Annotated in this window: 206 protein-coding genes, 4 tRNA genes and 1 other RNA gene (2 of these 211 only partly in view); 122 read left to right on the top strand and 89 right to left on the bottom strand. The window is 69.2% G+C overall.

All coding sequences use genetic code 11. The annotated features are described in order from the left end of the window. The 3 genes from LPC10_RS23965 to LPC10_RS23955 all read right to left on the bottom strand — a co-directional run. Window positions 1–454 carry the 5' portion of a DUF421 domain-containing protein gene (locus tag LPC10_RS23965; protein WP_231344740.1) on the bottom strand. It extends 74 nt beyond the left edge of the window, so 454 of the gene's 528 nt are visible here — the first part of the coding sequence; the start codon lies at window positions 452–454; its stop codon lies off the left edge, out of view. 117 nt (window positions 455–571) lie between these two features. After that, complete coding sequence (locus tag LPC10_RS23960) at window positions 572–1,342, bottom strand: potassium channel family protein (RefSeq protein WP_231347136.1); 771 nt, start codon at window positions 1,340–1,342, stop codon at window positions 572–574. Window positions 1,343–1,451: 109 nt separating this feature from the next. Continuing rightward, complete coding sequence (locus tag LPC10_RS23955; RefSeq protein ID WP_231344739.1) at window positions 1,452–2,318, bottom strand: cell envelope integrity EipB family protein; 867 nt, start codon at window positions 2,316–2,318, stop codon at window positions 1,452–1,454. A gap of 514 nt (window positions 2,319–2,832) precedes the next feature. On the opposite strand from LPC10_RS23955, the gene LPC10_RS23950 reads away from it, so the two are divergent. Then, window positions 2,833–3,375: a GcrA family cell cycle regulator gene (locus tag LPC10_RS23950; RefSeq protein ID WP_231344738.1), complete on the top strand. Its 543-nt coding sequence runs from the start codon at window positions 2,833–2,835 to the stop codon at window positions 3,373–3,375. 248 nt (window positions 3,376–3,623) lie between these two features. Here LPC10_RS23950 and phoB read toward each other — a convergent pair whose 3' ends face one another. The 6 genes from phoB to pstS form a co-directional block, all read right to left on the bottom strand. Next, window positions 3,624–4,328 carry a phosphate regulon transcriptional regulator PhoB gene (phoB, locus tag LPC10_RS23945; RefSeq protein WP_231344737.1) on the bottom strand — a complete coding sequence of 235 codons (705 nt, stop codon included), beginning with the start codon at window positions 4,326–4,328 and terminating at the stop codon, window positions 3,624–3,626. A 92-nt stretch (window positions 4,329–4,420) separates the two neighbouring features. Continuing rightward, entirely contained in the window at window positions 4,421–5,134 is a 714-nt protein-coding gene (phoU, locus tag LPC10_RS23940; RefSeq protein ID WP_231344736.1) for a phosphate signaling complex protein PhoU, read from the bottom strand. A gap of 213 nt (window positions 5,135–5,347) precedes the next feature. After that, complete coding sequence (gene pstB, locus LPC10_RS23935) at window positions 5,348–6,163, bottom strand: phosphate ABC transporter ATP-binding protein PstB (protein ID WP_231344735.1); 816 nt, start codon at window positions 6,161–6,163, stop codon at window positions 5,348–5,350. Window positions 6,164–6,200: 37 nt separating this feature from the next. After that, complete coding sequence (gene pstA / locus LPC10_RS23930) at window positions 6,201–7,094, bottom strand: phosphate ABC transporter permease PstA (protein WP_231344734.1); 894 nt, start codon at window positions 7,092–7,094, stop codon at window positions 6,201–6,203. A 57-nt stretch (window positions 7,095–7,151) separates the two neighbouring features. Further along, complete coding sequence (gene pstC, locus LPC10_RS23925) at window positions 7,152–8,126, bottom strand: phosphate ABC transporter permease subunit PstC (RefSeq protein WP_231344733.1); 975 nt, start codon at window positions 8,124–8,126, stop codon at window positions 7,152–7,154. 112 nt (window positions 8,127–8,238) lie between these two features. Continuing rightward, a complete protein-coding gene (gene pstS, locus LPC10_RS23920; protein WP_231344732.1) occupies window positions 8,239–9,282 on the bottom strand; it encodes a phosphate ABC transporter substrate-binding protein PstS in 1,044 nt (347 codons plus the stop codon). A 304-nt stretch (window positions 9,283–9,586) separates the two neighbouring features. On the opposite strand from pstS, the gene LPC10_RS23915 reads away from it, so the two are divergent. Further along, window positions 9,587–9,862, top strand: a complete 276-nt coding sequence (locus tag LPC10_RS23915) for a hypothetical protein (RefSeq protein ID WP_231344731.1) — start codon at window positions 9,587–9,589, stop codon at window positions 9,860–9,862. A gap of 45 nt (window positions 9,863–9,907) precedes the next feature. Here the strand turns inward: LPC10_RS23915 and LPC10_RS23910 are convergent, their stop codons facing one another. The 5 genes from LPC10_RS23910 to LPC10_RS23890 all read right to left on the bottom strand — a co-directional run bounded on the left by LPC10_RS23910 (window position 9,908) and on the right by LPC10_RS23890 (window position 12,056). Next, window positions 9,908–10,114, bottom strand: coding sequence for a hypothetical protein (locus LPC10_RS23910; protein WP_231344730.1), 207 nt, complete (start codon window positions 10,112–10,114; stop codon window positions 9,908–9,910). Window positions 10,115–10,673: 559 nt separating this feature from the next. Further along, window positions 10,674–10,847 carry a hypothetical protein gene (locus LPC10_RS23905; protein WP_231344729.1) on the bottom strand — a complete coding sequence of 58 codons (174 nt, stop codon included), beginning with the start codon at window positions 10,845–10,847 and terminating at the stop codon, window positions 10,674–10,676. A gap of 100 nt (window positions 10,848–10,947) precedes the next feature. After that, a complete protein-coding gene (locus LPC10_RS23900) occupies window positions 10,948–11,199 on the bottom strand; it encodes a PilZ domain-containing protein (protein WP_231344728.1) in 252 nt (83 codons plus the stop codon). 130 nt (window positions 11,200–11,329) lie between these two features. Continuing rightward, window positions 11,330–11,692: a hypothetical protein gene (locus LPC10_RS23895; RefSeq protein ID WP_231344727.1), complete on the bottom strand. Its 363-nt coding sequence runs from the start codon at window positions 11,690–11,692 to the stop codon at window positions 11,330–11,332. Between the two features lie 73 nt (window positions 11,693–11,765). Then, window positions 11,766–12,056: a hypothetical protein gene (locus LPC10_RS23890; RefSeq protein ID WP_231344726.1), complete on the bottom strand. Its 291-nt coding sequence runs from the start codon at window positions 12,054–12,056 to the stop codon at window positions 11,766–11,768. A 205-nt stretch (window positions 12,057–12,261) separates the two neighbouring features. Here LPC10_RS23890 and LPC10_RS23885 point away from each other — a divergent pair, with 205 nt between their 5' ends. The 5 genes from LPC10_RS23885 to LPC10_RS23865 all read left to right on the top strand — a co-directional run bounded on the left by LPC10_RS23885 (window position 12,262) and on the right by LPC10_RS23865 (window position 15,142). Beyond that, window positions 12,262–13,140 carry an NAD(P)H-hydrate dehydratase gene (locus LPC10_RS23885; protein WP_231344725.1) on the top strand — a complete coding sequence of 293 codons (879 nt, stop codon included), beginning with the start codon at window positions 12,262–12,264 and terminating at the stop codon, window positions 13,138–13,140. Window positions 13,141–13,769: 629 nt separating this feature from the next. Continuing rightward, entirely contained in the window at window positions 13,770–14,024 is a 255-nt protein-coding gene (locus tag LPC10_RS23880) for a hypothetical protein (RefSeq protein ID WP_231344724.1), read from the top strand. A gap of 46 nt (window positions 14,025–14,070) precedes the next feature. Further along, window positions 14,071–14,346: an adenylosuccinate synthase gene (locus LPC10_RS23875; RefSeq protein WP_231344723.1), complete on the top strand. Its 276-nt coding sequence runs from the start codon at window positions 14,071–14,073 to the stop codon at window positions 14,344–14,346. A 27-nt stretch (window positions 14,347–14,373) separates the two neighbouring features. Further along, window positions 14,374–14,616: a hypothetical protein gene (locus LPC10_RS23870; protein ID WP_231344722.1), complete on the top strand. Its 243-nt coding sequence runs from the start codon at window positions 14,374–14,376 to the stop codon at window positions 14,614–14,616. Window positions 14,617–14,767: 151 nt separating this feature from the next. Further along, complete coding sequence (locus LPC10_RS23865) at window positions 14,768–15,142, top strand: DUF4440 domain-containing protein (RefSeq protein ID WP_231344721.1); 375 nt, start codon at window positions 14,768–14,770, stop codon at window positions 15,140–15,142. Between the two features lie 210 nt (window positions 15,143–15,352). Here the strand turns inward: LPC10_RS23865 and LPC10_RS23860 are convergent. Then, window positions 15,353–15,428: transfer RNA gene (locus LPC10_RS23860), tRNA-Asn, on the bottom strand. A gap of 245 nt (window positions 15,429–15,673) precedes the next feature. Between LPC10_RS23860 and LPC10_RS23855 the strand changes: the two genes are divergently transcribed. The 12 genes from LPC10_RS23855 to LPC10_RS23800 all read left to right on the top strand — a co-directional run bounded on the left by LPC10_RS23855 (window position 15,674) and on the right by LPC10_RS23800 (window position 30,384). Continuing rightward, window positions 15,674–15,747 (top strand) — tRNA-Cys (locus LPC10_RS23855). Window positions 15,748–15,932: 185 nt separating this feature from the next. Beyond that, entirely contained in the window at window positions 15,933–16,583 is a 651-nt protein-coding gene (locus LPC10_RS23850; RefSeq protein WP_231344720.1) for a protein-L-isoaspartate O-methyltransferase, read from the top strand. A gap of 425 nt (window positions 16,584–17,008) precedes the next feature. After that, window positions 17,009–18,406 carry a TolC family outer membrane protein gene (locus tag LPC10_RS23845; protein WP_231344719.1) on the top strand — a complete coding sequence of 466 codons (1,398 nt, stop codon included), beginning with the start codon at window positions 17,009–17,011 and terminating at the stop codon, window positions 18,404–18,406. Between the two features lie 124 nt (window positions 18,407–18,530). Further along, window positions 18,531–19,154, top strand: a complete 624-nt coding sequence (locus LPC10_RS25600) for a DUF2497 domain-containing protein (RefSeq protein ID WP_305080617.1) — start codon at window positions 18,531–18,533, stop codon at window positions 19,152–19,154. Between the two features lie 132 nt (window positions 19,155–19,286). Continuing rightward, window positions 19,287–22,007, top strand: a complete 2,721-nt coding sequence (locus tag LPC10_RS23835) for a valine--tRNA ligase (RefSeq protein WP_231344718.1) — start codon at window positions 19,287–19,289, stop codon at window positions 22,005–22,007. After that, window positions 22,004–22,741: a DUF2459 domain-containing protein gene (locus LPC10_RS23830; protein WP_231344717.1), complete on the top strand. Its 738-nt coding sequence runs from the start codon at window positions 22,004–22,006 to the stop codon at window positions 22,739–22,741. The genes LPC10_RS23835 and LPC10_RS23830 overlap by 4 nt, the downstream gene beginning before the upstream one ends. A gap of 116 nt (window positions 22,742–22,857) precedes the next feature. Continuing rightward, the gene (locus LPC10_RS23825) at window positions 22,858–24,351 is read left to right on the top strand and encodes a Do family serine endopeptidase (RefSeq protein ID WP_231344716.1); all 1,494 of its coding nucleotides are present in this window, start codon (window positions 22,858–22,860) and stop codon (window positions 24,349–24,351) included. Between the two features lie 465 nt (window positions 24,352–24,816). Next, window positions 24,817–26,748 carry a methyl-accepting chemotaxis protein gene (locus LPC10_RS23820; RefSeq protein WP_231344715.1) on the top strand — a complete coding sequence of 644 codons (1,932 nt, stop codon included), beginning with the start codon at window positions 24,817–24,819 and terminating at the stop codon, window positions 26,746–26,748. A gap of 181 nt (window positions 26,749–26,929) precedes the next feature. Beyond that, on the top strand, window positions 26,930–27,811 hold the full coding sequence (locus LPC10_RS23815) for an aldo/keto reductase (RefSeq protein ID WP_231344714.1): 882 nt from the start codon (window positions 26,930–26,932) through the stop codon (window positions 27,809–27,811). Window positions 27,812–27,916: 105 nt separating this feature from the next. Continuing rightward, window positions 27,917–28,366, top strand: a complete 450-nt coding sequence (locus tag LPC10_RS23810) for a hypothetical protein (protein ID WP_231344713.1) — start codon at window positions 27,917–27,919, stop codon at window positions 28,364–28,366. 100 nt (window positions 28,367–28,466) lie between these two features. Further along, window positions 28,467–29,546: a tartrate dehydrogenase gene (locus LPC10_RS23805; protein ID WP_231344711.1), complete on the top strand. Its 1,080-nt coding sequence runs from the start codon at window positions 28,467–28,469 to the stop codon at window positions 29,544–29,546. 13 nt (window positions 29,547–29,559) lie between these two features. Beyond that, window positions 29,560–30,384, top strand: a complete 825-nt coding sequence (locus LPC10_RS23800; protein WP_231344710.1) for a 3-keto-5-aminohexanoate cleavage protein — start codon at window positions 29,560–29,562, stop codon at window positions 30,382–30,384. Window positions 30,385–30,394: 10 nt separating this feature from the next. On the opposite strand, the gene LPC10_RS23795 is transcribed toward LPC10_RS23800, so the two are convergent. Next, window positions 30,395–31,750: an MFS family transporter gene (locus LPC10_RS23795; protein WP_231344709.1), complete on the bottom strand. Its 1,356-nt coding sequence runs from the start codon at window positions 31,748–31,750 to the stop codon at window positions 30,395–30,397. Window positions 31,751–32,201: 451 nt separating this feature from the next. Here LPC10_RS23795 and LPC10_RS23790 point away from each other — a divergent pair, with 451 nt between their 5' ends. Further along, window positions 32,202–33,032, top strand: a complete 831-nt coding sequence (locus tag LPC10_RS23790; protein ID WP_231344707.1) for a DUF1236 domain-containing protein — start codon at window positions 32,202–32,204, stop codon at window positions 33,030–33,032. A gap of 164 nt (window positions 33,033–33,196) precedes the next feature. Continuing rightward, entirely contained in the window at window positions 33,197–33,922 is a 726-nt protein-coding gene (lexA, locus tag LPC10_RS23785; protein ID WP_108942535.1) for a transcriptional repressor LexA, read from the top strand. Here the strand turns inward: lexA and LPC10_RS23780 are convergent. Further along, complete coding sequence (locus LPC10_RS23780; RefSeq protein WP_231344706.1) at window positions 33,916–36,174, bottom strand: ComEC/Rec2 family competence protein; 2,259 nt, start codon at window positions 36,172–36,174, stop codon at window positions 33,916–33,918. The genes lexA and LPC10_RS23780 overlap by 7 nt on opposite strands. 157 nt (window positions 36,175–36,331) lie before the next feature. Here LPC10_RS23780 and gltX point away from each other — a divergent pair, with 157 nt between their 5' ends. Next, window positions 36,332–37,756: a glutamate--tRNA ligase gene (gltX, locus tag LPC10_RS23775; protein ID WP_231344705.1), complete on the top strand. Its 1,425-nt coding sequence runs from the start codon at window positions 36,332–36,334 to the stop codon at window positions 37,754–37,756. Window positions 37,757–38,233: 477 nt separating this feature from the next. Beyond that, window positions 38,234–39,523 carry a citrate synthase gene (gltA, locus tag LPC10_RS23770; RefSeq protein WP_108942529.1) on the top strand — a complete coding sequence of 430 codons (1,290 nt, stop codon included), beginning with the start codon at window positions 38,234–38,236 and terminating at the stop codon, window positions 39,521–39,523. A 45-nt stretch (window positions 39,524–39,568) separates the two neighbouring features. Here gltA and LPC10_RS23765 read toward each other — a convergent pair whose 3' ends face one another. The 12 genes from LPC10_RS23765 to LPC10_RS23710 form a co-directional block, all read right to left on the bottom strand. Further along, window positions 39,569–40,051 (bottom strand): YaiI/YqxD family protein, encoded by a 483-nt coding sequence (locus LPC10_RS23765; RefSeq protein WP_231344704.1) that lies wholly within the window; start codon window positions 40,049–40,051, stop codon window positions 39,569–39,571. Continuing rightward, window positions 40,048–41,208 carry a lipid-A-disaccharide synthase gene (gene lpxB, locus LPC10_RS23760; RefSeq protein ID WP_231344703.1) on the bottom strand — a complete coding sequence of 387 codons (1,161 nt, stop codon included), beginning with the start codon at window positions 41,206–41,208 and terminating at the stop codon, window positions 40,048–40,050. Before lpxB ends, LPC10_RS23765 begins: the two co-directional genes overlap by 4 nt. Continuing rightward, window positions 41,205–42,053: an LpxI family protein gene (locus LPC10_RS23755; RefSeq protein ID WP_231344702.1), complete on the bottom strand. Its 849-nt coding sequence runs from the start codon at window positions 42,051–42,053 to the stop codon at window positions 41,205–41,207. Before LPC10_RS23755 ends, lpxB begins: the two co-directional genes overlap by 4 nt. A gap of 11 nt (window positions 42,054–42,064) precedes the next feature. Then, on the bottom strand, window positions 42,065–42,874 hold the full coding sequence (gene lpxA / locus LPC10_RS23750) for an acyl-ACP--UDP-N-acetylglucosamine O-acyltransferase (RefSeq protein WP_231344701.1): 810 nt from the start codon (window positions 42,872–42,874) through the stop codon (window positions 42,065–42,067). Between the two features lie 2 nt (window positions 42,875–42,876). Beyond that, window positions 42,877–43,338, bottom strand: coding sequence for a 3-hydroxyacyl-ACP dehydratase FabZ (gene fabZ / locus LPC10_RS23745; RefSeq protein WP_231344700.1), 462 nt, complete (start codon window positions 43,336–43,338; stop codon window positions 42,877–42,879). A 171-nt stretch (window positions 43,339–43,509) separates the two neighbouring features. Next, window positions 43,510–44,736 carry a gephyrin-like molybdotransferase Glp gene (glp, locus tag LPC10_RS23740; RefSeq protein WP_231344699.1) on the bottom strand — a complete coding sequence of 409 codons (1,227 nt, stop codon included), beginning with the start codon at window positions 44,734–44,736 and terminating at the stop codon, window positions 43,510–43,512. Further along, window positions 44,733–45,170: a cyclic pyranopterin monophosphate synthase MoaC gene (moaC, locus tag LPC10_RS23735; RefSeq protein ID WP_231347134.1), complete on the bottom strand. Its 438-nt coding sequence runs from the start codon at window positions 45,168–45,170 to the stop codon at window positions 44,733–44,735. Before moaC ends, glp begins: the two co-directional genes overlap by 4 nt. 44 nt (window positions 45,171–45,214) lie before the next feature. Then, complete coding sequence (gene trpC / locus LPC10_RS23730) at window positions 45,215–46,072, bottom strand: indole-3-glycerol phosphate synthase TrpC (RefSeq protein ID WP_231344698.1); 858 nt, start codon at window positions 46,070–46,072, stop codon at window positions 45,215–45,217. Window positions 46,073–46,105: 33 nt separating this feature from the next. Beyond that, window positions 46,106–47,119 (bottom strand): anthranilate phosphoribosyltransferase, encoded by a 1,014-nt coding sequence (trpD, locus tag LPC10_RS23725; protein WP_231344697.1) that lies wholly within the window; start codon window positions 47,117–47,119, stop codon window positions 46,106–46,108. An 88-nt stretch (window positions 47,120–47,207) separates the two neighbouring features. Beyond that, on the bottom strand, window positions 47,208–47,810 hold the full coding sequence (locus tag LPC10_RS23720) for an aminodeoxychorismate/anthranilate synthase component II (protein ID WP_231344696.1): 603 nt from the start codon (window positions 47,808–47,810) through the stop codon (window positions 47,208–47,210). Window positions 47,811–48,022: 212 nt separating this feature from the next. Next, window positions 48,023–49,543: an anthranilate synthase component I gene (gene trpE, locus LPC10_RS23715; RefSeq protein WP_231344694.1), complete on the bottom strand. Its 1,521-nt coding sequence runs from the start codon at window positions 49,541–49,543 to the stop codon at window positions 48,023–48,025. Between the two features lie 8 nt (window positions 49,544–49,551). Beyond that, the gene (locus tag LPC10_RS23710; protein WP_231344693.1) at window positions 49,552–51,456 is read right to left on the bottom strand and encodes a SurA N-terminal domain-containing protein; all 1,905 of its coding nucleotides are present in this window, start codon (window positions 51,454–51,456) and stop codon (window positions 49,552–49,554) included. 238 nt (window positions 51,457–51,694) lie between these two features. Between LPC10_RS23710 and tpiA the strand changes: the two genes are divergently transcribed. Together tpiA and LPC10_RS23700 are read left to right on the top strand one after the other, a co-directional pair. Continuing rightward, window positions 51,695–52,459 carry a triose-phosphate isomerase gene (gene tpiA, locus LPC10_RS23705; protein ID WP_231344692.1) on the top strand — a complete coding sequence of 255 codons (765 nt, stop codon included), beginning with the start codon at window positions 51,695–51,697 and terminating at the stop codon, window positions 52,457–52,459. Then, complete coding sequence (locus tag LPC10_RS23700; RefSeq protein WP_231344689.1) at window positions 52,456–52,968, top strand: Tsi3 family protein; 513 nt, start codon at window positions 52,456–52,458, stop codon at window positions 52,966–52,968. The genes tpiA and LPC10_RS23700 overlap by 4 nt, the downstream gene beginning before the upstream one ends. Window positions 52,969–52,980: 12 nt before the next feature. On the opposite strand, the gene LPC10_RS23695 is transcribed toward LPC10_RS23700, so the two are convergent. Then, window positions 52,981–53,454, bottom strand: coding sequence for a cysteine hydrolase family protein (locus LPC10_RS23695; protein ID WP_231344687.1), 474 nt, complete (start codon window positions 53,452–53,454; stop codon window positions 52,981–52,983). A 20-nt stretch (window positions 53,455–53,474) separates the two neighbouring features. Beyond that, entirely contained in the window at window positions 53,475–53,756 is a 282-nt protein-coding gene (locus tag LPC10_RS23690; protein ID WP_231344686.1) for a hypothetical protein, read from the bottom strand. A gap of 238 nt (window positions 53,757–53,994) precedes the next feature. Here LPC10_RS23690 and secG point away from each other — a divergent pair, with 238 nt between their 5' ends. The 5 genes from secG to LPC10_RS23665 all read left to right on the top strand — a co-directional run bounded on the left by secG (window position 53,995) and on the right by LPC10_RS23665 (window position 58,492). Continuing rightward, entirely contained in the window at window positions 53,995–54,459 is a 465-nt protein-coding gene (gene secG, locus LPC10_RS23685; RefSeq protein ID WP_231344684.1) for a preprotein translocase subunit SecG, read from the top strand. A gap of 186 nt (window positions 54,460–54,645) precedes the next feature. Next, window positions 54,646–56,274: a CTP synthase gene (locus tag LPC10_RS23680; RefSeq protein ID WP_231344683.1), complete on the top strand. Its 1,629-nt coding sequence runs from the start codon at window positions 54,646–54,648 to the stop codon at window positions 56,272–56,274. Window positions 56,275–56,293: 19 nt separating this feature from the next. Continuing rightward, window positions 56,294–56,692 (top strand): DUF350 domain-containing protein, encoded by a 399-nt coding sequence (locus LPC10_RS23675; RefSeq protein WP_108942497.1) that lies wholly within the window; start codon window positions 56,294–56,296, stop codon window positions 56,690–56,692. Window positions 56,693–56,696: 4 nt separating this feature from the next. Next, complete coding sequence (locus LPC10_RS23670; RefSeq protein ID WP_370644609.1) at window positions 56,697–57,329, top strand: DUF1190 domain-containing protein; 633 nt, start codon at window positions 56,697–56,699, stop codon at window positions 57,327–57,329. After that, a complete protein-coding gene (locus tag LPC10_RS23665) occupies window positions 57,329–58,492 on the top strand; it encodes a glutathionylspermidine synthase family protein (protein ID WP_231344681.1) in 1,164 nt (387 codons plus the stop codon). The genes LPC10_RS23670 and LPC10_RS23665 overlap by 1 nt, the downstream gene beginning before the upstream one ends. A gap of 63 nt (window positions 58,493–58,555) precedes the next feature. Here the strand turns inward: LPC10_RS23665 and LPC10_RS23660 are convergent, their stop codons facing one another. After that, complete coding sequence (locus tag LPC10_RS23660; protein WP_231344680.1) at window positions 58,556–58,849, bottom strand: hypothetical protein; 294 nt, start codon at window positions 58,847–58,849, stop codon at window positions 58,556–58,558. A gap of 157 nt (window positions 58,850–59,006) precedes the next feature. Here LPC10_RS23660 and LPC10_RS23655 point away from each other — a divergent pair, with 157 nt between their 5' ends. The 5 genes from LPC10_RS23655 to LPC10_RS23635 all read left to right on the top strand — a co-directional run bounded on the left by LPC10_RS23655 (window position 59,007) and on the right by LPC10_RS23635 (window position 63,366). Beyond that, window positions 59,007–59,459 (top strand): DNA polymerase III subunit chi, encoded by a 453-nt coding sequence (locus LPC10_RS23655; protein WP_231344679.1) that lies wholly within the window; start codon window positions 59,007–59,009, stop codon window positions 59,457–59,459. A gap of 72 nt (window positions 59,460–59,531) precedes the next feature. After that, the gene (locus tag LPC10_RS23650) at window positions 59,532–61,175 is read left to right on the top strand and encodes a S10 family peptidase (RefSeq protein WP_231344678.1); all 1,644 of its coding nucleotides are present in this window, start codon (window positions 59,532–59,534) and stop codon (window positions 61,173–61,175) included. Beyond that, window positions 61,172–61,543 carry a hypothetical protein gene (locus LPC10_RS23645; RefSeq protein WP_231344677.1) on the top strand — a complete coding sequence of 124 codons (372 nt, stop codon included), beginning with the start codon at window positions 61,172–61,174 and terminating at the stop codon, window positions 61,541–61,543. The genes LPC10_RS23650 and LPC10_RS23645 overlap by 4 nt, the downstream gene beginning before the upstream one ends. A 67-nt stretch (window positions 61,544–61,610) precedes the next feature. Beyond that, entirely contained in the window at window positions 61,611–62,738 is a 1,128-nt protein-coding gene (locus LPC10_RS23640) for a carboxylate-amine ligase (RefSeq protein WP_231344676.1), read from the top strand. Between the two features lie 82 nt (window positions 62,739–62,820). Next, window positions 62,821–63,366, top strand: a complete 546-nt coding sequence (locus tag LPC10_RS23635) for a DUF4142 domain-containing protein (RefSeq protein WP_108942480.1) — start codon at window positions 62,821–62,823, stop codon at window positions 63,364–63,366. Window positions 63,367–63,652: 286 nt separating this feature from the next. On the opposite strand, the gene LPC10_RS23630 is transcribed toward LPC10_RS23635, so the two are convergent. Beyond that, window positions 63,653–64,708, bottom strand: coding sequence for a low specificity L-threonine aldolase (locus LPC10_RS23630; protein ID WP_231344675.1), 1,056 nt, complete (start codon window positions 64,706–64,708; stop codon window positions 63,653–63,655). A gap of 251 nt (window positions 64,709–64,959) precedes the next feature. On the opposite strand from LPC10_RS23630, the gene LPC10_RS23625 reads away from it, so the two are divergent. Next, window positions 64,960–65,637: a GntR family transcriptional regulator gene (locus LPC10_RS23625; protein WP_231344674.1), complete on the top strand. Its 678-nt coding sequence runs from the start codon at window positions 64,960–64,962 to the stop codon at window positions 65,635–65,637. Between the two features lie 168 nt (window positions 65,638–65,805). On the opposite strand, the gene LPC10_RS23620 is transcribed toward LPC10_RS23625, so the two are convergent. Beyond that, the gene (locus LPC10_RS23620) at window positions 65,806–66,621 is read right to left on the bottom strand and encodes an enoyl-CoA hydratase (RefSeq protein WP_231344673.1); all 816 of its coding nucleotides are present in this window, start codon (window positions 66,619–66,621) and stop codon (window positions 65,806–65,808) included. A 23-nt stretch (window positions 66,622–66,644) separates the two neighbouring features. After that, a complete protein-coding gene (locus LPC10_RS23615) occupies window positions 66,645–67,865 on the bottom strand; it encodes a CaiB/BaiF CoA-transferase family protein (protein ID WP_231344672.1) in 1,221 nt (406 codons plus the stop codon). Between the two features lie 348 nt (window positions 67,866–68,213). On the opposite strand from LPC10_RS23615, the gene LPC10_RS23610 reads away from it, so the two are divergent. Next, window positions 68,214–68,681 carry a hypothetical protein gene (locus LPC10_RS23610; RefSeq protein ID WP_231344671.1) on the top strand — a complete coding sequence of 156 codons (468 nt, stop codon included), beginning with the start codon at window positions 68,214–68,216 and terminating at the stop codon, window positions 68,679–68,681. Window positions 68,682–68,748: 67 nt separating this feature from the next. Beyond that, window positions 68,749–69,171: an FKBP-type peptidyl-prolyl cis-trans isomerase gene (locus LPC10_RS23605; RefSeq protein WP_231344670.1), complete on the top strand. Its 423-nt coding sequence runs from the start codon at window positions 68,749–68,751 to the stop codon at window positions 69,169–69,171. Between the two features lie 54 nt (window positions 69,172–69,225). Here the strand turns inward: LPC10_RS23605 and LPC10_RS23600 are convergent, their stop codons facing one another. The 3 genes from LPC10_RS23600 to LPC10_RS23590 all read right to left on the bottom strand — a co-directional run bounded on the left by LPC10_RS23600 (window position 69,226) and on the right by LPC10_RS23590 (window position 71,235). Next, window positions 69,226–70,239 carry an adenosine kinase gene (locus LPC10_RS23600; RefSeq protein WP_231344669.1) on the bottom strand — a complete coding sequence of 338 codons (1,014 nt, stop codon included), beginning with the start codon at window positions 70,237–70,239 and terminating at the stop codon, window positions 69,226–69,228. A 75-nt stretch (window positions 70,240–70,314) separates the two neighbouring features. Further along, window positions 70,315–70,869 carry a Uma2 family endonuclease gene (locus LPC10_RS23595; protein ID WP_231344668.1) on the bottom strand — a complete coding sequence of 185 codons (555 nt, stop codon included), beginning with the start codon at window positions 70,867–70,869 and terminating at the stop codon, window positions 70,315–70,317. Between the two features lie 45 nt (window positions 70,870–70,914). Then, window positions 70,915–71,235, bottom strand: coding sequence for a hypothetical protein (locus tag LPC10_RS23590; RefSeq protein ID WP_231344667.1), 321 nt, complete (start codon window positions 71,233–71,235; stop codon window positions 70,915–70,917). A 128-nt stretch (window positions 71,236–71,363) separates the two neighbouring features. Here LPC10_RS23590 and ligA point away from each other — a divergent pair, with 128 nt between their 5' ends. The 11 genes from ligA (at window position 71,364) to murD (ending at window position 84,402) form a co-directional block, all read left to right on the top strand. Continuing rightward, the gene (gene ligA, locus LPC10_RS23585; protein WP_231344665.1) at window positions 71,364–73,811 is read left to right on the top strand and encodes an NAD-dependent DNA ligase LigA; all 2,448 of its coding nucleotides are present in this window, start codon (window positions 71,364–71,366) and stop codon (window positions 73,809–73,811) included. Between the two features lie 84 nt (window positions 73,812–73,895). Then, a complete protein-coding gene (locus tag LPC10_RS23580) occupies window positions 73,896–74,171 on the top strand; it encodes a type II toxin-antitoxin system ParD family antitoxin (RefSeq protein WP_231344664.1) in 276 nt (91 codons plus the stop codon). Next, on the top strand, window positions 74,161–74,466 hold the full coding sequence (locus LPC10_RS23575; RefSeq protein ID WP_231344662.1) for a type II toxin-antitoxin system RelE/ParE family toxin: 306 nt from the start codon (window positions 74,161–74,163) through the stop codon (window positions 74,464–74,466). The genes LPC10_RS23580 and LPC10_RS23575 overlap by 11 nt, the downstream gene beginning before the upstream one ends. A gap of 97 nt (window positions 74,467–74,563) precedes the next feature. Then, window positions 74,564–74,967, top strand: an RNA gene (gene rnpB / locus LPC10_RS23570) — RNase P RNA component class A. A 451-nt stretch (window positions 74,968–75,418) separates the two neighbouring features. Then, the gene (gene rsmH, locus LPC10_RS23565; protein ID WP_231344661.1) at window positions 75,419–76,501 is read left to right on the top strand and encodes a 16S rRNA (cytosine(1402)-N(4))-methyltransferase RsmH; all 1,083 of its coding nucleotides are present in this window, start codon (window positions 75,419–75,421) and stop codon (window positions 76,499–76,501) included. Further along, the gene (locus LPC10_RS23560; RefSeq protein WP_231344660.1) at window positions 76,498–76,929 is read left to right on the top strand and encodes a hypothetical protein; all 432 of its coding nucleotides are present in this window, start codon (window positions 76,498–76,500) and stop codon (window positions 76,927–76,929) included. The genes rsmH and LPC10_RS23560 overlap by 4 nt, the downstream gene beginning before the upstream one ends. A 7-nt stretch (window positions 76,930–76,936) precedes the next feature. Next, the gene (locus tag LPC10_RS23555; RefSeq protein ID WP_231344658.1) at window positions 76,937–78,832 is read left to right on the top strand and encodes a penicillin-binding protein 2; all 1,896 of its coding nucleotides are present in this window, start codon (window positions 76,937–76,939) and stop codon (window positions 78,830–78,832) included. A gap of 57 nt (window positions 78,833–78,889) precedes the next feature. Continuing rightward, a complete protein-coding gene (locus LPC10_RS23550) occupies window positions 78,890–80,353 on the top strand; it encodes a UDP-N-acetylmuramoyl-L-alanyl-D-glutamate--2,6-diaminopimelate ligase (RefSeq protein ID WP_231344657.1) in 1,464 nt (487 codons plus the stop codon). Continuing rightward, the gene (locus LPC10_RS23545) at window positions 80,350–81,813 is read left to right on the top strand and encodes a UDP-N-acetylmuramoylalanyl-D-glutamyl-2,6-diaminopimelate--D-alanyl-D-alanine ligase (protein ID WP_231344656.1); all 1,464 of its coding nucleotides are present in this window, start codon (window positions 80,350–80,352) and stop codon (window positions 81,811–81,813) included. Before LPC10_RS23550 ends, LPC10_RS23545 begins: the two co-directional genes overlap by 4 nt. A gap of 107 nt (window positions 81,814–81,920) precedes the next feature. After that, window positions 81,921–83,003, top strand: coding sequence for a phospho-N-acetylmuramoyl-pentapeptide-transferase (mraY, locus tag LPC10_RS23540; RefSeq protein WP_108942446.1), 1,083 nt, complete (start codon window positions 81,921–81,923; stop codon window positions 83,001–83,003). Window positions 83,004–83,025: 22 nt separating this feature from the next. Then, on the top strand, window positions 83,026–84,402 hold the full coding sequence (murD, locus tag LPC10_RS23535) for a UDP-N-acetylmuramoyl-L-alanine--D-glutamate ligase (protein WP_231344655.1): 1,377 nt from the start codon (window positions 83,026–83,028) through the stop codon (window positions 84,400–84,402). Between the two features lie 227 nt (window positions 84,403–84,629). Here murD and LPC10_RS23530 read toward each other — a convergent pair whose 3' ends face one another. Then, complete coding sequence (locus tag LPC10_RS23530) at window positions 84,630–86,540, bottom strand: cation:proton antiporter (RefSeq protein ID WP_231344654.1); 1,911 nt, start codon at window positions 86,538–86,540, stop codon at window positions 84,630–84,632. 301 nt (window positions 86,541–86,841) lie between these two features. Here LPC10_RS23530 and LPC10_RS23525 point away from each other — a divergent pair, with 301 nt between their 5' ends. The 3 genes from LPC10_RS23525 (at window position 86,842) to LPC10_RS23515 (ending at window position 89,687) form a co-directional block, all read left to right on the top strand. Beyond that, on the top strand, window positions 86,842–88,065 hold the full coding sequence (locus LPC10_RS23525; protein ID WP_231344653.1) for an ATPase: 1,224 nt from the start codon (window positions 86,842–86,844) through the stop codon (window positions 88,063–88,065). 25 nt (window positions 88,066–88,090) lie between these two features. Continuing rightward, complete coding sequence (locus tag LPC10_RS23520; RefSeq protein ID WP_231344652.1) at window positions 88,091–88,744, top strand: hypothetical protein; 654 nt, start codon at window positions 88,091–88,093, stop codon at window positions 88,742–88,744. 91 nt (window positions 88,745–88,835) lie between these two features. Then, on the top strand, window positions 88,836–89,687 hold the full coding sequence (locus LPC10_RS23515; RefSeq protein WP_108942434.1) for a MoxR family ATPase: 852 nt from the start codon (window positions 88,836–88,838) through the stop codon (window positions 89,685–89,687). A gap of 20 nt (window positions 89,688–89,707) precedes the next feature. Here the strand turns inward: LPC10_RS23515 and LPC10_RS23510 are convergent, their stop codons facing one another. Continuing rightward, window positions 89,708–90,688 (bottom strand): catalase family peroxidase, encoded by a 981-nt coding sequence (locus LPC10_RS23510; RefSeq protein WP_231344651.1) that lies wholly within the window; start codon window positions 90,686–90,688, stop codon window positions 89,708–89,710. Window positions 90,689–90,886: 198 nt separating this feature from the next. Between LPC10_RS23510 and LPC10_RS23505 the strand changes: the two genes are divergently transcribed. The 6 genes from LPC10_RS23505 (at window position 90,887) to LPC10_RS23480 (ending at window position 100,501) form a co-directional block, all read left to right on the top strand. Then, the gene (locus LPC10_RS23505) at window positions 90,887–91,867 is read left to right on the top strand and encodes an aldo/keto reductase (RefSeq protein WP_231344650.1); all 981 of its coding nucleotides are present in this window, start codon (window positions 90,887–90,889) and stop codon (window positions 91,865–91,867) included. Further along, on the top strand, window positions 91,864–92,394 hold the full coding sequence (locus tag LPC10_RS23500) for a histidine phosphatase family protein (RefSeq protein ID WP_231344649.1): 531 nt from the start codon (window positions 91,864–91,866) through the stop codon (window positions 92,392–92,394). Before LPC10_RS23505 ends, LPC10_RS23500 begins: the two co-directional genes overlap by 4 nt. Window positions 92,395–92,486: 92 nt before the next feature. After that, on the top strand, window positions 92,487–93,740 hold the full coding sequence (locus LPC10_RS23495) for a hypothetical protein (protein WP_231344648.1): 1,254 nt from the start codon (window positions 92,487–92,489) through the stop codon (window positions 93,738–93,740). Between the two features lie 445 nt (window positions 93,741–94,185). Then, window positions 94,186–97,641: a non-ribosomal peptide synthetase gene (locus LPC10_RS23490; RefSeq protein WP_231344647.1), complete on the top strand. Its 3,456-nt coding sequence runs from the start codon at window positions 94,186–94,188 to the stop codon at window positions 97,639–97,641. Between the two features lie 11 nt (window positions 97,642–97,652). Further along, a complete protein-coding gene (locus LPC10_RS23485) occupies window positions 97,653–100,172 on the top strand; it encodes a condensation domain-containing protein (RefSeq protein WP_231344646.1) in 2,520 nt (839 codons plus the stop codon). Window positions 100,173–100,252: 80 nt separating this feature from the next. Then, window positions 100,253–100,501, top strand: coding sequence for a hypothetical protein (locus LPC10_RS23480; RefSeq protein WP_231344645.1), 249 nt, complete (start codon window positions 100,253–100,255; stop codon window positions 100,499–100,501). Between the two features lie 217 nt (window positions 100,502–100,718). On the opposite strand, the gene LPC10_RS23475 is transcribed toward LPC10_RS23480, so the two are convergent. The 5 genes from LPC10_RS23475 to LPC10_RS23455 form a co-directional block, all read right to left on the bottom strand. After that, entirely contained in the window at window positions 100,719–101,891 is a 1,173-nt protein-coding gene (locus LPC10_RS23475; RefSeq protein WP_231344644.1) for a glycosyltransferase, read from the bottom strand. Between the two features lie 11 nt (window positions 101,892–101,902). Beyond that, complete coding sequence (locus LPC10_RS23470) at window positions 101,903–102,754, bottom strand: WecB/TagA/CpsF family glycosyltransferase (RefSeq protein WP_231344643.1); 852 nt, start codon at window positions 102,752–102,754, stop codon at window positions 101,903–101,905. Between the two features lie 231 nt (window positions 102,755–102,985). Continuing rightward, on the bottom strand, window positions 102,986–103,924 hold the full coding sequence (locus LPC10_RS23465) for a GDP-L-fucose synthase (RefSeq protein WP_231344642.1): 939 nt from the start codon (window positions 103,922–103,924) through the stop codon (window positions 102,986–102,988). Window positions 103,925–103,935: 11 nt separating this feature from the next. After that, complete coding sequence (locus tag LPC10_RS23460) at window positions 103,936–104,907, bottom strand: NAD(P)-dependent oxidoreductase (protein ID WP_231344641.1); 972 nt, start codon at window positions 104,905–104,907, stop codon at window positions 103,936–103,938. Then, window positions 104,904–106,241, bottom strand: coding sequence for a nucleotide sugar dehydrogenase (locus tag LPC10_RS23455; RefSeq protein WP_231344640.1), 1,338 nt, complete (start codon window positions 106,239–106,241; stop codon window positions 104,904–104,906). The genes LPC10_RS23460 and LPC10_RS23455 overlap by 4 nt, the downstream gene beginning before the upstream one ends. Window positions 106,242–106,701: 460 nt before the next feature. Here LPC10_RS23455 and LPC10_RS23450 point away from each other — a divergent pair, with 460 nt between their 5' ends. From LPC10_RS23450 to mnhG, 7 genes are all read left to right on the top strand, one after another. Next, entirely contained in the window at window positions 106,702–106,911 is a 210-nt protein-coding gene (locus LPC10_RS23450; RefSeq protein WP_231344639.1) for a hypothetical protein, read from the top strand. A 328-nt stretch (window positions 106,912–107,239) separates the two neighbouring features. After that, entirely contained in the window at window positions 107,240–110,167 is a 2,928-nt protein-coding gene (locus tag LPC10_RS23445; RefSeq protein WP_231344638.1) for a monovalent cation/H+ antiporter subunit A, read from the top strand. After that, window positions 110,167–110,535, top strand: a complete 369-nt coding sequence (locus tag LPC10_RS23440; RefSeq protein ID WP_231344637.1) for a Na+/H+ antiporter subunit C — start codon at window positions 110,167–110,169, stop codon at window positions 110,533–110,535. Before LPC10_RS23445 ends, LPC10_RS23440 begins: the two co-directional genes overlap by 1 nt. After that, complete coding sequence (locus LPC10_RS23435) at window positions 110,532–112,184, top strand: monovalent cation/H+ antiporter subunit D (protein WP_231344636.1); 1,653 nt, start codon at window positions 110,532–110,534, stop codon at window positions 112,182–112,184. The genes LPC10_RS23440 and LPC10_RS23435 overlap by 4 nt, the downstream gene beginning before the upstream one ends. Beyond that, window positions 112,181–112,669, top strand: a complete 489-nt coding sequence (locus tag LPC10_RS23430; RefSeq protein WP_231344635.1) for a Na+/H+ antiporter subunit E — start codon at window positions 112,181–112,183, stop codon at window positions 112,667–112,669. The genes LPC10_RS23435 and LPC10_RS23430 overlap by 4 nt, the downstream gene beginning before the upstream one ends. Then, window positions 112,666–112,950, top strand: a complete 285-nt coding sequence (locus tag LPC10_RS23425) for a K+/H+ antiporter subunit F (protein ID WP_108942379.1) — start codon at window positions 112,666–112,668, stop codon at window positions 112,948–112,950. The genes LPC10_RS23430 and LPC10_RS23425 overlap by 4 nt, the downstream gene beginning before the upstream one ends. Then, window positions 112,947–113,288 carry a monovalent cation/H(+) antiporter subunit G gene (gene mnhG, locus LPC10_RS23420; RefSeq protein ID WP_231344634.1) on the top strand — a complete coding sequence of 114 codons (342 nt, stop codon included), beginning with the start codon at window positions 112,947–112,949 and terminating at the stop codon, window positions 113,286–113,288. Before LPC10_RS23425 ends, mnhG begins: the two co-directional genes overlap by 4 nt. Before the next feature lie 133 nt (window positions 113,289–113,421). Here mnhG and LPC10_RS23415 read toward each other — a convergent pair whose 3' ends face one another. After that, entirely contained in the window at window positions 113,422–114,450 is a 1,029-nt protein-coding gene (locus LPC10_RS23415; RefSeq protein ID WP_231344633.1) for a PAS domain-containing protein, read from the bottom strand. Between the two features lie 229 nt (window positions 114,451–114,679). Between LPC10_RS23415 and LPC10_RS23410 the strand changes: the two genes are divergently transcribed. Both LPC10_RS23410 and LPC10_RS23405 read left to right on the top strand, forming a co-directional pair. Continuing rightward, window positions 114,680–116,377: a methyl-accepting chemotaxis protein gene (locus LPC10_RS23410; RefSeq protein ID WP_231344632.1), complete on the top strand. Its 1,698-nt coding sequence runs from the start codon at window positions 114,680–114,682 to the stop codon at window positions 116,375–116,377. A 4-nt stretch (window positions 116,378–116,381) separates the two neighbouring features. Continuing rightward, on the top strand, window positions 116,382–116,708 hold the full coding sequence (locus LPC10_RS23405) for a hypothetical protein (protein ID WP_231344631.1): 327 nt from the start codon (window positions 116,382–116,384) through the stop codon (window positions 116,706–116,708). A 411-nt stretch (window positions 116,709–117,119) separates the two neighbouring features. On the opposite strand, the gene LPC10_RS23400 is transcribed toward LPC10_RS23405, so the two are convergent. Both LPC10_RS23400 and LPC10_RS23395 read right to left on the bottom strand, forming a co-directional pair. After that, window positions 117,120–117,983 (bottom strand): glycosyltransferase family 2 protein, encoded by an 864-nt coding sequence (locus tag LPC10_RS23400; protein WP_231344630.1) that lies wholly within the window; start codon window positions 117,981–117,983, stop codon window positions 117,120–117,122. Continuing rightward, a complete protein-coding gene (locus LPC10_RS23395; RefSeq protein WP_231344629.1) occupies window positions 117,980–120,331 on the bottom strand; it encodes a right-handed parallel beta-helix repeat-containing protein in 2,352 nt (783 codons plus the stop codon). The genes LPC10_RS23400 and LPC10_RS23395 overlap by 4 nt, the downstream gene beginning before the upstream one ends. Window positions 120,332–120,616: 285 nt before the next feature. Here LPC10_RS23395 and LPC10_RS23390 point away from each other — a divergent pair, with 285 nt between their 5' ends. The 4 genes from LPC10_RS23390 (at window position 120,617) to LPC10_RS23375 (ending at window position 128,452) form a co-directional block, all read left to right on the top strand. After that, complete coding sequence (locus LPC10_RS23390; RefSeq protein ID WP_231344628.1) at window positions 120,617–121,936, top strand: lipopolysaccharide biosynthesis protein; 1,320 nt, start codon at window positions 120,617–120,619, stop codon at window positions 121,934–121,936. Window positions 121,937–122,720: 784 nt separating this feature from the next. Beyond that, complete coding sequence (locus tag LPC10_RS23385) at window positions 122,721–124,091, top strand: O-antigen ligase (RefSeq protein ID WP_231344627.1); 1,371 nt, start codon at window positions 122,721–122,723, stop codon at window positions 124,089–124,091. Window positions 124,092–124,298: 207 nt separating this feature from the next. Further along, window positions 124,299–126,401, top strand: coding sequence for an exopolysaccharide transport family protein (locus tag LPC10_RS23380; RefSeq protein WP_231344626.1), 2,103 nt, complete (start codon window positions 124,299–124,301; stop codon window positions 126,399–126,401). After that, the gene (locus tag LPC10_RS23375; protein WP_231344625.1) at window positions 126,398–128,452 is read left to right on the top strand and encodes a right-handed parallel beta-helix repeat-containing protein; all 2,055 of its coding nucleotides are present in this window, start codon (window positions 126,398–126,400) and stop codon (window positions 128,450–128,452) included. The genes LPC10_RS23380 and LPC10_RS23375 overlap by 4 nt, the downstream gene beginning before the upstream one ends. Before the next feature lie 118 nt (window positions 128,453–128,570). On the opposite strand, the gene LPC10_RS23370 is transcribed toward LPC10_RS23375, so the two are convergent. The 3 genes from LPC10_RS23370 to LPC10_RS23360 all read right to left on the bottom strand — a co-directional run bounded on the left by LPC10_RS23370 (window position 128,571) and on the right by LPC10_RS23360 (window position 131,598). Beyond that, the gene (locus LPC10_RS23370) at window positions 128,571–129,089 is read right to left on the bottom strand and encodes a hypothetical protein (protein ID WP_370644745.1); all 519 of its coding nucleotides are present in this window, start codon (window positions 129,087–129,089) and stop codon (window positions 128,571–128,573) included. Window positions 129,090–129,500: 411 nt separating this feature from the next. Then, complete coding sequence (locus LPC10_RS23365) at window positions 129,501–130,667, bottom strand: glycosyltransferase family 4 protein (RefSeq protein WP_231344623.1); 1,167 nt, start codon at window positions 130,665–130,667, stop codon at window positions 129,501–129,503. Between the two features lie 76 nt (window positions 130,668–130,743). Continuing rightward, on the bottom strand, window positions 130,744–131,598 hold the full coding sequence (locus tag LPC10_RS23360; protein WP_231344622.1) for a polysaccharide deacetylase family protein: 855 nt from the start codon (window positions 131,596–131,598) through the stop codon (window positions 130,744–130,746). A gap of 203 nt (window positions 131,599–131,801) precedes the next feature. On the opposite strand from LPC10_RS23360, the gene LPC10_RS23355 reads away from it, so the two are divergent. The 9 genes from LPC10_RS23355 to LPC10_RS23315 all read left to right on the top strand — a co-directional run bounded on the left by LPC10_RS23355 (window position 131,802) and on the right by LPC10_RS23315 (window position 137,851). After that, a complete protein-coding gene (locus LPC10_RS23355; RefSeq protein ID WP_231344621.1) occupies window positions 131,802–132,800 on the top strand; it encodes a lipid II:glycine glycyltransferase FemX in 999 nt (332 codons plus the stop codon). A gap of 25 nt (window positions 132,801–132,825) precedes the next feature. Then, the gene (locus LPC10_RS23350; RefSeq protein ID WP_231344620.1) at window positions 132,826–134,166 is read left to right on the top strand and encodes a lipopolysaccharide biosynthesis protein; all 1,341 of its coding nucleotides are present in this window, start codon (window positions 132,826–132,828) and stop codon (window positions 134,164–134,166) included. A gap of 112 nt (window positions 134,167–134,278) precedes the next feature. Continuing rightward, the gene (locus LPC10_RS23345) at window positions 134,279–134,791 is read left to right on the top strand and encodes a GAF domain-containing protein (RefSeq protein WP_231344619.1); all 513 of its coding nucleotides are present in this window, start codon (window positions 134,279–134,281) and stop codon (window positions 134,789–134,791) included. A gap of 109 nt (window positions 134,792–134,900) precedes the next feature. Then, a complete protein-coding gene (locus tag LPC10_RS23340; protein WP_231344618.1) occupies window positions 134,901–135,119 on the top strand; it encodes a hypothetical protein in 219 nt (72 codons plus the stop codon). A gap of 244 nt (window positions 135,120–135,363) precedes the next feature. After that, window positions 135,364–135,597 (top strand): hypothetical protein, encoded by a 234-nt coding sequence (locus tag LPC10_RS23335; RefSeq protein ID WP_003605770.1) that lies wholly within the window; start codon window positions 135,364–135,366, stop codon window positions 135,595–135,597. Between the two features lie 5 nt (window positions 135,598–135,602). Further along, complete coding sequence (locus LPC10_RS23330) at window positions 135,603–135,845, top strand: BrnA antitoxin family protein (protein ID WP_108942353.1); 243 nt, start codon at window positions 135,603–135,605, stop codon at window positions 135,843–135,845. Window positions 135,846–136,028: 183 nt separating this feature from the next. Further along, a complete protein-coding gene (gene modB, locus LPC10_RS23325) occupies window positions 136,029–136,742 on the top strand; it encodes a molybdate ABC transporter permease subunit (RefSeq protein WP_231344617.1) in 714 nt (237 codons plus the stop codon). Between the two features lie 417 nt (window positions 136,743–137,159). Continuing rightward, complete coding sequence (locus LPC10_RS23320; protein WP_231344616.1) at window positions 137,160–137,453, top strand: hypothetical protein; 294 nt, start codon at window positions 137,160–137,162, stop codon at window positions 137,451–137,453. Window positions 137,454–137,566: 113 nt separating this feature from the next. Further along, window positions 137,567–137,851 (top strand): hypothetical protein, encoded by a 285-nt coding sequence (locus LPC10_RS23315; protein WP_231344615.1) that lies wholly within the window; start codon window positions 137,567–137,569, stop codon window positions 137,849–137,851. Between the two features lie 62 nt (window positions 137,852–137,913). On the opposite strand, the gene LPC10_RS23310 is transcribed toward LPC10_RS23315, so the two are convergent. Continuing rightward, on the bottom strand, window positions 137,914–138,570 hold the full coding sequence (locus tag LPC10_RS23310; protein ID WP_231344614.1) for a glutathione S-transferase: 657 nt from the start codon (window positions 138,568–138,570) through the stop codon (window positions 137,914–137,916). Window positions 138,571–138,694: 124 nt separating this feature from the next. Here LPC10_RS23310 and modC point away from each other — a divergent pair, with 124 nt between their 5' ends. Further along, window positions 138,695–139,789, top strand: coding sequence for a molybdenum ABC transporter ATP-binding protein (gene modC, locus LPC10_RS23305; protein ID WP_231344613.1), 1,095 nt, complete (start codon window positions 138,695–138,697; stop codon window positions 139,787–139,789). Window positions 139,790–139,883: 94 nt separating this feature from the next. Here modC and LPC10_RS23300 read toward each other — a convergent pair whose 3' ends face one another. After that, window positions 139,884–140,909 (bottom strand): patatin-like phospholipase family protein, encoded by a 1,026-nt coding sequence (locus LPC10_RS23300; protein ID WP_231344612.1) that lies wholly within the window; start codon window positions 140,907–140,909, stop codon window positions 139,884–139,886. Window positions 140,910–141,400: 491 nt separating this feature from the next. Between LPC10_RS23300 and LPC10_RS23295 the strand changes: the two genes are divergently transcribed. Next, window positions 141,401–142,588, top strand: coding sequence for an FAD-dependent monooxygenase (locus LPC10_RS23295; protein WP_231344611.1), 1,188 nt, complete (start codon window positions 141,401–141,403; stop codon window positions 142,586–142,588). A gap of 611 nt (window positions 142,589–143,199) precedes the next feature. Here LPC10_RS23295 and LPC10_RS23290 read toward each other — a convergent pair. From LPC10_RS23290 to LPC10_RS23280, 3 genes are read right to left on the bottom strand one after another with little or no spacing between them, the layout of a single operon-like run. Continuing rightward, window positions 143,200–146,409: an error-prone DNA polymerase gene (locus LPC10_RS23290; RefSeq protein ID WP_231344610.1), complete on the bottom strand. Its 3,210-nt coding sequence runs from the start codon at window positions 146,407–146,409 to the stop codon at window positions 143,200–143,202. Continuing rightward, window positions 146,406–147,908 (bottom strand): DNA polymerase Y family protein, encoded by a 1,503-nt coding sequence (locus LPC10_RS23285; protein WP_231344609.1) that lies wholly within the window; start codon window positions 147,906–147,908, stop codon window positions 146,406–146,408. Before LPC10_RS23285 ends, LPC10_RS23290 begins: the two co-directional genes overlap by 4 nt. Continuing rightward, window positions 147,823–148,596, bottom strand: coding sequence for an ImuA family protein (locus tag LPC10_RS23280; protein WP_231344608.1), 774 nt, complete (start codon window positions 148,594–148,596; stop codon window positions 147,823–147,825). The genes LPC10_RS23285 and LPC10_RS23280 overlap by 86 nt, the downstream gene beginning before the upstream one ends. Before the next feature lie 393 nt (window positions 148,597–148,989). On the opposite strand from LPC10_RS23280, the gene LPC10_RS23275 reads away from it, so the two are divergent. Then, the gene (locus LPC10_RS23275; RefSeq protein ID WP_012456783.1) at window positions 148,990–149,394 is read left to right on the top strand and encodes a response regulator; all 405 of its coding nucleotides are present in this window, start codon (window positions 148,990–148,992) and stop codon (window positions 149,392–149,394) included. Window positions 149,395–149,450: 56 nt separating this feature from the next. Here the strand turns inward: LPC10_RS23275 and LPC10_RS23270 are convergent, their stop codons facing one another. The 10 genes from LPC10_RS23270 to LPC10_RS23225 all read right to left on the bottom strand — a co-directional run bounded on the left by LPC10_RS23270 (window position 149,451) and on the right by LPC10_RS23225 (window position 157,684). Next, window positions 149,451–149,816 carry a hypothetical protein gene (locus LPC10_RS23270; RefSeq protein WP_231344607.1) on the bottom strand — a complete coding sequence of 122 codons (366 nt, stop codon included), beginning with the start codon at window positions 149,814–149,816 and terminating at the stop codon, window positions 149,451–149,453. A 109-nt stretch (window positions 149,817–149,925) separates the two neighbouring features. Then, on the bottom strand, window positions 149,926–150,387 hold the full coding sequence (locus LPC10_RS23265; RefSeq protein ID WP_108942335.1) for a peptidylprolyl isomerase: 462 nt from the start codon (window positions 150,385–150,387) through the stop codon (window positions 149,926–149,928). A gap of 3 nt (window positions 150,388–150,390) precedes the next feature. Further along, window positions 150,391–150,834, bottom strand: a complete 444-nt coding sequence (locus LPC10_RS23260; protein WP_370644744.1) for a hypothetical protein — start codon at window positions 150,832–150,834, stop codon at window positions 150,391–150,393. A gap of 59 nt (window positions 150,835–150,893) precedes the next feature. Beyond that, window positions 150,894–151,433: a peptidylprolyl isomerase gene (locus tag LPC10_RS23255; protein ID WP_166061017.1), complete on the bottom strand. Its 540-nt coding sequence runs from the start codon at window positions 151,431–151,433 to the stop codon at window positions 150,894–150,896. A gap of 25 nt (window positions 151,434–151,458) precedes the next feature. Beyond that, window positions 151,459–151,962 carry a pantetheine-phosphate adenylyltransferase gene (coaD, locus tag LPC10_RS23250; RefSeq protein WP_231344606.1) on the bottom strand — a complete coding sequence of 168 codons (504 nt, stop codon included), beginning with the start codon at window positions 151,960–151,962 and terminating at the stop codon, window positions 151,459–151,461. A gap of 209 nt (window positions 151,963–152,171) precedes the next feature. Beyond that, window positions 152,172–152,459 (bottom strand): GIY-YIG nuclease family protein, encoded by a 288-nt coding sequence (locus LPC10_RS23245; RefSeq protein WP_231344605.1) that lies wholly within the window; start codon window positions 152,457–152,459, stop codon window positions 152,172–152,174. A 63-nt stretch (window positions 152,460–152,522) separates the two neighbouring features. Continuing rightward, window positions 152,523–155,249 (bottom strand): DNA gyrase subunit A, encoded by a 2,727-nt coding sequence (gene gyrA / locus LPC10_RS23240; RefSeq protein ID WP_231344604.1) that lies wholly within the window; start codon window positions 155,247–155,249, stop codon window positions 152,523–152,525. Window positions 155,250–155,565: 316 nt separating this feature from the next. Then, window positions 155,566–156,198, bottom strand: coding sequence for a molybdenum cofactor guanylyltransferase MobA (gene mobA / locus LPC10_RS23235; RefSeq protein WP_370644608.1), 633 nt, complete (start codon window positions 156,196–156,198; stop codon window positions 155,566–155,568). Further along, window positions 156,195–157,322, bottom strand: a complete 1,128-nt coding sequence (locus LPC10_RS23230) for an Mrp/NBP35 family ATP-binding protein (RefSeq protein ID WP_231347131.1) — start codon at window positions 157,320–157,322, stop codon at window positions 156,195–156,197. Before LPC10_RS23230 ends, mobA begins: the two co-directional genes overlap by 4 nt. A 92-nt stretch (window positions 157,323–157,414) precedes the next feature. Beyond that, on the bottom strand, window positions 157,415–157,684 hold the full coding sequence (locus LPC10_RS23225; RefSeq protein WP_231344603.1) for a hypothetical protein: 270 nt from the start codon (window positions 157,682–157,684) through the stop codon (window positions 157,415–157,417). Between the two features lie 147 nt (window positions 157,685–157,831). Here LPC10_RS23225 and LPC10_RS23220 point away from each other — a divergent pair, with 147 nt between their 5' ends. Together LPC10_RS23220 and LPC10_RS23215 are read left to right on the top strand one after the other, a co-directional pair. Next, on the top strand, window positions 157,832–158,335 hold the full coding sequence (locus LPC10_RS23220; RefSeq protein ID WP_108942319.1) for a pyridoxamine 5'-phosphate oxidase family protein: 504 nt from the start codon (window positions 157,832–157,834) through the stop codon (window positions 158,333–158,335). 159 nt (window positions 158,336–158,494) lie between these two features. After that, window positions 158,495–159,793 (top strand): nicotinate phosphoribosyltransferase, encoded by a 1,299-nt coding sequence (locus tag LPC10_RS23215; protein ID WP_231344601.1) that lies wholly within the window; start codon window positions 158,495–158,497, stop codon window positions 159,791–159,793. A gap of 14 nt (window positions 159,794–159,807) precedes the next feature. On the opposite strand, the gene LPC10_RS23210 is transcribed toward LPC10_RS23215, so the two are convergent. From LPC10_RS23210 to LPC10_RS23190, 5 genes are all read right to left on the bottom strand, one after another. Beyond that, window positions 159,808–160,230, bottom strand: a complete 423-nt coding sequence (locus tag LPC10_RS23210) for a type II toxin-antitoxin system VapC family toxin (RefSeq protein WP_231344599.1) — start codon at window positions 160,228–160,230, stop codon at window positions 159,808–159,810. After that, window positions 160,227–160,493, bottom strand: a complete 267-nt coding sequence (locus LPC10_RS23205; protein WP_231344598.1) for a plasmid stabilization protein — start codon at window positions 160,491–160,493, stop codon at window positions 160,227–160,229. The genes LPC10_RS23210 and LPC10_RS23205 overlap by 4 nt, the downstream gene beginning before the upstream one ends. An 81-nt stretch (window positions 160,494–160,574) precedes the next feature. Beyond that, window positions 160,575–161,960 carry an RtcB family protein gene (locus tag LPC10_RS23200; RefSeq protein WP_231344597.1) on the bottom strand — a complete coding sequence of 462 codons (1,386 nt, stop codon included), beginning with the start codon at window positions 161,958–161,960 and terminating at the stop codon, window positions 160,575–160,577. 123 nt (window positions 161,961–162,083) lie between these two features. Further along, complete coding sequence (locus LPC10_RS23195; RefSeq protein WP_231344595.1) at window positions 162,084–163,688, bottom strand: TROVE domain-containing protein; 1,605 nt, start codon at window positions 163,686–163,688, stop codon at window positions 162,084–162,086. A 412-nt stretch (window positions 163,689–164,100) separates the two neighbouring features. Next, window positions 164,101–164,161: transfer RNA gene (locus tag LPC10_RS23190), tRNA-Ser, on the bottom strand. A 720-nt stretch (window positions 164,162–164,881) separates the two neighbouring features. Here LPC10_RS23190 and LPC10_RS23185 point away from each other — a divergent pair. From LPC10_RS23185 to hisN, 4 genes are all read left to right on the top strand, one after another. Next, window positions 164,882–165,223 carry a helix-turn-helix transcriptional regulator gene (locus LPC10_RS23185; RefSeq protein WP_231344594.1) on the top strand — a complete coding sequence of 114 codons (342 nt, stop codon included), beginning with the start codon at window positions 164,882–164,884 and terminating at the stop codon, window positions 165,221–165,223. 53 nt (window positions 165,224–165,276) lie between these two features. Beyond that, complete coding sequence (locus tag LPC10_RS23180) at window positions 165,277–166,011, top strand: LamB/YcsF family protein (protein WP_231347130.1); 735 nt, start codon at window positions 165,277–165,279, stop codon at window positions 166,009–166,011. 193 nt (window positions 166,012–166,204) lie between these two features. Further along, the gene (locus LPC10_RS23175) at window positions 166,205–168,253 is read left to right on the top strand and encodes an AI-2E family transporter (RefSeq protein WP_231344593.1); all 2,049 of its coding nucleotides are present in this window, start codon (window positions 166,205–166,207) and stop codon (window positions 168,251–168,253) included. A 68-nt stretch (window positions 168,254–168,321) separates the two neighbouring features. Further along, a complete protein-coding gene (hisN, locus tag LPC10_RS23170; RefSeq protein ID WP_166061007.1) occupies window positions 168,322–169,113 on the top strand; it encodes a histidinol-phosphatase in 792 nt (263 codons plus the stop codon). Window positions 169,114–169,306: 193 nt separating this feature from the next. On the opposite strand, the gene LPC10_RS23165 is transcribed toward hisN, so the two are convergent. Beyond that, window positions 169,307–171,613, bottom strand: coding sequence for a hemolysin (locus LPC10_RS23165; protein WP_231344591.1), 2,307 nt, complete (start codon window positions 171,611–171,613; stop codon window positions 169,307–169,309). 1,156 nt (window positions 171,614–172,769) lie between these two features. Further along, complete coding sequence (locus LPC10_RS23160) at window positions 172,770–173,762, bottom strand: alpha/beta fold hydrolase (protein ID WP_231344590.1); 993 nt, start codon at window positions 173,760–173,762, stop codon at window positions 172,770–172,772. A 284-nt stretch (window positions 173,763–174,046) separates the two neighbouring features. Here LPC10_RS23160 and LPC10_RS23155 point away from each other — a divergent pair, with 284 nt between their 5' ends. Next, window positions 174,047–174,517, top strand: coding sequence for an Hsp20 family protein (locus LPC10_RS23155; protein ID WP_231344589.1), 471 nt, complete (start codon window positions 174,047–174,049; stop codon window positions 174,515–174,517). A 140-nt stretch (window positions 174,518–174,657) separates the two neighbouring features. On the opposite strand, the gene LPC10_RS23150 is transcribed toward LPC10_RS23155, so the two are convergent. Genes LPC10_RS23150 through LPC10_RS23140 form a run of 3 tightly spaced genes read right to left on the bottom strand, consistent with a single transcriptional unit; the run spans window position 174,658 to window position 175,881 of the window. Continuing rightward, window positions 174,658–174,972, bottom strand: a complete 315-nt coding sequence (locus LPC10_RS23150) for a hypothetical protein (protein WP_231344588.1) — start codon at window positions 174,970–174,972, stop codon at window positions 174,658–174,660. A 45-nt stretch (window positions 174,973–175,017) separates the two neighbouring features. Further along, a complete protein-coding gene (locus LPC10_RS23145) occupies window positions 175,018–175,431 on the bottom strand; it encodes a cupin domain-containing protein (protein WP_231344587.1) in 414 nt (137 codons plus the stop codon). 3 nt (window positions 175,432–175,434) lie between these two features. Then, entirely contained in the window at window positions 175,435–175,881 is a 447-nt protein-coding gene (locus LPC10_RS23140; protein ID WP_231344586.1) for an RNA polymerase subunit sigma-70, read from the bottom strand. Between the two features lie 229 nt (window positions 175,882–176,110). On the opposite strand from LPC10_RS23140, the gene LPC10_RS23135 reads away from it, so the two are divergent. Next, window positions 176,111–176,980: a Kdo hydroxylase family protein gene (locus tag LPC10_RS23135; protein ID WP_231344585.1), complete on the top strand. Its 870-nt coding sequence runs from the start codon at window positions 176,111–176,113 to the stop codon at window positions 176,978–176,980. A gap of 5 nt (window positions 176,981–176,985) precedes the next feature. Here LPC10_RS23135 and LPC10_RS23130 read toward each other — a convergent pair whose 3' ends face one another. After that, entirely contained in the window at window positions 176,986–178,065 is a 1,080-nt protein-coding gene (locus LPC10_RS23130) for an AI-2E family transporter (RefSeq protein WP_231344584.1), read from the bottom strand. Between the two features lie 268 nt (window positions 178,066–178,333). Here LPC10_RS23130 and LPC10_RS23125 point away from each other — a divergent pair, with 268 nt between their 5' ends. The 7 genes from LPC10_RS23125 (at window position 178,334) to LPC10_RS23095 (ending at window position 183,586) form a co-directional block, all read left to right on the top strand. Beyond that, the gene (locus LPC10_RS23125) at window positions 178,334–178,822 is read left to right on the top strand and encodes a hypothetical protein (protein WP_231344583.1); all 489 of its coding nucleotides are present in this window, start codon (window positions 178,334–178,336) and stop codon (window positions 178,820–178,822) included. Between the two features lie 222 nt (window positions 178,823–179,044). Next, window positions 179,045–179,341 carry an acyl carrier protein gene (locus LPC10_RS23120; RefSeq protein ID WP_003601886.1) on the top strand — a complete coding sequence of 99 codons (297 nt, stop codon included), beginning with the start codon at window positions 179,045–179,047 and terminating at the stop codon, window positions 179,339–179,341. Between the two features lie 28 nt (window positions 179,342–179,369). Further along, window positions 179,370–179,834: a 3-hydroxyacyl-ACP dehydratase FabZ family protein gene (locus LPC10_RS23115; protein ID WP_231344582.1), complete on the top strand. Its 465-nt coding sequence runs from the start codon at window positions 179,370–179,372 to the stop codon at window positions 179,832–179,834. Next, window positions 179,831–180,976, top strand: coding sequence for a beta-ketoacyl-ACP synthase (locus LPC10_RS23110; RefSeq protein ID WP_231344581.1), 1,146 nt, complete (start codon window positions 179,831–179,833; stop codon window positions 180,974–180,976). The genes LPC10_RS23115 and LPC10_RS23110 overlap by 4 nt, the downstream gene beginning before the upstream one ends. A gap of 256 nt (window positions 180,977–181,232) precedes the next feature. Beyond that, a complete protein-coding gene (locus LPC10_RS23105; protein ID WP_231344580.1) occupies window positions 181,233–182,519 on the top strand; it encodes a beta-ketoacyl-ACP synthase in 1,287 nt (428 codons plus the stop codon). Next, window positions 182,516–183,289 carry an SDR family NAD(P)-dependent oxidoreductase gene (locus LPC10_RS23100; RefSeq protein ID WP_231344579.1) on the top strand — a complete coding sequence of 258 codons (774 nt, stop codon included), beginning with the start codon at window positions 182,516–182,518 and terminating at the stop codon, window positions 183,287–183,289. Before LPC10_RS23105 ends, LPC10_RS23100 begins: the two co-directional genes overlap by 4 nt. A gap of 12 nt (window positions 183,290–183,301) precedes the next feature. Beyond that, window positions 183,302–183,586, top strand: a complete 285-nt coding sequence (locus LPC10_RS23095; RefSeq protein WP_133091379.1) for an SH3 domain-containing protein — start codon at window positions 183,302–183,304, stop codon at window positions 183,584–183,586. A gap of 116 nt (window positions 183,587–183,702) precedes the next feature. Here LPC10_RS23095 and LPC10_RS23090 read toward each other — a convergent pair whose 3' ends face one another. Next, complete coding sequence (locus LPC10_RS23090) at window positions 183,703–187,392, bottom strand: PAS domain-containing protein (protein ID WP_231344578.1); 3,690 nt, start codon at window positions 187,390–187,392, stop codon at window positions 183,703–183,705. 333 nt (window positions 187,393–187,725) lie between these two features. Here LPC10_RS23090 and LPC10_RS23085 point away from each other — a divergent pair, with 333 nt between their 5' ends. Next, window positions 187,726–188,748: a zinc-binding dehydrogenase gene (locus tag LPC10_RS23085; protein ID WP_231344577.1), complete on the top strand. Its 1,023-nt coding sequence runs from the start codon at window positions 187,726–187,728 to the stop codon at window positions 188,746–188,748. 55 nt (window positions 188,749–188,803) lie between these two features. Here LPC10_RS23085 and LPC10_RS23080 read toward each other — a convergent pair whose 3' ends face one another. Genes LPC10_RS23080 through LPC10_RS23065 form a run of 4 tightly spaced genes read right to left on the bottom strand, consistent with a single transcriptional unit; the run spans window position 188,804 to window position 192,283 of the window. Next, window positions 188,804–189,244, bottom strand: coding sequence for a cupin domain-containing protein (locus tag LPC10_RS23080; protein ID WP_231344576.1), 441 nt, complete (start codon window positions 189,242–189,244; stop codon window positions 188,804–188,806). Further along, window positions 189,241–190,902 (bottom strand): SDR family oxidoreductase, encoded by a 1,662-nt coding sequence (locus tag LPC10_RS23075; protein WP_231344575.1) that lies wholly within the window; start codon window positions 190,900–190,902, stop codon window positions 189,241–189,243. Before LPC10_RS23075 ends, LPC10_RS23080 begins: the two co-directional genes overlap by 4 nt. Before the next feature lie 23 nt (window positions 190,903–190,925). Further along, entirely contained in the window at window positions 190,926–191,792 is an 867-nt protein-coding gene (locus tag LPC10_RS23070; RefSeq protein ID WP_231344573.1) for a hypothetical protein, read from the bottom strand. 5 nt (window positions 191,793–191,797) lie between these two features. Further along, on the bottom strand, window positions 191,798–192,283 hold the full coding sequence (locus tag LPC10_RS23065; protein WP_231344572.1) for a hypothetical protein: 486 nt from the start codon (window positions 192,281–192,283) through the stop codon (window positions 191,798–191,800). Between the two features lie 143 nt (window positions 192,284–192,426). Here LPC10_RS23065 and LPC10_RS23060 point away from each other — a divergent pair, with 143 nt between their 5' ends. After that, complete coding sequence (locus LPC10_RS23060) at window positions 192,427–195,360, top strand: phosphoenolpyruvate carboxylase (protein ID WP_231344571.1); 2,934 nt, start codon at window positions 192,427–192,429, stop codon at window positions 195,358–195,360. A gap of 36 nt (window positions 195,361–195,396) precedes the next feature. On the opposite strand, the gene LPC10_RS23055 is transcribed toward LPC10_RS23060, so the two are convergent. After that, a complete protein-coding gene (locus tag LPC10_RS23055; protein ID WP_012456739.1) occupies window positions 195,397–195,651 on the bottom strand; it encodes a hypothetical protein in 255 nt (84 codons plus the stop codon). Window positions 195,652–195,938: 287 nt separating this feature from the next. Here LPC10_RS23055 and LPC10_RS23050 point away from each other — a divergent pair, with 287 nt between their 5' ends. From LPC10_RS23050 to LPC10_RS23020, 7 genes are all read left to right on the top strand, one after another. Continuing rightward, window positions 195,939–196,142, top strand: a complete 204-nt coding sequence (locus LPC10_RS23050; RefSeq protein WP_231344569.1) for a hypothetical protein — start codon at window positions 195,939–195,941, stop codon at window positions 196,140–196,142. Between the two features lie 146 nt (window positions 196,143–196,288). Continuing rightward, window positions 196,289–196,639, top strand: a complete 351-nt coding sequence (locus LPC10_RS23045) for a hypothetical protein (RefSeq protein ID WP_231344568.1) — start codon at window positions 196,289–196,291, stop codon at window positions 196,637–196,639. A 427-nt stretch (window positions 196,640–197,066) separates the two neighbouring features. Next, entirely contained in the window at window positions 197,067–197,546 is a 480-nt protein-coding gene (locus LPC10_RS23040; protein ID WP_108943105.1) for a (2Fe-2S)-binding protein, read from the top strand. Continuing rightward, window positions 197,543–199,894 (top strand): xanthine dehydrogenase family protein molybdopterin-binding subunit, encoded by a 2,352-nt coding sequence (locus LPC10_RS23035; RefSeq protein WP_231344567.1) that lies wholly within the window; start codon window positions 197,543–197,545, stop codon window positions 199,892–199,894. Before LPC10_RS23040 ends, LPC10_RS23035 begins: the two co-directional genes overlap by 4 nt. A 341-nt stretch (window positions 199,895–200,235) precedes the next feature. Beyond that, the gene (locus LPC10_RS23030) at window positions 200,236–201,906 is read left to right on the top strand and encodes a methyl-accepting chemotaxis protein (RefSeq protein ID WP_231344566.1); all 1,671 of its coding nucleotides are present in this window, start codon (window positions 200,236–200,238) and stop codon (window positions 201,904–201,906) included. Window positions 201,907–202,036: 130 nt separating this feature from the next. Then, window positions 202,037–202,423 carry a hypothetical protein gene (locus LPC10_RS23025; RefSeq protein WP_231344565.1) on the top strand — a complete coding sequence of 129 codons (387 nt, stop codon included), beginning with the start codon at window positions 202,037–202,039 and terminating at the stop codon, window positions 202,421–202,423. Between the two features lie 165 nt (window positions 202,424–202,588). After that, window positions 202,589–203,734 (top strand): sensor histidine kinase, encoded by a 1,146-nt coding sequence (locus tag LPC10_RS23020; RefSeq protein WP_231344564.1) that lies wholly within the window; start codon window positions 202,589–202,591, stop codon window positions 203,732–203,734. A 41-nt stretch (window positions 203,735–203,775) separates the two neighbouring features. Here LPC10_RS23020 and LPC10_RS23015 read toward each other — a convergent pair whose 3' ends face one another. Next, the gene (locus tag LPC10_RS23015; protein WP_231344563.1) at window positions 203,776–204,045 is read right to left on the bottom strand and encodes a hypothetical protein; all 270 of its coding nucleotides are present in this window, start codon (window positions 204,043–204,045) and stop codon (window positions 203,776–203,778) included. 244 nt (window positions 204,046–204,289) lie between these two features. On the opposite strand from LPC10_RS23015, the gene LPC10_RS23010 reads away from it, so the two are divergent. Then, window positions 204,290–206,080 (top strand): PQQ-binding-like beta-propeller repeat protein, encoded by a 1,791-nt coding sequence (locus LPC10_RS23010; protein WP_231347129.1) that lies wholly within the window; start codon window positions 204,290–204,292, stop codon window positions 206,078–206,080. 21 nt (window positions 206,081–206,101) lie between these two features. Here LPC10_RS23010 and LPC10_RS23005 read toward each other — a convergent pair whose 3' ends face one another. Next, window positions 206,102–206,617 carry a hypothetical protein gene (locus tag LPC10_RS23005; protein ID WP_231344562.1) on the bottom strand — a complete coding sequence of 172 codons (516 nt, stop codon included), beginning with the start codon at window positions 206,615–206,617 and terminating at the stop codon, window positions 206,102–206,104. Window positions 206,618–206,743: 126 nt separating this feature from the next. Beyond that, the gene (locus LPC10_RS23000; RefSeq protein ID WP_231344561.1) at window positions 206,744–207,157 is read right to left on the bottom strand and encodes a hypothetical protein; all 414 of its coding nucleotides are present in this window, start codon (window positions 207,155–207,157) and stop codon (window positions 206,744–206,746) included. A 305-nt stretch (window positions 207,158–207,462) separates the two neighbouring features. Here LPC10_RS23000 and LPC10_RS22995 point away from each other — a divergent pair, with 305 nt between their 5' ends. Both LPC10_RS22995 and LPC10_RS22990 read left to right on the top strand, forming a co-directional pair. Continuing rightward, a complete protein-coding gene (locus tag LPC10_RS22995; RefSeq protein ID WP_231344560.1) occupies window positions 207,463–208,563 on the top strand; it encodes an efflux RND transporter periplasmic adaptor subunit in 1,101 nt (366 codons plus the stop codon). Between the two features lie 2 nt (window positions 208,564–208,565). Further along, window positions 208,566–211,745: an efflux RND transporter permease subunit gene (locus LPC10_RS22990; RefSeq protein WP_231344559.1), complete on the top strand. Its 3,180-nt coding sequence runs from the start codon at window positions 208,566–208,568 to the stop codon at window positions 211,743–211,745. A 115-nt stretch (window positions 211,746–211,860) separates the two neighbouring features. On the opposite strand, the gene LPC10_RS22985 is transcribed toward LPC10_RS22990, so the two are convergent. Then, the gene (locus tag LPC10_RS22985; protein WP_231344558.1) at window positions 211,861–212,112 is read right to left on the bottom strand and encodes a hypothetical protein; all 252 of its coding nucleotides are present in this window, start codon (window positions 212,110–212,112) and stop codon (window positions 211,861–211,863) included. Between the two features lie 97 nt (window positions 212,113–212,209). Here LPC10_RS22985 and LPC10_RS22980 point away from each other — a divergent pair, with 97 nt between their 5' ends. After that, entirely contained in the window at window positions 212,210–213,163 is a 954-nt protein-coding gene (locus LPC10_RS22980; protein WP_231344557.1) for a LysR family transcriptional regulator, read from the top strand. 155 nt (window positions 213,164–213,318) lie between these two features. Here LPC10_RS22980 and LPC10_RS22975 read toward each other — a convergent pair. Then, a tRNA-Pro gene (locus LPC10_RS22975) sits at window positions 213,319–213,395 on the bottom strand. Window positions 213,396–213,711: 316 nt separating this feature from the next. Between LPC10_RS22975 and LPC10_RS22970 the strand changes: the two genes are divergently transcribed. The 11 genes from LPC10_RS22970 (at window position 213,712) to LPC10_RS22920 (ending at window position 226,776) form a co-directional block, all read left to right on the top strand. Then, entirely contained in the window at window positions 213,712–214,443 is a 732-nt protein-coding gene (locus LPC10_RS22970; RefSeq protein WP_231344556.1) for a LuxR family transcriptional regulator, read from the top strand. Window positions 214,444–215,086: 643 nt separating this feature from the next. Continuing rightward, entirely contained in the window at window positions 215,087–215,722 is a 636-nt protein-coding gene (locus tag LPC10_RS22965; RefSeq protein WP_231344555.1) for an acyl-homoserine-lactone synthase, read from the top strand. A gap of 113 nt (window positions 215,723–215,835) precedes the next feature. Then, window positions 215,836–216,441, top strand: a complete 606-nt coding sequence (locus LPC10_RS22960) for a hypothetical protein (protein WP_231344554.1) — start codon at window positions 215,836–215,838, stop codon at window positions 216,439–216,441. 90 nt (window positions 216,442–216,531) lie between these two features. Beyond that, a complete protein-coding gene (locus LPC10_RS22955; RefSeq protein WP_231344552.1) occupies window positions 216,532–217,881 on the top strand; it encodes a glycosyltransferase family 1 protein in 1,350 nt (449 codons plus the stop codon). Window positions 217,882–217,955: 74 nt separating this feature from the next. Next, window positions 217,956–218,279, top strand: coding sequence for a rhodanese-like domain-containing protein (locus tag LPC10_RS22950; protein ID WP_231344551.1), 324 nt, complete (start codon window positions 217,956–217,958; stop codon window positions 218,277–218,279). A gap of 119 nt (window positions 218,280–218,398) precedes the next feature. Continuing rightward, window positions 218,399–219,544, top strand: a complete 1,146-nt coding sequence (locus LPC10_RS22945) for an efflux RND transporter periplasmic adaptor subunit (RefSeq protein WP_231344550.1) — start codon at window positions 218,399–218,401, stop codon at window positions 219,542–219,544. A 152-nt stretch (window positions 219,545–219,696) separates the two neighbouring features. Next, window positions 219,697–222,906 (top strand): efflux RND transporter permease subunit, encoded by a 3,210-nt coding sequence (locus LPC10_RS22940; RefSeq protein WP_231344549.1) that lies wholly within the window; start codon window positions 219,697–219,699, stop codon window positions 222,904–222,906. 104 nt (window positions 222,907–223,010) lie between these two features. Then, window positions 223,011–223,883 (top strand): MBL fold metallo-hydrolase, encoded by an 873-nt coding sequence (locus LPC10_RS22935; protein WP_231344548.1) that lies wholly within the window; start codon window positions 223,011–223,013, stop codon window positions 223,881–223,883. A gap of 350 nt (window positions 223,884–224,233) precedes the next feature. Beyond that, the gene (locus tag LPC10_RS22930) at window positions 224,234–225,694 is read left to right on the top strand and encodes a PAS domain-containing methyl-accepting chemotaxis protein (protein ID WP_231344547.1); all 1,461 of its coding nucleotides are present in this window, start codon (window positions 224,234–224,236) and stop codon (window positions 225,692–225,694) included. Window positions 225,695–225,731: 37 nt separating this feature from the next. Further along, complete coding sequence (locus LPC10_RS22925) at window positions 225,732–226,049, top strand: hypothetical protein (protein WP_231344546.1); 318 nt, start codon at window positions 225,732–225,734, stop codon at window positions 226,047–226,049. 82 nt (window positions 226,050–226,131) lie between these two features. Continuing rightward, window positions 226,132–226,776, top strand: coding sequence for a DedA family protein (locus LPC10_RS22920; protein WP_108942221.1), 645 nt, complete (start codon window positions 226,132–226,134; stop codon window positions 226,774–226,776). Window positions 226,777–226,865: 89 nt separating this feature from the next. Here the strand turns inward: LPC10_RS22920 and LPC10_RS22915 are convergent, their stop codons facing one another. Then, a protein-coding gene (locus LPC10_RS22915; RefSeq protein WP_231344545.1) for a bifunctional transaldolase/phosoglucose isomerase crosses the window boundary here: on the bottom strand, window positions 226,866–228,331 show its 3' portion. The gene runs 1,357 nt beyond the window's last position; the window shows 1,466 of its 2,823 coding nt (coding positions 1,358–2,823); its start codon lies off the right edge, out of view — the gene reads right to left on this strand; its stop codon occupies window positions 226,866–226,868.

The raw sequence follows: 228,331 nt of genomic DNA, 5'->3' as shown, positions 1-228,331 counted from the left end.
CGTCCCCCTCCAGCGAGGCGAGCCGCACGAGGGCCGGGTCGTCGACTCCCTGCAGGCGCAGCTGGGTCATGAGTTCGGAATGCGTGATCATCTCGCGACGCATGTTCCGCCAGCAGATGCGGCCATCGACGACGAGGGGGAGCCGCTTCGGCGTCATGAAGCGCTCGAAGGCGGGAAAGCGGAAGGCGATCCAGTCGATGGCGTAGTTCCACCCGACGATCGTCAGCACCAGTAGGATGCCCTCGGTCAGCGACTTGTACTCGTTGGAGAAGGCGTTCTGCGAGACGTCGGCGATCAGGACGATGACCAGCAGGTCGGCAAGGCTCACGGCGCCCGCCTGGCGCTGCATGACGAAGCGCATGATGAGGAACAGCGCGAGGTACATGACGGTACCGCGCAGGGCGATCTCCAGCAGGGAGTGCTCCGGCACGACCAATGCTCGCCAATCGGGCATTCGCCCCTCCGCCTCGCTCAACCGCCTGGGACGACCGTGCGCCCATCGCGTCGCTGCGCGCGCAGGGAACGGCGGTCATTCGACGAGAAACGCATCAGGGTCTCGGGCCGATGCGGCTCAATCCGCCCCTTCGTCGGGAATGTTGAGCAGAGTGCCGCAGGCCTTGCAGTGCACCGCGTCCGGCTCGTGCCGCTGCAAGCCGCAGGCGGGACAGGGGAAGCGTACCTTGTAGGGCCGGAACAGGACCTGCGCGAGGCGCAGGAACAGCGTGACGCCGCAGATCATCACCACGACCGAGATCAGGCGGCCGCCCGTGCCCTGCAGGGTGACATCGCCATAGCCCGTCGTCGTCAGCGAGGTGACGGTGAAGTACAGCGCATCGACGTAGTTGCCGATGTTCGGGTTCGAGCCGTGCTGCGTCGCGTAGACGAGGCTCGTCATGATGAAGATGAACACCGCGAGGTTCACCACCGCGATGATCACCTCCTCGTTGCGGCGGAAGAACGGGAAGTCCGCTCTCAGCCGGTCGAGCAATTGGTAGGTCCGCAGCAGCCGGAGCGTGCGCAGGATGCGCAGAAAGCCGGCTCCCTCACCGACGATGGGTGCAAGGAAGGAGGCGATCGCCGCCGCGTCCGCCCAGGTCGTCGGCCGCAGGAATTCGCGTGCCGGTCGCGGGCAGATCGCCAGCCGTGAGACGAAGTCGGCGGCGACGGCCACACCGATCACCACGTCGATCCCCTCGATCAGCGGCGGCCGGGGAAGAAACGAGGAGACGATGATGAACAGGAGGGTGGCGAGATCGAAGGCGAGAAGGCCGTAGCGGAAGCGATGCGCGCGGTCACTGCTTCCCTCGTAGAGCTCCCGCAGACTCTGCCTCAGGCCCGCCATCTCGCCACACGCTGCCGCCGCCGCTCGGGGCTCCGGCAGCATGAACGTTCCTCGGGCTCAGCCCGATCCGCCGCCGATTTCGCATCGACGATCCAAGGTTCTTTCAGGGCTACTTCTTGCAGTCGGTCCCGGATTTCGCGTCCGCCTTGGCGAGGTCGAGGCGACTCATGGTGCCGTTGATGGCGAAGTCCCCGTAATCGAGGTTCAACCGCCCGCTGACGCCGTCCTCGTAGAGGTCGAAGGTGAGGGTATAGATCGGCGTCCGCTCACCCTCGCCGGGGGTAAAGTAGCTCAAGGTCACCGGCCAGCGCCGCATGCTGGCGTGGTCGCCCTCGCGCAGGGGCTTGTCGCGCTCGGTATCGGAAGCTGGCGCCGCGCTCGGGCGGCCGATGATCGCCAGCGTGTCGTAGACCTTGCGTCCATCGTCCGAGCCGTCGAAAACCTTGGCCGCGACGGTGGTCTCGCCCGCCTTGGCCGCCTGAATCAGGCGGATCATGTGGTGGATCGGGAACATCACCGCGGCGTCCGTCTGGAACTGGTCGCGCTTGGGCTCCTTGAGCTTTACCTTAAGGGCGTCGCCCGCCTCCGCCGTCCCGTCCACGGCCGGCGACGGCGCGTTGTTGAGGAGGGTCGTGGTGCGGAAGCGGAAGCTCTTGCCGTCGCCGTTCTCAAAGGTCGTGCTGCGCAGATCCGAGGTGCGATCGCCCGACTCGCCGGAATCGATCATCGTCACCTGCCGCGTCTGCATGGTGTAGCCGCGGCAGGCATCACCCGAGAAATCGATGACGATGCGTCCGCGCACACCCTCGACCGCCCGCGTGCCGGTGGAACGCGCCAGCGACAGATCGTAGACCGCCCGGTGGTTGGTCAGCCGGATCGCCGTCTCATCCGGAACCGGCGCGGCCGGTCCGGCAGCCGAAGCGGTGCCGGGCAACGCGGCGAGAAGAAACAGGGCCGGCGCGAGGCGCAGTCGCATGCGATCTCCCAAGATCCGCTCAAGAACGGTTGTCCACAGGCGACAGGCCGGCGGATGACGCCCGTGACATAGGCATTGTGCCTGCTGGGACAATCATTTTTCGTTTCTCGCCCGAGCAGGGGCAGAGGCGCTGTTACGGCTTGCATACCCGCTCGAAGGCACTGCCGGATCGCACTTCCGGCGATTGCCGGATCCGGAAAAGAGCAATTTTACGCAATGCGTTAAGCGGTCTTGACAGACTCGGCTACCCTGACGCCGGAACGGTTCCGGGGCGTCGTCGGCGGAGTCGGATTGGCGGTGGAAACCGGTCCGTGAAACGCTGCGACCCTTGCTCCGCGGCCGAGCTGTCCTGTAGTCTTCACAGCGTCGCCATCGGCAGCTTTGGCGTCTGTTAACCGACATGTGCAGGGCCAGATTAAGAGCCCTGGCGAGGTCTGCTGTCGCTCCGCGCGGCCGAGACGCCGCGCGGTCGGTCGGTTGTGCGTACAAAGGACGTGTCGACGTGGAGGGGGCAATGACGGAAGCGGTCCCGAGCTGGACGGATGAACGCGTCGAGCTGCTTCGCCGCCTGTGGGACGATGGCTTGAGCGCGAGCCAGATCGCCCTTCAGCTCGGCGGCGTCTCCCGCAACGCCGTCATCGGCAAGGTCCATCGCCTCGGGCTCGCGGGTCGCGTCAAACCGGTCGGTCCGGCTGCGGCGCAGGGGCGTCGCAGGGATGACTTGGCCGCCGAGGTCGAGATCGAGGCGGTTCTCGTTGAGGAGCCGACGCTGCCGGAGCCGCCGGCGATCGTGGCCCATCGTCCTGCACCGAACTTCCCGCTGCCGCCGACACCGGCTCCGGAGCCCGTGGCGCTCGCGGTCTCCGAGCGCGTTACGATCATGGATCTGCGCGACTCCATGTGCCGCTGGCCGATGGGCGATCCGACGTCGCCGGAATTCCGCTTCTGCGGCGCCCGCGCCATCACGGGCCTGCCCTACTGCACCCAACACGCCCAGGTCGCCTATCAGCCGGCTGCCGAGCGTAAGCGCGACCGACGCGTCGCCGGCTTCCGCTAAGTCTTTCGAAGAGGCTCTGCTCGGGGAATTCGTCGACCGCAGAGAGCTTGGATTCGCCGGCGCCCTCGCCAAGTGCGCCGGCAGCGCTCGGACATCACCCCGCCACCTCATCCAACGGAGCGGCGATGAACGGTTGATCCCGTCAGTCCGCCGCCGTCATCGCGCGGCGAAGCCGAAGCGATCCACGACGCGTCTTGTCCGGCGATGTCGCGCTCCCGATCGACCGATCGGACCGAGGGCTCCCTTCCTCACTCGGCTCCGGCAAACATCTCATCGAACGAGTAGCCGGAGCCGCGCACGGTCCGGATCGGATCGCTCTGGCGCGGGCGGTTGATCGCCTTGCGCAGGCGGCCGACATGGACGTCCACCGTGCGCTCGTCGATGTAGACGTCGTGGCCCCACACCCCGTCGAGCAGCTGCTCGCGCGAGAAAACCCGGCCGGGGCTCTGCATCAGATATTCGAGCAGCTTGAACTCCGTGGGCCCGAGATGGATCTCGCGGCCCTGGCGGCGGATGCGGTGGCTGACGCGGTCGAGTTCGATGTCCCCGGCCACCAGCATGTCGGCGACGTGGGCGGGCTTGGACCGGCGCAACAGGGCGCGCACGCGAGCGAGCAGCTCCGGCACCGAGAACGGCTTGACGACGTAATCGTCGGCCCCCGTGGAGAGGCCGCGCACGCGGTCCGCCTCTTCGCCGCGGGCGGTCAGCATGATGACGGGCAGCCGCTCCGTCTCGCGCCGGGCCCGGATGCGGCGGCACAGCTCGATCCCCGAGAGCCCCGGCACCATCCAGTCGAGCAAGACGAGATCGGGCGTCATCTCGTGCAGGCGCAGGTCCGCCTCTTCGCCGCGGATCGCGACGTCGACCGCGAAGCCCTCCGCTTCGAGGTTGTAGCGCAGCAGGGTCGTCAGCGATTCCTCGTCCTCGACGATCAGGATGCGCGCACTCGTCATCGTCCGTCTTTCCATCCGTTGCGTCCGGCCCAGTCCCTCGCTGGGGCAGGCCGGAGACGCGTCTTCGGCGCCGCGCGTCTCGAGCGCCCTCGTCAGGCGCTCGGCGTCACCGTCGCGTAGTTCGAAGCGTCGTTCTTGGGCCGCTCAGCCGTCGGCGTCTCGCCGGTGACGAGGTACTCGATCGTCTCTGCCACGTTGGTAGTGTGATCGCCGATGCGCTCCACGTTCTTGGCGCAGAACAGGAGGTGGGTACAGAACGAGATGTTGCGCGGATCCTCCATCATGTAGGTCAGGAGTTCGCGGAACAGTGAGTTGTACAGCGCGTCGATGGCACTGTCGCGCTGCCATACCTCGTGGGCGGCGGCCACGTCGCGGCTGGCATAAGCGTCGAGCACGTCCTTGAGCTGTTCCTGCACGAGGTCGCTCATGTGCTGGACGCCGAGCACGATCTTCTGCGGCTGCGCCTGATCGCTGATTGCCACGACGCGCTTGGCGATGTTCTTGGCCAGATCACCGATCCGCTCGAGGTCACCGGAAACGCGGATGCCGGAGATCGTCTCGCGCAGGTCGATGGCCAGCGGCTGGCGCCGGGCGATGAGGAGAACCGAGCGCTCCTCGATTTCCCGCTGCAGCAGGTCGAGGCGCTTGTCGGCGACGATCACCGCCTGGGCGAGCGTCGTGTCCCGACGCACCAGGGCATCGGTGGCATCGGTCATCATCTTCTCGGCCACGCCGCCCATCTCGGCGATGGAGCGGCGCAGGTTTTCAAGGTCGGTGTCGTAGGAGGAGACGATGTGCTCGGCCATGTCGCGCATTCCCGATCAGGCAGTCGGACGAGAGCGCTCTCGGGTCGAAGCGGACGCGAGTCCGGCGACGGCGAGAGCCTCGAAACGAGGACGCAGGGTGGATCGCGACGGCATCGCAGTCGCGACCGGGCTTAGTGTCTCTCACAAAACTCCCGCTGCGCTGTCGTCTCCAGAGCGAGAACGGCCGTTGATCGGGAGTTTTATGAGGCACTCTTAACCGAAGCGGCCGGTGATGTAGTCCTGGGTCTGCCGCTTGGCCGGGTTCATGAAGATCTTCGTGGTGGCGTCGAACTCGATCAGCTCGCCGAGATACATGAAGGCGGTGAACTGCGAGATGCGTGCGGCCTGCTGCATGTTGTGGGTCACGATGACGATCGTGAAATCGGCCCGCAATTGCTCGATCAGTTCCTCGATGCGGCCGGTCGAGATCGGATCGAGAGCCGAGGTCGGCTCGTCGAACAGAATCACCTCGGGGCGCTGGGCCACGGTGCGGGCGATGCACAGGCGCTGCTGCTGGCCGCCCGACAGGCCGGTGCCGGGCTGCTTGAGCTTGTCCTTCACCTCGTCCCACAGGGCGGCCTTGCGCAGCGATTCCTCGACGCGGCCATCCAGCTCAGACTTGGGCAGCTTCTCGTAGAGGCGCAGGCCGAAAGCGACGTTGTCGTAGATCGACATCGGGAAGGGCGTCGGCTTCTGGAACACCATGCCGATGCGCGAGCGCAGCTCGTTGAGATCGACCTTGGAGTCGAGGACGTTCTGCCCGTCGAGCAGGATCTCACCCTCGGCGCGCTGCTCCGGGTAGAGGCTGTAGATGCGGTTGAAGGTGCGCAGCAGCGTCGATTTTCCGCAGCCGGACGGGCCGATCAGCGCCGTGACCTGCCGGTCGCGGAAATCGAGGTTGATGTCCTTCAGGCCGTGAAAGCTGCCGTAGTAGAAGTTCAGGTCTTTCACGGCGATGCGCACGGGCGCCTTGACGTCGGCCGGGCTGCGGCCCTCGAACTGGCTGCGGATCGCGGGGGAGGCGCTCATCGGATCTCTCGTCGGTAGGAGGTCTGTCCCGGGGCCTTCAGCGCGGCCGCTGGTCCTTGATCACGAAGCGGGCCACCACCGACAGGGCAAGGATGGTGACGGTGATGAGGAGCGCCCCCGACCAAGCGAGGCTCTGCCAGTTCGGGTAGGGCGAGAGGGCGAACTGGTAGATCATCACCGGCAGGTTCGGCACGCCGCCGAGCAGGTTGGTGTTGAACCAACTGTTGTTGTTCAGCGCCGTGAACAGCAGCGGCGCGGTCTCGCCGGCGATGCGGGCGAGCGCCAGGATGATGCCGGTGACGATGCCCGCGCTCGCCGCGCGCCAGGTCACCGCACGGATGACGAGGGAGCGCGGGGCGCCGAGCGCCGCGCCGGCCTCGCGCATCTGGCCGGGCACGAGGCGCAGCATGTCCTCGGTGGTGCGCACGATCACCGGCGTGGCGATGATGGCAAGCGCCACCGCGCCGGCCCAGCCGGAATAGGTGCCCATCGGCCGGACCATCAGCGTGTAGACGAACAGGCCGATCAGGATCGAGGGCGCCGAGAGCAGCACGTCGTTGAGGAAGCGGATGATGTCGGCGAGCTTCGAGGTCCGGCCGTACTCGGCGAGATACGTGCCGGCCATCAGCCCGATCGGCGTGGCGATGAGGATGCCCAGGAACGTCATGATGAGGCTGCCGAGGATGGCGTTGGCGATGCCGCCGCCCTCGGAGCCGGGGCCCGGCGTCGGCGCCGTGAACAGGGCGGGCGAGAAGCCCTTCACACCCTCGACGATCAGCATGAGCAGGATCGAGCCGAGGACGATGATGCCGAGCAGGGTTGCGATCGTGCTGGCGAGGATCAGCACGCGGTCGGCGACCCGGCGGCCGGGGCGCACGCGGCTGGCGATCGGCGTGCGCTCGGCCGTCGCGACGGGGTTGCTGGCGTCCATGGTTCGGCGTCCCTTGGGCTCGGGCGGTCTGGCGCGACGTTGGCAGGCGACCTTGGATCAGGCGACCTTGGCGCGCCGCACCAGCAGACGGGCGATGATCAGCACGAAGAAGGTGATGATGAAGAGCAGGCAGCCGAGCGCCATCAGCGACGAGAGCTGAAGCCCGTCGGCCTCGTTGAACTCGTTGGCGATGCGCGAGGCGATGGTCGAGCCCGGATCGAAGATCGAGGCGGAGAGGCGGTTGGCGTTGCCGATCACGAAGGTGACCGCCATGGTCTCGCCCAGCGCGCGGCCGAGGCCGAGCATGATCGCGCCGATGATCGAGACCGAGGCCTGCGGCACCAGAACGTGGCGCACGACCTCCCAGGTGGTGCAGCCGATGCCGTAGGCGCTCTCGCGCAGCACGGTCGGGATCTGATCGAGCATGTCGCGGGTGATCGAGGCGACGAAGGGCACGATCATGATGGCGAGGATGATGCCGGCGGTGAGCACGCCGACGCCCGAGGGGATGCGGGCGTACAGGATGGTGCCGAGGATCGGCATGCCCTCGACGACGTTCGAGACCGGCACCTGGACGAAGCGGGCGAAGAGCGGGGCGAAGACGAACAGGCCCCACATGCCGTAGATGATGCTGGGCACCGAGGCGAGCAGCTCGATGGTCATGGCGACCGGCTTGCGCGCCCAGCCGGGGCAGAGCTGCGTGAGGTAGACCGCGATGCCGAGCGAGATCGGCACGCCGATGATCAGCGCCAGCATCGCGGCGGCGACCGTGCCCACCACGGCTGGCAGCGCGCCGAACTGCTCGGTGCCGATGTTCCAGGCGCTGGAGGTGAGAAAGCCGAAGCCGAATTCCGAGAAGGCCGGCCAGGCACCGTAGATGATCGAGCCGAGAATGCCGGCGAGCACCAGGAGCACGAGCAGGGCGGAGGCGTAGGCGACTCCTTGGAAGAGGCGGTCGGCGCTCTTGCTCGGAGCGGTGCGGGCCACCGCGGTCTGGCGGTCGACGGCGAGGGTCTGGGTCAAGGCGGTCATCCGCGAAGGCTCTTCGGCTGGTGAGCGTGTAGCGCGCCGTCAGGCGCGAGGCGAGCGGACCACATCGGAAAGGGCCCTCATCCGCCGTGGGGGAGGGCCCTTCGTCTCGGATTTAGTGACCGGCGAAGACGGGCTTGCCGTCCTTGCCCTTCACCGCCTTCCACTCCTCGTGGATGAGGCCGACGACGTTGTCGGGGAGCGGCACGTAATCGAGTTCGCTCGCGAGCTTGTCGCCGCTCTTGTAGGCCCAGTCGAAGAACTTCAGTACGTCGGCGGCCTTGGCCGCGTCGGCCGGCTCCTTGTAGACGAGGATGAAGGTCGCGGCGGTGATCGGCCAAGCATCCTCACCGGCTTGGTTGGTCAGGGCGATGCCGAAGCCGGGGGTCGACTTCCAGTCGGCGCTGGCGGCGGCAGCCTGGAAGGCCTTGTCGTCAGGCTGCGGGAACTTGCCGGCCTTGTTCTCGATCAGAGCGTAGGCGAGCTTGTTCTGCTTGGCGTAGGCCGACTCGACGTATCCGATCGAGTTCGGAACCTGCTTGACGGTGGCGGTGACGCCCTCGTTGCCCTTGCCGCCCTGGCCGACCGGCCAGCTCACGGTGGTGGCGGCGCCGAATTCTTTTTTCCAGGGCTCGGACACCGCGGAGAGATAGGTGGTGAAGATGTTGGTCGTGCCGGAGGCGTCCGAGCGGTAGACCGGAGTGATGTTCGCCTCGGGCAGCTTCAGGCCCTCGTTGAGCTTGGTGATCTTCGGGTCGGACCACTTCAGGATTTTGCCGGCGTAGATCTCGGCGACGATCTCGCCAGTCAGTTTGAGCTTACCGGGCTCGAGACCGGCGATGTTGACGACCGGAACGACGCCACCCATCACGGTGGGGAACTGAATGAGACCGTCCTTCTCGAGCTGGGCCGGCTTGAGGGGCGCGTCGGTCGCGCCGAAATCGACGGTCTTGGCCTGGATCTGCTTGATGCCGCCGCCCGAGCCGATCGACTGATAGTTGAGGCCGGTGCCGGTCTCCTTACGGTAGGCTTCGGCCCACTTCGAATAGACGGGGAAGGGGAAGGTGGCGCCGGCGCCGGTGATGTCGGCAGCCAGGGCCGAGGTCGCGAGCTGAGCGGCAGCGAGGCCGACCGCCAAGGCGTAAGCGAAGGGTTTCACAAGCATCTCCGTAAGTGTCGGGCGCATTTGCCGGGACCGATCCTGATCTCGGACCGGTCTCGCTGCGACACTGCTGCCATCTAGTGCGCCGACGCGCCGCCTCTATGACGGCCACATGACGCTGACATGACAGACTTCGGCGAGGCGGAATTTCGTTGAGGATGGGACCGCTTGGAGCGCTTCGGCGTTGTCCTTCCAGGTGCAAGCGGGCGCCGCCTCGCGAGAACGATTCCGGCGGGATCGATTCCTGTGAGAACCGGGACAGCGGCGGCCCCGCACGAGAGAAGTCGAGGAGACCGTCAGCGTGACGGAGCCGCATTCAACGCGCGAGAAGGAAATCCTGCTCGATCCGGCGGATCCGCAGGAGGCGGCCTATCTGGCGCTTCACGCCGAGCGGGCTGCCCTCGAGGAAGAACTCACGCGTCAGCAGCAGCTGCAGCGCTTCGGCAGTGACGAGCATGACATCGCCTCGGCGCGGGCGACGGAATCATCTCTTCTGAAGGATCTCGATCGCGTGCTCACGCTGATTCGCGCCGCCGAGATTCGACGCCAGCAGCCGATTGCCCGGCGCTGGCAGTAATCCAGGCCGACAACCGGATTTTCCTCTGCCTAAAATGGAGGACGGTCAGGCACTGCGGCGGCGATCGCGCTCTTTCTGGCGGAGCCGCAGCAACAGCTGGACCTGCGCATCCGTGATGGGCTGCGCGTCGCAGCGCTCGACATACACGTCGCGCAGACCCTGCCCGATCCGGTCACGGCTCTCGCCATTCAGCGCGGGCATCGCGGCGTCGGTGAGCGATCCAGCGGGGTAGTCCGTCACGAGTTGTGCCATGAACCGACGAGGCCAAATCTGAAGGAACCGTATCGCAACTGGCAAGGAGGAGCGATGGTGGCTCAGATTGAAGGAGGATGGTTAACAAACACTTAGCGCGAACGGATGACTTTGACGTTCGGTGATGAACGGCCCCGCCGCTCGGGCAGGACTCTGGCAGACGAAGACCTTCGCTGTTCATCTGTCACGGACGCGCGCAAGGCCGCGACAGCGAAGACGGTCAGGGCGCGGATTGAAGAAAGATTCTTCTGCGCAGCGGCCGCATCAGGGATCATTTTTGTGCGATAGCGCACTTGAGTGATGCGGCCTTCCTCAGCCGTGGATCCGTATCGAGCCGGAAGATCGAACTGCCAGAGGGTTTTAGCCGCTGCAGCGCGTCCGGAGGATCCTCGCGGCTTTCGGGATGAGCGCACGCGCCGACGCCGTTTGCTTGAGTGTCGTTGGGCTGCCCGCCCCCAATGCGGTACGCAGGCGACAGACGGGCCGGTCTTCTTCAGGGAAGCCGGCCCGTCACGCGCCGTCTCTCAAGATCCCGCTCACAGCGGTGCCCTGCGGCTGATCAGGGGTCCGGCTTGTCGCGTTCACCCTCAGCCTTGTCCCCCTGACCCTCTTTCGCGCCGCCGCTTGGATCGGTGCTGTCCTCGCCCGAGGCCGTGCCGCTGCTGTGGCCCTGGGGCGTCAGGCGCGGTCGGTCCGGCGCTTCGACTTTGTCGGGCTTACTCGTCTCGGCCATGGGGCACCTCCGGCTTGGTCAACCGGGCAGGGCCGCGAGGGTTCGCCGACGGCCTCTTATCAACGCGGTTCGGCCGGCTTTCGCTCGATCGGATAGCGATCTAGCGAAATCGCGCGCCGATCGTCTCGTCCGTCCGCCACAGGGTGCGGCATACCTTGAGGGGATCGAGGGGCGAGGAGGTCAGCATGAACACGTCGGGGATCAGCGACGTGTCTGGAACGGTGATCTCGATATCCCGCGCCGAAATGCCGTGCACCCAGCAACCGATCGAGGTGTGTTCATCAACCGCGATCAGGCCGGCCCCACCGGCTATCGGTGCTTGGTCGAGCCGGAATTCTGAATGATCGGACATCGATGTCCTCGCGTGAGCACCGAAGCGTGGCCTGCACAGACGAAGATGCCGTTGCGCCGGCGCTTAAATTTCGAACGATCGGCTATTCAAGTGTCAGTGGCCCGATCCGGCGAAGTGCGTCACGCATCGCTCAGCTCAGGAACCAGACGACGAAGCCGACGGCCACGGCAGCGGCTGCGATCACTCCGTAATAGGCGGGCATGACCCACCGGTTGGCGCCATGTCCCGTCTGCATCCTGGCGGCCCTCCGGCGACGCGGTCGGGTTTCTTCCTCTCGCGCCAGAGCAACGCGGGATGCGTCCGAGGGCATGCCGGCCGCTTCATCATCGGTGCCAAGCGGCGACAGGCCGGGATCGTGAGCGGGGATCTTGTCGCCAGTCCGGCCGGCATCGATCTCGGCCTTCAACTGGGCAGTCGTCGGCTGCCCCGAAGCGGGCGGTGCCTCCGGCACACGATCAGCAGGCGGGGGCGGTGTCTCGGAACGGAGTGCCATCGATCAACCGTCTCGCTTGCTTTCGACTTCGCAGCCCGCGCCGTCCGTTACGACAATGTGCGCGTTCGTGACCTCATTGAGCGCCGGCGCCGCCGCTTCCCCCGCCGCCGCTGCCCTGCGGAACCGCGCGTTCGGGTTGGTTCGCGTTGCCGCCGGCCGCGGAGTTTCGGTTGATGCTGCTGGCCCCGGTCGCTCCACGGGAGATCGTTTGGCCGCGGCTGCGTCCGCCGGTCACGCTGCCGTCGTTCGTGACGAGGCTGCGGCTCTTGTGACGCGAGCGGGCATCGGCGGGACCGGCGGTGAGGGGCACGAGGCACGCGGCGGCGAATCCGGCAGCGCTTGCAAAGGTCAGAAGGGATTTCATGGGGCACCCCAAGGGTTGATCCAAAGGGGAACCCGGTGCCGCGCCTTTGTATCCAATCGTCGGCCCGGCATGCTCAATGTTACCGTAGATGCGTATCGACCGGAGGAAACGGCTGTCCCGTTGCCGGATTTACGCTCCGGCGTCGTCCGAGATCGCGGTGGGCGCCGCGTCGATCGATCGCCCCAGCCCCGAACACGGCCGCGCAATGACCGAGAACCGCCTGACGCCTGATCGCCTTCGGCAATTGCCGCTTCCGGTGCCGGAGGAGGGCAGCAAGGAGCAGCGCGGCACCGTCCTTGTCGTCGGTGGGTCCGTCGAGGTCCCGGGCGCCGTTCTCCTGGCCGGCGTCGCCGCGCTTCGGGCCGGAGCCGGACGCCTCCGGATCGCGACGGTCGAGAGCAGCGCAGCAATCATGGGCGTCGCGGTGCCCGAGGCACGGGTCATCGGACTGGCGGAGACGGAGGAGGGCGCCATCGATCCGGCGGGGGCGCAATCCCGACTGCCGGCCATGGCCGAACGCTGCCAGTCGGTGCTGGTCGGGCCGGGCCTGAGCGCCGGCGAGACCGCGGAGGCTCTCTCTCGTGCCGTTCTGGCCGCCGAGGCGAAGGCGGCGCTCGTGCTCGATGCTGGCGTGATCGCCGATCTCGGCCGGCAGTCCGAAGCGGTTCGATCCTGCCGCGGTTGCGCGGTGATCACCCCGCATGCCGGCGAGATGGCCCGGCTTCTCGAGATCGAGCGCGGCGTCGTCGAAGCGGCCCCTCTGGCAGCGGCTCGCCGCGCCGCCGACCTTCTCGGATGCGTCGTGATCATGAAGGGCGCAAAGAGCTGGATCGTCGATCCCAGCGGAGCGGCGTGGCTCTATGACGGCGGCGGCGTGGGGCTCGCCACCTCCGGCTCGGGCGATGTTCTGTCCGGCATCATCGCGGGCCTTCTCGCGCGGGGCGCCGAGACCATGAAAGCGGCCCTCTGGGGCGTTTACTTGCATGGGCAGGCGGGACGGCGGCTCGCCGAGCGGGTGGGGCCGGTCGGGTTTCTGGCGCGGGAGATCGCCGACGAGGTTCCTTCGATCCTGCGCGAGGTTTGAGGCAACGCACTCCCCTCCGAGCTTCGAGGCCGGGAACAGAGCCGTGAGCGCCAGGGTTCTGCCCTACCTCAGATGCGGGAGGGCGATCATGACGCAGGCGGAGCCAACGAAACCCGGCGACGATGCGCCGCCCGGCACGCCCGGCACAGGCGAGAACCTGTGCCCCCGCTGCGGGGGCAGCGGTCGCCTCGAATCCGAGAGCTGCCCGGACTGCAAGGGCACCGGCAAAGTTGTCTCCGGAATCGGTGGCGGCTGACGACCTGCTGCCGAGGCCGGCGGACCCATGATCGAGTCTGGTAACGCCGCTCTGCGGAAGGCCAACCATCGCGGTCGAGGAAGGCGCGCCTCGAACCGCGTCGCGGTGCCGCCTCCGCCCCTCATCAACGCAGCCGAAAGAGCCCGGACGCACCTCGCATCAGCGGTCGCCGCGCCGAAGCGCTGCGGCACGCTTTTCGTCGAATCGTCGCTGCGAAATAGGCTCACTCCCCGCCTCGTTCTATGATAGAACGAAAATAGAACGCGCAGGCAGCCGTTCTCCGGCGAGCACGAGCGTGACCACGGCGCTCCATCCGAGCACCCGTCGCGAGCGTGGATGACGGCCGACTCGGCCTTGGTGAGGGAGAACGCGGGTGACGATGCGAACGACCTATCTCGTGCAAACCTTCGTGCTGAAGCGCAAACGGCTGTGTCCGGGCGATCAGCAGATGTCGCCGACGGTGAGCGGCGCGCTGAAGCGGGCCGAGGCGATGGCGGCACGGCTGCCGGGCACGGCCGCCATCCAGATCGTCGCCGACGACGAGACGGGCGAACTGGAAAGTGCGACGATTCTCGGCCGGTTCGGCGACGTGCCCGATGATTTTGCCGAGACGCTCCAGGCCGCCTGACGAGAGGATTATCGAGGCGAGAGGATTATCGAGGAAAGAGGATCATATGGCCTTCAAGCCGAAATCGGCCGCGGAGACGAAAGCCCGCGATCTGGGTTTGGCGCTGGCGCGCATCGCCGAGAGCGACGGCATGCCGGCTCATGTCGGTGTGGACGCTCTGCGCCGAGCCAGTCCGCGCCTGACGCCGCTGGCCATCGGACAGATGGTACGAAAGCACCGCGACATCATCGAAGAGACGCTGACCGAGCGCGGGCTGACTCTGATCGACTATGCCGATCAGGGGCCGGGACGCGGAATGGAATTCACGGTCGCCGACGCCTGAGCGCGCGGCAGCCTGGAGAATCCCATCATGGAAGCCGTGCGCCGCGTCGGCGCCTATCTACAGGTCCAGGACGGTGACGGCTGCCGCCATCTGCTGCGCGTCTCCAGCGTGCAGGCAGTCAGCGACACCGATCTGATGCGGAACGAGACCTTCATCACCGCAGCCGGCCGCACGATCCGCGTGCCGCAGCCGCTCGACGAGATCGTGCCGCTGATCTCACCGGGTGAACGGCTGCCGGCCGAGGCGGACGCGGAGCCCTGGCCGTTCTGAACTCATCCGCGGCCTCGAACCTCGGCCATGACATGCGGCCCGCCCCCTTTCGCCCGGCTGGGGTTTGTTGCCGCAAAGGCGACGGCCGTCTCAGGAACGATCACCGCATGCGAGTCTTGTCTCGGCACGTCGAGAGCCTGAGGAGAGCCGCGTGGACGATGATCGTGTCTGGTCGTTCGAAAAAAGCCTCTGGACCGGAGGGTCTGACCATTATCGGGAATTGGTCGATGACGAGTGCCTGATGGCACTGCCGCAGCCGCCCTACGTTTTCAGCGGCTCGCAAGCGATCGAAGCGGTCTCGGACACACCGCGCTGGTCGGAGGTCGAGATCGATGACGGTCGGATCGCACGTCCTCAGGAGGGCCTCATCGTCATCGCCTACACGGTGAAGGCCAAACGCGGCGAGGAAACCTACGAGGCGCACTGCACCTCGACCTATCGCCGACTCTCTCATGAGGAGTGGCGGGTGGTGCAACATCAGCAGACCCCGCGCATCCTCGCTCCCGTGGTCGATGAGGCGCACTGACGGGCCTGCCGCGTGTGACACGGCAACCATCGACGGCGACCGGCATCCTCTCGGACGCCGGTCCGCCTCCCATCAGACAGCCGGCAACGCCAACAGCACCGAAGGGATGGATTTCATGGAGAGAACCGAGCGACGCCCGACCGCGAGAGCGATTGGCTGAACGTCAGACGAGGCGCGAAGATCGCTGCCATCTCAACGGTTTAGGAAATTTGGCTCCCCGAGCAGGACTCGAACCTGCGACAAAGCGATTAACAGTCGCTTGCTCTACCAACTGAGCTATCGGGGATCACCGGGCCGCCTCGGCGGCGCTGGCGGGTCATTAGCCTTGGTCGGAGGCGGGCGCAAGGGTCCATTGGGCGCTTTTTGCGTCTTGTGAGCCGGCGAGGCGTTTTTTCCACCGTGACGCGGTCGAAAGGCGGCCATTCGATTGATCGTGCGATAAGACCGTTGCCGAGCGGGTCGAGCCTCTGCTAGAGACGCCTCGCTCCGGAGCGGCCGCTCGGCCCGGGGTGTCGCGCATCGACGCGGCGAGGCCTCGTGGCGGAGTGGTTACGCAGAGGACTGCAAATCCTTGCACCCCGGTTCGATTCCGGGCGAGGCCTCCAAAAATTCTCAGTCGCCAAAAATTCTCGATCGTTCCGACAATCGGCTCGTGCCCCGCGGTGCAGAGCGCCCGCGCAAGCCTTGCAATTCCAGGAACGATCCACGACAACCCGACCCGCTCGAACCGGCGCCGCTCGACGGGCGAGCAGGCGAAGCGTCCGACGCAGCGGCAGGGAATGGACGGCTCATGCTCGATTATGCCCAGGCGCGGCGCCTCATGGTCGATTGTCAGCTCCGGACCTTCGACGTGAACGACGTCGCGGTGCTCGACGCCTTCGACTCCGTGCCCCGTGAGCGCTTCGTCCCGCCGGGCCGCGAAGATTTCGCCTATATCGACCAGACCCTCACCTTCGATGCGGGCGAGGACGGAGTTCGCAGCATGCCGGCCCCGATGGTTCTGGCCCGCATGATCCAGGCTCTCAAGATTCGCCCCAGCGCCCGCGCCCTCGATGTCGGCACCGGCTACGGCTACGGTGCGGCGATTCTCGGCCGCCTCGGCGCCGAAGTCGTCGCCCTCGAATCCGCCGCCGATCTCGCTGGCGCCGCCCGCGAGCGCCTCGGCGACAGCGCCGAACTGGTCCAGGGCGCCCTGACCGCCCCGGTCGAGGGCGGCCCCTTCGATGCCATCCTGGTCGAGGGCCGCGTCGAGGTCCGGCCGCAGGCCCTGCTCGACCAACTGGCCGATGACGGCCGCTTGGTCTGCGTGCTCGGTCCTCACCGGAACGCCAAGGCGACCCTGTTCGTGCGGGCGGGTGACGCCTTCGGATCGCGCGCGCTGTTCGACGCGTCGCTGCCCGCCCTGAAGAGCTTCGCGGCCGAACCCGGCTTCGCATTCTGAGCCGGGCGCGTCTCCCGTCTGCCGCGCTGCGGACGCGGGCGATTCGCATCCGATCCGCCTCGTACTAACGTCATCGCGAACCGCCCGGCCACGCGCCACGGCGGAGACCGGCTTGCGCTCCTGCACGTCTTTGCTGGCGATGAGGGATTAAGCCTGCGGAGGTGTCGCTTTTTTGAGGCACCCGAAGCCAATCCGACGCCGCGCTGCGGGAACCTCTGTCGCTGACCGCTCAAGCTCGGCTACTCTGTCGCACGAGGCGGGCTGACCCTTCCAACGCACGGGCGTGCATGCGGCACCCCGGTCGCGACCCTCACGGAAAGGGCCGCCCCGCAGATGTCCCGAGGGGCAGATGCGGGGGCGGCGGACCGGGCGGGCACGGCGGTGCGACGGAACGGTAAATCGAGAAACCGCAAGGGCTGATCGACGTGAAAGAACGCAACCCTGCGGCGCGGTCCGCGCTCCGGCTGGCTGGTGCCGTCGCATCGGTGCTGGTCGTGGCTTGTCCGGCCGCCGCTGAGACTCTCGAGAGCGCGCTGTCGCGCGCCTATCAGGCGAACCCGGCGCTGAACGCGGCGCGGGCAAACCTGCGGGCGACCGATGAGGATGTGAACCGGTTCCAGGCCGGCTACCGGCCGAACGCGGCGATCTCCGCCGATATCGGCGTCCAGCAGTTCCAGGGTTCGGTCTCCGGCGTGCAGATCAACGGCCGCCGCGGGCTGACCGTGCCCGGCGGCGCCGGTCTTACGGTGAACCAGAACCTGTTCGACGGCTTTCAGACGGACAATCGGGTCCGGGCGGCCGAATCGACCGTGCTTGGGACGCGCGAAGGCCTGCGCCAGACCGAGATGAACACGCTGTTCAACGCGGCCCAGGCCTACATGAACGTTCTGAGCGATACGGCGACGCTCGAACTGCAGCGCAACAACGTCGAGGTGCTCGAGGAGCAGCTCCGCCAGACGCGCGACCGCTTCAACGTCGGCGAGGTGACCCGCACCGACGTCGCCCAGGCCGAAGCGCGCCTCGCCGGCGCCCGCTCGCAGGTCAGCGCGGCGGAGGCGGCGCTCCGCGCCTCGATCGGCATCTTCCGGCAGATCATCGGCGTCGAGCCGCGCCAGCTCGCGCCCGGCCGGCCACTCGACCGCTACGTGCCCGCCTCGCTCGATCAGGCGATCCTGATCGGCCTGAAGGAGCATCCGCAGATCCTCTCCTCCCTCCACGCCGTGGATGTGGCGGAGTTGCAGGTGAAGGTGGCCGAAGGCGCGCTCTACCCGCAGGCGCAGGTCACCGGCGCGGTGCAGCAGCGTTACGACCAGCAATTCCCCGGCGACAACGGCGTCACCGCCTCGATCGTCGGCCGGGTGAACATCCCGCTCTACCAGGGCGGCGGCGAGTACGCGGCGATCCGGCAGGCCAAGGAAAATGTCGGGCGCGCCCGACTCATCGCCGATCAGGATCGCGATACCATCCGCGCCTCGATCGTGCGGACCTGGGGCAACCTCGAAGCCTCGAAGGCGCAGGTGATCGCCTCGCAGGCCCAGGTCCAGGCCAACGAGGTGGCGCTGAACGGCGTGCGCGAGGAGGCTCGCGTCGGCCAGCGCACCACCCTCGACGTGCTCAACGCGCAGCAGGAACTGCTCTCGGCCCGCGTCGCCCTGATCCGCGCGCAGCGCGATCGCGTGGTCAACTCCTACGACGTGGTCCAGGCGGTAGGCCGTCTCACCGTGCGCTTCACCAGCCTTCCGGTCACCCCCTACAGCGCCCGCGAGCACCTCGATCAGGTTCGGGATCTCTGGTTCGGCCTGCGCACGCCCGACGGGCGCTGACGGACGCGTCCGGGCGGCGTTTTCCTGTTGGCCGGCGGCGGACCAAGGTTGATGCCGGGTGAGGCGATGAAATAGTTCGTTAACCTCATCGTCGTCTTGTCAATCGTCACCGAGTATCGTCCCGATGAGCGCAGCGAGCCCTAAGGTTCAGGACAAGACGCAGGAACCCTCCATGGAGGAGATCCTGGCTTCGATCCGCCGCATCATCGCCGACGATCAGGCCCCGAAGCCCGCCGAAGCCGAGGCGCCGCCGCCCCCGCCGGCTCCGCCCCCGCTGCCGGAAGACGACGACGACGTCCTCGACCTTGCCGAGGTCGCCGAACCGGTGCGCAAGCCCGAGCCCAAAACCGAGCCCAAGCCCGATCCCATGGGCTTCGATATCCCCGAGATCGACTTCCGGATGCCGGACTTCGACCCGGAACCCGAACCGTTTTTCGAGGCCTCCAAGCCGGATCCCTTTGACTTCGAGCCCGAGCCCGCCCCCGCCCCGAAAGTGAGCGAGCGGATCCGCGCGGCGGTAGAGGAGGAAGCGACGGAGCGGCTGGTCTCGTCGCGCACGGTCGAGAGCGTCGGACAGAACTTCCAGCTCTTGGCCCAGACGGTACTGTCGCAGAACGCCCGCACGCTGGAGGATCTCGTGCAGGAGATGCTACGGCCGATGCTGAAGAGCTGGCTTGACGACAATCTTCCGCTCATGGTCGAGCGGCTGGTGCGTGTCGAGATCGAGCGGGTCGCCCGCGGACGCTGATCCCTCCACGATCGCTGGCGGAGCGGACGAACCCCGGCCGGAACGGGCCGACGGTTGACGGCGGCACCGTGGCAGGCCGATAGCGACGGCGACATTGTTTCCAGAACGCCGTCTCGAAAAGCCCGCCCGCCCATGATGGACAAGACCTTCGACCCCGCCGCCGTCGAGGCGCGCGTCTCCGCGGCCTGGGAAGAGGGCCAGGCCTTCCGCGCCGGCCGTCCCGAGCGGGCCGGCGCCGAGCCCTTCAGCATCGTGATCCCGCCGCCGAACGTGACGGGCTCGCTGCATATGGGCCACGCCCTCAACAACACGATCCAGGACATCGTCGTCCGTTTCGAGCGGATGCGGGGGAAGGACGTGCTGTGGCAGCCGGGCACGGATCACGCCGGCATCGCCACGCAGATGGTGGTGGAGCGGCGACTGGCGGAGACGCAGCAGCCCGGCCGGCGCGAGCTCGGCCGCGAGGAGTTCCTGCGCCGGGTCTGGGCCTGGAAGGAGGAGTCGGGCGGGACGATCATCGGCCAGCTCAAGCGGCTCGGCGCCTCCTGCGACTGGTCGCGGGAGCGCTTCACCATGGATGAGGGATTGAGCCGGGCGGTGCTCAAGACCTTCGTCGACCTGCACGCGCAGGGGCTGATCTACCGCGACAAGCGCCTCGTGAACTGGGACCCGAAGTTCCAGACCGCGATCTCGGACCTCGAGGTCCAGCAGATTGAGGTGAAGGGCCATCTCTGGCACTTCGACTATCCCGTCGTGGACGAGGCCGGCGCCGAAACGGGCGCAGTCATCACGGTGGCCACCACCCGGCCGGAGACGATGCTCGGCGACACGGCGGTGGCGGTCCATCCGGACGACGAGCGCTATCGCGCCCTCGTGGGGAAACGCGTTCGCCTGCCGCTGGTCAACCGGCTGATCCCGATCGTCGCCGACGCCTATTCCGATCCGGAAAAGGGCACCGGCGCGGTCAAGATCACCCCGGCCCACGATTTCAACGACTTCGAGGTCGGGCGCCGCGCCGGGTGCCGGCCGATCAACGTGCTCGATGCCGAGGCGCGGATCCAGATCGCCGGCAATACCGACTTCCTGGACGGCGCCGCCCCGGAGGCCGCCGCGCTGGCACTCGACGGCCTCGACCGGTTCGAAGCCCGCAAAGCGGTCGTCGCCTTGATGGAGGAGCGTGGCCTGCTGCGCGCGGTCGAGCCGAACACCCACGCGGTGCCGCACGGCGACCGCTCGGGCGTGGTGATCGAGCCCTACCTGACCGACCAATGGTACGTGAACGTCAAGCCGCTGGCCGAGCGCGCGCTCCAGGCGGTGCGCGACGGCAAGACCCGCTTCGTCCCCGACAACTACGAAAAGATCTTCTTCCAGTGGCTGGAGAACATCGAGCCGTGGTGCGTCTCGCGCCAGCTCTGGTGGGGCCATCAGATCCCGGTCTGGTATGACGGGGAGGGGGGCATCTTCGTTGCCGAGAGCGAGGGGGAGGCGCTCGCGCAGGCCAAGGCCAAGCACGGCCGTGAGGTCGCGCTGACTCGCGACCCCGACGTGCTCGACACGTGGTTCTCCTCCGCACTCTGGCCGTTCTCGACGCTCGGCTGGCCCGACAAGACGCCGGATCTGGCCCGCTTTTACCCCACCAACACCCTGGTGACGGGCAAGGACATCATCTTCTTCTGGGTCGCCCGGATGATGATGATGGGCCTGCACCTCACCGATCAGGCGCCGTTCGAGACCGTCTACCTGCACACCCTCGTCCGCGACGAGAAGGGTGCGAAGATGTCGAAGTCGAAGGGCAACGTGGTCGATCCGGTCGATCTGATCGACCGTTTCGGCGCGGATGCCCTGCGCTTCACGCTCGCCGCGCTCGCCGCCCCCGGCCGCGACATCAAGCTCGGGCCCCAGCGGGTCGAGGGCTACCGCAACTTCGCGACCAAGCTCTGGAACGCGGCGCGCTTTGCCGAGATGAACGGCTGCGCGCTCAAGGCCGATTTCCGGCCCGAAACGGTCAAGGAGACGCTCAACGCCTGGGCACTCACCGAGGCCGCCAAGGCCGTGGCCGAGGTGGCGCAGGGCATCACGGTCTACCGCTTCAACGATGCGGCGGCGGCGGCCTACCGCTTCGTCTGGAACGTGTTCTGTGACTGGTATCTCGAACTCGCCAAGCCCGTGCTCCAGGGCGAGGGCGTCGATCCGGCGGCACGCGCCGAGACGCAAGCCACAGTCGCGTTCCTGATCGATCAGATCGCCAAGCTGCTGCACCCGTTCATGCCCTTCCTCACGGAGGAGCTGTGGGCGATCAAGGGCGAGGCGCTGCCGACCCAGCGCGGCCTGCTCGCGCTCGAATCCTGGCCGGAGCTGTCGGCCTATCAGAACGCAAAGGCCGAGGCCGAGATCGGCTGGCTCGTCGATCTGATCTCCGAGATCCGCTCGGCCCGTTCCGAGACCAACGTGCCCGCTGGCGCCCAGATTCCGCTGGTGCTGGTTGGTGCCGACGAGAGCGTCCGCGCCCGGGTCGAGCGCTGGAGCGAGACCCTGACCCGGCTTGCCCGGCTCTCCGAGATCGGCTTCGCCGAGACTGCGCCGAAGAACGCGGTCCAGCTCCTCGTGCGCGGCAGCGTGGCGGCTCTACCGCTGGAGGGCATCGTCGATCTCGCGGCCGAAGTCGCACGCCTGAAGAAGGAGGCGGGCAAGGCGCGCACCGAGATCGGCAAGATCGAGGGCAAGCTCGGCAACGCCGACTTCCTCGCCCGCGCCCCCGAGGAGGTGGTGGACGAGCAGCGCGAGCGCCGTGACGCGGAAGCCGCCCGGCTCGCCAAGATCGAGGAAGCCCTAGCGCGCCTCAGCGACGCATGAAGGGGCTGCGGCGGCTCGCTCTGGCGCTTGCCGGGCTGGCCGCCGCCCTTCTCGCGCTCATGCTCTGGACGGCGCGACCGGGCGATCCGAGCCTCTACCCGCCCTCAAGCCCAGATACGGAGACGGTCTTCCTCGTCAGCCACGGCTGGCATTCGGGCCTCGTCCTGCGCCGCGAGAGCCTGACGGAGGAGGGCGCGGGCGCGGCTCTGCGCAACATCGCCACCCGCTTTCGCGCCTACGAGACCGTTGAGTTCGGTTGGGGCGAGGCGCGCTTCTACCGGGCAACGCCGACGCTCGCCGCCTTCGACGCGCGGCTCGCCCTCTCGGCGCTGTTCACGCCCGGCGGGAGCGACGGGGTGATTCAAGTTGTCGGGCTCGCGAGGCCCGTTCGCGCGAGTTTTCCACAAGCTGACATCGTCCCGATCTCGCTGTCGCAACAAGGATTCGCCCGGCTCCTCGCCCGCCTCGACGCCGGCTTTCGCCTCGCCGACGGCCAGCCTGCCGATCTTGGACCGGGGCTCTACGGCCCGAGCCTGTTCTACGCGGGGGAGGGGCGCTTTTCGTACAGCAATGTCTGCAATCACTGGGTGGCCGGTCTCCTGAACGCCGCGGGGCTGCCGATCACCCCGGTGCTCGACACGCACCCGGCCGGCCTGCTCTCCGACCTGCGCTGGCGGGCCGGCTTGAAAATCATGGAGCGTGCTCCCGGCGAGCCGGACCTGTCCAAACCGTAATCTTCACGCCATCCGGCGGTCAGGCTGGCGTCTCTAGGACTCATCCCACGGATCGCTGCCCGATGCCTCGGCATCGAAGGGCAGACGACCCCAAGATTTGTCCGTCGGAGAACCTCATGACCATGACCGTCCGTCGTCGCGCCTTCGCCTCGGTTGCCGCAGCCGCCCTCGTCGCTGGCGGCGCCGCCGGGTTCGGCCTGACCGAATCCGCCATGCCGGCCTATGCCCAGGCCCTGCCCAAGACCCCGATCGAAGCCCCCGAGCACCCGCCGGGCTCCTTCGCCAACGTCGTCGACAAGGTGAAGCCCGGCGTCGTCGCCGTAAAGGTGAAGCTCGACAACAACCTCGACGATGACGACGATGGCCCCGGCGGCCCCAACCTGCAGCAGGTGCCGCCGCAGCTGCGCGAGTTCTTCAAGCGCTTCGGCCAAGGTGGACCGGGCGGGCGCGGCATGCCGCAGCGCGGCGGGGTCGGCTCCGGCTTCATCATCTCTGCGGACGGCTACGTGGTCACCAACAACCACGTCGTCGACAAGGCCAAGACCGTGCAGGTCACCCTCGACGACAGCCGCACTCTCGACGCCAAGGTGATCGGCAAGGATCCGAAAACCGACATCGCCCTCCTGAAGATCACCGAGAGCGGCAGCTACCCCTATGTCCAATTCGGCAAGGGGGCGCCGCGGGTGGGCGACTGGGTCGTGGCCATCGGCAATCCGTTCGGCCTTGGCGGCACGGTGACGGCGGGCATCGTCTCGGCCCGCGGCCGCGACATCGGCGCCGGCCCCTACGACGACTTCCTGCAGATCGACGCGCCGATCAACAAGGGCAATTCCGGTGGGCCCACCTTCAACGTCAACGGCGAGGTCGTGGGCGTGAACACGGCGATCGCCTCGCCGTCCGGCGGCTCCGTCGGTCTCGCCTTCGCGATCCCCGCCGAGACGGTGCAGACGGTGGTCGATCAGCTCCGGGCCGACGGCAAGGTGGTGCGCGGCTATCTCGGCGTGCAGGTCCAGCCGGTGACGAAGGAAATCGCCGAGGGGCTCGGCCTCGACAAGGCCAAGGGTGCGCTCGTCAATGACGCCGAGAGCGGTACGCCAGCGGCCAAGGCGGGTCTGAAGTCGGGCGACGTGATCGAGTCGGTCAACGGCGCACCGGTCAACGATGCCCGCGACCTGTCGCGGCGGATCGCCGGCCTCAAGCCCGGCACCGAGGTGAAGCTCGCCTACCTGCGCAACGGCAAGAGCGACACCGCGACGGTCGAACTCGGCACACTGCCGAGTGACGGCAAGGTGGCAAGCCGCGGCGACAGCTCCTCCGGCAGCCAGACCCGGCTCGGACTGAGCCTGGCGCCGGCCAGCGAGACCGGCCTCGGCGACGAGGGCGTGGCGGTGATGGATGTCGATCCAACCGGACCGGCCGCGGCGAAGGGCATCGCGCAGGGCGACGTGATCCTGGATGTCGCCGGGACCAGCGTCTCGAAGCCCTCCGACGTTCAGGCCCAGATCCGCGCCGCGGAGTCGAATGGCCGCAAGGCCGTGCTGATGCGCGTGAAGAGCGCCAAGGGCCAGACCCGCTTCGTCGCCGTCGCGCTCGGCAAGAAGGAGGGCTGATCCGTTCGTCTGTTCCGGCGGAACCGTTTCGGCTCCGCCGCCTTTCCTCTGTCGATCCCCTCAACTTCGCGCCCGCTCCTCGAGCGGGCGCTTTTTCGTTCGCCGCCTTGCGCCGCAGGCCTTGGGCTGCATCCGGTCAGGACGAACAAAACCGTGCCGACCGAGTCCGACTCCCCTCTGGAATCGACCTCGACCTGGGACCGCCTGCCGCTTCGATCGAGATCGAAGAAGGGCGTTGCGCCTTGCGGATGACAGCAAGGTTGCACGCGCATCCTCAAGTGGGATCAACACATTTTCGTGCGATTGCATCGTTTTCAACCGCCAATTATCGTATGTTAATCGCCCTGAAAGACCTCGACAGGACAATTCAGCCAATGATCTCTGAACGGCTGGATTGAAATGAAGACCGGTATTCGTACGCGTCTGTACGGTGGATTTTCTTTGCTTGTTACTTTGTCCTGCGGCATGGGCATCTTTGCCTACACACAGCTCAATAGTATCGACGAGATGTTCCAGACGAGAGCTCAGCTGGAATCGGCAGCCCGAAATCTCTATACCATCAACGGACTATCCGATCGCTTGGTGGGGCAAGCGGCACAATTCAGGCTCACCCAGGAGCCGGACACGACCAACGGCATGTTCACCTCGTTGGATGCGATCCGGACGAACGCGGAGAAGCTCATCGCGACCACGCCGAGTGCGGAGCGGCGCGCAGCCTACGAGCGACTTCGGGATCAATCGACCGAACTCGGCCAGATGCTGCCGAAACTGGTCGAACTCGGCACTCAGATCCGGGAGAACCGCACCGGTGTCTACGTCAACGGTGACGAGTTGACCAAGGTTTCGGGCATGCTCGTCGCCCAGTTGCGGGCCACCGGTCAGGATGCCTTGATCGCCCAGGCCGTGGAGGTCGAGCGCACGGTTCTACTCTTCCGCATCATGAATTGGCGCTTCCTCGCCACCAAGGACCCGAAGGGTCGTGCCCTTTCGGCCACCGCCTTCAACAACGCCGAGGCGGCCCTGACGAAGCTGAATGGGCTCAGCCTCACCGCTGCCGACGGGAAGACGGCCAAACTCGTGGGCGAGGCCCTGAACCGTCTCAACACGAGCATCGTCGCCGCCTCCCGCGCCATCGTGGAGAGTGAAGTCTTCTTCGAGGAAACGCTGAAGCCGCGGGTGGATGGCATCAACACCATCGGGCGCGACGTGCGCGGCAAACTCCAGACGGCGCTGGAGGAGGGGGTCGAACAAAGCAACGCCCTCATGACGCGGGCCAAGACCGTGCAGATCGCCCTGCTCGGCCTCATCCTGGCTCTGGGCGCCGCCCTGGCCTTCCTGATCGCCCGCAGCCTGATCCGCCCGATCTCGGGAATGACCACCGCCATGAGCCGTCTTGCCGCGGGCGAGACCGCCGTCCTCGTGCCGTCCCAGGATGCAACGGACGAGATGGGCCGGATGGCTCAGGCCGTGGAGGTGTTCCGCCAGAACGCCGTGGCCCGCATCGAACTCGAAGCGGAGCAGGCCTCTCAAGCCTCCGCCCGCCAGCTCCGGGCGGACCGCGTCGATGCGCTCGTGCGCGGTTTCGAGGAGAAAATCGCCGCTTCCATCGCCATCGTGACCTCCGCCGCGTCCGAAATGGACACCACTGCGCGCTCGATGACGCAGGTTGCCGAGAACACCAATGGGCAGGCGGTCTCCTCCAGCACCGCCGCCGAGGAGGCGACGATGAACGTGCAGACGGTCGCCGCGGCGGCCGAGGAGATGGTCGCCTCGCTGGGCGAGATCGAGCGGCGGGTCCAGCAATCCAACGACGTGGCCACGCATGCCAGCGAGGAAGCGAGGGCGACCACCGCCTCGATGACCGATCTCAGCCGCGCCGCCGAGAAGATTGGCGAGGCGGTGACGATGATCTCGGGCCTTGCCAGCCAGACCAACCTGCTCGCCCTCAACGCCACCATCGAAGCGGCGCGGGCCGGCGAGGCGGGCCGCGGCTTCGCGGTCGTCGCCACCGAGGTCAAGGAACTGGCCGCGCAGACCGCTCGCACCACGGAGGCGATCTCCGATCAGGTCGCGGCAATCCAGTCGGCCTCCTCGCAGGCGCTCGGCGCGATCCACCAGATCGGCCGGACCATCGTTTCGGTCAACGACATCACCGCCTCGATCGCGGCCACCGTCGTGCAGCAGACGGCGGCCACCAACGAGATTGCCCGCAACGCCTCCGAAGCGGCGCGCGGCACGCAAGACGTTTCGATGAGCGTGGCACAGGTGCAAGCGCTGTCGAGCGAGACCGGTTCGGCGGCCCAGCAGGTGATGATGGCCTCGTCTGAACTGTCGGTTCAGTCCGAGAACGTGCGGCGCGACGTCGAGGACTTCCTCGCCGCCATCCGCGCGGCCTGAGTGGCCGAGTTCGCGGCGGGGTCGGGACTGACCACCCCCTCCGCCGCGACGTCGTTGCGGCCCGCCCCGCTCACGACCTCCGGCGCGGAGGGAGCAGGATGTCGTCGCCGCCTTTCCGACGGACCCTGCGGCAACCTTTCGGGTTCTCCCGCAACGGGAGCACTCTGAAAGGAAGACAGGCATGGCGAGCGTCGAGGCATCCGGCACCTTCGCAATCGGTGGGGATCTCATCGTTCACCGTCTCGGCTTCGGCGCGATGCGCGTCACGGGGGCGGGCATCTGGGGCGATCCGCCGGATCGCGAGCGGGCGAAGGCGACCCTGCGGGCGGTACCCGGCCTCGGGATCGATCTCATCGACACGGCCGACAGCTACGGCCCCTTCGTCAGCGAAGACCTGATCCGCGAGACGCTTTACCCCTACGAGGGACTCGTCATCGCCACGAAAGGCGGCCTGACCCGGCACGGTCCCGATATCTGGCGCCCGGTCGGGAATCCCGACTACCTGCGCCAATGCGTCTTGATGAGCCTGCGACGCCTCGGGCTCGAGCGCATCGACCTGTGGCAGCTTCACCGGATCGGGCCGGACTGTCCCCGCGAAGTGCAGTTCGAGGCGATCGCCCGGATGCGGGAGGAGGGGCTGATCCGCCATGTCGGCCTCTCCGAGGTCTCGGTCGAGGACATCGAGGCGGCCCAAAAGTACTTTCCCGTCGCGACCGTGCAGAACCGCTATAATCTCGTCGACCGCACCAGCGAGGCGGTTCTGGTCCATTGCGAGAAGCACGGCATCGGCTTCATCCCGTGGGCGCCTCTCGACAAGGGGTCGCTGACCGGTCCGGGCTCCGCCCTGGAAGCGATTGCCGGGCGCCTCGGCGCCAGCGGCGGCGCGGTGGCGCTCGCCTGGCTCCTGAAGCGCTCACCGGTGATGCTGCCGATCCCCGGCACCGGCGATCCGGGCCACCTCGCGGAGAACGCGGCCGGGGCCGACCTGCGCCTCAGCGACGAGGATTTCGTCATCCTCGACCACGCCGGGCGCGAGGCGTGGCAGAGCACGAGCGTGGGATAGGGCCCGCGTGCTGCGGCACACCTGCCGGTCGGCGCGAAGGAACTTGGTCTGGCGCGATTCTTTCATCTCCGGCGTAGCGATTACCGCCCGAACGAGAGGATCGACATGCCGTCAGCCGGCCACTTTGCCCCTACCGGTTTGCTCGGCGGCCTCGCACTCCTCGCCGCGGCCGCCACTCCGGTCTTGGCACAGCCGCGTTGGGTCGCCGGCACCTACATCTACGCGGACCTCTGCACGATGCCGGAGGACGGCGCGCAAACCGGCCGGCGCATCACCCTCAAGCGCTGGCCCGGAAGCGACAACCTCGTCTACGAGGGCGCCGGCCTGCCCGCACCGATCGAGACGGCGGTGACGGTCGATGACGGCACCAAGGCGGTGGCCTTCGAGGTCGAGACGAGTGCCGGCCCGGTCAGCTTCCGCGGTACGGCCGGACCCGATGCGCTCGTCGGCACGCTGAACAGCGCCGACGGCGCGCAGCCGCTGCGCCTGAAGCGGGTTCTGCGCACCGGCGCTCGGCAAGCCTGCCCCGGCGAGACGACGGGCTCGATCAACTGATCCGTCGCCCGCCGATTGTCCCTTGCCGACCATCGCTTGCCATTGACGTCGCCGGCTCCCGGCGCGAGTGAGGCGCGGGGGCCGACACGAGGCAACGAGCATGGGCGGGACGAAGCGCAGCTACCGGATCGCGGTGATTCCCGGCGACGGCATCGGCAAGGAAGTGGTGCCGGAGGGCGTGCGGGTGCTGGAGCGGGCCGCTGCCCGCCACGGCTTCGAGATCGTGCAGGACTGGTTCGATTTCGCGAGCTGCGACTACTACGAGGCGCACGGGCGGATGATGCCCGAGGACTGGAAGGCGCAGATCGGTTCCCACGACGCGATCTTCTTCGGCGCTGTCGGCATGCCCGAGCGCGTTCCGGATCACATCTCGCTGTGGGGATCGCTGATCCAGTTTCGGCGCGAGTTCGACCAGTACGTCAACCTGCGGCCGGTGCGGCTGATGCCGGGCGTCGCCAGTCCGCTCGCCGGCCGCAAGCCCGGCGATATCGACTTCTGGGTGGTCCGCGAGAACACCGAGGGCGAGTATTCGAACGCGGGCGGACGGATGTTTCCTGGCACCGAGCGCGAGTTCGCGGTGCAGGAATCGATCTTCACCCGCCACGGCGTCGATCGCGTGCTGAAATTCGCCTTCGCTCTGGCGCAGAGCCGGCCGAAGAAGCATTTGACCTCGGCCACCAAGTCGAACGGCATCTCGATCACCATGCCGTACTGGGACGAGCGGGTGCGGGCCGTTTCGGAAAGCTACCTCGACGTCCGATGGGACCAGTACCACATCGACATCCTGACCGCGCATTTCGTGCTGAACCCCGACCGGTTCGACGTGGTGGTGGCCTCGAACCTCTTCGGCGACATCCTCTCCGACCTCGGGCCGGCCTGTACCGGCACCATCGGCATCGCTCCGTCGGGCAACATCAATCCAGACCGGCTCTTCCCCTCGGTGTTCGAGCCGGTGCACGGCTCGGCGCCGGACATTGCCGGGCAGGGGATCGCCAATCCGATCGGCCAGATCTGGTCGGGGGCGATGATGCTGGAGCATCTCGGCGAGCGCGAGGCCGCGGCCGAAATCGTCGCCGGCATCGAGCGGGTGCTCTCGGAGCAGACTCTGCGCACGCGCGACCTCGGCGGAAACGCCGACACGCAGGCCTGCGGCCGCGCGGTCGAACAGGCGCTGGGCTGACGGGACGGACCCGATGAGACCCGTCGTCGTCACCGTGGCGATCACCGGCTCGGTCGCGCGCAAGGCCGACAACCCGACCGTGCCGATCACCCCCGCCGAGCAGATCGAATCCACCCACGCCGCCTACGAAGCGGGTGCGGCGCTGGCGCACATCCATGTGCGCGGGGACGACGAGAGCCCGTCGCTCGACCCCGAGCGCTTCCAAGCCGTGCAGGCCGGCATCCGGCGGCACTGTCCGAACATGATCGTGCAGTTCTCAACGAGCGGGGCAGGCCCCGACCCTCTGGAGCGGGGCGCCTGCCTGATCCACCGGCCGGACATGGCCTCGCTCACCACGGGCTCGGTCAATTTCGGCGACGGGGTCTACGAGAACCCGGCCGCCTCGTTCACCGCGCTCGGGCAACGAATGCGGGCGGAGGGGGTCTCCCCGGAGATCGAGGTGTTCGACCTCACCCACATTCACAACGCCCGCCGCCTCGTGGACGAGGGTGTGATCGGCCCCGAGCCCCATGTGCAATTCGTGATGGGCATCCGCAACGCCCTGCCGCCCGATCCGCACCTGCTCGACATCCTGCTGGCGGAGACCCGGCGCCTGCTGCCGGGCGCGACCTGGGGCGCCTTCGGCATCGGCCGTTTCCAGAGCCCAGTCATGGGCTGGGCGCTGGCGCGGGGCGCTCAGGGTGTTCGCACCGGTCTGGAGGACAACGTTCGCCGCTCGAAGGAGCGGCTCGCCGACGGCAATGCCGATCTCGTCCGTCTGGCCGCGGAGATCTGCGCCGAGCACGGCGCCCGTCCGGCGACGCCGGCCGAGGCGCGGGCGATGCTGCGCCTCGGCTGAGCGACTTCCTTCAGGCCAGAGCGGGGTGCGCCTTGCGCCCCAGAGCCTCCTCGACGGTGCCGTCGCCGTCGAGATAGCCGTGGCGCTTGGGGTTCGGCATCAGCAGCGAGGCAACGAACGCGACCGCCAGCATCACGGCGACGTACCAGAAGAAGCTGCTCTCCGCGCCCGCCCGCTTGAGCCAGAGCGCGACCGCCTCCGCGGTGCCGCCGAACACCGAGTTGGCAACCGCGTAGGACAGGCCGACGCCGAGCGCGCGCACCTGCGTCGGGAAAAGCTCCGCTTTCACGATGCCGCTGATGCCGGTGTAGAAGCTGATGACGACAAGCCCGATCATGATCAGGCCGAAGGACAGGACCGGGTCGGTCGTGGCGCCGATCGCCAGCATCAGCGGCACGATCATCACCATGCCGAGTCCGCTGAACAGGATCATGCTCGTCTTCCGGCCGATCCGATCCGAGAGCCAGCCGAAGAGAGGCTGGATCACCATGTAGACGAACAGCGCCGCCGTGGTGACCTGCGAGGCGACCACTTTGTCCATGTGGGCGGTGTTGACGATGTATTTCTGCATGTAGGTCGTCAGCGTGTAGAACGCGAGCGACCCGCCGGCCGTGTAGGCGAACACCACGGCGAAGGCGCGCCAGTGTTTCAGCAGCCCGGCGAGGGTGCCCGATTCCTTCGAATCCTTGTTCTCGTCGCTCATCGTCTCGGTGAGCGAGCGGCGCAGGAACAGAGCGACCACCGCGGCCAGCGCACCGATGACGAAGGGGATACGCCAGCCCCAGGCGGTGAGCTGCTCCGCCGTGAGCAGACCCTGCAGAACGACGAGCACCAGCGAGGCGAGAAGCTGGCCGCCGATCAGCGTGACGTACTGGAACGAGGCGTAGAAACCGCGCTGCCCCTTGGCGGCGACCTCGCTCATATAGGTCGCGCTAGTGCCGTACTCGCCGCCGACGGAGAGCCCCTGCACCATGCGGGCGAGGACGAGCAGCACCGGCGCGAGCGTGCCGACGGTGGCGTAGGTCGGAAGCACGGCGATGGCGAGCGAGCCGCTGCACATCATCAGCACCGAGATCATCAGCGAGGTCTTGCGCCCGAGCCGGTCGGCGATGCGTCCGAACAGCCAGCCGCCGATGGGGCGCATGAAGAAGCCCACCGCGAACACCGCCGCCGTATTGAGCAATTGGCTGGTGCTGTCGCCCTCGGGAAAGAAGACCGGGGCGAAATAGAGAGCGAAGAAGGCGTAGCAGTAGAAGTCGTACCACTCGACGAGATTGCCCGACGAGGAACCGACGATCGCCATGATGCGCCGGCGGCGGTCCGCGGCATCGTCCCCTTTCGCCGCCGTCGCGGTGATGTCCGGCATGCGTTTCCCCTGTCGCTTCAGCTCTCGGACGGCGATGAGGCTCGTAAAGCTAAGCGTTGGATCGAAACCGACCAGCCACCAGTGCTGCACAGGTCTTCGCGGATGTCAGTCGGCGATGCGCCAGACTGTGCCGATGAAGCGGACGCGTCAGAGGAGGATGGCCGGGATGCCGCGCCCGTGGCGCCGTCGGGTGTCCGTCATGCCAGTGGCTCGACCTCCGGCAGCGCTCAGACGCGCAAATAAATATCGCAATCTACATTCTCGACTGCAAACACACAGCACAGCGAACTGCAGCAAATCGGCAGCGTCTTAGGGCAACCCATGCGCATTCGCGGCGCTTTGCCCGAACAATTGCTCCTCCTGCGTCTTTCGGGAACGCTTTTCGTGACATCGCCGTTGCGGACCGGGCTTCGGCGCCACGTCGGCGGCCGGCAGAAGACAGGGACGGAACATGACCAAGTTCTTTCGCAGTACAGCGACGGCCGCGATCCTCGTACTCGGCGCGGCGACCGCCCTGGCCCAGGGCGGAGGCGCCGGTGGTGCCGGAGGAGGCGCGGGCGGTGGCAGTGGCGCGGGCGGTGGTGCCGGAATGGGAGCCGGCGGCGCAGGCGGAGGCGCCGGTGGTGCTGGAAGCGGTGTGGGCGGCGCGGGCGGCGGAGCGGCGAGCGGCCCCCGCGGCGGTGCCGGTGAGGCGGGTGGTGCCGGAGGCGCCCGCAGCGGCGGCGAAGTCGGCGGTACCCGCGGAGGCGAGACCGGTGGCGCGGCAGGCACTCCGGTACGCGGCAGCGAGCCGGGAGAGGCCGGCACGCGCGGCGGCCGAGACGGCGGCCCGGCCCGCGCGGGAGAATCAGGCGAGCGCAGCAATCACGAGACGGGCCGCGATGGCGGCAGCGAGCGCGACGGCCGGGGGAGCCGTGATGCGGCCGGAGAGCGCGGCAACCGTGACACCGGCCGCGACGCGGCTGGCGAGCGGGGGGCCGGCGAGCGAGCCGGCCGCGGGGCTGCCTCGGAAGCCCGCGGCGCCTCCAAAAGCCTGAGTTCGACCCAGCGCACCGAATTCCGCCAATCGATCACCCGCTCCAATGTCCGGGCGGTCACGAATGTGAACTTCGCGGTTCGCGTCGGCACGGCCATCCCGCGCTCGGTTTCGCTGCACCCGCTGCCGCCGGCGATCCTCTCGCTGGTGCCGGCCTATCGCGGCCTCCAGTTCATCCTGGTCGGGGATGACATCGTCATCATCGATCCTGATACCTACGAGATTGTGGACGTCATCCCAGCCTGATCCGAATCCCTCATGGGGCAAAAAGGGGCGGCGGCGCAAAGGTGCCGCCGCCCTTCGCGTGTCTGCGCTCGTCTTGCGGAACAGGAGAGGAACGTCTAGGCTGTTCGCGCTTTGTTTTCAATGATTCTGCGGCGTCCCCGGCCGCCGTCGACAGCAGGTGCCGCATGCTGACCCGCAAGCAACTCGAACTGCTTCAGTTCATCCAGCAGAGGATGCAGGAGAGCGGCGTGCCGCCGTCCTTCGACGAGATGAAGGACGCGCTCGATCTCAAATCAAAGTCCGGCATCCACCGCCTGATCATGGCGCTGGAGGAGCGCGGCTTCCTGCGCCGCCTGCCGAACCGGGCCCGAGCCATCGAGATCCTGCGCATGCCCGACATGCCGGCGGCCAAGCCGGCAACGGCCCCGGAGCCGCGCCGCTTCACTCCAAGCGTGGTCGAGGGCGGCCTGTCGGGCAAGCCGCCCGCGCCGAAGCCGCCGATGCTGCAGGCCCATGACGGCAACGGGCAGTCGGTGATGGTCCCGGTGATGGGCCGGATCGCCGCCGGCACGCCGATCTCGGCGATCGAGAGCCAGAGCCACTCGATCTCGATGTCCCCCGATTTCCTCTCGGGCGGCGAACACTACGCGCTGGAAGTGCGCGGTGATTCGATGATCGAGGCCGGCATCCTCGACGGTGATCTCGTGGTGATCCACAAGCAGGATACCGCCAATAACGGCGACATCATCGTGGCGCTGATCGACGACGAGGAGGCGACCCTCAAGCGCCTGCGCCGCCGCGGCTCCTCGATCGCGCTCGAGGCCGCCAACCCGTCCTACGAGACCCGCGTGCTCGGGCCCGACCGGGTGCGCATCCAGGGCAAGCTCGTCAGCCTCGTACGCCGCTACTGAGGCGTTTCGCCAGGCGGCGGGTCCGACGGATCCGCCGCACCGGGGTCACCGAATGTTTGTGACGGCGACGGAGCCGCTGGCGTCGCCACGCTGGCGGGTTTGGGCTGCCAAGGCTTCGGCGGGCCGGTTCCGCGCGCGGTGACGACCTCCGGCTCGGCCGCCCCGAGGCGGATCGCGGTGGCACCTCGCGCCGAGAGGAAGCTGCGGTCCACGATCAACGATGCGGCACAACCCGATGGCGCGCGCAGGCGGGTGATCAGAATGACGGCCCGCGCGCAATCCTCGGCAAAGGCGCGCTTGTCGGTGACGAGGGCGACGGTGCTTCCGTCGATGGCCGCGAGGATACAGCCGAGACGGTCACAGCGCGGCCCGGTGGCTCCGGTGACCGCATCCGGGCGGCGCCCGTCGCCATCGGCCTTCAGCCATTGTTCCAGCACGAAGCCGGGCGGACGCCCGAGGACGACGAGGTGCCCGTCCTGGCCGCGGATTGCGGCGCCGGCTCCGTCGCGGTCGATATAGATGTCGTAGCGGATCGGACTCGCGGCGAGCGCAACACCGAGTCCCGCCGGCACGAGGGCAAGCAGCCGCAGCCGCGACACCGGCAGGGTCGCGAGGAGGAGGGCAGCGGCGAGCAGCACCAGGGCGCCGGTCCCGAAGGCGGGCAACACCATGTTGGCCTGTCCAAACCCGGCGATCCAGGCCGAGATTTCGAGCATGCCCCGCACCGCAAGCCCCATCAGCCACCAGACAGGGCGATCGAGGGCGAAGGGATAGGCCAGCATCCCGAGCACCGCCGCGGGCATCACCGCGAGCGAGACGAGCGGCAGGGTCAGCGCATTGCCGACCAGGCCGAAGGGCTGCACGGTCTGGAAGTGGTAGGTCGCGAACGGCGCGGTGGCGATCTGTGCCACCAAAGTCGTTGCCAGCGTGCCCACCACCGCCGTCGCGACCCACGACGCGGCCCGCGCGATGCGGGACGGGCTGTCGGTCCGGAAGACGCGCCCGTCGATGAGCGGCGCGCAGGCGATCAGACCGGCCACCGCCCCGAACGACATCTGGAAGCTCGGGCCGAGCAGTGCTTCCGGCTCGCGGGCCAGCGCCAGGATCGCGGCAAGCGCGAGATTGCGCATGCTAAGCGCCGGACGATCGACGAGGATCGCGCCGAGCATCACCAACGTCATGATCAACGCCCGCTCGGCGGCGACGTCCCAGCCCGAGAAGGCGCAGTAGGCGGTCACGCCCAGCATCGCCGCGCCGGCCGCGATCTTCTTGATCGGCCAAGCGAGCGCCAGCACCGGCACCAGGGCGAGACTGGCCCGCACCAGCCAGAACACCACGCCGGCGGCGAGCACCATGTGGAGCCCGGAGATCGAGACGACGTGGTAGATGCCCGCCGCCCGCAAGACGTCGTTCGTCTCGTTGGCGATCAGTCCACGCTTTCCCGTGACGAGGGCGGCGGCGACGGCGCCGGCCTGTCCGCCGATCGCGTCGGTGATCCGCCGGGTGAAGGCGTTGCGGGCGGCATCGATGCTGGCCGCCACATGCAGGGACCAGGGGAGCGGCTCGGACGGCACCCCGACCTCGACCTTGCCCACCAGCGATCCTACCGCTCCGATGCCGCGGAAATAGGCGTCGCGCGCGAAGTCGTAGCCGCCCGGTCGCACCGCTTCCGGCGGCGGCAGCAGACGGGCAGTGGCGCGGATCGTGTCGCCCGGCCGCACCGCCTGCGCCGCGCGATAGGAGACCCGCACCCGCCGCGGGCGGCTTTCCGCATCGAGGTCGCCGAAGCTCGCGACCCGCACGATCAGCCGCGCACCGCCCTCCCGTTCGTCGAGGCCTTCGACAAGGCCCGCGAGCGGCGCGATGGTGATGCGCGTCAGCACCGGCCCCGCGACGGACGAGACCCGCCAGACGCCGGCGGCGAAGCCGAGGAAGAGGGCGGCGAGGGCGAGCATCAGAGCGAGCGCGAACGGACGCGCCCGCAGGACGAAGGTGACGGCGAGGCAGAGCGTGGCGGCGATCAGCGGGGCGGCAAGGGCAGGTTCCCCATCCGTTGCCGTGAAGAAGACGAGAATGCCGGACCCGAAGGCGACGGCGAGCCAAGGGAACAGCCGGCGCTGCTCGGCCTCGCGGGCAAGGGTCGCGCCGAGCCCGTCGACGGCACCCTGCCAGAGTTGCGAGGGGATGGGGAAACGGCCGGCGAGGAGGGCCGGAACCGCCCCGCTCACCGCCCTGCCGCCGCCCTGCGCCATGCCCCGCCACGTCCCGAGACCTGCGATGCCCGCGCAGCGGGCAATCGTGACGAATTCTTAACGCATCCGCTCGCTCGTGCTACACGCCCGGCGAGACCGGCCGCGGCCGCCCTCCCGCCATCCCGCACTTTTTTCTAAAGAAGCTTCTCAGCCGCCGATGTCGTCACCGGTCGTCACGCGCTTTGCGCCCTCGCCCACGGGCTTCCTGCATATCGGGGGAGCGCGCACGGCCCTGTTCAATTGGCTCTATGCGCGCCGCTTCGGCGGCCGGATGCTGCTGCGCATCGAGGACACCGACCGCGAGCGCTCGACGCAAGCGGCGATCGACGCGATCCTCGACGGGATGCGCTGGCTGGGCCTCGATTGGGACGGGGAGGTGATCTACCAGTTCGCCCGCGCCGAGCGGCACCGCGCGGTGGCCGAGAGCCTGCTCGCCTCGGGCAACGCCTATCACTGCTACGCCAGCGCCGAGGAGCTGGCGCAGATGCGCGAGACCGCCCGCGCCGAGGGCCGCGCCCCGCGCTACGACGGCCGCTGGCGCGATCGCGACCCGTCCGAGGCGCCGGCGGGCGTGAAGCCGGTGATCCGCCTGCGCGCGCCGACCGAGGGCGAGACCGTGGTCGAGGACGCCGTGCAGGGCCGCGTGACCTGGGCCAACCGCGACCTCGACGACCTTGTGCTGCTGCGCTCCGACGGCACGCCCACCTACATGCTCGCCGTCGTGGTGGACGACCACGACATGGGCATCACCCAGGTGATCCGTGGCGACGACCACCTCACCAACGCCGCCCGCCAGAGCCAGATCTACCGCGCGCTCGGCTGGGACGTGCCGGCGATGGCGCATATTCCGCTGATCCACGGGGCGGACGGCGCCAAGCTGTCCAAGCGCCACGGCGCGCTTGGCGTCGAGGAGTACCGCGACCGCGGCTACCTTCCGGCGGCCCTGCGCAACTACCTCGTCCGCCTCGGCTGGAGCCACGGCGACCAGGAGGTCTTCTCCACCGAAGAGATGATCGCCGCCTTCGATCTGAAGGCGATCGGCCGCTCTGCGGCGCGGTTCGACTTCACCAAGCTGGAAAGCCTCAACGGACTCTACATCCGCGGCAGCGACGATGCGGTGCTGGTCGATGCCATCGACGCGATCCTGCCGGCCCGCGGCCCCGAGCGCGGCCTGCCGACCAAGCTGACGCCGGATCTGCGCGAAAAACTCCTGTCGGCGATGCCCGGCCTGAAGGAGCGCGCCAAGACCCTCGTCGAACTCCTCGACAGCGCCTACTACCTTTATGCTCCTCGCCCGCTCGCTCTCGACGCCAAGGCGGAAGGCCTGCTCACCGGGGACGCGCCGGAGCGGCTGCGCGCTCTTCTTCCGGCGCTGGAGGCCCTTCCGGAATGGAGTGCGGCCGCGACGGAGGCTGCCGTGCGCGGCTTCGCCGAGAGCCAGGGCGTCAAGCTCGGTCAGGTCGCTCAGCCCCTGCGGGCGGCGCTCACGGGTCGCGCCACCTCGCCGCCGGTCTTCGACGTGATGGCCGTGCTCGGCCGCGATGAGGCACTCGCCCGCTTGGCGGACCGCCTTCCGACCTGACGACGATTCACGCGACGGATCAACGCATCGCGTCTTCAGCGTGCGTTGATCGGATCGATGTGCCAGGCCGTGAGTTCGGCAGTGGAGACTTGCGCGAGCCCTGGAATGACAATTTAAGGCAAATGACATCTGGAGCTTCCAGCCTCCGGAGATCGTATGCCGGAAATCCGGAAGGTCTTGCTCCGAGGACGGTTTCTCAACCACCTTCGCACCGGCAGGAGTCTGAGGCAGCCTGAAACCTGCCTCCAGGGTCCCGTCAAATCGCGTTTCATTCGGCTCGGAAAGTGACAGACTCGGCCTGTTTTTCGCATATGCGAAGACGCGGGGAACGGCCTGCCGTTGCTGGCCGCCGACCGATCCGCTAACCCGGTGCCTCAGTGAGTGGGCGCAGTGCTCTGCTGCGGCGCCACAACGGAGCGGGAGGCGACGTCTTCCGCGCCAGTGCTGTTCCCGTCGCGAGAAAGGGTCCGCGATCCCATGAGCGCTTCCGCCAGCACCATCATCGTGGGCGACAAGAACGTCGAATTGCCCATCAAGACCGGAACCATCGGCCCGGACGTGGTCGATATCGGCAAGCTCTACGCCCAGACCGGCAAGTTCACCTTCGACCCGGGCTTCACGTCGACGGCCTCGTGCGAGTCGAAGATCACCTATATCGACGGCGACGAGGGCGTGCTGCTCTACCGCGGCTATCCGATCGAACAGCTCGCCGAGCAGGGCGACTTCCTCGAGACTGCCTACCTGATGCTGTTCGGCGAATTGCCGTCCTCCGCCCAGAAGGCGGATTTCGATTACCGGGTCACGCGCCACACCATGGTGCACGACCAGATGAACCGCTTCTTCCAGGGCTTCCGCCGCGACGCCCACCCGATGGCGGTGATGGTCGCCTGTGTCGGCGCGCTGTCCGCGTTCTACCACGACTCGACCGATATCTCGGACGAGTCGCAGCGGATGATCGCCTCTCTGCGCATGATCGCGAAGATGCCGACGCTGGCGGCGATGGCCTACAAGTACACGATCGGCCAGCCATTCGTGTATCCGAAGAACGACCTCGACTATACGTCGAACTTCCTGCGGATGTGTTTTGCGGTTCCGTGCGAGGAATACGCAATCAACCCGATCTACGCGCGGGCGTTGGACAAGATCTTCATCCTGCACGCCGACCACGAGCAGAACGCCTCGACCTCGACGGTCCGGCTCGCCGGCTCCTCGGGCGCCAATCCCTTCGCCTGTATCGCCGCCGGCATCGCCTGCCTGTGGGGACCGGCGCATGGCGGCGCCAACGAGGCGGCGCTGAAAATGCTGATGGAGATCGGCCACCCCGAGAACGTGCAGAAATACGTCGCCAAGGCGAAGGACAAGAACGATCCCTTCCGCCTGATGGGCTTCGGCCACCGGGTCTACAAGAACTACGACCCGCGCGCGCGCATCATGCAGAAGACCACCCACGAGGTGCTGAACGAGCTCGGCCTGAAGGACGACTTGCTGGAGGTCGCGGTGCAGCTCGAGCAGATCGCGCTGAAGGACGAGTACTTCATCGAGAAGAAGCTCTACCCGAACATCGACTTCTACTCGGGCATCACCCTCAAGGCGCTCGGCTTCCCGACGTCGATGTTCACCGTGCTGTTCGCGCTGGCCCGCACCGTCGGCTGGATCGCGCAGTGGGCCGAGATGATCGAGGATCCGTCCCAGAAGATCGGCCGCCCGCGGCAGCTCTATATTGGCCCCGACCGGCGCGACTACGTTCCGATCGGCCAGCGGAGCTGATTAGACTACCGCCTCCGGGCCTCGCCGCCCGGAGGCTTGGCATCCTCAGATCTTGAGATCGCGCTTCAACCGCACGATCATCCGGTCCAGCGCGCCAAGGAAGGCCGAGCGGTCCTTCGGCGAGAACGGCTTCGGCCCGCCGGTGATGGCGCCGGCCTCCCGCAGATCCTGCATCAGATTGCGCGTGGCGAGCGCGAGGCCGACGGACGCGTCCGTGAAGGCCTTGCCGTTCGGCGCCAGCGCGATCGCGCCGGCCTTCACACAGCGGCTCGCCAGCGGCACGTCGGCCGTGATGACGATGGCACCGGGGCTCACCCGTTCAGCGATCCAGTCGTCAGCCGCATCGAACGTGTCGCCGACGACGACGCGCTCGATCCAGGGCTCGCGCGGCAAATTCAGAAAGCTGTTCGAGACGACGAAGACGTGGAGGCCGTAGCGCCCGGCGACGCGGTACACCTCGTCCTTCACCGGGCAGGCGTCGGCATCGACGTAGATCCTGATCGTTGGCGTCGCCGCGTTCTCGCTCATGCCGCCCGCCGCGCCTTCAGCACGATCCGGGCCGCCGCCCGGCTCGGTTCCTCGTCGTCGGGCAGCCGCATCCGGCCGTCGATGCGGGCAAGCGCGTCGAGCTGGGTTCGCCGGGCCGGGCCGCCCGCGAGGAGCGGCGCCAGCGTCCCGGCCAGCCGCTCCGGCGTGCAATCGCCTTGCACGAATTCCGGCATGGCGTTCTCGGACAGAATCAGGTTCGGCAGCACAATCGTCGGTACCTGGATCAGGCGCCGGGCGATCACCTCCTCGACCCGCGAGACCTTGTAGGCCACCACCATCGGCACGCCGGCGAGCGCGAGTTCGAGCGTGACGGTGCCAGAGGCGGCGAGCGCCGCCCGTGCCCGGCGGAAGGTGGCGTACTTGTCGGCCTCGCCGTGGACGATCCGCGGGTGCCGCTCCCAGGCGGCGGCGAGGCGCTCGATCAGGGCGCGGTGGCGGCTCACCGCCGGCAGCTCGACCTCGAACGGGCCGACCCGCTGGATGAGTTCGGCGACGGTGAGGCCGAAGACCGGCATCAGTCGCTCGATCTCGGAGCGGCGGGAGCCCGGCAGCACGGCGAGGACCGGAGGGCGCCCCTCGCGGATCGTGGTCTCCTCGGGGGAGGGACGCAGCTCGGCCAGACGCTCAATCAACGGGTGGCCGACATAGGAGCAGGGCGGTCCGCCGAGGCGGCGATGCGCCTCCGGCTCGAAGGGCAAGAGGGCGAGCACATGGTCGATGAAGGGCACCATGCCCTTGGCCCGCCACGGCCGCCACGCCCAGACGCTCGGCGAGACGTAATCGACGATCGGGAGATCCGGCAGACGCTTGCGCACGCGGGTGGCCACGGCGTGGGTAAAGCCGGGACTGTCGATGATGACGAGCACGTCGGGCCGGCCTGCCACGACGTCGTCCACCGTCTCACGGATGCGCCGCAGAAGGGTTCGGGCGCGGGCGAGCACCGGCAGGTAGCCCATCACCGCCACGTCATCGATGGGGAAGAGCGAGCGGAAGCCCTCCGCCTCCATCGCCTCGCCGCCGACGCCGCCAAGCGTCAGGGGCGCGGGCGCGAGCGCCCGCAGCGCTCGGATCAGCTTGGCGCCGAGTTGGTCCCCGGAATCCTCGCCAGCGACGAGCCAGATCCGCCGGTGCGTCACGGGGCGACCTCCACGCCGATCAGGAACAGACCCGCCGCATCCGCGGCCGCCACCGTGCAATCGGTGTCGATCACCAGGGTGTGGCCGGCGCCGATGGCGATGCCGGCGCATCCCGCTTCCGCCGCCCGGCGGACGGTGCGCGGGCCGATGGCCGGCAGGTCGATGCGCAGATCCTGGCCGAGCTTCGGCAGCTTGACGAGCACGGTCCCCTTGGTGGGCGTGCCGCGGCCGAAGGGCTTGCGGTTGAGCGTGCGGGCACGGGCGAGCATGCGGTCCGTGCCCTCGGGGCCCTCGACGGCGATGACCCGCTCGCCCGCCACCACGGCGGCCTGCCCCACATCGAAGGGGCTCAGGGCGGCGAGCATGGCACGTCCGGTGGCGATCGAGAGGGTGGCGTCGGATTCCGGCTCGAACCGGCCGAGACGGCCGAGACGGCCGAGGAGATCAGGGGCAACCTCGTGGACGCCGAGCACCCGGTGCCCGTTCTCCTCCAGGAGCGAGAGCACGGCCCGCAGCAAGCGGTCGTCGCCGCCCGCGAGGCTCTTCAGGATGTCTCGGTTGCGCACCGCGTGCGCCGCGTTGAAGAGGGCGGCCGGGCTCGGGCGGGTGACGCCGCCGGCCGGAACCACGGCCGCGGGCGCCCACTCCTTCAGGATGCGCAGGGTACCGGGGATGTCGAGGAGATCGACCACCGCATCCGCGCGGCGTCGCATCACCCGCTCGGTGAAGCCACGAACGGCCAGGACCCGGAACGGCCGGCGCGCCCGGTCGAGGGAGGCCGCGACCAGTTCCGGCAGGTGGCCCGCGCCGGCCACCAGGGCGAGGGGCCGGGAGGGATCGATCACGGCCGATCGCCTCAGGCCGCCGCGGCGACGGCGCGGGGCGTGCAGATCGAGCGCTTGCCGCCCGCGCGGATGAAGGAGAGGATTTCGTGGATCGCCGGATGGGTGTCGAACTCCGCCGCCACGTCCTCGACGCGCTCCATCAGGGTGCCCTCTTGCGCGAAGAGCAGCCGGTAGGCGCGGCGGAGCGCGTGGATGTCCTCGCGCGAAAAGCCGCGGCGCTGGAGGCCGATGATGTTGAGCCCCGACAGGTAGGCGCGATTGCCGAGCACCATGCCGTAGGGGATGCAGTCGTTCTCGAGCCCCGAGAGGCCGCCGACAAAGGCGTGGTCGCCGACGCGGGCGAACTGGATCACCGCCGCGCCGCCGCCGAGGATGGCGTAGTTGCCGACCGTGCAATGGCCGGCGAGCATCACGTTGTTGGAGAAGACGACGTGGTCGCCGACCCGGCAATCGTGGCCGACATGGCTGTTGGCGAGAAAGGCGCAGCCGTTGCCGACCACGGTCTCCAGACCGCCGCCGGCGGTGCCGGGGTTCATCGTCACGCCTTCGCGGATCAGGCAATCGGAGCCGACGGCGAGCGTCGAGGGCTCGCCGCGGAACTTCAGATCCTGCGGCGGGTGGCCGATCGAGGCGAAGGGATAGATCTTGGTCCGGGCGCCGACCGTGGTGCGGCCGGCGACGACGACGTGGCTGATCAGTTCGCAGCCGTCGCCGAGTACGACCTCGGGCCCGACATGGCAGAACGGGCCGATCCGCACGCCGTCCCCGAGCCGGGCGCCGTCCTCGATGACGCTGCTCGGGTGAATGCCGTCCCGCACCATGCTCACTCCGTCACCAGCATGGCACCGATCTCGGCCTCGGCCACGAGCGTGCCCTCGACGCGGGCCTCGCCGCGGAACCACCACATGGTCTTGCGGTGGTTGATCTTCTTCATGTGGAAGCGCACCTGGTCGCCGGGCACGACGGGCTTGCGGAACTTGCACTTGTCGATAGTCATGAAGAAGACCTGCTTGGTCTTCAGCTCGTCGCTCATGATGTGGCGGCAGCAGATCGCGCCCGCCGTCTGGGCCATGCCCTCGATCAGCAGTACGCCGGGAAAGACCGGCAGGCCGGGAAAGTGCCCGGTGAATTGCGGTTCGTTCGCCGTGACGTTCTTGATGCCGATGCAGCTCTCGTCGCGGTCGATCTCGATGATGCGGTCGATCATCAGGAAGGGATAGCGGTGGGGCAGCAGTTCCAGCACCTTCTGGATATCGGCCGAACCCAGCTCCCGCGTCTCGCTCATCGGTCCCAACGCTCCCCGCCCATGCTTGCCCGGCGACAATTACCGCACGTTCCCGTGCCCTTTGCCGGTGGTCTCTATCCGGTGAAGGCCGTCCTCTTCGGCAGAAAATCGGGCAGATGCAAGACTTTTGCACAATCCGGCACGGGCGGCGGCACCGCTCGTGAAGTCGATTCAGACGATCCGGCGGTCCAGGCGGATGATGCGGCACGGATCGCCCGCCTTAGCCGGGCTCGCGTGGGCTGAGCGGATCAGCAGGGCCTCGCTGGTACCGAGCACCGAGAGCATCGAGGAATCCTGGCGCGTCTCGGGATGGACGACCGGCAGCCGGTCCGGCGCGGTATCGAGGCGGGCGCGCAGGTAGTCCTGGCGGGCGTCGTTTTCCGGCATGTCGCGGCCGAGGATCGCCGGCTCGCTGCGGTCCGCACCCGCGCGCGGATCGCCGAGAAGGGCGCGGATCGCCGGCACCACGAAGAGCAGGCCGCACACGATCGAGGAGACGGGATTGCCCGGCAAGCCGATCACCTGCATCGCACCCAGCCGGCCATGCATCAGCGGCTTGCCAGGGCGGAGCGCCACCCGCCAGAAGCCGAGTTCCATCCCCTCGGCCCCGAGCGCTGCCTGGACGAGGTCATGGTCGCCGACCGAGGCGCCGCCGAGGGTGACCAGCAGATCGGCCTCCGCCGCCTGCGCGCGGCCGACGGCCTCACGCAGGGCGCCGAGATCGTCGGTGACGATGCCGAGATCGACGACCTCGGCGCCCGCCTCCAGGCTCAGCGCTCCGAGCGCCAGGCCGTTCGAGGCGACGATCTGGTCCCAGGCCGCCGGCTCACCTGGGCGCACCAGTTCGTCGCCGGTGGCGAGCACGGCCACGCGCGGCTTGCGCCGAACCGGCAGCACGACGTGGCCAGCGCTGGCGGCCAGCGCGAGGCGGCGAGCGTCGAGGGTTTCGCCGGCCCGCACCAGCGTCTCGCCCTCGCGGAAATCGAGGCCAGCGCGGCGCAGGAAGCGGCCCGCCGCCACCGGCTCGCGGGCGGTGATCGTGTCGCCGTCGGCCTCGGCGTTCTCCTGGATCAGGATCGCGTCGGCGCCCTCGGGCACCGGTGCGCCGGTGAAGATGCGCACCGCCTCGCCCGGCCCCAACGTTCCGGAAAAACCGTGCCCGGCCGCGCTGGTGCCGACCCGACGCAGCCGCGCCGGTACCGCCGCGACGTCGGCGGCGCGCACGGCGTAGCCGTCCATAGCGGAAGCGGGGAAGGGGGGCTGCGTGCGCCGCGCCGCGAGGTCGGAGGCCAGCGTCCGGCCGGCGCCCTGAGCAATCGGAATCTCTTCCACCGCCACCGGACCGGGGATGGCGGCGAGGATCTTTTCGAGCGCCTCGGTGACGGACAGCAGGCTCATGCGTCGGCCGCCCAGGCCCCGGACTTGCCGCCCTCCTTCGACAGCAGGCGGATACCCTCGATCCGCATGCCGCGATCGGCGGCCTTCACCATGTCGTAGACGGTCAGGCACGCCACTGAGACGGCGGTGAGCGCCTCCATCTCGACGCCGGTCTGGCCCTGCACCTTCACCTCCGCGGTGAGGCGCAGGCCCGGCAGGGCGTCGTCCGGCTCGCAGGTGAGGCGCACCTTGGTGATCAGCAGCGGGTGGCAGAGCGGGATCAGCTCATGCGTGCGCTTGGCCGCCATGATGCCGGCGAGCCGGGCCGTGCCGATGACGTCGCCCTTCTTGGCGTCGCCCTCGCGGATCAGCGCCAGGGTCTCAGGGAGCATCACCACCACGCCCTCGGCGACGGCCGTGCGCGAGGTCGCGGCCTTGTCGGAGACGTCGACCATGTTGGCCGCACCGGTCCGGTCGATATGGGTGAGGGTGGCGCCGCTCACCGGCCGGAATCCCCGAACAGCAGCGCCCGCGTCGCGGCGGTGACGTCGGCCTGCCGCATCAGGCTCTCGCCGACGAGGATGGTGTCGAGACCGTGCTCTTTCAGCCGCAGTACGTCGGCGTGGGTGCCGATGCCGCTCTCGGCCACCGCGATCCGGTCGGCGGGAATGCCGGGCTTCAAGGTGATCGCCGTCGCGAACGAGACCTCGAAGGTCTTGAGGTTACGGTTGTTGACGCCGATCATCCGGGTGCCGAGCGGCACGGCGCGTTCCAGTTCCTCGGCGTCGTGGACCTCGACCAGCACGTCCATGCCGAGATCGTGCGCAGCCTCGGTGATGGCGGCGGCCTCGGCGTCGTCGAGGCAGGCCATGATGACGAGGACGCAATCGGCGCCCCAGGCGCGGGCCTCGTAGACCTGATACGGCTCGAACAGGAAATCCTTGCGCAGGACCGGCAGGTCGCAGGCCGCACGGGCCTGGGTCAGGAAGTCCGGCGCGCCTTGAAAGGAGGGCGTGTCGGTGAGGACCGAAAGGCAGGTGGCGCCGCCCGCGGCATAGGCTTTCGCCAGCGCCTTCGGGTCGAAATCGGGGCGGATCAGCCCCTTGGAGGGGGACGCCTTCTTGATCTCGGCGATCAGCGCCGGACGCCCCTCGCCGATATGCCGGGCGATGGCATCGGCGAAGCCGCGGGGCGGCTCGGCCTTGGCGACTTGCTTCTCCAGCTTGGCCAGCGGCACGCGCAGCTTCGCCTCGGCGATCTCGCGGCGCTTGTAGGCCTCGATCCGCGCCAGCACGCTCGCCCGCTCCGGGGCAGTGGCGGCAGGCCCGATGGTCACGTCGGCCACGATGTCGTCCATCGGCTTGTCCTTAGAACCGTTCGAAGCCGTCTATCATGCATTCGACACGGCGACGAGGCGCGCGAGCGCACCCCGCGCCGCGCCGGAATCGATCGCTTCCTGCGCCCGCGCCACGCCCTCGGCAAGCGAGCCGGCAGCACCCGCCACCACGAGGCCGGCGCCGGCATTCAAGACGGCGATGTCGCGGTAGGCGTTGCGGGCGCCCTCCAGCACGGCGCCGAGCGCCGCGGCATTGTGCTCGGGATCACCGCCGCGCAGGTCGTCGAGGGTCGCGAGCGGCAGGCCGACGTCGCGCGGATCGATGGTGAACTGCGTCAACGCGCCAGCCTCCAGCGCGACCACGGCGGTCGGCCCGGTGGTGGTGATCTCGTCGAGCCCATCCGAGCCGTGCACGGTCCAGACCCGGCGGCTCCCGAGCGTCGCCAGCACCCGCGTCAGCGGCTCGGCCCAGGCGGGCCGCGAGACGCCGAACACCTGCGCGGTCACGCCGGCCGGGTTCGAGAGCGGTCCGAGCATGTTGAAGATGGTGCGGAACGGCAGTTCGGTGCGCACCGGCGCCACGTGGCGCATGGCGCCGTGATGCGTCTGCGCGAACATGAAGCAGAGCCCCGCTTGCGAGAGGCAGCGCGCCAGGGCCTCGGGGGGCAGGCCGATCTTCACGCCGAGCGCGGCGAGCACGTCGGCGGCGCCGGAGCGCGAGGTGGCGGCACGGTTGCCGTGCTTGGCCACCGGCACACCGCAGGCGGCGGTGAGGATCGCGGCGAGCGTCGAGACGTTGTAGCTGCCCGAATGGTCGCCCCCGGTGCCGACGATGTCGATGGCGCCTTCGGGCGCCGCCACGGGCAGCATCCGCGCCCGCATCGCCGAGACCGCGCCGATGATCTCGTCCTCGCTCTCGCCACGGACCGAGAGCGCTGTGAGGAAGGCGCCGGCCTGGATCGGGGTCACTTCGCCCGAGAGCAGGTCGTCGAAGGCGGCGCGGGCCTGCTCGCGGCTCAGGGGGGCGCCGGACGCGACGGTCGCGAGATGGGTCTTGAAGGCATCCATCGGGGTCGTGGCTCTGTTCGAGCCCTCACCCCCTCGATCGAAGGGGGAGGGGGCGTGGCGCCGTCAATGCACGCCGGGGCCGGCCTTGTCACGCTCGGGCGGCGGACTCCCTGCGCCACGCGGCGGCGATGTCGAGAAAGTTGCGCAGGATCTGCGTACCGTGGTTCGAGAGGATGCTCTCGGGGTGGAACTGCACGCCGTGGACCGGCAACGTGCGGTGCTGCAGCCCCATGATGAGCCCGTCGGCCTCCGCCGTCACCGCGAGATCGTCGGGGCAGCTCGCTCGGTCGACCACCAGCGAGTGGTAGCGGGTGGCGGCAAAACCCTCGTTGATGCCGCGGAACACACCCTTGGCCTCGTGGCGGATGGTCGAGACCTTGCCGTGCATGGGGGAGGGCGCACGCACCACGTCGCCGCCATAGGCCTGCCCGATGGTCTGAAGCCCGAGGCACACACCGAAGATCGGGATCTCGGCGCCCAGCTCCTTCACCGCGTCGAGGCAGATGCCGGCCTCGTTCGGGGTGCAGGGCCCCGGCGAAAGCACGAGCGCGTCCGGCGCCCGTTCGCGAATGCCGGCGACGTCGATCTGATCGTTGCGCACCACGTCGATCCGCTCGCAGAGCGGGCCGATCAGGTGGACGAGATTCCAGGTGAAGGAATCGTAATTGTCGATGACGAGGACGTTGGACATCGAACTCAGCCGTAGCACCTTTAGTCCCGCCCATAGCCTCCTCCTGAGGTGCCGCGAAGCGGCCTCGAAGGACCCTCCAGGGATCGCACGAAATCTGGAGATCCTTCGAGGCCCGCTCACACGGGCATCTCAGGATGAGGCCGTGGCTTGGATGAACTTTGCGGAAGGGGTGGCGAGCGCCGGGCGGCAAGTCAAGGCGGCGTGAGCGCCGCCTACTGCCCGCGCTTGGCCCGGCTCGCGAACTGCACCGCATCCTCGGCCGCCCGGAACAAGGCCTTCGCCTTGTTCACGCATTCCTGCTGCTCGGAGTGCGGATCGGAATCGTAGACGATGCCGGCACCGGCCTGCACGTGCATGCGGCCGTCCTTCACGATCGCCGTGCGCAGGACAATGCAGGTGTCCATCTCGCCCCGCGCCCCGAAATAGCCGATGCAGCCGCCATAGGGTCCGCGCTTCTCGCGCTCCAGCTCGTCGATGATCTCCATCGCCCGCACCTTCGGCGCGCCCGAGACCGTACCGGCGGGAAAGCCCGCCGCCAGCGCCGAGAGCGCGTCGTGCTTCGGGTCGAGGTCGCCCTCGACGTTCGAGACGATGTGCATGACCTGAGAATAGTATTCGAGGAAGAACGAGTCGGTGACGGTGACGCTGCCGATCTTCGAGACGCGGCCAACATCGTTGCGGCCGAGGTCGAGCAGCATCAGGTGCTCGGAGCGCTCCTTCGGGTCGGCCAGGAGCTCGTCGGCCAGCGCCCGGTCCTCGGCCGGTGTGACGCCGCGGCGGCGAGTGCCGGCGATCGGGCGGATCGTCACCTTGTCGTCGCGCACTCGCACGAGGATCTCAGGAGACGAACAAACGACCTGAAACCCCTCGAAATCGAGGTAGCACAGGAACGGCGCCGGGTTGGTGCGGCGCAGGCTGCGGTAGAGCGCGAAGGCCGGCAGGGTGAAGGGCGCCTCGAAGCGTTGCGACAGTACCACCTGGAAGATGTCACCCGCGACGATGTACTCCTTGGCCTTCGCGACCATGCCGAGGAACGCCTCCGGCTCGGTGTTCGAGACCGGGGAGGGCAGGGGAAGGCTCGACACGTCCAGGCGCGCCTCGACCGGCAGGGGCCCTTCGAGGATCTGCGCCACCCGATCGAGCCGGGCCTGCGCCGCTTCGAGCGCGGCGCGTGCGCTGACGCCCGCGGCCGGGCGCACCGGCGTGACGACGGTGAGCGCGTCGGCCACCGCGTCGAACACCACCATCACCCGCGGCCGCATCAGGATCGCGTCCGGTACGCCGAGCGGATCGGGGTTCGGCTCGGGCAGCCGCTCCATGGCGCGAACCATGTCGTAGCCGAGATAGCCGAACAGACCCGCCGCCATCGGCGGCAACGCGGCGCTTTCCGCATCGTCGCCCACCGCGCTCTCGGCGATGAGCGCGCGCAAGGAGGCGAGCGGCGCCCGTTCATCCTGCACGAAGGCCGTGAGGCTGTCATCGCGGGCGATCTCCGGGCGCCCGTCGCGGCAGCGCCAGATCAGGTCGGGATCGAGCCCGATCATCGAGTAGCGCCCGCGCACCGCGCCGCCCTCGACCGATTCGAGCAGGAAGCCGGGGCCGGCATGCGTCGCCTTCAGCTTCAGGAAGGCGGCGACCGGCGTCTCCAGATCGGCCACCAGGGTCAGGCCGAGCAGACTTGCCCGGCCGGCCTCGTAGGCGCGCGCCACTGCTTCGTGCGCAGGCTCGGTCATCAGCGGCCTCAGTACTCGCCGCCGAACGCCCGGCGCAGGGCAGTCTGGTTCACGTTCACGCCCGCGCTCTTCTGCACCTCGGCGATGAACTCGCCGAGCATGTCGTCCGCGAGCGCCGTGCGCAGCGAATTGACGAGCTGACCGTCGCTCGGCGTGCCGGGGACGAAGGCCGGCACGGTGGCGGCGGTGACCTTGAACACCGCGCGGCCCTCGCCGGACGGCGCCGAGGCGGCCTTGCCCACCGGCGTCGTGAAGATGCGCTCGACGATATCGGCGGAGAGGTCGTCCTTGTTCTGATTGCGGGCGATCTCGGTGACGGTCTTCAGCGGAAGGCCTGCCTCCTGCGCCACGGTCTCGATCGCCTCACCCTTGTCCAGGCGCTCGGTCAGCTCCTTGGACTTGGTCACGAGGCGCTTCTCGACCTCAGCCCGGGTCCAGCCCTTCACCGCCTCGTCACGCACGTCCGCCAGCGGCTTCTCGTGCGAGGGGTCGATCTTGACGACGTCGTACCAGATCGCGCCGCCGGCCTTGGTGCGCAGAACCTCGGTGTCGTTGCCGACATCGGCGCGGAAGGCGGCCGGCAGCGTGGTCTCCTTATCCGGAATGCCGGCGACGGGCTGGCCGGACGGGTCGTTGCCCTGCGCGTCCACCGCCGGGATGGCGAGCAGCGTCAGCCCCTGATCCTTGGCGATCTCGGCCAGCGGCTTGGCGGCCGAACGGGCATCCTCGATCGCGTCCTGGACCTTGTCGAAACCGCCCTCGCGGACCCGGCGCAGCGCGATCTCCTTACGGATCTCGTCCTTCACCTCGTCGAACGGCTTGACCGTGCCGGGCTCGATCGCCGTGACGCGCAGGAGCACGGTGCCGAAGCGGCCCCTCACCGGCTCGCTCACCTTGCCTTGCTCCAGGGCGAAGGCAGCGTTGCCGATCGCCGGATCGAACAGCTCCGCCCTGGACAGCGTGCCGAGATCGAGCTGCTTCGGGTCGAGCCCGCGCTCGGCGGCGACCGTCTCGAACGGTGCCTGCCCGCTCTCGATCTTGGCTCGCGCCTCGCTCGCGGCCGCCTCGTCGGGGAAGCTGATCTGCTGGATCGTGCGCCGCTCCGCCTTGCCGAACCGGCTCTGGTTGGCATCGTAGACCTTGCGCGCCTCCTCGTCCGAGACCTCGTCGGGCTTGGCGAGCGCGGCGGGTTCGAGCACCAGCAGGTTGAGGCTGCGATATTCGGGAGCGCGGAACGAGGCTTTGTTGTTGTCGTAGTAGGCCTTCAGCTCGTCATCGGTCGGGGCCGGGATCTCGCCGGCGGCGGCGGGTGCCAGCGTCAGCACCGCGGCGTCGCGGCGCTCCAGGCTGTAGCGGTGCACCGCCTCGCGCATGGCCTGCGGCACCGGCGGATCGGCGACGATGGCGTCGGCCAGTTGCAGGCGGGCGATGACGGAGCGCTGCTCGCGCACGAACATCGCCTCGTTCAGGCCCGCCCGCTGGAGCGTCTGGAAGAACAGGGTCCGGTCGAAGCTGCCGTTGGCGTTCTTGAAGCTCGGCTCCTCCTGGATCGCACGCAGCACGGCCGCGTCAGAGACGGCGAGCCCGAGATCCCGCGTCTTCTGGTCGAGCGCCGCCTCGGTGATGAGTTGGGCCAGTACCTGCCGCTCCAGGCCCATCGCCCGCGCCTGGTCCGGCGTCAGCGTCCGCTTGAGCTGAGCCTGATAGCGCTGAAGCTGGTTCTGGTAGGCGGTGCGCACCTCCTCGGCCGAGATCGGCGTCTTGCCGACCGTGGCGACGGTCGTGCTCGAGCCGCCGCGGAAGAACTCCTCCACACCGAAGATCGCCACGCCGGCGATCAGGAAGGTGAAGATCACCGTCAGCACGACCTTGCCGAGCCAATGCTGGCTGGCACTGCGAATGGACTGGAGCATCGGACGCCCGGACCTAGATCTTGATCACGCCCGGCCTGCGAAAGCCGGGACCACATGCGAGCCACGCGATAGACGATCGGGGCGGCGGCGCAAAGGGCAGCGGCGCAAAGGGCATATGTTCCGCGGGCCCGCGCCGGGGCGGGACGGCTACAAAGGTCGTTTGCGCGCCTAAGCTTGCTCTGATAGGTCCGCCCACACGTTGGAACCCTTGGAACGAGACACGGAGAACCGGGACGCCATGGCAAGCGAGGGACGCCGTCCGCTGGTTGCCGGCAACTGGAAGATGAACGGTCTGCGCTCCTCGGTGCCGATCGTCGAGGCGATCCGCGACGGACTCCCGCCCGCGCTCACGGACAAGATCGACGTTCTGATCTGCCCGCCCGCGACGCTGATCTCCTCCTGCGTGGCCGCCGTCTACGGCTCGCCCGTCGCCATCGGCGGCCAGAACCTGCATGCCCGTCCCAGCGGCGCCTTCACCGGCTCGATCTCGGCGGAGATGTTCGCCGATCTCGGCGCCACCTACGTCATCGTCGGCCATTCCGAGCGGCGCGCCTACCATTACGAAACCGATGACGGCGTCCACGCCAAGGCGCTCGGCGCCCGCCGCGCGGGCCTGCGCGGCATCATCTGTGTCGGCGAGACCATGGAGGAGCGCCAGCAGGGCCGCGCCCTCGACATCGTGCGCGCGCAGCTCGCCATCGGCCTGCCGAAGGGCGCCACCGGCGAGGACACGGTGATCGCCTACGAGCCGGTCTGGGCGATCGGCTCGGGCCGCACGCCGACGGCGAAGGAGATCGCCGAGGTCCACGCCTCCCTGCGCGAGATGCTCGACAAGCTCGTCGGCGAGGAGGCGCACAAGATCCGCATCCTCTACGGCGGCTCGGTGAAGCCCGGCAACGCCCGCGAATTGATGGCGGTGGAGAATGTCGACGGCGCGCTCGTTGGCGGCGCGAGCCTCGTGGCGGAGGACTTTTTGGGGATCTGCCGCGCTTACGAGGGGTGAGCTTTTCTCGGTCGAGCCGCACCGCCGGCCTCATCGGGCCGGGGCTGCTCGGCACCCGGCTGCTTCTGTCCGCGGCCGGAACGATCCCCGTTCACCTGACGACCACGGCAGCGCAGGGCGCGGCGATCACGGCGCCAGGCGGGTGTCGGCTGACCGTCGATATCCCCAAGGGTTTTTCGTTCCAGCCATATGGCGAGAGCATCGTCCTGCGCCCCATCGGGCAGGAGGACCGGCGCAACGTGTTCGAGATCAGGCTGACGCCCGGACACAGCACAAACGCGACCGCCCTGACGGAGCGCCGACCGCTCGGTGCGACGACCGCCCGTTACCGGATGATACGCGAAACCGAGGGATCGGGCGGTGAGGAGACGACGCTCATCGCCGAGGTCCAGCGTGCAGGTGGCGTGGTCCGTCTCGAAGCGTCGTCGCAGCGAGATGACGGGGCCGAGCCGGATTTCGAACCGGCATGGTCCGCACTCGCGACCGCGCGCTGCACTGAGAGCCGCTGACCTGCCCGCCCGCTACAGCGCCTCGGGACCGCTCAGAACGCTGCCGAAATGATGCCGCCAGAGCTTGGCCCCGAGTGAGGCTGAACGGTCGAGGGACGACCCGACGCTGAGCCATGGCAGCAGGGTCGGGTGCAGGCCGGCATCGAACAGCATGAAGCCGGCGGCGAGACAGCAGGTCTCGGCCTGTACGCCGCAGACGAGGACGCGCTCGACACCGAGCGCCCTGAAATGCGCAATCAGCGCGGGCGGCGGCAGGTAGCCGTGCTTGACGAAGACCCGATCCGCCGGAACCAGCGGCGCCTCATCGGCCGGCGGCGTCCAGCCGAGCTGCCGCGCGAACGGTGTGACCGCCTCATCGTGCCGTTCGACGGTCGCGACGGTATGAAACGTCCGGCTCAGGGCGGTGATGCCGGCGACGACCGTGTCCGGCACGCGGAAGCTCGCTTGCACGTCGACGACGAGGAGCGCGCGGCGTTCCGCCGCCATGCCCGCCGCCCGCTCCGGCGTCAGCCCTGGCGGGCCGGCGCCTTGGACACGGCCTCCTTGGTCCGCTCGATCATCGCAAGCACGGCGACGTAGAACGCCTGCTGCAGCGGGCTCATCCCGTCCGGGCGGATGCAGTCGGAGAGGGCGGCCTGCACCTCATCGAGGGCGCCCGCCCGCCCCGCCGGATCGGGCCGCTCGAGGGCGATCCGCAGAAGATCGGACTGGACGGCGGCCATCTCCTCGCGGTCGGCGCGGTCGATGAAGGCGGCGAGCCGCCCGGCTTCGGTCTGGAAATCGGTCATCTCCGACTCCTTGCACGGGCCGTACCCCGATGGCCATGCGCGCTCCGCGTTTTCCCAGGGCTCTCGGCTGCGCGCACGGGCTTTGTCCCGCTCCGAGGCACGAAGGCCGGTTGGCGCGGGTGGGCAAACGGTGTAGGAGCCCCCACTTCGTGCAGCGGATACGCGGGCGCGCTGCTTTTGCGCGCGCCTCCCGTCCGGCACACCGACAGCGTCCGCGCGAGCGGGCACCGGAATCGCTATGCAGACCGTCCTCATCGTCGTCCACCTCATCATCGTGCTGGCGCTCATCGCCGTGGTGCTGCTGCAGCGCTCGGAGGGCGGGCTCGGGCTCGGCGGTGGCGGAAGCGGCGGCGTCTCCGGCTTCATGACCGGCCGGGGTCAGGCCAACGCGCTCACCCGCGCCACCGCGATCCTCGCGGCCCTGTTCTTCACCACCAGCATCGCGCTGGCGATCATGGCGCATCGCAGCGCCGCGCCCCGCTCGATCCTCGACGAGGCCGGGACGCAGCCGGGCCAGACGCAGCCGGCCGACAAGCCGGTGAACGCCGACAACCTGCTCGACACGCTGCGCGGCGGCGCGGGTCAGGGCGGCCAGCCCGCCTCCGTTCCGACCGATGCGCCCGCCAAGCCGGCGACCCCGGCTCCGGCTCCGAGCGCGCCGCCGGCCGCCCCGGCCACGCCGGAAGCCCCGCAGTCGCGCTGACGCTTCCGAGCCGCACCGTCTACGGATAAGACCCTTGCGGCCGGCGCATCGGCCGCAAGGATAGAAGAAACAAATTCCTCAACGGCATGAGGGGGATCGCCCCGTGCCGCGTCCCGTGTGGCCAGCGGGGTGCGGCAACCGTTGCGGTTTGGCGAATCGCTTGAGCCCCTTTATGGACCGAACCCCATGACGCGGTACGTTTTCATCACCGGCGGCGTGGTTTCCTCCCTCGGCAAGGGTCTCGCCTCCGCCGCCCTCGCGGCACTGCTTCAGGCGCGCGGCTACCGGGTGCGCCTGCGCAAGCTCGACCCCTACCTCAACGTCGATCCGGGCACGATGAGCCCGACCCAGCACGGCGAGGTGTTCGTCACCGACGACGGCGCCGAGACCGACCTGGATCTGGGCCATTACGAACGCTTCACCGGCCTTCCGGCGTCGCGCGCCGACAACGTGACCACCGGGCGGATCTACCTCGACATCATCACCAAGGAGCGGCGCGGCGACTATCTCGGCGCCACGATCCAGGTGATCCCGCACGTCACCAACGCCATCAAGGCGTTCGTGCTCGACGGCAATGACGATTACGACTTCGTGCTGGTCGAGATCGGCGGCACGGTCGGCGACATCGAAGGCCTGCCCTTCTTCGAAGCGATCCGCCAGATCGGCCAGGAGCGCCCGCGCGGCAGCGTCTGCTACCTGCACCTGACCCTGCTGCCCTACATCCCCTCCGCCGGCGAATTGAAGACCAAGCCGACGCAGCACTCCGTGAAGGAGCTGCGCTCCATCGGCATCCAGCCCGACATCCTGCTCTGCCGCTGCGACCGGCCGATCCCGGTGGACGAGCGGCGCAAGCTCGGCCTGTTCTGCAACGTCCGGGAGAGCGCGGTCATCGAGGCGCGCGACGTCGATACGATCTACGCCGTGCCGCTCTCCTACCGCGAGGCGGGGCTCGACCGGGAGATCCTGGCCCATTTCCAGATGGAGCCCGAGAGCGAGCCCAAGCTCGACCGCTGGCAGAATATTCTCGAGCGCGTGCGCAACCCGGAGGGCGAGGTCACCATCGCCATCGTCGGCAAGTACACGGGCCTGAAGGACGCCTACAAGTCGCTCACCGAGGCGCTCACTCATGGCGGCATCGCCAACAACGTGCGCGTCAACCTCGAATGGATTGAGGCGGAGGTGTTCGAGCGCGAGGACCCGGCCCCGTTCCTCGAAGGCCTGCACGGCATCCTCGTGCCCGGCGGCTTCGGCCAGCGCGGCGCCGAGGGCAAGATCCGCGCGGCCCGTTACGCGCGGGAGCGCAACATCCCGTATTTCGGCATCTGCTTCGGCATGCAGATGGCAGTGATCGAGGCGGCGCGGTCGCTCGCCGGCATCAAGGACGCCAACTCCACCGAGTTCGGCGAGACCAAGGAGCCGGTGGTCGGCCTGCTCACCGAATGGATGCGCGGCAACGAGCTGGAGCGGCGCGCGGCCGAGAGCGATCTCGGCGGCACCATGCGGCTCGGCGCCTACAAGGCGACGCTCCGCCCGGAGACCAAGATCGCGCAGATGTACGGCGACACCGAGATCTCGGAGCGCCACCGGCACCGCTATGAGGTCAACATGGCCTATCGCGAGTGCCTGGAGGCCAAGGGCCTGCGCTTCTCCGGCACATCGCCGGACGGTCTCCTGCCGGAGACGGTTGAACACGAGGGCCATCCGTGGTTCATCGGCGTCCAGTTCCACCCGGAGTTGAAGTCGCGCCCCTTCGAACCGCACCCGCTGTTCAAGGGGTTCATCGCCGCCGCGATCGATCAGAGCCGGCTGGTCTGAACCGACGAGGGAAGCACGGTTGACGACGATCTCGGGCCTTCCGGCCTTTCTTGCCTACTTCGTCGTCTCCCTCGGGCTGACCGCTCTCTACCTCGTGACCTACCTTACCGCGACGGCGCATCGGGAGATCGCCCTGGTGCGCGAGGGCAATCTCGCCGCCGCCCTGGCGCTGGGCGGGAGCCTGCTCGGCTACTCGATCCCGCTCTCGGCGGCGGTGCGCTACGCCGGCTCGCTCCTCGACTGCATCGTCTGGGGTCTCGTCGCCCTCGTGGTGCAGGTCGCAATCTACTGGCTGATGCGACCGCTGCTGCCGAACCTGTCGCAGCGGATCGACGAGGGTCAGACCGCGCCGGCCGTGCTGCTCGGGGCCGCCTCCCTGGCGGGCGGCCTCGTGAACGCCGCCTGCATGAGTTACTGACACCGTGGCGGACGACCGCGAGGCTCGGGAAAATTTCGGGCGGCGCAGGCCGGCTCAATCGTCCCCGGCCGCTGCCCCGCAAGACAAGGCCGTGAGCAAGCGCTCGCAGACCGTTTCCACGGTTCTCGTGGCGAGTGCAGGCCTTGCCGCGCTCGGCCTGGGCAGTCTTGACCGGACCGGACCGTCGCGGGACGTCCTCGTCTACGTCGATGCGGCGGCCTGCGCCGCCGACGGCATCCGCCCGGCCGACGAGTGCCGTACCGACTATGCCACCGCCCGCGCGGCCTATCCGTCAACCGCGCCGCATTACGGCTCATTGACGGAATGCGAGGGGCACCACGGCCTATCTCACTGCCTGCCGGATTCGAATGCGCCGACGCAATTCGTTCCCCGCATGGCCGGCTACCTGCTCGGACGCCGCGCCTCCGACTGGGTGACGCCCGAACCCGTCTACGAGCATCGCCAGGGTCACGGCGGTCATCACGGCGCTTACTGCACCGGATCGGGCGGCAAGGTCTCGACCGGGAGCGGGCGCCACGCCGCCTCAGCCACGCTCAAATCGGCCGCGGCGCAACCGACCAAGTTCGGCGGCTTCGGCGGCAGCGGCAAGAGCGTCTCCTCGTTCAGTGGCACCTGATGCGTCGCATCGCCTGCGGAGAGCGGCCCGGATGGCGGGAGATTGCGCGGGAGGCGGGCTTCGCCTTCCACACCATCGACGGCGCGCCGTACTGGGATGAGAGCCACGCCTACGCCTTCACGCTGACCGAGATCGAGGCGGCGATCGAGGCGCCGAGCGCCGAGCTGCACGCCCTCTGCCTCGCCTTCGCCGGGGACGCGGTGGAGGACGAGCGCATCCTCGCCTCCCTCGCCATTCCCGAGCCGGTCTGGGACACGGTACGGACGAGCTGGCGCCGGGGCGATCCGAGCCTCTACGGGCGCCTCGACTTCTCCTACGGCGGGACCGGACCGGCCAAGCTTCTCGAATACAACGCCGACACGCCGACCGCCCTCTACGAAACGGCGGTGTTCCAGTGGCTCTGGCTCGAACAGGGCCTGAGGGAGGGGCGCCTGCCACCGGGCAGCGACCAGTTCAACGCGGTCCATGAGCGGCTGATCGCACAGCTCTCGGAGGTCGCGCCGCCCGGCCTGTTCGCCTTCGCCGCCGACACGAGCGGCCCGGAGGATCTCGGCACCGCCGGCTATCTTCAGGACTGCGCCGTCCAGGCCGGCTGCGAGACGATCCTGCTCGACCTCGCCCAGATCGGCCTGCGCGCCGACGGCGCCTTCTGCGGGCCGGACGAGCGGACGTTTGCCGCCCTGTTCAAGCTCTACCCGTGGGAATGGGCGTTTCAGGATGCGTTCGGCGCGGCGGTCGCGGCCTCGCCGACGCGCTTCATCGAGCCGCCCTGGAAGATGGTGCTCTCGAACAAGGGCCTGCTCGCCCATCTCTGGGCCCGCGAGCCGGGCCATCCGAACCTGCTGCCGGCCTTCTTCGAGGATGATCCCGCCTGCGCGAGTCTCGGCGCTCATGCGCGCAAGCCGCTGCTCTCGCGCGAGGGCGCCAATGTCGAGATCTTTTCCGCCGAGGGCGCCTGCATCGCGGGCGAGCCCGGCCCCTACGGCGCGGAGGGCTCGATCCGGCAGGGCTTGGCGGAACTGCCGTGCTTCGATGGCCGCCGTCCGCTCATCGGCGCCTGGATCGTCGGCGACGCGCCGGCCGGGCTGTGCATCCGCGAATCGGATGGTCCGATCACCGGCGACGGCGCGCTGTTCGTGCCGCACCTGATCGAGCCGGCGTGATCGCTGTCCTGCAAAGAGGGGCCGGATAGGCTCCGACCCCTCCCGGCATCGCCGGTGTGCCGCTCAGCGGCCGGCGGCGCTGTTGCCGCCCCCAGCGCTGCCCGCGCCGCCGCCCATGGTGCCGCCGGGCGCCTTGCCGGTGGTCGAGCCCGTCGTGGCACCCGGAGCCATGGTGCCGGTCGAGCCGGCACCCGTACCGGTGGTGGGCCGCATGCTGTCGCCGGTGTTGTTCCGCATCGGGCTGGCGCTGTCCGTGGTGCCGCCGGTCCCGCCCTTGCCGGTGCTCGACTGGGCGAAGGCCCCGCCGGACACGGCGAGGGTCAGCGCGGCGGCCAGAGCGATGGTTTTGATCGGCATGGCTCGTTCCTTCCCTGGTTTCGTTCGCGGAGAACGAACACGCTGCTCGGCGTATGGTTCAGAGCCGATCGATTTCCCCTGCGGCTTCGCGGGCGAGCCGCCGCGACGCTGCGTCCGCCCTCCCGAAGCGCCGCGCGACCCTATATGCAGTGATGCCGTGACCGAGATCCTGTTCTACCACCTCCAGCGCCAGCCCCTCGAAAAGGTGCTGCCGAGCCTCGTCGAGAAGTCGCTGGAGCGCGGCTGGCAGGCGGCCATCCAGGCGGTGAGCGAGGAGCGGCTTCAGGCGCTCGACGACGGCCTCTGGACCTACACCGACGAGAGCTTCCTACCCCACGGCACGGACCGCGATACCGACGCGGCGACCCAGCCCGTCGTGCTGACTCTGCGCGAGACCAACCCCAACGCCGCCTCGATCCGCTTCCTCGTAGAGGGCGCCGCATTGCCCGAGGATGCGGAGAGCTACCAACGGATCTGCATCCTGTTCGACGGCACCGATACCGACGCGCTGCTGCATGCCCGCGAGCAGTGGCGCGGGGCCAAGGCCGCGGGGCACGCAGTCGCCTACTGGCAGCAGGACGAGAGCGGACGCTGGAGCAAGAAGGCGTGAGATCAACGCGTCGTCCGGCGGCGAGGCGCAAATAATCCGCACGACCAACCGGCCGAGGATCGTGAGACACCGATGATGCAAGCCTTCCCCTCTGCCCGGACCGGAACGGCCCGGCTCTGCCTCGCTGGCCTGCTGTCCCTGTCGGTCGGGCTGGGGCCGTTGCCCGCGCTCGCCCAGCACGGCCCGCCGGCGGATGGCCAGAGCCAAGCAAAGGGGCAGGCTCAGCCGCGCAAGGCGCCGGAAGGGCGCCGCCTGCCGCCGGATGCCACCACCGAGCACAGCATCGACGGACCCAACGGGCAGCCGCTTAAATTTACCGCGACCGCCGGCAGCCTCGCCCTGGTGGACGAGGAGGGCAAGCTCCAGTCCGAGATCGCGTTCATCGCCTACGCCAAGGCGGGCAAGCCGGAGGAGGCCGCCGCCCGGCCGATCACCTTCGGCGTCAATGGCGGGCCCGGCGCGGCCTCGGCCTACCTCAACATCGGCGCGATCGGCCCCTGGCGCCTCCCGACCGACGGCGCCTCGATCAGCCCGTCGCAGACGATCGCGCTCCAGCCGAACCCGGTGACCTGGCTCGACTTCACCGATCTCGTCTTCATCGACCCCGTCGGCACCGGCTACAGTCGGGCGGCGGACGGCGACGGCAAGAAGTACTGGAGCGTCGATGCGGACGTCTCGGTGCTGGCCGCCGCCATTGCCCGATACCTGCGCCAGAACGACCGGCTCGCCTCGCCGAAATTCTTCGTCGGCGAGAGCTACGGTGGGTTCCGCGGACCGCTGATCGCGCAGAAGCTCCAGCAGGATGTCGGCGTCGGCCTGTCGGGTCTCGTGCTGCTCTCCCCCGTGCTCGACTTCTCCTGGCTGCAGCCGGCCCGCACCACGCCCTGGGGGTTCGTCACCAAGCTCCCCTCCTTTGCCGCCGCAGCGTTGGAACGCGCGGGCACGACGCCGAGCCGCGAACGCATGAAGGAGGCCGAGACCTACGCGTCGGGCGCCTACCTCACCGACCTCCTCAAGGGTCCGGCCGACCGGGAAGCCGTGGCGCGACTCGCGGAAAAGGTCTCGGCGCTGACCGGGGTCGATCCGGACACCGTACGGCGTCAGGCCGGGCGGCTCACCACCCATAGCTACCAGCGCGAGATCGACCGCGATGCCGGCCGCGTGCTCTCGGCCTACGATACCGGTGTGACCGGCTGGGACCCGGACCCGACCGCACCGCAATCGGGCTTCGAAGATCCGGTGCTCGACGCGCTGCAGGCCCCGCTCACCACCGCCATGGTGCAGCTCTATCAGAGCCGCCTGAACTGGCGCGTCGAGAACATGCGCTACGAGCTGCTCAACAACGCGGTCAACCGCGGCTGGACCTGGGGCTCGGGCCGCTCGGCCCCGGAAGCCATGGGCGCCCTGAAGGACGCCCTGGCGCTCGACGGGCGGATGCGGGTGCTCGTCGCCCACGGCTTCACCGATCTGGTGACGCCGTACTTCACCTCGAAGATGCTTCTCGACCAGATGCCGGTCTATGGCTCGGCCGACCGGCTCAAGCTCTCGGTTTATCCCGGCGGCCACATGTTCTACACGCGGCCGGACTCGCGCAACGCCTTCCACGCCGACGCCGCCGACTTGTTCGCTCGGGCGCTGGAGACGCGCTCCGATGGAAGCGCGAAGGGCGAAAGCGGGTCGAGCGGGACCGTGCCGGAGAAGAGACCGACGCCTTGAGAATCGTTCTGGGACTTCTGCCCGCCCTGTTGCTGGCGGGCTGCAACAGCGCCGAACGCCGCGACCCGATCCAGGCCCCGCCTCCGCCGAGCGCGGTGCTGCCCGTGCCACCGAAGGCGCCGGCCGCGGCGCTCGGCCCCGTTCTCGATGGGAGCGGCGCCTGCACCGGTCCGGTGCCGGGAACGGCCACAGCCATCGAGCCCGGCATCGGCGAGTGCGACCTCGTCCGGCTCAAGGGCCGTCCGCCGACCGACGTTTTGGTCGGCGAGGGCCGGTCCGGTCGCGAGGTGCAGGTGCTCTACACCGAGCCCGGCGCCAAGGAGCTGTATTTCTTCGTGAACAACCGCCTCGATCGTATCGTTCGTTAACGCGCGAACCGATTGGGCCCGCGCTTGCTTCCATCCGACCGGTCTGGCCGGAAAAGCGAGGCGCGCGATGGGACACGAATACCGGTTCGGCATCGAGGAGGAGCTGTTCCTGGCGAGCAGCCGGACCCGAGCCGCGCCGCGCGAATCGGTCTCGGACTTCCACAAGGCGGCCCGAAGCCGGCTGGAGGGCGTCGAGCGCGAGATGCTGGAGAGCCAGACCGAGATCTGCTCCAAGCCCTCGGCGAGCTTCAGTGAGACCCATGAGGCGCTGGCCAAGCTTCGCACCGGCCTGTGCGCCATCGGCCGCGAGCACGGCCTGAAGGTCTTCGCCGCCGGCACCCACCCGACCGCGATCTGGACCGATCAGCGCGAGACCGCCAAGGTCCGCTATCGCAAGATGATCGAGACGCTGCAGATGGTGGGGCGGCGCTCCATCGTCAGCGGCCTGCACGTCCATGTCGAGGTGCCCGAGCCGAGCGAACGCGTCGCCCTGATCAACCGGCTGATGCCGTTCCTGCCGGTGCTGCTCGCGCTCTCGACCTCTTCGCCCTTCTACGAGCGCCACCGCACGGGGCTGGCCGGCTACCGCCTGCGCGCCTACGCGGAATTGCCGCGCACCGGCCTGCCGGAACTCTTCGACGGGGCCGGTGACTTCGAGCGCTACGTGCGGGTGATGACGCGGGCCGGTGCGATCGAGGATGCGACCTATCTCTGGTGGCACATCCGCCCATCGATCCGCTATCCGACCCTCGAATTGCGGGTCGCCGACAGTTGCACCCGGCTCAAGGACACGCTGGCCGTCGCCGCGCTCTATCGCTGCCTCGTGCGACTCTGCGTCCGCCGGCCCGATCTCAACGCTGGGCCGACGGGCGCCTCGCGCGGCTTCGTGATGGAGAACCTGTGGCGGGCGCAGCGCGACGGCGTCCACGCGGCCCTCATCGACGAGGCCGCGGAGGAGGCGGTGCCGGTCCGCCACCTTGTTGCGCGCCTGGTTGATCTCGTCGCGGAAGACGCCGCGGCCCTGGGCTGCGCCGCGCAAGTGGCCCACGCGCTCACCATCGCCGAGTGCGGCTCCAGCGCCGACGGACAGATTCGCGCCTACGAGGCGTCACTCGCGGCCGGCGGCAGCGAGCGCAAGGCGCTCTCCTGCGTCATCGATTGGCTCGCCCGCGAGACCGCGAACTGCGACGCGTAATGGCGCTGGCGGGCTCGGCCAGGAACATCGCCCGCCCGCTCCGGTTGCTCCGACAGGTCCGATTCTGCCTTAGGAGACATCCATGAGAATGCCCCTCACCGCTGCCGCCTGCCTGCTCCTGCTGGGCGCGGCGGGGATGCCGGCCCATGCCCAATCGGTCGGCGAGAAGACCGGCGTGAATTCTCTGATCGGCGTCGCCCCGACGGCGCAGGACTTCGTCACGCAGGCCGTCATCAGCGACATGTTCGAGGACCAGACGAGCAAGCTCGCCCTGGAGAAGGCGGACGAGAAGACCAAGGCCTTCGCCAAGAAGATGATCGAGGACCACAAGAAGACCTCGGACGAGCTGAAATCCGTGGTCCAGACCGGCGACATGAAGCTCACGCTGCCCACCGCGCTCGACTCGAGCCACCAGAGCAAGCTCGACAAGCTCAAGAGCCTGAGCGGCGAGGATTTCACCAAGCAATATCACGACGATCAGGTGACGGCGCACAAGAACGCCACCGATCTCTACAAGCGCTACGCCGAGGGCGGCGACAATGCGGCCTTGAAAGCCTTCGCCATCAAGACCAAGCCGCATCTCGACGAGCACCTGAAGATGGCGCAGGACCTCGCCAGCAAGAAGTAGGTTTTGCGGCTTGGGGCGGCGTTCGGTGGCGAGCGCCGCCTCTTTCACGACCAGTCCAGTGCGAGGCTGTTGGACCCGATTGTCCTGGCAACCTGAGCGCTGCTCATACTGAGGTGCTGCGCCGGCAGCCTCGAAGCACGCCGCAACGCTTCACCCGTCTGATCGGCGTCTTTTGATCGAAGGTTCAGGCGTGCTTCGAGGCCAAGCTCTCGCTCGGCACCTCAGCATGAGGAGCTGCGGTGCCGCCCTTAAACCGCGCGCAGACAGGCACTTCAGCGCAATCGGGCTATATCCGTCCTTCGGCCGTCGCCGCGAACGCCGCGGCCTTCGCCCGGATCACCTCCGCCGCCCGATCGATGCCGGCACGGTCCACGTCGAGATTGGCGGTGGCGCGGATCTGGTGCGTTCCGATCGCGCGCACCCGCACGCCTTCCTCAAGGCAGGCCTTCGCGAAGGTCGAGGCGGTGATGCTCAGGCCCTCCACCGTGAAGCACAGGATGTTGGATTGCCCCGCTGTCGGGTCGAACGCGAGGCCCGGCACATCGGCGATCAGCCGGTGCAGCCGGCTGGCATTGGCGTTGTCCTCGGCGAGTTGCGTCATGTGGTGGTCCAGCGCGTAGAGGCCTGCCGCCGCCAGCACGCCCGACTGACGCATGGCGCCGCCGAGCCGGTACTTCCACTGCCACGCCTGTTCGATAAAATCCCGCGTGCCGCACAGGACCGCCCCGACCGGGCAGCCGAGCCCCTTGCTCAGGTCGATCCAGGCGCTGTCGAAGCCGGCCGCGTACTCTGCCGCCGAGAGCCCCGTGGCCACCACCGCGTTGAGCAGCCGCGCCCCGTCGATATGGGCCTTGAGACCGCGCGCCTGGGCATAGTCTCGGATCAGGCGCATCTCGCCAATGTCCCAGACCGTCCCGCCGGAAAAGCTTGTCGTCTGCTCGATCGAGACCAGCCGTGAGCGCGGCGCCGTGCGCTGCGGGACCCGGATCGCCGCCTCGACCTGGGCGAGGGAGAACAGGCCGACCCGCGTCGGCAACGGCTTCACCGACACGCCGCCGATCGCCGCCGCGCCCGCGGCTTCCGTGTTGTAGATGTGGGACTGGTCGTCGACGATGATCTCGTCGCCGGCCCGGCAATGGACGAGGATCGAGGCGAGGTTGCACATCGTGCCCGACGGCATGAACACGGCCGCCTCCTGACCCAGCATCTCGGCCACCCGCTCGCACAGGGCATTGGTGGTCGGATCGGAGTTCGACTGCTCGTCGCCAACCTGCGCCCGTGCCATAGCCTCGCGCATGCCCGGCGTCGGCCGCGTCTGGGTGTCGCTGAACAGGTCGATCATGGCGCATCCATCCGGTGTCTGGTCCTGTCGCATCGTCCGCGACACCCGGCCTTCTCGGTTCCGCTAAATGCATAAAAAATTCAATCGGCCGCAAGCAAGCTCGATCACGGCGCCCCCATTGTCCCCGCGGAAACACTGCACATTCGACGTGGCTCACGAAGGTGGGAACGGTCACGTATCTCGACAGGCGGTAGCAGCAAGTCTAGGAATTACGACGCGAATTTTCGCATTTAAAATTCTTTGAGAGCTCGATGAATAGAATTGAGCCCAGTATCGGGATCAGCCGCCGCTACCTTCACGATGAGGTCGCGGACCGGATGCGTGAACTGATCAATGAGGGCGAGCTGGAGCCGCGTGCGCGCGTCAACGAAAGCGAGTTGACCGAGCGGTTCGGGATCTCACGCACGCCGCTCCGCGAGGCGATCAAGATTCTGGCGACTGAAGGTCTTTTGGAGCTGCTTCCCAACCGCGGTGCCCGCGTTGCCAGCATCTCGCGCAACGAACTCGAGGAGATGATCGAGATCATCGCCGGGCTGGAAGCCACCGCCTGCGAACTCGCCTGCCGCTCGATCACCGAGGACGAGCTGAACACGATCGAGGCGATGCACCGGGACATGGTGGCGGCGTGGCAGTCCCGCGACGAGTCGAACTATTTCCGCCTCAACCGCGAAATCCACGAAGCCATCATGGTGGCGAGCCGCAATTCCAAGCTGCGCAGCCTCTATCTCGGCCTCACCGGCCGCATCCAGCGCTCCCGCTACAGCGCCCACCAGACCGAGGCGCAGTGGGCGCTGGCGGTCGAGGAGCACGAGAGCATGATCCCGCTGCTGCGTGCTCGCGACGGTGACGGTCTGGCCACGCTGATGCGGCGGCACATCCGCGCGAAGAAGCCGGTGATCGCGGCGATGTATGGCGAGGAGGAGAGCTGACACGCCTCCCGCTCGATCGAAGCGGGGAGCGGATCAGCCAGCCCGCGCGGCGCTTGAGCGACGGCCAAATCCGCCATCCCGAAAGGGGTCCGGATTTGATATGAGGCGCCGCGTCGAACCCGCGGTCGTCGCGAGGCTCGGCGCAAGCGAAGACGGGCGGGGCGCCCGTTACCGCCCCTTGAAGTGCGGCGGGCGCTTCCCGAGGAAGGCTTCCATGCCTTCGCGAAAATCCTCGCTCATGTAGGTCATCAGGATCAGGTCGTCGCCGGCCTGTTCGCCGTCCCCAGCCTCCGCCGCGCCCTCCTCGGCGATGCGGCGCAGGCCCTCCTTGGTCGCCTGCAGAGTGAGGGGCGCGTGGCTCGCGAGCAGGGCGGCGAGCGCGTCGGCGCGGGCGGCAACGGCGGCCGCATCCTCCACGATCTCGTTGACGAGGCCGATGGCGAGGGCCTCCTGCGCCTCGACGAGCCGGGCGGTGAACAGGATGTCCTTCACCCGCGGTGCACCGATCAGGTTCGCCAGACGCCGCAGGGTGTTCTGCGACAGGCAGTTGCCGAGGGTGCGGGCGATAGGGATGCCGAAGCGGGCGTCGCGACTGGCGATGCGGAGGTCGCAGGCGGCGGCGATCGCTGCCCCGCCGCCGGTGCAGGCTCCGGCGATCGCCGCAATGGTCGGCACCCGCAGGCGCTCCAACCCGCCGAGCACCCGATCCATGAAGCGCTCGTAGCCGATCGCGTCCTCCAGCCTGCTGAAGCTGCGGAACTGGGCGATGTCGGTGCCGGCTGCGAAGGCCTTGTCGCCGGCGCCGGTGATGATCACCGCCTTGATCGCGCGGTCCACCTCGATCCGCTCGCACAGCTCCACCAGGCCGCGATACATGGCGAAGGTGAGCGCGTTGCGCGCCTGCGGCCGGTTGAGGGTGATGCGGGCGATGCCCGCCGCATCCACCGCGAAGAGCAATTCGTCGGTCTTGGCGTCAGCGTTCATCGGGCATCCCTCTTCATCTCGTCTTAGGTCGCCGTCTCGCGCACGATATTCCGGGCGACAAGATCGTCGATCGCCGCCGCGTCATAGCCGGCTTCCGCCAGGATGGCGCGGCTATGCTCGCCGAGCAGCGGCGCCGGCCCGTGCACCCGTCCCGGCGTCGCCGAGAACTCGACCGGCAGGCCGAGCGTGCTCATCCGCCCGGCGCGGGTATGCTCGACCTCCACCACCATCTCACGGGCCAGCGCCTGCGGATCGGCCTGCATGGCGAGCACGTCGAGGACGGGCCCGGCCGGCACGCCGCCGGCCTCCAGCCGCGCGAGCCAGTCGGCGGAGGATGCATTGCGAAAATGCGGGGCGAGCGCCGCAGCGAGCGCCGTGCGGTTCTCCATCCGGTCGCGATTGGCCGAGAAGCGCGGATCGGCAGCAAGGTCTTCAGCGCCGAGCACCGCGAGCAGGCGCAGCCAGTTGGTCTGGTTGGCCGCGCCGATCGTGATCCAGCCGTCGGCCGTCTCGAACGCCTCGTAGGGGGCGTTCAGCGGATGGGCCGAGCCCATGGGCCCCGGCGCGACGCCGGTCGCCATGGCGATGGCCGATTGCCAGTAGGTGAGGGTGATGCCCGCCTCGAACAACGAGGTATCGACCACCTGGCCCTCGCCGGTCTTCAGCTTGCGGACGTGGGCGGCGAGCACGCCCATCGCCGCCAGAATGCCGGCGGTGATGTCGGTGACCGGCGGCCCGCACTTCATCGGCGGGCGGCCGGGTCCCTCGCCGGTAATGCTCATCAGCCCGCTCATGCCCTGCGCCACGAGATCGAAGCCCGCCCGATCGGCGTAAGGACCCGATCGGCCGAAGCCCGAGAGCGAGCAGTAGACCAATCCCGGAAATTCCTGCCTCAGGATCTCGTAGCCGAGGCCGAGGCGCTCCATCGTGCCGGCGCGATAGTTCTCGATGAGCACGTCCGCGTCCGTGAGCAGGCGGCGCAGGATCGTCTTGCCCTCCGCGCTCTTGAGGTCGAGGGCGATGCCGCGCTTGCCGCGGTTCATCATCATGTAGGCCGCGCTCTCGCCCTCAATGGCCGGAGGGACCGAGCGGCGGGTGTCGTCGCCGCCCTCGATCTTCTCGACCTTGATGACCTCGGCGCCCATGTCGCCGAGCATCAGCCCACAGACCGGCCCGGCCATGATGTGGGCGAGTTCGATCACCTTCACGCCGGCCAGCGGACCGGACTTCCGAGCCTGCGTCATGGCGCTCAGCCGACCCACGCAACGGGGCTGCACGCAGGAAGCGAGTCGGACGGTCGATTGGATGCCTGCCATCGGCCCATCGGACGAAACTCCCTTGAATCGCGAACGGCTCCGTGACGGCGTCGGCGAGCCGCCGAGCCCGGTCGCGTCCGCTCGCATTTTGAATTGATTTTATGGGCCTAAAAGAAGCCATGGCAACCAGTTTTGAATGCGATTTTCACGAGTGAGGAAGAAGCCGGGTTCATCCGGGGCGGCCGATGGAACGCCTTGGCCCGCTCCCGGTTGTCGCGAAAGCGTGGCCGTCGGGATGGTGCTTTTCCAGCCCGGCGCGGGCGAGCGGAGGGATCGATGCGCGGGTTGAGCACGGCACTCGGAGTTGCGGCGGCTTTGGCCGTCACGGCGGCGGGGATCGCACCCGCGGACGCGTCCTGCGCCCGCCGGATCATCAACAAGTCGGGCTACGTCGCCCTGGTCAGCCGCGACGGCGGCCCGTGGGTCGCGGTGCGGCCGGGCCGCTCGCAGACAATCAACTATTACCAGTCCGGCCGCATCGACGTGGCCCTGACCTGCGGACCGGGCGCCCTGCCTGAGCAGGCCGCCTACCGGGCAAGCTACGACACGGTGGCGATCATCGACCGCTGCTACATCCGCTTCGGCGACGGCTTCTTCGAGAACCAGCTCGGCGGCGGTTTCCTCGGCCGGAAGGAGACGGGGCCGCTCGCCCTCAACAACCCGCGCCAAGGCGACCTCGTCGTCGGCCCGCAGGCCGGCACCTGTCCGGCCGCGGAGCGTGCGGCGTTGAGCGCCCGCTATTAGCCATGCGGCCGGGTGCGTGCTAACCCGCGTGCCCCGTCGTCAGCGACGACGCGCCGAGACATTCATCATGCGCTCGATCCTACCCATCGCCGGAGCCATCGTCCTCGCCATGACCAGTGCCGCTTCCGCCGCCCAGCCCGTGACGCTGCCCTCAGGCCTCAGCTACACCGACGAGGTGGTCGGCACCGGACCCGAGCCGAAGAGCGGCCAGCAGGTCACCGTCCACTATACCGGCTGGCTCGACGAGGGCGGCGGCAAGCGCGGCAAGAAGTTCGACTCCTCCCGCGACCGCGGTCAGCCCTTCTCCTTCACCATCGGCGCCGGCCAGGTGATCCGCGGCTGGGACGAGGGCGTCGCCACGATGAAGGCCGGCGGCCGCCGCATCCTGACGATCCCGCCGGAGCTGGGCTACGGTGCCCGCGGCGCCGGCGGCGTGATCCCGCCGAACGCGACGCTGATCTTCGACGTCGAGCTGATCGGCTCGCGCTGATCGCGATAATCCCTCCGGCGCCCCTGCGGGCGCCGGATCTCGTCAGCGACGGCTTCAGATGAGCTTGTGCTCACGCGCCAGCGCCATGAGATCGCGCTGCGGCCGGGCGCCGATATGCTCGATCACCTCGGCCGCCGCGAGGGCGCCGAGACGGGCCGAGGTCGCGTAGTCGATTCCGCGGGTGTAGCCGGCCAGGAAGCCCGCCGCGAACAGGTCGCCCGCTCCCGTTGTGTCGATCACCTCGCGTGCCGGGAAGGCCTCCACCGCCCGCACCTCGCCGCCACGTACCACGAGCGCGCCGTCCGCCGAGCGGGTAACGAGGCCGAGCAGGTGGTGGCCCTGTCCGCCGCGCTCCTCGCGCAACGCCGCGACCGCCGCTTCGGGATCATCGGTCTGGTAGAGGCTCTGCAGCTCGCCGATATTGGCGAACAGGATGTCGATGCTGCCGTTGCGGATGAGTTCGAGGAACTCCTCGCGGTAGCGGCCGACGCAGAAGGCGTCCGACAGCGTCAGCGCCACGGCATTGCCGGCCGAATGCGCCACCTTCACCGCCTTGCGGAACGCATCCTTGGCGGCGGGCGGATCCCACAGATAGCCTTCGAGATAGGTGACGCGGGCCGCGCGCACGATGGCCTCGTCCACGTCGTCGGGCGAGAGGCCCTGGCAGGCGCCGAGATAGGTGTTCATGGTGCGCTCGCCGTCGGGCGTCACCAGGATGAAGCAGCGGGCGGTGGCCGGTCCTTCGGTCGCCGGCGGTACGTCGAAGCGCACGCCGGTTGCCTTCAGGTCGTGGCTGAACAGCCGGCCGAGTTCGTCCTCGTGCACCTTGCCGACGAAGCCGGTCTTCGCGCCGAGTAGGGCCGCGCCGACGGCGGTGTTGGCACCCGAACCGCCGGAGACGACGGTGGCCGGGCCCATCACCTCGAAGAGGTTCTCGGCCCGCGGCTCGTCGATGAGCTGCATCGCGCCCTTCGCCACGCCCTGCTGGGTGAGGAAGTCCTCGTCGGCATGGGCGATGACATCGACGATGGCGTTGCCGAGGACGAGAAGGTCGAGGGATTGGGACATCGGGCCGTCCGATCTCGCGAAAAGGATGGCCGGGCCTGTCGCACCCTGCTCGACAAGCGTCAAGCAAGGGCCGGCTCAGGGCTCCGCGAACAGGGCCGCGACGGGCAGCGTAAGACCGGGTGGATTGAGGTGGAGGTCGCCGGACGAGGTGAGGCGGGTCTCGATCAGGTCGCCTGCGCCGCGGCGGTGATGGATCACCGTACGTCGTTCTGTGTCGAGGATGAGGTAGTGCTGCACGCTCGGCAGGCGGAAGTAGCCCTGGAACTTGAAGCCGGTGTCGACCTGCTTCGTGCTCGGTGAGAGAACCTCGACGACGATGAGCGGTTCGGGGACCGTCGTGGCATCGGGATCGATACGCCCGCCGCAATGGACGAGAGCATCCGGCTCGAAGACCGTTTGCTCGTCGACCCGAACGGACAGACCGTCCGGCAGCATTTCGCAAGGGACGCCGCAAGCGCGGATCGCATCGCGCAAGGCCGTCTGCGCCGCGAATTTCGTCACCGCATGCCGTACACGCTCCGGCGACATCGAGAAGACCTCGCCATCGGCGAGTTCGTGCCGTCCTGGCTGGCCCTCGGCCCAAGCCAGGAATTCATCGGCGGTCATGCGGATTTTGGGCTGCACGCTCATAGGCTTGAGCCTATCACCATTCCCGATGCCGGCGAAGGCGGGACGTTACTGCTGCAGCGCCTTCACCTCGCACTGCGCGTAGTCCGAGCTCGCCTTGACGTAAGCGTTGAGCTTCTGGACGTAAGCCCCTGCAATCGATTGGAAAGCCTGGGCCTGCGCGTTGTAGGCCTTGATCGCGTCGTTGTAGCTGTAGGCCTCCCAGCCGGGGCAACCGTCCTTCTTGTCGAGGCAAGCGGGTTTTTCGGGCAGCTTCGGCTTTTCCGGCCGCGCCTCGGCCGGCGGGGGCGTCGGCGGCGTGCAGGGGGCGGCGAAGGCCTGCCCCGCGAGGCCGGCGAGCGCCAGTGCCGTGATGATGCGTCCTGCCATGATCGGTTCCTGAAGGCCCTGCCGCGACGGTTCTGCCCGCCGAGTTGTGGCGGGAATGGGACGCGAAGACACCCGCGGAGGCCTCAGCGTTAACGCACCGTCGCGCGAGATCGGTTAGAACGCAGCCCATGCCGCGCACGCCCCTTTCCGCCGCCGTCGAATCCTTGAGCGAGGACGCCGCCCAGGCGCGCCACGCCGAGCTGTCGCGGGCGATCGAACGGGCGAACCACCTCTACTACAACGAGGACGCGCCCGAACTCACGGATGCCGAGTACGACGCCCTGCGTCGGGAGTTGGAGGCGATCGAGGCGCGGTTTCCCGCCCTCACCGGCACCACCGAGGCGAGCGCGGGCGTCGGCGCCAAGCCTTCGGAAAAGTTCGCCAAGGTCCGGCACGCCGTGCCGATGCTCTCGCTCGGCAACGCCTTCGCCGACGAGGACGTGGAGGAGTTCGTCGCCCGTGTGCGCCGCTTCCTCAACCTTCCCGCCGACGAGCCGGTGGCCTTCACCGCCGAGCCGAAGATCGATGGGCTGTCGCTGTCGCTGCGCTATGAGGCGGGCAGGCTCGTCACCGCCGCCACCCGCGGTGACGGCGAGGTCGGCGAGAACGTCACCGCTAACGCGCTGACCGTGGACGACATTCCCGAGCGGCTATCGGGCGAGGGCATCCCCGAGGTGCTGGAGGTGCGCGGCGAGGTCTATCTCTCGCACGCCGATTTCGCCGCCATCAATGCGCGCCAGGAGGCGGCCGGCAAGCCGCTCTTCGCCAACCCGCGCAACGCCGCCGCCGGATCTCTGCGTCAGCTCGATCCGGCGATCACCGCCTCGCGGCCCCTGCGGTTCTTCGCCTATGCCTGGGGCGAGGTCTCGGAGCCCTTCGCCGACACGCAATCGGCGGTGCTGGAGCGATTCCGGGGCTGGGGCCTGCCGGTCAATCCGCGGACCAAGCTGTGCCGCTCGGCCGAGGAGATGGTCGCGCATTACCGCGCCATCGAGGCGGAGCGGGCCGGCCTCGGCTACGACATCGACGGTGTCGTCTACAAGGTGGATGATCTCGGCTTCCAGCGGCGGCTCGGCTTCGTCAGCCGGGCGCCGCGCTGGGCGCTGGCGCACAAATTCGCGGCGCAGGAGGCGATCACCGAACTGCTCGCCATCGACATCAATGTCGGCCGCACCGGCTCGCTCAACCCGCTGGCGCGCCTCAAGCCCGTGACTGTGGGCGGCGTCGTGGTCTCGAACGCGACCCTGCACAACGAGGGCTACGTCCAGGGCGTCGGCGCCGACGGCGAGCCGATCCGCGAGGGCCGCGACATCCGCGTCGGCGACACGGTGATCGTGGTGCGCGCGGGCGACGTGATCCCGAAGGTGATAGACGTGGTGCTCGACAAGCGCCCGGCCGACGCCGTGCCCTACGTCTTCCCGGACACCTGCCCCGCCTGCGGCAGCCGGGCCGTGCGTGAACTCAACCCGCGTACGAAAAAGCTCGATGCGATCCGCCGCTGCACCGGCGGGCTGATCTGCCCGGCGCAGGGGGTGGAGCGGCTGAAGCACTTCGTCTCGCGCAACGGCTTCGACCTCGAAGGCTTCGGCCAGACCTATATCGAGGTGCTGTTCGAGGCCGGCCTCGTGAAGCAGCCCGCCGACCTGTTCCGCCTGCAATTCGAACCGCTGAAGGCGGCGATCGTCGCCCGGCGCGAGGCGCTCTCGGCCCAGCGCCGGGCCGAGGGCGAAGCGGCGCCGAAGAAGCCGACGAAGAAGAAGGGCGAGGAGGAGGACAAGGCGATCAAGAACCTGCTCGCCTCGCTCGACGCCCGCCGCACGATCCCGCTCAACCGTTTTCTGTTCGCGCTCGGCATTCCGCAGATCGGCGAGTCGACCGCCAAGGCGCTGGCCAAGCGCTTCCCCGACATGCCGGCGCTGATGGCGGCGCTCGACGCGGCGGCGAAGGCGCAGGCAGGGCGCGACTGGCTCGAACTTTCGGCGCTCCCCCGGATCGGACCGGGCACCCGCGACCGGCTGTTCGAAACTCTCGATCCGCTGCCGGACGAAGCGATGCAGGATCTGAGCCTCGGCGCCCGCCTGCGCGGCCGGCTGACAGCCTCCCAGCGCGAGGCGGTGCTGGCCCATTACGGCAGCGAGGCGGAGGCCGACGCGGCCCTGGAGCGGGCCGCCTCGCAGCGGCCGGGCGACGCCTACCGCCTGTTCGCCGATGACGGCGAGATCGGCCCCGTGGCGACGGATTCGCTGATCCAGTTCTTCTCCGAGCCGCACAACGACGCGGCGGTGCGGGCGCTGCTTGAAGAGGTGAGCACCGAACCGCTGGCCGCTCCCACCACCTCGGCGGCGGCGTTTGCCGGCAAGACGGTGGTGTTCACCGGCACCCTCGAGAAGATGACCCGCAGCGAGGCCAAGGCCACCGCCGAGCGCCTGGGCGCCAAGGTCTCGGGCTCGGTCTCGGCCAAGACCGACCTCGTCGTCGCCGGCCCCGGCGCCGGCTCGAAGCTCAAGGATGCCGAGCGGCACGGCGTGAGAGTGGTCTCGGAGGACGATTGGCTGGCGATGCTGGCGGAGGCGTGAGGTGACGCCACAGCGCAGTCGCTTGGGTCGATGATGACTTTGTCATACACTCAGCCGATCGCCTTCGAAGCAGCGGCACTCACAATGCGAAGCAGCAAGCCCGTCACCGTTACGCTCGGCGAGATGCAGGAGCAGGTCGAGGCTCGCATCCGCTCGGGCACCTATGCCTCGGTCAGCGAGGTCGTTCGTGCCGGCCTACGGGCGCTGGAACGCGAAGAGGCAGCCATTGAGGCCGTCCTGCGCCGGAAGGTGCAGGAGGCACTGGACGACCCCGGCCAGCCGATCCCGGCCGATCAGGTGTTCGCCGACCTGCGCGCCCATCATGCCGGGCGTTTGAAGGTCCACAAGGATGGCGTGTGAACTGACCTTCCACCGACTCGCAAGGGCCGACCTGTTCAGCATCGACGCTTACATCGAGGAACAGAGCGGCCCGATCCGCGCCAGCGGCTTTCTCGATCGCATCGAGTCGGCATGCAGGGGTCTGACGGAATTTCCCGAAAAGGGAACGCCGCGCGACGACATCTCCGTGGGCTTGCGAACCTGGGCGATGGAGCGACGCGTCCCGATCGTCTACCGGGCGACACCTGAGCAGATCGAAGTCCTTCGCGTGCTCTATGCGGGCCGGGATTTTCGAGCGGACGCGGTTCCGCATTGAGGGCGGCCACCGGATCGCGAATGTGCGACCATCGGCCGATAGAATAGCTCCGCAAGCCTTGACCCCGCGCCGCCCGCGGCGCAAGCCGTGCCCCGGATCAGCCGGCCGGGCGGCCGCTCCGTCGTCAGACGGGGAGGAAAGTCCGGGCTCCATGGAGAGGCGGTGCCGGATAACCTCCGGCGGGGGCGACCCCAGGGACAGTGCCACAGAGAGCAGACCGCCTTGCAAGGCTCGTCCTTCGCAAGGTCAGGGTGAAAGGGTGCGGTAAGAGCGCACCGCGGACGCGGCAACGCGGACGGCACGGCAAACCCCACCGGGAGCAAAACCGAATAGGGGCGACACGCCTTTCCCGCGAGGGGAGGGCAGGCCCGCTCTCCAGGCTCGTCGCCCGGGTTGGTTGCTCGAGGCGGCCGGCAACGGCCGTCCCAGAGGAATGGCTGCCACGTCCGTGAGCTTAGCTCACGGGCCCTACAGAACCCGGCTTACAGGCCGGCTGATCCACCCGATTTTCCGAAGTGTGCTTTCCATTTTCGGCGCGGCGAAGCGCTTCTCGGATCGTGCGAAAGGCGCCGGCGCGAGATCGGCGCCGGAGCGTGAACGGCCGCTCGTCTCACCGGTAGAGCGCGAGAATCCCTCCGCCTCATTGACGCTCGGTTAACCTTGATGCGGTCAGATCAGAGCAGCCTGCACGGTCAAGCTCGTTGACGCGTTTCGAGGGCCCATGTTACCCCGAGCTATCCCGTTGACGCCCTATTCCGGATCGGCCGACGCTCGCTCAGGTTGCCTTGCGGGTCGGCGCGCTTATGGCCGCAGCCGTTCGCGGATCGGCGTCGCCACCTCCGAGCGGGCCGCCCGGCGGTCCGTCCACTCAGCAGGCTCTCATGACTCGTCCCTGGCCGGATGGCGCCCGAGCTTTCTCCGGATTCCGCGAGAGCGCCGCGGGGCGGAGCCGATGAGCCGGGCGCCGCGCCCGACGAGAGCCGGGACGTCGAAGGCCGGGACACGGGCCGAGACCTCGGCGACCGAAGCCGCCCGCCACGTTCCCGTTCTCCTCGCCGAAGTTCTCGCCGCGCTCGCCCTCGACCGGCCGGGTCTGGCCGTGGACGGCACCTTCGGCGCGGGCGGCTACACGAGCGCGCTCCTTGAGGCCGCGCCCGAGATCCGGGTGATCGCTATCGACCGCGATCCCAGCGCGATCCGGGCCGGGGCCGGCCTCGTCGACGCCTCCGCCGGCCGCCTGCGGCTGGTGCAGGGCCGCTTCGGGGATCTCGACACCCTCATCGCCGGCCAGGGCGAGGCGCAGGCCGACTGGGTCGTGCTCGATATCGGCGTGTCCTCGATGCAGCTCGACGAGGCCCATCGCGGCTTCTCGTTCCGCCAGGACGGGCCGCTCGACATGCGCATGGGCAGCGACAGTCCGAGCGCGGCCGATCTGGTGAACGGCGAGGAGGAGAGCACGCTCGCCGACATCCTCTATCATTTCGGCGAGGAGCGCCGCTCGCGGGCGGTGGCCCGCGCCATCGTCGAGGCGCGCCGCCGTGCCCCGATCGAGACGACGGCCCAGCTCGCCGAGCTCATCGCCGGCGTGGTGCGGCCCGAGCCCGGCTCCCCGATTCACCCGGCGACCCGCAGCTTCCAAGGCCTGCGGATCGCGGTGAACGACGAACTCGGCGAGCTCGTGCGCGGCCTCCACGCCGCCGAGCGGGTGCTCAAGCCCGGCGGCCGGCTCGCCGTCGTGACCTTTCATTCGCTGGAAGACCGCATCGTGAAGCAGTTCTTCTCCGCCCGCAGCGGACGGGCGGCGCAGGCCTCCCGCCACCTGCCGGGCGTCGAGCGGCCGGCCCCCAAGAGCTTCCAGCTCGTGACCAAGGGGCCGGTCCTGCCCTCGGAGGCGGAGACCGACCGCAACCCGCGGGCGCGCTCGGCCAAGCTGCGCGCCGGCGAGCGGACCGACGCGCCGGCGCCGCCGCCGCTGAGCGCCATCGAAACGCTGGCGAGCCTGCCGGCGCAGCAAGGACGGGGGGCACGGCGGTGATCCGGCTTCTCAACGTGCTCGCGATCGTCGGCCTGATCGGCTCGGCGGTCTACGCCTACTCGATCAAGTACGACACGCTCTATCAGGCGGGGCAGGTCTCCAAGCTGAAGACCGCCCTGCACAAGGAGCGGCAGGCCATCGCCGTGCTGCGCGCCGAGTGGCAGCTCCTGACCCGGCCGGACCGTCTCCAGGCGGCGGTCGAGCGGCATCTCACCCTCGAGCCGATCGGCGACGGGCATCTCGCCCGCCTCACCGACCTGCCGAACCGGCCCGACCGGGGCGACGAGATCGGTCGCTTGCTCGCCTCCACGGCGACCCCGACCGTGACGCCGAAGGACAAGCCGGCAGGCGTCCGCGACGAGCCGCGCACCACGGGCTCGGTCACCACCCGCACCGTCTCCACCCGCCCGCCGGCGGTTTCGAGGTAGCGTCCCCGTGTCTCACGATCCGTCGCAAGACCCCTCGCAAGATCCTTCACGCGATCCCCTGACTGCTCCCTCGCACGATCCTTCACAGGAGGGATCGGACGCGTTCGCGCAGGATAGGGCCGTGCCGGATCCGGTTCCGGAGCGGGTCGTGACCAGCGAGCCGCCGGCCTCGGCGCTGACGCGGCTCGCGCGGATGATGTTCCGCCTCGCGATCGAGCGGTCGCATGCCCGCGTGGCCCTGGTCGGTCTCGCCTTCACGGCAGTGTTCATGACGATCGGCGTCCGCCTGATCGTGATCGCGGCCACGCCCGCCAACAACAGCGACGAGCACCGGGTGGCGGCGGCCGCCACCACGGCGATCCGCCCGGACATCATCGACCGCAACGGCGAGATCCTGGCCACCGACATCCGCACCGTCTCGGTCTTCGCCGAGCCGAAGCGGATGGCGCGCACCTTCGATACCGACGAGGCGGTCGAACTCCTCACCGCGGTGCTGCCCGAGCTGAACGCGGCGGAGCTGCGCGCCAAGCTGTCCTCGAAGAAGGGCTTCGTCTGGATCAAGCGCGAGATCACGCCGAAGCAGCAGCTCGAAGTCCACCGCCTCGGCATCCCCGGCGTCGGCTTCCTGCCCGACCACAAGCGCGTCTACCCGAACGGCGTCGCCGCTGCGCACATCATCGGCGCGACCAACCTCGACAATATCGGCATCGCCGGCATCGAGAAGTACATCGACAACCGCGGCAACAAGGCACTCAACGAGTTCGGCCTCGTCGCCAAGCAGACCGACCTCTCGCCGATCCAGCTCTCCCTCGACCTGCGCGCCCAGTTCGCCCTGCGCGACGAGCTCGTGAAGGGCGTGGAGAAGTTCAGGGCCAAGGCCGGCGCCTCGATGATCCTCGACGTGACGACGGGCGAGGTCGTCGCGCTCGCCTCCTATCCGGATTTCGACCCCAACGAGCCGAAGGACGCGCTGTCCGACGACCGCATCAACCGGATGAATGTCGGCGTCTACGAGATGGGTTCGACCTTCAAGGCGATGACGCTCGCCATGGCGCTCGATTCCGGCAAGTACAACGTCAACTCGACCTTCGACACCCGCGGCGGCGTCATGCACTGGGGCCGGCAGAAGATCCACGATTACCATGCCACCGGCCGCGTGCTGACCATGCCGGAGGTGTTCACCCACTCCTCCAACATCGGCTCGGCCAAGATGGCGCTGGGCGTGGGCGTGCCCGGCCACCGCGCCTTCCTGAAGAAGATGGGCCTGCTCGACCGGATGCGGACCGAGCTGCCGGAATCGGCCGCGCCGATCCTTCCGCCGCGCTGGGCCGAAATCAACACCATCACCATCGCCTTCGGCCACGGCATCGCGGTGGCGCCGATCCAGGCGGCGGCGGCGGTGGCGGCGATCGTCAACGGCGGCGATCTGATGACGCCGACCTTCCTCAAGACCGACGAGCCGACCGCACGGGCCAAGGCCAGCCACGTGCTGAAGCCCGAGGCCAGCGAGGCGATGCGCTTCATCATGCGCCTCAACGCCACCGAGGGCTCGGCCAAGAAGGCTTCGATCCCGCTCTACTACGTCGGCGGCAAGACCGGCACGGCGGAGAAGGTCATCAACGGGCGCTACGTCAAGAACCGTCTGTTCACGACCTTCATGGCGGCCGCCCCGATGGACAAGCCGAAATACCTGTTCCTGACGATCATGGACGAGCCGCAGGGCCTGCCCGAGAACGGCGGCTACGCCACAGCGGCCTACAATTCGGGCACGGTGACGGGCAAGATCATCGAGCGGGCCGCGCCGATCCTCGGGCTCCCGCCGCGCTTCGACCCGCCGGTGAAGCCGTTCCCTCTGATGGTGAAGCTCGGCGCCTACCACGCGACCATGGTGGACGGGCAGTGACGGTGTCCTGTACCCCGTCGGCCTGACCCGCACGGACGCTTCCGAGGTTTCTTTCCGATGAGCCAGCCGACGCTTGGCGACCTGTTCCCGGAGGCGGACGCGGCAATCGCCGGCCGCTCCGTCGCCGGGCTGACCGCCGACAGCCGCCGGGTCGTGCCCGGCGGCGTGTTCGTGGCGGTGCCCGGCACCGCCGCCGACGGCCGGCATTTCGCCGCCGCCGCCGCCGGAGCCGGCGCGATCGCCGTGGCCGGGGAGGGGACGCGCCCGGACAACCTGCCCGAGGCGACGGCCTGGATCGAAGTGGCGGAGGCCCGTCGTGCCCTGGCGCTCGCCGCCGCCCGGCTGTCGGGGCGTCAGCCGGAGACGGTGGTGGCGGTGACCGGCACCAGCGGGAAAAGTTCGGTCGCCGATTTCGTGCGCCAGATCCTGTCGCGGCTCGGCCGCGAATCGGCGAGCCTCGGCACCGTCGGCATCGTCACGAACCGCGGCGCGGAATACGGCTCGCTGACGACGCCCGACCCCGTCACGCTGCACCAGACCCTCGCACGGCTGGCGGATGAAGGCATCACCGATCTGGCCATGGAGGCCTCGTCGCACGGCATCGAGCAGCGCCGCCTCGACGGGGTGGAACTGACCGCCGCCGCCTTCACCAATCTCGGCCGCGATCACCTCGACTATCATCCGACGATCGAGGACTATCTCGAAGCCAAGCTCCGGCTGTTCACGGCGCTGCTGCCGAAGGGCCGCCCGGCCATCGTCAACGCCGACGGCGCCTATGCCGAGCGCGTGATCGGCACGGCCGACGCCGCCGGGCACACGATCCTGACCACGGGGCGCGGCGGTGACTTCATCGGCCTGATGGAAGCCGGCACGGAGGGCTTCTCGCAGAGCCTGACGCTGATCCACGACGGCCGGGAATACCGGGTGCGGCTGCCGCTCGTCGGCGGCTTCCAGGTCGAGAACGCGCTCGTCGCGGCGGGCCTCGCCCTGGTGACGCCGACCGGTGCCGCCGATCCGGCCGGCGTCTTCGCCGCGCTCGAAGGGCTCACCGGCGTGCCGGGCCGCATGGAGCGGATCGGCGAGGCGAATGGCGGTCTCTGCCTCGTCGATTACGCCCACAAGCCCGAAGCCTTGGAGCACGTGTTGACGGCCCTGCGCCCCTTCGCCAGCGGGCGCCTCGTCGTGGTGTTCGGCTGCGGCGGCAACCGCGACGCCGGCAAGCGGCCGATCATGGGCGCGATCGCCGAACGCCTCGCCGACCGGGTCATCGTCACGGACGACAACCCCCGCAACGAGGAGCCCGCCGCGATCCGCGCCGCCATCCGCGCCGCGGCACCGGGGGCGGAGGAGATCGGCGACCGGGCCGAGGCGATCCGCTCCGGCGTGCGGAGCTTACGCGCCGGCGACGTGCTGGTGGTGGCCGGCAAGGGTCATGAAACCGGCCAGATCGTCGGGCCACGGGTGCTCCCGTTCTCGGATCACGACACCCTGCGCGCCGCGATCGCGGAGATGAACGGATGAGCGACGCCCCCCTCTGGACCCCCGCCGCCCTGGAAGCGGCCACCGGCGGGCGCCGGATCGGCGCGCCGCGCGCCGTCACCGGCGCCTCGATCGACACCCGCAGCCTGGAGCCGGGCGACCTGTTCTTCGCCATCCGCGGCGAGGTGCGGGATGGGCACGACTTCGTGCGCGCAGCCCTTGAGAAGGGCGCTGGCGCCGCGGTGGTCACGGCCGCGCGCACAAAAGAATTCGAGGGCGCCGGCCCGGTGCTCGCCGTCCCGGATGAGGGCGAGGATCCGGTGCTGGAGGCGATGCGCCGCCTCGGCCTCGCTGCCCGCGCCCGCACCGGAGCGGCGATCGTCGCGGTGACGGGCTCCGTCGGCAAGACCGGCACCAAGGAAGCCTTGCGCCACGTGCTCTCGGCGCAAGGCGCCACGCACGCCTCGGTCGCCTCCTACAACAACCATTGGGGCGTGCCGCTGACGCTGGCGCGGATGCCGGAAGACAGCCGCTTCGGCGTGTTCGAGATCGGCATGAACCACGGCGCCGAGATCCTGCCGCTCACCGCCATGGTGCGGCCGGACGTGGCACTGATCACAACGGTCGAGCCGGTGCATATCGAGCATTTCCGCTCGCTGTCCGCCATCGCTGACGCCAAGGGGGAGATCTTCTCAGGGCTCAAGCCCGGCGGCGTCGCGGTGGTCAACCGCGACAATCCGAACTACGAGCGGCTGCTCGCCCACGCCCACGCCTCGCGAGCCGGGCGCGTCATCACCTTCGGCGAGCATGCTTCGGCGGATGTGCGCGCCCACCGTATCCTGACCCGCCCGGACGTCTCGGTGGTCGACGCCACCGTGATGGGCGTGCCCCTGACCTACCAGCTCGGCACGCCGGGCCGGCACGTCGCGATGAACTCGCTCGGCGTGCTGGCCTGCATCCACGCGCTCGGCGCCGACCTCGCCCGCGCCGCCCTGTCTCTGGCGAGCCTCAAGCCGCCGGTCGGGCGCGGCGAACGCACGGCGCTGCGGATCGACGACGGCGAGGCCTTCCTCATCGACGAGAGCTACAACGCCAACCCCGCCTCGATCCGCGCCGCCCTGGCCACGCTCGCCGGCATCGACACCGGGGCCAAGGGCCGGCGCATCGCCGTGCTCGGCGACATGAAGGAACTCGGCGCCGCCGGGGAGACGCTGCACCGCGAACTGGCGGACGCGGTCGCCGCGAACGGAATCGATCGCGTCTTCGCCGTCGGTCCGCTCATGGCGCACCTGTTCGAGGCGCTGCCGATGCCGGTGCGAGGCACCGCCGGCCTCACCGCCGAGGATGTCACCGACGCCGTCCTCGCGACCCTGCGGCCGGGCGATGCGGTGATGGTGAAGGGTTCCAACTCGATGCGCATGGTCCGCATTGTCGAAGCGGTCAAAGCCCGCTACGCGGTCGCGCCGGACCCGCGCGAAGCCTCGCTGAACGCGGTCCGCTAAACGTTTCAGATCATCGGCCAGGCCCTCGCGCCCGGCCGTTCCATCCGGCCGCGCGCAAAGCCGAGCCGGTCGTGTCGACTAAGAACCTGCCGCGGGCGGACGAACGCATGCTCTATCTGCTGTCGGAACTGAGCGGCACGCTCACGCCCCTCAACGTGTTCCGCTACATCACCTTCCGTACCGGCGGCGCGCTGTTCACGGCCGGCTTCTTCGTGTTCTGGTTCGGGCCCTGGATCATCTCGCTGCTGCGCCTGCGCCAAGGCAAGGGCCAGCCGATCCGCGAGGACGGCCCGGCCACTCACCTGACTAAGCGCGGCACGCCGACCATGGGCGGCCTGATGATCCTGGCCGGCGCCGTAGTCTCGATCCTGCTCTGGACCAACCCGCACAATCACTACGTCTGGGTGACGCTCGCCGTGACCCTCGGCTTCGGCGCGATCGGCTTCTACGACGATTATCTCAAGGTGACGAAGCAGTCGCACAAAGGGTTTTCCGGCCGCTTCCGGCTTTTGCTCGAATTCGCGATCGCGGGCGCCGCCTGCCTGCTGATCTCGATCTACTCGCCGCCCGCACTGCAGAATCAGCTCGCCTTTCCCGTCCTCAAGGACACGCTGCTGAACCTCGGCTGGTTCTGGGTGCCGTTCGCCGCCTTCGTGATCGTCGGCGCCGGCAACGCGGTCAACATCACCGACGGCCTCGACGGTCTCGCGATCGTGCCCGTGATGATCGCCTGCGCCACCTTCGGCGTGATCGCCTACCTCGTCGGCAACGTCATCTACGCCAACTACCTGCAGGTGAACTACGTGCGCGACACCGGCGAACTCGCCGTGGTCTGCGGCGCGGTGATCGGCGCGGGGCTTGGCTTCCTCTGGTTCAACGCGCCGCCCGCGCAGATCTTCATGGGTGACACCGGGTCGCTCGCGCTCGGCGGCCTGCTCGGCTCGATCGCGGTGGCGGCCAAGCACGAGATCGTGCTCGCCATCGTCGGCGGCCTGTTCGTTCTGGAGATCATGTCGGTGATCATCCAGGTGCTGTCGTTCAAGCTCACGGGCAAACGCGTCTTCCGCATGGCGCCGATCCATCACCATTTCGAGCAGAAGGGCTGGAAGGAGCCGCAGGTCGTGATCCGGTTCTGGATCATCGCCGTCATCCTGGCGCTGGTCGGCCTCGCCACGCTGAAGCTGCGTTGAGCCGGCACGAGAGACACAGACCATGACGCCAGCCACCACCTTCGCCGGCCGGAAGGTCGCCCTGTTCGGCCTCGGCGGGTCCGGGCTCGCGACCGTCCGCTCCCTGCTCGCGGGCGGCGCCGACGTGCTGGCCTGGGACGACAACGCAGCCAGCCGCGACCGTGCCCGTGAACAGGGCATCACCGTCACGGATCTTAATGAGGCCGACTGGTCGGGCTTCTCCGCCCTGGTGCTCGCGCCCGGCGTGCCGCTGACCCATCCTGAGCCGCACTGGACCGTGGGGCTGGCCCGCGGGGCCGGCGTCGCGATCATCGGCGATATCGAGATCTTCTGCCGCGAGCGCGCGGCGCTGGCGCCGGAGGCGCCGTTCGTGGCCATCACCGGCACCAACGGCAAATCCACCACCACGGCGCTCACCGCCCACCTGCTGCGCCATGCCGGCCGCGACGTGCAGATGGGTGGCAATATCGGCACCGCGATCCTGTCACTGGAGCCTCCGGCCGCGAACCGCGTCCACGTGGTCGAGCTGTCCTCGTTCCAGATCGACCTGACACCTTCGCTCAAGCCCAGCGTCGGCATTCTGCTGAACTTGACGCCGGACCATCTCGACCGTCACGGCACCATGGAGAACTACGCCGCCATCAAGGAGCGGCTGGTGGCCGGCGCCGACCTCGCGGTAACCGGCGTGGACGATCCGTATTGCGCGGCCATCGCCGAGCGCCGCGCGGGCGCGCGCATCCGCCTCCATGTCGAGGGCCACGGTGACGAGGCCGGCGATTATGTCGGCGCGGACGGGAGGGTACGCGGGCCCGACGGCGCCGTGATCGCCGAAGTCTCCGGCATCCAGGCGCTGCTCGGCGACCACAATCTCCAGAATGCCGCCGCCGCGGTCGCCGCCGCGATCCGGCTCGGCCTCACCGGGGCAGAGATCGCGGCGGGGCTCAAGAGCTTTCCCGGCCTCGCCCACCGCATGGAGCCCCTGCGCCGCATCGGCACGACGCTGTTCGTCAACGATTCCAAGGCGACCAACGCCGATTCCACCGAGAAGGCACTGCTGGCCTTCCGCGACATCCACTGGATCGTCGGCGGCAAGGCGAAGGAGGGCGGTATCGAGCCGCTGGCGCCGCTGTTCGACCGCGTGGCGCACGCCTACCTGATCGGCGCCTCAAGCGACGCCTTCGCCGCAACGCTGGACGGGCGCCTGCCCTTCACCCGTTGCGACACGCTGGAGGCCGCGACGGCGGCGGCGGCGCAGGCCGCCCGCGCATCGGGCACGGCGGCGCCCGTCGTACTGCTGTCGCCGGCCTGCGCCTCCTACGACCAGTTCCCGAACTTCGAGGTCCGCGGCGACCGGTTTCGCGCGCTGGTCGCCGGGCTGCCGGAAGCGGGCGCTGAATAACCCCGCCTCCGGTATCGCCTCCGGTTTATCTCGCGAGAGCCAGCGACGCGACTCAGCGCGCGACCGATCCGCAAATGTCGCGCCCTGGATCGCGTCGGCTCCGCCTCGCGATGAGGGCGGGGGTCCACCGATGGAGGCGGCGCGTCTGGAGTGCCTCACAAAACTCCCGATTGCCGACGGTTCTCGCTTTGGCGAAGACAGCGCAGCGGGAGTTTTGTGAGAGACACTCAGGCGCTCTTCTCAATCGGCCGGGCCTCGACCGGAGGTTCGGCGGCCTTGGCCTCCGCGCCTGTCTCCGATGAACGTCCCTTGCCGACCGTGCGACGGGCGCGGAAGACGGGCCGCGCCTCCGCTTCCCTGCGCTTGAGCATGGTGCGGAACTCGTCGCGCCGCTCGTGGATCGAGGCGATGACGTGGCCCATCGGCACGCCGACATCAACGAGCACGGCTTCCGAGAGCTGCAGCGAGGCCTCGATCGTCTCGGGCACCGCGTCATCGACGCCCATTTCGTAGAGCTGCGTGGCGTGGCGCGCGTCGCGGGCGCGGGCGACGATGGTCAGGTCCGGACGCTCGGCGCGGGCCGCCTGCACCACAGCCTCCACCGCGCGGGGATTGTCGAGGGTGACCACTAGGGCGCGGGCGGTGGCGATGTCGCAGCGGCGCAGCATTTCCGTGTTGGCCGAATCCCCGAAATAGACCGGGCTGCCGAGGCGGCGCTGTTCGGCGACGCGGGCGGGATCCGAATCGAGGGCGAGGTAGGGAATGGCGTGGCGCTTGAGCATCTCGCCGACCAGCCGCCCGACCCGGCCGTAGCCCGCGACGATCACCCGGTTCTGCTGGGGGTCCGGCACCGGCTCGGCCCGTGCCCGGCCGAGCGCTTCCTTGGAGACCTGCTTGCCGACCCGGCGACCCAGAGCTGCAAGGCCGGGGATCGCGATCATGGTCACGGTGGTGACGATGAGGGCGGCGCCGCCCACAGGCTCCGGCACGAGGCCCGCGACCATGGCGCCGCCGATCAGCACGAAGGCGAACTCGCCGCCGGGGCCGATCAGCAGCGCCGTCTCGAGCGCGACCGCGCGGGAGAGTCCCATGATACGGGCGCCCGCCAGCACCACCGCCCCCTTGATCAGGAGCAGCCCGAGCGACAGGCCGAGAATGGCGCCGGGCGCGGCGACGAGTTGGGCCGGGTCGAGGTTCATGCCGACCGAGACGAAGAACACACCGAGCAGGAGCCCCTTGAACGGGTCGATCGTCGCCTCGATCGCCCGGCGATACTCGGTCTCGGCCAGAAGCAGGCCGGCGACGAAGGCGCCGAGCGTCATCGACAGGCCGCTGCCGGCTGCCACCAGCGCGGTGGCCACGATGACGAGCAGACAGGCCGCCATGAACAGTTCGGGCGAGCGGGTGCGCGCCACGAGCTGGAAGAGCGGGCGAAGGGCCACGCGGCCGGCCACCACGATCACGACCAGGGCGATCACCGCCTGGCCGAGCGCCAGGGCGAGCGCGCCGCCGAGATCGCCGCCGTCCTTCCGGCCGAGCACGGCGATGGCGAACAGGATCGGGGCGACCGCCAGATCCTGGAACAGCAGGATCGCGAAGCTGGTGCGCCCGGCCGGCGTGCCGAGCCGCTTCTGCTCGGCAAGCACCGGCAGCACCACCGCCGTGGACGAAAGCGCGAGCGCGAGCCCGACTAGCACCGCCCCGGCCACCGGCTGATCGAGTGCGACGAGGATCGCGGCGATGACGCCCGCGGAGGCTGCCACCTGGATCGCGCCGAGGCCGAACACGAGGCGGCGCAGCACCCGCAGGCGCTCCCAGGACAATTCGATCCCAATCATGAACATCAGGAAGATGACGCCGAACTCGGCCAGATGGGCGATTTCCGACCGATTGCCGATGGTGAAGGGCGCCAGCCACGGATGCGCGTCGGCGAAGCGCCCGAGACCGAAGGGGCCGAGCAGCGCGCCGGCGCCGAGAAATCCGAGCACCGGTGAGATCCGCAGCCGGTGGAACAGCGGCACGACGATGCCGGCGGTCACGAGAAAGAGGATCGCCTCCCGGTAGCCGCCCGCAAATGCGCCCGCATGCGCGCCGGCCTGCGCGGCAATCTGGGCTCCGGCCTGCACGGGGTCGGTCATCGAGCTTGTACGCTGGTGCTGAAAGACGAGGAGGGCGGCCCGGCGCCTTGCAGCTTCGATGCCGCCAGGGGACCGGACCGCATCATGGGCGGCGAGCCGGTCGTGGAGCAATCGTTTTCCGCACCCTCCCGCGGTTTTCGCGTCGCCGCTTCCGCCATGGCAGTCAGGCTATCTGGCCATCCACCGCTCATCGTGTTGGCCGGCACAACTTCGGCACAATACGCGCTTACGCTCGGGTAACGCGATGTTAGGAGGTGGCGGGTCCGCCGCCTCCGGAGGCCCGCAGCAGTCCAAGAAGCGCATGAATTTCTTCCGCAGACAGCCTCCGAACCGGGACGTGCAGCGCGAGCGGCGCGACTGGGTGCTCGACCAGCAACGGTGGAAGCACGAGCGCGACATCGAGCGCGGCTACCGCATCAAGTGGGGCTACGTCGCCATCGCCTACCTCGTCGAGTTCATGGTGATCGGCGCCTCGCTGTGGGGCGCGTGGCTGTTCGCGGGCTATTACAGCGACGGCGACGAACGGGCGTTCTACTTCATGCTGCTGGCGCCGCTGGTCTACGCCGCGGTGGAACTGTGCCGCGTGCCCCTCGGCATCCTGGCGCGCACGCAGCGCTCCTGGTTCGTGAAGAGCCTGGCGGTCATCGGCATCATCTTCGCCGCGGGCGTGACCACCAAATCGGTGTCGCAGCTCGGCGAGATGATGTTCCATCCCCGCTTGATGGACGCGGCCAAGGCCAAGACCGCTCTCAAGGACGCGCAGGCCGACCGCGACAGCATCGATACCCGGATTGCCGCCGCCAATGCCCGCGTCGAGCAGTACACGAACGAGCTGGAACAGATCGAGCGGCGCTCGGCCGAGAACGCCTCGCAGCTCGCCGGCCTTCCGGCGCAGCGCTGCGAGCGCATCTCCGGCACCAACAGCCGCGGCATGCGCTACTCGAACCTGAAATGCGTCACCGACCCGCGCACCGCGACCCTCAACGCCGCGGTGGCCAAGGCGGGTACCGACCGCAGCGCCATCGTCAAGGAGCTGGAGGAGGCGCGCAAGGCGCGCGGCCTCCTCGACCGGGGCGCGGCCGACCGCAAGGTCGCCGATGCCGAGCAGGCCTACCGCAACGCGGTCAACCGCTCGCAACTCCACTCCTTCACCGCCATGGTCTACGGCGTCGATCCGATCGAGGTGAGCGACGCACAGGTCCACGCCTTCCTGCGCATCTTCGTGTTCGTGCCGGCCCTCTGCGCGGCCTTTGCCTCGACGATCCTGGCGCTCTCGGCGGTCTCGGTGCGCCGGACCTTCATGGACGAGGACGACCTCGGCGCCGCCGTGAACCCGGAAGCCACGCCCTACCTGCTCGCCTCGATCGCCGAGGGCGTGCGCCAGGAAATGGCCCTGGCTCAGCCCAGACCGGTCACGCGCGACGCCTCGGTGATTCCGCTGGAGCGACGCACGGCCCCGGTGGTGCCGCCGCCCCCGCCGCCCGCCAACACTTCCGGCAACGCCCCGACCGGCGTGACCGCGTAAAGCCCCGCAAGTCGAGCGCCCGGCCATGAGCATCCACACCGAGGGCACGCACGAGAACATCGTGCTCGCGCAACACGTCAACGGCCGCCTGCGGGCGGAGGCGCGGATGCATTTCGCTCGCGCCTTCCTTCTGCGGGCACTCGGGGCCGGCGCCTTCTCGGCGCTGGCCGGGATCGGCATCGGCGCGGCCTGCTATGGCTACGCCTACATGAACCAGTTCGACTCGGCGGCGGAGAAGATCGCCAGCGCGATGCAGACGGCGCTCGCCAACGTCACGCTCAAGACCAAGGGCGAGGTCACGCTGACCGACAACACGCTCAAGCTCGAAGGGCTGCCTGCGCAGCGGGCCAACGCCGTGCCGACGCCGACGAAGGCCCAGCTCGGCGCCGACGCCGCCCCGGCCTCGCAGGCGCCGGTGAACACGACCTTCACGGTCTTCAAGCAGGTGCCTTATCTCGACGGGCAGATCGTGACCGGCTGGAACTTCAAGGCCAACGAGGAGCGTCCGTTCCAGCAATATTGCTACTTCTCCCGCCGCTCGAACGAGACGAAGGGGCAGGTCGAAATCAAGATCGACCTCGCCATGGACGGCAAGACGCTGCCGCAGCCGCAGAAATCGGACGTGAACCTCGGGATCCTCGCCACCAACTGCGTGTGGCACGACGGGAAGACGCTGTAGACAGGGACGCCTCGAACCGGCTGCCGGACCGATTGCCGATCCGCTTCGCGCCGGGTTACTGCGGGCGATCCCCATGCCGACGCGAGACACCATGCGCTTCACTGGAACCGAGTCCTACGTCGCACCGCCCGATCTCACCACGGCGGTCAACGCCGCGATCGTGCTGGAGCGCCCGCTTCTGGTGAAGGGCGAGCCCGGCACCGGCAAGACGGTGCTGGCGGAAGAAATCGCCCGGGGCCTCGGCGCGCCGCTGCTGACCTGGAACATCAAGTCCACGACCAAGGCGCAGCAGGGACTCTACGAGTACGACGCCGTCTCGCGGCTGCGCGACTCGCAGCTCGGTGACCCGCGGGTCTCGGACATCGCCAACTACATCCGCCGCGGCAAGTTGTGGGAGGCGTTCACGGCCCCGCAGCGGCCGGTACTGCTGATCGACGAGATCGACAAGGCCGATATCGAGTTCCCCAACGACCTGCTGACCGAACTCGACCGGATGGAGTTCCACGTCTACGAGACCGGAGAGACGGTCCGCGCGGAAAACCGCCCCATCGTCATCATCACCTCGAACAACGAGAAGGAGCTGCCGGACGCCTTCCTGCGCCGCTGCTTCTTCCACTACATCAAGTTTCCCGACGCCGAGACGCTGCAACGCATCGTCGAGGTGCATTATCCGGGCATCAAGCACCGCCTCGTCGAGGAGGCTTTGCGGGTGTTCCTGGAGACCCGGGAGGTGCCGGGACTCAAGAAAAAGCCCTCGACCTCCGAACTGCTCGACTGGCTCAAGCTCCTCGTCTCCGAGGACGTTCAGCCCGAGACCCTGCGGGAGCGCGACGGCCGCAAACTGATTCCGCCGCTGCACGGTGCGCTGCTGAAGAACGAGCAGGACGTCAGTCTGTTCGAGAAGCTCGCCTTCATGATGCGCCGAGAGGGCAGGGGCGGCTGAGCCGCCCCTGGCCTGGCCGGTCAGTTCGCCCGGCGGGAGAGCGACACGGCGTAGGCCGGGGAGCGGATCGCGAACATCGGGTCGTCGGACGGGCCGGCGATGCCCTCCGGCAGTTCCGCCACTGGGTCGAAGGTCCGCGCATCGCAGGTGGCGTCCGGCTCGATCGCCGTGATCGCGAGGGTGCCGAGCGTCTCGGTCTTGCGCTGCTCCTCCGGCCACTGGACGGTCGGGTCGTTCGTCGGATCGCCCGGCTCGGCCAGGATCGCGACGAGGTCGAACCGGGCCGGCCCGCGGCCCAGGCGCTCCTTCAACTCGTCGGCGTAGAAGCTGTCGGGCTTGGCCTTCAGCTCGTCGTCGCTGAGACCGGCCTTGTCGGCGGACACGAATTTCAGCTTCGCCGTCTTGGTCTCACCCTTCGCGTTGGTGAGCGTGTAGGCGTGGACGCCCCAGTAATCGACGCCCGCGAAGCTCGCCGGCACCGGCCGCGCGTTGAGCCAAGCCGCCTGCCGCGTCGTCTCCGGATTGGCGGCCACGAATGCTTTGACCTTCTCGGCATCCGGCTTGCCATCCGGCCCCGGTGCGCGGGCCTGGAGGGAGGCGAGGAGTTGCTCGGGCGTGCGCGTCGAGAAGACCGGCGCGGAGATCACCACGAACACCATGTCGCCGGCGGGGTCGTTCATCCGCATGGCGAAGCCGCGGGTGACCGGCTTGGCCTTGTCGGAGACCTTCGGGTTGCTGCCGCCCATGGAGAAGCGGGCCGTCACCGGCGCCGCCTTCTGGAATTGGGGCGCCTTCGACAGGGCGGCGGCGCCAGGCGCTGGGGTGAATTCGCCCTTGAGGCAGACGCCCTTGGCGCCGCTGGCGCGCACGCCCGTATGGTTGCCGCCGGCGGCGAACATCCCGGCGACGATGGCGGCGGGATCGGCCTCCTCGGCCATGGCCGGGCCGAGGAGACAACCGATGGCAGCGGTGCAACCGAGGAGCATGCGAAGCCGGATCATGGGACACTCTCTCAGTTTAGAATCGCGCCAAGCAGAACGCTCCCCTTCATGAGTTGCGCACAATCTTTTTGCAAGCACGATGTCCGTCACGGTGTCGTCATCCGGCGATCGCCGATGGTGCGAACCGCGCGATCCTGCGGTGACGATCGGCGGCGGCGCCCCATGTAAGGGCGCGTCGTCCACCCGCGTGATGCCCCCATGCAGACCAAAAAACTCGGCCGCACCGGCCTCGACATCTCACCACTCTGCCTCGGCTGCATGACCTACGGCGTGCCGGAGCGGGGACCGCATCCGTGGACGATGCGCGAGGAGGAGAGCCGGCCGCTGATCAAGCGTGCGCTCGATCTCGGGATCAATTTCTTCGACACCGCGAACTACTATTCCGACGGCACGTCGGAGGAGATCGTCGGCCGCGCACTCAAGGATTACGCCGACCGCGACAGCATCGTGCTGGCAACCAAGGTGTACTATCCGCTGAAGAAGCAGCCCAATGCCGGCGGCCTCTCGCGCAAGGCGATCTTTTCCGCGATCGACGCCTCGCTCAAGCGTCTCGGCACCGACTACGTCGATCTCTACCAGATCCACCGCTGGGACTACGCCACGCCGATCGAGGTCACGCTGGAGGCGCTCCACGACGTCGTGAAGGCGGGCAAGGCTCGATACATCGGCGCCTCCTCGATGTTCGCGTGGCAGTTCGCGAAGGCGCTCTACACCGCCGACCTCAACGGCTGGACGCGCTTTGCCACCATGCAGAACCATCTCAACCTGCTCCACCGCGAGGAGGAGCGCGAGATGATCCCGCTCTGCGCCGACCAGGGCATCCCGCTGCTGCCGTGGAGCCCACTCGCCCGCGGTCGGCTCACCCGCGACTTCGACGCAGGCAGCGCCCGACAGGAGAGCGATCTCGTCGGAAAGAACCTCTACGACGCCACCGTCGAGGCCGACCGCAAGGTGATCGAGGCGGTGGCCGAAGTGGCGCGGAACCGCGGCGTGCCGCGGGCGCAGGTAGCGCTCGCCTGGGTGATCCAGCGACCGGGCGTGGCCGCGCCGATCATCGGCGCCTCGAAGCCGGGGCATCTCGACGATGCGGCGGCCGCCCTCGACCTCGCGCTGACGCCGGACGAGATCGCCCGACTCGAAGCCCCTTACGTCCCGCATGCCGTGGTCGGTTTCCAATGATGCGCCGCCTGCTCCTCCTGCGCCACGCCAAATCCGCCTATCCGCAGGGAGTGGGCGATATCGACCGACCGCTCAATCCCCGCGGACGCAAGGCCGCGCCGCTGATGGGCGCCTACATCGCCCGCGAATCCCTGGCACCCGATCACGTCATGGTGTCGCCGGCCCGACGCACGCAGGAGACCTGGGAGGCGGTGCGGGGCGAGCTGCCCGAGACGCCGATGGAGACGGTGCCCTCGATCTACGAGGCGCACGCTTCCCGCATCCTCGACGCGATCCGCTCCGCCCCGGCGGAGGCGCAGACTCTGCTCGTCATCGGCCACAATCCCGGCCTCGGCGACCTCGCCCTTCGGCTCGTGGGGGAGGGGCCGAAGGAGCAGAGAAACGACCTTCGCGAAAAATTCCCGACCGCGGCGCTCGCCGTGCTGGAATTCGACGCGGTGGGCTGGGAGGACGTCGCTCCCGGTGCCGGGCGTCTCCTTCGGTTCGTGCGCCCGCGCCAGCTCGCGGCGGAGATGGAGGACGATTGAGCGGTTTCCGTCGGCCGCATCGAACCCTCCGCCGCCGCGCGCCGTTCCCTGACGAGAACGGCCGAGCTGACACCGCGTAAGGGAAGACCGGCGTGCTCCTCGAATCGCTCCTCGCGCTGACGGCTCTGATGCCGCGGATCGAACCCGCGCTCGACGCGACGCGGGCGCGCCTGCCGGCTCTGCCGCATGCGGCCGAGGCGGCGCCGACACCGCCGCCGAGCTTCAGCCAAGTGGCGCGGGCCGTCTCCAACTGGCGCGAGCAGGCGGGCGAGAACCTTGCGCCCGGCACGCTCGCCCTTGTCGTCCGGCACGCGGCGAGCGAGCCGGGCTTCGTGGCCCGCTGCGTGCGGCTCAACAATTACTGGTGCATCAAACAGGCGGGCTGGAGCGGCGAACTCGGCGGCGACGCGGAGGGCCATACCGGCTTCGCCACTGCCGCCGACGGCGCGGATGCGGCCGCCCAACTCCTGCGCCGCTACCAGCGCGACTACGGACGGCGCTCGGCGCTCGCCATCGTGCGCCGCTGGGCGCCCGCCGAGTGCGGCGCACCCCGCCTTGCGGCAGCGGCGCCGATCGCAGGCCGGCCGCGGCGTCCGGCCCGGCAGGCGGCGGCCGTCTCGACGGCAATCGCACCGCAGGGCATCGGCGGCACGCTGCGCGCCCGCTTCCTGGCGCGGCACGGGCGGGGTGGGGTCGCGCGCGCGGCGCCCGCCGCCAAGGGGGGCTTGCGGGTGCAACCCTGGTCGGCCCGCGCGCGGCTCGCCGGGCATCCCGGCCGCGCGCCCGGAGCCGGGACGCGACCGGCCGTCCCCCTGCCGAAGCCGGCCGCCGACATCGCGACGGGTCTGACCGCAACGCCCTCGCCAAGCGCTGCGGCGATGCCGAAGATCACGCAAGTGGCGCCCTCCCGCTCACCGGCGCCGCCGGCCTCCGCGGTCCGCTCGTCCGTCGCCTCGGGCGCGGTCAATCCCGCCGCGCTGCTGGCGCCCGACCAGCTGTCGGCGGAAGCGGCGGCGTTGCCCTCGATCGCCGCCTCGCTGCCGAAGGGCAGCCTGCTCGATCTGAGCCTTCCGGCACCGGTCTGCGCCAGCGACGAGACGCGCATCCGCAACTACGCGGCGCGGATCGCCGGCAGCGTCGGCCTCAAGCCCGACGACGACCTCCGCCTGTTCCGCGAGGACGGCCGCCCGACCGGCAACCTCCTGCCGGTGATGCTGGCGATGTCCTCGGTCGAACTCGGTACGCTGCACGCCTCGAAGGCGTTGGTTAGCGCGGCGATCGAGCGGCTGGAGGCGCGTCTTTCCGGTACCGCCTCCACAGAGGCGCGGCCGAATTCCGCACTCTGATACGGTCTCCGCTCGATCGGAGCGGGGAGCGTATCAGCAATCCCGCGCGGCGCCTGAGCGAAGTCCGAATCCGCCATCCCGCAGGGATCAATCGGATTTGGTATGAAGCATCGTCTCTTCCGAAAGCCGGATGATCCACCGCCGGCGGAGAAGCACTACTCCCAAGGAGGCAGATGATCGTCGTCCGCCCGCTGGTATGGTCGCGGCCATGTCTTCCGGGGGCTTGACGGAGACCGGCCGAAACATCGGCCACCACAATCCCGGTGACGCGATGACGCTCCTGCTCGCTTGACGAAGGCAGGCGTGCCTCATCGGACGCCTGATCGTCGGAGGCACCCGGTTCGGGCTCGGCGGCGCGGCGGGAATCCGGTGAGGGATGCCCGGCGGATGGCACATCCGCCGCCCCGGCCCTCGCCGACGAGCCGCACGCCAGACGAGGATCGGGATGTCCTGCATCGACGGCGCGGCTGGTTTCCAGGCGATCGAGCCTCGTCCTGCGCCGGATGACGGCGGGGACAGGCGGCAGGCCGTGCCGCCCGGAACGCTGTCGCCGGAGGAGTTGCAGGAGGTCTTCCGGCACCAGCTCGATGCCGTGTGCCGCGTCGTGGAGGAACAGCTCCGCACCCTCACCCTGGCCTGCACGGCCGCGCGAACTCCTCTGCCCGAGTTGCGGCCCTCTCCGGCGCTGCCGGCGGCGGATCGCGGGGCGCAGCGGCCTCTCACCGACGGCGAGGCCGAGATCTGGCTCGCCGCGCAATTCGGGGCGGATGCCAACGCCGCGATGACCGAGATCGTCACTCTCCGGCTCGAAGGCCCGCTCGATGCGGCGCGCCTGCTGGACGCCGCGCATGCGGTGCTCGGCCGCCACGGCGCGCTGCGCAGCCGCGTCGCCTCGAGCGGCGAGAGCGTGCGGGTCGATCCCGCGGGCCAAGTCCCAGTCCGTTGGGCCGATATCTCGCGCGAGGCCGAGCCGGAGGTCGCGCTCGGCGCCGAGCTTCACGCGCTGGCCGGCCTGTCGTTCGATCCCGTCGCCGGCCCGGTGGCGCGGGCCGACCTCGTCCGCCTCGGCGAGCGGAATCACGTCCTCGTTCTCTCGGCCCACCACATCGCCTGCGACGGCTGGTCCTTCGCCGTCCTGGCCGACGAGATCGCGAGCGCCTACCGCTCCGGTCCCGACCAACGGGCGCCGGCGGGCCGGGCCGATGGCTGCCTCGCCTCGGAGGCGGAGCAGGCGCTGGCCTACTGGGCCGGACTCTACGCGCGCCTGCCCGAGCCGCTCGACCTGCCGGCCGACCATCCGCGGCCGAAGCTGCGCGGCTTTGCCGGCGATACGCGCCGTGCCGTCCTGCCGCCTCCGCTCGTCGCCGGGTTGAGAGCCCTCGCGGCCGGCCAGGGGCAGACGCTGACCGCGGTGATGCTCGCCACCTTCCAAGTGCTGCTCGCCCGGCTCTCGGGGCAGGACGACCTCGTGGTCGGCGTACCCGCGGCGGGGCAGCCGCGCCGCGGCGAACCCGGCCTCGTCGGGCACCATGCCGATTTCCTGCCGCTGCGGGCCCGGTTCGATCCGGCGGAGCCCTTCGCCGCCCATCTCGCCCGCACCGGCGCGGCGCTCGCCGAGGCCGCCGCCCATGCCGACTGCACGCTGGGGCGCCTGCTGCGCCACCTCGACCGGCCGCACGATCCGGCGCGCCCACCGCTGGCCCAGGTTCAGTTCAATCTCCAGCGCTTCCCCGACGCCCTCGATTTCGGGCCGGGCCTGCACGGAGCCCTCGCGCCGGCCCTCAAACGGTTCTCGACCTTCGAATTGACCTTCAGCGTGAGCGAAACCGCCGACGGGCTGACCCTCGACGCCACCTACAACCGCGCCCTGTTCGAGCCGGCCACGATCGTTCGCTGGATCGGCCACTATCTCACCCTGCTTGGGCACCTCGCCCAGGATCCGGCGCAGTCGATCGGGCGTGTCGCGCTGCTCGATCCGGCCGAGCGGCGGACCATGCTGGTGGCCTGGAACGCGACCGAGACGGCGCACCCGCTCGATGTCGGGGCGATGCGCGCCTTCCGGATCCACGCCCGACGCGCCCCGGACCGGATCGCGGTCCGCTTCGGCGAGGAAGCCATCTCCTACGGCGCCCTCGACCGCTGGGCCGACCGGATCGCCGCCGCCTTGTTGGATAGCGCCCTGCCCGAGGGGGCCCGCGTCGGCCTCCTCATGCGCCGCTCGCCGGGACTCGTCGCAGCGATGCTCGGCGCGTTGCGCGCCGGCATCCCCTACGTCCCCCTCGACCCGGCGATGCCGCCCGCCCGCCGCGCCGGAATCGCTGCCGATGCGGGAATCGGCGCAATGCTCACTCTCGCCGCCGACCGGGCGCTCATGCCGGAGGAAGCCCCGCGGATCATCGAGGTCGACCGGCTCGACGGGCCGGCGCCGCACCGCTTCCCGCGCGTGCCGGCGGATCGGGCCGCCTATCTGATCTACACGTCGAGCACGACCGGCGCGCCGAAGGGCGTCGAGGTGCCCCATCGCGGTCTCTCGAACCTGCTGTTCTCGATGGCGCGGGCGCCGGGGCTCGGCCACGACGACCGGCTGCTCGCAGTGACGACAGTCACCTTCGACATCGCCGGTCTCGAATTGCTGCTGCCGCTGATCCGCGGCGCCCAGATCGTGCTCGCTTCCGCCGAGGAGGCGCGGGACGGCCACGCTCTCCTCGCCCGTCTCGAATGGAGCAAGGCCACCGTGCTCCAGGCAACGCCGATGACGTGGCGGCTCTTGCTGGAGGCGGGTTTCCGATCCCGTCCCGGTCTCAAGATGCTGTGCGGCGGCGAGGCCCTGCCGCTCGATCTCGCCCGCCGCCTGACCGAGGGCGGCGGCGAATTGTGGAACCTCTACGGGCCGACGGAGACGACGATCTGGTCCTCGGCCGAGCGGGTCGATCCGCAGGAGGAGACGGTCACGATCGGGCGGCCGATCGACAACACGAGCCTGTTCATCCTCGATCCGCAGGGCGAACCGGTGCCGGTCGGCGTCACCGGCGAATTGCTGATCGGCGGCGTCGGGCTCGCCCGGGGCTATCTCGGGCGGCCGGATCTGACGGAGCGAAGCTTCATCGCCAGCGCCCTGCCGGAATGCGCCGGCGCGCGGCTCTACCGGACCGGCGACCGCGCCCGCTTCCAGCCGGACGGACGCGTCGAGATCCTGGGACGGGCCGACCACCAGATCAAGCTGCGCGGCTACCGGATCGAGCCGGGCGAGATCGAGGCGGTGCTGCTGCGCCAGACCGGGCTGCATGCGGTCGTCGTGCTGCGCCCCGACGCCGCCGGCGAGGACCGCCTCGTCTGCTACTACGTGCGCGCCCAGGATGAGGCGGTCCCCACCCTGCGGACCCTGCGCGCCGCGCTTGCCCGCGACCTTCCGGACTACATGATCCCCTCGCAATGGGTTCGGCTGCCGGAACTGCCGCTGACGGCGAGCGGTAAGATCAACCGTAAGGCGTTGCCCGCCCCGGAGACGCAAGCCAACGGTCTCGCCGCCGAGCCGAGTGCCGCCACGCCGTTTCACCTCAAACCCGCCCCGGTCCGAACCGCGGGTGACGGCGTCGAGGCGCGGCTGGCGGCGATCTGGCGGGAGGTGCTGGGCCTCGACACCGTCGCGCCGGATGACGACCTGATCGCGCTCGGAGCGGATTCGCTCGCCGTGTTCCGCATCGTCGCGCGGGCTCGGCGGGAGAACCTGCCCCTCGGCGCGGGCGACCTGTTCGGGGAGCGCACCATCGCCCGGATCGCCGCCCTGCTGCACGGCCGCCTTGGGGAGGGCGGGGAAACGCTGGCCGCCCGCGCGCCGATCGCGCCGATCCGGCGCCCGCGGCCGGCGGAGGCCGAGCGCGCCGCGGTCGGTCAGGCGTGAGGGCGGACGGAATGCGGCATTTCACGCAGGAGACGACCGCGGCGCCGGGCGAGACTCATGGCGGCGATGCCTTCACCGCCCGCTGCTCCCACAGCCAGACGCGGTTCTGGCTGCTCGACCAGTTGCGGCCGGGCGATCCGAGCCTGCACGTCGCCGCCCGCTGGCGCATCGCCGGGCGGCTCGATGCCGAGATCCTGACCCGCGCCTTCCGCATCCTGATCGAGCGGCACGAGGCGTTGCGCACGTCGATCGTCGGGGAGGGCGGGCGACCGGTGCAGCGGATCGCCGGAACGGTGCCGCTGCCTTTCTCCGAGATCGATCTCTCCGGCCTGCCCGGCGACCGCCTGGGTGAGGCGCGGACGATCGCCGAGTCGGAGGCCGGCAAGCCGTTCGATCTGGCGCTCGCCCCGCTGCTGCGGGTGACGCTGCTGCGGCTCGGGCGCACCGATTCCCTGCTGCTCGTCACCGCCCATCACAGCATCTGCGACGGCTGGTCGATGGTGGTGCTGGCCCGTGAATTCGTCGCGATCTACGGCGCCCTGATCCGCGGACAGGCACCGGCTCCGGTGTCAGCTTCCCTGCATTATGCCGACTTCGCCGAGTGGGAGATCTCATCCCCTATCGCCGCAGCGGCGGAGCGCGATCTCGCCTACTGGGCACAGTCCCTGCGCGACCTCACACCGTTTGAGCTACCGCCGGACCATCCGCGCCGCCCCGGCCGGGACCGGCGCTTCGCCGCCGAGACGCGCCTGCTGCCCGCCGAACTCGGCGCCCGCCTGGAGGACTATGCGCGGGCGCATGGCGCCACCCCGTTCGTTCTGGCCTGCACGATTCTGTTCGGGCTCCTCGGCGCGCGCACCGGGCGCAGCGATATCGCCATCGGGACGCAGGTGCTCGGGCGCGACGAGGTGGAACTCGAAGGGGTCGTCGGCACCTTCGTGAACACGCTGGTGCTCCGGACCGATCTCGGAACGGGGCAGGGCTTCGCCGAACGACTCGCGGCGACGCGGCGGACGATTCTCGATGCCTGCGACCACGCGCTCGCCCCGTTCGACCGGGTGGTGCAGGCGCTGGCGCCCTGCCGCGACGGGCTGCGGCCGCCCCTGGTCTCGGTCAACGTCCGGCTTCGCCCGACACCCATCGCGACACGGCCCGCGGCCGCCTCGAACGAGGGCGCGCCATCGATCCGCCTGGTCGAGCTCGACTACGCCGCCAGCGGCAGCTTCTTCGACCTCGATCTCGAACTCGCGCCAACCGAGGCGGGCTGGCGCCTCGTGTGCGAGTACGACGCCGGCCTCTATGACGCGGCGACCGTCGCCGCCCTGCTCGCGGATTTCGAGCGCGCCGCCTGCGCCGCGGTCGGCGCGCGCCTGCCCGATCCGGTGCCGTTCACGGGCAATGCCCCGGAGGGTGGGGCCGCCTCCGTGCCCGTCGACGCGGCGCCGGTTCACCCCGAAGCGCTGCCGGAGACGGGCGTCGACACCGACGACCTTCGGACCATGGTGCGGGCGATCTGGCGGGAGATGCTGGCGCGTCCGGACCTCGGCGACGACGACGACTTCTTCGCCTCCGGCGGCCACTCGCTGCTGGCGGCGCGGGTCGTCGCCCGGATCGAGGCGGCAACCGGCCGGTCGGTTCCGCTCTGGTCCTTCTTCGAGGCGGGCACGGTCGCACGCCTCTGCGCCCTGCTGAGCGGCGCGAAGGCCGCGGGCGTGCGGCACCGCTCGCTTCAGGAAGCGCCGCGCGCAGAAGAGCGGCCCGGCTTCACCGCGATCCATCACGCTGCCGCCGATCCGGAACTCTATCGGCCGCTGGCCGAAGCTCTCGGCGCGGACCAGCCGTTCGCGACGCTGCAGCTCGAGAGCCGGTTGGCGCCGCAGGAGGAGACACTGGAGCGGCTCGCGGGCGCCTATCGCGAGGCCATCGAGACCGCGCAGCCGCGCGGGCCGATCCGCCTCGTCGGGTTCTGCCGCTCCGGCGTCCTCGCCTTCGAAATCGCCCGGCAATTCGCGGATACGGGCCGTGACGTCGCCCTCGTCGTCCTCATCGATTGCTGGGAGCCCGGCTATTTCCGGCGCCTCGATCCGCGCGAGCGCGGCCGGGCCGCCTCCGCCTACCGGCGCGGGCGGCTCGCCGCGCTGCTGCGCCACCTGCGCCGCGACGGCGCCCGTTACCTCGTCTCGCGGGCCCATCTCCGGCTCCGCTCGAACCCGGTTTGGCGCGGGCTGCGTCGCCATCTGCATCGGGCAGGGCTGGCCTCGCCGAACCCCGAGGAGGCGTTCTGGCAGGTCACCGACGATCTCGACGCACTCGCCCTGGCCTACGAACCGCGCCCGCATTCCGGGCCGGTGCTGATCGTGCGCAGCGAGAGCATTCCGGTCGGCCCGCCGCTCGACCCCATGCTGGGCTGGCGCGCCTTTGCCGAGAACGGGGAGACCGTCAGCGTCCCCGGCTTCGGCCACGAAGGCGCCTTCTCGGAAGCCGGCTGCCGGGTGATGGCCGCCAAGATCAGCCTGATGGCACTGCGATGAGCCGGCCTGCCGCCAACGGGTCCCCGCGTGTTCCAAGGCAGACCGATATTGGGCTACGCCGCCCTTGATCTTGTGATTGCATGGGGGCGGAGAGCGGCTTGCGTCCGGGCGGCGGCCGTGAGCAACATAGGTTAACAAAAATCAAAGGGCAGCAGGGGCCGATGACGAGTGTGTCGCTGATGATCTGGGGAGCGACCGGCATCGGCCTGATGGCAATGCTGTTTCTCCTCTATGAACTCAAAAACGCACCCTACGAAGACGAGCCCGAGCCGGAACCGGCATTGCCACAGATTGAAAGGCAGAGATTACGGTTTCTGCCGCTTGATTGAAATCGAATCGGATCCGTCAGGCTGGATCGAATGGAAAATCATCTGCCCCGAACGTTCTGATACGATTTCCGGTTGATTGCTTCGATCTCTCCTCCGTCATCGCGAGGCAAAGCCGTGGCGATCCGGGGCGCCCCTTCCGGAGATGTCGCGCCTGGATCACTTCGGCTTCGCCTCGCGACCACGTGTTGGCTCCTGCGGCTGCGGGGCCCGGTGATCGTCACGCGCTCACACGGTCGTCCCGCAGGCGCGCGTCGAGCGCCGTCCGGTAGATCCTCAGCAGCGCGGCGGTCGTCGCCGCCTCGGTCCAGTCGCGCAGATAGGCGGCGCGGGCGGCCGCGCCCATCCGCCGGGCGTCCTCAGGCTGGTTGCGCAGCCGCTCGATGGCACCGGCGAGGGCGGCGGGATCGCCCGGTGCCACCAGGAGGCCGGTCACACCGTCCTCGATGAGACCGGCGAGCGCTCCGATCCGCGAGGCGATGACCGGCGTGCCCGCGGCATAAGCCTCGGCCACCACCATCGGCAGACCCTCGTACCAGAGGGAGGGCACGACGAGCGCGGCGGCCCGGCTCATCCGCGCCCGCATCTCGCCGTGAGGGAGGGCGCCGAGAAGGGTGAGACCGGGCGCCCCCTCGAGCCGTTCCCGCAGCGGGCCCTCGCCCGCGACGTCGACGGGTGCAGAGAGGCGCGCAGCCGCCTGCTTGAGGATCTCGACGCCCTTCTCCGGACTGAGGCGGCCGGCGAAGAGGATGCCATCGCGCGGGCCGTCGTCGGGCGCGCCCGGATCGGGCAGGCCGTTCGGCTTCACGAAGAGGCGGTGCGCGGGCAGCCCGGCCGCGATGAAGCGGCCGCGGGCGAACTCGGTGAGTGCGACGAAGGCGTCGACGTCCCGCGTCCAGGTGCCGGTTCGGCGGTGCCGGTCGATCATCCGCGCCACGGCCAGGGTGCCGAGGCGCGAGCCGCGGTAGCAGCCGTGGCGCACGGCGGCGTAGGAGGAGCCGGTGAGACAGGTCTCGCAGGGCGCGCCGTCGCGCATCAGCATCGCGCCAGCGCAGGCGAGGCGGAAATTGTGCAGCGTCTGCACCGTCACCGGCCCGAGCGCCCGCACCACCCCGTGCATGGCCGGCGAGACCAGCGGAAAAGTGTTGTGGGCGTGAACCACGTCGGGCCGGAACCGCTCCACCGCCGCGACCACGCGGGCGATCCCGCGAGGGGCGTGCGGTGCCTCGAACGCCGTGCGCAGGCGGTCGAGGGGCGTGCGGATGTCGTCGTTGTGGAAGGTCAGCGTCTCGACCGTGCAGCCGGAAGCGGCGAGGGCGGCGGCCTCGTGCTCCACCACCGCGTCCTCGCCGCCCCGGATCTGGTAGTGGTTGTGGACGATGAGGACGCGCAACAGATGGCTCCCTACGACCGGTGCGGGTCGGGCTGCCGTGCCATCTTCCAGAGGAAGACGGGCGCCATCACGAGGTAGCGCCGCCACAGCCGCCGGGGCTCGCTGAGGAGACGGTGCAGCCATTCGAGCGCCAGGGTCTGCATGATCTTCGGCGCGCGCTTCACCGCCCCGGAATGGAAGTCGAAGGCGGCCCCGACGCCGATCAGCACCATGCCCGGAAGCCGGTCGAGGTGGTCGTTCATCCAAGTGTCCTGCTTCGGCGTCGACAGGCCGACCCAGACGATGTGCGGCTCGGCCGCCCGGATCGCATCCGTGAGTGTCGCGTCCAGTTCCGGAGCGACGGCACCGAAGGGCGGACAGGCAAGCCCGCAGACCTGGGTGCCGGGATATTTGCGGGCGAAGTTCCGCGCGACCTGCTCGGCCACGCCCTCCTTGCCGCCGTAGAGATAGTGGCGGATGCCGGTGTTCTGGGTCGCCGCGAACATCTCCTCCATCAGTGAGGGGCCCGGCACGCGGCCGGTGCCGTGCGCGCGGAAGAACCGGCTGATGATGGTGAGCGGGGCCCCGTCCGGGAGGATCATGCTGGCCCGCTCGTGCGCGGCCCTCAGGTCGGGCTGGTCCTGGGCGCACATGATGCCGTGGACGTCGCGCACGCAGACCATGCCGGTGCGCCGCGCCCGCGCCCAGCCGATCAGGGTGCGGACCGCCAACGGCATGTCGACGACGCTCACCGGCACGCCGAGGATGCGGGTCGCCGGCAGGCGGTGCGAGGCCGGCCCGTCCGCTTGGACAAGATAGGGATCGTTCCAGTTGATCCGGAGCGCGTAGGGCCCCGATGCCGGGATGGTGGCTGCTTCGGTCACGTGAACGCTCCCATCGATCTCAGAGCCCTTTCGAACGACCTGTTCCGCCATCCACGACGATCCTCATGCTGAGGTGCTGCGTCAGCAGCCTCGAAGTACGCCGCCACGCCTCTGCCAACCGACCGGCGCCATGGGATCGAGCGTTCCGGGGTGCTTCGAGGCCGAGCTTTCGCTCGGCACCTCAGCATGAGGAGCGAGGGGCGTGCCGAAGCAACCCGGCCAGGAGGCCTCTCAGGCATCGACCGCATGCTCCTGGAACCACGCATAGGTCTCGGCGATCCCGTCCCGCAGCGGCACCTTCGGCACCCAGCCGAGGCCGCGCAGCTTGTCCGCCGACATCAGCTTGCGCGGGGTGCCGTCGGGCTTGCTCGGATCGCGCACGATCTCGCCCTCGAACCCGACGACCTCGCAGACGAGACGGGTCAGGTCGTAGATCGGGATATCCTCGCCCGAGCCGACATTGACGTGCTCGGCCTGTGAGTAGGTCTTCATCAAATGGACGCAGGCGTCAGCGCAGTCGTCGACGTGCAGGAACTCCCGGCGCGGCGATCCAGTGCCCCAGATCACCATCTCTTTCGCCCCCGCGCGCTTGGCCTCGTGCGCCTTGCGGAGCAGGGCGGGTAGGACGTGGCTGGAGGTGAGGTCGAAATTGTCGCCCGGCCCGTAGAGGTTGGTCGGCATGGCCGAGATGAAGTCGCGGCCGTGCTGCTGGCGGTAGGCCTGGGCGAGCTTGATCCCGGCGATCTTGGCGACCGCGTACCACTCGTTGGTCGGCTCCAGCGATCCGGTCAGCAGGCTCGCCTCGACGATCGGCTGATCGGCAAATTTGGGGTAGATGCAGCTTGAGCCCAGGAACAGCAGCTTGGCCACGTCCTCGCGGAACGCCGCCTCGATGACGTTGGCCTCGATCATCAGGTTTTCGTAGAGGAAATCGGCCGGATAGGTCGCGTTGGCGAGGATCCCGCCGACCTTGGCGGCGGCCAGGAACACAGCGTCCGGCCGCCGGTCGCGCATCCAGGCGCGCACGGCGGTCTGGTCGCACAGGTCGAGTTCCGCGCGGGTGGCGGTGAGGATCTCGCAATCCTCACCCTCGAGCCGCCGCACCAGGGCGCTGCCGACGAGGCCGCGATGTCCGGCCACGAAGACGGTCTTGCCCGCCAAGCTGTCCATTGGGCCGTTCCTCACAGAAGCGGGTTGGAATCGGTCGGCGCCGGATTCTCGCGGTACCACGCGACCGTGCGCTCGATGCCCTGAACCAGGGAGATGGCGGGCGCGTAGCCGATCGCCCGCATCTTGCCGATGTCGGGGCAGCGGCGCGGCGTCGCCCCGGCGGCGGCCGGGCCGGCGACGAGATCGACGCGCACGCCCAGCGCCTCCGCGGTGATCCGGGCGAGGTCGCGGATCGCGACCTCCTCCATCGAGCCGATGTGGTAGACGTTCATGCTCTCGCCCGAGCGCCACATCCGGACGATGCCGTCCACGACATCGCTGACGTAGCAGAAGGCGCGGGTCTCGCTGCCGTCGCCCTGGAGCGTGATCGAGCCGCCGTCGCCGGCCGTCACGATCTTCTCGATCAACTGCGGCACCACGTGCTTCCAGCCCATGTCGGGACCGTAGACGTTGTGGGGCCGGAAGACCTGGACCTTGCGCAGCTTGTCGCGGCCGTAATTGAAGGCGATCAGCTCCGAGATCAGCTTCGAGCCGCCGTAGGAGTAGCGCGGGTTGAGCGAGTCGGGGATCACCATCTCGATGTCCTCGTTCGTCGGTACAACGCGCGGGGTCTGGTAGACCTCCGCCGAGGAGGCGACGACGAGATCGGGCACGCCGGCCTCGATGCAGGCCTCGGTCACGGCGAGCGCGCCGCGCACGCCGACATCGAGCACGAGCTGCGGCTGCGTGTAGAAGTTCTCAGTGCCGTTGACGGCGGCGAGATGGAAGACGCACTCGACGCCCTTCAGCGCCGCGACCAGCGCTGCCTTGTCACGCACGTCGAGAGTCGCCCGCTCTATCGCACCGGGCGCGTCGGCGAGGCGCGAGGCCTGACCGCGGATGTAGTTGTCGATCGCGACGACCTCATGCCCCTCGGCGAGAAGGGCACGGGTGAGGTGGGCGCCGATGAATCCGCCCGCCCCGGTGACAGCCAGCCTGCTCATTGAAACTTACCCACGAGGTTGCCCACGGTGACGTAGCGATGCTCCAGAACCTCCGCCGGCATCTCGCTGAGGTTGTTCCAGTAATCGTAGACGAAGGCGTCGTCCGACATCGTCGCGATGATCTTTTCCAGATCGATCTTCGAATATTCCGGGTGGTTGTTGGCGATCACCAGCACGTCGGCACCCTCGCAGGCGGCGGCGAGGTTGTCGTAGGGCGTGAGCCCCGACGAGATCGCCCGGACATGGTCGATCGGCACCACGCCGTCATAGACCCGGATCTCGGAAAACTGCTCGCTCGCCATCATCTCGCGGATGACGTGGAGCGACATCGATCCGCGCAGGTCGTCGGTCTCCGGGCGGCCCTTGAAGGCAAGGCCCGCCACCACCGCCTTGAACGGCCCGGCGCGCCGCGCCCGCAGCCGCTCGACGAGGCTGCCCACCGTCTCCGCCGGCTGGCGCTCGTTGACGAGCCGGGAGGCCGCGGTGATCTCGAGGGTCACCCCCTTGCCGGAGACCGAGGAGAGCAGGATGTGCGGATCCTTCTCCAGGCAGGGCCCGCCGACGAGGCCGGGGGCGGCGACGTTCGTGCGCGTGTAGCCGAGCTTGCCGTAGCGGATGACGTCGTTGGCGTTGATGCCGAGCGCGTCGCAGGCGCGTGCCACTTCGTTGGCGAAGGCGAAGTGGACATCGCGCGAGGTGTTGTCGACGAGTTTGATCATCTCCGCCGTCTCCGGGCTCGCAACCCGGACGATGGTGTGGGTCAGGCGGCTGAACAGGGCGGCGGCCGCATCGGAGGCGTCCGGCGTCTCACCGCCGACGATCTGCGGCAGGTTGATCAGTTCGCGCATGGCGTCGCCCTCGAGGGTCCGCTCGGGGCACATGGCGAGATGATAGTCGATACCGGTGCGGTCGAGGATCGGCTTCACGACGCCGGTCGTCGTGCCGATCCGAACGGTCGAGCGCAGGATCACCGTCGCGCCCTCCGAGAAGTGCTCGGCCACCTCGCGAGTCGCCTCCTCGATCATGTCGAGGCGCGGCTCGTGCGAGCCGGGATAGAGCGGCGTGCCGACCGTGATGATGTAGTATTCGGCCCGCGGCACGTCGCGCGTCGTGGTGCTGGCGACGAAGCGGCCCTTCTTCACCACATCGGCCAGCGCCGCCTGGAGACCCACTTCGGCGAAGTGCGGAACGCCGGCATTGGTCTTCTCGACGACGTCCGGCCGCTTCTCGATGCCGTAGACCTGCACGCCGCGGCGCGCCAGCGCGACGGAAAGGGTCAGGCCGACATATCCGAGACCGATGATGACGACGTTGGGAGCTTTTCTCGCGTCCATGTTGGGGTCCCGTCTGCGATCGATCCTGCGCGTCTCTCGCCCCGAGCTGAAATCCGGCGCGGGGCAGGCGTCGCATCGTCCCCCCGGCCCTCGGGCGACCGGGACCGACGACGACTGAGTTGCGTCGGATCAGCAAAGTGCGTGCCCCGGAAAATCCGTATCAAAACGGGATCGGCGGCCCGTTAGCGGACAGTTCGACCGCGGCTTCAGACGATTTAGGGACTTCGCGCGGTCGATGATCGGGGTTTGTCGGCAGAAGAATTTGTCGGGCTCGGGAAAGGCGTCGGGAGGCGGCCGCCTCCGAGGCTTCCTCATCCCGCCGATCGCGCGCGGCCCATAGCCTCAGCCCTTCCCCGCTTGGCCGAGGCAACGCATCGCCCTGAGCCTCGTTCGTCCTGCCGGAGACGGCGGGTGCAACGGGCGCCGCCAGCCAATGCGGGAGAGGTGGATGCCGGTTCGGATGACTCAGGAAACGCAGGAGGTGAGCGACGGCCGGAGGCAGGTCGTGGTGCGGGTCCATTTCGGCCGGCCGGATGCGGGGCGCGAGGTCGTCGAGGTCGCGGCGACCGTGCGGGTGCCCGCCATCGAGTCGGAGACGCAGACCGAAGCCGCCGCACAGCAGATGGCGCGGCGAGCGCTCGAACAGGCGCTGTCGGCCTTCCCGCTCTGAGGGCGAACGGGGCGCGAGACATCGGCCGGGCATCGGAGGCACGCAGAGCGGGCCGGAGCCGCTGTCCGGTCTCTGCCCATCCGTGAAGGGTGCGCTCCGATCGGGCGGACAGGCCTGTGCCGAAGCGAGGCGCGACGTGTGGTTTCTCACGTCGCGCAACCATCGGATCGATTTCGCTTTTTCTCGTGCTTCACTTGCGGTCGGCCCTTCGGGCATGCCTTAACGGCAAGCACGAGTGCCGCGTCCGCCAAGGCGGGCGGCCTCGCTCGCACGCGCCGCCCCTTCTCGTCCTTCAGGCCGCTCCCGAGCCTGCACCTCGCCCGGGTTGATGACGTCCAACGCCCTTCTCGCCGCCGCCGCGATCCTCCCCTTCGCGGGCTCCGTGATCGCGGGTGCCCTGCCCAGCCATGCGCGCAATGCCGCCGCCGGGCTCGCCGGGTTCGTGACGCTGGCCAGCCTCGGCTGCATCCTCGCCCTCACGCCGCAACTGGCCGGGGGCGGCACTGTCGTCCATGCGGTCGAGTGGCTGCCGAGCCTCGGCGTCAACCTCGTCCTCCGGCTCGACGGGCTCGCCTGGCTTTTCTCGGTGCTGGTGCTCGCCATCGGCGCGCTCGTGGTGCTCTACGCGCGCTACTACATGGCCGCCGCCGACCCGGTGCCGCGGCTGTTCTCCTATTTTCTCGCCTTCGTCGGCGCGATGCTCGGCATCGTGCTCTCCGGCAACCTGATCCAGCTCGTGCTGTTCTGGGAGCTGACGAGCATCGTCTCGTTCCTGCTGATCGGCTACTGGTACGACAACGCCGCGGCACGTGACGGCGCGCGGATGTCGCTGACGATCACCGCCGCGGGCGGCCTGTGCCTGCTGGTCGGCACGATCCTGATCGGGCGCATCGTCGGCAGCTACGATCTCGACACGGTGCTGGCCTCGGGCGACACGATCCGCAACAGCCCGCTCTACCTGCCGGCCCTGGTGCTGGTTCTGGCGGGCGCGCTCACCAAGTCGGCGCAGTTCCCGTTCCATATCTGGCTGCCCCGCGCCATGGCGGCGCCGACGCCGATCAGCGCCTACCTGCACTCGGCCACCATGGTGAAGGCCGGCATCTTCCTGATGATCCGCCTGTGGCCGGTGCTGTCGGGCACGGAGCAATGGTACTGGATCGTCGGCAGCGCCGGCATGGCGACCCTGCTGGTCGGCTCGTGGAGCGCGATCTTCCAGCACGACCTGAAGGGTCTGCTCGCCTACTCGACCATCAGCCATCTCGGGCTGATCACGCTGCTGCTCGGCCTCAACTCGCCGCTCGCCGTGGTCGCGGCGATCTTCCACACCGTGAACCACGCCACCTTCAAGGCGTCGCTGTTCATGGCGGTGGGCATCATCGACCATGAGACCGGCACGCGCGACATGCGCCGCCTCTCCGGCCTGTGGCGGGCGATGCCCTACACGGGCACGCTCGCCATGGTCGCCGCCGCAGCGATGGCCGGCGTGCCGCTGCTCAACGGCTTCCTCTCGAAGGAGATGTTCCTGTCGGAGGCGGTCGACAACATGGGCGACCACCCGATCCACATCGCCCTGCCGGTTCTGGCGACGCTCGCCAGCGCCTTCACCATGCTCTACTCGCTGCGCTTCATCCGCCAGACCTTCTTCGGCCCGCCGCCGCACGACCTGCCGCACGAGCCGCACGAACCGGTGCGCTGGATGCGCATCCCGATCGAGCTGCTCGTCCTCACCTGCATCGCCATCGGCCTCGTCCCGAACCTGACCATCGGTCCGGCGCTCGAGCGTGCCGTGGGCGCGGTGTTCGGCGCGGAGGCGCCCTCCTACAGCCTCGCGATCTGGCACGGCTTCAACCTGCCGCTGGTGCTCAGCATGACCGCCCTCGTCGGCGGTGTGCTGCTCTACCTCCTGTTCGGCAAGCGCATCGACACCAATCCCCGCGGCGGTCCCTGGCTGATGGACCGGCTCGACGGCGGCCGGCTGTTCGAGCGGGCGATGACCGGCCTGACCAAGGGCGCCCGCGTCCTGGAGCAGTGGTTCGGCGCCGAGCGGCTCCAGCCGCAATTGCGCATCCTGTTCCTTGCAGCCTTGCTCGCGGCGCTCGCGGCGGGCACCGCCCGCGGGCTCGACCTGCTCGCACCGGGCCGACTCACGCCGTTCGATCCCGCCTTCGCGCTGATGTGGGTCGTCGGCGCGGCCTGCGCGGTCGGCGCGGCCGAGCGGGCGAAGTATCACCGCCTCTCGGCCACGATCTTCGTCGGCGGGGCGGGGCTCGTCAGCAGCCTGACCTTCCTCTGGCTCTCGGCGCCGGATCTCGCGGTGACGCAGATCCTCGTCGAGATCGTCACGACCGTCATGCTGCTGCTGGGCCTACGCTGGCTGCCGAAGCGCGACGCGGCGATCCCGGCGCCTCCCGCGGAGCGAGCACGGGCACGCCGCCGCCGCATCATCGACCTGTGCATCGCCGTCTTCGTCGGCCTCGGCCTAGCCGGGCTCGCCTATGCCGTGATGACCCGCCCGGCCGGCGACGGCATCGCCCGCTGGTTCGTCGAGGAGGCCTATCCGCAGGCCGGCGGGCGCAACGTGGTCAACGTGCTGCTGGTCGACTTCCGCGCCTTCGACACGCTCGGCGAGATCTCGGTGCTCGGCATCGTCGGGCTCACGGTGTTCGCCCTGCTGCGCCGCTTCCGCCCGGCGCCCGACAGCCTGGAGCGGCCGAAGCAGCAGCACCACCACGACGCCTACGACCGCGCCCGCGAGGGCCGCAAGCCCGGCGACACCGCCGCCGACGCGCTGCTCGTGCCGCGGGTGGTGATGACGTGGCTGTTCCCCTTCATCATCCTCCTGTCGCTGCACCTGTTCCTGCGCGGGCACGACCTGCCCGGCGGCGGCTTCGCAGCGGGCATCGCGCTCACCATCGCCTTCATCCTGCAATACATGGCCTGCGGCGCGCAGTGGGTCGAGGAGCGGCTGCGGATCCAGCCGATCGCCTGGATCGGCCTCGGCCTGCTGATCGCGGCGGGTGCCGGCGCGGCCTCGTGGGTGTTCGGGCGGCCCTTCCTCACCGCCTACTTCGCCTATTGGAAGCTGCCGTTCATCGGCAAGGTGCCGGCGGCGAGCGCCCTGGTGTTCGATCTCGGCATCATGGTGCTGGTGGTCGGCGCGAGCGCCCTGATGCTGGTGGCGCTCGCCCACCAGTCGCTGCGCCGCACCCGCAGCGCGGAGGCGGAAGCCGAACGGGCCGCCGAGGAGACGGCGTAATGGAAATCGTGCTGTCGGCGGGAATCGGCATCCTGGCCGCGTCCGGCGTATGGCTGATGCTGCGTCCGCGCACCTTTCAGGTGGCGCTCGGGCTGTCGCTGCTGAGCTACGCCGTCAACCTGTTCATCTTCGCCATGGGCCGGCTCACCGTCGGCGCGCCGCCGGTGCTCAAGACCGGGCCGGAAACCGTCTCGGTCGACGATCCGGTGCCGCAGGCGCTGGTGCTCACCGCGCTGGTCATCAGCTTCGCCCTGACCGCCCTGTTCCTCGTCGTGCTGCTCGCCGCCCGCGGCGTCACCGGCAACGACCACGTCGACGGCCGCGAACCGCACCACGCCGAACCGAGCCCGGAGAACCCGCACCCATGACCGCGCCCCTCCTCAGCGGACCCGGCGCGGTCCTGTGGTCCGACCATCTCATCGTCCTGCCGATCGTGCTGCCGATCGCGGTGGCCGGCGCGATGTTCCTGATGGACGAGCGGCGCCACCGCCTGAAATCGGTGCTCAGCCTCGCCACGGTGCTGGCGATGCTCGCCACCGCCCTCGTCCTCGTCACCCGCGTCACCGAGGCGCCGGAGGTCTACCGCCTCGGCAATTGGGCGGCACCCTACGGCATCGTGCTGGTGGCCGACCGGCTCTCGGCGATGATGCTGACGCTGGCCGGCGTGCTGGGGCTTTCCGCCCTGGTCTTCTCCTTCGCCCGCTGGGGCCGGGCCGGGCCGCGCTTCCACGGCCTGTTCCTGCTGCTGCTGATGGGGGTGAACGGCGCCTTCCTCACCGGCGACGTGTTCAACCTGTTCGTGTTCTTCGAGGTGATGCTGGCCGCCTCCTACGGGCTCGTGCTGCACGGCTCGGGCGAGACGCGGATCCGGGCCGGGCTCGGCTACATCGCCGTCAACCTCGTCGCCTCGCTGTTCTTCCTCGTCGGCGTGAGCCTGATCTACGGCACGATGGGCACGCTCAACATGGCCGATCTCGCCCGGCGACTCGCGAGTCCGCCCGCGGAAGCCGGCCTGTTCGAGGTCGGCTGCGCCGTGCTCGGCATCGCCTTTCTGATCAAGTGCAGCGCTTGGCCCCTCGGCTTCTGGCTACCGACCACCTACGCCGCGGCGACCGCTCCGGCAGCGGCGATCCTGGCGATCCTCAGCAAGGTCGGCGTCTACGTCGTGATCCGCCTCAGCCTGCTGCTGTTCGGTGCCGGCTCCTCGGAAGGGTTCGGCCAGAGCTGGATCCTCGCCACGGGGCTCGCGACGATCGCCTTCGGCACGATCGGCATCCTCGCCGCGCGCGAACTGACGAGGGCAGCGGGCTACGCGGTGATGATCTCCTCGGGCACCGTGCTGGCCGCGCTCGGCACCGGCAGCGACGGGGCGCTTTCGGGCGCGCTCTACTACCTCGTCGGCTCGACCTTCGCCGCCGCCGCCCTGTTCCTGCTGGCCGAGATCCTTCAGCGCAGCCGCGACCCGGCGGACGTGGCGCAGCCCGTCTTCGCCGACGAGTACCGCGATCCCTTCGACGATGCCGGCGCCACCGAGATCGGCCGGGCGATCCCCGCCACGGTGGCGATCCTCGGTGGCGGCTTCCTCGTCTGCACGCTGATGCTCGCCGGCATTCCCCCGCTCGCCGGCTTCGTCGGCAAGCTGGCGATGTTCTCCGGCCTCGCCTCCGGCACGATGAGCGCCGCGGCGTGGTGGCTGATCGCCGTGCTCACGCTGTCGAGCCTCGGCACCCTGATTCCCCTGGTCCGGCTCGGCATCTTCAGCCTCTGGGTACCCCACGACGACCCGCAGCCCGTGCTGCGCTCACCGGAACTGGCGAGCCTCAGCGTGCTGCTCGCGGCCTGCGTGGCGCTCGCCCTCTGGGCCGGGCCGGCGCTGGCCTATACCGAGGCCACCGTGCGCTGGCTGTCGCAGCCGCAGGATTACGTCCGCGCCGTGCTCGATGCCGGTGTCGGCAAAGGTGCCAGTAAAGCCACCGGCAAGGGCGCTGGCAGCGGCGCGGCGGGAGCGGGATCATGAGCCTCTTGCTACCCCATCCCTTCCTCTCCGCCGGCCTCACGCTGATGTGGCTGGTGCTGAATGCGCCGCCGAGCCCCGGCAACATCGTGCTGGCGCTCCTCATCGGACTGATCGTGCCGGCGGTGATGCGGGCGCTGCGCCCTGCGCCGGTGCGGGTGCGCCGCCCCGGTCTCGCCGTCCGGCTGCTGTTCACCGTCCTCTACGACATGCTGCGCTCGAACATCGACGTGGCCAGGATCATCCTCGGCCTGTACCCCGGCGAGCGGCGCACCGGCTTCGTCTCGATTCCCCTCGACATGAAGACGCCGTTCGGCCTGTCGGTGCTCTCGATCATCCTGACCGCCACGCCCGGCACCCTCTGGGTCCAGTACGACACCCATACCGGGCGCCTGCTGATGCACCTTCTCGACGGCACCGACAGCGAGGGCTGGGTCCGCCGCGTCAAGGACCGCTACGAGCGCCCGCTGATGGAGATCTTTGCGTGAGCACCGCCACCGTCCTCGATTGGGGCCTCGGCCTTGCCCAAGGCATGCTGGTGCTGGCCATGGCGCTGGCCGCGTGGCGGATGCTGCGCGGCCCCCGCGCCCAGGACCGCATCCTCGGCCTCGACACCCTCTATCTCAACGGCATGCTGGCGATCGTCGTCCACGGCATGCGCACCGGCAGCGGGCTGTATTTCGAGGCCGCGCTGATCCTCGGCATGATCGGCTTCACCGCCACCGTCGCGCTGGCCAAGTTCCTGATGCAGGGCGAGGTGATCCAGTGAACGGCCCCGACCTGCCCGTCTGGGCAGCCTGGATCGTCGTGATCCTGGCGCTCGGCGGCGCCGGCTTCGCGCTGACCGGTGCGCTCGGGCTGATCCGCCTGAAGACCTTCTACGAGCGCGTCCACGCCCCGACGCTCGGCGCGACGTTGGGCGCCTTCCTGATCCTCACCGGCTCGATGCTGCTGCTGTCTCTGGTCGAGGGCCACATCGTCCTGCGCGACGCGCTGATCGGCCTGTTCATCACCCTCACCACGCCGGTGACGATGCTGCTGCTCTCCCGCGCCGCCGCCCACCGCGACCGCACCGAGAAGAATCCGGGCGCGCCGCCGGAGCCGTGATTGTTGAAGCCGTGAGTTTTGGGATCGAGGGTCGACGCTCGGCCTCGCGCCTCAAAGCCGGCCACCACCTTTCGGGATGATGCCCGAATCCAAAACGGCCTACGACCCATCGTTCGCCAGGAGTCGACCGCTTTTACACGGACGCGTTTCTTCGCATTCCGTCGACCAACGCGCCTGCTTTGCCCCCTATCGCCACGAAGGTGACTCCCTCCGCCTCCAGGGCATGCCGGATCGCCTCGCGGGTCCGCAGCCGCACGGTTCCTACATCTTCCTCCAAGCGCCGGACACTCGCGACCGACACACCGGCCGCGGCGGCCAGTTCCTCGGCGGACCAGTTCAACATCGCGCGCGCCCCTCGCACGAGCGCTCCGGTCAGTTCCGGCGGCGTTGGAGCCGCCGCCAGCGGTTCGCAGCCCTCGCTGTCCGTCATCCTCCGCATGATCCCGATCCATTCCCGTACCGAGCCGTCGGGATTGTGGAGTGGCGTGGCGTAGCTGTTGAAGCGGCCGGTCACGCCGTCGGCACACAGGACGCGGTGCGCCACCTCGTAGGGCGTGGCGCGCTCCACCGCAGCGCGCCACGCCGCCTCGACATGCGCCCGGTCCTCGGGATGCACGGCGGCCAGCCAGCCATCGCCCTGCATCTCCGGCCCCGACTGCCCGGTCAGCGCTTGCCATGTCGAACTCGGCCGTACCCGTCCGTTCGGCGATGTCGTCCAGACCACGGCCGCGATGGCATGCACCAGACCGCGATAGCGCGCCGTGCTCTGCTCGGCGAGCAGGCGGGCTTCGTGCGGCCCGGTCACGTCGAAGGCCGTGCCCTCGGCCCGTGCAGGCTGGTGGTCGGCATCGAGCACGATCTGTGCCTTGATCGCGATCCAGCGCACGGTCCGATCGGGACGCACGATCCGGACCGTGTGATCGATGGCCCGGCCATTGTAGAGGATATCGATCAGTTCGCCGTGCACCTCCCGGTCGTCGGGATGAATGAGACCGTCCAGCAGGCCGAGCGGGCTCTCGTCCTGCGACAGGCCCGTGATGTGCGCGAGGCCTGCCGATCCTCTCATCTCGCCGGTTCGCACGTCGAGCGACCAGACACCGATCTGGCCGCTCGCTTCGAGGAGCTTCAGGAGCTGGTAGGAGGATCCGCGGCGAGTCGGCATCGCCGGTTTTGGCCATGAACGCCGCCGGAGTGCAACGCCAGGCATCCCAAAAGCGTACAAAACACGCCTCTGCGCCGGATCACAGAGGGGCTCAGGTCCTCAAAAGATCGCTTTGATCGCTTTGTTCCGCCGGACGGATATCGAACCTCGATGCTGCACTCACGGATTCGAAATCAATACAGGCAATGATGGCCCATCGGACGTAGATTGACAAAACCGAGGGACAGCCATGAATCTCCTGGCGAATGCAAGAATCTCACTGAAGATCGCAGTTCCACTCGTCATCATCGGCATCGTGTCGGCCAGCATCGTGTACTATGCACAGCACACATTCTCGATGCTGAGCAACCAGACGGGCAGCATCGTCGACGTCGAGGCTAAGCGGCTCGAGAGTGTCCTCAACATCCGCATCAGCGTCACCGAGGCGACGGTCCAGAACCGCAATATCGCCAACGAGACCAGCGAAGCCAAACTCGCGACCTACAAGGCCCGGTACGAGGCGGCCAAGGCAGGCACCTACCGGGCGATCGACACGTTGATGGACCTCGCCAACACGCCCGAACGAACGGCTGCGAACCGGGAGATCCAAACGCTCGTTGAGACCTATTACGGCATCGTCGATCGCTCGAACGCGGCCGGCCTCCGCAACGACAACGCGGGCGCGACAGCAATCGCTCAGGTTGAAGCGTCGCCCGTCCGTGCGAAGGTCCGCGAGATCGTGCAATCTCGGCTCGAGGTCCTGACCCGGGAACTCACCCAGGCCAAGACGAACGCGCAGGCAAGGGCCGCGCAGGCCACCACGATCCTCATCACCGCCGCGGTCGCGGGCCTGCTCGCCACCCTCGGCCTCGCCCTGGCGATCGTCGTGTTCGGCCTGACGCGCCCGCTCGCGAACCTCGTCTCCGTCCTCGCGCGCATGGAGCGGGGCGAGATCGACGCGCAGATCAAGGAGGCCGAGCGGGGCGACGAGATCGGGATGGTGGGCCGTGCAGTCGAGGGCATCAAGGCGATGGTCGCCCGCAAGGCCGCCGAGGAGGCGGAGGTCAAGCAACGTGCCGATGCGGCCGCCGCGGCCGAGCGCCGCCGCACGATGGTCGAACTCGCCGACGGCTTCGAGCAGGCGGTGGGCGGGATCGTCGGCCAGGTCTCCTCGGCGGCTACCGAGTTGCAGGCGACCGCCCAGCAGATGACGGGCACCGCCGGCGAAACCGCCGCGCAATCCTCCACCGTGGCGGCCGCCGCCGAGGAGGCGGCCTCGAATGTCGGCACCGTGGCCAGCGCGGCCGAGGAACTCGGCGCCTCGGTGCAGGAGATCGGTCGGCAGGTGCAGAGTTCGGCAGCGCTCGCCCAGCGCGCCATGGACGACGCGAGCCGCACCGCCCACCTCGTCCAGGAACTCAACGGCGCGGTCACCCGCATCGGCGACGTGGTCGGGTTGATTTCCAACATCGCCAACCAGACCAACCTGCTGGCGCTCAACGCCACCATCGAGGCGGCGCGCGCCGGCGAGGCGGGCCGCGGCTTCGCGGTGGTCGCCACCGAGGTCAAGGAACTGGCCAGCCAGACGGCGCGGGCGACCGACGAGATCGCCGAGCAGATCGGGCGGGTGCAGGGGGCGACCGGCGACGCGGTGACAGCGATCGGCGGCATCACGGGCCAGATCCGTGAGATCAACACGGTGGCCGCGGCGATCGCGGCGGCGGTGGAGGAGCAGGGTGCGGCGACCCAGGAGATCGTGCGCAACGTGGCGCAGGCCTCGACCGGCACCAACGCGGTGACAGCCAACATCGCGGGCGTCGCCCGGGCCTCGGAGGATACCGGAGCCGCCGCATCCCAGGTGCTGGCCTCCAGTTCCGAGCTGGCGCGCCAGTCCGAGCACCTCACCGCCGAGGTGAGCCGCTTCCTCAGCACCGTCCGGGCTGCCTGACGCGATGGCCGAGATCCACATTCTGCCGATCGACCTCGATGCGGCCGCGTTGGACCGGAGCTATGAAGCGCTGAAGCAGCGCTTCGAGGCCGGCGATGACCTCGGCGACCGCCGCCATCACATTCGGACGCTTCAGGCGGCGCTGGCGGCTTCCCACCAAAGTCTGGCGCTGCAGATCGAGGCTCTCCGTGCCCTGCCACCCATGCCGGCTCTGGAAACGGAGTTCCTGCATCGATCACTCGACACTCTGGCAGGTGCTCTGGCGACCTGTGCCGCCGTGATCGATGTGCAACGTCCGAATCAGCAGCCAAACCCGGTGCGATCGGCATGATCGTGAGCCGTATCCGACCTGATTGCATCAGGCCGTCGTCTCCAGGGTCCTTGTTGTGACGTGCATTCCGACGAACCGGTTGCCGCTTCGTCGGAATGCGCTCGAGACGGGGCACGAGAATACGCCGCGCGGCCTCCGCCTCGAGACGTCCTGCCCCTGCATCATCGCTTCGAGTAGCGGTCGAGCCTTCCGCTTCTCGCCGCGTCCGCACGCGGTGGGGCGTGAACTCGAAGACCTGAAAGGATCGGGGCCGGCGCCGCATGACCCGTCAGGTCGACGGGGAGGTGAACCGAGCCGTTCGCCACCGGCGTGACGATCCGGCCTCTGCCGCAGCGCCGTCGCCCGCTCCCCACCCTCAGCCGCCCCTCGCCGACAACGGACGGCCGCCCCAGGATCCGTCCGCGGCCGCCTTCACCCCCGCAGCCGCGCCACCGCCAGCTTGCGCACACGGCTCGCGTAGAACGAGACGAATCCGCGCTGGGCGTGGTCGCCGGGGGTGCGCAGGACGAGACCTGGATCGACCAGCATGCGCCGGCCGGTGGCGGCGGCGACGCGGCGGTTGAAGGTGAGGTGCTCGCAGCGCGCGTAAGCCTCGTCTCGGTAGGAGCCGAGGCGGTAATCGGCGCCGCGATAGAGCGTCAGCCCGTTGAAGGCCGAGAGGCAGGTGGTCTCGCGCTCGCGCGTCAGCGCGCTCTGGGCCGGATAGATCGTGCCGGAGAAGAAGCGGTAGTAGCCGAGCGCGCCGCGGCGGTGGCGGGCGATGTCGTCGAGGAGGTGCTCGTAGCTCACCGTTTCGTCCTCGTAGGCGAGCAGGTCGTAGTAGTGCGGGCGCGAGGCCGCCGAGACCGCGAACAAGCCCGGCCGTTCCAGCTTTTCCAGCGCCGCCAGCACCGCCGCCGCCTCGGGCGGGCGTGCCATGACATTGTCGATGTCGGCGACGCAGACGAAGGCCGGCGCCGGGCCCTGCGCGTCCAGGACCTGCTTCAGGTGCTCGCGCCCGAGCGCCATCCGCGCGAGCCGGCCGCGCGTCTCGGCCATGAATCCGGTGGGGACGTGACGCAGCTCGCCCCGCGCTTGCGCCGCCGCGAGCAAGGCCCCGGTGCCGTCGCGGGAATCATTCTCGCCGACGAAGGCGCGGCACGCGAGTCCCGTCGCCCGCAGCGAGGCTAGGAAGTGCAGGAAGGCCGGCAGGGTGGCGGCACAGTTGCGTGCCAGCGCCAGCACGGCGAGGTCGGGGCCCGTCTCGTCCACCGCAGGGCTCATCGAGTGGTTCATCGCGCCGCTTCCTTCGGGGTCTTCGGTGGGATCTCGGGCGGCGCGACGCGTCCCGCGCTCCGGCAGGTGCAGGCCGGCTGAACCGCGATCTCGCGCTGCGGATCGAGCGGGAGCGTCCGGTTGAGGGTCCAGAGCGTGCCGCGGCAATTCTTCCCATCCCACCAAGGGTTGGCCCTTCCGGTGCGGGCGCGCCAATCGACGCTGTTGCCGCTCACCGTCACCGTGCTGCAGGGCTCCGCGTACTGGTTCCAGACCGAGATGCCGACATTGGTGAAGGGTTGCGGCCGGGCGATCACCACGTTGCCGGTGATCGTCATGTGCGTGCCGCTCGCCACCGCGATCCCGTACTGGCCGGGATCGATCAGCAGGTTGTCACGGGCCTCCAGATAGGCGCCACCGCCATCGCCGAGCATGATGCCGCCGCCGGACTGGCTCGGGCCGCCCCCGACGAGACGGTTGCGCTCGACCAGGATCGGCGCGCCCGGCTCGCCGCGCGACTGGAACAGGCTGATCGCGTCCTCGGGCACGCCGCGACCGGGCTCGTTCTCGCCGATGTTGCAGGCGATGCCGTTGCCGGGCCCCGTGACCTTGTCGAACTGCACGAACTGACCGGCGGGAATCGGCCCGCGCACGTTGCGCACGCTGTTGCAGCCGACCGCGACGCCCGTGGAGGAAAGGGCGCGGATGCCCGACAGCGCGTTCTCGATCCGGTTCTCCTCGATGCGAACGCCCTCGCTTCCCTCGACATAGATGCCGACATTCCCGGTGTCGCGGATCGTGACGTTCCGGATCGTGACGTTGCGTCCGTGCTCGACCCGCACGCCCTCACCGCCGCAGGGGCCGATGTCGAGATTCTCGATCGTCCGGTCGACAGCCTCGCGCAGGACGAGGCAGGGGCCGGACGGGTTGCTGAGGGTCCGTCGCACCGCCTTCGCGCCTGTCTCTTCCGCACGGGCGGGGGCCGTGGGCCAGGGGGCGAGGAGCACGAGCGCGGCGAGCGCAGCCAAGGAGGCTCCGCGCCACCGTTTTGCCCGGACCGGCGTGTCGGGCGGGAGGGGAGCGGCCTGCGCCCGGAAGATCATCGCGGCGCCGATGCCGATGCCGATCAGCGTCCAGAAGGGCACCGCCAGCATCGGCCCCTCTAGGGCGACGTCGAAGCTCGCATCGATGATGATCGAGGCGACGTAGCAGGCGATGAACAGGAAGAAGCCCTCCCATCGCCGCGCGCCGAGCCGCCGCGCCTGCCAGAAGGCGGCGAACATCGCCCCCATCCAGACCGCGCAGGTCACGAGCCACAGGGCGAGACCCGGCACGCCGGCGCGGGCGAGATAGGTCATGTGGATGCTGTGCGGGCTGCGCAGGGTCGGCCCGCCGTTTTCGAGCCCGACCACGTAGCCGTCGGTCTCGGCAAGGTTCGGACCGAACCCCTTGCCGGTCCAGAAATAGGGGCCGTGTACGGTGTAGCCGACGATGGTGTTCCACCAGCGCAAGCGCCACTGCTTGGTGTCGTCGAGATTGCCGCCGCTGCTCGGGGCGACGATGCTGACGATGTTGTTCACCACCGCCGCGGCACTTACGGGCCGGTCGCTGTTGGGCAGTTCCACTTCGACATCAAGGGCGGCGGCCGCGCCGAGCAGGCCGGCGCCGAGGATCAGCGTCGCCGCGAGCCGCTTCCACTGGCCGATCGCCACGAGAGCGAGGCAGACCGGCACCGCGATCGCCAGCATGGAGCCGCGGTTCTGCGCGGCGGCCAGCACCGCGCCGAGGCCGACGAAGGCGACCCAGCTCGGCCCGACCCGAACGAGACCGACGAGCGCCAGGACGACGGCGCCGGTCAGGTGGGTCGAGAGCTCGCCTGCCCGTGCCGCGAAGAACGGCACGTCGCCGAGGATGAACGCGATGATCGCCATGGGAATGGCGTAGCGCGCGAGCCAGCGGAACATCCGCAGCAGTGTACCGAGCCGCCGCGGATCATCGAGCAGAAGGGCGATCAGGAGGAAGGCGTAGCCGCCATAGAGCGCGACCGCGCCGTCGCGCAGGGCATCGACCCGGTATTCGCGCAGACCCGCGAGCGTCCGCAGCAGCACCCAGCCCATCAGCGCGGCGACGCAGAGCGCGGGCGGGGTGGCGAGCCCGGCGGCGAGGTTGAGGCCCGTGCGCGTCCGGAACACGGCAAGCAGCCCCAGCAGGAACAGCAGCTCGCCGGCATAGAGGGGCGGCAGGCCGAGATAGGCGAAGCTCTTGCCGAAGATCATGTATCCGGCGAACGCGATGCCGAGCGCGGCCAGGAACAGGTCCGGCAGCCGGCTCTCCCGCGGCAGAGCGTGGACGGTCGTCGTCGTCGCCATCAGCACTCGCCTGTCGAAAGCCGCCCATCGGCCGCCGCTCGCCGGCCGGTTCGCCGGGAGTTGTTGCAAGAGGACGTCTTGCGGGGAGAAGTCTCGCGGGCAGGGCGCCTCCTGACAATCGAGCCCGGCAGCGCATCGGGAGCGGGCCGGCCCGTACTTCCGACGTACCCCGAAGGATCGAGGAATCAGGGCCGCCTCTCCCGATGTCCGCGTGGTGCGCCCGCCCGCCTCGTCTAGGCTCGCCGCGCCATCCTTCCGGCCGCCTTTCCCTCACCCGGACCCCGCATGCCTGCCCTCCCGCGCGACTTCCGTGCCCTGGCCGGCGCCTGCCGATCGGCTGCCGGGCGAGCGGCGATCGGGAGAGGGGCCGCCGGTCCGGTGCTCTCGGTGGCCGACCAGGCGCTGGTGAGCGCCTGCAACTTCGCCACCACCATCGTGCTGGCGCACGCCCTCGGCCTGGAGGCCTTCGGCCTGTTCTCGACAGCCTGGATCGCAGTGCTGCTCACCATCAGCCTGCAGCTCGGCCTCGTCGTCTGCCCGATGATCAGCATCGGGCCGGGCCTGCCCGGCGAGGCGGGGCATGCCTATTACGCCATCGTCCTCGTCCACGAGGCCGCCTTCCTGCTGCTCGCCGGCAGCGCCGTCGCGATCGGACTCGCGCTCACCCTCGGCGACCCGGCGCTCGCGCTTGCGGCGGGGATGGCCTGCGCCGCCCACCTCGCCCAGGACTTTTCCCGCCGCTACCTGTTCGCCCGCGGCCGTCCATCGGTGGTGCTCGGGATCGATGCGCTCAATCAGGGGATCAAGCTCGCGCTGCTGGTGCTGCTCGCCCGCAGCGGAATGCTGTCGCCAGCCCGCGCTCTGGAGGTCGTCGCCGCCTCGGCCGTCCTGTCCTGCCTGTGCGCGGTCCCGTTCCGTGGGCGGCTGGCGTGGCGGGCCGGCGAATTCGGCGCCGCGAGCCGGCGGCAATGGCATTCCGGCCGCTGGCTGGTGCTGACCGGGCTGATGCAGTGGCTGAACGGATATGCCGGCCTGCTGATCGCCGGCGCTCTGCTCGGTGTGACGCTGATCGGCGTGCTGCGGGCGGCCCAGAGCATCCTCGGCGTGCTCAACCTGATTCGCGATGCCCTGGAGAACATCGTTCCGCCGATCGCCGGCCGGGCATTGGCCGCGCGCGGCCTCGACGGGTTGCGGCCGGTGATCGGCGTCACCGCCGCCATCGGTTTTGCCGGGGGTTTGAGCTTCACCGGATTGCTGGCGCTGACCGGGTCGAGCCTGCTCGCGGCCGCCTTCGGGCCCGAGATGGCCGCCTATGCCTGGGTGGTGGCCTGGTACTCCCTGCTGTTCCCGGTCTCGCTCGTCTCTTTCGCGCAGATCTGCGCCTTCCGCGCCCTGGAGCGGACCGGCGCGGTCTTCGCCGCCACGGCGGCGGCGGCAGCCCTCAACCTCGCCCTGGTCTACCCGGCGGTGCGCGGGTTCGGAATCGAGGGCCTGCTCGCCGTGGCGATCACGGCGGAGGTGCTGGTCTGCCTCGTCCTGGCCGCCCTGCTGCGGCGCGCGCTGAAAGCCGCTCCGACGCCGCTCGGCCGGCTCCAGCCCGCCTGACCGACAGGTTTCTCGGGGTAGACCGGCAGAGTTGCAGCGGAACGCCCGCTCCTCGGCGACCAGAGCTTCATTCCGGCTTCGACGACGAGCATTTGCGCTTTCGAGAGACGGTGACGATCGCTGATCGACTTCTCTCGATCCGTCTTCGCCCGAGCTGCCTGTCGAAACAAACTGCTCAAGAGCGCTTCACACGACTCTCGGGCGCCGACCGTTCTCGTCCTGGCGAGGAGAGCGCTGCGGCAGGCTTCGCGAGAGACACGCGATCGACCATCACCCCAGAAGAACCGTCTCGAAACGGCAATGGCCCGCTGGCATCGATTTCGCTGCCTCCCGTGCGCGTCCCAGCGCGGGACGGGGCAACGGGGCCGCCGATGGATGGGGTGAAGCACGCCTTGGTCGATGTGCCGCCCGCGGGGAAGACGGAGCCGACCAGCGGATCGAGATCCGCGGTCTCAGCGTGGAGGAGGGCGCCTCCGTTCTCGTGCTGCGGCGGCTGCGGAATGGATGTCCCACCCGCCCCGCCCGCCTGTCTCGGCGCCCGAAAACCATTCGACGCCGCTGTGCGAGCGCCTCGACCGAGCCACCGGCCCGGATCGGCCGGGTCACGGGGTCGCGCACGGCCCCGCCGGCCCGAATGAAGCCGTAAACCAAGATTCCCAAGACTCCACCGGCTCCCGGCGCGGATCGGATCGACACGGAGCGCGATCGGCTTACTCCCCGTCCGGCCGGACCGAGAAGACCACCGGAGGAGCCTTTTGAGGAAACATTCCATGGAACCGCCGGAATGCTGAACCTCCTCTTGGTCGTCGCCGTGGTGGTCTGGTTCGCGCTGCTCTATCCGCTGGTGCGCCACCGCCTGCAGACCCGGATGGGACCGCTGGATGGTCCCATCGCCGTTCCGTTCGCGCTGATGTCGATCTTCGCGCTGCTGCCACTCGTGTTCACCGTCCCGCGGGAGGACGGGAACGCCGTGCTGGATCAAGGGCTCACCGCCTCCAACATCGCCCTCGTCGTCATGACCGGCCTGGCCGGGCTCTATCTCGTTGCCCGCATCGCGGTCGACCGGCGCGTGCTGCTGGTGGCCTTCTCGATGCCGTACCTTCCGTTCACGCTGATGATCGTCGTGAACGGCATCAGCACCGCATGGTCGGTCGTACCGAGCTACACCGCCTACCGCACGCTCGAACTGGCGATCTTCACCCTCCTCTCGATCCTGATCTTCGACCGCAGCGACATCGAGCGGCGTCTGGCCAACCTCTTCGCGCTGTTCACCTGTCTTTGGCTGGTCGCGACCTTGCCGATTATCCTCGAAAACCTCGCGCACGGGATCGTCTTCTCGTCGGCCAAGCACAACCTGATGCCCTATCTGTGCGCCGCGCACGCCTTCCTCGTCATCTTCGACGACCGCATCCGGCACCGGGGCGCCCATCTCGCGCTCGCCCTGGCCGGCTTCGTCATCGCCGGTTCGGCCGCGAGCACCGCCTCGCTCATCGCGGTGGTGCCCGGCCTGATGGTGGCGTCACGCCACCGCCGCCTGCGCCTCCTCGGCTACACCGCCTTCACCGTCTATCTCGTCCTGTTCGTCGTGCTGATGGTCGGCCTCTCCGCCTTCCCCGGCTTGCTCGAGGTGGTGTCGGTGGTGCTGCAGAAGCCGCCGGAGGAACTCGCCGACGCCACCGGCCGCGGCACCTTCTGGCCGGTCTTCATCGAGGCGACCAAGGACCGCTTCGTGGGTGCCGGCTACGCGGCCGGCGACCGCTTCATCCAGCTCCTGATCCCGACCACGGCGCTGGCCGAGACGCTGGCGCGGGACGCGGTGTTCATCTCGAGTTCGCACAACATGCTGCTGAGCGCCTGGGCCGGTACCGGCCTGGTCGGGATCGGCCTGTGCGCGATGGTGCTGGGAGCCGCGCTCCGCTGGGGGATGAAGCTCGACCGCGCCGGGCGCCGCCTGATCGCCACCTGCGTGTTCTTCCTGATCCTCAACGGCATGACCACGCCGGGCATCTTCCAGGACTGGAACATCAACGTCCTGACCTTCGTGGCCCTGCTGGCCTATGCCCGCATCGGCGCCCTGCACCGTGAGCCGGCGGGTGCGGCCGCGCCGGCACCCGAGGCCGCCCCTCTCGATCTTCGCCGGGCTGCTGCCGCATGACCTCCGCTTCGCGCCCTCATGGCGCGCATCTTGAAGCATGAGCCCTGACTCGACACTCGGCCCGCGACCGGTGTCCCGAACCAGGACGGATCATCTTCGAATGGTCCGCTCCGGGACGGAGGCTGCGGACCGGATCGATCCCTGCGGGCCGGTTTCGCCCGCATCCGCCCTTTGGTCGAAAGTCCTGCGATGACGATGGTCGAGCGGATGCCTTCGCGATTGTTCGTCGACGCCGAGCCGGGCAAGCCCGACGCGACGCCGGAACCCTGGTTCCTCGATCCGCGGGAGATCGGGCGGGCTTTGCGCGCGCGCTGGGCGCTCGTGCTGGCGCCGGCGGTCCTGCTCGTCGTGGCGGCGGTGGCGTGGCTCGCCCTGGTGCCGCCGCTCTACGCCGCCGTGACGCAGATCCTGATCGACCCGCGCGGGCTCCAAGTGGTCAAGGACGGCGTGACACCCGCGGATCAGGCGAGCGACGCGAGCTTGCTCCTCGTGGACAGCCAGCTCCGCGTCCTCGTCTCCGACGACGTGCTGCGGCAGGTGGTGAGCCGCTTTAAGCTCGATCAGGACCCGGACTTCGTTCGTCCCTCTTCGCTGCTGGATCGGCTCAAGGGGAGCCTGTCCGCGCTGATCGGTGTCGCCGGCGGTCCCTCGGACGACGGGCTCACGGCCCTGCGCACCCTGCGTGAGCGCACCGCGGCGCGCCGCCTGGAGCGCAGCTTCGTGGTCGAACTCGCCGTCACCACCGATGCGCGCCAGAAATCCGCCGATCTCGCCCGGGCGATCGCCGAGACCTACCTCGCGACCGTCTCGCAGGCGCAGGCACAGGTGACGCGCAAGGCCGGCGATTCGGTGGCAGGCCGGCTCGGCGAGTTGCAGGACGACCTGCGCGCGGCCGAGGACAAGGCGCAGAAGTTCCGCGCGGCCAACAACCTCGTCGGGACCCGCGGCCAGCTCGTCAGCGAACAGGCGTTGACCCAGCTCAACCAGCAGCTCGGCGCCGCCCGCGCCCGAGCCGGCGAGCTGCGCGGCCGTCTTGCCCAGATCGAGGCGGTCGCCAACGGGCGGGCCGACCTCAACTCGGTGACCGAGATCGTCCAGTCCACGACCATCGCGCAGCTGCGCTCGCAGCTTGCCCAGATCGAGGCGGCACGGGCCGACACGGTCTCCCAGCTCGGGCCGCGCCACCCGACCCTGCGCACCGGCGAGTTGCAGGTCCAGACCCTGCGCAACGACATCAACGCCGAGATCCGGCGCATCGCTGCGGCCACCCGCAACGACTACCGCTCGGCGCTCGCCAACGAGGCGTCGCTCGCCGCCACCCTGGAGAGCCGCAAGAAGGAGGCTCTGTCCGTCGACAGGAGCTTCGTGCGCCTGCGCGAGCTGGAGCGGCAGGTCGAGGCGAGCCGCGCGGTCTACGAGGCCTTCCTCGTCCGCGCCCGCGAGCTTCAGGAGCAGCAGCGCCTCGACACCTCGACCTCGCGCATCATCTCGCCGGCCTCGCTGCCGGAGCGCCGGCTCGGCCCTCCGATCCCGGTGATCTTCGCCGCGGCGGCGGCGGCCGGTCTCGGCCTCGGCGTCGCGCTCGCCCTCCTCGCCGTTCCCGCCGCGGGACGGATCGGCTCGCGCCGCCGGCTCCAGCAGATCGCGGGGGTCCCGGTCATCGCCGCCCTGCCGGCCCAGGCGCGAGCCAGGACGCAGGGCAGGGGCACCGGGGCGCTGCGGGCCGACACCGCCTACGACCTGGCCGTGGCCCGCCTCGGCAGCCGACTCCAGCGCGATTTCGGCGCCGCACGTCCGACGCTCGTCCTCGTCACTTCCGCCGACGACCGGGCCGGCAAGTCGGAGCTGGCGCGCAGCCTCGCCGCCTCGGCTGCCCTCGACGGCCAGCGCGTGCTTCTTGTCGATGCCGATCCGGAGGCGATGATCTCGCGCGATCTACGGGCAACGGCCAAACGCGGCGTCGCCGAGGCGCTGCGCACGCAATCGGGGCTCGGCGACGCGCTGGTGGACGGCCCGACCGGGGTCAAGATCCTGCCCTTCGACGACGCGGCCCTGAGCCTCGGCACCGCGGCCTATACCGGCGCGCTCCTGGCAACGGCGGCGTCCTTCAACACGGTCTTCGTGGATATCGGGCTGATCGGCACCGACATTGCCGCCGAGCGTCTCGCCCAGGACCAGCGCTTCCCCGCCCTGTTGCTTACGGCGAGCGCCAAGAGCAGCGCCGTCCGCCGGCTGCAGCGGGCCCTCGACGCCACCGGCCGCGACCGGCGGGTACAGCTCGTGATCACCGACGCGGAGGCCGAGGCGTGAGCCCTGAGCCGCACCGGACGGTGGCGGCGTTCCGCGCGGCCCTGTTCGCCGGTGTGCTCGTCCTCGGCTCGGCCGCGCCGGGCCGGGCCGGCGAGACGAAGGCGCCCGTGGTTCTGCAGGTCGCGCCCACGGGAGCAGCCGGAACGGGCCGGAAGGACCGCTTCGCCGATCTGCCGCAGGCCCTGGCCCGCGCGGCGGCCCTGCGACGGCAGGGGGAGGCACGCGCGATCGTCGTGGAGCTGGAGCCCGGCACGCATCGGATTACCGCGCCCGTACGGATCGGCCCCGAACATTCCGGTACAGCCGGGGCGTCGCTGACCCTGCGCGGCGCGGCCGACGGATCAAGCCGGCTCGTCGGCAGCGTACCCCTGGTCCCTGCCACGTTGCCGCCGCGCCTGCGCGAGCGACTGCCCGCGGTCGCGCGCGAGAGGGTGCGGGCCTACCGCCTGCCCGAGGCTCTGCGCCGGGAGCCGGCCTTCCGCGCGCCGCGTCTTCTGCGCGAGACGCATCCGCGGGTCACCGAGATCTTCGATGCGGGGGGGGCCCTGCGCCCGGCGCAATGGCCGAATCCGGGCCCTGATCCCGGGCCGAACACCGGGTGGACGACAGTGGCCGGCGTCGCGGCCGGCGGCCTGGACTTCACTCTAAGGGACGTGCCGGGCCTGCCAGACCTGTCGCAGGAGCGCGACCTGTGGGTGGAGGGCTTCTGGCGCTGGGACTGGCTTCTGGAGACGATCCACGTCGCGCAGGTCGATCAGCGCCGCCGCCGGCTCGAACTCGACGTCCCGCCCTACGAGGGCATCCGCGAGGGGGCGCGGATGCGGGTGGTCCATGCGCTGGGCGCCCTCGACGAGGCCGGCGAGTGGTGGCGCGAGAGCGAGAGCGGCCTGCTTCTCGCTTGGCCCTCTGCCGGCGCGGCTGAACTGGAAGCGAGCCTCGCGGAGACGCTGATTCGGGCGGAGGGCGCCCGCCACCTGCGCATCGAGCGTCTCAGACTGGAGCGCGCCCGCGGTGACCTGTTCGTCGCGCGAGGCGGGGAAGATATCGAGATCCGGGCGAGCGCGCTGGCCTGGGCAGCGGGCCGCGCGGCGGTGTTCGAAGGCGTCGCCGGAGGTGGCGTCTCTGGTAGCGCCATTCACGACATCGGCGCGAGCGCGGTCCGCCTCGTCGGCGGCGACCGCGCCTCCTTGCGGCCGGGCGGCCTGTTCGTGCGCGATTCCCGCTTCACCCGCTTCTCGCGGCTGGCCCAGACCCAGAGTTCGGCGATCGAACTCGACGGCGTCGGCGCGGAGGCGAGTGGGAACCTCATCACCGACGCGATCGGCTACGCGGTCTACCTACGCGGCAACGATCACGTTGTCCGCCGCAACGAAGTGGCTTGGCTCATCCACGGCCTGAGCGACACCGGTGCGATCTATGCCGGCCGCGACTTCACCGCCCGCGGCTCGATCATTGAGGACAACTACGTCCACGACATCCGCACCGTGCCGGGGATGGAGGTGAAGGGCGTCTACCTCGACGACATGGCGAGCGGTTTCACCATCCGGCGCAACCTGTTCGTCGATGTCCAGCAGCCGGTCTTCATCGGCGGCGGCAGCGACAACATCGTCACGCGCAACGTCTTCGTCGCATCGAGCCCGATCGTGGCCCTCGATGCGCGGGGCCTCACCTGGATGAAGCCGGCGCTGAACGAGCCCGATTCGGAGTTCCGCACCGCGTTTGCCGCGATGCCGCTCGACTCGCCGCCCTGGCGGATGCGCTATCCAAGGCTTTCGCAGGCGCTGTCCGACGAGCCGGGTGTCGCCCGCAACAACCAGATCGTCGACAACGTCGCCATCGCCAGCGACGGGCTCGCCCTCACCGACATGGCGGATGCGAGCCGGCAGATCATCCTGTTCAACACCCGCCTCGATGGCCCGCCCCCGCCATCCGGCGACCTCGATGCGCTGGTCCGCTTCGCCGCCGCACGCGGTGTGACGCTCGGGCTCGATCCGCGGGCCCTGCGGCGCGATGGGTTGCCGGCCTCGCCGTTCACGGATGCGCGCCGCTGACAGACTTCCGCGCGCCTGCCTCACGCCGTTTCCGGCGGATCGGCTCAGTTCAGCGATCCGTCTTTCCGAGGCGCGGAAGTGAGATGAGCCGATACCGAGGAAGCCGGTCGAAAGGAGCTCAAGCCACCTTGGACGGTGCTTCGGTCAGAATGGAAAACTCGTTGACGATGGCCTCGTGGACCTGCTTCAGCCAGTCCTCGGCGATGCGTGCGCGCTCCTCGGCGGCCTCCGCCCGCTCCTCCGCGGCGCGGATGCGCTGCTCGGCCTGGGCCTGCACGGTGGCCGCCTTGGTCTCGGCGGTCCGGACCCGTTCGCTGGCGAGCTTGATGTCCTCGCGAACGCGCTCCAGCAGTTCGTGCACCCGTTGCTCCTGCTCCTGAGCCTGCGCTTCGACCTCGCGGGTCCGGTGAGCCGCCGCCCGCACACGATCGATCAGGTTCGCCCAGTCCTGCGAAGACGAGGGCGCCGCGACCGGAACCGATACGCCCGCATCGGTATCCGTCTGAACGAGGCGCAGAATGCTCGTCAGGCTATCGGCCGGTTTCGAAAGATCTTGAGATAGGGTGGCCATATTTTGAGACTCGGAGCGATCAAAATCAATCGGACGCTCCCACCGCATCTTCTTGATAATATCCATTTTGAAAAGCTTCCAGCGAGACATGGAGGCGCAGCGGATACATGCGGGCTAGGTATGATCCGCAAAAACACAATCGTTCAGGATATTCAGCCGAAGCAAGTCAATTTTTTAAGGATAAAATAGCCACGTTTGCCTTCCAGCAAAATGTTGTAAAAATATCACAAATCTGATCTATGCTTGTTTCTGCAAATTAGAAGATCCTAGCTCAATACCTCGACTATTAGTGTGCAAATTCGTCTCATCGCAAGGCTCAGACCCTTCCCTCTATTGCCATCGAGCCCGCCGCCTCAACTATCTGCGTCCTCGAGTGCAGATTTTTTGCGCCGGCTATCTTGATCACCGATCGAAAACTGCTTCTTCAGCCAATGCGGTGGCGACCGGATTCGCATCCCGCAGACAGCATCCGCATCGTCATCCGGTTCTGCCCGCAAGGAACGGTTCGAGGGCATCGATATAGCCCGTCACGGCCGCTTCCGCCGTGAAGTGCGGGAGGGCGCGCTCCGCCGCGCGCCGCAGCCCCTGGCGGCGGCCGTCGTCATCGAGGAGTTGCAGGGTCGCCGCGATCCAATCCGCCACGATCATCGGCCGCACCGCGCCGCAGCCATGGGCTTCGAGCAGGCCGCTTGCCGCGCCGGAATGGGGCGAGGCCAGCACCGGCGTGCCGCTCTGGAGCGCCTCCTGCACCACGATCCCCCACACGTCGCCGCGGCTCGGGAACAGGAAGAGCCGCGCCGAGGCGTAGACCTCGGGCAACGCCTCCTGACCGAGGAATCCGTCGAACCGGGCGGAGAGGCCGGCCTGGACGAAGCGCGCCTCCATCTCGGGCCGCAACGGCCCGTCGCCCGCGACCCGGACCGACAGGGGCCGGCCGCGCTCGCGGCAGCCGAGCACCACGTCGGTGAAGAAGCGAGCGCCCTTCACCTCCTCGTTCAGCATGCCGCAGAACAGGAGGTCGTAGGGCCGGGCCGAATCCGGCGGCGGCGGGGCGGGCGGCGTCCAGGCCGGAAAGAGCGGACTGAGGACGAAGCGTTCGGGTGGCAGCCCGTAGCGGGCCAGCACGGCACCGCTGCCCGCGCTCGGCCCGATCCCGGCGGCGGCCCCGGACACGATGGCGCGGCGCAGCCAGCGATGCGGGGCGGAACCCTGGCCGGGATCGGTCTCGGGCACGCCGTCGGTGCGGATCAGGGTCGGGATGCGCCGCAGGCGCGCGGCGGCGGCCGCCATCAGCATGGTCGGCGAGAAATCGTTGAGGACCAGGGCCGCCGGCCGGAGCGCGGTGAGCCGCGGCACCACCGCCGGATTGACGTAGAGGTTGCGGATCGAGGAGCGGTGCCAGCGCAGGCCCGGCAGCACTGTGTGCCGGTAGTGGAGCGGCGGCGGCATCACCCATTGCCGCGCACGCTCACGCGGCGTGCAGGACAGGACATGCAGGGCCCGACCGTCCCGATCGGCCAGACGCTCCGCCAGACGCTCGTAGAGCACGTGGGTGTAGGGCGCGAGCGCCCCGGTCACGACGACGACCGGGGGCGGACCGGGCGCATCGGAGACGATGTCGGACGGCCTGGCACCGGCTTGCATGGGCGGGGACCTCGGGTCGGGCGCTGCGGGCGTGAAGGGTCCGGCGCCCGTCACCAGCGATAGCTCCGAAATCTTCTCAAGCCGTTCCTGCCGCTCTTCGCTGTGCCGGCCCCGTCGCCCGCCATCCCGTCTTGCGACCGCCCATCAGGGCCTCGAAATGCGAGATCGGCCAATGCGGCTCGACCACGTGGCGGGGCAGCAGGGGAAGATCGGCGGCACCGAGCGCCCGACCGCGCCGGGTGGTGAAGAACGTCCGGTAGCCGCCCTCCAGCGCGAGCGCCGGATCGAGGGCCGGGTCGAAATCGTGGCCGGCCACGCCCCAGGGGCATGCGAAATGGTGGATCTCCCGGCCGGTGAGGGCGGCCAGTTCGCACCGCGAGCGGGCGATCTCGTCGGCAACCCGATCGCGGCCGAGCCGGCTCAGGCGGTGATGGGTGGCGGTGTGCGATCCGATGTCGAGGCCGTCGGCGCACCAGGCCGCCACCTCGGCCCGGTTCATGTAGAGGCGTCCGCTCGGGGCCAGGGACGTCACCCGATCGAGACCGGGCGGGGTCGAGGGCGGCGCATCGATCCAGTCGCTGACGAGGAAGACGATGCCGGGAACGCCCAGGGCTTTCAGAACCGGCCGCGCCACCTCGAAGGTGTCGGCGTAGCCGTCGTCGAAGGTGATCAGGAAGGCGCGCTCACCGGCTGGCCATCCCGCGGCGAGACGGTCGGCTGCGCTGTCGGCATCGATGAAGTCGCCGTGCCGGCCGAGATGGCGCAGTTGCGCGGCGAAGTGATCCTGCTCGGCTTCCGGCACCTGATGGTAGCACAGGGTGTAAAGGCCAGGCTCCGCATGGGCCAGGGATGTGAACAGGGCCGTGCCGCGCAGGGCGAGCGCACGCAGAGCCGGTACCCGGCGCAACGTCGTCTTGACCCAGTGTTTCATCCCGGCTCCGTCCTGCGAAGCACGCGCCTATCACGAAAATGTTCTGACAGCACCTGTATAAATCTCCCCCAAATACCGTGGTTAATCTGCCCACTTAGTTTCACTATTGATAAGGTCAGCATGGCTCGTCGCTTGCTCCGCAGCACGGGGCAGGCCATGGATCGTCCCGATCTGGGAAATTCCGGCACGCGAGGGGCATCAGGGTGGGGCAGGCGACGGTCGTCGATGTGACGGACGATCCCGAATGGGACACGGCAATCTGGCAGCAGCCCAGTGCCAACATCTACGCGTCGCGCCGTTGGGGCGAGTACAAGCGCCGCATCGGCTGGGATGTGCGGCGGCTCTCGATCCGCGCCGGCGACGGGCAGGCGCTCGCCTACGCGCAGGTGCAGCGCCGCCGCCGCGCGCTCGGCCACATCGTGCTGGCACAGGGCTGCCCGATTCTGACACCGCTCGGAGAGAGGCGGGCGGACGCTGTGTTCCGCGTTCTCCTCGATCATCTCGACCTCGGGCGTTTCGATCTGCTCGGCGTGAACTATCAGCAGCTCCAGTCGCAGGCCGCATTGCTGGCCCTGCTCAGCCACGGATTTGCGCCGGTCGTGACCACGCGGACGCATACGCTCGAACTCGATCTCACCCGAGACTTGGATCAGATCCGCGCCCGCATGGAGGGCCGCTGGCGCGAGGAGCTCAGGACCGCCGAGAGCAATCCCGACCTCGCGACCGCGTATCCGACCGGCCCGGCGGAGCGGCTGGCCGCCTTCGAGACCTTCAGCCGCCTCTATGCCGCCCTGAAACGGCGCAAGGGCTTCCGCAACAGCCTCGACACCGAGGCCTTCCGCGATCTGGCCGCCAACGACCCGAACCTTCTCCTCCTCGAGATGCGCGAGCGGAACGAACCGATCCTGGTGCGGATCGTCCACCGGACGGCGAATCGCTGGACGGACTTCTACGTCGCCTCGAACGCGCGGGCGAAGGCGACCGGGGCCGGCCGTCTCGCGCTGTGGCGGCTGATCGAGCGGGCCCGGCGCGAGGGCGCTTCGGTGCTCGATCTCGGCGGCATCGACCCGGCCGGCAATCCGGGCGTCTACGAGTTCAAGCGCGGGGTCAGCCGCAACGTCGTCGCGGCCAACCCGCTCTGGCTCTACAGCCGGACCCGGTTGCTGCGCCGCGCCGCGACAGCCGTCCTGGCCACGCGATGACGGGGCCAGGCGCAGGAGATCGGCGATGACCGACGCCCCGACCGCGTCCTCCCGGCCCACCGGCTTCATCCGGCGTGCCGCCGGCCTCGTCCGGCATCCGCCGGCCGCGCTCGTCGCCCTGGCCGACCAGGGCGTCGTCAGCGGTTTCGGCTTCGTGAGCGGCATCGCCGCCGCCCGGCTGCTCGGGATCGCCGAGTTCGGGCATTTCGCGATGATCCTGATCGTGCTCGGCTTCGCCCAGGCCCTGCACAACGCGCTCATCACCGCGCCGATGATGACGCTCGTCGGCGCCCTTAGCGGCGTCTCGGCGGCCTACGGCGCGACCATCCTCGCGGGCGCCTTCCTGCTCTGCCTGCCCGGCGCCGTCTTCGTGGTGGGCGCCCTCCTGATTGCCGGGATGTCGGGCGAAACGCTGCTCGCGGCCTGCGCCCTGATGCTGGCGCAGAACCTCCAGTTCACCCTGCGCCGCCTGCTGTTTGCCAAGGGCCGGGGCGTGCAGGCCCTGATCATGGATTCCGCCCGGGCCGCGAGCTTTCCCCTCGTCGCCCTGCTGATCTGGCTGAGGCACGACATCGTCGGCGGCAACGGCTTCGTCTGGCTGCTCGCCGCGACCGCGTTCGCCACCTGTCTGCCGTTCGTCGTCGCGTTCGGACGGCCGATCCTGCGCCGGCCCGGCTGCATCCAGGCCGGCACCGTCACGCGGCGTCACATCCCGCTCGCGCGCTGGCTCCTGCCCATCGTCTTCGTCACCTTCGTGCAGGAACAGCTCATCTGGCTGATGGCCGGCTCGACCCTCGGCCTGGAGGAACTCGGCGGCCTGCGGGCGGCGCAATACCTCGTCGGAACGGTGCTGCTGCTGCTGGCCGCCACGGAGAACGTGTTGCCGGTGGCCGCGGCGCGCGCCCATGCGGAGGGCGGAGAGGCGGCCCTTCGGTCGTACCTGCTGCGCACGGGCGTGAGGCTCGGCGTGCCGATCGTCGCGATCCTGGCCCTTCTCGCCGTTCCCGGCGAGATGTGGCTGCGGCTGATCTTCGGGGCGGAGTACGCGGCCTACGCGACCTGCCTGCGCATCCTCTCGGTCAGTGTCGTGATCGTCCTGGCTCGGGACCTCACCGCGAATTACTTCCGCGCCAAGCAGAACACCCGAGTGCTGTTCGAGTCGCTCTGCGTGAGCATGGTCGTATCGCTCGCCGTGGTGGTCCCGCTGATGCGCGTCAGCGGCGTCAGCGGCGCGGCGGCGGCGGTGGGAGCCGGGCACTTGGCCTCCCTCATCTACCTCGTGATCGCGGCTTGGCGGCCATCGCGCTCGGCGCGTCCCGCGCTCGCCCGCTGGGGGCGCTCGCCCCGGCTTCCGACCCGTTCCTGAACCAATACGGCGGCGATGGCCGCCCTCTCGGCCGCCCGAACCGGGCTCGGAACGGTGCGCGACCGCGGAGGGCCGCCTGTACGCGGCATGACAAAACCCTTACGCTGCATTCATGTTTGATGAGCGTTCCCGGGCCGACCCGCACCTGATGCGGACCGCCGAGCTCATGGCCGAGGCCAGCTCTCTCGACGACGTCGTGTCCATCCTTGAGCGGACGGGGCGTCGGATCGCGGGCTCCGACGGGATTGCCGTCGTGCTGCGCGAGAATGACGTCTGCGCCTACGTCGCCGAGGACGCGATCGAGCCGCTGTGGAAGGGATCCCGATTCTCGCTCGATGCCTGCATCTCGGGCTGGGCGATGCAGAACCGGGAGACGGCCGTCATCCCGGACATCGGCATCGATCCCCGCATCCCGAGCGACGCCTACGCCTACAAGGCGATCCGAAGCCTCGTGATGGTTCCGATCGGCACGCCCGAGCCGGTGGCCGCGCTCGGCGCCTACTGGTGCGCCATGGTCTGGCTCGACACCGCCACGGTGGCGCGCCTCGAAGCCCTGGCCTGTCAGGCCACCGCCGCCCTCGCCCGCCTAGAGGGGAAGCGCAGCACCGAGCCGGCTGCCTCCTAACCGCAGGCCGGCGCCGCAGGCACGGGTCCGGTCCGTACATCGATTCATCGTGACCGACGGGGCAGCCGAGGCTATGCAGCGTCGATCGAGAGGATGCTGGGGGGCAGGCATGCCGGTTTTCGTGCTCAGGGGCGCCCACCGCGCGGCCGATGGCCAGATCGGGCCGACGCTGTTCGAGGAGGCGATCACGGCCGACAATCCCGCCGACGCCGTCCGCCTCGCCAACATGCAGGATCTCTCGACCAAGGACGAGCGGGCGAACGCCCTGTGGCTCGTCGATGCGCAGGGCGTCCTGCACTGGTCCCTGCGGCGCGCCGACCGGGATTGAGCGGAAGCAGGCCGCGGCCGCCCCCTCGATTGCCGGAGCCTGCCGCGAAGACCGGGGGAAAACCTGCCCCGCTCGGGCTGAATTGGTCTTTGCCGGCGCTTTCGTGCTAAGTCTTAAGGCAGGAATCCCTGACGATCCCGCTCGGGGTTCTTCTGCCGTCCCACGCCCGATCCTGTCCGCGTCGGGACGCCGCGCGCCGCCGCCGGGATTTCATGCGGCGCGAGTTCTCGTCGAAAGATTTTTCATGAGCGACGACATCGACGCCAAGACCCGCGCCGCGGAGCGCGCCGAGCGGGCCGAGCGCATGGCCCGCGAGGGACAGCAGGCGATGGCCGAGCATCTGGCCGCGGTCAAAGCCGTGGACGAGCGCACCGTGCGCCTGCGGGCCCTGCGCCTCGCCAAGGAAGCCGAGGAGGCCGCGGAGCGGGCCGCCAACCCGCCTGCGCCCAAGCGCGGCCGCAAGAAGGCGACGGCCTGAGCCCGATGGCGATCGACCGCACCCGCCGCCCGAGCGACCCGCGCCAAGCGGCCGAGGCCGCCTTCCGTGCCGTGACGCGAAAGGCCCCCGAGGCCGCGCCGGAGGCGCCCAGGGCGCCGGTGATCCCCGGCACGCGCGAGACCGTGTCGCTCCGCATCGACCGGGCCGTGCTGGAGCATTTCCAGAAGGACGGCCCCGGCTGGCAGGACCGCATCAACGCCGCCCTCAAGGCCGCCGCCGGATTGTGAGGCGGGGCCCGTGAGGGTGCGGCCGGATGGTCGTGCCCGGCGAAAGCATCGTGCTGGATATCGGATCCACCACGATGCTCTCGCCTCTTGCTTTTGCATCGTCTTTTTCCGGAAGCCGGCGGCCACCTTTCGGGACGACGCTCTAGTCGCGCCTGCCCCGCCGGCCCGTCCGGGGAGGGCACCGTGAGCGGCCCTTCGGACTGGCTCGGCCTCAGCCCCGACGAGACGACGGCGCTGCTGTTGTCCCTGCGCGTCGCCACGGTGGCGACGCTGGCGAGCCTGCCGCTGGGCCTGCTGGCGGCGTGGCTGCTGGCGCGGCGGCGCTTTCCCGGTCACGCCCTGCTCGACGGCCTCGTCCACCTTCCGCTGATCTTGCCGCCGGTGGTGACGGGCTACCTGCTGCTGCTCGCCTTCGGCCGGCGCGGCGTGTTCGGGGCGTGGCTCGCCGAGATCGGCATCGTCTTCTCGTTCCGCTGGACCGGCGCGGCGCTCGCCTGCGCGGTGATGGGCTTCCCGCTGATGGTGCGGGCGATGCGCCTGTCGATCGAGGCGGTGGACCGGCGCCTTGAACAGGCGGCGGCAACGCTGGGCGCCGCGCCGCCGCTGGTGTTCCTGAGCGTGACCCTGCCGCTGAGCCTGCCCGGCATCCTCGCGGGTGCAATGCTCGCCTTCGCCAAGGCGATGGGCGAGTTCGGCGCGACCATCACCTTCGTCTCCAACATCCCCGGCGAGACCCAGACCCTGCCGTCGGCGATCTATACGCTTACCCAGGTGCCGGGCGGGGAGGCGGGGGCGCTACGCCTCACGCTGATCTCGGTCGCAGTCTCGATGGTGGCGCTCGTGGCCTCGGAGGCGCTGGCGCGGCGCATGAGCCGGCGTATCGGGGCAGGGCGCTGAGCGGCAGCCTGCCATCGAAGGGCCGCCCTCTTCCCGGCAAGGCATCGAAGCTTCCCGGCGCGCACCACACCGTGTGATCCGACCTCCGCCCGATCGGCGCGCTTCCTGTTTCCGTCATACCGCGGCCGGTCATCGGTTCGGTCTCGCCGCGCGATGACGGCGTGAGATCGATCCGAAACGATCCACCGGCCTGAAGCAGGACCGAAGAGTGAGCTCCCGCGCCGCCCCTCCGCGCCCGAGCACCGGCAGCCATCCTTCCGAGACAATCCAACACACTTATCGATTACAATGATTGATGAAGAGATTTAATCCCGATTAAATTTTAAACTATGCGCAATTTTATCGCACTTGTTCGGATGTGTTCTTTCGCACTTGGAGAGAAAAACCAGACGTATATTTCAGCAATATGACTTATGCATGGGCTATGCCCTGCAATTCAGGAGACATTCTTTGCCTCGCGGATGGATTTATGCCCTGACCCTGCTCGTGGCCGTCGCACCTGTCCTGCTGCCGACATCGGCGGCGGCCCGGCGCACGCTGGATCTCCAGGGCCCCGGCGATCCCAACCGGACCGCTTGCGACATCGTCGTGAAACGTCCCGGCGGAAACCCGACGCAGGATATGACCGGCTCCATCGGCCACGCGAAGAGCCATCAAAGTGGCGGCGGCCGAGCAAACCCGTTGATCTGCTATCTGCCCGGAACCCGCTGACAGCACGGTTCGGGATCCCATCGGCGGAAGACGCGACCGCATCAGACATCGCGCACAATTCCGGAAAACAAACCACACATCGACAAGGGAGGCGAAGCGTGAGCGGAACAAGATTGTCCAAGATCACACTCGCCAAGATCACACTCGCCAAGATCGCACTCGCCGGATCGATCGGCCTGATCTCGAACACGACGGCGAGTGCCATGAACCACCCGGCCCAAACCGGCACGGGCGGCGGCCCGGAGACGACGATCACCGCCCCGCACGTGGCCCCGACGGGAAGGGTCATGCCTCGCCCCCGCCCCTTGGACTCACAGACGCGCGGTGAGCCCGAGCAGAAGCTCGGCCTTCAGTTCAAGGACAGCTTTCTCATGAAGGACATCTGCGTCGGCTGTTGAGCCGGGCCGGGTGAGGCCGATCCCGCGGGGATCCGTTCGGTGCGGCCGGTGCCCTGCGCGCCTCAGGCGTAGGCATAGGGCCCGCCCCGCTCCAGCGCGCGCCCATAGGCGGGCCGCGCGTGGATGCGGGCCAGCCACTCCGTCACCCGCGGCCCCGCGCCCGTCCCGCGGGCGGCGAAGGCTTCAAGCGGAAAGCTCATCATGATGTCGGCGGCGGTGAAGGCCCCGCCGCAGAAATACGTCCGCTCGGCGAGCTCGTTCTCCCAATAGGCGGCGTGGCGGCGCAGCTCCGGATCGACGAAGCCGCCGGTCACCTTCTCCGCGATCGCGCGCACCAGCGGACGCAGCAGCGCGGGGCTGCCGGGTGCGAGCCGCGAGAACACGAGCTTGAGCAGGAGCGGCGGCATCGCCGAACCCTCCGCGTAATGCAGGAAGTAGGTGTAGCGGTCCCGCTCCGGCGTGCCCGGCGCAGGGGTCAGGGCACCGCCGGCATGGGCGGTGAGGCATTCGACGATGGCACCGGTCTCCGCCACCACCCGCTCGTCGATCTCGATCAGCGGCGACTTGCCCAGCGGATGCACCGCCCGAAGCGCGCGCGGTGCCAGCATCGTCGCGGGATCGCGCGCGTAGCGCTTCACGGTGTAGTCGAGCCCGAGTTCCTCGAGCAGCCACAGCACCCGCTGCGAGCGGCTGTTCTCCAGATGGTGGACGGTGATCATTATGCGCCTTGGTTGGTCCTGCGCCGACAACGCGCCAGAACGCCCATCGCGCCCCTTGTCTCCGCGGCGGTTTTGCTGAGAAGCGCCAAAGCGGTTTCCAGGAAGGTTTCCCAGTCGAGGCCCGATGACCATCGACGTCGACGTTTCCCTCCGCCGCGGCGGCTTCGCGCTCGACGTCGCCTTCAGCGCGGGCGCCGGGCTCACCGCCCTGTTCGGACGCTCGGGCTCGGGCAAGACCACCGTGATCGACCTGATCGCCGGGTTGGCCCAGCCGCAGCGCGGACGCATCGTTGCCGACGGCACGGTGCTGCTCGATACGGCGCGCGGCATCCGCGTGCCGGTGCATCGGCGGCGGATCGGCTGCGTGTTTCAGGAAGCCCGGCTGATGCCGCATCTCAGCGTGCGGCAGAACCTGCACTTCGGCCGCTTCTTCTCCCGCGGCGCGGGCGGCCCGAGCCTCGAGGCGGTGGCGGACCTGCTCGGCATCGCCCCGCTGCTGGAGCGGCGGCCGGCCGGTCTGTCGGGGGGCGAGCGGCAGCGGGTGGCGATCGGCCGGGCCCTGCTGGCGCGTCCACGGCTGCTGCTGATGGACGAGCCGCTCTCGGCTCTCGACGAGGCCCGCAAGCGCGAGATCCTGCCCTATATCGAGCGGCTGCGCGACGAGGCGGGCCTGCCGATCGTCTATGTCAGCCACGCGGTGGCGGAGGTGGCGCGCCTCGCCTCCACCGTGGTGGTGCTGGAGGCCGGCCGCGTGGCGGCGAGCGGCCCGGTCGATGCCGTGCTGCGCCGGCCCGACCTGATCCCCGACGGCGCGGAAGCCGGCAGCGTGCTCGCCATGCAGGTCGAGCGCCACGATCCCGCAGCCGGCCTGACGCGCGTGATCGGCCCCGCCGGCCCCCTCGACCTGCCGCTGATCGACGCCCCCGCGGGCCGCCGCCTCAACCTGCGGGTGCCCGCCCGCGACGTGCTGCTGGCGCTGGCCCGGCCCGAGACCTTGAGTGCCCGCAACGTCCTGCCGGGCCATATCCTCTCCATGCGGGAGGAGGGGACGGCCTGCCTCGTCGAGGTGACCTGCGGAGAGGCGACGCTGGCTGCCCGCCTCACCCGCGCCTCCGCCCGCGACCTGGGTCTCACGATCGGGCGTCCGGTCTTCGCCATCGTGAAGAGCGTGGCCCTCGATGCGGGAGGCGCGCCGGGAAGCGGACGGATCGAGATCTAGACGACGTGCGAGAGGATGCGCCGGGCGGTCGGGCCGACAACCGGCATTGACTGATCCGACCATGCCCCTCGGCATGGCGTGGCCGCCCGGAGCATCATGGACAGGTGTAGCGGAAGCGGCCGGAGCCCAGCGGCGCGGCCGCGAGGTGATCGAGTCCCCGCTCCATGTCGCGCCCGCCCGCCTGCCAGCGGTCGCGGATCGAGGAGGGCGAGAAGTCGAAGCTCTTCGAGGCGAGCTGGTCGGCGCCGGCCCGGTAGACGAGGTGCAGCAAGGTCGCCACCGGTCCGTCCGGATCGAGCCGTTCGCGCAGGGCGTAGCTGCGCGCGAGTCCCGAGACCGCGCGCCGGGCGGCGCTGGCGAAGATGAGGTCGTTGGCCCGTTCCAGCACCGCGTCGAGCGAGCGCGGCGGGTCGGCCCGCAGGGAGAACAGGTCGAGGGCGATACAGAGCCGATCGCGGGCCGGCTCGGGCTCGAACAGCGGATCGAGCGGCAGATTGTTGGTGTAGCCGGCATCGCACAGCAGCCGCCCATCGATCTCGACCGGCGGAAAGGCCGGCAGCAGGGCCGCACTCGCCAGGATGTGCTCGGGCCGGATCGTCTGGCGGGTGTTGTCGAAGAACACTTCCTCGCCGGTCGCCACATCGATGCAGGCGATGGTGAGCCGGATCTCGGCCCGATTCAGGCGATCGAAATCAACGAGGCGTCGCAGCGTGTCGAGAAGCGGCCTGTGATCGAACAGGGCGACGTCGTTGGGCACCCAGGGCAGCGCCGACCACAGGCCGGGATAGCGATGCGTGAAGATGCTCGGCCGTCCCCAGGCCAGCGTCAGGAGCGAGTGGAGGGCGTTGTAGTACTGGCGCGGCTTGAGGAGGTCTGTGCCGGAGAGGCCGGTCTGCAGGGTCGCCTCGTTCCAGAACCGGTGGAGCCGCTCGATCCGGTCCTCGGGCGCGTTGCCGGCGATGATCGCCCCGGTGATCGCTCCCATGGATGCCCCCACCATCCAGTCCGGCCGGAGGCCGCGGGCCTGCAGAACTTCGAAGGCCCCGGCATGGTAGGCGCCGAGCGCGTTGCCGCCGCCGAAGACGAGCGCGATGTCGCGGGTAGGGGACGTCAGTTCCATGTGCCGTGCGGACCTTTGTTTTCCCGGTCGGGACCCGGCATGTGCGGCCGGTCTCGTGTGGGGCAACCCGGCAGGCGCGGCTTGCGATGCACGAAGGGGGAGGGGCGGCGCACAACCCGCACCCACCCGTCATCCACCTCAGCAGACGAAGAGGCGGGCGCGGCTCCTTAGGATTACGTCCACCATCCACAATCGACGTTGTGCGCCGAGGTGGTTCATCTCACGCTCTCGTCACCAGGTTTCGTCGTGCTGCCACGGCGGCACCGTCACACAGGATGGTCATCGGTATGCCGCATCCTTCACGAAGCCGCCTGCGTCCATATCGATGCAGGAAGAGCTGATATTGGCGCAAATTCTCAGAAGAAAATATTAAATCCCGCAAAAATTCAAATCGTCTCATTCAATGATCTATAGATCATATTAGATGGAGATTGTCAGTGAAGATCTCTTGTGTCGGCGCTGGGCCTGCCGGATTGTATTTCGCAATCGTGATGAAACGGCGCAACCCGGACCATGAGATCGTCATTCACGAGCGAAACCCGGCGGGAACGACCCATGGGTGGGGCGTCGTCTTCTGGGACGATCTTCTTACCACATTGCGGTCCAACGATCCGGTTAGCGCGCAGGCGATCGCGGACCAGGCGGTTCCCTGGTCCGGGCAAGTGGTTGACGTCGAGGGGCAGGCGCCGATCTACGATGCTGGCGGGGGCTACGGCATATGCCGTCGTCGCCTCCTGCAGATCTTGGTCGAGCGGGCGATCGCGCTCGGCGTCGAGGTGCGGTTCGAGAGCGAGATCCGCGAGCTGGATCAGATCGCCGACGCCGACCTCATCGTGGCGGCGGACGGTGTCGCGAGTCAGTTGCGCCGCCACCGCGCGGATCGGTTCCGGCCGCAGATCGAAGCCGGACGCAACAAATACATCTGGCTCGCAACGACCCGACCATTTCCGTCCTTCACGTTCGGATTCGTTCCGACCAGCGCCGGATGGGTCTGGTTTCACGCCTACTCCTTCAAAGAGGGAGCGAGTACCTTCATCGTGGAATGCGCACCGGAGACGTGGAACGGGCTCGGTCTCGGCACGATGCGCGCGGATGACGAGTTGCGGACACTGGAAGGCCTCTTCGCCCAGCATCTCGATGGCCACGAACTCATCAGGCGAGACGGCCAGGGCGACACACTGCCGTGGCTGAGCTTCCGCACGCTGGTTAACCGAAGGTGGCACGCGGACAATGTGGTGCTGATCGGCGACGCCGCCCACACGACACATTTCACGATCGGTTCGGGAACGCGTCTCGCCATCGACGACGCGATCGCACTCGCATCGGCCTTGGGCGAGCACGACAGTCTTCCCCGCGCTCTAAACGCGTTCAACCATCGGCGCCGCCGCGCACTCGCGCGCTTGCAACGGGATGCGCGCTTGAGTGCGGAATGGTTCGAGAACCTTCCACGCTACATCCGCTACAGCGCACCCACTTTCTTCACGCTTCTGCTCGCGCGGCGCTCTCGTTTGCTGAAGCGGATGCCTGCGAGAACCTACCTGTATCTACGGGGTCATTATACCAGGCTGACCGGTCGCACGGCCTCACCGCCCGCTCGGATCGGCGGACCGGGGCGCCCGTTCGGATCAAAAGCCAACCGCGACCTCTCCGGAGCCGAACCGGGAATGCCCCGCCGTTGACGCCGGAGCGACAAGGGGCGGCGACCGGGAGTTCCCATGGGGCGCTCTTAGAGTGCCTCATGGGAACTCCCGCTCACCGACCGTTCTCGCTCTGGCGAGGATAGTGAGGCGGGAGTTTTGTGAGAGACACTCATTCACCCTCAGCCGGCCAAGGTGGGAAGGGCATCCAGTCCGTGAAAGCGTCCGTCGCGTAGCCGTGGTCGCACGAGGCGACCCGCCAGGGCTCGCTGTCTCCGAAACGGCTTGGATCCCAGCGGATGACGGCTCGACGGTCTGGCTCGCGCCGGTTGATGGCGATGATCCAGCGGCCATCACGGGGCGCCCGATCCATGATCCGCCAGCTCCACATCGATCAATCCTCGGATCCTCATGCCAAATCCGGTTGATCCCTTCGGGATGGCGGATTTGGCCTTCGCTCAAGCGCCGCGCGGGCTTGCCGATCCGATCCCCGCTTTGATGAAGCGAAGACCGGATCAGTCCTGGGGAGCCTTAACGCCGGATCAGGTCAGACGGTTCGGCGGCGGACATCCGTCTCTCGGGACGATGCTCTAGATCGTTGTTCTTGCATCGTCTTTTCCCGAAAGCCGGCCGCCACCTTTCGGGACGATGCGCTAGCGGAAATTCCGTGCCCGCACCGGCAGCGCCGACGCCCGCGGGTCGGGCCGGACCTCCTGGCCGGTCTCGTCGCCGCGGCCGGTGCGCAGGGCGATGGCCGCTTCGTCCTCGCCGATCCGCCGCAGCAGGCCGGAGCGGTCGTAGAGTTCCGCGGCGACGAGGTGGACGACGTCGCCGATCCGCTGCACCCGTCCGCGACAAGCCATCAGCCGGGCGCCGAGCACGACCCGGCGCTGCCGGTCGAACAGCTCGGGGCGCACGATCAGGTTGGCGATGCCGGTCTCGTCCTCCAGGGTCATGAACATCGTGCCCTTGGCCGAGCCAGGCCGCTGGCGCATCAGCACGATTCCGGCCACGATGATCGTCGCCCCGTTGCGCGTCCGCTCCAGCGCCGCGCAGGGCCTTGCGCCGAGACCGGCCAGCGTCTCGCGCAGGAAGACGAGGGGATGCGCGCGCAGGCTGAGGCCCTTGGCGCAGTAATCGGCCACCACCTCGCCGCCCGCGCTCATCGCGGGCAGCGACACGGCGGGTTCGGGCGCCTGCGCCGGTTCGGCCCCCGTCGTCCCGGAGAGGGCGGCGAAGAGGGGCAGGGGGGCGGGTCCCAGAGCCCGGATTGCCCAGGCGGCCTCGCGCCGGTTGAGGCCGAGCGAGCGGAACGCGTCGGCCCGCACGAGGCAGGTGAGGGAGGCCGCCGGGAGGCCGGTCCGGTCGGCCAGTTCGGGCAGGGAGGCGAAGGGGCGCTCAGCCCGCGCCCTGGCGAGACGCCGTCCATCCCCCTCGGGGAGGCCGCCGGCGAGGCGCAACCCCAGGCGCACCGCGAACAGTTTTCGGCCATCGCCGAGCGATTCCAGGGTGCAGTCCCAGTCGGAAGAATTCACGTCGAGCGGGCGGATCGCGACGCCGTGGGCGCGGGCGTCGCGGACGATCTGTGCGGGAGCGTAGAAACCCATCGGCTGCGCGTTCAGCAGCGCGGCGCAGAACACATCCGGATGGTGACACTTCATCCAGGAGGAGGCGTAGGCGAGCAGGGCGAAGGAGGCGGCGTGGCTCTCGGGAAAGCCGTAGGACCCGAAGCCTTCGAGCTGCTTGAAGGTGCGCTCGGCGAAATCCCGCGCGTAGCCGTTGGCGACCATGCCCTCGACGAGGCGAGTCTGGAAGCGGTGGACGCCGCCGGTGAACTTGAAGGTCGCCATCGATCGGCGCAGCTCGTCGGCCTCGGTCGCCGAGAAGCCGGCGCCGACCATCGCGACCTGCATTGCCTGCTCTTGGAACAGCGGCACGCCCAGCGTTTTTTCCAGAACAGCCTTCAGTTCGGGTGTCGGGTAGGTCACCTCTTCGAGGCGCTGGCGACGGCGCAGATAGGGGTGGACCATGTCGCCCTGGATCGGGCCGGGACGCACGATCGCCACCTCGATCACGAGGTCGTAGAACTCTTTCGGGGCCATCCGCGGCAGCATCGCCATCTGCGCGCGGCTCTCGATCTGGAACACGCCGAGCGTATCGGCGCGCTGGATCATCGCGAAGGTGGCCGGATCGTCGCGCGGGATCGAGGCGAGATCGTGCGGGTCGTTCTTGACCTGCGCCAAAAGATCGAAGGCGCGGCGCAGGCAGCCGAGCATGCCGAGCCCGAGCACGTCGACCTTCATGAACTTCAGGGCGTCGATGTCGTCCTTGTCCCACTCAATGACCTGACGGTCGGCCATCGCCGCCGGCTCCACCGGCACCAGTTCGTCGAGCCGGTCGAGGGTCAGGACGAAGCCGCCGGGATGCTGCGAGAGGTGGCGCGGCGTGCCGATCAGCTCGCGGGCGATCTCCAGCGTCAGGCGCAGACGCCGGTCGTCGGGATTGAGGTTGAGTTCGCGCAATTCGCGCTCGCCGACGCCCTCGCTGCTCCAGGACCAGGTCATGCGGTTGAGGGCGCCGGTGACGTCCTCGGGCAGGCCCATCACCTTGCCGACCTCGCGCAAGGCGCCTCGCGAGCGGAAGCGGCTGACGATCGCGGTGAGCGCCGAGCGGTGGCGCCCGTAGGTCTGAAAGATCCACTGGATCACTTCCTCCCGGCGCTCGTGCTCGAAATCGACGTCGATGTCGGGCGGCTCGCGGCGCGCCTCGGAGACGAAGCGCTCGAACAAGAGGTTCTGCTGCGTCGGGTCGATCGAGGTGATGCGCAGGCAGAAGCAGACCGCGGAATTGGCCGCCGAGCCGCGTCCCTGACAGAGAATGCCCTGGTCGGTCGCGAAACGGACGATCGATTCGACCGTGAGGAAGTAAGGCGCGTAGGCCAGCCGCCCGATCAGCTCGAGTTCGTGGCGCAACTGGCGCGTCACCGCCTCCGGCACGCCGGCCGGATAGCGCGTCCCGGCGCCGGCCCAGGTGAGCGCCTCCAGGCGCTCCTGCGGCGAGAGACCGTCCTCACGGGCCTCCGTCGGGTAGGTGTAGGCGAGGTCGTCGAGCGAGAAGGTGCAGGCGGCGGCGATCTCAGCCGTTCGCGCCAGCGCTTCGGGGAAGCGCGCGAACAGGCGGGCGGTCTCTTCCGGGGGTTTGAGGAAGCGGTCGGCGTGGCGCTCCTTGGCAAACCCCGCCCGGTCGATGGTGAGCCCGAGCCGGATGCAGGTCACCACGTCCTGCAGGCGGCGCCGTCCCGCAACGTGGTAGAGGATGTCGCCGGTGGCGACGGTCGGCACCCGCGCGGCCCGCGCCGCGGCGGCCAGGGCCTCGAGCCGTTCCGCGTCGTCGGGGCGGAAGCGGCGGGTCAGCGCGAGGGAAGCGCGGGCGCCGAATTCCTGTTTGAGGCGGATGAGATTCTCGGCGAGCGACGGCCCGGTCGCGTCGGGGAGCAGAATGGCAAAAAGCCCCTCCTGCCACGCTTCGAGATCGCGCCAGGTCAGGCGACGGCGGCCCTTGCCGCCCCGCGCCTTGCCCAGGCTGAGCAGGCGGCAGAGCCGGCCATAGGCGGCCCGGTCGGTCGGATAGACGAGGAGCGGCGAGGCCCCACCGTCGAGGTCGAGCCGGCAGCCGACGACGAGGCGCACGCCCGTCGCCTTCGCGGCCTGATGCGCCCGCACCATTCCGGCAAGCGAGCCGTGATCGGTCACGCCGAGCGCCGGAATGCCGAGCAGGCTGGCTGCGGAAAACAGCTCCTCCGGGCTCGACGCGCCGCGCAGGAAGGAGAAGTGCGTCGTGACCTGAAGCTCCGGCGTGCTCACGCCTCGCCGAGCCCGTGCAGCCACCAGCGCCCCTGCGCCTCCATCGGCCCGTCGCGAAACAGCCAGAAGCGCTCGCCGGCCTCGGTCTCGACCCGGTAGTAATCGCGGGTGAGGTCGGCCTCGGCCTCCGCGACCCACCACTCGCCGAGGATGCGCTCCGGCCCGTCGGCGCGGGCGATAAGGTGGCGGGTGTTGCGCCAGACGAAGAAGAGCGGCGGCGCGTCGGGGATCTCGGCCATCGCCGTGACCGGCTCGGGCGGCGCCAGGAGGCGGGCCGGGCGGGGCAGGTCGGCGGGCCAGACCGCACCGAGGGGAGCGGCCAGCGCGGGCACGCGGCGCACCGCCCGCTCGGGCAGGTCGCTCTCCACGGGCGCCAGCCGGTAGACGCGGGCAGCACCGAGGCGCACCAGCAGGGTATCGACGAGGGCGGCGAGGTCCGGTGCCTGCGGACCGGCGGCGAGATGGCTCGCTTGGCTCTCGGCCAGGGGCTCGACGCGGGAGGCGCCGAGCCACGCCTCCTCGATGCCGAAGCCGGGATCGACGAGTGGAAGACGTTCCGTCAGCAGCCGGGCAAGGTGAGCTGCATCGCGGCTCGGCCGCGCCGTACCGATCCGGACCGCCTGATCGAGGCGGTCGACACGGGCGAAGACGAGGTCGAGCCGGCGCGCGCCGAGGCCACGCCGCTCCAGCTCCGGCACGAGCCGGGCGCAGAGATCGGCGACCACCCGTTCCAGGCTCTCGCGCGCGCCGACCGGCTCGGCGAAGCGGAGGGCCGCGCAGGGCGTCTCGGGGGCGGCGAGCGCCGTCAGCGGCTCCGGCTCGTGCCCGAGCGCCCGGTCGAGGCGGAACAGGATCTCGGCGCCGAAGCGCAGCCGCAGGGCAGCCCGCGGCTTGCCGATCAGATGATCGACACGGGTGATACCGACGTCCTGCAGCGCCCGTACCGCCTCGGCGCCGAGCCGCAGCGCCGTCACCGGCAGAGAGGCCAGGACAGGTTCCGCGGCGCCCGGCGGCACGATCCCGCCCGCGCCGAAGCGGGCCAGCCCCCAAGCACAACCCGGCGTGTCGGCGAGCGCGAGCCGCGACGTGATACCCGTCCGCTCCAAGCGTGCGGAGAGATCGGCGAGGAGGGGCGCCTCACCCCCGAACAGATGCGCGGCGCCGGTGACGTCGATCAGGAGACCGTTGGGCGGATCGAGGGCGACGATCGGCGCGTAGCGCTGGCACCACAGGCCGAGCCGTGCCAGCGCCGCCGCATCCGCCTCGGGCGCGGCCGGAACGAGGTGCAGGCCCGGTATCATCGCCTGAGCCTGGGCGGCGCTCATGCCGGGCGACAGGCCGAGGCGGCGGGCGGCGGCGTCCAGGCCGGCCAGCACGCGCCGGGCGCCGTCCTGTGCCACGGTGACGAGCGGCTCATCGGGCGGCGCGGCGTGGGACCCGCTCCGGCGCAGCCGGTCGGTCGGCCAGGCTGGCAGGTACAGCGAGACGACCCTGCGCATCGCAGGCCTCCACGATCCAAGCTCCCGGCGCCCCGCCGCGGCTGCGCTGCAATTCGAGCCGCCAGCGCGGGCGGCCCATTCGACGCCCGATTTCGTCCGACGGGGCGGGCGCCACCCGCCAGCGGCTTCGCGCGGCGGAAGGCTCCGGCTCGGCCGCCTCGCCCGCGCAGAGGCGATGCACGACGAGCGCGGTGACGCCCGATCCCTCCGCTGCGAGTTGGAGCCGGCGGGAGGGCGTGAGCGCCATGCGGGTGAGTTCGCCGACGACGCCGGCGAGCCCGCGGTGGCGCAGGCCTTCTTCCATGGCCGGCAGCACCTCGGCATCGCGCCACGTCTCGCAATAGACGACCCGGTCGGGATGGAGGCCGACGCGAGCCAGCGCCGGAGCGAACAGGTCGCGGCTGTGCAGACACCACAGCACCGGCCCATCGAGCCGGGCCAGGATGCCGCCGGCGAACAGCACGGCGGTGGCGGCGTAGCGCCCGCGCGGCCCGCCCTCGTGGATCTGGTGGAGCGCGCCGAGCGCCAGCCCGCCGCCAGGCAGGGCCGCGTCGAGCCCCGCGACACCGAAGGGCAGGGTGGGGACGATTTCGGGCTCGGCGCCGTGCCCCGTGCCAAGCCCGACAGAATCCGTCAGCCGGCGAAGCTCGGCCAGGGTCGGCGTGGCGGGGGAGCGGGGAGGGGGCATGGGTTACGGGTTCGAGGGTTGTCTACGGCACTTCTCAGAACAAACAGTGAACACACCTGAGCCGTAACCCGTCAACAGCTCGTTCGTTGCCATCCCTGTTGAAAATGCGGATTTTATTCCGGCCATCGACTTGACCGCTAGGCCAGCGAGGTTTTCGCCCTGAAGCCCTGCACGCAACGCGGGTGCGACGGCTTACCCCACCTCAAATCAGCATGCGTCACCGCAGCGGATGCAACAAAACTGTCTGCTGTTGCCGATGAATGACAGACGTTCGCCCCGGCCGTTCTATCGTAATGTCTGCCGGGAACTTTGCCGGAGGATGTCGCGTGGGACGCGCAATCTGCGTTTCTCCCGCGAGCTCTCAAGATAAGCCAGGGTCATGAGTGACTGGTCATGAGTGACGCACGACCCACAGACCGCCGGCCCGTCATCCTCGTCGTCGAGGACGAGCCCGACGAGCGCTACCTCGCGGCCGAACTGCTGGAGGAGAAGGGTTTCGAGGTGATCGAGGCCGAGACGGCCGAGCGCGCCCTCGACATCCTGCGCCAGCGGGGCGACGGGATCGACGTGGTGTTCTCCGACGTGCGCACACCGGGCACCATCGGCGGCTTCGAGCTGGCGCGGATCATCGGCGTGACCTGGCCCCGCATCCGCCTGCTGCTGACCTCGGGCGATGCGGGCGACCAGCCGAGCGACCTGCGCGTCACCGCGACCTTCATGCCGAAGCCCTGGCGGGCGCCGGAGATCCTGACATGGCTGGAGGAGGCCGCCGGCCTCAGGGAGCCGCCGGAGGGCTGACGCCACGAGGATAGACCACGCAGGGCTGCCGCGGCGCTTGTGTGAACCGTACAGGGCTAGTCTGGGTCGAACCTGCTCGGCCGGTGCAGCGACAGGCGCCGAAACCATCCATCCTCGGTCATGAACTCGCCGGCAAGCCCGTCCGACAGGTCGGTCAGGACGTAGGACCTCGACCCTGCCACGAGCGCGAGGTCGCAGCCATGGTTCAAGCCGGCGTCCTGCACCTCGTACATCAGTTCGACGATGAACCGATCGATGTAGTGCTTCGCCACATCGACCGCATCGTCCCGGTCGAATGTTCCCCTCGCGATCGCCGCGGCGACGATGTTCGCGATGGAATCACCTCCGTCCGTCGCAGCGATCCCGGACGCCGCGTCGAAGACGCGATCCCGGGATGCGACGACCATCCGGCCGAAGGCCAAGAGCGGATCGTTCTCTTCCGACATCGAAGGCTTCTCTCGACATCCGCTCGACACCGACCGGGATGCCTCCCGCCCGCGGACGTGAGACGCTCCCGGCCCCGTCTCGCGCTCAGGCCGCGGCGACGGTCGCCTTCACGATCCGGTCGGGGTCGTTCACGGGCTCGCCGCGCTTGATCGTGTCGACGACTTCCATGCCCTCGATCACCTTGCCCCACACCGTGTACTGGCGGTCGAGGAAGCGGGCGTCGGAAAAGCAGATGAAGAACTGCGAGTTCGCCGAGTGCGGGAAGTTCGTGCGCGCCATCGAGCAGGTGCCGCGCACATGCGGCTCGGCGTTGAACTCGGCGTTCAGGTCGGGCAGCTCGGAGCCGCCGGAGCCGGTGCCGGTCGGATCGCCGGTCTGGGCCATGAAGCCGTCGATGACGCGGTGGAACGGCACGCCGTCGTAGAAGCCCTGAGACGCCAGGGTCTTGATCCGCTCGACGTGGTTGGGGGCGAGGTCGGGGCGCAGCGCGATGACGACGCGGCCCTTGGTGGTCTCCAGGACGATGGTCTCGTTGGTCTCTGCCATGGCTTAAATTCCCTGTCCTTTGGGTCCGTCGTAGATGAAGCGCAGCGCCAGAGGGCGCCCCGCGATGGCTCCGCCGAGAGCCGGGGTGAGCCGGACCGGCGTGCAGCGGGCGATCGCGTCGAGCGTCGCCCGTATCAGGATGTCCCGGGTCCGCGTGTCGCCCGGCGCCTTGGCGAAGGTGATCTGCGGCGTGCCGATCACCGAACCGTCCCGGCGCAGCGAGAGACGCGCCGTGATCTCCGCCCGCTCGAACCGGCTCAGGCCTTCCGGCACCCGCCAGCAGGCAGCGAGCGCCGGATAGAGCGCTCGCAGGGTGTCGGCCGGGGCCGCCCCCGGCCCTGCCGCGGGCAGCGGTACGTGCTGCGTGCCCCGCAAGGTCTGGGGCAGGGTGCGCCAGGGCTCAATGCCCTCGAACGCATCCGCGCTGCCCGGTGCGAGCAGGGCCAGGGCGGCCGCGAGGAGGCCGGCGGGAGCGCCGGCCCGGCGACGCCCGATGCGTGCGGCCGCTATTGGCCGCCTCCAAGCGTCATCTTCACGATCTTGTCGGGGTCCTGCACCGAGCCGTTATTGGCCTTGGAGCCCTTCTTGATCTTGTCGACCACGTCCATCCCGGAGGTGACAACGCCGACGACGGTGTAGTTGTTGTTCAGGAACTCGGCGTCGCCGATGCAGATGAAGAACTGCGAATTGGCCGAGTTCGGATCACCCGAGCGGGCCATGCCGACAGTGCCGCGCTTGAACGGAGCCGAGGAGAACTCGGCCGGGATATTGGGCAGGCTGGAACCGCCGGTGCCGTTGCCCTTGGGGTCGCCGGTCTGGACCATGAACCCGTCGATGACGCGATGGAACTTCAGGCCGTTGTAGAAGCCTTGTCCGATCAGGGTCTTGAGCTGCTTGACGTGCTTCGGCGCGATCTCCGGACGCAGCTCGATCGTGACCCGACCGTCCTTGGTCTCGAGGGTGACGGTGTTCTCGCCCGCCCGCGCCGGGGCGGCGAGGAGCATGGCGGAGAGGGCGAGGCCGAGGACGGCGTGGCGGCGATTCATGCGGGCAAAGGCTCCGTGGAGAGGATCAGGATTTCGCGAAGCGGGCGGCGAGTTGCGCGGCCACGACCGGCGGCACGAAGGGCGAGACGTCTCCGCCCATGGCCGCGATCTGGCGCACCAGGGTCGCGGTGATCGGCCGCACACCGGTGGAGGCGGGCAGGAACACAGTCTGGACCTCGGGGGCCATGGCGCCGTTCATGCCCGCGAGCTGCATCTCGTAGTCGAGATCGGTGCCGTCGCGCAGGCCGCGGATGAACAGGCGGGCCTCGCAGCGTCGGGCGGCCGAGACGGCGAGGTCGTCGAAGGTGACGACTTCCAGGCTCGCGCCCTCGGCGGCGGCCAGCGGCCCGCAGGTCTCGCGCAGCAGGGCGGCGCGCTCCTCGGCCGTGAACAGCGGCGCCTTGCCCGGATGCACGCCGATGGCGAGCACCAGCCGCGGCACGAGGCGGCAGGCCTGCCGCACCACGTCGAGATGGCCGTTGGTGACCGGATCGAAGGAACCGGCATAGAGGGCGGTGCGGGTCGTCACGGGAACGGGCCTAGAGCATTTTGGAAGCGAACGAAACCCGATGGGTTTCCGAACCCCGTCATTCCGGGGCCGCGTAGCGGAACCCGGAATCCACCCGTGATGCGCGGCGCCCGGCCCCAGTCGAACCATGGCGGCCAGTCGTGGATTCCGGGTTCGCCTGCGGCGCCCCGGAATGACGGGCGTTGAGAGAACGGTGATGCGTTGTGCGCTCAGGCATTCAGACGGCCGTAAAGGTCCTCCCACTCCGGGTTCATCGCCTCGATCAGCGCGACCTTCCAGGCGCGACGCCACTTCTTGAGCGCTTTCTCACGGGCAATAGCCTCGTCGATCCGATCGTAAACTTCGTACCAGACGAGGCGGTCGACGCCGTAGCGAGCTGAGAATCCCGGTGCCGCCTTCGCCCTGTGCTCCCAGATGCGTCGGCTCAGGTTCCGCGTGACGCCGAGATAGAGCGTGCCGTCCCGCTTATGTGCGAGAAGGTAGACGGCACAGATCACACTACCCTCCCTCCGTCATTCCCGGGTTCGCCTGCGGCGCCCCGGGAATGACGCGTGGAGGCCTCAGGCCTCGTCCTCGCCGTTCTCCTCCTCGCCCTCGATATGCTCCACCGAGACGACGCGCTCGGCCTTGTCGGTGTTGAACACCGTCACACCCTGCGAGGCCCGGCCGACGATTCGGATGTCGTCCACCGGCACGCGGATGAGCTGGCCGGCATTGGTGACGAGCATGATCTGGTCGGAGGCCTCGACGGGGAAGGAGGCGACGAGGTGGCCGTTGCGGGCATTGACCCGCATCGCCGTGATGCCTTTGCCGCCGCGGCCGGAGGTGCGGTACTCGTAGGAGGAGGAGCGCTTGCCGAAGCCGCGCTCGGACAGCGTCAGCACGTACTGCTCGGCAGCGCCCATCGCGCTGTAGCGCTCCTGCGAGATCGCGGCTTCCGCCGTGCTCTCCTCGGCCTCCGCCGCATCCCCCTCGTCGCCGGCATCGCCGATCACGGCGCGGCGCATCTTCAGGTAGCCGGCGCGTTCCTCGGGCGAGGCGTCGAAGGCATTGAGGATCGCCATCGAGATGACGCGGTCGTCCTTGGCCAGCGCGATCCCGCGCACGCCGGTCGAGTCGCGGCCCTTGAAGACGCGCACGTCCTCGACGGGGAAGCGGATGCACTGGCCGAGCGCGGTCGTGAGCAGCACGTTCTGGTCGGCGCGGCAGATCTCGACATGGACGATGTGATCGCCCGGATCGAGCTTCATCGCGATCTTGCCGTTGCGATTCACCTGGACGAAGTCCGACAGCTTGTTGCGGCGAACATTGCCGGAGGCCGTCGCGAACATCACGTCGAGCGTCTCCCAGGACGCCTCGTCCTCGGGCAGCGGCATGATGGTGGTGATGCGCTCGCCCTCGTTCTGCAGGTGCAGGATGTTGACGAGCGCCTTGCCCCGCGCGTTCGGTGCGGCCACCGGCAGGCGCCAGACCTTCTCCTTGTAGGCCTGGCCCTGGTCGGAGAAGAACAGCACCGGCGTGTGGGTGTTGGCCACGAACAGCCGCGTGACGAAATCCTCGTCACGGGTGCTCATGCCGGAGCGGCCCTTGCCGCCGCGCTTCTGCGCCCGGTAGGTCGAGAGCGGCACGCGCTTGACGTAGCCGGCATGGGACACGGTCACGACCATGTCCTCGCGGGCGATCAGATCCTCGTCCTCGACGCTGAAGTCGGAATCGATGATCTCGGTCTTGCGTGGGGTGGCGAAGAGTTCGCGCACCTCGGCGAGTTCCTGCTTGACGATGGCCTGGATGCGGGCGCGCGAGCGCAGGATGTCGAGATAGTCGGCGATCTCGTCGGCGAGCTTCTTCAGCTCGTCGCCGATCTCGTCGCGGCCCAGCGCGGTGAGGCGCTGCAGGCGAAGATCGAGGATGGCGCGCGCCTGCGTCTCCGACAGGCGGTAGGTGCCGTCATCGGCGACCCGGTGGCGCGGGTCGTCCACCAGTGCGATCAGCGGGGCGATGTCGTGGGCTGGCCAGTCGCGGGCCATCAAGAGTTCGCGGGCGGTGTTCGGGTCCGGCGAGGTGCGGATCAGGCGGATCACCTCGTCGATGTTGGCGACCGCGATGGCGAGACCACACAACACGTGGGCGCGCTCGCGCGCCTTGTTGAGCAGGAACTTTGTGCGCCGGGAGACGACCTCCTCGCGGAAATCGTTGAAGGCCTGGAGCAGGTCCTTCAGGTTCATCAGCTCCGGGCGGCCGCCGTTGAGCGCCACCATGTTGGCGCCGAACGAGGTCTGGAGCGGAGTGTAGCGGTAGAGCTGGTTCAGCACGACGTCGGCCATGGCGTCGCGCTTGATCTCGACGACGATGCGCATGCCGTCGCGGTCGGATTCATCGCGCAGGTCCGAGATGCCCTCGATGCGCTTGTCCTTCACCAGCTCGGCGATCTTCTCGATCAGCGTCGCCTTGTTCACCTGATACGGGATCTCGGTGAAGATCAGCGCCTCGCGCTCTTTCCGCAGTTCCTCCACATGCGAGCGGGCGCGCATGATGATCGAGCCGCGACCGGTGGTGTAGGCCTGCCGGGTGCCGGCCCGGCCCAGGATCATGCCCCCCGTGGGGAAGTCGGGGCCCGGCACGATCTCGTTGAGCGCCTCGATGGTGAGGCTCGGATCGTCGATCAGCGCGACGCAGGCATCGACCAGTTCGCCGAGATTGTGGGGCGGAATGTTGGTGGCCATGCCCACCGCGATGCCGCCCGCGCCGTTGACCAGCAGGTTCGGGAAGCGGGCGGGGAGGACCGTCGGCTCCTCGTGGGCCTCGTCGTAGTTGGGCCGGAAATCGACGGTGTTCTTGTCGATATCGGTCAGCAGCGCGACGGCGGGCTTGGCGAGCCTCGATTCGGTGTAGCGCATGGCCGCGGCGGGATCGCCGTCGACCGAGCCGAAATTGCCCTGCCCGTCGATGAGCATCAGGCGCATCGAGAAGTCCTGCGCCATGCGGACCAAGGCGTCGTAGATCGATTGGTCGCCGTGCGGATGGTACTTACCGATCACGTCGCCGACGATGCGCGCCGACTTGACGTATTTGCGCTCCGGCAGGTGCCCCGACTCGAAGGCCGAGTAGAGGATGCGCCGATGCACGGGCTTGAGGCCGTCGCGGGCATCGGGCAGGGCCCGACTCACGATCACGCTCATGGCGTAATCGAGATAGGAGCGGCGCATCTCGTCGGTGATGGAGACGGGCTTGATGTCGGTTGCGGGCGGGGGCGTGCCGGCGCCGGGGGCGTCGTTGTCGTCTGCCAACGTCGTTCTCTCGTTCTTCTGTTCGGTTCACCCGCTGCCAAACGCCACCGGGTGGGACGGAAAGGCCAGCACGGGGCGACTCCTCCGATCCACTCCCTCATCCAGAGGTGCCCGCGTCAGCGGGCCTCGAGGGATCATCCAGCCATCGCGCGGGACCTGGAGGATCCTTCGAGGCCGCTTCGCGGCACCTCAGGAGGAGGACGTCGGACGGGACACTCCGCCAGCAGCCAAAGGCCGTCGTTTCAGTTACTTAAATATGAATTACGAGGCTTCGGCACAACATCCGAGGCCCGGCGGACCGCGCTTTGCCGCGCCCTTATCCCCCACGCGCCAGCATCGCCTCGGCGGCCGCCAGATCCTCCGGCGCGTTGAGGTTGAGGAAGGGATCGACCGGCTCCACCGGCCAGGACGCAACGGCCGCCCCGTGCCGCTCGATGAAGCCTCCGACCCGCCGCTCGCCGCGCCCGAGCCAGTCACGCAGGTCGTGGCGCAGATCGACCGGCCAGAGGGCGGAGGTGAAGTGGCGCCGCTCACCCGACGCCGCCAGCGCAATCGGCTTGCCCTCGGCCGCCGCGGCGACGAGCCGGGCGATGAAGTCGTGCGGCAGGAACGGCGCGTCGCCGGGCACACTGGCGACATGGGTGACGCCGGGCAGGGCTGCGGCGGCCTCCATCCCGGCTAGGATGCCGGCCAGAGGCCCCGGATGTTCCGGGATCGTATCGGGCAGGACGGCGCCGGAGAACACGTCGCGGAAGCGGGCCGGATCGCCGTTGGCGCTGAGCGCGAGGCCGCCCGCGCATTGCGGCTCGAGGCGCTCGGCGACGCGCTCCAGCAGGGTGCGCCCGGCGAGACGGCGCAGGGGCTTGTCGCCCCCGCCCATCCGCCGCGACAGGCCGCCGGCCAGGATCAGGCCCAAAACACGCGACCCGGAGACCGGCGGGAGACTCACTCGATGACGATCTTGGGCGCCGCCCGGCCGGCGGGCGCGCCGGTGAGGTTGCCCCAGAGCTTTTGCGCGATCTCGCGGTAGACCTTGGCCTGCGGCCCGTCCGGATCGGTCGCCACCACCGGGCGGCCGGCATCCGAGGTCTCGCGGATCGCCATGGTGAGCGGAATCTCGCCGAGGAACGGCACCTCCAGCCGCTCGGCCTCGTGGCGGGCGCCGCCATGGCCAAAGATCGCGGAGGCATGTCCGCAATTCGGGCAGATGAAGGTCGCCATGTTCTCGATCACGCCGAGGATCGGCACCGAGACCTTGCGGAACATGGTCACGCCGCGGCGGGCATCGATCAGCGCCAGATCCTGCGGCGTCGAGACGATGACGGCGCCCGAGAGCGGCGTCGCCTGGGCCATGGTGAGCTGGGCGTCGCCCGTGCCCGGCGGCATGTCGACCACAAGCACGTCGAGTTCGCCCCAGGCCACGTCGCGCAGCATCTGGGTGATGGCCGACTGCACCATCGGCCCGCGCCAGATCATCGCCGATTCCGGCTCGATCAGCAGGCCGATCGACATCGCCTTCAGCCCGTAGGCCTGAAGCGGCTCCAGGGTCTTGCCCTCGATCACCCGCGGCTTGCCGGAGAGCCCCAGGAGCTTCGGCACCGAGGGGCCGTAGATGTCGGCATCCAGCAGGCCGACCTTGAGCCCCTGCGCGCTGAGGGCGAGCGCGAGGTTGCAGGCGGTGGTGGATTTGCCGACGCCACCCTTGCCGGAGGCGACCGCCACGATGTGGCGCACGCCCGGCAGCGCATTGCCCTGACGCGGCGGCGGCGGCGCGCCGGGTCCGGGCGGGCGCGGTGCAGCGCCCTGAGCCGGTGCGTTCGACCCGCGCTCGGCGGTGAGGCTCGCCAGCACGCTCGACACGCCGGGCAGGGCCAGCACGCGCCCTTCCGCCTCGCGGCGCACGGGCTCAAAGCGCTCAGCCTCGCTCGGATCGATCCGGATCGAGAACATCACCCGGTTGCCCGGATCGATCACCACCTGCGAGAGCCGGCCGGAGCCGGGCAGGGTGGTGCTGCCGCCGTCCACTGAGACGGTCGAGAGCGCCTTCAGCACGTCGTCGCGGGTGATCGCCAAAACTCGAACTCCATCGGGCGCCGGGACGGGATCGAGCCCGCTTCCGTCCATCTAACCGCGCCTGCGGGAAACACCAGCCCGGGCGCCCCGTCTCAGCGCTGTCCCGGCGGAACCGCGATCAGGTTGCACTGTTCCATCGGCCCGCGCACGACTGAGCCGTCGCCGCGCCGGTAGAAGCCGCGGCGCACATGCCGACAGCCGACGGGACCGCGCAGCCGCTTCACCCGCTCGATATGGACGCTGCCGTAGCGCCGGTTCGAGAAATCGTGTCCGCCGATGCGCACGCCGGGGCCGAACCGCACCTCCGCGGAGGCCGGCACCGCCACGGTGACCAGCAGCATCGCAAGCAGCGCACCCCTCATCCCACTCTCCGGCAAAGCTTCGGCGGAACCCCTGAACCAAGATCGGCTTCGCTCGTTGTCGAGGCAATCGCCGGGCGGCGAACTCTCGACCAGGGTCGCCCGCTTTGCCCGGCTCGCGCCATTGACGACAGACGGAGTACGCATTCCATGCACCAGGGCAACCATCGCGACCACGAGGGCGCGAAGAAGCTCTTCGAGCTGACCAAGGACGTCAAGGTCGCGATGCTGACCACGGCCGACCAGAACGGGACGCTCAACAGCCGTCCGATGTGGAACAACGAGATCGACGAGAACGGCGACATCTGGTTCTTCACCAAGCTTCACAGCCCGAAGACCGCCGAGATCGGCCGCGACAATCAGGTCAACCTCGCCTACTCGGACCCGTCGAGCCAGACCTACGTCTCGATCGCTGGCAAGGCCGAGGTGATCCGTGACCAGAAGCTCATCGACGAGAAGTGGCAGGAGAGCCTCAAGACCTGGTTCCCCAACGGCAAGAACGACCCCGAGGTCGGCCTGATCCGCATCCACCCTGAGCAGGGCGAGTACTGGGACAGCCCGTCCTCGACGATGGTCCACCTCTACGGCTACGTGAAGGCCTCGCTCACCGGCGAGAGCCCGAAGACCGAGACCAAGAAGGTCAACCTCGCCTGATCCTTTTGGGGAGTGGGCCTCACGCCCCTCCGCGGATGTTCGGCGTCCCTGCCTGCGGCAGGGACGCCTTTTTTGTCATGAGGCCCTGCGCTCGTCGGCGTTGATCGCCCGGGCGATCCGTCCCAAGCTCGGCCGACGCTCCCCGAACACGGACGGCCCATGATCGACCTCGCGAAGCGGGTCTACGACCACAATTTCCGCATCGACCCGATCGTGCGCTCGCTGCTCGATACGGATTTCTACAAGCTCCTGATGGCGCAGATGATCTTCCGCCGTCACCGCGACGTGGACGTCACCTTCGCGATCCAGAACCGCACGAAGAGCGTGCGGGTGGCCGACGAAATCGACCTCGGCGAATTGCGGGAGCAACTCGACCACGCCCGCACGGTGGGCCTGAGCCGGGGTGAATCCACTTGGCTCCGCGGCAACACCTTCTACGGCAAGCGCCAGATCCTCTCCTCCGACTTCATGGCGTGGTTCGAGGAATTCCGCCTGCCCGAATACGAGTTGGAGGTCCTCGAGGGGCAGGTGGCGCTCACCTTCCACGGTCCCTGGGTTGAGACCACGCTATGGGAAGTGCCCGCACTCGCCATCCTCAACGAGCTGCGCTCCCGCGCGGTCCTGCGCGGCATGGGCAAATTCGAGCTTCAGGTGCTCTACGCCCGGGCCATGACCCGCGTCTGGGAAAAGATCGAGCGCCTGAAGCGCCTCCCCGATCTCTCCATCGCCGATTTCGGCACGCGGCGCCGCCACGGCTTCCTGTGGCAGGATTGGTGCGTTCAGGCGATGAACGAGGGGTTGGGCGAGCGGGCTTTTCTGGGCACCTCGAACTGCCTGATCGCCATGCGCCGCGAGGTCGAGGCCGTGGGCACCAATGCTCACGAACTGCCGATGGTCTACGCTGCGCTCAGCGGCGACGACGATGCGGCGCTCGCGCAGGCGCCCTACGCGGTGCTCGCCGACTGGCAGCAGGACTACGCCGGCAACCTGCTGGTGGCTTTGCCCGACACCTACGGCACCACCGGGTTTCTCGCCAACGCGCCCGACTGGCTCACCGCCTGGACCGGCATCCGGATCGATTCGAAGGAGCCGATCGAGGGCGGCGAGGAGGCGCTCGCCTTCTGGCAATCGAGGGGCTGCGACCCGCGCGAAAAGCTCGCGATCTTCTCCGACGGGCTCGACATCGACGATATCGAAGCCATCCACGCCCATTTTCACGGCCGCATGCGCATCGGCTACGGCTGGGGCACGCGGCTCACCAACGATTTTCGCGGTCTCGTGCCGGAGGGCCGCCTCGACCCGATCTCGGTCGTCTGCAAGGTGACCGAGGCCGAGGGACGCCCGACGGTGAAGATCTCGGACAACCCGAGCAAGGCGCAGGGGCCGCCAGCGGAGGTGGAGCGCTACAAGCGGGTGTTCGGCGTGGGCGAACAGACGGCGATGGCGGTGGTGGTGTGAGGCTGGCCGCTCTCTCAGGCCGCCTGCCAGGGATTGATTACGTCGATGCCGCAATCCGAAAATCCGCCCATGTCGCGGGTCGCGATACGGTAGCCGGTCGCGGCCGTAATCGCAGCGATAAGTGCGTCGAATCCTTCGATCGGTCGCCCCAGCTCGCGCCGTAGCGAGACGATCCGGGCATAATGATCCGCAGCGCGATCATCGAATGGCAGAACGTGCTCGGCGAATTCATCGTCGAAAATCGCTGTGACGGCCGCCCTAATGCCGTCCCGACGGCGACCGGCTGGCAGGATGGAAGCCCCGTAGAGGAGTTCGGCTCGATTGATGCTCGTCGTGTACAGCGCCGATCGCGGTTGAGCGGCAAGCCATTCGAGAACGCGCGGGTCGGGCGTCGGCCGTATCAATTCGGAGATAACGTTGGTGTCGAGAACGATCATTCCGAGAGACGCGGTGGATCGCGAAGCGACACGGCGGGATGTTCGTCAAGTTCGACGCCGCCGAGATGCGACACGCGGCGGCGGATCGCCTCTGCGAGATCGAGGCCGGTTCCATCCTGCGCGTGCAGGCTGTCCCGAAGAATGGTCTGCGCCTCCGCCTCGACGGATCGGCCACTTCGCGCGGCCCGCAGGCGCAGCCGCTCCCGAAGCATCCCACCGGGATCGCGGATGGTGAGGCTGGTCGATGGGCGCGAGGGAGCCATGCCACTTTTGTAGAAATGATTGCGGGAACCTGCAACGATCGTGCGAAAGTGGCGCCGAACTCGGATCATCCGGCGCCACCTTCACTTTTCCGCCTTCGCCGCCCACTTCGCCACCGCCTTCTTCCGCCACGGCGCCTCGGCCTCCCAGTCGCCTGCCATGATGCAGCCGTAGGGCTCCACCGTGTCGACGATCTCGGCGAGATCGTACTTGGCGATCTGAGCTCGGACTCTGCCCGCATCCTTGTAGGCGCCCGGCAACTCCGAGAGGTCGGGCCGCCCGCAGAAGAAGCGCACGTCGATGCCCTCGGGCAGGACGGGCACGTGCTCCCGTAGGAAGGCCGTCCGGCTCATGTTGCGGCCCGCCCCGTGCGGGGCGAAGCCGCGCGAAGCCGCGTGGTCGCGGTGACGGGTAATCAGGATCGGCTCGGCCATGTTGAGCGGGATCAGCGTGCGCCCGTCATCGTCGGCCGAGAACCCTGCCCAGGAAGGGGTCGCCCCCTTGCCGTGATAGTAGAGCCCGTCGTCGCGGCGGAAGACGAAGTTGTGCTCGTTCCAGAACCGGTCCGCGACGGCATTGCCGGTCCGTCGTGCCACGAGGTCGTGGAGCGCGAAGTGGCTCGCCTTGGTCCAGTCCCGCACGATCTGCAGCGCCTCCCAATAGGCCCGGCCGTCGTCGGATTCCGCCTTGATCCAGGCATTGTGCGCCGGAACCCGCGGAGCGACGATCGCCGTGTGGCGGCGCGCCACCGCCATGCCCTTCTTGTAGAGCTGGGCGCCAAGCCCGCGCGAGCCGTGATGGGTGACGAGCGCCACCTGCCCGGTCGAGGCGAGGTGCCCGACAAAGGCGAAGTGGTTGCCGTCGCCCTGGCTGGCGAAGTGGCCGACCGCCAAGTTCGCGAACTCGGCGAGGAAGCGGTTGCCCGCAACCCCCGCCATCACCGCGTCGGGCGGCGCGACCGCGCCCTTGCGGCCACCGGGACCGAAATGCGTGACCGCCTGCATCGCGTCGAGCACGCGCTTCGGGTCGTCGGCGCGACGGAACACGGTGATCGCCACCGAGCAGCAGATGTCGGCCGAGTGGAAGCCCGGATGGATCGCATCTGCGCAGGCCACCGCGCCACCCACGGGGATCGTGCCCTCCGCCAGCCCCGAGGGGCAGGCATCCGGCATCACCGCGCCCTTGACGATGGTCGGCACCCGCATGAGCGCGTCCATATGCGCGATCACGGCCGCCGCGTTCGCCCGCTCGGCCTCCGTCTCGGCGTCGAGGAAGACGCCGAATTCGAGGCTGTTCGTGCGCATCGGGACCGCGTGGGCGGCCGGGTCGAGAGTGGTCAGGTGCGCGCGGATCGCCGCGTCGTCGCAGCCCTCGAGGCGCAGAGCGTTGGCAAGGGAAACCGCCCGCTTGAACCATTCGCCGGGCTGGAAGCCCCAGGCGATGAGGTCGCGTCCGTTGATCGCGGTCATGCTGCCGCTCCGTCTTCTTGATTCTTCGGGATTGGGGCGGGCGGCGTGTCGCCGTCCGCCCCTCTCGATCGTGCATCGTCTCTGTCCGAAAGCCGGAGGCCACCTTTCGGAACGATGCCTGCGTCAAGCACGGATGAAATCCGCGATCAGCGCGGGCGCCGCCGTGTCGAACCCGACCACGTCGAGCATGCCCGCGTCCTCCGGACCGGCGATGCTGAAGCCGTTGGAGACGAGCCCCACGACCACGAGCTTGGCCGGAATCCCGGTCTTCTCCCGGTATTCCCGCAGCGCCTCGACCGGGTGGACCGGGCCGGCCCAGGTCTCCGAGTCCGTGTAGACCACGAACGCGTCGGCCCGGACGCCCCGCTCCAGCGCCCACCGCATCGGCAGCGAGCAGTCCGTCCCGCCGAAGGGCAGGTCGGCGGTTGCCGCCACCGCCTGATCGAGCCGCATCGACGGCCCGATCGGCAGCGCGGTCAGCCCCCCACCCCGGCTCCAGGACTCGCCGGCCTCGGCGGTGAAGCCGAGCACCTGCCAGTGCTCCTCGGTCGCCGCGGTGACGAGCGCCGCCGCGGCGGCCGCCTCGCGGGGCGTCAGCGAAGAGCTCGCGACGGAGCCGCAGCTCATCGAGCCGGAGACGTCCAGCGCCAGCACGAGACGCCGGCCCGTGGGCTCAACGTTTCCGAAGGCGGTGTAGAACGCCGCGTTCAGCGCCTCGACGATCGCCGCTACCGGCTCCCAGGAGAGCCGGCCGCGCTGTCCGCGGCCCGACGCGTAGGTCCGCAGCGCCACCAGCAGCGCCATCGGGTGCAGGCGCGCCTCGAGCAGGCGCTCCCGGTCCGACAGCACGGAGACCACGTGTGCGGTCGCCGCGGTGAAGGGCGCGAGCGCCCCCGACGCGGTGAGCCGGCCGAGCTGGCGCACGAGGGCGCCGACCGGCATGCGCTCGATCAGGGCCTCGTTCACCGCGCGGCTCGTCATCAGCCCGGTCGGCAAGGCCTCCCAAGGCAGATTGTGCGAGCGCACCTGCGCCGCGGCGTAAGCGCCGTCGACGCCCTCCGCCTGCACAGAGGCGAAGGCGTGGACGAGGGCGGGCGTCTCTTCGCTCAGCGTGCCGCGGCAGATCCAGTCGAACAGCGCCTTCCGCGCCGGCTCGTCCGTCTCCGGATGAGCCAGCCGCAGGAGGTCGCGGTGCGACCAGCCCTGACGGGCGCGGACCTTCACCGCCTGATAGGCGAGGGCCTCCACCGGACGCGCCCGGTACCAGTCGCCGACCGCGCGCCGCAGCGCCCGGCCCCAACCGCGCATCGCCTCGACGGCGCCCGCAAATTGGAACAGGTGCGTGCCGGTGCGGCAGACCCGGGGCAGGGCGGCGAGCGCCAGCCGGCGGGTCGCCTCAGCCTCCGCGGAGGCCGCGAGGGCGAGCGCGAAGATCGCCGGATCCTGCTTCGGAGCCCGGCCCGCCTCGCTCATCGCGACGATGGTCGCGACCGCGCGCGCCCCGTCCTCGGCGATGCAGCGCATCACCGCGACCGCGTTCTCCCGCGAGAGCGTCCGCTCGCCCGCGTAGTAGGAGCCGCCCTCGGAGCCGAGAACGAGGAAGCGGTCGAGCCGCGCCCAGTCGCTCAGCGCGAAGACGTGGCCGCCGGCCGAATTCGGCACGGTGCGGGGAAGGGGCTCCGACTGCAGGGTGCGCCGGAGCGAGAACAGCTTTCCATAGTTCAACATCGCTCGCTCCTCTCTCCGCGAGGCTTTTTTGGGATTGTCCCCGAGGTTCGTTGCGGCGCGCGGCCGTAACTCTTTGCAGCGCTCAGGCTTCGAACCTCAGGACCCGATCACCTTCGCAATCCGACCCGCGCGGCCGAATCTCTTTGTCAGTTCAGCAGCCGTGCAGGCATGGAGGGGAGACAGGCGGTCAGCTCGCGCGGCCTGCGTCGCCCGTTCGCCACCCGGGCATCGGACCTCGCGGCCCGTGGGATTCGAACCCGGCCTTTCGGCCGACGATCACCGGTCTCCATCGGCCCGCACGGCCGGTTCTCATGTTCGTTCGCGCCCGCCGGTCGGACGGGTGTCCGACTTGCCGGCCGCGCGGTCATGGGGTGAGGAAAGGGGCGCTCTACCCGACTGAGCTACGGGCCTCTCGACCCGGCGGGACTCGAACCCGCGACCACCTCATTAAGAATGATAACCATTCCTCTTCGGCCCGCGCTTTTTGAATGTTTTCCTACGATCCTGCCGTGAACGACCCTGCGGTCATGGACGTCGGGGACGGGTCTGCTGAGCTACGGGCATGACGCCCGGCGAAAGTCGAATTCGCGACTTCCGCGGCACGAGCCGCGGCGCTCTACCGAAAACCGTCCCCGTTCGGCCCGCAGGGGCCGCCGGGATGGGGAAGGGGATGAGGGGCCGAGCCGGAGCGGCGGCCACGCGGGCATGGGGGTGCGGACGGGAATGTCCTTGCGGACAACTGAGCCGTCCGCCCGAAGGCGTCAGGCGTTCGACTCCCTAAGGTAACCGTCCGCTATCGGCCCGCGTGGCCGAGCGTATCTCGCGCGACCGGATACGATCGGATCGACCTTGGCCGCTCGGACCCTGGACGGGCGAAAGCGGCGACGCAGAGATCGTCGTGTTTCATGCCTTGCTCCGTCGAGGCGGGGCCAATGGGAGACGCGGACGTGTGAACGGGCGATCGGATGGCTTCACGTGATAGGTGATAACCGATGCCCACCGGCCCGCGCCGGTGATCATGTTCGGGTCGTAAGCCGGGCGTGGGTGCGAAGGAGCGAAGCTAACCCGTAAGGGTAAGGGGTAACGCTCGTTTCTCTGGCCCGGCTGAGCCGATGGGCCTGTGCTTACGGTTGTACCGTGGATGCGTCAATCGCAAACTTGAAAATTCTTTCAGTTTCGCCCATCTCCACCCCATGCTGACCCCCGCCAATCCTCCGGCCATCACCCCCGCCCAGATCCGTGCCGGTCGCGGCCTTCTCAAATGGACGCAAGGGGTTCTGGCCCATCGTGCCAGCATCTCGGCGGTGACGCTCAACATGATCGAGAGCGATCAGGTCGCCCCGCGGACCAAGACCCTCGCCGCAATCCGCTCGGTGCTCGAAGGGGAGGGCATCCGCTTCATCGGCGACGAGAGCGAAGGCTTCGGCGTGGTGATGCGGCCGCGTGCCGACGCGTCACGGAGGCCGGGCGCGCAAGAGCCGCAGCAAGAGCCTCAGGCCGCGAAGACGTCGAGATCCATGCGGGCCGCCGAGTGAGCGCCCGCATCGATCTCAACGCCGATCTCGGCGAGGGCTTCGGCCCCTGGCGCATGGGCGACGACGATGCGCTCCTCGACATCGTCACCTCGGCCAACGTCGCCTGCGGCTTCCACGCGGGTGATCCTGACATCATGGTCGAGACGGCCGCCGCGGCGCGCAACCGGGGCGTCGCCCTCGGCGCCCATCCGGGTTTTTCGGATCTGCGCGGCTTCGGACGCCTGCGCATCCAGGAGAGCCCGCGACGCATCGAGCGGGACATCGCCTACCAGATCGGCGCGCTCCAGGCCTGCGCCGCCCTAGCGGGCGCCCGCGTTACCCACGTCAAGGCGCATGGCGCGCTCGCCAACCTCTCGAACGAGGACGAAGCGATCGCCGACGCGCTCGCCCGCGCCGTGGCCGGCGTCGATCCGAGCCTCGCCCTAGTGGTGATGCCGGGGCTCGCCGCCGAGCGCGCCGGAGAACGGGTCGGTTTGCCCCTCGTGCGGGAGATCTACGCCGACCGCGCCTATGCCGAGGGCGGCACGCTCGCTCCCCGCGACGCGCCGGGGGCGGTGATCCACGAGGCGCAGGAGGCGGCGGCGCGGGTCGTCCGCATGGTCTCGGAGGGCGCGGTCTTCACGCTGGGCGGACGCCGCATTCCGGTTGCGATCGACACGGTCTGCGTCCACGGCGACAACCCGGAGGCTATCGCGATGGCGCGCGCGGTGCGCACGGGGCTGGAGCGGGCGGGCTTTAGCCTCCGGCCCTTCGCTCAATCCTCCGCCCGATCATCCGCAGCGTCCTGACGACCACACCGGTACGGCAACGTTTCCGGGATCGAATTCCGCCTGCTCACGGTTTCTTGAGTTCAGGCGCCCTGGCGCGCCGCCTGCCGCGCGAGCCCGCGCGGCCCCTGAGCAGGACGAAGGTCCCGCGATCGCGATGCGATCCGTTGGGCCCTCGATCGAAGCGTGGCGTAAGAGGGAAGTTCGGCCTGACATGAAGCGTATATCCCCCGGTGAGGGCTTCATCGTGCCGCCCCGCCCCACGCGGGTCGCCGCCGCCGAGACGCCCAAGGGTCCGCTCGCCTCCTCTCTCGTCGTGTTCGCGATCATCGTCGCGGGTCTGTTTTTCGCGCGCGAGGTGCTGATCCCGATCGCGATCGCGGTGCTCCTGTCCTTCGTGCTCGGTCCGCTGGTGAACTTCCTGCGCCGGCTGCGGCTGGGGCGGGCGGTGGCGGTGCTGGTCTCGGTGCTGTTCGCCGCCGGCCTCATCGGCGCGGTCTCCACCGTGATCGGGGTGCAGGTCGCCGAACTCGCGCAGGACGTGCCGCGCTACCAGCGCACCGTCGAGCGCAAGATCGAGGGTCTGCGCAACGGCTCGCTCGGCCAGACCATGGACTACATCGCCAACATCAACCGGGCGATCCACCAGGGCGGCGAGGAGAACAAGGAGAGCGCCGAGCGGGCCAAACGCGAGCAGGCCGCCCGCGACAGCGCCCGCAAGGCCGAGCCGGAGCCGGCCAAGCCCCTGGTGGTACAGGTGGAGGAGCGGCGCCCGAGCCCGCTCGAACTCGCCACCACCGTGCTCTCGCCGGTGGCGCAGCCGCTGGCCACCGCCGGCATCGTCATCGTCGTCCTCCTCTTCATCCTGATGCAGCGGGAGGATCTGCGCGACCGCCTGATCCGGCTTGCGGGCTCGAGCGACCTCCACCGCACCACCGTGGCGATGGACGACGCGGCGCGGCGCCTCTCGCGCTATTTCCTGGGCCAGCTCGCCCTCAACACCGCCTTCGGCATCGTCATCGGCGTCGGGCTCTGGTTCATCGGCGTTCCGAGCCCGGTGCTGTGGGGCATCTTCGCGCTGGTGATGCGGTTCGTGCCCTATATCGGCGCCGTCCTGTCGGCAGTGCTGCCGATCGCGCTCGCGGCTGCCGTCGATCCGGGCTGGAGCATGGTGCTGGCGACCTTCCTGCTCTTCGCCCTCGTCGAGCCGATCGTCGGGCATGTCATCGAGCCGCTGGTCTACGGCCACTCCACCGGCCTCTCGCCCTTCTCGGTGCTGGTCTCGGCCCTGTTCTGGACCTGGCTGTGGGGACCGGTCGGGTTGCTGCTCTCGACGCCGCTCACCGTCTGCCTCGTTGTGCTCGGGCGCCACGTCGACCGGCTCGAATTCCTCGACGTGCTGTTCAGCAACCGACCGGCCCTGACCCCGGTCGAGAACTTCTACCAACGCATGCTCGCCGACGACCCTGAGGAAGCGCAGGAGCATGCCGACCTGATCCTGCGGGAATGCTCGCTCTCGGCCTATTACGACGACGTGGTGCTGAAGGGTCTCGAACTCGCCGCCCGCGACGCCGCCCGCGGCGTGCTCACCCCCGACCAGAAGGACGAGATCCGCGCCTCGATCACCGCGCTGGTGGAGGATCTGGAGACGCGCGAGGACGCGGTGCCCGATCCTACCTCGAAAACCTCCCGCCTGCTCGGCGACGGGACGGGGGACGGGAACAGCGCCTGCCAGAGCGATCCGATGCCGCAGCCCGACCCCGACGACCTGCCCGAAGCGTGGCGCGCCGACGGCGCGGTGCTCCTCGTCTCCGGCCGCGGCTTCCTCGACGGTGCGGCGGCGGCCATCGCCGACCAGCTCCTGCGCAAGCGCGGCTTCGGCACGCGGCAGGTGCCCTTCGCCGAGGTCGCGCGGGTGCGCATCGGCGCTTGGGAGCCGGGTCCGGCCCAGGCCGTCTGCGTCATCTCGCTGGCTCTGTCGGGCGAGCCGACCCATCTGCGCCGCCTCGTCTCGCGGCTGCGCCAGAAGATCGACGCCGTGCCGATCGTCGCCGGGCTGTGGCGCCTCGACGATCCGATGCTCTCCGACGAGGCCCTGCGGGCCAAGCTCGGGGCGGACGACCATGTCACGTCGCTGCGCGACCTGATCGAGACGATCCTGGTCATCGCCCGCCACGAGGGCGACGGCGGGGCCGGTCCCGATGCCGCCGAGCGCCGCGATGCGGCGACCCCTCCGCGTCAGGCCCTGCCCGAGCCGGCTTGACGGGACGGGTTGACGGAAGGACTTGCCGGCGTCTTCGTCTCAGGCGAGCAACGGAAGGCTGCCCCTCGATGAGCGTCGTCGATCTCGCCCAGTTCATGGAAGACCTCGCCACCCAGTCCGGGGCGGCGATCCTGCCGTTCTTCCGGGCGCATTTCGGCCTGGACGACAAGTCCCACGGCACGGGCCGCGCCTTCGACCCCGTCACCGAGGCCGACCGCGCGGCGGAAGCCGTGATGCGGCGGATGATCAAGGATCGGCTGCCCAGCCACGGCATCCTCGGCGAGGAGTTCGGCTCCGAGCGGGCGGATGCGGAATGCGTCTGGGTGCTCGACCCGATCGACGGCACCCGCGCCTTCATCAGCGGATTGCCGACCTGGGGCACCCTGATCGGGCTCACCCATCACGGCGCGGCGGTGCGCGGCCTGATGCACCAGCCCTATCTCGGCGAGCGCTTCCTCGGCGACGGCAAGACCGCGAGCGTGCGCACCGCCAAAGGCGAGCGCCGCCTCCACACTCGCCGCCTCGACTCGCTCGGCGCGGCCATCCTCGCCACCACCGATCCGCGCCTATTCAGTGAGGGCGAGGAGGCCGAGCGCTTCCGGGCGGTGGAGGCAGACGTGAAGATGTCACGCTACGGCGCCGACTGCTACGCCTATTGCATGCTGGCGGCAGGCCAGATCGACCTCGTGGTCGAGGCGGGATTGAAGCCCTACGACATCGTCGCGCTGATCCCCATCGTCGAGGGTGCCGGCGGGGTCGTGACGAGCTGGGACGGCGGACCGGCCACCGGCGGCGGCCGGATCGTCGCGGCCGGTGACCGTCGGCTCCACGAGGCGGCCTTGAAACGCCTCAACCCGTAGGCCTTGGCCTCTAGAGCATCGTGCTGGAGATCAGATCCAGCACGATGCTCTATCCTCTTGTTTGTGCATCGTCTTTTTCCGAAAGCTGGCGGCCACCTTTCGGGACGATGCCCCAGCGTTTCCGCTGGAGGGATGCGGTTGGCCGTCAGGCGGCGTCGCCGGGGCGCGAGCCGCCTCGGCGACGGGTTTTCGATCAGGCGAAGATCAGATCCTTCACCTGCCCGGCCAGCGCGGTATCCCACGACCAGTTGGAATGGCCGACGAGGTCGCTCGTACGCAGGACATCCAGCGGAACCGCGCCCTGGCCCTCGGCCACGACCTTGTCGTTTTTGATCAGGCGCATGTAGCCGGCCTCGTCCACGCTTGCCTGCCACTTCGCCATCTCACCCTCGACGATCGTGTCCAGGGCGGTGATGCGGTGCTTGGTCGTGCCGGTGAAGATCTCGAACGCCATATCGTCGCCGTTGCCGACTTGGCCGAGCCAGATGTTGTCGCTGTCCGGGCCGTTGCCGGTATCGAAGACGCGCTGGAAGTGGCCGCCGCCGAGATCGTCGAAGCGGACTTCGGCGAACATCTTGAAGGCGCCGTCGATCTCGGGGATGGCCTTGTACGGCGTGATGGTCAGGTCGCTCACCTCGCCGACGAGGGGCTTGTCAGCGGCCCAATTGGATTTGCCGACGAATTCGTTGGCCCGCGCGATATCCTTCGGGACGATGCCCTGCCCCTCGGCCAGGAGGACGCCATCCTTGAACAGGCGCATCCAGCCGGTCTCGTTGACGCTCGTCGTCCATGTCGCCTCCTGACCCTCGACGATCGCCCCCTTGGCCACGACGTTGGCGGACTTGCTGCCGTTCATGATGGTGAACTGCATGTCGTTCGACGTGCCGATCTGTCCGAGAAAGACGTTGTCGGCGCCGGCGCCGTTTCCGAAATCGTAGACGCGCTGCCACGCGCCGGCATCGAGATCCTCAAACCGGACCGTCGCGCTCGCAGTGAAGGCGCCGTGGATGTCGGGCAGATCGTCCTTGAAGGTCAGATCGTAGACGCTGCCTTTCAGCGCCGTGTCGGCCCCCCAGTTGGACTCGCCCACGAGGTCCTTCACGCGTGTCACGTCGCGCGGCACGACCCCCTGACCCTCGGCGACGCGTACGCCGTCCTTGTACAGTGACATCCAACCCCGCTCATCGACGGCGGCGGACCAACGCGCCTCCACGCCCTCGGTGATCGCGTTCTCGGCGGTGATGCGATGCGTGATCGCGCCGTCGAGGATCTCAAAGGCCATGTCGCGTCCGTTGCCGACTTGGCCGAGCCAGATGTTGTCGCTGTCCGGACCGTTGCCGGTATCGAAGACGCGCTGATAGAAGCCGCTCGCGAGATCGTCGAACCGAACCCGCGCGGTGACGCTGAACGCGCCGTCGATCTCGGGGATGTCGGCGCGATAGGCTTCGTCGGCGGCGGCGTTCAGAGCCATTTCGTAGGTTTCGCCGCGGCCGGCTGGCCCCGTGCCGTAGCGCGCCTGCAGGTGGGCAAGGAGCCCCGACATGCCGAGCACGGTGTCATCGAAGTTCAGCGCGTCGATCGAGGTCAGCGTGTCGATGCTGCCCGAGGCGAGATGTTTGATGGAGACCGAGCCGCCGCCGTCCGCATTGTAAAGGGCCAGGTAATCGCGGCTGCGGCCTGCGAACACGGCGCTGTCGGTGCCGTCGCCGCCATCCAGCGCATCGCTTCCAGCACCGCCGACGAGCGTGTCGTTGCCGGCCCCGCCGAAGAGCCGGTCATTGCCCGCACCGCCGTCGATCCAGTCGTCGCCCCCATAGGCATAGAAGGTGTCGCTGCGCGTGCCGAGCGAGAGCTTGTCCGCCCGCTCAGTCGCAATCGGCGTCCCCTTGTCTTGGAGCATGGCCAGATCGAGGTCCGAGATGGCCGGACGCCCTCCCCAGGGGGAGTAAGGATCCATCAGATCCTCGATCCCCCAGACATGCGCGCGGGCTCCATCGAGCACGACCGGGCCGCCGAAAACCGTCCGCGTGTTATCACCGTTGAAGACCGGCGCGCCGTTGGGCGCGGGCGTGGCCGCGAAATCGACGAAGCCGAGCGCGTGCCCGATCTCGTGCTGGAACAGGGCGAAAGCATCGATCTTGTTGCCCGGAACCGCGGCCGTTCCGGCCGGATCGTAGAACAGGTCGCCCAACCGATGCTCGCCGAGCGTGACGGTCCCTTCCGGGGTCCCGCCGTTCCCGTCATACCCCTCGCGCGCCTCGAGGATGGCGGCGTATTCCCACCGCGTTCCGCTCCAGGCCCAATTGGGACCGCCATTGGCGAGGTAGTTGCCGCCGCCAACATTGCCGACACCGATCGTGATGTCGATCGTACCGTTACCTTGAAGATATTTGGCCCAGCCGTCCGCCGCACCCTGCGCGGTCGCGAGGATCAGACTGGCCCGATCGCCAGCCATCGAGATCGAGTAACTATTCGCCCAGGTGACTGAAATCTTCGTCATCGTTGAATCCTCGGAGCGCCCTGAGCACCGGGCCGTCGTGGGATTGATCTCCCCGGCCGATACAGCGGACTTTGAGATTGGCTTTGCCGAGCCGGCGATCGATATTACGGGTCATTCCCCGTGCTGGTTGCAATCTAACCCGGCCGTATTGTTCCGCGATTGACGAAAAGATTAAGATTTTACAAACATACCACTGTATTATTGCCAAATGTATTTATTTCATACAGGGATATCAGGTCGATACACTCTGAAATCCCGATAAAATACTTTCCATGCGCCGTGTCAATTGACTTTCACGCCGCTGCGCCTTGAGAAAAAATCGACAAACAAGAATACCGGAGCACTTGCTTGACGTTACGGTCGAGGTCGCCGAAACGCTGCTCATTAGGCCGCAATTTATCCGAATAATATGATAATACTCAAATCAAATACTTAAAGAGAGAGCATTTAGATCGGTGATGCCGGTCCCGATTGATCGCTTCGGTTCCACACTTCCCGCCGTCATTCCGGGGCGCCGGAGGCGAACCCAGAATCCACGACTGACCTCGACGGGAGACGCGCCTGCCGCATCACGGGTGGATTCCGGATTCCGCTGCGCGGCCCCGGAATGACGGGGGACGGCTATCCCGAAGGGATCAACCGGACACCGTATGATACGGTCTCCGCTGGATCGCCTCGGTGTCTCTTCGTCATTGCGAGGCGAAGCGCAAGCAATCCAGGGCTCCGCACTTTCCGGAAATGTCGCGTCCTGGATCGCTTCGGCTTCGCCTCGCGATGACGGCGTTGGGTCAAAACCGAAGCGACCAATCGGAAACGGTATGAGACGTTTTCAAACGGGAGGGGACGCCAAAGTCGCCACGCATAGGCGGCGAAGCTGCAGCGCAATCCGCCGATTGGAAATTGCGCCTCGTGGCCGGCTGCAGACGCCCGTCCTTCGCTGCCAGGGCCGAGGATGGCCGCAGCAACGGCCTCCTGCATACCGGCGCCGCCGGAGGCACCGGAAATCCTGCTCATCGGATCGGAACCCGGCCCAGCCGAATTTCGGCCGCAGGCGGCGATCCGATCGCCCACCGCACGGGTTCGCCGAGACGTCCTCGGCATTGGGCAAAGGGCGCGGACAGCTCCGGAGGGAGAGAGTCCGCGAGGCCCACTCCTCTCAGCCGGCGACGGGAAAGTAGGGCGCTGCGTCCCTTGTGGCGGAACGAGAGACGTGGCCGGGGATGAACGCGTCGAACGCCGCCCAGAAATCGGTGCGGATCGCGTCGCATTCGCTGAGGATTTCGTGGCGGGCACCCGGCAGCACGATCAGGTGCCCGTTCTTCAATCGGGCGACGAAGCGCTCGATCGTCGGGGTGCCACAGACGGGGTCGGCCCCCGCGCCGATGATGAGACAGGGCGTGCGGATCCGCCGGATCATCGCCGGATCCTGGAGCCGGCGCATCATCCGGAAAGCGGAGGCGAGCCAGGCGATCGTCGGATCGCCGACCGCGCCGGCGCCGACCTCGCGCGCGGCGGCCGCGTTGCGAGCATAGCGCACCGGATCGGTCGAGAGACGGTTGCCGGGAAACGGCTTGGTGGCGATCGAGACCTTGCTGCCGGAGGGCACGTAACAGCGCCCGAGGCCGAGCCGCTGCAGCCCGCGCGCGAGCAGCGAGACCGCCGCCGGCCAGCGCACCATGCGGATGGACAGCATCGGCGCGACGGTGACGAGGCGCTGGAACGGCAGCCAGCCCTCGGCCGAGCCCGTCAGGGCCACCGCTCCGCCCATGGAATGGGCGAGCCCGAAATACGGCTCGGGCATCATCGGCACCAGCACCGCCTCGGTGATCGCCTTGAGATCGAGGCGGTAATCGTCGAAGTGGCGGACATGGCCCTTGTGGGCATCGCGGACCTGCCGGCCGGAATCGCCCTGGCCGCGCCAGTCGAAGGCGACCACGCAGAAGCCGCGGGCACGCAGATCCGCGATGGTCTCGAAATACTTCTCGATGAACTCGGCCCGGCCCTGGAGCAGGCAGACCGTGCCCTTCACGCCGCGCGTGGTCGGCTGCCACGTGGCGACGCGCAGGGGCACGCCGTCCTCGGTCTCGACCGGCACGAGGCGGGCACCGGGCGGCACTGGATTGCCGGGGGTGGGTCGAAGGCTCAGCACGGCAGGTGGGCCCCTACAGCATCGTCCTGGATATTGGATCCAGGACGATGCTCTATTCTCCTGTTTTTGCATCGTCTTTTCGCGAAAGCCGGCGGCCACCTTTCGGGACGATGCCCAAAAAATTTTTCGCTCAAGCTCACGCGAAAACCTCGCAAGCAGACCCTTGCGCGGTTTTTGGCTCCCACCAATATCAGGGGCGCGCCGGCCGAGACGGCGGCGCGACGGTCCGGCCCACGGGCGGACCCGAATACATCGAGCATGTTGCTTCTTTTGGAGGATATGTGATGCGTCAGTTCGATCTGGCTCCCCTGTACCGTTCCACCGTCGGTTTCGACCGCCTGTTCTCGGCCCTCGACGGTTTCGTCAGCACCGAGGCTGCGCCGACCTACCCGCCCTACAACATCGAGCGGACGGGTGAGAACGTCTACCGCGTCACCGTCGCGGTCGCCGGCTTCACCGAGGCCGACCTCTCGATCGAGGTGAAGGAGAACGCCCTCACCATCAAGGGCGAGCGTAAGCCCGCCGAGGGCAAGGCGTCCGAGGTTCTCTACCAAGGCATCGCTGCCCGCGCCTTCGAGCGCCGCTTCCAGCTCGCCGATCACGTTCAGGTGACCGGCGCCGCGCTCGAGAACGGCCTCCTCCACGTCGATCTCGTCCGCGAGGTCCCGGAGGCGAAGAAGCCGCGCCGCATCGAGATCGCCAGCCGGCCGTCGAGCCAGCCGGTCATCGAGGGCTCGGTCCAGAAGGCCGCGTAACCGCTCGGCCGTACCGACGACAGTCCTGAAGGGGAGCGCTCCGGCCGTCACGGCCGGGGCGTTTTCGCGTCGGGGGCTTGGAGCCTCGTCCCGGAAGCTTGCCACCGGCTTTCGGAAAAAGACGATGCAAAGACGATGCTCTAGAAATCGCCGAAGCGGTCGCCGCGGCTCGGCTCGTAACAGGTGAAGCCGACGAAGCAGCCCGGCGTGTCGCGGGTCGGCACGAAGGCGCGCCGGCCGATCTCGGTCACCTCGCAGAACGAGCGGTCCCGCACGAAGCGATCGAAGGTCGCGCCGCCGGTACCGAGCACCGCCGCCCCCTGCCGCATGACCACGGCCCGGGCCTGGGCGCAGGTGAGGTTCGTGGTGGAGAGGCGCTGCGCCAGGGCAGGGCCGGTGCCGGCGATGAGCAGGGCCGTGGAGGCCAGGGTGCATCGCGAGAGGAGGCGTCGCATGGGAGAGATCCGGCGCGAGAAAATCTGTCTCCTCAACAGCGCCGATCACGGATGTATCCCGTCGAGTTCCGGCAGCAGGACCACGCTCTCCTGCTCGTTCGGATCGGTGCGGGCGATGATCGCCGTGCAAGGCTCGCTCGGGCTCGGATTGTAGGGCAGGTGCGGCACACCGGCCGGAATGTAGAAATACGCGCCGGGTTGCAGCTCCGTGTGGTGCTCCAGCCGCTCCCCCCACCACGTGCAGGAAGTGCCGGAGAGCGCGTAGATCGCGGTCTCGTGGCCCTCGTGCTGGTGGGCCTTGGCACGGGCGCCGGGCGGGATCGTCACCATCTGCAGGTGGATGCCGGTCGCGCCCGCCGTCTCCGCCGAGATGCCGGGGGCGTAGGACAGCCCCTGCTTTCCGACGAACGCATCGCCGGGTTGCACCAGCCGGCAGTGTCGCTCGCCGGTCCCCGCCATCGCTCACAGATCCCCGAACGCAAATTGTCCCTGGGGCGCGGCCGGCTTCTTCGCCGCGCGCGGCGCGTCCTTCCGGGCGAGGGGTTTTGCGCGCGTCCTCGGCTGCGGCTTGGGGTCGGCGCGCATCCGGGCCTTTGCCCGATCACGGGCCACCGCCTCGGGGGCGTGCGGATCGTCGTCGAGCCATTTGCCGCGCTTGATCACCTCGTTGACCCGGCCCTGGTTCACCCCGACCTTGAAGGCGATCTCCTGCTGGGTCATGCCGGTGGAAGCGTGCAGCTCCAGGATCGCGCGGGCGAGGTCGGGTGTCATCTTCTGGCCGGTGATGCGCCGGGCCGGGCGGATGGTGCGGGTCTGCCGGTCGCGCTCGCGCAGGCGCTCCAGCAGGGCGAGCGCCATGTGCATGCCGTGCTCGCGCAGAGCCTCCTCGAATTCCTTCAGCGTCGCCATGGCAGGCTCCTCGTCCGGGGGGCGGAGGTCTGGCGGGACAACACCGCGTCCCCGCCCCAGGTTGCGGCCCAGGAGGCGCGCGCGCGAGCGGAGGGGCAAGCCGACGCGATGCTTCGTCCACCGCAAAAGAACGGAAGCGGGCCAAAGTCCGCGGCCGCTTAACAAGTTGGCAGGACCCGAACCGGTCGGTTACACCGCGCACCATCGTATCGTGCGGAAACGACCAGCCATGATCAGCCCCGTCCTTCCCGTTTCGCGCTCCGAGGCGGCACCGGGCGCGCCCGCCCTCGTCGAGGCGCTGGAGAGCGGCTCGGTCCTCGTTTTCCGCGACCTCGACTTCCCCTTCGACGCCTTCGAGCAGCGCTTCGTCGAACGCCCCTTCGCCGACGGCAAGGCCAAGAACGTCTCGATCCGCAACGAGACCGCCGAGCTGCGCGGCGGGGCCGGCAGCGAGGAGGAGCAGGCGCGCCTGCGCGACCTGCTGGTGCGCTACCGCCGCTTCGCGCAAGACCTGATCGACACCTATCTCCCGGCCTACCGCGAAAAGGTCTCGCTCGCGGGCACCTCCTACCGACCCTTCGACGTCGACAAGCGCAAACTGAGCTGGCGGCGCGACGACACGCGCATGCATGTCGATGCCTTCCCCTCGAACCCGATCGGCGAGCGACGCATTCTGCGCATCTTCCGCAACATCAACGCCGAGGGGCAGCCGCGGCTGTGGCGGGTCGGCGAGGATTTCGGCTCGATGGCCGAAAAGTTCCTGCCGAAGCTTCCCGGCTATTCCGGCCTCTCGGCGAGCGTGCTGGCGGCCCTCAAGATCACCAAGGCGCGGCGCTCGGAATACGACCACCTGATGCTGCACCTCCACGATGCCCTGAAGCGCGACCTCGACTACCAGGCCAACGCGCCGCAGGCGGATGTGCGCTTCCAGCCTGGCGAGACCTGGGTGACGTTCTCCGATCTCGTGATGCACGGCGCCATGGGCGGGCGCTACATGCTGGAACAGACCGCCTACATCGCGGTCGCCGACCAAGCCGACCCGGAAAAGAGCCCGCAGCGGATCCTGGCGCGCAAGCTCGGACGACCGCTCAAGCACTGAGAGTTTCAGTCCGCCGCCTCCGGTCCCTCCGTCAATTCCCGCCACAGCAGGATCAGCGCGGCCATCACCGCCGGTCCGACGAACAGGCCGAGCAGACCGAAGGTCTCGACGCCGCCAAGGATGCCGAGCAGCACCCACAGGAAGGGCAGGCGGGTGGTACCGCCGATCAGCGCCGGGCGCACGAAGTGGTCGGCCACGAAGGTGACGACGAAGCCCGCCGCCAGCACGATCGCGGCGGGCACCACCGCACCGCCGGCCAGCAGCAGCACCGCGGCGAGCCCGAAGGCCAAGGGCGCACCGAACGGGATCATCGCCGCGACCGCGGTGAGCGCCCCGAACAGCACCGGATGCGGCACGCCGGCCAGCGCGTAGACGATGCCGAGCAGGAAGCCCTCGCCGAGCCCGACGAGGACGAGCCCATCCACGGTGCCGTGGACGGAGGCCACCATCTGGCGCGCCACCCGCTCGCCGCGCGGCCCGAACAGGCGCTGGCTCGCCCGACGCGACTGGGCGACGACGGCGTCGCCCTCCCGGAACAGGAAGAACAGCGCCAGCAGGCAGAAGCCGAACAGCACCACCCGATGCACGAGTCCGGCCCCGACGGTGCGGGTGAGGTCGCGGCTTGTGGTGGTGTTGAGCCGCTCGCTGAGTTCGTGCGCCAGCCCGGCATGGGCGAGGTGGGTGTTCCACCACTCCGTCACCGCCGCGGCGCCGTAGGGCAGGCGGGCGACGAAATCCGGCACCGGGATGCCGTTGCGTTCGGCCTCTCGGGCATGCGCCAGGAGATCGTGCGCCTCGCGGCCCGCCTCGACCGCCAGCACGGCGATGGGCAGCAGCAGGAGCAGGGCGACGAGGCCGGTGAAGACCGCCGGCCAGAGAATGTTGTGCCGGCCCGGCGGGAAGCGGCGGCGGGCGCGGGTGAAGAGCGGCCACAGAGCGATGGCGAGCACGACCGCCCAGATCAGGGCACGCAGGAAGCCGGACAGGATGACGAGGCCGAGCGCCAGCAGCCCGGCGACGAGGAGCGCGCGCAGCATCCACTGGCCGCGGGCGGTCTCGATCTCGACCTCATCGCCACCGCCCATCACCGCCTCGCTCGCCCGTCGCCGCCGTGGCAGCGCGGGCAACCTATGGCGCTCGAGGCCGCAATCCAGAGGGTGCCTCACGCCACCGCACGATCACGCTTCCTCATCCTGCTTCGATCTCGCCCACCGCGACCGGTCGGATCAACGCCGCCTTTCAGGAACGAACTGCGAACAAAGACTTGACGTCCCTGGCGTCCGGACGCACTGTTCATGGAACGTTCCAGACCGATTCGCGGCTGTCTCAGCGGCGGGCAAGGCGGAGGCTTCCATGATCGAGATCGGTTTCGACGACGACGCGCTCGACCGGCCGGCCTCTGCGGCGCAGGGACCGTCTCCCGACCGGGACTGGCGCATCCTCGACGACGGTCTCGAACATCCTGCGAGCGGCTACTTCATCGCCCGCGAGGAGATCGCCAGCCGCCGGGGCGACGGCCTGTGGACCTGGCCGATGCAGCTCGCCGAGAAGGCGTGGTGCGCGCCCTTGGGCTTTCGCGGGGTCTTCCTAGCCGCGCTCGAGCGCTACGGCGTGGCGGCGGACGCGGATCTCGCTCGCTCTTTCGCTCTGGGCTTCGGCATCCAGGATGCGGGACAGCGGCACAACGACCGCTTCGTCGCACTCGGCGAATTGGTGCGCCCGCGCACGGCGGAGCGCAAGCGGGTGCTGCCCGTCGAGGGCCGCCGCTCCGGCCGCGAGCGGCCGCGCCAGGGCGCGGACACCCGCATGCCAGCCCTCGACCTCAGCCGCTCGGCCGGCTGAGAAGGGCGGAGAGGGCAGCACAGGAGGCCGGCCCTCGCTCGACGCGACGCCCGAGGTTGCCCGCGCTCCACCGCTTCGTGTAAGGGGTCGCGATCTTTTCAGACGCGCCATCGGGAACCGGCGGCGGAGCGGGGCCGCGGACCGGCTCGGGCGCCATGGGGGCGTGCCGCGTGAGGGGTCGGCGACGCCGGACATGAAGAATCGAGAAAGCGGCCAGCCCTAATGTCGAACGAGACCGCCACCTTCGACCGCGTCGCGGACATCATCGCCGAGACGGCGGACATCCCGCGCGACAAGATCACGCCCGAGAGCCACGCCATCGACGATCTCGGCATCGATTCGCTCGCCTTCCTCGACATCGCCTTCGCGGTCGACAAGGCCTTCGGGATCAAGCTGCCGCTGGAGCGCTGGACCCAGGAGGTCAACGAGGGCAAGGTCCCGGCCGAGCAATACTTCGTGCTGAAGAACCTCTGCGCGCGCATCGACGCGCTGGTCGCCGAGAAGGCCGCCAAGGCCTGATCCGTCGGGCCGGGGGGATTCACGCGCCATGCGGCTCGAATATTTCGAGATGATCGATTCCGTGGTGCGGCTCGACCGCGCCGCCGGCCGCATCGAGGCGCGCGCGCGCGTGCCTGAGGCGAGCCCCGTCTTCGAGGGCCATTTCCCCGGCCACCCGCTGGTGCCGGGCGTGCTCCTCACCGAGACCATGGCGCAGGCCTCCGGCTACCTCGTGCTCGCCCATCTCGACTTCGCGCAGATGCCGTTCCTCATGGCCGTGGACAAGGCGCGCTTCCGCTCCTTCGTCGGCCCCGGCGCGGCCCTCGACATCACGGCGAGCCTGGAGCACGACGGCTCGGGCTACGCGGTGACGAAGGCCGCCATCCGCCACGAGGGCAGGGCGCTCTGCGACGCGGAGCTGCGCTTCCGCACCATGCCGTTCCCCGCCACCATGGAATCGCTGATCCGCGAACGCGCCCGGACGATCGGCCTCCTGGAGGGAGAGCAGCCGTGAGCCGCTTCCAGACCCGCGACGTCGTCGTCACCGGGATCGGCCTCGTCTCCTGCGCCGGCGAGGGGATCGAGGCGCATCTGACTGCCTTTGCCTCGGACGCGCCGCCGCGCACGGATACCGAGACCTTCGCGCCCTATCCGGTGCATCCGGTGGCGCCGCTCGCCCTCGACACGCAGATCCCGAAGAAGTCGGACCAGCGCCAGATGGAGCTTTGGCAGCGGCTCGGCGTGTACGCCGCCGGCCTCGCCCTCGACTCCGCCGGGGTGAAGGACGATGCAGGCTTCAAGTCGGCGCTCCCGCTCGTGGTGGCGGCGGGCGGCGGCGAGCGCGACTACACGGTCGACGGGACGATCCTCACGGGCTTGCGCGGGACCAACGATCCCGGCGCGTTCCTCAACGAGCGGCTCCTGAACGACCTGCGGCCGACGCTGTTCCTGGCGCAGCTCTCGAATTTGCTCGCGGGCAATATCAGCATCGTCCACGGCGTCACCGGCGCCTCGCGCACCTTCATGGGCGAGGAGTCGAGCGGGGTCGATGCGTTGCGCATCGCGCATGCCCGGATCGCCTCGGGTCAGGTCGAGACCATGATGGTGGGCGGGTCCTACAACGCGGAGCGGCCGGACGTGATGGTCATCCACGAGATGGGTGGCTACCTCCTGAAGCCCGCCTACCGGCCGGTGTTCGAGCGTGGAGGCGAGGGGAAGGGCGGGTTCGTGCTCGGCAGCGCCGCCGCCTTCCTCGTGCTGGAAGCGGCCGAGCACGCCGCCGCCCGCGGCGCACGGGCCTTCGCCCGGCTGATGCCGGTGGCCAACGACCGGATCGCCCGCGCGCCGGGCAGCGTCTCGGCGAGCCTGACCCGCCTGATCGGCGAGGCGGGAATCGAACGGCCGGACGTGGTTCTCTCCGGCGCCACCGGTTTGTCGGATCTCGCCGCGGAAGAGATCGCGGGCATCCATACGGCTCTACCGGGTGTGGGCATCCGCGCCACGGGCGACGTGGCCGGCCATCCGATGGAGGTCGCGGCTCCGTTCGGGGCGGCCTTGGCATCCGCGCTCTGCGCGGTCGGCTCCGCCCGTGAGGTGGCAGTCACCTCCGTCGGCCACCGCCGCGGCGAGGGCGTTATCCGCGTCGTGAAGGTCTAGAGCATCGTCCCGAAAGGTGGTCACCGGCTTTCGGAACCAGACGATGCGGAAAACAAGAGGATAGAGCATCGTCCCGAAAGGTGGCCTCCGGCTTTTGGAAAAAGACGATGCGGATACAACAGCCGAAAGCATCGTCCCGAAAGGCGGCCGTCGGCTTTCGGAAGACGACAAGGCAGGAAAGAGGGCCACCGGTCCGGAGATCGCCGCCGCCGCGGCCCGGATGCGTGCCGGCCTGAAATGATTGTCTGAGGCCCCGATGGCAGAACCGCGCTCCTCATCCACCCACGACGCCCAGGGACGCCCGCTCGTCGCGGTGACGGGCCTCGGCATCGTCACCTCGCTCGGCCGCGGCGTCACCGAGAACTGGGACGCGCTGACCGCCGGGCGCTCCGGCATCCGTGCGATCAGCCGCTTTCCCACCGATGGCCTGCGCACCCGCATCGCCGGCACCGTCGATTTCCTCGACACCGATCCGCTGGTGGCGCCGCTCCTGTCGGAACGCTTCGCCATGGTCGCGGCCGAGGAGGCGGTGAGCCAGGCCGGCATCGGCGCGGGCTTTCCCGGCGGCCTGTTCGTGGCAGTGCCGCCGGTCGAGATGGAATGGCCGCAGCGCCAAGCGCTGGCAGAGGCCGCGGGCGAGCCGGACGAGGTGAGCTATGCCGGCCTCCAACGCGCCGCTGCGACCCGACGCTTCGATGCGTGGCACGACCTGTTCATCTTCGGCACGGTGGCCGACCGGCTCGCCGACCGCTTCGGGACCCGCGGCTCACCGATCTCGCTCTCGACCGCCTGCTCGTCGGGGGCCACCGCGATCCAGCTCGGCGTCGAGGCGATCCGCCGTGGCGAGATGGAAGCCGCGCTCTGCATCGGCACCGATGGCTCGGTGAACCCCGAATCGCTGATCCGCTTCTCCCTGCTCTCGGCGCTGTCGACGCAGAACGACCCGCCGGAGGCTGCCTCCAAGCCGTTCTCGAAGAACCGCGACGGTTTCGTCATGGGCGAGGGCGCCGCCGCCCTGGTGCTGGAAAGCGCCGAATCGGCACGGGCGCGCGGGGCAAAGATCCTCGGCTACGTGCTCGGCTGCGGCGAGAAGGGCGACGGCTTCCATCGCACCCGCTCCAGCCCCGACGGGGCACCGGTGATCGCAGCGATGCGCGCGGCGCTCGACGACGCGGGGATCGGGCCGGATCAGATCGATCACGTCAACGCGCACGGCACCTCGACGCCGGAGAACGACAAGATGGAGGCGCTCGGCTGCTCGGCGGTGTTCGGCGAGCGGATCGCGGGCCTGCCGATCTCGTCCAACAAGTCGATGATCGGCCACACGCTGACGGCGGCCGGCGCGATCGAGGCGGTGGTCTCGCTGCTGACGATCCGCGAGGGGCGCATCCCGCCGACGATCAACTACGCTCTGCCCGATCCCGCGCTGCTCCTCGACGTGGTGGGAACCGCCCGCGACACCTCCGTCTCGCGGGTCCTGTCGAATTCCTTCGGCTTCGGCGGGCAGAATACCTGCCTCGTCCTGGGAGACGAGCCCGCATGAGCACGGACAAGAGCGGGACGCCGAAATCCGTCCTCGTCGTCGGCGGCGCCTCGGGTCTTGGTGCGGCGACCGTCCGCGCCCTGGCCTCGGCCGGCTACGCCGTGACCTTCACCTACCGCTCCTCGCCGGAGCGCGCCGGGGCGCTCGCCGACGAACTGGCGCAGACGCATGGCGAGGGCCGGATCACCGCGCGCGCCCTCGACCTGTCGGACCGGGATGCGGTGGAGGCATTCTGCGATTGGGCCGAGGCCGAGGGCTTTTACGGCTACGTCCACAATGCCGGTCAGTCGGCGGACGCGCTCGCGGCCATGCTCGACCGCGACCGGTCGGAAGCCGCGATGCAGGTCAATTTCTGGTCGATGACCCGGATCGCCAAGGCGCTGGTGCGCGGCATGATCCGGGCGCGCGCCGGCCGCATCGTCGCCATCGGCTCGGTGGCGGCGCTTCAGGCCAATGCCGGCAACGCGGCCTACGCGGCGACCAAGGGCGCGCTGATCGCCTATTGCCGGACGCTGGCGATCGAGTCGGCCAAGCGCGGCGTCACCGTCAACGTCATCGCGCCCGGCTTCATCGATACCGAGATGCTGGCGGGCTATGCGAGCCACCGCGAGGGCATCGAGCGCCAGATCCCGCTCGGGCGCTTCGCGAGGCCGGAGGAAGTCGCGGCGCTGGCCGCCTTCCTCGTCGGCGAGGGCGGGGCCTACATTACCGGGGCGGTACTGCCGGTCGATGGCGGGTTGACCGCGATGATGGGCATCCATCGGACCTGACGCGCGACCGCGATGCCCCGCTCCCTGCCCGCCCTCGCCGTCGCCCTCATCCTCGCGGGCGGCGTCTCCGTTCGGGCGGCCGAGACGTTCCGGGTCGAGGGCCTGCCGCGGGACGACAGCCTGACGATCCGCGAGGCGCCGGATGCGGGCGCGCCGGCGCTGGGACAGATCCCGGCCGGCCGCCGGGTCCTCGGCTTCGGCTGCACCAATGAGACGCCGAGCGGCCTGACATGGTGCCGGGTGAAATTCGAGCGCACCCTTGGATGGGCCCGGCGGCGCTACCTCACGCCGGATTGAGCGGCCCTCGGAACGCCACCCGAGAGGCAGCCGCAGGCTCTTGGCGGAAGACGCGTCGAAACATGGGCCGAGAGCATCGCCCCGGCCGATATCCCGGACGCTCCTCGGGCGTCGATCTACGGCTCGGCCAGCAGCGTGTCGGCGAGGAAATGGACGACGCGCTTCAGCTCGACCGGCTTTTGAAGGCGCCCCACATCGGCGAAGTCCGGTGGGATCACGCCCTCGTCGTAGCCCGTGATGAACACGAACGGCACGCCGCGCTCGCGCAGAAGGGCCGCCAGGGTGAAGGACGGTCCGGAGCCTAGGTTGATGTCCACCAGAGCCGCCGCCGGCCGGCCGTCCTCGAGGGCCTCGCGGGCGGCCTCCTCGGTCGGGCAGGGGCCGATCACCTCCGCCCCCGCTCCCTGAAGCGCGCGGGCGGTGTCGGTCGCGAGGTAGTAATCGTCCTCCACCACGAGGACGCGGTGGCCGCTCAGGTCTGCTTGGCCGGTCATGTCGAGCGCTCCTCCGGACACGGTCGCACGCTGCGGGGCATCCGTTTCCAGAATGCTCGCTTCGTCGCGCAGCGGAAATTCGAGGCGGCACCGGGCCCCGTCCGGGCCGATCTCCAGGCGGCCGCGTCCGCCCAGCTCGTAGGGCAGGCGCCCTTCGACCAATTCACGGCCGAAGCCATTGCGGACGGAGGCGGGGTGCCCGTTTCGGCTCACGTCCTGCGCCGCGTTTGGAGCGCCCGCCTCGACCCAATCGAAGCCCAGCCAGGTTTCGCCGCGCTTCTCGAACAGAGCCCAACGCACCCGCACGCGGCCCTCCGGCACCCCCAGCGCACCGTATTTCAGCGCGTTCGTCGCCAGTTCGTGCACCGCGAGGGTCAGGATCTCCGCGGCCTTGGGCGACAGTTCGACTTCGGGTCCGGACAGGTCGTACTGGTCCTCGCGCAGGGCCTGGGCGCTTACCTCGTCGTGGACGATGGTCGCCACCGGCACGCCCGCATTGGCGGAGCGGGTGAGAAGCGCCTGGACGCGGGAGAGCGTGAGAAGCCGTCCGCCGACGAGAGACGCGTAATCCGCCACGGACTCCGCCCGCTCGCCGGTGCGGGCGACGATCGAGCGGGTCACCGCCATGATGTTGCGAACCCGGTGCTGCAGTTCGGCCAACAGCACGGCTTGGTGCCCGGTCAACAGCTTGGCCTCGGTGGTGTCGGAGGACAAACCACCGATGCGCCGCACCCGGCCCTGCTCGTCGCGCAGGGGGAAGAGCGTGCTACGGATCCAGCGGAAGGCGCCGTCGACGGGGCGCTGGATCCGGAATTCGTTGACCAGCGACTCGCCGCCCGCCACCCGTTGCAGATTCATGAAGCTGCGCTCGCGATCCTCCGGCAGCATGTGGCGGGCCCATTGCCGGACATCGCCCCCGAGAATATCCGGATCGACGCCGTACACGGTCCGCAGCGCCGGACTGATGAACTCCATTTCGAGCGTCTCCGCGTTGCGGATCCAGAGCACGTCGGACGAGGCCTCGGCAAATTGCCGGAAGCGCTCCTCGCTCTCGCGCAGGCGCAGCTCGGCGCGTTTCGCCCGAAGGGCGTGCCAGATCGCGGGCGCCAGCGCCTCGACCGCCTCCAGATCCTCCGGGCGGTAGCCACCCAGGCGGTTGCCGAGTCCGATCAGGCCCCGGGTCTTGTCGCCCTGCTTCAGCGGGACACCGAGAAAGGCGGTCAACGGCACGTGGCCGGCGGGCGTGCCGACGCGATCGGGGTGGGAGGCGAGGTCGTTGACGATGAAGCTTTCCCCGTCCCGCAGCACCCGCCCGTAGATGCCGTGAACGGCAAGACCCAGGTCCAATTTGCCCGGCGGGAGACCGCTGCCTCCCTCACCCGCCAGCACGGCGTAATGGGCCCGGCTCCGGTCGCTGAAGAACAGGCCGTCGAGGCGCCCGGTCGCCTCGTCGATCTCGCCCATGAAGCCGATGGCGCTGTCGGTCAGTTCCTCGGCCAGATCGAGGGAGATGCGCGCCAGACTCTCTTCCGATGACGCGCCGAGCGTCTCGCTGAAGACGAGATTGATTGCCTGAAGAACGGCGTTGTTGCGCCTGACGCGCTCCTCGGCCTGCCGTCGCTCGGTCACGTCGATCGAGACGCCGACGAAGCGGCCATCCTCCAGCGGCCGGCCCGAACTGCTGAGCCAGCGGTACTGTCCGTCGGCGCGGCGGAACCGGGCCTCGTCGGCGAAGGGACGGCCTTGCGCGAACGCCTCCCGAAAGAGAGCGACATGCCGCTCCGCATCCGCGGGATGCAGGAACCTCTCCCAGCCGTCGCGCGCGAGGACGTCGAAGTCCACGCCGAAGAAGGCGAGGTAGTGCTCGTTGACGAAGATGGCGCCCTGAGTGTCCACGTCCCAATGGAGGACCGGCGCGGCGTCGGCCATGGTGCGCAGCCGCATGTCGGCCTCGCGCACGCTCCTCTCGGCACGGGCCCGCTCCATCGCCGCCCAGATGCGCTCCCCGGTCTCGACGACGAGCGCGACCTCCGACTCGGTCCAGTCGCGCGGCTCGGCGCAGATGACGTTGAGCGTCCCGACCAATTCGCCTTGCTTGACGAGGGGCGCTCCGATCCAGGCGACGAACTGCCTCTCCTGCAGGATCGCTCGATCCGCCTCCGGTATCAGATCGGTGGCGGAGACATCGGTCAGGACGGCCGGCTTCGCCGCCTGATAGAGCGGGGCCAGCCAGCGGACACGCGAGAGGGGATGCATGCCCACATAGCCGCGTCGCAACGGCTTGCGCAGATACTCCCGCTCCACGACCAACTGGTCCTTCGGCCGCTCGATCGCTGCGCAGAAGGTGCGGTCCGCATCGAGGTGGTCCCCCAGGAGGCGACAGGCTTCGGCCTGTATCGCGGCGGTATCGGCGAGGGGACGGAGCGCGTCACTGAGCCGGAGCAGGAAGGCCTGCTGCTCCTCGCGCTGGCGAAGGGCCTGTTCGGTGATCTTGAAATCGTGGATGTCCTCGGTGCTTCCGTACCAGCGGACGATCCTGCCCTGCGCGTCGCGACGCGGATAGGCGCGGGACCGCAACCACCGATACGCATCCGAGCCGTTTATGCGCACGCGGTGCTGGATATCGAGCGGCTCGCCGGTGCGGACGCACGTCATCCAGCGCTCGATCGTGGCCTGGGCGTCGATCGGGTGCTGCACCTCGATCCAGCTCTTCCCGTAACCGCTGACGCCCGTCCATTCGCGGAACCGCGTGGGGATGAAGTCGATGGCCCCGTCCCGGTCGGCCGTCCATGAGATCTGCGGATTGAACTCGACGGTGTGACGCAGGTGCTCCTCACTCTCCCGCAGGGCCTGTTCGGCGAGGATGCGCGCCGTATTCTCCAAGATCACGGCGTACAGACCTCGGATCGTGCCGGCCTCGTCCCGGAGCGGAATCCAGCTCGCGGTGAACCAGCCGACCGGCCGCTCCGCGCGGGACGGCAATTCGAAGAACTCATCCGTGTGGCGTTGCGTCTCGCCCCGGAGCGCGGCCGCGATCATCCCGTGATCGGACACTTCCGGCCAGACTTCGGCGAGCGGAGACCCGAGCGCCGCGTGTTTGGCGCCGAGGATGGGGATGTAGGCGTCGTTGTAGAGGAGCGTGAGGTCCGGCCCCCAGGCGAGCAGGCTCGGCAGGGCCGAGCCGACCGTCATCTCCACGGCCGTCTTCAGACTCTGCGGCCAGTCCTGCATCGGACCCAGGCCCGTCGTCGCCCAGGCAAAAGTCCGGATACGCTCGACCATCTCGCCGCTGCCGATCGGCCAGACTGTCATGTGCACGCTCATCCGGCGCCAGAAACACGTTCGAATCGGAAAGTCACGCCCCTATTACTGAACAGTCGCTCGCCACAATGGATCAATCGCAAACGACATCGGCAAGACCTTTCAACCTCGAATTGTTTTTCTTCTTTCATGCTCTTGGCCGAGATCCCTGCCGCCGTTTCGAGCCGGAGCCCGCCACCGGATTGAGCCGCGGCCGGTTTCGAACGATAAGCCCGGCTGCCCGGACACGTCCGGCGCCGCGAAGCGGGGCAGGGTTTCCGCGCGGCAACCGCCATCTTCGAGGAGGGTGACGAGCCCTCCTCCGCGCAGACGAGATCGATCCTGATGCAAGCCCTCCAGCTCTTCGGCGACCGCGACTTGCGCCTGACCGAAGTCGAGCCGCCGCCCGCGCCCGGGCCGGGCGAGGTGCAGCTCCGGGTGCGCGCGGTCGGGCTCAACTTCATCGACGTGTGGGGCTTTCGCGGCATGGCGTTCGCCAAGCGCAAGCTGCCGCTCACCGTCGGCGCGGAGGCCGCGGGCGAGATCGCGGCGGTCGGCGAAGGCGTCGAGGGGCTCTCCGTCGGCGATGCCGTGGTGCCCTACGGCGCCCTGACCTGCGGGACGTGCCGCGCCTGCCGCGAAGGCCGCGACAACCTGTGCGAGGACGTCTCCGGGGTCATGGGCTTCCATCTCGACGGCTTCGCCCGCGAGCGGGTCAACCTGCCGGCCCGGCTCGTTGTGAAGGTGCCGGGTGGCGTCGATCACGTCCAGGCGGCCTGCGCCGGCATCGCCTTCGGCACCGTCCAGCACATGCTGTTCGATAACGCGCGGCTGGAGCCCGGCGAGTCGATCCTCGTCCAGGCCGGCGGCTCGGGAATCGGAACGGCGGCGATCAAGATGGCCAAGGCAATCGGCTGCACGGTCTACACGACGGTGGGCGACGACGCGAAGGGCGAGAAGGCCAAGGCGCTCGGCGCCGACCACGTCATCAACTACCGCGAGGAGCGCTTCGAGGGCGAGGTGCGGCGGTTGACCAAGCGCAAGGGCGTCGACGTCGCGTTCGAGCATGTCGGGCCCGAGACGTGGAACGGCTCGCTGCTCTGCCTCAAGCGGGGCGGGCGACTCGTCACCTGCGGCTCGACCTCGGGCGTCTCGGTGCAGATGAACCTGATGCAGTTGTTCCAGCAGCAGTACCGCATCACCGGTTCGTTCGGCTGCCGCATCGCCAACATCCGCCAGAGCCTCGACAAGATGGCCGCCGGCCTCACCCCCGTCGTCGATACGGTGCTGCCGCTCGCCGACTTCGCGCAGGGGCTGGAGCGCCTGGAATCGCGCAAGGTGTTCGGGAAGATTCTGGTGACGCTGTAGCACCGGATCGGGTCGCCTGGGGGCCTCGGTCGAAGTCCCGCACGCCGCCCCGCCGTCAGCGCCGCGGGGTCGGGCGCCAATCTTCCGGCGCCATCTCGAAGCCCGCGAACGCGAAGCCCGGCGAGACCGTGCAGCCGACGAGCGTCCAGGCGCCGAGGCTGGTCGCCGTCTGCCAGTGCCCCGCGGGCACTACGAGCTGCGGGCGTTGGCCGCGCAGGAGGTCAGGTCCGAGATGATGGGCCGAGGCGTCGTGGCCGTTGGGGCTCATCGTGATCACCATCGGCGCACCGGCATGCCAGTGCCAGATCTCGGCCGCGTCCACCCGGTGCCAGGCCGAGGTCTCGCCCACACCCAGCAGGTAGTAGATCGCGGTGCCGACCGAGCGGCCTTCCACTTGGCGCGGATCGCGAAACGTCTCGCGGTAATGCCCGCCCTCCGGATGGGGCTTGAGCGCGAGGGCCTCGATCACCTGCGCCGCCGTCAGACCGTCGCTCATGGGGTCTCGTCCTCTCTCCCGTCGCAGCGGACCAGCCAGCCGCGGTAATGCACGAGCAGCCCGAGGAGCGGCAGGAACAGGGCCACGTCGAAGCGGAAGCGGCCCTCTCCATCGACCCGCTCGCTCGCCTGCGTCGTCGGCCGCAGGGCGTGTAGCAGGGGCAGCGGGCCGAGCCGCCAGCCCGTCACCGCCATGTCGAGCCCGTCCGCGTGGCCGCTCACCGCGAGATCCATCGCGAACGGGCCGAGATGCTCGCGCACCTGCCCGCTCCCGTCGAATCCGACGCGCTGCATCCGGCTGGAGAAGCGGCGGCCCGGAAACCAGCGCGTCCAGCGCTCCGCGCCGGCCTCGAGGTCGGGCTCGATCGTCACGCGGATCGGCCCGTCCGCCATGGCCGGCGGCAGCCGGAACAGCAGGGCGACGAGGGCGACGACGGGACCGCGTCCGCGCCGGACTTCGGCCCGGCCGCGGAAGGCGCCATCGCCGACCGAGCCGTGCAGGGCGCGGACCGCCTCGGGCAGTTGCGCGAAGCCGGCTCCGAGCGCCCGCTCGATCAAGGGCACGGGGTGATCGACGTCGCGGCGAGTGCGGATGGCGAGGCGGTCCATCTCCGCCTCGATCGCAGCGAGCGGCAGCACGCCGACGCACGGATAGGCGCCCACAGGGATCGGTGCGGCGGAGGGATCGGTGAGCCGGCGGATCGCAGCAAGGGCGGGCAGGGTCGGGACAGAGGGCCCATCGCCGGCCTCCGCGACGAGGCTCCACACGGCACGCGTCGGCCGGCCCGACGCATCACGGCCCAGAACCTCGACGCTCATGCCGCCGCTGTCGCTGCCGAAGCGATCGAGCCAGCCGGCGATCACGAGGAAGGGGCGGGCGAACGGCACGAGCGAAGGCAGGAGGCGCCACCGCACCGGCAGGCTCGCGAGGCTCAGGCCGAGGTGCAGCAGGGGCAATTCGAGCCCGGCCCGAAACAGGGCCGTGCGCAGACGGGGAAAGCGGGCGGGCAGGATGTCGAGGTCGGGCGTCTCGCACAGGCTGGCGAAGCGCCGGCCGAGGCCCGGCACGGCGATCCGGCTCAGCAGGCCCCAGCCGGGCCGGCTCCGCCAGGTGCCGGCCTGCAGGAGCCGCACCGGCCGGCCGGCATAGGAGAGGATCGCCCGCATCACCGAGAGGCCGCGGGGCGCCCGGTTGCCCGGCACGATGACGACCCGCACCGTCTCGACCGAGCGCCAGCCGTCGGTCAGCGCGTCGAGGGCGGCGTTCGACAAGGCAGGGGTCGAACTCGCGCCGGTCAGCGCGACGACGCCGTTGGCCCGTGCCAGCGGGTCGAGGGCGGGGAAGGCCGCCACGAAGTCACGGCCGTCGGCGAGGTCGAGATAGGGCAGGCCGGCCTCGATCGCCGCGCGCGCGAGTGTCGGCGCGCCGCCCTGGAACGGTCCGGCCGCATCCACCACGATGGCGGCGCCGAGCGCGCGCAGGTCGGCCGCCTCGACCCGCGTCGCGTCGAGACGCGCCGCCCGGCCGCGCCCCTCCGGCACGGTGCGGGCCACGGCTTCCGCCCTGGCCCGGTCGCGGCCGGCGACGATCACGGCGAGATCGGTGGTAGCGGCGAGCCCGGCGACGAGCCGCGCCCCGAAGGCGCCGGCCCCGCCCACCACGAGGATGGCAGGCGGCTGCGTCAGGGAATCGCCCCCTGCGGCAGGGCCGAACCTGGCAGGCGTGGCGGCGGCGCGCCGGGCGGTGGCTTCACGCCCGCGGCTTTCGCGGCCTCGCGCGCCGCGGCCTTGGCCGCCTTCTCAGCCTTCTCCGCCTCGGCCGCGATGGCCTCGGGCGTCGGCGCCATGCGGCGGGCCTTGGGCGGCGGCAGCAGCTTGCCCGAGGGCGCGGTGCCGCATTCGCGGAAGCGCAGCTCGGCCAGCGGCTCGCTGGTCTCGGTATTGATCGGAAGGCTGTCGGGAAGCGCCACCAAAGAGGGGTTCCACTGGATCTTCCCGCCGATGGTCCCTTCCAGCGTCGCCGGCGATCCTCCGCGACGCAGGGAGAGCAGGTCCGGCCCGTAGGCGGTGGCGACCTTGCCGGCGACCACGACCTGGAGCACGCGGGTGACGTCGGGCGTGAGCGGTCGCAGGGGGTTGTCGATGGTGATGGTGCCGCTGCGCGTCACCCACAGATCGACGTTCCTGGCCCCCTGATAGCGGACCGCCTGGTCCGGTTCGCAGACCACCGGCGGCGCGGCGAAGTTCGTCGCGACGGGAGCCGGATCAGCCGCGGGGGCCGCCGCGGCCGGCACAGCGGCGGGCTTCGTGTCCACGGCTTTCGCGTCCGCGGGCGCCGAGGCTGCGGGCGTGGCGTCGGACTTCGCTTCGGGCTTGGCCTCCGGTTTCGGCTTGGGCTTGGGCTTGGGCCGCGGCTTCGGCTTCGGCGCCTCCGGCACGGCCTCGGACTCGGCGGGGGCCTCGTCCTGCGCGCGGGCGGCAGGGATCGTCGCCGGGGCGACCGCCATCCACGCCGCCGCGAGGGCGATGATCGGGACGCTCCGTTTCATCGGGCTCATCGGGCCGGCCGGTCCTTCGCCTCGGAGGGCGGGGTCGCGTCGGGCTCCAGCGCCTGTTTCAGCGCCCGGTTCTGCTGGTCGAGAAGTTGATCGAGCATCCGGCTATCGAGTTCTTCCGCTTCGAACCTCTTTGATGTCCCGGCGCCGCGCACGCTTGCCGCGCCGTCCACCACCTCTCCCTCGATGATCCGGCCCTCGATCACGGGACCCTCGGCCATCCGGCCGCCCATGACCTGGGCATCGAGGGCGCGGGCATCGAGCACCTGCGCCCCGCGGTCGATCGGGCTGGGTTCGGCGGCGGTCAGCACCTTCGAGACTTCGTCCGCGTTGTCGGCCCATTCCTCCTCGCGGGGAAGGCGCAGGGGAGGCTGGCGCGGCCCCTTGGAGAGGGTGACCACGAAGATGCAGGCGAGCAGGGTCGCCGCCACCGCGGCCAGGATCACCAGGGTCTCCATGATCGGCACGACCCTAGACCGGATCACGCGCCGTTGCACGCGCTCAGGGACACGGAGCCTTGAGACGGGGTCCCCTGCAGGAACGGTCCTTGCGTCGCGGGCCGAAGGGTGAGAACCGCGTGGGCGCCGCCGTCCGACGGTCACCGGCCGCGCACGACCAGGAACGCTCGATGCCCCTCGAAGACCCCCGCTTCGGCCAAACGCAACCCGCGGATCGCACCGTCGACGGTCGCGAAGCGGCCGATCGCGACCTGGAAGCCGAGCTTCTCGACCTCGTCGCCCGCACCCGCGAGCAGGCGAGCGAGGATCCGTTCCGCAATCCTGTCCTGGCCGTCACGCTCGCGATCACGCGCCGGATCGACCGCGACGAGATCGGGGAGTCGGATCTCGATGCGCTGCTCGCCACTCTGCGGCGGCGGGCGCTCACGGCGCGCGCCGAGCGGCTGCGCGCCTATGTCGGCCTCGATGCCGACACATCGGCCGGGGAGCCGGCCGCCGTGGTGGACCTCGCCAACCGGCTCGTGGCGGCGGTGTCGCGGGGCTCGGGCGATTTCGAGACGTTCCGCGATCGCGTCGGCCGCACCGCCTTTGCTGCGGTGTTCACGGCGCATCCGACCTTCGGCATGCCGCGGGCGGTGGCCGAGCGGATCGCGCGGGCCGCCTCGCTGGCGGATGCCGACAAGCGCGCCCCGATCATCGGCGAGGCCGCCGCCCGCTCGACCCGGCCCGACCCGCAGATCAGCCTCGACGACGAGTTCGAGCAGGCCTGTGTCGCCGCCAACCACGGCCGCGCGGCCATCGACGCCTTCAACGGCGCGATCCTCGACGCCGCCCGCGCCCGCTGGCCGGACCGCTGGACCGAGCTGGTGCCCAAGCCACTCGCCATCGCGAGCTGGGTCGGCTGCGATACCGACGGCCGCACCGATATCGGCTGGTGGGACACGATGCGCTACCGGCTGATCTCGAAGCGCATGCAGTACGACCGCCTGCTGCGCGACCTGCCCGACATCCCCGCCACCCGCGTCGTGCGCGAGCTGACGGCGGGCGCGCGCGACGCCGTCGAGCGCCAGCTCGCGGGCGCGCCGCTGCTGGGCACCAAGCCGTCCCTGGAGGCGGTCCACCGCTTCGCGCTGGCCCTCATCATCGAGCGGGAGCGGGCGCAGACCGATGCCGGGCCGATCCTGGCCGGTCTCGCCGCCGCGCTCGGTGCCGCCGAGTCGGACGCGGATCGTCGTGCCATCGCCGTGTTGCGCTCCGGCGTGGCCGCCCACGGCCTGTCGAACGCCCTGCCGCATTTCCGGCTCAACGCCAGCCAGATCCACAACGCGGTGCGCCGGGTCATCGAACTCGAGGGCGAACCGACCGATGCGGCGCAGCGCCGCTCGCACCTCTCGGCGATCAACACGCTGCTCAACGACGTGCGCCCAGTGCCGGTCGATTTCGGGGCGCTCGCCGCCGAGCGCGCCTCGGCCGCGCGGCTGATGATGACGATCACTCAGATCCTCAAGCATGTCGACGGCACCCATCCGGTGCGCTTCCTCATCGCCGAGACCGAGACCGGCTACACCCTGCTCGCCGCCCTCTGGCTCGCGCGCCACTACGGCATCTCGGACAAGCTCGAGATCACGCCGCTGTTCGAGACGGCGAGCGCGCTGGAACAGGGCATCCGCGTGCTCGACGACGCGCTGCGCAACCCGCATTGGCGCGCCCACCTCAAGCGGCTCGGCCGGCTCTCCGTCCAGTTCGGCTACTCGGATTCCGGGCGCTATGTCGGGCAGTTGGCCGCCACCTTCTGGATCGAGCGCCTGCGCCTGCGCATCACCGAACTGATGACGCAGAACGGGCTGTCCGACATCGAACTCGTCATCTTCGACACCCACGGAGAATCGATCGGCCGCGGCGCCCATCCGACATCCCTGCGCGACCGCCTCGCCTATCTCGCGCCGGAGGATTCGCGCCGGCGCGACGCCGCGGCGGGCATCCGCGAGCGGCTCGAATCGAGCTTCCAGGGCTCGGACGGCTACCTGATGTTCGGCTCCCCCGAACTCGCGGGCGCCTCGGTGGCGCGCATCGCCGAGCACGTCTTCGCCGACGCGCTGACCGAGGACGACGCCTTCGCCGACTACGCGCTCAACGAGAAGGCGGCGCCCGCCGGTGCCGACCCGATCTACGAGGAGGCGGATTTCGCCGCCGAGTTCTTCCGCGTGGTCCGCCAGGACATGGAAGCGCTGGTGGACGACCGCGGCTACGCGGCGCTCCTCGGCACCTTCGGCCCGAGCCTGATCGACCGCACCGGCTCGCGCCCCGTCGCGCGCCAGTCGGATGGCGGCGGCCCCGCCGCGATCACCCATCCGCGCCAGATGCGGGCGATCCCCAACAACGCGATCCTGCAGCAGCTCGGCTATCTCGCCAACTCGCTGCACGGCGTCGGCCGCGCCGCGCACCGGGCGCCGGAGCTGTTCCGCCACATGCGCCAGAATTCGGTGCGCTTCTCCCGCGCCTTCCGCCTTGTGCAGCACGCCGCCAGCGTCGGCGACCTCGACGTGATGCGCGCCTATATCGATACCCTCGACCCGGCGGTGTGGCTGGAGCGCGCCCGGCGTACCCGGCGCGACGCACGCCGCGACGAACTCGTCACCATCGCCGCGGCGCTGGAGCGGCTGAACCTCGCCCCCGACCTGCGCCGCCTGTTCGGTCGGCTCACCCGCGACGGCCTCTTCCTCCAGGCGGCGGCGCCGGATCTGGCGACGATGTCGACCCGGCTCGCCCTGCTCCACGCGATCCGCCTCGCGCTGATCCACCGGATCTGGTTCCTGGCCGCCCACATCCCGAACTTCCGGCCGCAGGCGGGCCTGACCCGCGAGATGCTGCTGGAGCGCTTCCTGCGCCTCGACATCGACGGCTGCCTGAAGCTGCTCGACGAGATCTACCCGGTGACGCCCGACCCGACGCTTGGCCTCAATTTCGGCGAGCCGCCGGGCCCGCGCGACGTCGGCACCTACGAGACCGAGCACAACACCCTGTTCGGGCCGATCCGGCGAATGTTCGAGCGGGTCCGCGAGATCTCGGGGATCATCCAGCACGAGGTCGGCGCGTTCGGCTGAGGACGGAGGGCAGGGGGCTGGCGCCCCCTGCCGGCCTCAGTGCTTCATCATGCTCTCGAGGCTCTCGAAGCTCGCATCGGGCTCGACCTTGCCGGCGAAGCGGGCCAGCCGGCTCAGGCTCGGCTCGGCGAGGCCGCCGGCATTGGCGTAGGTGGCGAGCGCGAAGCTCACCAGAAGCTCGGCCTCCTCGTGGGTCATGGCCCGGCCGCTCAGGGTGCTGGCCGCCCCGCGCACCGCAAGGGCGGCTTGGCGGAAGGCGGGGTCGTTCTTCAGTTCGTCCAGGCGGCTCATGGCGTCCTCGGGGCCGTTCTCGGGGCCGTTCTCGGTGTTGTGTCGTGCGGCCGACGCGGCCGGCCGTGCAGGCTCGTTCGTGAAACGCGCCAAGTGCCGACGCGTCTCCGGCGGGGCCGGCGCCGCGGCTGTCAGCCTAAGCGCGGCTTAAGTGAACCGGGTCCGAACGCAAACACCGCCCCATTGGAAAGGCAGCGGGTTGTTCTGTGCCGCCCCTCGCCATCCCTGCGGGCAATGATAGATTCGCCCATTCGTTTGGCTCGCGGGCGGCGAGGGGAGGGCGAACCATGGAAGCGATCGGCGAAGGCATCGACGGCGACGAGACCAACATGCCCGCCTATCTCGACGGCCGCCGGGCGGCCGAGCGGCGCGAGGATGCAGCCGCCAACCCGCATCCGGCGGGCTCGGACGAGCACCGTCTCTGGCGGGCGGGCTACGCCGCGGTGACGGCACCCGACATCGTCGCCGACCAAGTCGGCGATTTCGCCTGAGACACGGCCCCGGAACCATTGCGCGAAGCGAGCGCCTTCGCCTCGGCCCGTCTCGCGAAGCGTCCGCTGCGGCGCCGTGCCGGACGGGGCGGAAGCGGCGGGGCATCGTGGCGGCAAATCCTGAGAAGCGGCGCGGAGAAGCGACGATGCGGGTGCTGGAAACACCGGATGGGCGCTACATCGTCGTGCACGGCCGGCTGTGGCGGCGTCACCGGCCCGACCTCGAACCCATGCAGCGCGACCGCTTGGTCCGTGACCTTATGGAGGCCCGCCGCGCGGTGCGGGCCGCCAAGCGTTCCGGCGAGGCGGCGGCGCTCGCGTGCGCACGGGCGGCGGTGGATGCCGCCAAGCACGGGCTCGGCGAGCGCGGGCCGGTCTGGTGGACCGACGGCGCGCCCGACCAGAACCGCCGCATGATCGCCAACACGCCCTACGCCGCTTGGTACGCGGGCCTGCCCGAATCCGTAAAAGCCGATCACGACCGCCGCAGAGGTTAGGGCGGTTCGACGCAACATTTGCTGCCGAGTTCGTGTGTGGGATCGCACAGACGATTTCGCAGTTTGCCGCCCATCGCGCCCGACCCGGCATCTGGGGCACCAAAGCATCGGACACGACCCGGTCGCGCGATTGCCACAGCCTCCCAGTTCTGATTAATTCCAGATAAGAAATGCAGTCGAGGCCGCCTCACGGCGTCCGCATCGTCGCGGCGGAGCGACAACGCCGCCCCCGCGATCGACGACAGGCACAGTCAAGAGCCGGACGGCTTCGCCCGTGAACCGGCCGCCACGGCACCGCTCCACCCGCCCGTCGGGCCTCGGATCGGTCCCGGTACGGCATCCAAGGGGAACGGAAGATCGATCCGGCCGCCGGGCGCGCATTCCAGCCGCTCGCGCGCCCTTCCTTCTGAAACGGCAGATGGCAGCGATGATAAAACTCACGGTCAATGGAGCCGAACGCAGCTTCGACGGCGATCCCGAAATGCCGTTGCTCTGGTACCTGCGCGACGAGCTCGGCCTCACCGGCACCAAATTCGGCTGCGGCATCGCCCAGTGCGGCGCCTGCACGGTCCATCTCGGCGGCACTGCCGCGCGGGCCTGCATCACCCCGGTCTCGGCGGCGGAAGGCCAGGAGATCACGACGATCGAGGGGCTCTCCCCCGACGGCAACCACCCGGTCCAGGTGGCGTGGCGCGACCTGAACGTGGCCCAGTGCGGCTACTGCCAAACCGGCCAGATCATGCAGGCGGCCTCGCTCCTCAAGGACAGCCCGAAGCCAACCGACGCCCAGATCGACGAGAACATGAGCGGCAACATCTGCCGCTGCGGCACCTATCCGCGCATCCGCGCCGCGATCCATCAGGCTGCCGGCCAGACGGCGCCCGCGAACAAGGGAGAGCGCCTGTGATTCACGAAGCCAAGCTGATGGCCGAACTCGCCGCCTCCAAGGATTCCGCCGGCCCGGTCCGGCTCGACAATGTCAGCCGCCGCGGCATCCTCGGCGGCATGGGCGCCCTGGTGCTCGCCCTCTCGCTCTCGGACCGTGCCAAGGCCGACGAGGGCCAGACCGAGGAGCAGAAGGCTAAGAAGTTCGGCGCCGACGGCATGCCGAACGGCTGGCGCGACGATCCGAAGGTCTTCGTCGCGATCGCGCGTGACGGCACCGTCACCGTCACCAACCACCGCTCCGAGATGGGCCAGGGCGTTCGCACCTCGATCGCCTTCACCGTTGCCGACGAGCTGGAGGCCGACTGGTCGAAGGTGAAGGTGGTCCAGGCCTGGGGCGAGGAGACTCATTTCGGCAACCAGGACACCGACGGCTCGCGCTCGCTGCGCCACTTCTTCCAGCATTTCCGCCATGCGGGTGCCGCCGCGCGGCTGATGCTGATCCAGGCCGCCGCCAAGCAGTGGGGCGTGCCCGCGGGTGAGGTGAAGGCCGAGGGTCACGTTCTGACCCACGCCAAGTCCGGCCGTAAGCTGGGCTACGGCGACGTGGCCGAGGCCGCTGCCGCCCTGCCGGTGCCGGCCCGCGAGAGCGTGCAGCTCAAGAAGCCGGAGGCCTTCCGCTATATCGGCAAGGGCAAGATCGGCCTCATCGACAACCACGACATCACCACCGGCAAGGCAATCTACGCCCTCGACGTGAAGCTCGACGGGATGCTCTACGCCGTCGTCGCGCGCCCGGCCGTCTATGGCGGCAAGGTCGTGAGCTACGACGACACCGAGGCCAAGAAGGTCCCGGGCGTGGTCAAGATCCTCAAGATCGAGGGCGGCGAGATCCCGTCCGAGTTCATGCCGCTCGGCGGCATCGCGGTGATCGCCAAGAACACCTGGGCGGCGATGAAGGGCCGCGAGGCCCTGAAGATCACCTGGGATGATGGCCCGAACGCCGGCTACGACACCGACGCCTTCCGCAAGGAACTCGAAGCCGCCGCACGCAAGCCCGGCAAGGTCGTGCGGGTGGCCGGCGACGTCGATGCGGCGATGAAGACCGCCAAGGCGAAGTTCGAGGCGGAGTACTTCGTGCCCCACCTCGCCCAGGCGCCGATGGAGCCGCCGGCCGCGGTCGCCCGCATCAAGGACGGCGCTTGCGAGATCTGGGCCTGCACCCAGGGTCCGCAGGCGGCGCACGACCGGGTGGTCAAGCGCCTCAACCTGCCTGCCGACAAGGTGCGGGTGAACGTGACGCTGCTCGGCGGCGGCTTCGGCCGCAAGTCGAAGCCCGACTACGTGGTCGAGGCTGCCCTCTGCTCGCAGGCCATGGACGGCCAGCCGGTCAAGCTGGTCTGGACCCGCGAGGACGACATCCAGCACAGCTACTACCACACCATCTCGGTCGAGCGGATCGAGGCGGGCGTCGACGACAAGGGCATGCCGGTGGCGTGGCTCCACCGCTCGGTGGCGCCGACGATCGGCTCGATCTTCGCGCCCGACCCGAAGCATGAGCTGCCGTTCGAGCTCGGCATGGGCCTCGTCAACAACCCGCTCGCCCTGAAGAACCTGCGCTTCGAGAACCCGGAAGCCTCCGCCCATACCCGGATCGGCTGGTTCCGCTCGGTCTCCAACATCCCGCACGCCTTCGCGATCCAGTCCTTCGTGGCCGAACTCGCGCACGCGGCGGGCCGCGACCCGAAGGACTACCTCCTCGAACTCATCGGCCCGGCCCGGAAGATTGATCCGACTGAGATCGGCGACGTCTGGAACTACGGCGAGGATCCGAAGCGCTACCCCGTCGATACCGGCCGCCTGCGCCGCGTGATCGAGACGGTGGCCGACGGCGCCAAGTGGGGCCGCAAGCTGGAGAAGGGCCGGGGGCTGGGCATCGCCGGCCATTACAGCTTCGTCACCTACACCGCGGTCGCAGCCGAGGTGGAGGTTGATGACAAGGGTGGGGTGAAGGTCCACGCCATCGACATCGCCGTCGATTGCGGGCCGCAGGTGAACCCGGAGCGCGTCCGCTCGCAGATGGAGGGCGCGGTGGTCATGGGGATGGGCCTCGCGCTCACCTCGAAGATCACCTTCAAGAACGGCCGGGCCGAACAGGCGAACTACGACGGCTACGAGGTCATCCGCATCGACGCCGCCCCGAAGGTGGTGCGGGTCCATCTCGTGCCCTCGAACGACTACGACAGCCCGCTCGGCGGCGTCGGCGAGCCGGGCGTGCCCCCGGTCGCGCCGGCCATCGCCAACGCGGTCTTCGCCGCCACGGGACGCCGGGTGCGCGAGCTGCCGCTGCGCGACCAGCTCAGCACCTGATCCGCGCTCCGATCCCGGCCCAAAGCCGGGATCGGTCCGCATCCGAGTCCGCGACAAGCGCCCTCGACGCGGCCAACCACACCTCTCGCGAGGTTCGGCCGGTCGCATCGGGGGCGCTTCTCTTCGTCGCCTGCGGGACCCCGTCAGCGCGGATGATCCGCGCGATCGTGCCGGCAAACGGCGAAACTCCTCGCAACGCCCGCTTCCGGGCTCGCTTCCGAGCTTGAGATTGTATCGGCTGTCGGCATTTTACTCCGGCTTGAACCAACATATTTTACTTATCTTGCATCTTTCGGCGCCAGGATCGGTCTCAAAGCGAGAAACGCCCTGGGGTGCCCTGCATGTTGCCCGTGACGATCAAGAGCCGCCTGATTCTCATGTTGTCGTTCATGGGATTGCTGCTCCTGATCTCGACAGGTGTCGGCAGTTTTGGGCTCTACTGGAGCAACGCGAGCCTCAGGACGAATTTCGAGGATCGGCTGATCCCGCTGAGCCAGTTTCTGGCTATGCGCGACAGCTACGACCACATCATCGAGACGTCGCGCGGTGCTGCCGAGGGGCAGAGCGTTCCGAAGGTGGCCGCGGCTGCGATCGAGCGGAGCGCGCGCGAACTCGGCAAGGCCTGGTCCGATTACGTGTCGACCCACCTCACCGACGAGGAGACGAAGCTCGTGGCGGTGATGCAGGGGCAGATGACCCGGAACGGGGCGATGGTCGCCGATCTCGTCGCACAGTTGACCCAGGGCGATCTCGACGCACACGCCGCCGCGCACGAGACCCTGCTGCTGCGGATGCCGCAATTCCATCAGACCATGTCGAAGCTCACCGCCCTGCAGCTCCGCGAGAGCCAGGCCGAGTTCGCCCGCTCGCAGGTCACAGCCGGCTGGTCGGGCGGGGCGATTCTGGCCTGTCTGCTGCTGGCCTGCGGCGGCCTCGCCTTCGGCGTCGTGACCGTGGTCGGCGGCGTCGCCCGGCCGATCAACACCATCACCGGCACCATGAGCCGGCTCGCGGCGAGAGATCTCACGGTCCCGGTCGAGGGTGCGGCCCGGCGTGACGAGATCGGAGCGATGGCCCGTGCGGTTCAGGTGTTCAAGGACGCGATGATTGCCCGCCGCGACGCGGACCTGCGCGGAGCCCACGACGCGGAAGCGAAGATGCGCCGGTCCCGGACCCTCGATCAGGCCATGCAGAGCTTCGAGGTCGAAGTCTCCGGTCTTTCCCTCGCCCTGGCCTCCGCCGCCGGCGAGATGGAGGCGACGGCGCAGGAGATGGCGCGCTCGGCCTCTACCACCACCGAGCAATCGGCGAGCGTCGCGGGCGCCGCCGAGCAGATGTCGGCCAACGTGCAGACGGTCGCCTCCGCCAGCGAGGAGATGGCCTCGTCGATCGGCGAGATCGCGGCACAGGTCGCCCGCTCCTCCGGCATGTCCGACCGGGCGGCCGCCGATGCCGCACGCACCGATGCGATCATCCGCAACCTGTCCGAAGGTGCGGAGAAGATCGGCGCCGTCGTCGGCATGATCTCGAGCATCGCCGGCCAGACCAACCTGCTGGCGCTGAACGCCACGATCGAGGCGGCGCGGGCCGGCGAGTCGGGACGGGGCTTTGCCGTGGTCGCGGGCGAGGTCAAGGACTTGGCCGCGCAGACGAGCCAGGCCACCCGGACGATCGCCGCGCAGATCGGCGACATCCAGAGCGAGACGCGGCAGGCGGTGGATGCCATCCAGGCGATCGGCCGAACCATCGTCGAGCTGCAGGCCATCGCCGGCGGCGTGGCCGCGGCGATGGAGCAGCAGGGCGCCGCCACACAGGAGATCGTGCGCAACGTGGCCCAGGCGGCGCAGGGCACCCACTCCGTGACCGGCAACATCGCGGCCGTGCGGGACGTGGCGGGTCAGACCGGCGCCGCCTCGGCTCGGGTTCTCGCTTCGGCCTCGGAACTCACCCGCCGCTCCGCACAACTCGGCACCGCCGTGAGCGGCTTCCTCTCGACGATCAAGGCCGCCTGATCGGCCGTTCCCGACACGACGACGCCGCCATGCTCCCATCGCAGGGGCGGTCTCATCGGTTCATCTGGCAACCCGGACGCGTCCTCGCGGCTTTCTCCGTCGCTATTCGCCACGAAGAGGATGCCCCTCCATGATGCAGGCCGCACGCGCCGCCTTCTGCCTACCGCTTCTCGCAACACTGCTGGCCGGACCGGCCCTCGCCTCGCCCTGCTCCGACCGGATCGCCGCCCTGGACGGACGGGCGAAGGCCGAGGCCTCGGAGTCGATCGCCGCCTCGACCGGCAGCAAGACCGTCGCCGCCCATCGCGAGGGCGAGGGACAGACCGGCACCGGCGGGCAGACCGACCGACGCGAGGCACCTCCCGAAAAATCGGCGGAAGCCGGCAAGGGCGGGGACCAAGCCCAGCAGGCTCGGGTCGCCCTGGAGGAAGCCCGCACCGCCGACGGCAAGGGCGACGCCAAGGGCTGCGAGGCAGCCGTCACCCGCGCGGAAAAGCTCCTCGACGCCAAGCCCTGAGACAGGCCAGGCAGGGAAGGGCGCGGTTCGGCCGGCCCTTTCCATTTGAACTTCACAATCCATCTCTCATCGCAACCGCATCTCTCCCACATTGCCGACACGGTCGTCTGCAATCGCGCAGTGCGTGCGCGAAGACCCGCATCCAGGGAACCCTGAGACGACCCCATGACCGAGATTTCGCCGGAGGCCCTGGACCTTCGGCTGCGCCAGCAGGCAATCCTGTCCGACTTCGGCGTGGAGGCGCTGCGCGCCACCGAACTCCTTCCGCTCCTGCAGCGGGCGACCGAACTTTGTGCGGAGGGGATGCAAGCCCAGTTCTGCAAGGCGCTCGAATACCAGCCGGCCCAGGATGTGCTCCTCGTCTGCGCCGGCGTCGGCTGGGAGCCGGACTGTGTCGGCCGCGCGGTGATCGGCGCCGACCTCGCCTCACCTGCCGGCTACGCCCTGAAGACCGGACGGCCCGTCATCTCCAATCATCTGGAGAACGAAACCCGCTTCCGAACACCGGAACTGATGGCAAGCCACGGCATCCGCCGGGCGGTGAACGTCCTCATCACCAATCGGGATGGCCATTACGGCGTGCTGGAGGTGGACGACACCCGCGAGGGCGTGTTCGGCCCGGCCGACATCGCCTTCATGCAGGGCTTCGCCAACCTGCTCGGCAGCGCGATCGAGCGTCAGCGTTCGGAAGCGCAGCTCAAGGTCGCGCTGGAGCGACAGGACCTCCTGAGCCGCGAGATGAGCCACCGGGTCAAGAACAGCCTCGCCGTGGTGGCCGGCCTGCTTGCGCTCCAAGCGCGCGGCACCGAGAACGAAAGCGTGAAGAGCGCTCTGGCCGATGCACGCGCCCGCGTCGAGGCAGTGGCCCAGGTTCACGACCAGCTCTGGCGCCAGCCCGATCTCACCCGGATCGATGTGGCCGGCTTCCTCGAAGCTTTATGCGAGAAGCTGACGGAAAGTGCGGGCGCCCACGCGCTGCGCTGTCGGGCCGCGGCGGTGACGATGCCGGCCGATCTCGCGATCCCGCTCGGGTTGTTCGTGAACGAACTCGTGACCAACGCGATCAAGTACGCCTATCCCGAAGGTCAGGGCGAGATCCGCGTCGAGGCGGTGATGCGGGAGGATGGCGGGTTGACCGTCTCGGTCTGCGACGACGGCGTCGGCCTGCCGCCGGGCTTCGACCCGCTGAAGGCGAGAGCGAGCCTTGGTATGCGCGTGATCGGCAATCTCGCTCGCCAGCTCGACGGGACATTGACGTTGAAACCCGGCAAGGGCGCCCAGTTCGAGCTGCGGATGGCCGCGCGCGTGTGAGCCGGGTCCGGCACGAGGCCGGCCCGGCCTGTCATCGAGGCTCAGTTGCCCCCGGCGCCGCTGCTCCCGCCGCCGCCGCTGCCCTGCGGCACCGCGCGCGAGGGCTGGTTGGCATTGCCGCCCACCGCCGGATCGGTCTGCACCGTGTCGGCTCCGGTGCTACCGCGGGGAATCGTGACGTTCGTGTCGGCTCCGGTGTTGTTCTGGCCGCCGACCACGGGCGCACCGGGCCGCGGCGCCGTCGGCGCGGCGGTCTGGGCGAAAGCAGGTCCGGCGAAGGCCAGTGTCGCGGCCAAAATCAGAGTTCGCATCAAGTCCTCACGTCTCAATTCAGGTGACCGCTGCTGGGATGTCCGGTGCGGACACCGGCGGCCTCTGTGTGCCTAACAACCGCGCAGACGGACGATGGCTCCAAGAAAGTCGGGGATGCGAGGAAGCAACACCTGAAATGTCATGGTCGTTCGACAGGATCGCCGGTCCACCGTAACCAGGAAGCAAAGGACGGGAGGATTGAACGTGAGACGCCACACGACGCCGCTTGTCGGGCCTTCGAAGATGCGCCCTGTCCGCAGCGCCGCCGCATGGCTGCTCCTTTTACCGGCTCTGCTGCCGATCGCCGGCGCCGTTGCGCAAGAAACCGGCCGGCCCTCCGGCGACTGGCCGGCCTTCGGGCGCGACGCCTCCAACACCCACCATTCGCCGCTGGCGCAGATCGACCGCGGCAATGTCGCCCGCCTGCGTCCCGCCTGGATCTTCCAGACCGGAGTGACCGGCTATTTCCAGGCCGAGCCGGTGGTGGTGGAGGGCGTGATGTACGTCTCGACCACGGGAAACCATGTGGCGGCGCTGGAGGCGAAGTCCGGAAAGGTGCTGTGGACCTACACCCACAAGGCACGCACGGAGAAGATCTTCGGGCCGCCCTCGAACAGAGGAGTCGCCGTGTCCGGCGGCCTGGTTTTGGAGGCGACCATGGACGGGCGCGTCATCGCCCTCGAGGCGAAGACCGGTCGACTGGTCTGGGACCGCGAGGCGGTACGCCCGGAGGAGGGCGAGACCGAGACCGCCTCGGCCCTGGCCGCGACCTTGGGCGATAAGCCGGTCCAGGGATCGAGCCGGTTGGGCTTCAAGATGCCGCCGCTGGTGGCCGAAGGTCTCGTCATCGCCGGGGTGACGGGCGCCGGCTACGGCCTCCATGTCGAGGACGAGCGGGGCGGCCTCGACGGCGGCGCCGTGGTCGGGATCGAGGGCGGCTACGGCCGGCGCGGCTGGCTCGCCGCTTACGACGCGAAGACCGGCGAGGAGCGCTGGCGCTGGTACGTCACCAAGGCCGACGGCTGGGAGGGCGCCTTCGCGGAAAAGACCCCGGACGGCATCCCGCTCAACCGCGACATCGCCGCGGAAAAGGCTGCAGCCTCCCGGCACGCAGAGGCCTGGAAGGTCGGCGGCGGCTCGCTCTGGATGACGCCGGCCTATGACGCCGGTCTCGGGCTGATCTATCTCGGCACCGGCAACCCGGCGCCGCAGAATTTCGGTCTGACCCGGCCCGGCGACAACCTCTACACCATGAGCCTCGTGGCGCTCGACGTACGGACCGGGCAGCTCCGCTGGCACTTCCAGCAGGTGCCCCACGAGGAATGGGGCTACGACGTGGCGAGCCCGCCCTTCCTGCTCGACTATCCCACCGCGAAAGGGCCGGTGAAGGCGGTGGCGCAGGCGAGTAAGCTCGGCTGGATCTACGTCCACGACCGCGCGGACGGACGGCTCCTCGGCAAGTCCGCCCCTCTCATCACGCACAAGAACCTGTTCGTGCCGCCGAGCCCGGAAGGCACGGTGGTCAGCCCCGGCCCTCTCGGGGCGGTCTCCTGGCATCCGGTGGCCTACGACGCGGGAAGCGGGCTGGCCTTCGCTCAGGTGCGGCACGGGGCGGCGACCTACACGGTGAAGACGGCGCCAGCGGCCGGCGGTCGCGGCGAGATCCGCTACACCGAGACCGGCGAGGCGAAGGGCGAACCGGCCTTCTCGACGTTGACGGCGGTCGACCTCGCCCGCGGCGGCGCCGTGGCGTGGTCGCGCACGGCCGCAAGCCGGCTCTCCGGCGGCACGCTCGCCACCGCGGGCGGCCTCGTCTTCTCGGGCGAGGAGGACGGGCATCTCGATGCCCACGACGCCAAGACCGGCGAGATCCTCTGGCGCTTCCAGTGCGGGGCGGGAATCGGCGGGCCGCCGATCACCTATACGGTCGAAGGCCGCCAATACGTGGCGGTCGCTGCGGGCGGCGCCTCCTTCACCAAGGCGTCCGGCTTCGGCACCGGCGACGCCCTCGTCGTCTTCGCGCTTCCCGATTGATCCGGGCCGGGGGCGTCCGCCTCACTCGGCCACGTCGGCGTCCTCGTCGCGGTCGGCCGATTCCTGCGGAGCGGCCTCGTCCTCCGGCGCCTCGTCGGCGGAGACGGGCGTTCCGGCCGAGTAGAAGTCGCCTCGGCGCACGGCCTCGCCGCTATTGGCCATGACGCTGAGATAGGTGTTGAGGGTGTTGGGTGCGACGTCGGGCAGGCGCCGCGCGATCTCGGCATGCGACAGGCCCTGCGGCCCGGCGCCTTCCAGAAGCGCCTTCAGCCGCCCCTTGGCCGAGTTGGCGCGCGGTCCACGGCTGCCGCGCCCGCCACGTCCCGACCGTACCTCGGCGGAAAACGTCGAGGCGACCGCGCCCACACCGCCCAAGGCATCCCCGAGGGGCGCGCCTTCCACGATCGCCGCGAGCGACTTCTCCGCCACGCGGAGCTTGGTCAATTCAGCGGAGACGCGCTCGTACTCGGCCTGAAGATGGGCCATCCGCTGCCGGACATCGGCCAGAGCCTTGGCCAGTGTATCGCCTTCGGACATGATCGAGTTAAACCCTCACGGGACGCAGTAAGGCCTACAGCCATAGCCGGAGGTCGCCGTCAACCGAGGGGCCGTGGGCGTCCGTAACTGCGGCGTCTCGGCCTGCGGGCACGGCCTCGACCAACCTCAGCCCTGGGCGGCGCGGCCCGGCGGCGGCAGAAGCTTGCCCGATTGATAATCCAGCGGATGCGGCTTCGGCGGCGGCGCGTTCGGATCCTTCTGCCAGCCGCACCGCCCCTCGGCGAGACCGCACTCGACGAAATGCACCAGCGGATTACAGCCGCTCTCACGCACGTCCGGGTTGGCCCGCAGGTAGCCCTCGGTGCTGAAGCCGGCGCTCGGGTCGCGCCCTTCCCGCCAGCCGTAATGGATGTAGTGGACCAGCGGCCCCTGCGGGAACACGCGCACGTCCGGATACCAGTAGAGATAGTCGATCGGATCGAAGCCCGGCAACGGCGTGCGGACGATCGAGGCCGGCGGCCGCCGTGTCGTCAGGGCCGCCAGTTTCGCCTTCTTCAAGAACTTCTTCACGACGCGCAAAGCTCAAAAACTCGCTCGGACAAGGCCGCTTTTCATCTGCGGATTGCCCGCCCCTGTCCAGGGTCGGGAATCGACATTCCCGGGCGATCGGACGCGAGCCGGTGATAGTGCGAAGGATCGGTTGAAGGCGTGCCGACCTCTCCGCCCGTGCCTGCCGGCCGCTCCCGGTCTATGTCGCCATGGCCGGCGGACCCCGCTCTTCGCCGCTTGTGGGCATCGCCACCAATTCGGGTAGACCTCGCAAACAAAACCGGGCAAAAGTGGCAAATCGCGCCGGAGAACGCGAGGGCTGAGGAGACGGTGTGATGCGGCGGGTCGTCCTGCCCGTGGGGCTGGCGCTCGGCGTGGGTGCGCTCGGCGCACTCGTGCTGACGGAAGCCGGATCCGGCCTGCGCGTCAGCGCGGGGCCGATCTTCTCGGATCTGCAGGCGCGGTTGTCCAGCGCGGTCGCACCCGCAGCGTACTCGCCCGCGCCGACCCTTGCAGCGGTTCGGGTCTCCGTCGAGGGCGGCCGCGCCGTCGTGCGGCTGAGCGACGAGGAGCAGAACCGGATCGGTGTCGAGACGGCGCGGCAGAAGCGGATGGCTCACCGCATCGAGGTGCAAGCCTTCGGCTCGGTCCTCGACCTCGCGCGCGTCACCGAACTCACCAACAGCTACGCCAGCGCCAAGGCGCAGTTGCAGACAGCGGAGGCCAAGGCGGAGGTCTCGCGGGCGGCCTATGCGCGGGCGCGCAATCTCGGGCCCTACGCGACCAAGGTCCAGCTCGAGACCACCGAGGGCAGCTTCCGCACCGACGAGGCGGCGCTCGCCGCGGCGCAGTCCCAGGTCCGGACGCTGGCGGCCACCGCGCAGCAGGAATGGGGCACGGTGATCGGGCGCGCCATCATCGAGCGCGCGCCCGCCATCACCCGGCTGATCGAGCGGACCGACTTCCTCGTGCAGGTGACCCTGCCGCCCGGCGAGACGCTGAAGGCGCCGCCGGCCATCGCCCATGCCGAGGTGCCGCCGCAGAGCGAGCGCGTGGCACTCCGCTACGTCTCGCCCGCGACCCGCACCGACCAGCGCATCCAGGGCGTCAGCTACTTCTACACCGTGGCCGGCGACAGCGGACTCCTGCCCGGCATGAGCACGCTGGCCTTCCTGACCTCGGAGCGCGAGACGAGCGGCATCGCCGTGCCCGAGAGCGCGGTGGTGCACTGGCAGGGCAGCGCCTGGATCTACCGCAGCGTCGGCGACGACGCGTTTGCCCGCCATCCGCTCAAGCCGGACGCGCCGATCTCGGCCGACGCCTACGTCGTGGACGATCTCGGGCCGGAGGCGGAGATCGTCGTGACCGGTCCGCAGGCCGTCCTCTCCGAGGAGCTGCGAGGGCAGATCCAGGCCTCCGACGCGGACGACGATTGAGCATGCTCGACCATCCGCCCGCACGCCGGCCGGTGCGAGACGAGGCGCCGCCGCCCCCTCCGGCTCCGGCACCGGCCGGCCTTCAATCCGCCCTGGTCGCCTTCGCCGTGCGCCGGCCCGGCATCGTCCTTGCGCTGGTCCTGGCCTTCGCCGTCTACGGCGTCGTTGCGCTCGGGTCGGCCAAGTACGACGTCTTTCCGGAATTCGCGCCCCCCACGGTAACGGTGCAGACCGAGGCGCCCGGCCTCAACCCCGAACAGGTCGAGGTTCTGGTGACGCAAGCGCTGGAGGTCGCGATCAGCGGCCTGCCGGGGCTGGCGACGATGCGCTCGAACTCGATCCAGGGCCTCTCGGTCATCACCGCCACCTTCGCCTCGGGCAGCGACATCTACCGCGCGCGCCAGCTCGTGAACGAGCGGCTGGCCGCGGTGACGGCGCGGCTGCCGCAGGGCGTCCTGCCCCCCACCATGACGGCGCTGACCTCATCGACGAGTTCGGTTCTCCTTATCGGCCTGACCTCTTCGACGCAGTCGCTGATGGACCTGCGCACGGTGGCCGATTGGCGCCTGCGCCTGCGCCTGCTCGCCGCCCCCGGCGTCGGCGAGGTGCTGGTCTATGGCGGCGACCTCCGCTCGATCCGTATCCAGGTCCGGCCGCAGGATCTGGTCCGCTTCCGGATCGGCCTGAACGACGTGCTTTCCGCCGGCCGCAAGGCGACGGGCGTGCGCGGGGCGGGCTTCGTCGATACGGTCAACCAGCGCATCACCCTGCAGACCGAGGGGCAGTCGCTGACCCCCGAGGCGGTGGCGCGCACGGTGCTCATCAACGAGGGCGGGGCGAGCGTGGTGCTCGGCGATGTCGCCGATGTCGTGGCCGGGCCGGAGCCGGCGATCAGCGCGGCCCTGGTCGACGGGAAACCCGGCGTGCTGCTGATGGTCGGCGCGCAGTACGGCGCCAACACCCTCGATGTGACGGCCGGCGTCGAGGCGGCGCTGGCCGAGATGCGCCCCGGCCTGGAGCGCGACGGCATCTCCTTACGCACCGACCTGTTCCGCCCGGCCAACTTCGTGACGCAGGCCACGAACAACGTGGTCCAGGCGCTCGCGCTCGGCGGCATCCTCGTCGTCGTCGTGCTGTTCGTCTTCCTCGCCGACTGGCGCACGGCGCTCATCAGCGCCACCGCGATCCCGCTCTCGCTGATCGGTGCGGTGCTGACCCTTGGCGCCTTCGGCCAGAGCCTCAACACCATGACGCTCGGCGGGCTCGCCATCGCCATCGGCGAGGTGGTGGACGATGCGGTGATCGGCGTCGAGAACGTGATGCGCCGCCTGCGCGAGAACCGCCGCGCCGCCGTGCCCGCATCCGGCGCGCGGGTGGTGCTCGACGCGATCCTGGAGGTGCGCGTCTCGGTCGCCTATGCCACCGTCGCGGTGCTGCTCGTCTTCCTGCCGGTGCTGGCGCTGACCGGCGTGCCCGGCCGTCTGTTCGCGCCCCTGGCGCTGGCCTACATCCTCGCCGTGCTGACCTCGCTCGCCGTGGCGCTGACGGTGACGCCCGCGCTGGCCCGGCTGCTGCTCTCCGGGCGCACCGACCTCCCCGCCCGCGAGCCGCCGGTGAGCCGCTGGGTGCGGAGCCGCTACGTCCGCGGGCTCGCCCGGCTCAACCGTCACCCGCGCCTCGTCATGGCCGGCAGTCTCGCGCTGACGCTGGCAGCGGCCCTGCCGGTTCCGTTCTTCGGCGGCGTGTTCCTGCCCGACCTCAAGGAGGGGCACCTCATCCTGCACATGGCCTCGGCGCCCGGCACCTCGCTGCAGGAGACGCTCCGGCTCGGCGAGCGCATCGCGGCGGGGCTGAAGGCGGTGCCCGGCGTACGCGCGGTGGCCCAGCAGGTCGGACGCGCCGAGGCCGGCTACGATCTCGGCGGCACGCATGACAGCGAGATCCATATCGATCTCGAACCCGGCCTCGACGGTGCGGGGCAGGAGCGGGCGGAGGCCGGCATCCGCGCACTGATGGCGGCGACGCCCGGCGCGAGCTTCTCGCTCAAGACCTTCCTGACCGAGCGCATCGAGGAAGTCGTCTCGGGCTTCACCGCGCCGGTCGTAATCAGCGTCACCGGCTCGAATCTCGACCGGATCGAGGCCACCGCCCGCGATGTCGCGCGCGAACTCGCCGAGGTGCGCGGCGCGGCCGACGTCCAGCTCAAGTCGCCGCCGGGCCTGCCGCAGGTCAATGTGAGCCTGCGCCCGACCGATCTGCGCCACTGGGGCCTCGACGCGATCGAGGTGCTGGAGATCGTGCGCACCGCCTATCAAGGCGACATCGTCGGCCAGGCCTACGAGGGCAACGCCGTGTTCAACGTCGTCGTCGTGCTCGAACCGGCTGCGCGCACGCGCCTCACGACGCTCGGCAACCTGCCTCTCCGCACGCCGAGCGGCAGCTACATCCGCCTCGCCCAGGTGGCGGACATCTACGAGACCGCCGGCCGCTACGCCGTCGGCCATATCGGGGCGCAGCGGGTGCGCGTGGTGACCGCGAATGTGGAGGGACGCGACGTCGCCTCCTTCACAGAGGCCGCCAAGCGCAAGATCGCCCGTGAGGTGGCACAGCCCTCGGGCGTCGATATCGGCTTCGGCGGCGCGGCCGAGACGCAGGCGAAGGCGCGGCGCGAACTCGCCCTCTACGCGGGTCTCGCTGGTCTCGGGATCGTGCTGCTGCTCCTCGTCGTCACGGGCTCACTGACCAACCTCGCCCTCGTTCTCGTCAACCTGCCCTTCGCCTTCGTCGGCGGCGTGCTGGCGGTGGCGCTCAGCGGCGCGGTGATCTCGCTGGGGTCGATCGTCGGCTTCGTGACGCTGTTCGGCATCTCGCTGCGCAACACCATCATGATGATCGCGCATTACGAGCACATGGTGCTGCTGGAAAGGCGCCCCTGGAACGAGGCGGCCGCGATCGAGGGAGCGGCCGACCGGCTGGTGCCGATCCTGATGACGTCCCTCGTCACCGGTCTCGGCCTAATGCCGCTGGCGCTCGGTGCGGGCGAGCCCGGCCGCGAGATCGAGGGGCCGATGGCGCTTGTCATCCTCGGCGGCCTCGCCACCTCGACGGTGCTCAACCTTGCCGTGCTGCCGATGCTGGCCCTGCGCTTCGCCCGGTTCAAGCCCGCGGGCGCGACGCTGTGATCGGCGGACTGGATGCGGGCGGTGCCCGTAGGATCGGTGCTCGTCAAACAATGCCTCCGGCGCCGTGTGGCGCCGGAGGGTCATGCGGTCCGTCGGTGCGTCTCACGAGGCCGGCTCAGAAGGCGGCCTGCCGGGTCCTGAGCTGATCGACGGGGGTGGCGATCCACTGAACCGAGCCGGGGAGGGCGAAGCCGCCCTGGCGGTGGACCGAGAGATCGCTGGTCGCGAGGCCCTGGGTCTGCAGGGTCAGCGCGCCGACGGTCTTGACGTTGTGGGCCGTGCCGGTCTCCTCGGCGCGGGCGGAGGCCGTCGCGAGCGCGGTGAAGGCCAGCGCGGCGGCGGTGAGCGAAAGAACAGTCTTGGACATGGTGATCAGCCTCGTTTTACGGCGGCGGGCTCCCCGTCGCTTCGTGAGACTGTATGTGCTGGGTTGCATACCATGAATCAAATGGATCGATTTCATAATGCGCATCGATCACGTGCATCTTTCCCGTCTCGACCTGAACCTGCTCGTCGCCCTCGACGCGCTGCTGACCGAGCGCAGCGTGACCCGCGCGGCCGGCCGCATCGGCATCAGCCAGTCGGCGATGAGCCATGCCCTGGGACGGTTGCGCACCGCCTTCTCGGATGAGCTGCTCACGCGGGCGCCCGACGGCATGCGGCCGACACCGCGGGCCCTGGCGCTGATGGCGCCCGTGCAGGCGGCGCTCGCACAGATCCAAGAGATCACCGCTCCGCCGGATGCCTTCGACCCGGCGACAGCGGACCTCACCTTCACCCTCGGCATCCCGGACTCGACCGAGGTGCTGCTGATGCCGACCCTGATCGCGCATCTGCAGGCGGTGGCGCCGGGGGTGAAGCTTCTGCTGCACACGGTCGATCGGAACCGCATCCTCGACGACCTCGATACCGGACGGGTCGATCTCGGCATCGGCGTGTTCGAGCAGGGCCAGACGCACCACAAGCGCCGGATCCTCAACAAGGAAAACTACCTTTGCATCTTCAACGCCGAGCTCGTCGGGGTGAGCGCGCCGATCTCGCTCGACGACTACGTGCGGCTGCCCCACCTGCTGACCAGCCTCGTCGAGAGCGCCCACGGCGTCGTGGACGACGCGCTGGCCAAGATCGGCCGCAAGCGCGTCATCGCGCTGACCTCACCGCGGTTCTCGGTGATGCCGTTCGTGGTGCGGCAGGCTCCCGTTATCGCCACGATGCATTCGCGGCTCGCCCGCTTCTTCGCCGACAGCATGGGCCTGACCGTGAGCCCGGCGCCGATCGTCCTGCCGGACGTCTCGATCTCGATGATCTGGCACGCCTCGAACGACGCCGTGCCGAGCCAGCGCTGGCTGCGAGAGACGATCGTGAAGCTGCGCCGCACTGATCGCCGACCCGACACCGACAGCCCGCAAACGTCATGATCAAAGGGAAGTCGAAGGCCGGCTCTTGCGCGGTTCCCCGCGGACGGCCGGGCGCGACCGATCACGGCTCCGTGGCTCGAAGCGCGACCAGGAACGAAGCTGGCAAGAAGGCGGCGACCGCGACTTTCGGCAGGATCAAGGCCTGCGCGAAAGAATGGTCGGAGTGGCCGGACTTGAACCGACGACCCCCTGTCCCCCAGACAGGTGCGCTACCGGGCTGCGCTACACTCCGATGCCCTTGCGGGGCTCGCGGCTCATAGCGGTCCGCTTCCGGCAGCGCAACCCCCACCGCACGCCGCGGACGCCCCCGTGCGCCTCGCCGGGCGGATGATGTGCATGAAGACGCCCCTTTCCCCGAAATTTGAGCAGGCGCATTGTTTCACCGCACTGCATCAAGCATGACAGCAGACAAGGCGTTGCAGCGTATTTTCTGTGCCGAGCCACTCGTAAGGACCGCAGAGAGGCAACCTGAGAGAAATTTTCGGTCTCCCTTCTCAAGAGCGGCCGAGCGACTTATCGTGATGGGAGAGCGATAGTTTTGCACGGCCATGTCTAGAAAATCACTCGACCTGACGTTGGAAATCCTGAAGTCGCTCGACCGAGCACATTCGCGTGAGGATATCCTGCGAGCGATCATGCCGCGGCTCAACGCGTTGGGAATCGAATACGTTATCTCGGCGATGATACCGCTGAAGCGTCTGCCGGCGCGGACGCAAAAGAATTACCTCATATTGGAAAATACATCCGACGAGTGGAACCGACTCTACTTCTCGAAAGGCTACATGTATACGGATCCGATCGTGCAGACGACGCTGACCAGCACGACCGGTTTCCGTTGGTCGGAGATTGAGCCGGCCGGCGTGCTCGATCTCCGTTCGCGGCAGGTGATGAACGAGGCGAGCGAGTTCGGCCTCGGAGACGGCTTCACCGTGCCGCTCGCCACGCTCGAGGAGGAGCGCGGCGGACTGACCTTCGCCGGCCGGCAACTCGAGATCAGCCCGGGGCAACGCGGCATGCTGACCCTGCTCGCCTCCTACGTGGTCGGGCAGACGCTGCTCATCGACAACGGCCCCAGCGAGCGCCGGATGGGACTGACCCCGCGCGAGCGCGAGAGCCTGCAATGGGTCGCCGAGGGCAAGACCGATTGGGAGATCGGCGAGTTGATGGGCATCTCCCGGCATGGCGTCGATTTCCATCTGCGCTCCGCCCGGATGAAACTCGGCTGCATCTCGCGCACCCAGGCGGTGGCCGAGGGATTTCGGCGCGGCCTGATCGTCTGATTCTATCTCCGGCTGATTGCTTCAATCTCTCCTCCGTCATCGCGAGACGGAGGGGATTGGGCAGACCCGAACGGATTAGCCGGAAACCGTATGATCGGGCCTGTCCGCATCGCGGACGCGGCCGGACGCCTGTTCTGAGAGCGCGTGCGCTCGCCGAGCCCGCGACGCACATCGCGGAGTCGTGACGCGGCACGATCGAAGCGCCGCACGGGGCAGGGCGCATCAATCCGTCAGGCGACCGTGGGCTTTCGGAAAAGACAATGCAAAATTGAATGTCTGGCGCATCACCCCCGATGCGATACTCGGACCGGTAGGACGGGCCGGAGACATCCTCCGCCCGCACTTGCGGCTGCGTGCATTGCATCAGTCCGGATCGAGGGGCGATCGCCCGCGAGCACCGACCGAGTCGGTCGGCCTGAGCCAAATTTTTCTCTCGACCGACATCTTGTGTATTGTTTTCGACATACAATCCAAGATAGAGACTTCGGCAGCGCAATTCATATACTTCCGGTAGAAGCGCTCACGATCGCCTTCCCCTCCCGTATCGCGGCAGCCTCATCGAACGAAAACCTACGGATTCCCGTAGTGCCGCCACTCGGCTGAATTTGGGACGAACACCTCAGGTTTCTGAAGAGGTGTTCCGATGATCCATGTCGTGACCGCTGAGAACATGCAGGACTATGCCGGTGCTCTGGATCAAGCCTTCCACTTGAGGCACCGGGTCTTCGTCGAGGAGCTGGGCTGGTCCAACCTCGCCCGGCCCGACCGGCGCGAGATCGACGAGTTCGACGACGAGCATGCCGTTCACCTGCTCGCCCTCGACGAGAGCGAGACCGTCATCGGCTATTCGCGCCTGCTGCCGACGACGCGGCCTTATCTGCTTCCGATGGTGCTGCCGCAGCTCTGCGAGGGAACGGCGCCGTCGGGCGCGCACATCGTCGAATGGGGCCGCATCTGCGTCGCCGAGAGTGCGCGGACTTCGGGCCGGCGGCTCAACCCGACGGCGCTGGCCCTGATGACGGCCATCGTCGAATGGGGCCTGCCGCGGGGAATCACCAGCTTCGTCTCCGAGATGCCGACGAGCTGGATCCTGCGCCTGCTTCAACTGCACCTGCGCGCCATCCCCCTCGGCCTGCCGCACCAAATCGAGGGCGAGGAGATCGTCGCGGTCGAGGCGGCCTTCGACCGCCGATCGCTGCGCCAGCTCCAGAACAAGCGCGGCGACATCCGCTCCGTCCTGGCTCCGCCGCGCACCAGCGTCGCCCGCCTCGCCTCCTGACGAACGCAACGGCGGAGGCCCCAGCCTCCGTCGCCCGACCTCGGCGCCGCCGCCCGACCGCAGCGCCGGACGCACACCTTCAGCCTGACGCATCGCGCGCGGGGAGCAGTATCGTGAAACGCAGACGCAGTGACGCCCGACGCGCAACGGCACCGGGGATCGTCGGATCGCTGGCGAAGCCCGAGATCGTCGGAGCCTGGGAATGGAACCCGGCGACCGGATGCTTCCTCCTCGATTCGGGAGCCGCCGAACGGATGGCGGGCGATGCCCGCCTCTCCGGACGCCCCCTGCGCAGCGAGCAGGCTACGGCCGGTCTCGAGGCGTCGGAGGCCGCCCGCTTCCTCGGCGATGTCGGCCGTGCCGCCGAGCAGGAAGACGACGTCGCCATCGACCTGTGGGTCGCGTCCTCGTCCGGGCACGCGCGCCAGGTTCTATGCCGCGGCCGGATCCATCGCGATGCACGGCAACAGCCGGTTCGCGGGGAGGGGACCTTGGTCGAGCTTGCCGACCCCGGCGCCGCGACACGGAGCTTGCGCGAACTGGAACGTGCGGCTGCGGCGGAGGCCATCGACGAGGCGGCCGAACTCCTCATCGCGGCGCGCCGGGCGATCGATGCGAGCGGCAGGCCCCGGCTGCGCCAGCTCGTGGACGTCCTCCTGCTGGAGGTCGCCCGCGAAATCGCGAGCCACAGCGGCACGACCGAGCCGCCGGCGAACTGAAGCACGGCGCCGAATCTCGGAGCCCCAGATGAAGGATCGGCGCTCGGCGCCGGTCGCCAGGGTGACGGGTTCCGGTCTATGCAGCGGCCCATGCAAGCCTGTCTCGCCATCGACCTGACCCGCCTCATCACCCGGCTCCGTCACGCCAGCCCGACCGGCATCGACCGGGTCGACCTCGCCTATGCGCGGCACATCCTGTCCGGAGGCACGGAGGCGACGCGCTTCGGGCTCGTCTCGACGGCACTGGGTCCGCGCGTGCTCGACCGGAACGCCGCCCGCGGCATCGTCGAGGCGGTCGCGGAGGGCTGGATCGAGGACGTGACGGCCGAGGTCGATCCGGTCTTCCAGAGCCTGGCGGCCTCGCTCGCCCTCGCCCCCAGCGCCGAGGACCGCCCGCCGCGGAGAGCGAGCCGGCGTCAGCGGGAAGGGGGGCTCGACCGGCGCCGCCTCCAGGCCGAGACCGCCCTTCGGGTGCTGCGCTCCGGCGGCACCGAGCGCCTGCCCGAGGGCACGATCTACCTGCACACCTCGCATCTGCGGCTCGACCGGCCGGAGCGCTTCGACTGGCTCTACACAAGGCGCGACGTGCGGCCGGTCTTCTTCGTCCACGACCTGATCCCGATCTCGCATCCGGAATACGGCCGGCCGGGGGAAGCGGAGCGCCACGCCGCGCGGATGGAGACCGTCGCGCGCCACGCCGCGCACGTGCTCGTCAATTCGGGCGACGTCGGCGCCCGGTTCACGGACTACGCCCGCCGTCGCGGCCTCGGCGCCAAGCCGGTGACCGTGGCGCCCCTCGGCGTCGAGCCTGTCTTCTCGAACGGCGCGGACGAGGCGAATTGGCCGGGGCTCGCCCGGCCGACCTTCCTCGTCTGCGGCACGATCGAGCCGCGCAAGAATCACCTCCTGCTGCTCAACCTCTGGCGCGACCTCGCCGGGCGTCTCGGTCCGGCGACGCCACGGCTGGTCCTGGTCGGGCGGCGCGGCTGGGAGATCGAGAACGTCGCCGACATGCTCGACCGCTGCGCGGTGATTCGCCCTCATGTCAGCGAGGTGGTCGGTCTCTCGACGCAGGGGCTGGCGGCCCTGATGCGCGGCGCCACCGCCCTGCTGATGCCCTCCTTCATCGAGGGATACGGTCTGCCGGTGGTCGAGGCGGCGGCGAGCGGCCTTCCGGTCGTGGCCTCCGACATCCCGGTCCACCGGGAGATCGGCGGACGCTTCGCCCACCTCCTCGATCCACTCGACGGTCCGGGCTGGACGCGAGCCGTCGAGGCCCTGAGCGAGCCGGGCTCCGGGTTCAGGACGGAGCTTGTCGGACGCCTCGCGGGCTACGAACCGCCGCGCTGGGCCGCGCATTTTGAGCGCGTCGATGCCGCGCTCGCCAGCCTGCCGACGGCGGCCGCGCCGATGTTGCGCGGTGCGGGCGAGAGGACTTAAGACATCCTCGGACACCCCAACGCGTTTCGATCCGCCCTCTTTCGGCGGCTCCTCTCTCGGAAAGATCGGTTGCGATGAAAGTGGTCGACCTCGACCGCGAGACGGTCAAGCAGGGCTTGGCGGACGGCTCGCTGCTGCTCATCGACGTGCGCGAGGATCACGAATTCGCCCGCGGGCGCATTCCCGGCTCGGTCTCGCACCCGCTCTCGACCTTCGATCCTGCGGCGCTGAAGGCGTTGATCGAGGCGGACGGGCGCCGGCCGGTCTTCTCCTGCGCCTCCGGGGTCCGCTCGGTCCACGCGATCGCCGCGGCGCAGCAATCCGGGATCAACGTCAGCGAGCATTACGTAGGCGCCTTCAAGGATTGGTACGCCGCGGGCGAGCCGGTCGAAGCGTAGGTCAGGCATGTCTGCGCTGCAGGGCGTCTAACCGTTCCTCTCGCCGAGGGCTGCCATGTGCGCGGGCGCACGCCCCATACTAGGTTGCCGGGACTAGGCCGCGCCATGCAGGGAACCGAATGATGCGCAGCCTCAGGCCTCTTCTTCTCGCCACACCGCTGATTGCCTCCGCGCTGCTGGCGGCCGGGCCGGCCGGCGCGCAGATGCCGGGCGCGCCGCCGCCCGGCGTAACCGTCGCCAAGCCGGTGGTGCGCGAGATCGTCGAGCAGGACCAATATACCGGCCGCTTCGACCCGATCGAATTCGTCGAGGTCCGCGCCCGCGTGACGGGTTATCTCGACAAGATCATGTTCCAGGACGGCGCGAACGTGAAGAAGGGTGAAGTGCTCTTCATCATCGACCGCCGGCCCTACAAGGCGGCCCTGGAGCAGGCTCAGGCCGCGCTCACGTCGGCCAAGGCGCGGCTCTCGTTCACCCAGACCGACCTGGAGCGCGCCCAGGTTCTCTCGCGCGGCGGCAACATCTCCGAGCAGGTCACCGACCAGCGCCGTCAGGCCTCGCAGACCGCCCAGGCCGACGTGGACAGCGCGGAAGCCGCGCTTCGCAACGCCCAGCTCAACTACGACTTCACGGAAGTGAAGTCGCCGATCAACGGGCGGATCAGCCAGCGCCTCGTCACCGAGGGCAACATCGTCAGCACCGACCAGACGATCCTGGCCCGGATCGTCTCGCTCGATCCGATCTATTTCGGCTTCAACGTCGATGAGCGCTCGTTCCTGAAGTACCAGGGCTCGCTCGGCATCGGCATGGGCCAGATGCAGCGCGGCAAGGGCGCTCCCGTCCAGATCGCCCTGTCCGGCGAGGAGAAGCCGACCCGCAAGGGCACGCTCGACTTCGTCGACAACCGGGTCGACTACCAGACCGGCACGATGCTGCTGCGCGCCACCGTCGAGAACCCGGACGGGTTCATCAAGCCGGGCCTGTTCGGCATCGTCGCGATGCCGGCCACCAAGCCGTTCCAGGGCATCCTGATTCCCGACGAGGCGGTCTCGGCCAACCAGGACAAGCGCATCGTCTACGTGCTCGGCGAGGGCGACAAGGTCGCGGCCCGTACCGTCAAGCTCGGGCCGATCGTCGACGGCTACCGCGTGGTCCGCGACGGCCTGAAGGGCGACGAACTCGTGGTCATCAACGGCGTCGCCAAGGTCCGCCCGGGCGCGCAGGTAAAGCCCGAGACGGTCGAGCTGCCCCCGACGAAGAAGTGATACCGCGCCGTCGCGGGGGCGAGGCGGGACGCGGACGAGCAAGATTCGAGCGCCGACGCTCCCGGACCGACCGGGCGGCGCCGGCCTGGACGCAGACGGCAAGCCGCACGGGTCGCGCCAGCGCGCGCACCGGCCGGCGAGAGGTTTGAACGATGCGTTTCGCCCATTTCTTCGTCGACCGGCCGATCTTCGCCTCGGTCACGTCGATCATCTTCCTGATCCTCGGCTTCGTCGCCTACGAGAAGCTGCCGGTCTCGCAATATCCCGAGATCGTGCCGCCGACCGTGACCGTGCGCGCGAGCTTCCCCGGCGCCAACGCCGAGACCGTGGCCGCCACAATCGCGACGCCGCTGGAGCAGGAGATCAACGGCGTCGACAACATGCTCTACATGACGTCGCTGTCGACCAACGACGGCGCGATGCTGCTGACCGTGACCTTCAAGGTCGGCACCAACCTCGATATCGCCAACGTCTTGGTGCAGAACCGGCTCTCGGTGGCGCAGCCGCGCCTGCCGCCGGACGTGCGCAACCTCGGCGTCATCGTGCGCAAGGCCTCGCCCGACCTGATGCTGGTCGTGCACCTGCTCTCGCCCAACAAGACCTACGACCAGAACTACCTGGCCAACTACATCTACCTCAACATCCGCGACGAGTTGCTGCGCCTCGACGGCGTCGGCGACATCTCGATCTTCGGCGGCAACGAGTATGCCGAGCGGATCTGGATCGATCCGCAGAAGATGGCCGCCTACGGCCTGACCACCACCGACGTGACGAGCGCGCTGCAGGAGCAGAACGTGCAGGTCGCCGCCGGCCAGCTCAACGGCCCGCCCGCCGCGCCCGGCGCCGCCTTCCAGCTCGTGGTGCAGTCGCAGGGGCGCTTCCAGACGCCGGAGGAGTTCGCCGACGTCATCGTCAAGGCGAGCGACGGGCGCCTCGTGCGCGTGCGCGACATCGCCCGCGTCGAGATGGGCCAGAAGGACTACACCACGAACTCCTTCCTCAACGACACGCCCGCGGTCGGCATCGGCGCCTTCCAGCGGCCGGGCACCAACGCGCTCGAGGCCGCGGACTCGGTCAAGAAGACGATGGAGGAGCTGAAGAAGCGCTTCCCGCCGGACGTCGAGTACCGCATCGCCTACAATCCGACAGAGTTCATCGAGGAATCGATCCACGAGGTCTACAAGACCCTGTTCGAGGCGGTCCTCCTCGTCGTGATCGTGGTTCTGGTCTTCCTCCAGAGCTGGCGCACGGCGCTGATCCCGGTGATCGCGATTCCCGTCTCGCTCGTCGGCACCTTCGCGGTGATGTCGGCGCTGGGCTTCTCGCTCAACAACCTGACCCTGTTCGGTCTCGTGCTCGCCATCGGCATCGTCGTCGACGACGCCATCGTCGTGGTGGAGAACGTCGAGCGCAACATGGCCGAGGGGCTCTCGGCCGGCGAGGCGGCCCACAAGACCATGGACGAGGTGGGCGGCGCCGTCATCGCCATCGCCCTCGTGCTCGCGGCGGTGTTCATCCCGACCGCCTTCATCCCCGGCATCTCGGGCCAGTTCTACAAGCAGTTCGCGCTCACCATCGCGGCCTCGACTATCATCTCGGCCTTCAACTCGCTGACGCTCTCGCCGGCTCTCTGCAAACTGCTCTTGAAGCCGCACCACGAGCACAAGCCGCCGAAGTTCTTCCTGGCGCGCTTCGTCAACTGGCTGGCGCACCTGTTCAACCGCAGCTTCGACTGGCTGTCGAACGTCTACGGCCATTCGGTCCGCTTCCTGACCGGGACGGTCATCGGCGTGATCGCCATGCTGATCCTCTATGCCGGCGTGATCGCGGGCACGCTGCATCTTGCCCACACGACGCCCACGGGCTTCATCCCGGATCAGGATCAGGGCTACCTGATCGGCGTCGTGCAGCTGCCCGCGGGCTCCTCGCTCGACCGCACCACCGAGGCGGTGAACCGGGCCGCCAAGATCGCCCGCGGCGTCGACGGCATCACCAACACCGTCATCATCGCGGGCTTCGACGGCGCGACCTTCACCAACACCACCAACGCGGCGGTGATGTTCCTCACCCTCAAGGGCGCCAAGGAACGGGCCGCGCAGGGCCGGAGCGCGGCCGTCATCACCGGCGACGTGCTCAAGGCGACCGCGGGCATCCAAGAGGCACGGATCATCGTCATCCCGCCGCCGCCGGTGCGCGGCCTCGGCCAGGGCGGCGGCTTCAAGATGCAGATCGAAAGCCGCCAATCCTCCGAGATCGGCCCGCTGCTCGCGGCGGCCGGCGAGGTGATCGGCCAAGCCAACCAGAGCAAGGACGTGACGCGGGTCTTCACGACCTTCGGCAACGACACGCCGCAGCTCTACCTCGACATCGACCGCACCATCGCGCGCATGCTCAACGTGCCGCTCGCCAACGTCTTCTCGACGGTGCAGACGGCGCTCGGCGGTGCCTACGTCAACGACTTCAACACGCTGGGCCGTATCTATCAGGTGCGCGTGCAGGGGGACGCGGTCTACCGCATGTCGCGGCGCGACATCGAGCAGCTCAAGGTCCGCTCCTCCACCGGCGCCCTGGTGCCGATGGGGACACTGGCCTCGATCCGCGACATCGCCGGCCCGCAGATCGTGCAGCGGTTCAACCTGTACTACTCGGTGCCGCTGCAGGGCGTGGCGCAGCCGGGCGTCTCGACCGGCCAGGCGCTCGACGCCATGGAGGAGATCGCCAAGCGGGCCCTGCCCGAGGGCTATTCCTACGATTGGACCGAGATCGCCTACCAGCAGAAGGCGGCGGGCGGCACGGCCATCTACGTCTTCGCGCTGGGCGTGCTCCTCGTCTTCCTCGTGCTCGCCGCGCAGTACGAATCCTGGGCCCTGCCGCTGGCAATCCTGCTGGTGGTGCCGACAGGCGTGCTCGCCGCCTTGTTCGGGGTGCAGTTGAGAGGGCAGGACAACAACATCCTGACCCAGATCGGCCTGATCGTGCTCATCGGTCTGGCCGCCAAGAACGCGATCCTGATCGTGGAATTCGCCCACGACATCGAGAAGAGCGAGCACAAGGGGCCGGTGGACGCCGCCGTCCAGGCCTGCCGCCTGCGCCTGCGCCCGATCCTGATGACGGCCTTCGCCTTCATCCTCGGCGTGCTGCCGCTCGTCATCGCCACGGGCCCCGGCGCCGAAATGCGCCAAGCGCTCGGCACGGCGGTGTTCTTCGGGATGATCGGCGCGACCTTCTTCGGTCTGTTCTTGACGCCGGTCTTCTACGTGGTGATCCGCAAGGCGGTGATCTGGATCGGCCGCAAGCGCGGCAAGGATCCGCACGGGAAGGATTCGCGCGGCGAACCGCACGGAGCCCCGGCCCACGGTTGAGGCAACTCGCTGAGGGTGGCGCGGCAGGACGCGTGACAGGGGATGAGAATGCGGCCGGGAGCACTAGCTTCCGGCCGTTCTCTTTTTCCAAAGCAGGTTTGCCCGTGCCCGGTTATCTGCCCTTCGCGGGCGCCCTGAAGCTGCCCGCCTACGCTTGCGACAATTGCGGTTTCTGGCAGCGCCATTTCGCGCCGCCGCCGCATTGCCCGATGTGCCTCGACGCCCGCCACGTCGTGCCGCAAGACGGCTGGCGCTTCCGCACCGCGCGCGAGGCGCAGGAAGCCTTTCCCTGCCACTGGGAGGAGCTGGAGCCCGGCGTCTGGCGCTTCTGGAACGAGCCGGTCTCCGGCATCGGCCCGAGCGCCTACCTGATCCGGACCGAGAACGGGAATATGGGCTTCGAGGGCTGCCCCGTCTTCAGCGAGGCGGCCCTCGACCAGATCGAGCGGCTCGGCGGCATGCAGGTGCTCTCGGCCTCCCACCCGCACTCTTACGGCGCGCTGGTGCAGCTCCAAGATCGCTTCGACCCGGAGCTCTGCCTGCCGGCGGCGGACTTTACCTGGAGCGCGGCGCTCCAAGTGTCCTGGCCCTACGACGACTTCCTCGAGCCGCTGCCCGGCCTCGAACTGCATCGCACCGCCGGCCATTTCGACGGCCATGCCGTGCTGTTCGACCGGGGCAGAAAAATCTGTTTCTGCGGCGATGCCCTCAAGTTCGAACTCGACCCGAATGACTTTCGCAGGGCGCTGACGATCTCGGCGCACAAGGCCTTCGTGCGCGGCGTGCCGCTGACCGTGAGCGAGCTGCGCCGCTACCGCGACGTGTTCGAGCGTCTCGACTTCACCCAGACCTGGACCCCGTTCGAGCCGGCGGCCAATGTCGGGCGGACGGAGGTCCTGGCGCTGATCGACGCGATGCTCGGCAGCCGGCCCCACGCCGCACCGGTGCCGTTGATGGATCTTGGCCGCGGTCTCTGAGCCGGCCCAACGGCGTCCACCGCCCACGCATGAAAGGGCGGTGGCTCGCCATCGGCTTCGAGCAATCTGCGACCAAGAAACGACAGCGCAGCGCCGGACCAAAAATAGCATATGTTATGGCAAAATCTGTATTCCTCACCGGAAATCGAACTGGCAACAGCGCAACGACGCAGAATTGTTTTCATACATAAGCTTCTTATTAACAATAAATTTACCTGCAAAATGAACATTTATTGCGGGCGCGAAATCAAATAATTGGCAATCCAGCCTGCGATTCGGCGCCATGCGGTGACAAATACTATTCTGCATATCCCAGATAATGCGGAGTAAGGGCGTCACGGGGGCTCTTCATGTTTAGCAAATCAAAATATAGTGAGGCGCAGGCGAGACTCGATGCACTGGATCGGTCGCTCGCCATCATTGAGTTCGCCATGGATGGCACCATTCTGGATGCCAACCAGAACTTCCTTGCCGCCGTCGGCTACGGGCTCGAGGAGATCAAGGGCAAGCATCACCGCCTTTTCGTCGAAGCCGCCTATGCCGAGGGCGCCGATTACCGCGCTTTCTGGGAGACGCTCCGCGCCGGGCGATACGCGTCGGGCGAGTTCCTCCGCCTCGGCAAATCTGGCCGCAAGATCTGGCTTGAGGCGACCTACAACCCCGTAATCGGGGCCAGCGGAACGCCGGAGCGCGTGGTGAAGTTCGCGACCGACATCACCGCCAAGAAGAACGAGACCAGCCGGCTTCTGACGATGATCGATGGCATGCCCGTCGCCGTCATGACCGCGGACCCGAAGGACGAGTTCAAGATCAACTATCTGAACCGGACCTCGGTGACGACGCTCTCCACGATCGAGGAGCACCTGCCGATCAAGGTTTCGGAGATGCTGGGGCGCTCCTTCGACGTATTCCATAAGAACCCGCACCATCAGCGGGCGATGCTGGCCGACAGCAGCCGTCTGCCCCACCGGGCCAAGATCAAGGTCGGCCCCGAAACCCTCGATCTGCGCGTCTCGGCGATCCACGGGCCGGAGGGCGAGTATGTCGGTCCGATGGTGACGTGGTCGGTGATCACGGCCCAGGTCCAGATGTCGGCCGATGTCTCACAGGTCGTCGAGGCGGTCCGGTCGGCGGTGGAGCGGATGGGGCACTCGGCCGAGGAATTGTCGCGCTCGGCCGAGGATGCCCGGCAGCGCGCCGCCTCCGTCGCCTCTGGTTCGGCCCAGATGACGGCCTCGATTCAGGAGATCTCGGGGCAGGTCGGCAGCGTCTCCGAGCGCGCCCAGCGGATCGCGGCGCAGGCTGAGACGACAGATGGCACGGTGCGCCAGCTCGCCGAAAACGCGCGCAAGGTCGATGCGGTGGTCGGAATGATCCGCTCGATCGCCGATCAGACCAACCTGCTCGCGCTCAACGCCACCATCGAGGCGGCCCGCGCCGGCGCCGCCGGCCGCGGCTTCGCCGTGGTGGCCGCCGAGGTGAAGGCGCTGGCCGAGCAGACAGCCCGGGCGACCGGCGAGATCTCCGGGCAGATCGCCGCGATCCAGAGCGCGACCAGCGAGGCGGTCGAGGCTATCGGCACGATCACCGCGGCGGTGACGGATCTCTCGGGGCTGACGCTCGCCATGGCGAGTGCGGTCGAGGAGCAGGCGGCCTCGACGCACGAGATGTCCGGCAACATCGTCGGCGTCTCCTCGGCGGCGGATGCCACCGGGAGCCATGTCGCCGCAGTTCGCTCCATCGCCGAAGACCTCTCCACGCATTCCGCCGGCCTGGGCGCGAGCGTCGAGAAGTTCCTCAAGGCGAACTGAAGACGTGGAGGACGGGATCGCTGGTCGCGAGGCTGGCGTGCCACACGTCACGTCGATCGACGCCTCCATGCAACCAGGGGGCGTCGAAAGGCTTGTCGCAACGTCCGCCGCCGGCGGTCCGAACCCAACCCGCGTCATGATCGACAGCACGCGCCTCATCCCGCCCGCATCCGGCTCCGCCAGAAACCCCATCCTGTTCGGGGTGTCGGAGGGTCTCGCGCAGCTTCTGCCGCTGCCGGAGGACGACTCTGCCGCCCTCAGGCCGATCCCGGCCACCGCCGCAGGCACCGGCCCCGCTCCGGCCTGGATCGAACCCGGCACGGAAACCTCTGCCGAGGCAGAGCAGACCCGCTAATGGGCAGGGCAGGGCCGCCCTGTTGCGGCCACGTTCATGGACAGACTGCGCCGCAACACGTTCCGCGGAGCCGTTTCATCCCATGTCCTTCCTCCAGGGACTGCCGATCGCCGATCTGATCGCCCATTACGGCTATCTCGCCGTCTTCGTCGTCGTCGCGCTGGAGAGCGCGGGCGTGCCGATGCCGGGCGAGACCATCCTGATCTCGTCGGCCGTCTATGCCGGCAGCACCGGGAGCCTGAACGTCGTCCTTATCGTCGCAGCCGCGGCCGCGGCGGCGATCCTCGGCGACAATGTCGGCTACTGGGTCGGGCGCCGCTGGGGCATGCCGCTGCTGTTGCGCTACGGCCATCTCATCGCCCTCGACCACGGACGGCTCAAACTCGGGCAGTACCTGTTCCGCGAGCATGGCGGGAAGATCGTGTTCTTCGGCCGTTTCACGGCGATGCTGCGCGCCTACGCGGCGGTGCTGGCCGGGGTGAACCGCCTCGATGCCCGCCGCTTCATGCTGTTCAACGGACTCGGCGGCCTCGCCTGGGCCGGCATCATGGGCTTCGGCGCCTATGCCTGCGGCCGCTCGATTGAGCACATCGTCGGCCCGGTCGGCCTCGCGCTGCTGGCCTTCGTCGTCTTCGGAGGGGTGGCCCTGTGGCTGTTCATGAAGCGGCACGAGGAGCGGCTGCTGGTCAAGGCGGAAGCGGCGATCCCCGGCCCGCTGGCGGATTGATTTTTTCCAAGCGCACCCACGACCTCAGCCGTGAGAGCCCCTCGCCCCGCTTGCGGGGAGAGGGGGAAATCGATTCGGCGACCGCCGTCCTACCCCACCGCCGCCTTGATCGCCGCCGCGACGCGCTTCACGCCGCCGGAGACATCACCGCCCTTGAGATGAACTCGCAGCGCTCGGCGCTTGCGCTCGGACAGGACAGCGAAATCACCCCGCGCCTGGGCCGCGATCACGGTCTTGAAACCGAGCTTGCGTCCGGGGATCGGCAGGTCGGCCGAGGGGTCGGCGGTGATCTGCAGGAACACGCCGGAGGCAGGACCGCCCTTGTAGGCCTGCCCGGTCGAGTGGAGGAAGCGCGGACCGAACTCCAGGCAGGTCGCGACCCGGCGCGCGTCGCGTAGGGCGAGGCGCGCCTCATGCAGGGTCGCGTGATGTGCCTCGTTGCGCTCCACATAGGCGAGCAGGGCGACGTAGTCGCACGGCTTCACCCGCGCCAAATGCGCGGCCACGATCGCCTCGAAGCCGTCCCCGGAGCGCAGGGCCTCGGCATTGGCCGGGTCGGCGTAGAGCGCGACCGTCCCGTCCTCGAAGATCGGCGTCTCGGCCGGCAGCGAACCGGTCTCCTCGGCTGCGGAAAAGAGCTTCTTCGTCGCGATCTTGCTCGCCTCGACGTCGGGCTGGTTGAACGGGTTGATGCCGAGCACCGCGCCCGCCACCGCCGTGGCGATCTCGAAGCGGAAGAATTCCTGCGGAAGTTGCTCCACCTTGTCGAGATCGATGCGCACCACCGGCTGCGCCTCGCTCTCCAGGATCTTCACCGCCTCGTCCTGGCGAGCATCGGCCTGGGCCGCCAAGCGCAGATACACGAACAGGCGGTCTTCGCCGTAGACCGCCGGCACGCCCACCGGCTCGCCCTCGATCGGGATGATGCCGACGCCCTCCTTGCCGGTCGATTCGGCGATGAGTTGCTCGGCCCAGGTGCCGAAGGTGTCGATGCCGGGGGAGGCGATGATCGTGATCTTGTCGCGACCGAACTCCTTGGCGGCCACACCCATGGCCGCCCCGAGGCGCACGCCGGGATTGGCCGCGGGCGGCACCGCCGGCCCGCAGGAGCGGACCATCATCCGGGCGCTGTCGAGGAAGTCCTGGATTTCGACGCCGGCCGCCGCCGCGGGGACGAGACCGAAGGCCGACAGCACCGAGTAGCGCCCGCCGATCTGCGGCACGCCGAGGAAGATTTTTCGGAAGCCGTCCTCCTTCGCGGCCTTCTCCATCGCGGAACCCGGATCGGTCACGGCGACGAAGTGGCGGCCGGCCTTCTCAGATCCGACGACCTCCTTCATCCGACCGAGGAAGTAATCGCGGAACACGTTGGGCTCGAGGGTCGAGCCGGACTTCGAGGCGACGATGAACAGCGTCTTTTCGAGGTTCACCGCCGCCTCGACGGCCCGCACCTCGTCCGGATCGGTCGAGTCGAGGATGCGCAGCCGCGGATAGCCCTCGCGATGGCCGTAAGTCGCGGCGATCACCTCCGGCCCGAGGCTGGAGCCGCCCATGC

It is taken from the genome of Methylorubrum sp. B1-46, from assembly GCF_021117295.1.
GTDB lineage: Bacteria > Pseudomonadota > Alphaproteobacteria > Rhizobiales > Beijerinckiaceae > Methylobacterium.
The sequence above is the reverse complement of the archived record's forward strand: the minus strand, read 5'-3'. Positions and strand labels throughout refer to the sequence as shown.

Coding starts and splice junctions, on each gene's coding strand:
- murD (WP_231344655.1), top strand. CDS start 83,026: ATGACGCCAGCCACCACCTTCGCCGGCCGGAAGGTCGCCCTGTTCGGC.
- LPC10_RS23210 (WP_231344599.1), bottom strand. CDS start 160,230: ATGATCGTTCTCGACACCAACGTTATCTCCGAATTGATACGGCCGACG.
- modC (WP_231344613.1), top strand. CDS start 138,695: ATGACCATCGACGTCGACGTTTCCCTCCGCCGCGGCGGCTTCGCGCTC.
- LPC10_RS23590 (WP_231344667.1), bottom strand. CDS start 71,235: ATGGCAGGACGCATCATCACGGCACTGGCGCTCGCCGGCCTCGCGGGG.
- LPC10_RS23140 (WP_231344586.1), bottom strand. CDS start 175,881: ATGGCGACGCTGAAGGAATTCGAGGAGGCTCTGCGCGAGCACGGCATG.
- glp (WP_231344699.1), bottom strand. CDS start 44,736: ATGAGCCTGCTGTCCGTCACCGAGGCGCTCGAAAAGATCCTCGCCGCC.
- LPC10_RS23500 (WP_231344649.1), top strand. CDS start 91,864: ATGATGCGCCGCCTGCTCCTCCTGCGCCACGCCAAATCCGCCTATCCG.
- LPC10_RS23155 (WP_231344589.1), top strand. CDS start 174,047: ATGCGTCAGTTCGATCTGGCTCCCCTGTACCGTTCCACCGTCGGTTTC.
- trpD (WP_231344697.1), bottom strand. CDS start 47,119: ATGGATGCCTTCAAGACCCATCTCGCGACCGTCGCGTCCGGCGCCCCC.
- LPC10_RS23445 (WP_231344638.1), top strand. CDS start 107,240: ATGACGTCCAACGCCCTTCTCGCCGCCGCCGCGATCCTCCCCTTCGCG.
- LPC10_RS23820 (WP_231344715.1), top strand. CDS start 24,817: ATGGGCATCTTTGCCTACACACAGCTCAATAGTATCGACGAGATGTTC.
- LPC10_RS23780 (WP_231344706.1), bottom strand. CDS start 36,174: ATGGCGCAGGGCGGCGGCAGGGCGGTGAGCGGGGCGGTTCCGGCCCTC.
- LPC10_RS23345 (WP_231344619.1), top strand. CDS start 134,279: ATGTTTGATGAGCGTTCCCGGGCCGACCCGCACCTGATGCGGACCGCC.
- LPC10_RS23480 (WP_231344645.1), top strand. CDS start 100,253: ATGGGGGCGGAGAGCGGCTTGCGTCCGGGCGGCGGCCGTGAGCAACAT.
- LPC10_RS23055 (WP_012456739.1), bottom strand. CDS start 195,651: ATGAGCCGCCTGGACGAACTGAAGAACGACCCCGCCTTCCGCCAAGCC.
- LPC10_RS23640 (WP_231344676.1), top strand. CDS start 61,611: ATGGGACACGAATACCGGTTCGGCATCGAGGAGGAGCTGTTCCTGGCG.
- LPC10_RS23825 (WP_231344716.1), top strand. CDS start 22,858: ATGACCATGACCGTCCGTCGTCGCGCCTTCGCCTCGGTTGCCGCAGCC.
- LPC10_RS23395 (WP_231344629.1), bottom strand. CDS start 120,331: ATGGCGACGACGACGACCGTCCACGCTCTGCCGCGGGAGAGCCGGCTG.
- LPC10_RS23310 (WP_231344614.1), bottom strand. CDS start 138,570: ATGATCACCGTCCACCATCTGGAGAACAGCCGCTCGCAGCGGGTGCTG.
- tpiA (WP_231344692.1), top strand. CDS start 51,695: ATGGCAAGCGAGGGACGCCGTCCGCTGGTTGCCGGCAACTGGAAGATG.
- LPC10_RS23465 (WP_231344642.1), bottom strand. CDS start 103,924: ATGGACAGCTTGGCGGGCAAGACCGTCTTCGTGGCCGGACATCGCGGC.
- rsmH (WP_231344661.1), top strand. CDS start 75,419: ATGAGCCGGGCGCCGCGCCCGACGAGAGCCGGGACGTCGAAGGCCGGG.
- LPC10_RS23635 (WP_108942480.1), top strand. CDS start 62,821: ATGAGAATGCCCCTCACCGCTGCCGCCTGCCTGCTCCTGCTGGGCGCG.
- LPC10_RS23710 (WP_231344693.1), bottom strand. CDS start 51,456: ATGCTCCAGTCCATTCGCAGTGCCAGCCAGCATTGGCTCGGCAAGGTC.
- LPC10_RS23100 (WP_231344579.1), top strand. CDS start 182,516: ATGAGCACGGACAAGAGCGGGACGCCGAAATCCGTCCTCGTCGTCGGC.
- LPC10_RS23070 (WP_231344573.1), bottom strand. CDS start 191,792: ATGAAACGGAGCGTCCCGATCATCGCCCTCGCGGCGGCGTGGATGGCG.
- LPC10_RS23440 (WP_231344637.1), top strand. CDS start 110,167: ATGGAAATCGTGCTGTCGGCGGGAATCGGCATCCTGGCCGCGTCCGGC.
- LPC10_RS23045 (WP_231344568.1), top strand. CDS start 196,289: ATGCGGGTGCTGGAAACACCGGATGGGCGCTACATCGTCGTGCACGGC.
- LPC10_RS23765 (WP_231344704.1), bottom strand. CDS start 40,051: ATGAGCGAGAACGCGGCGACGCCAACGATCAGGATCTACGTCGATGCC.
- LPC10_RS23335 (WP_003605770.1), top strand. CDS start 135,364: ATGAGCGACGACATCGACGCCAAGACCCGCGCCGCGGAGCGCGCCGAG.
- LPC10_RS23385 (WP_231344627.1), top strand. CDS start 122,721: ATGCTGAACCTCCTCTTGGTCGTCGCCGTGGTGGTCTGGTTCGCGCTG.
- LPC10_RS23350 (WP_231344620.1), top strand. CDS start 132,826: ATGACCGACGCCCCGACCGCGTCCTCCCGGCCCACCGGCTTCATCCGG.
- LPC10_RS23300 (WP_231344612.1), bottom strand. CDS start 140,909: ATGGAACTGACGTCCCCTACCCGCGACATCGCGCTCGTCTTCGGCGGC.
- LPC10_RS23365 (WP_231344623.1), bottom strand. CDS start 130,667: ATGCAAGCCGGTGCCAGGCCGTCCGACATCGTCTCCGATGCGCCCGGT.
- LPC10_RS23410 (WP_231344632.1), top strand. CDS start 114,680: ATGAATCTCCTGGCGAATGCAAGAATCTCACTGAAGATCGCAGTTCCA.
- mraY (WP_108942446.1), top strand. CDS start 81,921: ATGCTCTATCTGCTGTCGGAACTGAGCGGCACGCTCACGCCCCTCAAC.
- LPC10_RS23790 (WP_231344707.1), top strand. CDS start 32,202: ATGACCAAGTTCTTTCGCAGTACAGCGACGGCCGCGATCCTCGTACTC.
- LPC10_RS22930 (WP_231344547.1), top strand. CDS start 224,234: ATGTTTAGCAAATCAAAATATAGTGAGGCGCAGGCGAGACTCGATGCA.
- LPC10_RS23030 (WP_231344566.1), top strand. CDS start 200,236: ATGTTGCCCGTGACGATCAAGAGCCGCCTGATTCTCATGTTGTCGTTC.
- LPC10_RS23575 (WP_231344662.1), top strand. CDS start 74,161: ATGGCGTGTGAACTGACCTTCCACCGACTCGCAAGGGCCGACCTGTTC.
- LPC10_RS23150 (WP_231344588.1), bottom strand. CDS start 174,972: ATGCGACGCCTCCTCTCGCGATGCACCCTGGCCTCCACGGCCCTGCTC.
- phoU (WP_231344736.1), bottom strand. CDS start 5,134: ATGGCCGAGCACATCGTCTCCTCCTACGACACCGACCTTGAAAACCTG.
- LPC10_RS23135 (WP_231344585.1), top strand. CDS start 176,111: ATGATCAGCCCCGTCCTTCCCGTTTCGCGCTCCGAGGCGGCACCGGGC.
- pstA (WP_231344734.1), bottom strand. CDS start 7,094: ATGGACGCCAGCAACCCCGTCGCGACGGCCGAGCGCACGCCGATCGCC.
- LPC10_RS23680 (WP_231344683.1), top strand. CDS start 54,646: ATGACGCGGTACGTTTTCATCACCGGCGGCGTGGTTTCCTCCCTCGGC.
- LPC10_RS23950 (WP_231344738.1), top strand. CDS start 2,833: ATGACGGAAGCGGTCCCGAGCTGGACGGATGAACGCGTCGAGCTGCTT.
- LPC10_RS23665 (WP_231344681.1), top strand. CDS start 57,329: ATGCGTCGCATCGCCTGCGGAGAGCGGCCCGGATGGCGGGAGATTGCG.
- LPC10_RS23275 (WP_012456783.1), top strand. CDS start 148,990: ATGAGTGACGCACGACCCACAGACCGCCGGCCCGTCATCCTCGTCGTC.
- LPC10_RS23020 (WP_231344564.1), top strand. CDS start 202,589: ATGACCGAGATTTCGCCGGAGGCCCTGGACCTTCGGCTGCGCCAGCAG.
- LPC10_RS23125 (WP_231344583.1), top strand. CDS start 178,334: ATGATCGAGATCGGTTTCGACGACGACGCGCTCGACCGGCCGGCCTCT.
- LPC10_RS22955 (WP_231344552.1), top strand. CDS start 216,532: ATGCAAGCCTGTCTCGCCATCGACCTGACCCGCCTCATCACCCGGCTC.
- LPC10_RS25600 (WP_305080617.1), top strand. CDS start 18,531: ATGAGCGCAGCGAGCCCTAAGGTTCAGGACAAGACGCAGGAACCCTCC.
- LPC10_RS23400 (WP_231344630.1), bottom strand. CDS start 117,983: ATGAACCACTCGATGAGCCCTGCGGTGGACGAGACGGGCCCCGACCTC.
- LPC10_RS23485 (WP_231344646.1), top strand. CDS start 97,653: ATGCGGCATTTCACGCAGGAGACGACCGCGGCGCCGGGCGAGACTCAT.
- LPC10_RS23435 (WP_231344636.1), top strand. CDS start 110,532: ATGACCGCGCCCCTCCTCAGCGGACCCGGCGCGGTCCTGTGGTCCGAC.
- LPC10_RS23025 (WP_231344565.1), top strand. CDS start 202,037: ATGATGCAGGCCGCACGCGCCGCCTTCTGCCTACCGCTTCTCGCAACA.
- LPC10_RS23720 (WP_231344696.1), bottom strand. CDS start 47,810: ATGTCCAACGTCCTCGTCATCGACAATTACGATTCCTTCACCTGGAAT.
- LPC10_RS23580 (WP_231344664.1), top strand. CDS start 73,896: ATGCGAAGCAGCAAGCCCGTCACCGTTACGCTCGGCGAGATGCAGGAG.
- LPC10_RS23910 (WP_231344730.1), bottom strand. CDS start 10,114: ATGGCACAACTCGTGACGGACTACCCCGCTGGATCGCTCACCGACGCC.
- LPC10_RS23360 (WP_231344622.1), bottom strand. CDS start 131,598: ATGAAACACTGGGTCAAGACGACGTTGCGCCGGGTACCGGCTCTGCGT.
- LPC10_RS23330 (WP_108942353.1), top strand. CDS start 135,603: ATGGCGATCGACCGCACCCGCCGCCCGAGCGACCCGCGCCAAGCGGCC.
- LPC10_RS22945 (WP_231344550.1), top strand. CDS start 218,399: ATGATGCGCAGCCTCAGGCCTCTTCTTCTCGCCACACCGCTGATTGCC.
- LPC10_RS23795 (WP_231344709.1), bottom strand. CDS start 31,750: ATGCCGGACATCACCGCGACGGCGGCGAAAGGGGACGATGCCGCGGAC.
- LPC10_RS22950 (WP_231344551.1), top strand. CDS start 217,956: ATGAAAGTGGTCGACCTCGACCGCGAGACGGTCAAGCAGGGCTTGGCG.
- LPC10_RS23280 (WP_231344608.1), bottom strand. CDS start 148,596: ATGCCCCCTCCCCGCTCCCCCGCCACGCCGACCCTGGCCGAGCTTCGC.
- LPC10_RS23620 (WP_231344673.1), bottom strand. CDS start 66,621: ATGAACGCTGACGCCAAGACCGACGAATTGCTCTTCGCGGTGGATGCG.
- LPC10_RS23600 (WP_231344669.1), bottom strand. CDS start 70,239: ATGTCCCAATCCCTCGACCTTCTCGTCCTCGGCAACGCCATCGTCGAT.
- LPC10_RS23900 (WP_231344728.1), bottom strand. CDS start 11,199: ATGTCCGATCATTCAGAATTCCGGCTCGACCAAGCACCGATAGCCGGT.
- lexA (WP_108942535.1), top strand. CDS start 33,197: ATGCTGACCCGCAAGCAACTCGAACTGCTTCAGTTCATCCAGCAGAGG.
- LPC10_RS23800 (WP_231344710.1), top strand. CDS start 29,560: ATGAGACCCGTCGTCGTCACCGTGGCGATCACCGGCTCGGTCGCGCGC.
- LPC10_RS23380 (WP_231344626.1), top strand. CDS start 124,299: ATGCCTTCGCGATTGTTCGTCGACGCCGAGCCGGGCAAGCCCGACGCG.
- hisN (WP_166061007.1), top strand. CDS start 168,322: ATGAGCGTCGTCGATCTCGCCCAGTTCATGGAAGACCTCGCCACCCAG.
- LPC10_RS23625 (WP_231344674.1), top strand. CDS start 64,960: ATGAATAGAATTGAGCCCAGTATCGGGATCAGCCGCCGCTACCTTCAC.
- LPC10_RS23060 (WP_231344571.1), top strand. CDS start 192,427: ATGCCCCTCGAAGACCCCCGCTTCGGCCAAACGCAACCCGCGGATCGC.
- LPC10_RS23285 (WP_231344609.1), bottom strand. CDS start 147,908: ATGCGCAGGGTCGTCTCGCTGTACCTGCCAGCCTGGCCGACCGACCGG.
- LPC10_RS23810 (WP_231344713.1), top strand. CDS start 27,917: ATGCCGTCAGCCGGCCACTTTGCCCCTACCGGTTTGCTCGGCGGCCTC.
- LPC10_RS23010 (WP_231347129.1), top strand. CDS start 204,290: ATGCGCCCTGTCCGCAGCGCCGCCGCATGGCTGCTCCTTTTACCGGCT.
- LPC10_RS23650 (WP_231344678.1), top strand. CDS start 59,532: ATGATGCAAGCCTTCCCCTCTGCCCGGACCGGAACGGCCCGGCTCTGC.
- LPC10_RS23225 (WP_231344603.1), bottom strand. CDS start 157,684: ATGAGGGGTGCGCTGCTTGCGATGCTGCTGGTCACCGTGGCGGTGCCG.
- LPC10_RS23090 (WP_231344578.1), bottom strand. CDS start 187,392: ATGACAGTCTGGCCGATCGGCAGCGGCGAGATGGTCGAGCGTATCCGG.
- LPC10_RS23805 (WP_231344711.1), top strand. CDS start 28,467: ATGGGCGGGACGAAGCGCAGCTACCGGATCGCGGTGATTCCCGGCGAC.
- LPC10_RS23505 (WP_231344650.1), top strand. CDS start 90,887: ATGCAGACCAAAAAACTCGGCCGCACCGGCCTCGACATCTCACCACTC.
- LPC10_RS23660 (WP_231344680.1), bottom strand. CDS start 58,849: ATGCCGATCAAAACCATCGCTCTGGCCGCCGCGCTGACCCTCGCCGTG.
- LPC10_RS23220 (WP_108942319.1), top strand. CDS start 157,832: ATGCACCAGGGCAACCATCGCGACCACGAGGGCGCGAAGAAGCTCTTC.
- LPC10_RS23875 (WP_231344723.1), top strand. CDS start 14,071: ATGGCCTTCAAGCCGAAATCGGCCGCGGAGACGAAAGCCCGCGATCTG.
- ligA (WP_231344665.1), top strand. CDS start 71,364: ATGCCGCGCACGCCCCTTTCCGCCGCCGTCGAATCCTTGAGCGAGGAC.
- LPC10_RS23815 (WP_231344714.1), top strand. CDS start 26,930: ATGGCGAGCGTCGAGGCATCCGGCACCTTCGCAATCGGTGGGGATCTC.
- LPC10_RS23520 (WP_231344652.1), top strand. CDS start 88,091: ATGAGCATCCACACCGAGGGCACGCACGAGAACATCGTGCTCGCGCAA.
- LPC10_RS23695 (WP_231344687.1), bottom strand. CDS start 53,454: ATGGCGGCGGAACGCCGCGCGCTCCTCGTCGTCGACGTGCAAGCGAGC.
- LPC10_RS22980 (WP_231344557.1), top strand. CDS start 212,210: ATGCGCATCGATCACGTGCATCTTTCCCGTCTCGACCTGAACCTGCTC.
- gltA (WP_108942529.1), top strand. CDS start 38,234: ATGAGCGCTTCCGCCAGCACCATCATCGTGGGCGACAAGAACGTCGAA.
- LPC10_RS23175 (WP_231344593.1), top strand. CDS start 166,205: ATGAAGCGTATATCCCCCGGTGAGGGCTTCATCGTGCCGCCCCGCCCC.
- LPC10_RS23885 (WP_231344725.1), top strand. CDS start 12,262: ATGACCGAGAACCGCCTGACGCCTGATCGCCTTCGGCAATTGCCGCTT.
- LPC10_RS22990 (WP_231344559.1), top strand. CDS start 208,566: ATGCTCGACCATCCGCCCGCACGCCGGCCGGTGCGAGACGAGGCGCCG.
- LPC10_RS23960 (WP_231347136.1), bottom strand. CDS start 1,342: ATGGCGGGCCTGAGGCAGAGTCTGCGGGAGCTCTACGAGGGAAGCAGT.
- LPC10_RS23525 (WP_231344653.1), top strand. CDS start 86,842: ATGAATTTCTTCCGCAGACAGCCTCCGAACCGGGACGTGCAGCGCGAG.
- LPC10_RS23215 (WP_231344601.1), top strand. CDS start 158,495: ATGATCGACCTCGCGAAGCGGGTCTACGACCACAATTTCCGCATCGAC.
- LPC10_RS23595 (WP_231344668.1), bottom strand. CDS start 70,869: ATGAGCGTGCAGCCCAAAATCCGCATGACCGCCGATGAATTCCTGGCT.
- LPC10_RS23130 (WP_231344584.1), bottom strand. CDS start 178,065: ATGGGCGGTGGCGATGAGGTCGAGATCGAGACCGCCCGCGGCCAGTGG.
- LPC10_RS23870 (WP_231344722.1), top strand. CDS start 14,374: ATGGAAGCCGTGCGCCGCGTCGGCGCCTATCTACAGGTCCAGGACGGT.
- LPC10_RS23630 (WP_231344675.1), bottom strand. CDS start 64,708: ATGATCGACCTGTTCAGCGACACCCAGACGCGGCCGACGCCGGGCATG.
- LPC10_RS23195 (WP_231344595.1), bottom strand. CDS start 163,688: ATGTTGAACTATGGAAAGCTGTTCTCGCTCCGGCGCACCCTGCAGTCG.
- LPC10_RS22920 (WP_108942221.1), top strand. CDS start 226,132: ATGTCCTTCCTCCAGGGACTGCCGATCGCCGATCTGATCGCCCATTAC.
- LPC10_RS23905 (WP_231344729.1), bottom strand. CDS start 10,847: ATGGCCGAGACGAGTAAGCCCGACAAAGTCGAAGCGCCGGACCGACCG.
- trpC (WP_231344698.1), bottom strand. CDS start 46,072: ATGGACGACATCGTGGCCGACGTGACCATCGGGCCTGCCGCCACTGCC.
- LPC10_RS23015 (WP_231344563.1), bottom strand. CDS start 204,045: ATGCGAACTCTGATTTTGGCCGCGACACTGGCCTTCGCCGGACCTGCT.
- LPC10_RS22965 (WP_231344555.1), top strand. CDS start 215,087: ATGATCCATGTCGTGACCGCTGAGAACATGCAGGACTATGCCGGTGCT.
- LPC10_RS23145 (WP_231344587.1), bottom strand. CDS start 175,431: ATGGCGGGGACCGGCGAGCGACACTGCCGGCTGGTGCAACCCGGCGAT.
- LPC10_RS23390 (WP_231344628.1), top strand. CDS start 120,617: ATGCCTGCCCTCCCGCGCGACTTCCGTGCCCTGGCCGGCGCCTGCCGA.
- trpE (WP_231344694.1), bottom strand. CDS start 49,543: ATGACCGAGCCTGCGCACGAAGCAGTGGCGCGCGCCTACGAGGCCGGC.
- LPC10_RS23850 (WP_231344720.1), top strand. CDS start 15,933: ATGCTCGATTATGCCCAGGCGCGGCGCCTCATGGTCGATTGTCAGCTC.
- LPC10_RS22985 (WP_231344558.1), bottom strand. CDS start 212,112: ATGTCCAAGACTGTTCTTTCGCTCACCGCCGCCGCGCTGGCCTTCACC.
- LPC10_RS23370 (WP_370644745.1), bottom strand. CDS start 129,089: ATGGATATTATCAAGAAGATGCGGTGGGAGCGTCCGATTGATTTTGAT.
- LPC10_RS23890 (WP_231344726.1), bottom strand. CDS start 12,056: ATGAAATCCCTTCTGACCTTTGCAAGCGCTGCCGGATTCGCCGCCGCG.
- LPC10_RS23455 (WP_231344640.1), bottom strand. CDS start 106,241: ATGGACGCGAGAAAAGCTCCCAACGTCGTCATCATCGGTCTCGGATAT.
- gltX (WP_231344705.1), top strand. CDS start 36,332: ATGTCGTCACCGGTCGTCACGCGCTTTGCGCCCTCGCCCACGGGCTTC.
- LPC10_RS23415 (WP_231344633.1), bottom strand. CDS start 114,450: ATGCCGACTCGCCGCGGATCCTCCTACCAGCTCCTGAAGCTCCTCGAA.
- LPC10_RS23610 (WP_231344671.1), top strand. CDS start 68,214: ATGCGCGGGTTGAGCACGGCACTCGGAGTTGCGGCGGCTTTGGCCGTC.
- LPC10_RS23835 (WP_231344718.1), top strand. CDS start 19,287: ATGATGGACAAGACCTTCGACCCCGCCGCCGTCGAGGCGCGCGTCTCC.
- pstC (WP_231344733.1), bottom strand. CDS start 8,126: ATGACCGCCTTGACCCAGACCCTCGCCGTCGACCGCCAGACCGCGGTG.
- LPC10_RS23050 (WP_231344569.1), top strand. CDS start 195,939: ATGGAAGCGATCGGCGAAGGCATCGACGGCGACGAGACCAACATGCCC.
- LPC10_RS23550 (WP_231344657.1), top strand. CDS start 78,890: ATGAGCCAGCCGACGCTTGGCGACCTGTTCCCGGAGGCGGACGCGGCA.
- LPC10_RS23460 (WP_231344641.1), bottom strand. CDS start 104,907: ATGAGCAGGCTGGCTGTCACCGGGGCGGGCGGATTCATCGGCGCCCAC.
- LPC10_RS23295 (WP_231344611.1), top strand. CDS start 141,401: ATGAAACGGCGCAACCCGGACCATGAGATCGTCATTCACGAGCGAAAC.
- LPC10_RS23605 (WP_231344670.1), top strand. CDS start 68,749: ATGCGCTCGATCCTACCCATCGCCGGAGCCATCGTCCTCGCCATGACC.
- LPC10_RS23005 (WP_231344562.1), bottom strand. CDS start 206,617: ATGTCCGAAGGCGATACACTGGCCAAGGCTCTGGCCGATGTCCGGCAG.
- LPC10_RS22995 (WP_231344560.1), top strand. CDS start 207,463: ATGCGGCGGGTCGTCCTGCCCGTGGGGCTGGCGCTCGGCGTGGGTGCG.
- LPC10_RS23080 (WP_231344576.1), bottom strand. CDS start 189,244: ATGAGCGACGGTCTGACGGCGGCGCAGGTGATCGAGGCCCTCGCGCTC.
- fabZ (WP_231344700.1), bottom strand. CDS start 43,338: ATGAGCGAGACGCGGGAGCTGGGTTCGGCCGATATCCAGAAGGTGCTG.
- LPC10_RS23115 (WP_231344582.1), top strand. CDS start 179,370: ATGCGGCTCGAATATTTCGAGATGATCGATTCCGTGGTGCGGCTCGAC.
- LPC10_RS22940 (WP_231344549.1), top strand. CDS start 219,697: ATGCGTTTCGCCCATTTCTTCGTCGACCGGCCGATCTTCGCCTCGGTC.
- LPC10_RS23265 (WP_108942335.1), bottom strand. CDS start 150,387: ATGGCAGAGACCAACGAGACCATCGTCCTGGAGACCACCAAGGGCCGC.
- LPC10_RS23490 (WP_231344647.1), top strand. CDS start 94,186: ATGTCCTGCATCGACGGCGCGGCTGGTTTCCAGGCGATCGAGCCTCGT.
- LPC10_RS23205 (WP_231344598.1), bottom strand. CDS start 160,493: ATGGCTCCCTCGCGCCCATCGACCAGCCTCACCATCCGCGATCCCGGT.
- pstB (WP_231344735.1), bottom strand. CDS start 6,163: ATGAGCGCCTCCCCCGCGATCCGCAGCCAGTTCGAGGGCCGCAGCCCG.
- LPC10_RS23955 (WP_231344739.1), bottom strand. CDS start 2,318: ATGCGACTGCGCCTCGCGCCGGCCCTGTTTCTTCTCGCCGCGTTGCCC.
- LPC10_RS23085 (WP_231344577.1), top strand. CDS start 187,726: ATGCAAGCCCTCCAGCTCTTCGGCGACCGCGACTTGCGCCTGACCGAA.
- LPC10_RS23515 (WP_108942434.1), top strand. CDS start 88,836: ATGCGCTTCACTGGAACCGAGTCCTACGTCGCACCGCCCGATCTCACC.
- LPC10_RS23830 (WP_231344717.1), top strand. CDS start 22,004: ATGAAGGGGCTGCGGCGGCTCGCTCTGGCGCTTGCCGGGCTGGCCGCC.
- lpxA (WP_231344701.1), bottom strand. CDS start 42,874: ATGGTGCGGGACGGCATTCACCCGAGCAGCGTCATCGAGGACGGCGCC.
- LPC10_RS23040 (WP_108943105.1), top strand. CDS start 197,067: ATGATAAAACTCACGGTCAATGGAGCCGAACGCAGCTTCGACGGCGAT.
- LPC10_RS23530 (WP_231344654.1), bottom strand. CDS start 86,540: ATGACCGACCCCGTGCAGGCCGGAGCCCAGATTGCCGCGCAGGCCGGC.
- LPC10_RS23430 (WP_231344635.1), top strand. CDS start 112,181: ATGAGCCTCTTGCTACCCCATCCCTTCCTCTCCGCCGGCCTCACGCTG.
- LPC10_RS23405 (WP_231344631.1), top strand. CDS start 116,382: ATGGCCGAGATCCACATTCTGCCGATCGACCTCGATGCGGCCGCGTTG.
- LPC10_RS23095 (WP_133091379.1), top strand. CDS start 183,302: ATGCCCCGCTCCCTGCCCGCCCTCGCCGTCGCCCTCATCCTCGCGGGC.
- LPC10_RS23545 (WP_231344656.1), top strand. CDS start 80,350: ATGAGCGACGCCCCCCTCTGGACCCCCGCCGCCCTGGAAGCGGCCACC.
- phoB (WP_231344737.1), bottom strand. CDS start 4,328: ATGACGAGTGCGCGCATCCTGATCGTCGAGGACGAGGAATCGCTGACG.
- LPC10_RS23180 (WP_231347130.1), top strand. CDS start 165,277: ATGGGCGACGACGATGCGCTCCTCGACATCGTCACCTCGGCCAACGTC.
- LPC10_RS23165 (WP_231344591.1), bottom strand. CDS start 171,613: ATGACGAAGATTTCAGTCACCTGGGCGAATAGTTACTCGATCTCGATG.
- LPC10_RS23255 (WP_166061017.1), bottom strand. CDS start 151,433: ATGAATCGCCGCCACGCCGTCCTCGGCCTCGCCCTCTCCGCCATGCTC.
- LPC10_RS23895 (WP_231344727.1), bottom strand. CDS start 11,692: ATGGCACTCCGTTCCGAGACACCGCCCCCGCCTGCTGATCGTGTGCCG.
- secG (WP_231344684.1), top strand. CDS start 53,995: ATGCAGACCGTCCTCATCGTCGTCCACCTCATCATCGTGCTGGCGCTC.
- LPC10_RS23450 (WP_231344639.1), top strand. CDS start 106,702: ATGACTCAGGAAACGCAGGAGGTGAGCGACGGCCGGAGGCAGGTCGTG.
- LPC10_RS23320 (WP_231344616.1), top strand. CDS start 137,160: ATGGGCTATGCCCTGCAATTCAGGAGACATTCTTTGCCTCGCGGATGG.
- LPC10_RS23200 (WP_231344597.1), bottom strand. CDS start 161,960: ATGACCGCGATCAACGGACGCGACCTCATCGCCTGGGGCTTCCAGCCC.
- LPC10_RS23120 (WP_003601886.1), top strand. CDS start 179,045: ATGTCGAACGAGACCGCCACCTTCGACCGCGTCGCGGACATCATCGCC.
- moaC (WP_231347134.1), bottom strand. CDS start 45,170: ATGGTCGACGTCTCCGACAAGGCCGCGACCTCGCGCACGGCCGTCGCC.
- LPC10_RS23105 (WP_231344580.1), top strand. CDS start 181,233: ATGGCAGAACCGCGCTCCTCATCCACCCACGACGCCCAGGGACGCCCG.
- LPC10_RS23510 (WP_231344651.1), bottom strand. CDS start 90,688: ATGATCCGGCTTCGCATGCTCCTCGGTTGCACCGCTGCCATCGGTTGT.
- LPC10_RS22970 (WP_231344556.1), top strand. CDS start 213,712: ATGTCTAGAAAATCACTCGACCTGACGTTGGAAATCCTGAAGTCGCTC.
- LPC10_RS23185 (WP_231344594.1), top strand. CDS start 164,882: ATGCTGACCCCCGCCAATCCTCCGGCCATCACCCCCGCCCAGATCCGT.
- LPC10_RS23615 (WP_231344672.1), bottom strand. CDS start 67,865: ATGACGCAGGCTCGGAAGTCCGGTCCGCTGGCCGGCGTGAAGGTGATC.
- LPC10_RS23340 (WP_231344618.1), top strand. CDS start 134,901: ATGCCGGTTTTCGTGCTCAGGGGCGCCCACCGCGCGGCCGATGGCCAG.
- LPC10_RS23690 (WP_231344686.1), bottom strand. CDS start 53,756: ATGACCGATTTCCAGACCGAAGCCGGGCGGCTCGCCGCCTTCATCGAC.